Source organism: Streptomyces sp. NPDC006012 (genome assembly GCF_042871185.1).
Lineage (GTDB): Bacteria > Actinomycetota > Actinomycetes > Streptomycetales > Streptomycetaceae > Streptomyces.
This window is the reverse complement of record NZ_JBIAIE010000013.1, coordinates 1-223069: the sequence shown is the minus strand read 5'-3', so window position 1 is coordinate 223069 and position 223069 is coordinate 1. Positions and strand designations below refer to the sequence as shown.

Below are 223069 nucleotides of genomic sequence, written 5' to 3'. Positions count from 1 at the left end.
GCCCTCAAACGCGAGACGCTTCAAGGTGCCCGCAGCTTCAACGGGGTCCGCGCCTGCCGCCTGGCCGTCTTCCGCTGGACCACCCGCTACAACACTGCGGGTGCTGAAAACCCCATCCATGGCCTGTGACCTGCAGATCCTCCCGAGCGGTCAGTGATCGCAGGACGGGCGTGTCAGGCTGGTGGATCGTGGTGTTGCTACTGTCTTGCCTCGCCGTGTCGAGCGTGTTCGCCTTCATACGGCTGCTACCGATGAGCGCTGTGGACAAGGGCATCGAGATATTGACGCTGCGTCACCAGTTGGCTGTCTTGCAGCGACAGACCGACAGGCCACGTATCACCCCGGCGGACCGCGCCTTCCTGGCCGCGCTCCTCCACCGGCTTCCCAGGCCGAAGCTGCGGAGCCTGCATCTGATCGTCTCGCCGGAGACGGTCCTGAGGTGGCACCGTGACCTCATGCGCCGTCGTCACGCTGATGCCTCCCGGCGCAGGAGGTCTGGCAGGCCGCCAACGCGTCGCAGTATTCAGGCACTTGTCCTGCGCCTGGCCCGCGAGAACAGCTCCTGGGGGTAGCCGGAACCGGATCACCAACGGAAAGCCGACGGTCCATCAACGCCCTGGCGCCCTCCCAAGCTGTTGCGCCGGCCGCTGCAACTGCGCCAGCCGCGGATCCGGATGCGCCTGCCGCAGGTGGGACGTAGGGCCCCGGTCTGTCGGGTACCCACCCGTTCCGTGACTCCCGAACTGGCCGGCCGGGCTGAGCGGGGGCTGATTTTGCCAGACATGTTGAGCGAAGGAGTTGGGAAGCGTAATGCCTTGGCCGTAGTCCACGAGGGGTTGGCTGTAGTCCACAGGGAGTTGGCTGTTCCCGTCGGTCGAGGCCGACCCGCTGCGGCTGTAAGGCTGGACCAGGGGATCCTGCGTGCCGGATCCCACCGAATAGCCGAAACTGTAATTCGGGTCGACGGGCGCAGCCGGGACTTCCCACCCGAAATCATTGGCCGGCGTGGCGGGCGCAGCCGAAACTTCCCACCCGAAATCGTTGCTCGGGTCGACGGACGCAGCCGAACCCGCCTGGTTTTCGAAATCGAAGTCCGGGGGGACGTGGGCGTACAGGAGTTCCAGCGGGTCCAATTCGCCATCGGCGACTGCTCCCAACAATTGCCCAAATTGATCTTGCCAGGAATCATCGCGGGTCACAACAGGGCTTTGCGCGCCGGTCTCCGCCGAATGTGCGGACTCAGGGCTCACGCGTGCACCGGCCGCCGACCGGCCGGGGAAGCCGTCCGGTATCGCCCGCGCCGCCGACGCGTGAGAATTTTCCCTCTCTTGCCTGGTGGAGGCACCGGCTTGGATGGGGTACTGGATTTTTCCCGAGTTGTCCCGCAGACGCACCATCCCAGGGAAATACTCTTCGACTACATAGCCATGTTTCTCAAGCGCCGGGACCAGCGCCCCCACATATCCGCGGGTCCTCCCTGACCTCAACTGGCCCTTAAGCCAGTTATCGAAATTAATATGCTCGACCTTATTTTCTACCGAGACGCTGACTATTTCTCCCCGTCCGGGCAGCTCTCCTCTGGCTCTCGAATTCAGTATCGCGGTAATAGCTTCATCGGAAAATCCTGGCACAGGACGACCTCTTTCAGGGATCAGCAGACTTTTCCTGCAGTAACGGCTCCCACCTGACGATGGTTCACCAAGGTGCAGCCCATCGCAGCACGGTGTCGGGCTGGACCAGCAGCCGAAGCCGGCGCAGAACCTGTCGCGGCAGCGGCACCAGCAGAGCGGCTGGGCGTGCCAGTCCCGCTCCAGGACCTCTGCATCGAATATTCTGCGAAGACGTCCGGCCTGACGTCCTTGATATTGCGTGCACTGCCGCACGGCGGCGGCTCTTCACGTCGGCCAGGACGGCGCAGCCGCCGGATGCAGGAAGGGATGTGGCATGAGGTCCCCAGGTGTGCACCTGCGAGAGATCACCGACGACAACCGGGATGCCGTTCGTGCCCTCCGCGTCCGACGTGACCAGAAGCAATTCGTCGCCTCCGTGTCCAGGTCGCTCAAGGATGCGACAAAGAAACCGGAGGCCAATCCCTGGTACCGCGCCGTGTACATCGGCGACGAGCCAGTTGGCTTCGTGATGCTGTCGTGGAAGCCGCCGGCTGGTCCTTACAAAGGGCGACACTTCATCTGGCGCCTCCTCATCGACAAGCGGCACCAGAGGCGAGGGATCGGCCGAGAGACACTCACCCAGATCGCCGACCTGGTTCGCGCGGACGGCGCCACCGAGCTGCTGACCAGCTACGATCCCGGCGACGGCGAACCGTGGCCCTTCTACCAGAAGTTCGGGTTCGAGCCCACCGGGGAAATCGACGACGGTGAGATCGTTCTACGGCTCGTCTTTTCCGCTGCGTGAGTTCATACGGAAACTGCAGAGAGTTTTCCGGTGGTCACATGACCAACAATTTGATGGGGCCCTGGAAGTCGACCAGTGCCCGACCCCTTGCGGCCGGGACACAGCGAAGCCCCCGGCCCGCGCACGGACCAGGAGCTAATGGCTATGTACCTCGGCCGGAGGTACGGGGGACCTCAGGACGGAGGCCGGGGCGGGCCCGACCGGGCGCAGCGCACACAGGTGGTGGCCGCCGGACGGATCTCCAGGCGTTCGGGAGGAATCGTCGCGCAGCAGGCTTCGCACTCTCCGTACTGTCCTCGTTCGAGTCGTTCCAGTGCTCGGTCCAGTTCTTCCAGGTGCTCGCGTGCCCGCGCCATCAGAGCGGCCACGTGGGCCCGCTCGAAGGCAGTGCTGCCCCCCTCGGGGTCGTGCTCGTCATCAACTGCGACCAAGGCGTTCGCCGCGACGATTCCGTCGAATTCGCGGCTCAGCGCGGCCGCGCGTGCGAGGGTTTCGGCACGATCGGCCGCAAGGCGCGCGTGGGCCGCCGCGACGTTGTACGGGCGCACGTCATGGTCGTGCGGAGATGTATCGCCCATGCGTGCGACAACGCTGATTCCCGGTCCGCGATTCCCCCAGCCACCCGCGCCCCGCCGCCTGGGCCGAGTGCACCACGCCGGCCGGTCACCGCAGGGGGGATGCGCCGGCCCGCCGGGACCATGGACAGCTGCGCCAGAACTCCGACTCAGGAAACCATTATCAAGATCCCGCGCACTCCGCACACTGCTCCTACCTGGGCTGATGAGGTTTTCGGCAAGCGCAGTGCTCGACGAGCGGCAGCCCGCGGGCCACGGACCGCTGTAGGCCAGGGAGATCACGGTTCAGCAGGGCTTTTTCCGGCGGTCTCCCGATTTCTCCCGCGGCTGTCTGACTGAGCCACACGGGGTAAGTAGTGCGTCGCTCGGGCCAGCCTGGTAGCCGGTCAGGACGCCGGCGTTGTAGACGTGTAGGCGGAGCCAAGGAACCGACCTGCAAGAACTGCCTACAGGGCGGCCTGCCTGTACACCCAGTCCGTGGTGGGGGGCTGTGCCGAGAGCCGGAGAGCCGGTGGGGCGAGATACAAGAAGTCCGGAGCGGCAGCCGGATCGGTGCTTGTCGCCATCCCTCAAGTCCGCAAGTCAGCTTTACCCCTGCCACGAAGCTGGGGAAGGAACACCGGCGGGGCCCGCCGATCCGAGAGCGTCCTGCCCCTCGGTCAGAATCCGAAGGAGTGACACGTCCTTGCCGACATACGCGTTCCGTTGCGCGGACTGCGGTGACACCGATGCCGTCTTCCCGATGGCCTCGGTTCCCGCCTGGCTGGACTGCAGGGCGTGCGGCGGCACCGCGCGGCGGATCTTCTCCGCTCCTCACCTCGGCGCCGGCTCGTCGACCGCCATGAAGCTGTTGGACGCGACCAAGCGCACCGCGAGCGAGCCCGCTGTCGTGGAGGCGCTGCCGAGCCGTAGGACATCACCCGGGCCCGTCTCCCACAACCCCCTGCACGCCGAGCTTCCCCGTCCCTGACTACGCGTCGCCGCCCCACACCGACGAGCCGCGAAGCGGACGGCACCCATGCCCCTCTTCATGCGACAGGAGCCGACATGCCTGATGTGATCTTCCCTCTCGACTCGACCAGGCCGTTCACCGAACAAGAGCTGCTGGGCCACAACAGGTGGCATCCGGAGATCCCGGCCGCCGTCATGGTCAAGCCCGGTGAGTCCTTCCGGGTGGACTGCCGCGAGTGGTTCGACGGCGCGATCAAGAACGACGATTCGGCCGAGGACATCCTCAACGCCCCCCTCAACTCCGTGCACCGTCTGTCGGGGCCGATCGGAGTCGAGGGCGCCAAGCCTGGTGACCTCCTCGTCGTCGACATCCTCGACGTGGGACCCATCCCGCAGGAGACCGGTCCCCTGGCCGGTCAGGGCTGGGGGTATACCGGGATCTTCGCCAGAGGCAACGGCGGTGGCTTCCTCACCGAGCAGTTTCCCGACGCCTACAAGGCCGTATGGGACTTCTCCGGCGGCGTGGCCACATCCCGGCACGTACCCCACGTCTCCTTTACCGGAATCGTCCATCCCGGCCTCATGGGAACAGCGCCGAGCAAGTCACTCCTGGCCTCCTGGAACACCCGCGAGGCTGCGCTCATCGCGACCGACCCGGACCGGGTACCCCCGCTCGCACTGCCGCCACAGCCCGACTCCGCCATCCTCGGCAGCGTCCCCGCAGCCGAGTTCGACCGCATCGCCGCCCAAGCCGCGCGCACGGCACCGCCCCGCGAGAACGGCGGCAACCAGGACATCAAGAACCTGTCCAAGGGCACCCGGGTCTTCTACCCGGTGTATGTCGACGGTGCTCACCTGTCCGTCGGCGACCTGCACTTCTCGCAGGGCGACGGCGAGATCACTTTCTGCGGCGCCATCGAGATGGGCGGCTACCTCGATCTGCGCGTCGACATCATCCCCGGCGGCATGGAGACCTACGGCGTCGCCGAGAACGCCATCTTCCTGCCCGGCAACACGGACCCGCAGTACTCCCAGTGGATCGCGTTCTCCGGGACCTCCGTCACCCTCGACGGAGAACAGAAGTACCTCGACTCTCATCTCGCCTACCAGCGGGCATGCCTGCACGCGATCGACTACCTGACAACGTTCGGCTACGCCCCCGAGCAGGCATACCTCCTGCTCGGCGCAGCCCCGATCGAGGGCCGGCTCTCCGGCGTCGTGGACATCCCCAACTCCTGTGCGACGGTGTACATCCCCACGGCCATCTTCGACTTCCCCATCGCCCCCAGCATTGACGGGCCCGTGAGGATCGACCCGGGACAAGGAGCGCCAAAGGCCTCATTCTGAACGCGACGTCGAACTCTCCGCTCGGGCTGGTTCGAAAGATGCCTCCGTGGCCGCAGCATCAAGGCTCGGCCGGTTCCTAGGGCGTTGCGCAGGAACAGGGTGGCCTGGTCGATGGCTCCACGGGCGGCTTTGGACTGACTGAGCGGGTTGAGCATCATGAAGTCGTGGATTGTGCCGTCGTAGCGCACCGTAGTCACCGGAACGCCTGCTGCTCGGAGCCTGGCGGCGTAGCCTCACCCTCGTCACGCAGCACGTCGGCCTCGTCGACGACGGCGCCACCCGGTGAATCCTGCCGCCCAGGTCGTCCTTGCGCGACCACGAGCGTATCGGTCAGTGGTCAACTCGCCCCTCCGAAGTCGTGGGCCCCCACCGTGCACTCGTGCCGACCACCCGATCGGTGATTCTCAGGGCGGTCACCACGAACGGGCGAACGCCTGTCGACACACCCGCCGCCCCAGTCACGCCGGCATCACAAAGCACAAACGATGCGTTCGTTCAACGGTCACCAAGGCGCTGAAGGGTTCTCCGCCGGATCGCAACGCCATGCACCAACCACCTGAACAGGGCAAACAGCCAGTCCGTCCTGAAGCTGGATCATGCTCGCTATCGTCCGATTCCAAGACACCCGACAGCGTCAGGTACTCAGTGGAGGCCGAACGCCCCGGAGGGCTCGGTCCGCAGCATGTAGGTATCGGAGACGCTCTGCACCAGATCGTCGATGTCGTGCGCGGAAGGGGAAGCGAGGAAGACCATGCCGGTGATTTTCATGGAGTGCGCGACGTCATCGACGATGTCTCCCGGCTTGAGCACCATCGTGGTGTCGAGGACACCGGGAAGCGCGTTCGCGAAGTGCTCCGCGGTACTGAGGTCGAGGATGCGACCTGGCCTGGCCGGAAGCATGACGTTGACCACCGTTTCCTCACGGGCGTCGATGTCGATGGTGGGCGGCAGGCCGAGGGATGTCTCGATGAACGCGCGCCATAGATCGACGCCGTACTGGAGAGCTACGGACTTGACGATTCCGCCGCCTCCCGGCCTGCACGCGATCTCACCGACCAGCAGCCCTGAGGCGGTTCTGAATACCTCCAGATGCGTCACTCCCGAGCGCATTCCGAGTGCCCGGACGACGTCCTGGTGGAGACAGCGGACGGATTCCGCATCCGGATCAGACCCCGAAAGGTGGAAGGAACCGTGTATGCCTCCGCGGCCTGTGAGCACCGGTGACAGATACTCCGAAACGGACGCGAACTTCGTCGTTCCCCCGTCCACGATTCCGTCACAATGGTATTCGGCCTCAATGTCGACGAACTGCTCGGCAATCAAGGGGCAGCCGGCATCGCGCAGACCGGCGGACGCGGGCGCGCTGTAGAAGCGGGAGAAATCGGAAGCCGACTCGATGACGGCAACGTCCATTGTGCCTCCGCCGAAGCAGCGTTTGACGACGATCGGCCAGCCGAGGTTCTCGGCTGCGGCCGGGAGGCCGTCCAGACGGGGCACCATGCGAAAAGGTGTCACGGGCAGGCCCGCTTCCGCGATCTTCTGTTTCATCACGTACTTGTTGGAGAAGGCGTTGGCGACGTCGAAACCCATACCTGCGATCCCGAAGTAAGAACGCAGCAAACCGCAGACGGCGACGCCGAGTTCGGTTGGGCATAGCACCGCGTCGATGTGCCGGTCGCTCAGTATGGTAAGTGCGGTGTCCCTGACAGCTGTGAAGTCGTCGATGCTGTTCACGGTGAACACATCGACCCCCGAGGGATAGTTCCGCGCATGCGCGGGCTCAGTGATCACGGTGAGCTTGCCGATCAGACTGGACGTCAGCACTTCCGGGGGAAGCGGCCGGAAAGAGGTAATGGCGAGTACATGATTGGTCATCAGGGTCTCCGCGCCTTCGAGTCGGATGGCGGCAAGTGTGTCGCCGGACACCACACATGCAACCATGCATGCCCATCTCGACACATGTAGATGATCGGCGGCCGACGACACGTATGCCGCAGTTGCGGGACGGACGGCTTCGGTGGGGCGGGACGGACCGCGGTGAGTCCAGGGTTGCTACGCCAAGGCATTACCCCTGCTCAGCGGCGTGTAATGGGCTTTGGTCGGCGGGGGATCGGATGCCTGAGCAGCCAGTGGCGTGGTCGTTTGCCGTAGCTGACCGAGACACTCTGACGAGGCGTCATGTGTACTGACGGGTAGTCACATGAGTTGCGTAGAACACACCTTGAGGCCAATCCGCGAAACACATGTTTGACTGAGAGGCGCCTCATCCGAGGCAGGGGGCGAACCACATGTGTTGAGGACAGTCACCCCCTAGGGTGTATCAGGGAGGAAGCGGTTGAACGCGCCAGAGGGCTCCGCCGCGGCGGAGGCCGGGGGTACGCCTGCCATCTCGTTCGAAGCTGAAGACTTCTCCTTCAGCAACCCGGAGCTGTTTGTCGATCCGTACCCCATCTATCGACAGATCCGCGAACGGGAGCCCTTTCACCGTTCCCGGATGTACGGCGGTTCCTGGATCCTGTTCGCCTACGAGGACGCTGCCGCGTTGCTGCGCAGCGACAAGCTGACGAACAACCGGGCGAACCTGCCCCTCTTGGCCCTGGCGGAGAGCGAGCGGGCAGAGTTCTCGGGCTTTGTCGACTTCCTCAGGACGTGGACGGCTTTCCACGAGGGCGAGGAGCACATGCTCCGCCGGAACCGGATGGACGAGGTCTTCCGAGTTCTCACCCCGGCCGTCGTCGGCAGGGTCGTCCAGGAAGCCGCCGCCGACCTCATCGATCGATGGGGAGACCGAAGTCGTGTCGACCTGGTCGCCGACTACGCCCGTCCGCTACCCGCGATGGTCCTCACCCGGCTGATGGGCGCCCCGGAGAGTGACCACCACCTGCTCGACGAGTGGGCTGACGATCTCGCCTATCTGTTCGGCACCAACGACTTGGCCGCCGACGACGTCCGCAGGGCGCAGAAGAGTGCCGAAGCTTTCATGGCCTATTTGCAGGATTTGGCCGCCGATCTGGCACGGCTGCCCAAGTCAAGTATTCTGGCTGGCCTGTTGGCGCAGGAAGGCTCTGCCTTCAACTTCGAACTGGCGCAGGCGTGCGCCCAGTGTGTGCTTCTGATGTTCGCCGGGCTGGAACCCTCTCGGCATATCATCGGCAGTGCTGTGCTCGCGCTGGAGCAGTTCCCCGATCAGCGGAGCCTGCTTGAGGAGAATCCGCGTCTTTGGCCTTCGGCCGTCGAGGAGTTTCTGCGGTTCGATCCACCCGTGCAGTACATAGGCCGCCTCGCGGCCGAGGACTTCAGTTACCGCGGACATGAGATCCGCAAAGGTCAAGCGGTACTGCCTTTTGTGGGCTCGGCGAACCGTGACCCGAAGCAGTTCCCCGACCCCGACGTCCTTGATGTGCGCCGCCGGGCACGTCACCTCTCGATGGGGGAAGGCGTGCACCGCTGTATTGGTGCAGGAATGGTCCGCGTGCAGACCAGCATCGCCTTGCGCACCCTGCTGAGCCGCAAGCCACAGCTGCGCGTCTGCCCTGAAACCCGGCCGGTGTGGCACTCGTACTCCGGCTTCCACGGGCTCAAGTCCCTCGTTGTCTCTGTCTGACACGCCGGGCCCGGACCAGAACCGACACAGGCCCGGTCGGGCTGTTCGTCGCCCCGGAGCCACGGACAACGGCCATGCATGCCACCAAGCGACTTTCTCAAGGAGTGTGCCCCTCTCATGTGCGGTATAGCCGGATGGATCTCGTTCCGGCGCGAAGCGAGTACCGACAGCGAAACTCGGCGGATCATCGATGCCATGACCCACACGATGGCCTGCCGAGGGCCCGACGCGTCGGGCATATGGATGGACGCCCACGCCGCGCTCGGACATCGCCGGCTTGCGATCATCGACCTTGAGGGCGGCAGACAGCCGATGGCGGTGGAGCACGCCGGACGCGGCCCGCTGATCACCACGTACAGCGGTGAGATCTACAACTACCGCGAGCTGCGCGAGGAGCTGCGCGGCCATGGGCACACCTTCACCACGGACAGTGACACCGAGGTCGTCGTGCGCGCCTACGCGCAGTGGGGCGAGGACTTCACCTCCCGGCTCAACGGCATGTACGCCTTCGCCCTCTGGGATCCGCGCGAGCAGCAACTTCTGCTGGTCCGCGACCGCCTCGGCATCAAGCCGCTGTACTACCGGCCGACCGGCGACGGCGTCCTGTTCGGTTCCGAGCCGAAGGCGATCCTCGCCCACCCCTCGGTCCGCCCCGTGGTGGACAGCGAGGGCCTGGCAGAACTCCTGACCATCGCCAAGACACCCGGACACGCCATCTACCGGGACATGTACGAGGTCAAGCCCGGACACACGGTTCGGGTGCGACGAGCGGGACTGACCGAGCGACGCTACTGGGCACTGGAGGCCCGCGAGCACACCGACGACCTGCCCACGACGATCACACGGGTGCGCGAGTTGCTGGACGACATCGTCGCGCGCCAGCTCGTCGCCGACGTCCCGGTCGGCACCCTGCTGTCGGGCGGTCTGGACTCCTCGGTCATCACCGCGCTGGCCGCACGGGAGCTGCGTGAGTCCGGACGCGGCTCCGTGCGCTCGTTCGCCGTCGACTTCGCAGGCCAGGACGAGAATTTCGCCGCTGACAGTCTGCGTGGAACCCCCGACCGCCCCTATGCCCAGGCGCTCGCCCGGCACGTGAACGCCGAGCACGCCGACATCGTCCTGGACGTCGCGGACCTGACCGATCCGGTCCACCGCGCGGCCGTGCAGACCGCACGGGATGTCCCGCTCGCGGTCGGCGAGCTCGACACCTCGCTCTACCTGCTGTTCAGAGCGATCAGGGAACGATCGACTGTCGCACTGTCCGGAGAGGCCGCGGACGAGCTCTTCGGCGGTTACCGTTGGTTCCACGACGGGACCGCAGCAGCAGGTCACACGTTCCCCTGGGCGGCCGTGTTCGGCAAGCGCGGCTTCTCCGGCGACGGGAACACGGGAACCAAGGGGTCCCTGCTGGACCCGGGACTGCTGCGGAAGATCGACCCGGAGGGGTACCTCGACGCCCGGTACCGCCAGGCGCTGGCCGAGGTCCCGCAGCTGCGCACGGACACCGCCGAGGAACGCCGTATGCGCGAGATAGGCCACCTCCACCTCACGCGCCATCTGCAGTTCTGGCTCGACCGCAAAGACCGCATGAGTATGGCCACCGGGCTGGAGGTCAGAGTGCCGTACTGCGACCACCGGTTGGTGGAGTACGTGTTCAACACCCCATGGTCGATGAAGACGTTCGACGGCCGGGAGAAGTCACTGCTTCGCGCGGCTGCTGCCGATCTCCTGCCCGAGTCGGTCGCCCAGCGGGTCAAGAGCCCCTACCCGAGCAGTCAGGACCCGCGCTACCCCGAGGCGCTCCGGACGCGTCTGCGTGCGCTCCTCGCGGACCGGTCCGCGCCGGTGCATGACCTGCTCCACCTGCCCGGTGCCGAGCTGGCGGCCCGCTCGGCCGGCGAGCAGTACAGCTACAGCATGGAGTTCGTGCTGGCGCTGGACAGCTGGCTGCGTGAGTACCGGGTCGAGCTGGCGCTCTGACCCTGATCGTTCGCTCGCGCAATACCGCATCACACAGCTCGAACAGAGGAGAACATCCGTGACTACTGGGGTCATCGCCCCGGCCGGAGCGACGGACGGAATGGCGCCGGTCGTCGAGGACATGAGCGCGTGGATCATCGCTGGCGCCGTCGGGTCCGACCCCGACCGCTTTCAGCGTGAAACCGACGGCCGGACACCTGCTCAGGGCATTCAGGACGGTGTCGATGCCGAACAGTTGGGGTTCTCCCGGGTGTGGCTGTCCGAGCGCCTGAACATCAAACTTGCCGACGTGATCCTCGCGGGGGTGGCGGCACGCACGACGCGGTTGGGTATCGGCACCGGGGCCATCGTCCCGACCACCCGCCAGCCCTGGGCCGCCGCCTCGCTCGGGGCGACCATGCACGCTGCCTTCGGCGAGCGCTTCGTCCTGGGGCTCGGCCGTGGGGAGGGGGATGCCCTCAGAGGAATGGGCATCAAGGTTGCGACCTTCCAGGCCATGGTCGACTACATCAGCATCTATCGGCGCCTGTGGGCCGGTGAGACGGTCCACTACGACGGCCCGGCAGGTCGCTTCGACAACCTCCGTTTCTCCCACACCTATCACGGCGCCCCGCCGCAGATCTGGCTCGCGGGCATGGCCAAGAACAAGGGGGCCGAGGTCATCGCCCGGGCCTGCGACGGTGTTCTGCTGCCTCCGATGTTCACACCCGAGGCCACCCGCAAGGCGGTCAGACGCATCCGCGAAGCATGCGAGAGGATCGACCGCGATCCCGCCAGTGTCCGAGTCTGTGTTCCAGTCATCACCGCGCCCGATATGGACGAGGAGGAGGCAATCTCCATCTCCGCCGGTCGGCTGGTGAACTATCTGCAGTTCCGCTACTACGGCGACATGCTCGCTGCCGAGAACGGCTGGTCCCCCGAACCGATCGAGCGCCTGCGTAACCACGAACAGTTCCGGGGCCTGGATCGTGCAGCCGGCCACGCCTTCCATCGGCACGAGATGTTGGGCCCCGCCGCCGAGCTGCCCTGGGAGTGGGTGAAGAACAGCTCGGCGATCGGGACCGTCGCCGAATGCGTCGAGCAGTTGCAGCGTTACCGCGACGCGGGCGCCGACGAAGTGGCCACCTATGGGTCGACTCCTATGCAGAACGCCTCGCTGATCGCGGCCTGGCGGGACAGGAGCCGGCCATGACCCGGGCCGGACATCACGCTGACGGCGGCCGACCGCTTGCCGCACCGTCGGTGTCGCCGCCCCGGCGGTCTCTGGGGCAGTCCGAGTCCATGACGGCCTTGATCGCCGAAAGGCTTGAGGACCTGACCCCGACGTGGTTCACCCGCGTCCTGCGCGAGGCAGGCACCATCGGTCCCGGGACGGCTGTCACGTCGGTCGACGCCCAGCAGATCGGGACCGGTCAGCTCGGTTCCGTCACCCGCGTGGCCCTCACCTACGACGGCCCGGCGAACGCCCCCGCCACGCTGGTCGTCAAGCAGCCTTCCCTCGACGAGGGCAGCCGTCGGGTGGGTGTGACCATGGGTGTCTACCGCTCCGAACTCCGCTTCTACGAGCAGCTCGCCCCCCTTGTCAGCTTGCGCACGCCTGCATTGCACTGGGGAGCGCTGGAAGACGATACCGGGCGATTCACCATGGTCCTCGATGATCTCGCGCCCACCTCCACGGCGGGCGACATGATGGAAGGCGCGACAGCCGGGCAGGCCGCCCTGGCGATCAGCGAACTGGTCGGTCTGCAAGCCCCTCTGTGGGACCATCCGCTCCTGTACCAGCTGCCGTGGCTGGACCTCGGCGGCATGCGCAAGCTGTTCGAAGAGGTGCCCGGCGCGGTCGAGGAGTTCGTGAACCGGTTCGGGGAACGGTTGGACAGTCGCCACATCGCTCTCGTCGAAGCCTTGGGGCCACGATCTCCGCATGCCTTCGAGGCCGTCTGGAAACCGCCGTTCGTCGTCGCCCACTGCGATTACCGTCTGGACAACATGCTGTTCGGCAAGGTGTCATCGGCGCCTTCGCTGACGGTCGTCGACTGGCAGACCACCTGTCCGGGCCCACCGGGCCTCGACGCGGCCGTCTTCCTCGCCTCCAGCGTCGACACCGAGACACGGCGCACCATCGAGAGCGGCTTGCTCGACGCCTATGCCGATGGGCTGAAGGAAGCGGGCATACGGGACTTCGGCTTTGCGGACGCGTGGGAGAGCTATCGCGCGGCGTCCCTCTCGCCGTTCCTGCTCACCATCTTCACATCGGTAACGCTGGAACGGACGGAACGGGGTGACGAGATGTGGACGCGGCTCATACGCGGCGCCGCGGACCTCGTCCTGGACACGGAAGCCGCACGCCTGCTCGACTGAGAGGAGGTCCGTCCGCTGCTGGAAGTCCTGCGGCCGACGGCTCACCGCCGTGCCGTCTGACGGTGGGACACACTCCGCATGGCGGAAGCGAGCCGTCCGAACTTTCGAATTGCGGTGCGAGCAGTCCCAGCCCGGGAGCGGCCCCGCTGCGACCGGGCCACGGGGACGCGCGGGAGCACTTCTGGCCCGAAGCCGGTGGCGATCTTCCGGGTGAGCCGCTGCTGTCCCATTATTCGGCGCAGCTTCGAGCAGGCCTCGGCGAGACCCGCCTCGTTGCGCCAGACCGCGCGGACCAGGGCGGCCATGTCGTCAGCAGTCGCGCTGCTGATCCGCCCCGGTCGCATCCCCGGCGACGCCAGTACCCGCTGCCATATCGCCTTGCCCTCCTCCGGCTGTATGGCGTCCCGGACCGCGTCGGCCATCGCGTCCCAGCCGGCGAATCCGGCGTCGCGGGCCGCGCTGTCGAACTCATGCTGGATCGTGTCCGGCAGGTGGAAGCCGGTGAAGCCGAGCGCGGCGAGGCGCGCCTTGACCTGTTCGATGCCGACCCGGCGGATCAGCACGTCGGCCGCGGTGTTGTCGCTGATGGTCAGCATCAGCCGGGCGACATCCCGCAGCGAGATCTCCACCGGGTCCTCGGTGATGCAGAGCCCCCCCGCCCAGCGACGCTTCGACCGGCGAGACCACCACTCGCTCGGTGGGGTCCAGTTCTTCCTCCGCTGCCTGGCAGAAGAACGCCAGGCCGATGGTGATCTTGAATGTGGAGGCCGCCACCGCGAGCTCTCCACCCGCCACCGATAGTCGCCCCGGTCCGTCGATCTCCAGCGCGCTCAGGCTTCCCCGGCAGTCGCCGGCCGCGAACACCTCGGCAATCGTCTCTTCGATCATCCGTTCACCGCGGCACCCGGCGACCGTGCCGGGCAGGGTGTTCACCGTGAGCGTGTCCGCTGTCGGCGTCATGGGCCGCGGAACCATGGTTCACGCTCGGCTCGCTTCAGCGCGAAGGCGTGCTTCAGGGCTGTTGGGAGGTCACTTCATTCTGCTGGACCACTGGTTCGCCCCACCCGGACCTCTGGACGCCACCGCACCGGATCTATGTCCCGACGAGGGACCAGAGAGGGGGCCCAGCCGAGCCCCACCCGCCCCAACAGCCCTGCTGGCCGAAGGCGTAACGGGCCATCCGCCCCTGGCTCACCCCCTGTGGGGTGCCATAACTCTCGTACCTGCTTCGACCTGGACTTCGAGGCCCGCCTCTGCTCATGGCATGTTCGAGCTCCGTGGTGCTCCGCATGGTCTATCTCGCCTTTGCCCGCCTCCTCGGGCTGCTCCTCCTGCTCTCCTGTTCCCAACGAGCCAAGGGCGTCGAGCTGCTGGCGCTGCGCCACGAAGTCGCGGTGCCGAGCCCAGGGCTCCGTCAAGTTCCGTGATTGCGTGGAGGGTTGGCGATCAGCTGGTAGGGGCGGACAGCAGAGCAGGCACGGGGGTTCGTGATCATTGTGGTGTCGAAGCCAGATGATCACGAGAATGTCCCGTGCCTGCTGTTGCATCTTCCCCTATCCCTGCCGTGCTGGAGAAACTGGGGCCGCTGGATGCGGACCGGATCGCTGACCTGCGTCCCTACCTCGAATCGGTTCCGGATCCGCGCTCATGCCGGGGCCGGTGGTACTCGCTGACGGGTGATCTTGCTGGTGTGTGCCTGCGCGGCCGTATGCGGCGCGAAGAGCATCGACCAGCTCGCCGAGTTCGGTGAGCGGGCCACGAACTCGCTGCTGGCATCCTCGGGGTACGCCGTCACCTGCTCGGCTGGCGGCGCGGCCCCAAGCCGGTCACTCTCGGACGCGTCCTTCAGGCACTTGACGGCGACGCCCTGGACCAGGCTGTGGGCGCCTACCTGGCCGACCGGCACCGCATCACCGCGTCCGCGGACGTGCCCGAGGCCCGATCGCGGCAGGTCATCGCCGTGGACGGCAAGGCCATCAAGGGCTCAGGCCGCCTGGCCGCGCCGCGCCGTCACCTGCTCTCGGCGGTCACCCACGACCGCGCCGCCACGATCGCCCAGGTCGAAGTCGGTGCGAAGACCAACGAAGTGCGCCACTTCAAGCCCCTGCTGGCGCCACTCGACCTCGCCGACACCGTCGTCACCTTCGATGCCCTCCACTCGGTGAAGGCCAACATCACCTGGCTGATCGAGACGAAGAAGACGCCGGCACCGCACCCCGCGCCATGGCCACCATCCGCAACCTCGTCATCGGCACCCTGAAGATCCTCGGAGCCGACAACATCGCCAAGACCACCCGAGCCATCGGCCACGAACCCGAACGAGCACTCGCCATCCTGGGCATCACCAACAACCAGGACACGGAACTTGACCAAGCCCTGGATCCATGGCGGTTCTGTCCGGGGCGTAAGGTGGCTGGAATTCGCAGTTTCCGCTGCGCAAGGTTCACCTCCCCGGGACTCCGGGGCAACTGCCGTCGAAGACACGTCCGGTGCTGAAGAACTCCACCGCCCTGCTCCCGCAGGACGTCTGCGACAGCGAGCCGTGCACACCGTCCTCGACGGTCAGCAGCGCACCGCCGACACGTGCCCGCATGTCCCGCGCCCAGCGGTAGGGGGTGACCGTCTCGAAGCGGTGCCCCACGAGCTGCAACGCGCTGGTGCTGCGCTTCAGCCGCCAGGGCTGCGCGGCCGACGGCCAGCCGGCGCACCAGTACTGGTAGCCGGCCTCCCAGCTGAACAGGGGAGAGGCCGCGAGACGCTGCCGGTCCTGGCGCCACAGCGTCCCCTCGCCGGGGTCCGCGCCCTGGTCGTTGCAGAGCACCGAGATCTGCGCGAGCAGTCCGGCGGTGTCGGAGTCCTCAAGACCCGCGCTCCTGCGGGCGTTCTCGTCGTCGTCGCCCACCAGCGGCGGGACGCCGCCGTCGCGCAGCGCCACGACGGTGGCCGCCATGTCCGGCCACAGGCCGCGCGGGTAGCTCATGATGCCCCGCAGCCGCCCGCCGGTGAAGTTCACCGAACGGCCGTCGGGCAGGGCGATCGTACGGGGGTGCCCGTCCAGGTGCCGTGCCAGCCGCACCACCGTGCGCGTCACCGCCGCCGGGGTCCGGCCCAGGCGGTCGCGGCCGTCCCGGTCGGCAGTCCAGCGGGCGAACCGCGCGAAGTTCGCGTCGGCGGCGGCGACCGGGCCGTCGTTCATGGTCCGCATGCTGAAGTCGGGCGGCATGACGGAGTCCAGCAGCATGCGGTCGACATGGCGGTCGTAGCGGCTGCGGTAGACGGCGCCGAGCGCGGTGCCCCACGAGATGCCGTAGAAACTGATCTTCTCCTCGCCGAGGGCGATCCGGATCCGGTCCATGTCCCTGGCCATGACGGTGGTGGAGAGGTTCCCGATGAACTCGGGGTCGTACCCGGCGCAGCGCCGGTTGTAGCGGGCGGTCTGCCGGTAGCCCTGGGCGAACTGCTCGTGTTCGCTCGCCTTCGGGTCCGGATCGGGCCCGTCCTCGGGGCTCGAAGCGCACTCCTTGCCCTCGCTGAACCCGATGCCACGCGGGTCGAACCCGATGAGGTCGTGGTCCACCCCGATTCCGGCGACGGTCGTCTCGCTCATGATCCTCGGCATCTCCAGGCCGGGGTTTCCCGGACCGCCGGGATTGATCAGCAGGACGCCTTTGCGCTTCCGCGGAGCGCTGGCCTTGCTCCGGCTGACCATGAGGCGGACCTGTCGGCCCTGGGGGCGGGCGTAGTCCAACGGGACGGCGACGGTGGCGCATTCGCTGCGCCCGTCCTTCTGGTCCCAGTCGTGGACGAGGGCGCGGCAGGGTTTCCAGGACAGGTGCGAGTGGTCGGTGGTGGCCGCCGCCGTCGGTGCCGCGGACGCCACCACCAGGGCGGAGGCGAGGGCCAGCAGGGTACGCGTCGGTTTCCTGGTACCGGTCATGGGTGGGGGCCGCCCTTCGTCGTGGCGCCGGTCGTGGAGGGGATGCGGCTCCACGATCCCGGCGGGCCACCGCGCGGCGCATCGGCCGAAAGGCCGGAGAACCGAGCGCTCCGGAGGGCGGGGGTCGTACTTTCGGTGGGGGCTCAAGGGCGGGGGAGAACGCCGGGTGCCCGCCCCCGGGACGGGGACGGGCACCTTTTACGGTTCTTCGTAGCTCCTGACAGCCTTACCGGTGGTCAGGCCCGCTTCGCTGAGGCCGTCGAAGTCGTCGTCGGCAGGCTCCCTTCTGCTGTTCGGAACCGCCGCAGGTCCAGATCTGCAGCTCGGTGCCGTTGGCGGAGCTGGCGTCGGTGGCGTCCAGGCAGCGGCCGGACAGGGTGTTGACGAGGCTGCTGTTGGCGCCCGTCGTCCACTTCTGCCCGTTGCTTCCGTTGCACACCTGGAGCGTCACCGCGGTGCCGCTGGCGGTGGCGTTGTTCGCGACGCCCACACAGCTGCCGAGGACCTGCACACTGCCGTCGGCGGCGACGGACCAGTCCTGTGAGATCCCCGTGCCGCAGGTGTTCAACTGGAGCGCGGTGGCGGCGGCGTTGGTGGAACCTGACCCGTTCAGGCCGACGCACTTGCCGCCGAGGCCCGTGACGTGCCCGGTGGGTACACCGGCGGGCAGTTGCCAGCGCTGGTTGTCGGAGACGGCGCAGGCCCAGATCTGCAACGGGGTGCCGTTGGCGGAGCTGGGGCCGGTGGCGTCGAGGCAGGTGCCCGACTTCTTGCTGACCAGACCGCGGTTGGCGGCCCAGGTCCACTGCTGGTCGGTGGAAGAGGCGTTGCAGTCGGCCAGGAGGGCCTTGGTGCCGTCGGCGACGGCACCGCTCTTGAGCGCGACGCACTTGCCGGTCGTGTCGTTGACGAGAGTGCCGTCGGCGTCGGCGTGCCACTTCTGGACGGCGGAGCCGTCACAGATCTGCAGGACCACCTGGCTGCCGTTGCCGGACGCGGCGCCGCTGTCGGGCGTCATGCACCGTGACTCGAACAGCCGCATGGTGGCGTCCGACGCGACCCGCCACTGCTGGGAGTCGGAGGAGCCACAGGTGTTCAGCACCAGGGCGGTGCCCGGCGTCTGGCTGCCGCCGTCGCTGTCTGCACACATACCGGCGATGCCGGTGAGATGCCCCTGCGGACCGGCCGGGGTGGTGGGCAGGTCGAACTTCTGCCCTGCGGTGGCCGTGTTGCAGGTCGCGGTGGCCAGGGCGATACCCGGCGTGGTCGACGAGCCCTTGATCTCGGCGCACAGGCCGGAGGCCTGGTTGACGAGCGTGCGGTTCGAAGTGGCCTTCCACTGCTGGGCGGTGGAGCCGTCACAGGCCGCCAGCACCAGCGCGGTGCCGGACGAGCCGCTCTTGCCCGCGGGCATCACGCACTTGCCCTGCACCCACAGCGCCCCGTCCCGGCCCGCGATCCGCACCTGCGAGGCACCGCCGTCACACGTCTGGGTCTGCACGGCCGTACCGTTGGCGAGCCCGGAGGCGTGGCCGACGCAGAGTCCGCCGACCGCGGTGAGCGCGCCCACCGGACCGGCCGGGGCGGGCGAGGCCGGGAAGTCGAGGCCGATCTGCGTCTTGCCCAGGTGCTCGGGCAGCTCCGCCGCCGTACCGCTGACCTTCTGGAACGTCAGCGAGTTGACCGGCGCGGACTTGCGCTGGATCAGGTAGTCGTGCCCGGCCTTGGCGGGGATGGTGAACTGCGCGGCCGTGGAGTACGCCACGACCGTCGAGCCGTCCGCCGCGTCCACGACGCCGACCGACTCGCCGGGCCACGGGTTGCGGGTGACGAAGGAGGCTGCCGAACCGGCCTCCAGCGCGACGGTGACCGGGAGGCCGTTCCGTGTCTGTACGTCCACCTTGGCGTTGTCGTGCATGGTCACCGTGCCGTCGACGTCCCAGTCCGACGGGACCGCCGGGGCGACACGCAGCACGTCGTCGTAGTCCTGCACCAGCGCCTCCTTGACACCGGCGGCGATCACGCCGACCGTTTCGCTGTACGGCTCGCGGCCGGTCAGCACGTTGTTGTTGCTGGTCAGGCCCGAGGGATAGAGCTGGTTGGTGACGTTGAACAGCAGGCCGGCCTTGACCGCGTCGGCCTTGCCCAGGCGGGCGCCTGGAGCGCGGCGAAGCTCCAGTTGGCGTCATTGGGCCAGCGCCGGTTGTCGTAGATGCGCACCGCGAGGCCGTGCAGCCCGCCCGAGTCGGTGATCAGGCCGTAGGGCCACACCGGCTCCAGGTCCAGGTTCTCGGAGTTGTGGGTCACGGTGGCCGGCTCGGCCGACAGCGCGATCACGTCGTCGCCCGCGGCGTCCGACGAGGAGGTGAGGACCTTGGTGTGGGTCGCGGCGTCCGTACGTGGCAGCGGCGGCAACTTGGCCTGCGCGGCCATAAGTTGTGTCTGGAGGCCGGTGTCGGTGCCGAGCGCCTTCGTCGCGGAGACGATCACCGGGAACAGTGCCTGCATGGCGGCGATGTCGGTGACCGGGTCGCTGACGTTCCACTGGGGCTCGTGCGCGTTGGCCTTCGTGTGCAGCAGGCCGTCGCTGCCGGTCGTGGCGTACGACAGCAGGAACTGCGCGCTGGACTTCATCAGCGGGTAACTCTCCCGCAGGAACGGCAGGTCACCGCTGGTGCGGTACTGCTGCCACAGCGCCAGCGACACCTCGGCGCCGGTGGTGATCGTCTGCGCGTTGTACGACGTCAGGCTCGCCTCGCAGGAGGCGTTGCCCGTGCCGGAGTCGATGTAGCCGTTGTCGTTGAACCGCATCGTCTCCGGGACGCAGGCGCCGGTATGTCCCGGCATGTGGTCCTTCGTCCACGCCTCGATGTTCGCGAGGCTGGAGGTGTAGAGGTCGTAGAACGGCGTGTTCAGGTCGGAGACGCCCGAGCTGAGGTTGGCGGCGGCCTGCATACGCAGGTTCCACCACCAGTAGTCGCGCGGCGACCAGTCGTGCTCGTCGCGGGTGAAGGAGAACAGGTCCGCGACACCGGCCTGGGCACCGGGCAGGGAACCCCGGTTGCTCGCGGCCGGCTGGTAGAGGAAGACCGTCCGCAGGTTCTCCACGTAGGAGCCCGTGCCGTCGGCCGACTCTATCTTCACCGGGTTCGTCCGGTCCCAGAAGTCGTGCCACCAGGCGGTGTGCGGGGACTTCAGGCTCGCGGACGAGACGGTGGCGTCGCTGCCCGGGTACGACGTGGCCGTCGCGCCCGCGTCGCCGCCCGTCCAGTGCGGCGCGGCGACGACGACCCGGAACGAGCCGTCGGCCGCCGGGTTGAAGGCGACCTGCACACTGTCGCCGTCCGTCACCGAGGAGGTGACGTTGCGTCCGCCGGCCGTGATTCCGAGCAGGGTGGCGAAGGTGTCTCCGCTGCTGCCGGCCCCGTCGGGTCGGTGTTCGCCCGCCCGAGCACCACGTCGGAGCGGTGAACGACGGCGGAACGGTCCACCTGGAAGGCGCCGTTCTGCCACGCCGTCGGGTCCGCCTGGGCGGCCGCCGCCTGCTGCGCGGCCGCCGGGGCGGCGAGCGCGGTCGGGGCGGTGAGTCCGAGGGCCAGGGCGGTCACGGCACCGGCCGTGAGCGCGCCCCAGCCGGGTCTGTGTCTGTGCATCGGTTCCTTCGCATCGTGTACGGGGTGATGCCAAGTTCACCTCGGGCCGGCCGTTGGCCGAATACTGCACAAGTGGCTCCTTGACAGAGGCACCTGACCCGAGGATGCTCGTCACCTGTTAGGACAGTGACGCATGGTGGGTGTGTGCACATGTGTCTCGCACGTTCCGGATAGAACACCAGGAAGCGACATGATCAGCAGACGGCGACTGACCCAGGCCATGACGGCGACGGCGGCGATGGCGGGAGTGTCCGGTCTGGCCGGCGCGGGCCAGGCCTCGGCACTCACCGGCGCCCCGGCCGCCCAGGCCGCGGCCGGGCGGACCCCGCACGGCCTCGGGCCCGTCCGGCACATCCGCACCGGCCTCCTCGACATCGCCTACCACGACGTCGGCCCGGCGCACGGCAAGCCTGTGCTCCTCCTGCACGGCTGGCCCTTCAGCCCGGTCGGCTCCTACGCTGAGGTGGCGCCCGCGCTCGCCCGCCGCGGCTACCGCTGCTACATCCCCTATCTGCGCGGCCACGGTGAGACGCGCTTCCGCCATGCGGACACCTTCCGCTCCGGCGAGCAGGCGGCGCTCGGCCAGGACCTGATCGACTTCATGGACGCGCTGCGCATCCCGCGGGCCACGTTCGCCGGCTACGACTGGGGCGGCCGGGCCGGTGACGTCGCCGCGGCGCTGTGGCCGGAGCGCTGCACCGGACTGGTCTCCGTCAACGGCTACCTCATCCAGAACCTCGCCGTCGCCCAGGAGCCGATCGCACCCGCGCTGGAGGAGGGCTACTGGTACTTCTTCTACTTCACCACCGAGCGCGGCCTCAAGGGCCTCCAGCGCAACCGCGAGGACCTCGCCCGCGTCGTCTGGCACCGCAACTCGCCCCAGTGGCAGTTCACCGAGGCCGAGTTCGAGGAGGCGGCGCGACTGTGGGGCAACCCGGACTACGTCGACGTGGTGATCCACAGCTACCGCCACCGCCTGGCCGCCGCCCCTGGCGACCCCCGTTACGCCGAGTTGGAGCGGCGGCTCCTGGAGCTGCCGAAGATCACCGTCCCCGCCGTCACCCTGGACGGCCAGGCCGACGGTGTCATCCCGCCGACCGACGGAAGCGGCTACGCGGCGCACTTCACGGGCCCCTGGACCCACCACATCGTCCCGAACGCCGGCCACAACCTCCCCCAGGAACAGCCCGAGGCGTTCACCTCGGCGATCCTCGAAGCCGACGCCATGGCCTGACCGCCTCCACTGCCTTTTGGGGCCGCCGCGTCGCCCCCCGGCGCGGCGGCCCACCGGCGTCCTCCTCAGGGCTCCGTCAAGTTCCGTGCCTCCTCCCGCTCCGCCCCTACCAGCTGATCGCCAACCCTCCACGCAATCACGGAACTTGACGGAGCCCTGTGCCGAGCCGGGGTCGAAGCAGGTACGAGACTTTTGGAACCCCACAGGCACCATCGATGGTCGGCGCCCCGGTGGGGAATCGTGACCACGCGGTTGGGGAATTACGTGACCGCCGAAACCGAACATCCAACCGGCGAGGGCAAGCTGTATCTGTGCGCGGTCAAGGACGTGTTCTCGGGCCGCATCGTGGGCCATTCCATCGACTCCCGGATGAAGTTCTGCCTCGCGGTGAACGCGCTGGAATCCGCCGTCGCCCGCCGTGGCCAGGTGGCCGACACGTTCGGTGCGGGACGCGGAGCTCAAGGAGCTGATCAGCCAGGTCCACACCGCCAACTACCGTGTCTACGGGGCCCGGAAGATCTGGCGCGAGCTGAACCGGCAGGGACATGCGGTGGCCCGCTGCACCGTCGAGCGCCTGATGCGCGAGATGGGCATCCAGGGTGCGGTCCGCGGCAAGCGCGTGATCACCACGCTGCCCGGCGGGCAGGTCGAGCGGGCCCCTGACCGTCTTGACCGCGACTTCATCGCCGACGCCCCCAACCGGTGCTGGGTCGCGGATTTCACCCCTGTGAAGACTTGGTCGGCGACCGTCTGCATCGCGTTCGTCGTGGACACCTTCTCCCGTCGGATCGTCGGCTGGTCGGCCGCCACCGTGAAGGAGACCGTCTTCGTCCTGGACGCTCTGGAGATGGCAATCTGGCAACGCGACCGCGACCAACACCTCATCCGGTCGGGTGAGTTGATCCATCACTCGGACGCCGGGTCGCAATACACATCGTTCAAGCTCGCCGAACACCTGGACGCCGCCGGCATCGCCGCCTCCGTCGGCTCGGTCGGCGACGCCTACGACAACGCCCTGACGGAATCGGCGATTGGCCTGTACAAAACCGAGTTGATCAAACCCCAGCGGCCCTGGAAGACACTCTCCCAGGTCGAGCTGGCCACCGCCGAATGGGTCGACTGGTACAACCACCGCCGACTCCACGGTGAGACAGGGCACATCCCGCCCGTCGAGTACGAAGCCAGCTACTACACGGAACTCACGAAACCCCAGGTCACAACCACAATCTGAGATCTCTACCGAACCCGGGGCAGTTCAGGATGCCGTGTTCCTTGAGGATGCTCCACACGGTGGAAGCGGCGACCTTGACGTCGGGCGCGGCGAGTTCCCCGTGCACGCTCCTGTAGCCCCATTGTGGGTTCTCTCGCACGAGGCGCAGGACCAGGGCGCGGATGGAGCGGACGGTGCGGGGCCGGCCCCGGCGCTTGGGGCGGGAGGCCTCGGCGTGGCGTCGGCGCAGGATCTCGTGGTGCCAGCGCAGCACAGTGTCAGCGGAGACGATCAAATGGATCTGACGAAGCCGCACCCGGGGGAGGCGGTGCAGCAGTGCGGTGAGCAGCCCGGTCGGGCCAGGTCAGATGTGGCATTCCTACTTGCCGCTGCAGCACGAGGAGTTGGTCGCGCAGCGCCAGGATCTCCAGATCCTTCTCCCGATCGCCCCACGGGGACAGCCGTATGAAGCTGAAGGCGGTCGACAGGGCGAGATACGGCAGTCGCAACAGCACAGTCGAGCATCCTCGCAGTCGGCCCAGACGGGCTCCAAGAAGCCCCCCCGCGCCAAAGGCTGACGCATCAGCTGCACACCGCTGACCCCCGGTCATGCCTGTGACCAGCGCGGATGCAATATTCGCCACGTACAAGGTCCGCGCCACGCAGCGATCGGGCGGCCGCCGCCGCGACCACGGTGGCGGTGTCCACGGCGGCGGGCAGCCGCAGGATGAGATGGAGGCCGGCTGCAAGAGGGGCGGCAGCGGTCAGACGGACGGCGGGTGACGTTCCCGCACGATCCCGTTGTCCCAGGCCCAGGCGGCGATCTCGACACGGTTGCGGACGCCCAGCTTGTCCTTCGTGTTGGCCAGGTGCGTCTTGACGGTGCCCAGGGACAGGTACAACTCGTCGCAGATCTCCTGGTTGGTGCGTCCGACCGAAAGAAGCTTTACCACGTCGAGTTCGCGCTCGGAGAGGGTGTGCGGCACGGTACGGCGCGGTTGCTGTTCGGTGAGGTGTCTGAGCAGACGGACCGTGACGGCGGGTGAGACGAGGGCGTCGCCGCGGGCGGCGGACCGCACGGCCTCGATGAGGAGGGTTGAGGGGGCGTCCTTGAGCAGGAAGCCGCAGGCGCCGTTGCGCAGGGCCGTGTAGGCGTAGTCGTCCTGGTCGAAGGTGGTCACGACGACCACTCGCAGCGGGTCGGTGACGCCCGGTCCGGCGAGGGCACGGGTGACCTCCAGGCCGTCCAGCGCGGGCATGCGGACGTCGACGAGGCAGACGTCCGGGCGTAACCTGCGGGCGAGTTCCACGCAGGTGGCGCCTTCCGCCGCTTCGCCGACCACCTCCAGGTCGTCCTGGGTTCCCAGGATCAGCCGGAAGCCCGTACGGACCATCTCCTGGTCGTCCGCGATCAGCACGCGGGTCCTGGCACCGAGGGGCCTGTTCACAGCGTCGGCACCCTTCATGACGATGATCCTTCCACAGGAAGCAGGAGCGGGAAGAGTGCGGTCACGCTCCAGCCCCCGTCCGGTGTCCTGCCGGTGGTGAGGGTGCCTTCCACGGCGGCGACGCGTTCGTGCAGGCCCACCAGGCCGAAGCCGCCGCGGCCCCCGGTGGGAACGGCGGAACGCGCCGACGGTGCAGCGTTGCGCACCTGAACCCGCAGCCGACGGTCCTCGCCGTGCCGGTCGAGGTCCAGATGGACGGCGGTGTCCGCACCGGGAGCATGCCGGCGGACGTTCGTCAGGGCCTCCTGCACCACACGGTGGACGGAGGTCTCCACTTCGGGGGCCAGCCGGGCTCCTCGCACCTCCGGCGCGGCGTCCAGCCTCGCCGCGACGTCCTGATCGGAGAACGCGGATACGAGACGCTCCAGTTCGGTGAGTATCTCGCCCGGCCGGGCGGCGGGGTGGTCTTCCTCGCGCAGCACCCGCACCAGCCGGCGCATGGAGTCCAGGGTCTCCGAGCCGGCCCGGGAGATGCCCTCCAGCAGCGGTCTGACCTGATCGGCCTGGCTCTCCTGAATGATCAGGGCGGCGTTCGCGTGCACGATGATGCCGGTGACGTGGTGGGCGACGAAATCGTGCAGATCCCGGGCGAGTTCCATGCGCTCGTTGTGGCGCACCTGGGTCACGGCCCGGGCCCGCCGGGCGTCCAGCAGGCGCAGGTAGCAGCCCAGGCCCACGGCGCCGCCGACCATGAAGGTCAGGAGGAAGGAGAGCGAGAGCGCGTCGTAGCCGGTGATGCCGCGCAGGGGCAGGACGATCACCGCGGCGCTCAGGGCTGCCGACAGGACCACCGCGGCGGCCGGCCGGGGTATCCGGCGTGCGGTGCGCACCAGCAGGCCCATCAGGGCCGCGTTCTCCAGCAGCCCCCAGGAGAACTCCAGCGGTGCCCTGTCGAGGAGCGCGGCCGTCAGTGCCAGCGATCCCAGGGCCGCGATAGCGGCCCGCACCTCGGGGCCAGGGCCCTGGAAGGGCAGGAAGAGGGCGAGTGCGGTGAGGATGCCGAAGCACAGCGTCAGCAGTTGCAGCAGCCCGCCGTCGAGGGTGCCGGCCAGGACGGGGCGCGCGATGTCCACCAGCAACAGCAGTGTCAGGCCGGCCACGAGCAGGCAGGTGAGCAGCCGCCGCACGGCGGGAGTGAGCGGAGTGTCAGGTTCCACAGCATGCAGGGTACGGAGCCGGGCAGCGGATCGGCCCGCGGGCCCGGCGGCAACGAGTGGCCACCCGCGCCGCCGTGACACGGGGTTCACGACCGCCAGTCGGGGTGGCCTGGCATCTCGGGGACCTTCTCGCCGTACAGCCAGGAGCGGAGAAACGCGCTCAGGTCCTGGCCGGTGACGCGGCCGGCGAGACGGATGTAGTCCTCGGTGCCGGCGACGCCGTCCTGGTACTGCCGGACCCAGGCGCTCTCGATGCGCTGGAAGGCGGCCTCCCCGACCTTCTCCCGAAGGGCGTACAGCGTCAGCGCGCCACCCTGGTAGGCGTTCCAGCCGTAGGGTGCCATCGTCCGGGGCTTGACGGCGTCGGGACGGGGCGCGGCGATGGGACCTTCCTCGCCGAGGTGGGTGTTGATCTCCTGGTACAGCTCGCGCATCGACTTCTCCACGCTGGTGCCGTACGCCTTGGCTCCCCACAGGCTCTGGTAGTAGACGGCGTGGCCTTCGTTGAGCCACAGGTCGCTCCAGCGGCGCGGGGAGACGCTGTTGCCGAAGTACTCGTGGGACATCTCGTGCGCCACGATGGCGTCCGTGCCGTTGTCCTGGTATGCCTGCGGGGTCAGCGTCTCCGCGGCCAGCAGGGTCAGGGACTGGGTTTCCAACTCGCCGCCCAGCGGGGAGGCGTAGACGCCGTAGGTGCGCAGCGGGAAGCTGCCCCGGCCCAGGTGCTGTTCCAGGAACCGCATGACCTCGGGAACGGTTTTGTTCAGTTGCGGTTCGATGGCGTGCGCCTGCCGCCGGGGGAGCGCGTAGCGCAACGTGGTGCCGTGCGGACCGCCGTGGCGGACGACGGAGAAGGGACCGACACCGATCTGGAGCAGTTCGGGGGCAAGCCTTTGGCGGCTTTCGAAGGTGCGGGTGGTGTCCGCGCCGTGCTGACGGGTGGCGGTGAGTTCGCCGTTGGCGATGGAGTTCAGGCGGTACGGCGCCGTGACGGTGATGGTGGCGGGTGCCTTCTGGGCGGGGTGGTCGGCCAGGGCGGCGATGCGGTGAGCCCCGGAGGGCTGGCTGCTGGTCTGGATCCACGAGCCGTACCGGACCATGCCGTAGGCCCCGCCGACGCCGAGTTTCGTCACCTGCTGGGTGTCCGCTACGGGTGCCTGGACCTGGACCCGTACGGTGAACCGTTCTCCGCGCTGCAGCGGCATTGCGGGTGTCACCCGTAGTTCCTCGCCGGTCCGTGACCAGCGGGCCGGACGGCCGTCGACGGTCACCTCGCGGACGGTGGTGCCGGCGAGGTCCAGGTCGAACCGGCTGAGGGCCTGGGTGGCACGGGCCCGGACGGTGGAGAGGGCGGTGTAGTGCTTGAGGTCCTTCGCGAAGCGCAGGTTCAGCGCGTAGTGGCCGACCTGATAGCCGCCGTTGCCGAGCCCGGGGTGGATCGGGTCGCCGATTCCCGCGGCGCCGGGGCGGGGCGGGTTCGGGGCGTGAGCGGCCTCGGCCGGGGCACACGCCGTCAGGCCGAGCACGACGGCGGCAAGTGCTGCCGCACTCCTGGGAGTCGAGATGTTCCGTGGCATGGGGGAAGCCTCGCCCCCGTCGCCGGACCCTGGGATCGGCCGCGCGGCCGGTTCTCCGGGTCGGCCATCGGCCGGCAGGCCGACGGCCGGAACGCGATGCCCGGCGGCTCGGGCACGGACCGCAGACTCGGGCTGTCCTTCGCGGGCGCGGGCGTGCCGCATCGACCGCGTATCCGGTGGGGAGTACCCCGACGGTCGAAGGAGCGTACAGCCGCCGTCGATTGGGGTCCCTGTGCGGTTCCAAAAGTCCCGTACGTGCGCTGAGCGGGGGTTACGCTGCCTTGTGGGGTGCCATAACTCTCGTACCCGCTTCGGCCTGGGACTTCGAGGCCCGCCTCCGCTCATGGCATGTTCGAGTCCGTGGTGCTCCGCATGGTCCATCTCGCCCTTGCCCGCCTCCTCGGGCTGCTCCTCCTGCTCGCCCGTTCCCAACGAGCCAAGGACGTCGAGCTGCTGGCGCTGCGCCGCTGGCTCGGCACCTCGCCCGCGACCTGCTGTCCGACCTCGGCGAGCGCGCCACCGGCTTCCGCTACCTGCCGAGCACTACAACTCCGGGCGGCGGCACCGGGCCCTGCAACTGCGAGCCCCTGCCGACGACCAGAGGACATGCGGACTTATGGCACCCCACAGGCGCAGCACCGTGTTCTCACGCCGGAGCACCAGCAACTCGGCGTCCTTGGCGGTGTCACGGCGCAACAGCACCCCGGGGAAGGACAGCAGTCGGAGGGCCACCTTGTAGAGCATCGAGATGATCACGCGGGCGTGGTCCCAACTGAGAGTGCCCTACCATCACGGCCTGCGGCGATAACCTTACGAGTCCCACACGGTCCCTGCCGACGCTGCCCGATGCACCGGGGCGGGCGCCTCGGCGCTCCGCCCCACCGTGCTGCCCCCGCGCACCGGCGCGGCCCTCAGTCCTTGAGGTGTTCCAGGATTCGGTGCATCCCGCTGTTCCAGTTCTCCTTGAGCGCCGCCAGCGCCGCGTCGAGATCACCGCGCAGCAGGCACTGCGCGATCCGCTCGTGCTCCTCGGCGGAGCGCTCCAGGACGTCCTGGTCGCCGAGCGCGACACGCTCATAGCGGTGCATCGTCACCTTCAGCGGCGTGATGAGCTTCATCAGCCGCTCGTTGGTGCAGCCCGACAGCAGCAGTTCGTGCCACGCGTCGTCGTACCGCTCTATGACGTCGTGCGGCGCCTGCGGGGCGGAGAAGGCGCGCGCCTCCTCCAGCAGCCGGGGAGCCGCCGCCCGCAGGTGCTCCAGGTCGCTGGACTCCAGGGCCAGGGCCTCCAGCGTCGCCACGATCGCCGTCAGATCGCGGTACTCCTGCGCGCTGAGCGGCGTGAACCGGAAACCCCGGCCGCGCTCGCTGCTGATGACCCCCTCACGCTCCAGGGTGATCAGTGCCTCGCGCAGCGGCGTACGGCTGACCCCGAGTTCGGTGGCGAGCTGTACCTCGTTGATCGGCTCGTTGGTCGCGATCGTGCCACTCCCGAGGCGCTTGATCAGCTCATCCTTGACCTGCTCGCGCAGCGGGCGGTTGTCGATTGGCATGTGAGGTGGCCCTCCCCTTTAAGTCCGGTCGATTATCCGCCATCGGGCGAATCACGCGGTACCGGCACCGTCCACCGGGATGATCGCACCGCTCACGAACGCCGACGCGTCGGACGCCAGGAACGCCACGGTCTGCGCGATGTCCCGGGGCTGCCCGATCCTGCCGAGCGGCCGGTCGGCGGCGTCGGCGTAGAACGCGTCGGCACTCTCGCCGAGCTGCCGGGCCTCCTCCGCGAGCATCCCGGTGGCGGTGTCGCCGGGGCAGACGCAGTTCACGCGAATGTTGTCCGGACCGTGATCGATGGCCATGGCCCGGGTCATGTTGACGACGGCACCCTTGGACGCGCAGTACGAGATGGCGCGCGCGCCGCCCGAAATACCCCATCCGGATCCGGTGTTGATGATCGACCCGCCGCCCCGCGCCGCCATGCCGGGTATCACCAGGCGGCTCATCAGCATGATGGCGCGAATGTTCACGGCCATCACCAGGTCCCAGTCGTCCTCGGTGATCTCGCAGACGGTGGAGCGGCGGATGATGCCGGCGTTGTTGAACAGGACGTCGACACCGCCGAAGCGCTCCTGGGCGGTGGAGACCACGGCCTCGCAGTCCTCGCGCCGTGAGACATCGCAGCGCACGAAGACGCCGCCGGTGTCCTTGGCGGTCTGCTCGCCGCCGTCCGCGTCGATGTCGGCGACGACCACGCGGGCACCGAGTTCGGCGAGCACGTGGGCCGTGGCACGGCCGATACCGGTGGCGGCGCCGGTGACGATGGCACGCTTGCCTTCGAGAGTGATCACGGGAACTCCTTTGCGGGGGCGGGGCGGGGCGGGGCTTCACAAGGTACGGGTACGGAGATCTCGGCGGTCACACGGCCGCATCGGTCAGGTGGTACAGCGCGGTGCGGTGCCGGCCGGTGATGACGGGGAGATGGCCGGACAACTCGGCATCCAGCGCCTCGTCACCCGTGTCGAGGAGCAAGGGGCGGCCGCCCAGCGCTGCCAGCTTCTGCTCGGTGCACAGCGCGAGCAGCCGCTCGCGGCCACCCGCGGCGCGCAGCACGCGGGGCGATATCTGCTGGTTGCCGCGGCCGAGCAGGAAACCCTGGCCGCCGATGGGGGAGACGGCGATCCAGCACGGACCCGCCGCGAGGAGCGCGTCCTCGCCGGCGTCCCGTACGACGACCCGCGCCGGGTGGCCGGGCCGCAGCGCGAGCACGTCGACACCGGCGAGCGAGACATCCGCGCCGAGCGCGGCGGCCACGGCGCGGGTCGTGCTGCCCGGGCCGAGCGCCAGGAGCCCGTTCCCGACCCGCTCGGCGATCTCAAGGGCGATACCGCCGACCGCCTCCGGCGGACCGGCGGTACTGCCGGTCTTGCGCTGCTGTACGCGCGCCGGCATGTGGGGGACCGGCAGCCAGCCGTGCAGGCGTGAGGCGACGCGGCCGGCGCTCAGTTCGTCCTCGTCCCGGTCCATCACCTCCGCGTCCCGTAGGTGCGCGGCGCCGGAGCGGGCGAGCCACGCGGCCGCGACCTCGCCGGCGGCGCGCGGAGTGACGCCGAAGACCGCCGAGTGCATCTTGACGCCGGTCGGCACCCCGAGCACGGGGTGGCGCACGCCGTGGAGCGCGGCGAGCACGTCCCGGGCGGTACCGTCGCCGCCGGCGAAGATCAGCAGATCGACACCGTCGGCGACGATGGCACGCACGGCGGCGACGGTGTCCTCGACGGAGGTCTCGCACCCGGCTCTTGGGGTGTGGACGACCCGTGGCGCGAGCCCGGCCGCGGTGACGGAGTCGGCCCCCATCGCACCGGCGGCGGTGACGACCTCCAGCTCCACACCGGGGCATCCGCCGCCCGCCTGCGCGACCGCGGCGCCCGGCGCACCGGAGCCGGCCCCCGACCCGACGAGGAGACCCGAGCCGAGGCCGGCGCCTGTCGTCGCGTCCTCGTCCGGACCGATGTCCGAGAGGGCACCCTGGCCGGTGGGCTTGCCGAGGTCGCCTGTCGTCGCCGCTCGGCTTTGGGGCGCGGCAGTGGCGGGTCCGGCGGCCGTGCGGTCGGCTTTCGGCGCGGCGCGCGGGAAAGCGGGCCGTTGGTCCGGTCCGGGTACGGCCCACGGGGCGGGACGCCCGCCGACGGCTGCCCCGGGCGGCAACGCCCTCAGCCGCGCGCGCAGTTCATGCAGTGCAGCGGTGGCCTTTTCCCCCGCCAGGGGTCTCGCGCCCAGCACGAGGGCCTGCCTGCGGCGGTCCGGGCCGTCCGTGCCGCCCAGGCCCACCCGGCCGCCGAGGCCGGCGACCGGGTTCACCACCAGGCCGACCCTGGCACGTCCGTCGCTGGTCAACGGGCCGCCTCACCCAGGACCTTGCGGCGGTATGCGCGCCAGGAGACGGCCCAGGTGGCGGGGTCGTCGAGGCTCTCCGGGCGGACCCGGTGAATGGTGGAGCGGTGCGGGGCCGTCCGGACCGTGTCCGGGGACTCGTATGCCTCGCGGGCGATCTCGGCGAGGATGGCCGCGTACTCGTCGAGGTCGGCGCGGGTGTAGGACTCGGTCGGCTCCAGCGTCATCGGCTCCGGGACGACGTAGGGGTGGTGGCTCGTCCAGTAGTGCGTGCCGAAGTCGGCGGCGCGCAGCCCGATGTCCTCGGAGTGCAGCCCGGTGTCCTCGTGCAGCCTCTGCCAGCTGTAGCGGACCTGTTCGACGCGCGGCCGTCCCTCGGCGTACGGCACCGAGACGCCGGGGATCTGCCGGACCTTGTGCAGCAGGTAGTTGTTGTTGAGGACCGCGGTCTCCGCCGCGGCGCGCAGTCCCTCCGCGCCGAGCGACATGATCCACGCGTAGGCGCGCACCAGGTTCGGCACGACTCCGTAGAAGGGGCGCATCTTGCCGACGGACTCGGGCCGGTCGTCGTCCAGGAAGTAGCGCTCGCCGTCGAACTCGACGGTGGGCCGCGGCAGATACGGTGCCAGGTCCTCCGTCACCGCACAGGCGCCGGCCGCCGGTCCGCCGCAGGCGTGCGGGGTCGAGAACGTCTTGTGCAGGTTGAAGTGACACAGGTCGAACCCGGCGTCACGGGCACGCGTGATGCCGAGGATGCCGTTCGCGTTGGCCTGGTCGTACGCGCACAGGCCGCCCGCCTCGTGCACGATCCGCACGAACTCCTCGATGCGCGGGTTGTAGATGCCCGTGTCCTCGGGGTTGGTGATGAGCAGCGCGGCCGTGCGCGGTCCGACGGCGGCCTTGAGTGCCTCGATGTCCGGGTAGCCGTCCGCGTCCGGGTACAGGGTGATGACCTTGAAGCCCGCCGTCTTGGCGCAGGCCGCGTTGGACGGGTGGGAGAAGATCGTCGTGATGACCTCGTCGCGCTGCTCCAGTTCGCCGCGGGCCGCGAAGTAGGCGCGGATCATGGCCACGTTGGTGTAGATCGCGGCCGAGCCGGCTCCCGGCTGAAGGGAGACCCGGTCCATGCCGGAGATCTCCTTCAGGAGCTGTTCCAGGCTGTGGATGATGGCGAGGACGCCTTGGACGCTGTCCTCGTCCTGGAGGGGATGCAGCGCGGCGATGCGCGGGTCACGGACGAACTGGTCGTTGACCTTGGGGCTGTACTTCATGGTGCAGGTGCCCTGGCCGACGTCGATGTTGAGGTCGGCGCCGAGGTTCTCCTGGGACAGGCGCAGGTAGTGGCGCAGGACCTGCTGCTGGGACATCTCCGGCAGGGCGGGAGGCTCGGCGCGGCGCAGCGCGGCGGGGATCTCCACCGGGGGGACGGCGGAGTCGGGCGCCGGCACCAGGACGCCGCGCTCGCCCGGCGAACCCAGCTCGAAGATCAGCGACTCGTCCCAGGACGCCTGCTGGAAGCGGCGCAGCCGTGGCTTGGGCGCGATCCGTGCGTCCTCGGCGGTCACGGGGGCGGGCGCGTGGTGGGCGGTCACTTGACGATCTCCTCCAGGGTGGCGGCCAGCCGGTCGATGTCGGCCTTGGTGTGGACTTCGGTGACGCAGAAGGCGGCATCACGTTCGCCGATGGGCACGGATCCGTGGATGCCGCGCTCCCTGAGGCCGGTGCGGATCTCGGCGGCGGTCCTGGCGCCGGTGTAGCGCACGGTGAAGTCGGCGAAGTGCACGGTGTCCGGGTAGGGGACCTCGATGCCCGGCACCTCGGCGAGGCGGCGGCGGGCGTATGCGGTGAGGGCGAGGATGGTCTCGCCGATTTCGCGCATGCCGTGCGGTCCCATGAGGGCGAGATAGACCCCGGCGCCGATGCCGTGCAGCGCGGCCGCCGTGCCCACCCACTCCTTGCCCTCCTCGCGCAGGGCGAAGGAGGTGCGCTCGTAGGCGACGTCGCCGAAGCCGTACTCGCCCTCGACCGCGGTCGGCACGAGTCCGAACAGGCGCGAGGGGAACTCGGCGATCAGCCGCTCCTCGTCGCGGGTGGCGATGAAGCCGGCGTTGCCGCCGCCGAAGCTCTGGTGGATGCCCAGCGGCTGGATGTCGCCGCAGGCGATGTCCGCGCCGTACGCGCTGGGAGGCGCGAGTACGCCGAGGGTGATCGGGTTGCAGCCGACCACGTACAACGCGCCTACTTCGTGGGCGAGTTCGGCGAGCTGCGGCAGCGCCGGGTCCACGATGCCGAGGGCGGAGGGGGAGTCCGCGTAGACGGCGGCGGTGTCGCCTGCCGCCAGGTGTGCGCGCAGCCCGTCGAGGTCGACGCAGCCGGTCCGCGGGTCGACGGGGACCGCGGTGACCTCGTGGTCAGGACGGACGTAGTCCCGGATGCGGGACAGCTTGTCGGCGTCGACGGCGGTTGCCACCAGCAGCCGGCGCCGGCCGGTGACGCGGCCCGCCATGCGCAGCGCGGTCCCGGATGCCTGGAAGCCGTCGTACACCGGCACATTGACCACGTCGACGTCGAGCAGCTCGGCCATCATCGACTGGTACTCCCACAGGGCCTGGAAGCGGCCGTGGTCCTCGTAGGGCTCGCCGGCGTACGCGGTGAGGAACTCGCTGCGGTTGACCACCTCGTCCACGACCGCCGGCACATGGTGCTGGTAGCAGCCCGAGCCGAGGAAGCTGAGGACCTGCCGCGTCGATGTGTTGCGGGTGAGGAGCTTGTCCATGTGCCGGGTGAGTTCCGCTTCGGAGCGCAGCGGAGCCGGCAGGTCGAGGGGGCGGTGCAGCCGGATCCGGTCCGGGATGTCGGCGTAGAAGTCCTCGACGCTCGCGGCGCCGATCTCGTCGAGCATCGCCTGCCGCACGGACGGTACGGAGTTCGGGATGTAGGGGTGGGCCACGTTCTCGGACGACGTCATGCCGTGCCTTTCGCCTGGGCAAGGTCAGCTGCCCGGCCGGGGGAGCGACCGGTGTCAGAAGTCTTGGGGTGTAAGCCTCTTGACGGAGAGCTCCGTTATTCAGTGTTCTGAATACAGCATTAGGCATTCAGGTGTCTGGAGGCAAGAGTGTCAACTGGACCCACCCGGCGGGCCGTTGTGGCCACAGGCTTCGCGGCGGCAAGTACGGCCCTGCTCGGCGGCTGTGCCATGGGCGGCATGGGCGACGGGAAGGCCCACGACATCGCGGGCCAGGGCGGGAAGCTCACCGGCCGGATCACCGTCTGGTCCTGGGACGTCGCCACCCAGGCCATGAAGCGCATCGCCCGCGGCTTCGAGCAGCACCACCCCGGAACCACCGTCGACGTCGTCGACATCGGGTACGACAACGTCTACGACAAGATCACCGTGGGCCTGCGCGGTGGCACCGGCCTCGCCGACGTCCTCACCATCGAGGGCGATCACATGCCGCGCTACATCGGCAACTTCCCCAGCGGCTTCTACGACCTGACGAGCCTCGGCGGCCGCTACGGCGGCGACTTCGACCGCGCCGCCTGGCGCACGGTCACCGGCCCCGGCGGCAAGGCGTACGCCCTGCCCTGGGACATCGGCCCCTGCGCGCTCTACTACCGCACCGACCACTTCAGCACCGCGGGCGTCGATCCCACATCCCTGCTCACCTGGGACGACTACGTCAAGGCCGGCATCCGGATCAAGAAGGCCACCGGCTGCAAACTGCTGATCCAGGACTCCACGGACACCGGCATCCTCCCCATGCTGCTCCAGCAGCAGGGCCAGTCCTACTTCAAGGGCGGCCGCGTCGCCGTCGACACCCCGGAGGCGGTGCAGGCCCTCACCCTGATGAAGAACCTCGGCGACGCGGGCCTCGTCGCCTACGAGAAGGGCTGGGACGGACTCGTCACCGGCACCAAGGAGGGCAAGGCATCCACCACGCCCACCGCTGCCTGGTGGACCGGCACCCTCACCTCCGAAATGCCTGAACTGAAAGGAAAGTTCGGGGTGATCCCGCTGCCCGGCTTCACCGCCGACGGCATCCGCACCTCCAACATCGGCGGTTCCACCCTGTGCGTCCCCGCCCAGAGCAAGAACCCACGCGTGGCCTGGGCGTTCATCGAGTACCTGCTCACCGGCAAGGCCAACCAGGTCTCCATGCTCGAACACGAGGGCCTCTTCCCCGCCTACCTGCCCGCGCTCGACGACCCGTATCTGACCCGCCCGCAGGACTACTTCAGCGGTGACCGCACCCTGGAGACCTTCGCCCGCCTCGCCCGGAACATCCCCCCGGTGGAGAGCAACAAGGACGACGCCAAAGCGTCCGACATCATGACCTCTGCCGTCACCGCAGTCATGCTGCGCGGCCAGGACCCGCGCCGCGCACTGAACTCGGCCGCCGAGCAACTTGCCCGGGCCACCGGCCGCGAGAGGGCGGCCTAGCACGATGGCCCACCCCACCACCACGGCCCGGACCCCCGCGCGCACGGCCCCGCCGCCCGCGCCCGGCAGGCGGCGGCCCCCACGGCCGACCGGATGGATGTTCGCGGGCCCGGCCGCCGCCCTCTTCGCGGTCTTCTTCGCCTACCCGCTGGGCGCGAGCCTGCTGCAGAGCTTCACTGCCGAGGACGCGGGCACCACCCGCTGGGCCGGGCTCGGCCAGTACCGGCGGATGCTCGACGACCCGGCGTTCCTGGAGTCGCTGCTCAACACCGGACTCATCCTCGTCGTCCAGGTGCCGGTGATGATCGGCCTTGCCCTGGTCCTGGCCGCCCTTCTCAACCAGTCGTGGCTCCGCTTCCGCGGCACCTGGCGCGTGCTCTACTTCCTCCCGGCCGTGACCACCCTCGTCGCCTACGCCGTCGTTTTCCAGGTCCTGCTCAAGACCGACGGCGGCCTCGTCAACCAGATCCTCGGCGCGACCGGCCTCGGTCCGGTCGACTGGCTCAACAGCCCCACCTGGGCACGGATCTCCCTCATCGCGTCCCTGACCTGGCGCTGGACCGGCTACAACGCCGTCATCCTCCTCGCCGGACTCCAGGCGATCGGCAAGGAACAGTACGAGGCCGCCGCCATCGACGGTGCCACGACCCTGACCACCTACGCCCGAGTGATCCTCCCGCAACTGCGGCCCGTGATCCTCTTCTGCACCATCACCTCCACCATCGGCACCCTCCAGCTCTTCGACGAGAACTACGTCCTCACCCGCGGCGGACCCGACGACGCGACCCTCACCCCCGTCGTCTACCTCTACAAAGTCGGCTTCCAGCAGCTCGACTTCGGCTACGCCGCAGCCATCGCCTGGGTCGTCGTCGCCATCATCGCCGCGATCTCCGCCCTCCAGTACCTCGTGTTCGGAAGGGAGCGCCGCCGGTGACCCGCCCCGCCCCGGCCCCGTCGCCGACCCAGCGCATCCAGGAACGGCACATCGCCCAGAGCCCCGAACGCAGCCACCCGCTCCCGCGCGCAGGCCGCTGGCTGCTGCGCGCGCTGCTCGCCCTCGGAGCCGCCGTCAGCTTCGTGCCGTTCCTGTGGATGGCGATCGCCGCCACCCACTCCACGCCCGAACTGTTCCGTTCACCGCCGCCGTTCCTGCCCGGCGGGCGCCTGCTCGACAACCTTCGGCGCCTGCAGGACACCATCGGATTCGGCCGCGTGCTCCTCAACAGCGTCGGCATCGCCGTCGTGCACACCACCATCAGCTCACTGCTGTCCGCCATGTGCGGCTACGGGCTGGCCAAGTACCGGTTCCGCGGGCGCGGACTGCTGCTCGGCGCCGTCCTCGCGACGATGATGATCCCGTTCCAGGTGCTGCTGGTACCGCTGTTCCAGATGATGGCGAGCCTCGGCTGGATCGACTCCTACCAGGCCGTCATCCTGCCCTTCCTCGCCAACTCCTTCGGCATCCTGCTCATGCGCCAGGGCTTCGTCGACTTCCCCGACGAACTCCTCGACTCCGCCCGCGTCGACGGTGCCGGCGAACTACGCACCTTCTACCAGGTCGTACTGCCCTGCGTGCGCCCCCAGCTGGGCGCCCTGGTGATCTTCACCTTCATGAGCCAGTGGAACAGCTTCATCTGGCCCCTGCTCATGCTCAACACCGAGGACAAATACACCGTGCCCGTCGCACTCAACACCCTCACCGGCCTCTCCCACGTCGACTACTCCGGACTGATGCTCGGCTCACTGCTCGCGACACTGCCGCTCATGGTGATCTTCCTGCTCTTCCAGCGACAGTTCGTCGCCGGACTGCTCGGTGGGGCGGTGAAGGGATGAACCACCCCGCCCCGCCCCACCTCACCCGGGTCCCCGGCATCCTGTACGGCGGCGACTACAACCCCGAACAGTGGCCCGAGGAGGTCTGGGCCGAGGACGCCAGGCTGATGCGGAAGGCCGGCGTCACCATGGTGACCGTCGGTGTGTTCTCCTGGGCCCGCCTCCAACCCGGCCCAGATTCCTGGGACTTCGACTGGCTCGACCGGCTCCTCGACCTGCTGCACGCCCATGGCGTGGCCGTCGACCTGGCCACCGCGACCGCCTCGCCCCCCGCCTGGCTGGTGCGCGCCCACCCGGACATCCTCCCGGTCACCGCCGACGGCGTACGCCTCGAATTCGGCTCCCGGCAGCACTACTGCCCCTCCTCACCCCACTACCGTTCGGCAGCACTGCGGCTGACCCAGGCCCTCGCGGAACGGTACGCCGACCATCCCGCACTCGCCCTCTGGCACATCCACAACGAGTACGGCGACCATGTCACCGAGTGCTTCTGCCCCCGTTCGGCCGCCCACTTCAGGGACTGGCTCCGCGACCGCTACGGCACCGTCGACGCCCTCAACCACGCCTGGGGCACGGCCTTCTGGTCGCAGCACTACCGAACCCTCGACGAGATCGAACCGCCGCGCACCGCGCCCGGACCGGTCAACCCGACCCAGCTTCTCGACTGGCGGCGCTTTTGCAGCGACGCGCTCCTCGCCCTGCACCGCGCCGAACGCGACGTCCTGGCACAGCTCAGCCCGGACACCCCGGCGACGACCAACTTCATGTCGATGCTCAAGCCCCTCGACTACTGGACCTGGGCCCAGCACGAGGACCTCGTCTCCGACGACGCCTACCCTGACCCCGCCGACCCGCACGCCCATGTGACCGCCTCCCTCAACTACGACCTGATGCGCTCGCTCAAGGGCGGCAAGCCGTGGCTGCTGCTGGAACAGGCGCCCTCCGCCGTCAGCTGGCGCCCCGTGAACGTCCCCAAGAAGCCGGGTCTGCAACGCCTCTGGTCCCTCCAGGCCCTCGCCCGCGGCGCCGACGGCATCATGTACTTCCAGTGGCGCGCCTCCCGCGCCGGAGCCGAGAAATACCACAGCGCCCTGCTGCCGCACCGCGGCACCCGCGCGCGCGGCTGGCAGGAGACGGTGCGCTTCGGCGCCGACCTCGCCCGCCTCGGCGAACTCGCCGGCAGCCGCGTCACCGCCGACGTCGCGATCGTGCTGGACTGGCACTCCTGGTGGGCCCTGGAGGCCGACGACCACCCCTCGGCCCGGATGCGCTGGCCCGACCTGCTGCGCCCCTGGTACACGGCCCTGCACGCACGCCGAACCACCATCACCTTCGTCCCACCCGACGCCGAACTCGACGGATACCGTGCCGTCCTCGCGCCCAACCTGCACCTGCTGCGCCCCGAACACGCCCAGCGCATCACCGCGTACGTGCACGGCGGCGGACACTTCGTGTGCGGCCCGTTCAGCGGTGTCGTCGACGGACACGACCACATCCACGACGGGGGCGCCCCCGGCCCGCTGCGCACCGCACTGGGCCTGTCCGTCGACGAGTTCTGGCCCGTCCCCGACGCACAGACCGTGCGCCTCACCTCCGGGGCCGAGGCCACGCTGTGGACCGAGTGGATCGTGCCCGAGGACGCCGAGACCGTCGACACCTACGCCTCAGGCCCCCTGGCCGGCCGGCCCGCCGTCACCCGGAACACCCACGGCTCGGGCACGGCCTGGTACGTGAGCTGCCACCTCGGCCACGACATCGGCGCCGTACTCGACCGCGCGCTCACGGCAGCGGGCGTCCGGCCCCTCCTGGACGCCCCCGAGGGCGTCGAGGCGACCGTCCGCACCGGCGCGCACGGCACCTACCTCTTCCTCCTCAACCACGGCGACCGGCCCACCAGCACCCCCCTCGCGGGGGCGTACGCCGCCGGCGGAACCGACCTGCTCACCGGGCAGCCGGCCCACGGCCACGTACACCTCGAACCGCTCGGCGCCGCCGTCGTCCGTGTCCACCCCGACCCCCAGGGAGAACGTACGTGAGAAGACATCGCTGCTTCGGCGCCCTCGCGGCGCTGTTGCTCGTCCCGGGCGCCCTCGCCGTCCCGCAGTCCGCCTCCGCCGCCGACCGCCCCGACACGCCCCACCCCTACGCCGACGTCCTCGACCTGCACGGCACGCCCACCGCCGCGCTGCCGGGCGACGACCAGAACAACAACCCCGTCAACGTGCTCGCCGACCGCGGTGCCTGGCACGCCTACGCCCTGCCCGCAACCGGTGACCGCAGCGCCTACGGCGGCTTCACCGGCCCCCTCTACATCGCCCAGGAATATCCGTGGTGGCTGAGCAGCGCCTTCAGTCGCATCCGCCTCAGCGAGGGCGGTCGTACCCTGGACCTGGCAGCCGGTGCAGCGCCGCGCTTCACCTCGCTGCCCGGACAGCTGCGCCAGACCTACGACCTCGGTAAGGGCCTGCGCCTCACCCTGGACCTGCGCTTCGTCACCAACCGCAGCGCCCTCGTCCGGGCAAAGGTCAGCAACACCGGCTCCGCCACGCGCACCCTGCACGCCGGCTGGACCGGCAGCCTGCTCCGCCCGGCCCAGCGGCAGATGCACGACGCGCCCTCGCTCACCGCCACCCACACGGGCGTCGCCGTCGACTTCGCCAAGGTCCGCGAGACGTGGGACTACCTCACGGACGGCACCGAACGCTTCGAGGTCACCCACGGCGACCCGGTCCGCACGACCGTCGACGGCGACACCTACCGGAGCGACCTCACCGCACCCGTCACGCTTGCACCGGGAACCTCCCGACGCCTCGACTGGACCGAGTCCTACACCTTCACCACCGCCGAACGCACCCGCGAGGCGCACCGGACCCGCGATGTCCTCGCAGCTCCCTCGGCCGCCGCCGCGGCCGACGACGCCCGCTGGAACGGCTACGTCCGCAGCGTGACCCGTGGCGTTCCGGCGCAGCGCCGCCGTACGGCGGTGAAGGCGCTGGAGACCCTTGTCACCAACTGGCGCAGCGCGGCGGGCGAGATCGCACACGACGGGATCACACCGTCAATCTCGTACAAGTGGTTCGCCGGAGGCAACTGGGCCTGGGACACCTGGAAACAGGCAGTCGGTACCGCGCGCTTCGATCCCGCACTCGCGCAGTCCCAGATCCGCGCCATGTTCGACCACCAGATCCGCCCGGACTCCGCGACCCGGCCGCAGGACGCCGGAATGATCCCGGACGCCGTCTTCTACAACGACCCCGCACACGGCGGCGGCAACTGGAACGAACGCAACTCCAAGCCGCCCCTGGCCGCCTGGGCGGTGTGGGAGGTCTACCGCCGAAGCGGGGACAAGGCGTTCCTGCGCGAGATGTACCCGAAACTCGCCGCCTACCAGGCGTGGTGGTACCGCAACCGGGACCACGATCACAACGGTCTCGCCGAGTACGGGGCAACCGTCGACGCCGCCAACGACTCACCCGAGGAACGCAGACTCGCCGCCGCCTGGGAGAGCGGCATGGACAACGCGCCGCGCTTCGACGCCGCGCTCGGTACCTCCGTCGTGGCCAACCACGACAAGGCGGGCACACTGCTCGGCTACTCCCTGAACCAGGAGTCCGTCGACCTGAACGCCTATCTCGCGGCGGACCAGGGCTACCTGGCGCAGATCGCCACCGCCCTCGAACGTGGGCACGACGCCCGCGGCTGGGCGCGGAAGTCCGCCACCACCCACGCCCTCGTACGCAAGACGATGTACGACCCGGCCGACGGCTGGTTCCACGACACCGCCCTCGGCACGGGCGAACCCCTCAGTGGCCGCGGGCGCGGGATCGAGGGCGCCGTCCCGCTGTGGACCGGCACCGCGACCGTCGCGCAGGCCCGCGCGGTGCGCGCCAGGCTGACGGACCCCGCGGAGTTCGCGACCGAGGTGCCCTTTCCGACGGTCGCGAAGAGTTCTCCGTACTTCTCACCGACCGCGTACTGGCGCGGCCCCGTCTGGCTCGACCAGGCATACTTCGCGCTCACCGGCCTCCGCCGCTACGGCTACGGCAAGGACGCCGACACCCTGACCGACCGGCTCCTCACCCACGCGTCAGGGCTCACGGGCAATGGACCGATCATGGAGAACTACGACCCGACCACCGGGTCCCCGCTCAACTCACCCAACTTCAGCTGGTCAGCAGCCCTGCTGCTGCCGTTGGTGAAGGACGGTGCCCAGGGGGTACCGCAGGCCAGGTGAAAAACGACGCGCCCGGTGCCGGGATTCACCCACACCGGCACCGGGCGCCCACCGACGTCCGGATACCTCAGGTCTGACGGGCTGTGCCTTGGCCGGTCCGCCGCCGATACGCGCGGGCGCCGCACCCTCTTGTGCTCGCCATGGAACTGGGCGAATCCCGGTCGGTCGACCGCCGGTCGTCATGGCTGGTCGGTGCGGGGCGAAGCCACCAGGATGAGGGCCTCTGCTCAGCGGTGGCGCGGAATCAGCGACGACAGAGCGGCCAGCCAGAGCCGGTCGGCCGGCTCGTAGCGGATCGGAGGGGTGGACGGGTGAGTTGCCGTCGCAGTACCGCGTTCTCGTTCCGCAGCGCCCGCAGTTCAGCATCCTTGGCGGTCTCACGGCGCAGCAGTACCGCCGGCACGGACAGCAGCGAGGTGATCGCCAGTGCAGCATCCCAGCCACCGCCAAAGGCTCTGCACGTAGGCTCCCACCTGCAGCGATGACTTTGCGAGCCCCACACGACCGGTACACCGTCCGCTCGTGATCGCGGTCGTCCCCGGCGATCGGCGCGTCGACCTGGACGCCGTCCGCCAGCTGTTCGACGCCCGCTACGGCGGATGGAGACACGCCGTTGCCGACTGATCGGGAACCGTATCTGTCCGAGTGCTGGATTGGTGATCGAGCCCGCTGCGAGGTGGCGCATGTCCCGGCTGATCGAAGGACGGTCCGCCGGTCATGCGGCGATGGCGCCCAGCAGGAGGTCGAAGGCGCCATTCGCCTCGCGGAGGACCGCCGTCGCGTCGTGGCTGCCGAGGCGCCACGCCGCCTGGTAGCAGGCGAGGGTCAACTGGGCGGCGAGGACGGCGGTGGCCGGCGGGGTGCCGCGGTCGATCAGGTGTTTCTCAAGGAGGTCGGCGTAGTGCCGGGTCTTGCGGGTGTGCCGATCTTCGAGCTCGGGGTGCTGCTTGACCAGACGGTGGTAAACCGCGTAATGGCCGAGGTTGCGGGCGGCCTCGGCGCAGATCGCGAGCAGCATCCGCCGAGATGCGGCCAGTGCCTGCGCGAGATGTGCCCGCGACGAGCGCCGGGTTGTAGGAGTAGACGCCGACGGTCTCAGGCAGGCGGCGGGCCAGCGCGTGGGTCAGGTAGATGATGCCGAGTTTGCTGGTCGCGTATGCCCGCCCGGCCTCCCCCCTCTCTGTCAGCCTTGGGTGAGAGAGAGGGGGCGGGGCAGCGGTGCCGGCACAGCGGCGAGGGAAGCCCGGTCTTCCGGAGCGAACTTCACCCGGTCCGGACCGAGCTGCCGTTCGAGGACGGTGATCTGGTGGCGCAGGGCGAGGATCTCCGTGTCCTTGTCGCGGTCGCTCATCGGTAACAGCCGCAGGGAGGCGCACGTGTTGGTGACGGTCAGGTAAGCGAGACGAAGCAATGCGACTGTCCTCCTGCCGCACCGCCGAACGAGTTCCTGAGCTGTATGGATGACATTCACGGCAGGCACAGTGTTCGGAACACTGGAGATGAGTCTCGAAGTGTCGGCCCCGCACGAAGGGGGATGGCCGCGGGGGAACTTGAGGACCGGGCCGCGGCCCCGATCCGGCGACGGCTCCGCGGCTTACCGTCTGCGGAACTGAGTCATCCCCCCGAATCCTGCGACCCGGCCCGCACCATGCCCTCGCGCAGTCTGATCCACACGGTGATGACCACACACGCCGCCAGACAGCCCGATGCGGTGATCAGCAGTGCCGTGTCGGCGGCTGCTTCCGAACCCACGCCGCGGTCCTGGTCGGTGACGGCCCCGGCCAGTCCGACGCCGAGGCCGGCGGCCACGGTGATGACCGTCTTGGTGACTCCCGATGCCTCCCCGGCCCGCTCCGGCCGGATCACCGCCTGGGTGGCGATGAGCGTCAGTGAATTGGCCACTCCGAGGACCGCGCCGCCCAGGGTGGCCACGGCTACGTACAAGGTGAGGGAGGAGGTCCGGGCGAGGCACGCCAGAACCAGCGCTCCCGCGCACAGGCAGCCCGCCATCAGCCGTACCGCGGCCCGTGGCGGCACCCGCCCGGCGAGCGGACCGGCGAGCGCTATGGCCAGCGCGGGGGCGAGGAACGCAGTACCCGCAAGGTCGACCGAGAGGTCCCACTGGCCCTGGAGCGTCAGGGGTACGACGAACAGGAACATCACGGTGGTGGTGTTGGCCGCGGCGCCGGCCAGGGTGAGCGCCATGTACGGTCCGTTGCGGAACAGGCTGAGCTCCACCAGCGGATGGGCCGCGGCCTGCTCGCGCCGTACGAACAGGAGCAGCAGGGCTACTGCGACGGCCACGCCCGCCAGCGCGGCGGGCCACGGCCAGCGCGGTCCGCGGTCGATGACGACGCAGAGCGCGGCGAGCGCGGCCGTGGCACCGGCCAGTCCGCTCCAGTCGACGTTGCGGGGCGCACTGGTGTCGTAGCTCTCGGCGGTACGTGATGCACAGACCGCGCCTAGTACGGCGAGCGGGACGTTGAGCCAGAACACGGCACGCCAGGACACCGATTCGGTCAGGACGCCGCCGATGAACGGACCGCAGGCTGTGGCGATCCCGCCGATGCCGAGGGCCCAGCCCGTGGCACGGCCGCGCAGTTCGGCCGGGTAGACGTTGGTCAGCAGGGACAGCCCCACCGGCATGATCATCGCGGCTCCGGCGCCCTGGGCCACCCGGGCGCCCACGAGGACGGGCAGGGTTGGAGTGAGCGCGCAGACCAGCGAGAGAGCGCCGAACACGGCAAGCCCCGCGACCAGGAGCCGCCGTCGGCCGAACAGGTCGCCGAGCCGTCCCGCACCCAGCATCAGCGTGCCGGTGGACAGCAGGTACGCGCTGATCACCCACTGGAGACCGTCTCCACCCGCGTGCAGGTCGCGGCCGATCTGCGGCAGGGCGAGGTTCAGGCCGAACGAGTCGAGCTGGATGCAGAACACGCCCACGAACATGGCGAGGAGTGCCCATCGCCGGGTGGCGAAAGGCGGCGGCGTGGCTCCGTCGCCACCGTCCCTCAAGGTCGCGCCCTTGCTCACGATTGCCCACTTCTTCCTCATGTCCGGCCCCCTCGGGGGTGGTTCTTACTGCCGCCGCACGGCCGTGCGGCGGCACGAGATGCTGGTGGTGAGGGGGAGGAGGTCGCAGCCGATGAGCGCTCCTGGACACGGAGCGGCGCTGCGGGAGAGAAGGAGGAACGAAGAAGTGGGGGCCGGGATGGAGGGGCTGCCCACGGGAAATCCGATGTGCCACGTCGACGGGACCGCTGCGTGGATGACGCACGCAGGTCCGTGCCTCGACGCGCCGCCGGGACGAGATCACCGTAACTGGTCCCCGGGCACTTGCCAACCCGTCCCTGTGTGGATCCGGAGAGCGGAAGAACTCGGTGGATTCATGGAATCTGCGCTGAAGTACTGCTACATGGCACTCTGTCAGGAGTGCGGAACGGTGGCGTGACCAACCACATGACCAACGGCCCAGCTAATCCCCAGGTCAGACAGGATGACAGGCAGAGTCGACCCGCACCCGGAAGCGGTCGGCTTCCGCGCTCTGTCCATATTCATGAGAATGGCCGTCCAAAGTCCCGATGGCCTACGGCACCGGCCGCCCGATCGAACAGATCAAAACCGGCAACCGCGTCACCGCCACCGACCCCGCCGCCGGCAAAACCGGTCCTCGGCACGTCACCCGCACCGTCCACCACCTTCGACCGCCTCAATTCAGTGACGTCACCCTCGCCGACGGCTCCACGCTCACCTCCACCAGCCACCACCCCTACTGGTCCGAAAACGACCACACGTGGTCGCGCACCAGGCGCAGGATCAGGACGGAAGATTTCAAGTCCAGTGAGACGGTCGTGACGCTATGAGGTTTGTGGTGCGGGTTCCCTGCGTTTGGCCGGGTCGTTGATCCATGCCTGCTGGGGTATCTGGGGTGGTCGGGGGCGGCGGCCGAAGCGTTCGGGGTGGCGGGCGTATGCCTCGGCGAGGGTGACGGCCCGCGGGTCGCGGACCTCCTCGGCGGCGCTTCAGCCGTGCCGCAAGGCCCGTGCAGTGCATGATCCGGGCAAGGTCCCGCTGGATGTGGCGCTCGCGGTCGCGCGGGACGGGGACTGCCCGGCGGACGTGGGCATGCTGCGGGCCGAACCGTCGGTGTTCGGGTCGGCGGCCTCCGGTCCGACGGTGTTCCGCATGATCGACATGTCGGCGTCGGGCGGGAAGCGGATCCCGACCGCACTGCGACAGGCCTGTGCTCAAGTCCCTGAAATCGGGTGTGCGTCGCGGCCTGGCTCCCGCCACGCCACGACGCACACACACACCCAGCAATCGCGGCCACTCCAAAGGCAAGACAACGTCAAGACAACGGCAATCGTGTCAACTACCACACACCTCGCCGCGCAGGTTGGACCTTCGCTACCAGTGGCTTGATCGTCGTGTCCCTCGTCCAACGAGGGACGGGGGACGGCGGACACCAGCCTGACGGGCGAGTTTTGCCCAACGGGCAAGAGCACGTGGGCCCCGAGCACGAGGGTGCGCAGGCGCGTGCCGCGAGATCGTTTTCACCCCCACGGTCACCATTATTCACTTATCGCTCCATGTGTTTACTCCAGCCTCTTGACGCACACCGAAAGGGAGTGCACCCTTGCTTAAGGAATTTCACCCCTCCGCCGGATCATGGCGGGTTCCGAGGGTTGGCGCATGAGCAAGTCGGTGCACAAAAGAGAATTTATACTTCCCTCAGACGGCACGGCGCACACATAGCGGACTGACCGGAGCGAACGTTCCGGAATCAGCCGGTACTCTTCGCGTACCCTTTCCCCCACTCTTCTCCGTCGTGAGTTTCACAGCCGCAGCCGATCGTAATACTCCACTGCACCCATCCTGCCGATGTGGATAACGTTGTCAGGGGTGGGCTGCTCTGCCGGTAATCGTTGACTCGTAGGCGTCTCTTCGCGTACGCATCTCTTGAGTAATTCATCGCGTGGTCAATTCTTCACGACATGCGACCGAGAAAACCGGGGTGGCCATGAAAACATCCGATGTGCTGATCAGTGGACTGGGGGCCTTTCTGCCTGACCGGGTTCCCATCGGATGGGCGGTCGAACGGGGGCTGATCGACCGGACCGCCGCGGAAGAATACGGAATCACCAGTGTGACTGTCGCGGGCGATATTCCCGCTCCCGAGATGGCGGTGCGGGCATGCCGCGAGGCCCTCGAACGGGCCGATCAGAATCCAGCAGCCCTCAGCTTGTTGCTCTACGTCAGCGTCTGGTATCAGGGTCCCCACGGATGGTGTCCGCAGTACTACGTGCAGCGGCAGACGGGCGCGGGCCAGGCCACCGCGGCCGAGGTCCGGCAGGGCTGCATGGGCATGTTCTCCGCTCTCGAACTCGCGGCGGGCCATCTCATGGCCTCGGCCGAGCACGAGGCCGCCCTGGTCACCTCCGGAGACAACTTCACCTCGGAACTGCTGGAACGCTGGCGTTTCAGTCCGCATTTCGTCATGGGCGACGCCGGTTCCGCCGTCGTCCTCAGCCGACGGAAGGGTTTCGCCCGGCTCAAGTCCGTCAACGCGATCACGCTCCCCGAGTACGAGGCCATGCACCGCGGGCCAGAGCCGCTGTTCCCTCCGGGAGCCGGCCTGCCGGGCAAACCCGACTTCGGCGAGTCCAAGCACCGCTGGCTGGACGGCCCGGACCGGGACCCGGCCGGCCCCCTGAAACTCGTGGCCGCGCAGGACGAACTCGTGAGCCGCACACTCGACGAAGCCGGAATCAGGATGGACGACGTCTCGCGCGTCGCTTATGCCAACGGGTCACGGGAACGCGTCGAAGGACGCGCAATGATACCCCTGGGCCTGCCGATGTCCCTTTCGACGTGGGAACAGGGCCGCACCGTGGGTCATATCGGCGCAAGCGATCAGATGGTGGCGCTCGAACAGCTTCTCCTTTCTGGTGAACTGCAACGCGGGGATCATTTTCTGATGCTCGGCGTGGGGCCCGGACTGAATATCGCATGTGCCGTGATCGAGATCATCGAGACTCCGCACTGGTCCTCAGTTCATTCGGCCATCGCTTCGTGAAAGGCGCCTCATGGATTTCAGTCTGAGTGCTGAACAGCAGGAGCGTCGTGCGCGAATGCGGACAGCCGGGCAGGAGTTTTCCTCCGGGTCTACCGATGTCGTATTCCGTGGAGACATCTGGAAGAAACTGGCGGGCCTCGGACTACTGGGTGCGGCTGTCCCGGAGGAGTACGGTGGTGCGGGGTTCGGTGCTCTCGACACAGCCCTCCTGTACGAGGGGGCGAGCGAGGGCGGCGCGGATACCGGGTTGCTTTTCTCCGCAGCGGCCCATCTCTTCGCCTGCGTCAGGCCGGTGCTGGAGTTCGCGCTCCCGAAGACCCGGAAGGAGCTGCTTCCCGCCTTGTGCTCAGGTGAACTGACGGCGGGGAACGCCATGACGGAGCCGGAGGCGGGATCGGACATCTCCCGGTTGGCGACCAGGGCCACCAAGGTCGACGGCGGATATCTGCTCGACGGGACCAAGAGCTTCGTCAGCAATGGCCCGGTCGCCGATCTCTACGTCACCTATGCGACGACGGATCCCGACGGCGGCTATTTCGGTTCCACCGCGTTCGCCGTGGACCGGGATTCCGCCGGTCTGGTCGCGGGAGAGCCGTTGGAGAAGTCCGGCCTGACCGCATGCCAGGCCGGCGAGGTGCGGTTCACCCGGTGCTTCGTGCCGGACGACCGGGTGCTGGGAAGCCCCGGTCAGGGGCAACTGGTGTTCCAGACGTCGATGCAGTGGGAGCGTTCCTGCCTGTTCGCGATCTATCTCGGCCAGCAGGAACGTCTCATCCGGCGATGCGTCCAACACGTGCGGGAACGGCGGCAGTTCGGAAAGCGACTCGCCGACCTCCAACCGGTCGCGGACCGGCTGGCGGACATGAAGCTGCGGCTGGAGAGCGGACGGCTCCTGCTCTACCGGGCCTGCGCCGCGATCGACGACGGCGAGGACCCCTCTCTGTGGGTCGCCATGGCGAAACTGGCCGTGTCCGAGGCCGCGGTCGCCACCTCACTCGACGCCGGCCGCATCTTCGGGGGCCGCGCCTTCCTGACGGAGTACGGGATCGAGGAACATGTGCGCAACGCCGCCCCCGCCACCACCTTCTCCGGCACATCAGACATCCAGCGTCAGCTGATCGCCCGGGAGATGGGACTGTGAGCCTCTACAGCCTGGTGGTCGACGCGGCGGCCCGGACGCCGGACGCGCTCGCGGTGTGCGACCTCGCCACCGGCCTCAGCTACGGCGAGCTGGACGCACGCGCGGACACGTATCTGGCGGCGCTGCGCGGGCGCGGCGTCCAGCCGGGCGACCGCGTCCTGGTGTGGACGGACAAGACGGCCGAATCGGTGGCCGTGGCCCAGGCGGTGCTGCGGTGCGGCGCGATCCATGTTCCCGTCCCGCGGGGCAATCCCGGAAAACGGGTCGCCCAGATCGCCGCGGACGCCCGCCCGGCACTGATCGTCACGGACCACGGTGATCACGTCGCCGACTCGGTCACCGTGTCCTGCACGGATCTCTTCCAGGAGGCTGCGTACGGCTCGGGCGCCGCCCACCATCCGGTCCGGCCGGCCGACCCGGCGTACATCCTCTACACCTCGGGTTCGACGGGGACGCCGAAGGGCGTCTGTCTGAGCCACGGGAACGCGCTCGCCTTCGTCGACTGGGCCTGCCGGGAGCTTGAACTCACCGCGGCCGACCGGCTGGCGAATCACGCCGCGTTCAGTTTCGACCTGTCGGTCTTCGACCTCTACGGAGCCTTCCGGGCAGGCGCGTCGGTACACCTCATCGGCGAAACCCTCGCCCAGGCCGCGGAACCGCTCGTCGGTTTCCTGCTGGAACGCCGGATCACGGTCTGGTACTCGGTGCCGTCCGCCCTGGTGCTGATGACCGAGTACGGCGAGCTGCTGGAGCGCGGACCGGGAGCGCTCCGCGCGTGTGTCTTCGCCGGCGAGCGGTTTCCGCTGAAGCCGCTGAAGGACCTGCGCCGCGGCTGGCCCGGCGTCCGCATGCTCAACTGGTACGGCCCGACGGAGACCAACGTGTGCACCTCGTACGAGGTGACGGCTGCCGACCTCACACGTACCACGGCCGTCCCGATCGGAGCACCCGTCGCAGGGGACACGGTGTCGCTGGACGACGGCGAGATCGTGGTCGGCGGCCCGACCGTCATGCTCGGCTACTGGGGCGGGGAGCCGCAGGTCGGACCGTACCGCACCGGTGATCTCGGCCGGTACGATGCCGACGGCCTGCTGGAGTACCGGGGCCGCGTCGACGACATGGCGAAAGTCCGCGGCTACCGGATCGAGCCGGCCGAGATGAACAGCGTGCTCGTCGCGCACGAGGCGGTGCGCGACGCGGTGGTGCTCGTCGTCGGCGCAGGTCTGGACGCCCGGTTGCACGCCTTCGTGGTCCCCGAGGCCGGCTGTGCGCCCGAGTTCGCGGAGCTCAGACGGCACTGCTCGGGCTTCCTGCCGCCGTACATGACCATCGACGCGCTGCACACGGTCAGCGGCTTTCCCCGCACCCCGAACGGGAAAGTCGACCGCGCCGCGCTCGGCGGCCTGGTGACCCGGGGAGCGGGCGTATGACGGGCGGAGCCTGGGACGTCTTCTGGTCGACGCTGCCCGCCGAGCCCGGAGCCGCCCTCTGGGACTCCTCGCCCCGGCTGACCGCGGAGCGGCATCTGCCGCTGTTCCGCGGCCACGCCGACCCGTCGCTGCCCCTGATCGACATCGGGTGCGGCAGCGGACGGCAGACACAGTGGCTGGCTCGGCACTTCCGGCGGGTCGTCGGACTGGACATCGCCGGGGCCGCGGTGGAACTGGCCGCCGCGTCGCACCCGGCGCCCAACGTCGCCTACCGGCGTGCCGACCTGCTCGACCAGGACACCGTGGCAGCGTTGCGCGCGGAGTTCGGCGACGTCAACGTCTACATGCGCGGTGTGCTGCATCAGCTGACCGCGGACGACCGCACCAGGATGCTGACGACCATCAGGCTCCTGCTCGGCAGGACGGGGGTCCTGTTCGCCCAGGAGCTGACCGAGCGGACCGGCTGGTACGTCGCCGAACTGCTGGCCGGCGGCGCACAGTTGCCGAAGACGGCCGGGCTGGCGGCCCAGTTCGACTTCGGTGCCCGCATCGCCCCCGCGCACGACGGGCGCCTGCGGCTGCTGTTCGAAGGAAACGGATTCGAGGTCGTCGCCGACGGCGACATCTCCCTGCACACCACGGAGCACACATCCGGCGGACACCCGCTGGAACTGCCGACGAGATACATCGTGGCGCGTGCAGCGGCACGGCCCTGACACCCGGAGGAACCATGACGGACCTTGACCGCTCGACGCTGCTCGACGAGTTGCTCCGCTATGTGAGAGGGGAACTCGCGACGGGCGTGCCGGCCGACCTGATCACCGCCGACAGCCAGCTGCTGGAGCTGGGGGTGCTGGACTCGGTGCGCACCGCACGCCTGCTGGCGCACATCCGCACCACGTACGGCGTGCGCGTTCCGCCGGTGCACATGACCGGTGAACACTTCCGCACGCTGACGACGATCACCGACCTGATCCTTCTCCTTCGCTCACAGACCGCTTCCCTCTGACAGGAGAACAGATGACGTACGACTACGACATCGGCATCATCGGCGGTGGCCCGGCCGGTTCCACCGCCGCATCCTACCTGGCCAAGGCGGGTCTGTCGGTCGCGGTCTTCGAGAGTGAGTTCTTCCCACGGGAGCACGTGGGAGAGTCCCTGGTGCCGGCGACCACGCCGGTGCTGCTGGAGATCGGCGCCATGGAGAAGATCGAGGCAGCGGGCTTTCCGCGCAAGTACGGCGCCGCGTGGACGTCGGCCAACGCGGACGATGTGGACCCGCTCGGCTTCCAGGTGCACGACCACGGCCTCGGGGCCGCCGACGTGCTGTTCAACGAACGTGCTCAGCTCGGCGTGGACCGTGACTACACCTTCCACGTCGACCGCGGCCGGTTCGACCACATCCTGCTCAAGCACGCGGAGAGCCTGGGGGCGAAGGTGTTCTCCGGGGTGCGGGTGCGCGGCGTGGACTTCGCCGACACCGCCCGTCCCGTGCTGCGGGTCGGACTGGGCGGGACGACCGCGGAGGTGGCGGTACGGATGGTCGTCGACGCCAGCGGACGCGGCACCCTTCTGGGACGGCAGCTCAAGGTCAAGGTGCCCGACCCGGTGTTCAACCAGTACGCCGTGCACAGCTGGTTCGAGGGACTCGACCGGGAGGCCCTGGCGAACGACGAGAACCAGGCCGAGTACATCTTCATCCACTTCCTGCCGCTCAGCGACACCTGGGTGTGGCAGATCCCCATCACCGACACGATCACCTCGGTCGGGGTCGTCACCCAGAAGGCGCGGTTCAGGGAGGGCAAGGACGATCTCGAAGGCTTCTTCTGGGACTCGGTGGCCAGCAGGCCCCTGCTGCACGACGCGCTGAAGAAGACCGAGCGGGTCCGCCCCTTCAAGGCCGAGGGCGACTACAGCTACGGCATGCGCAAGGTGTGCGACGACGGGATGGTGATGATCGGCGACGCCGCCCGGTTCGTCGACCCCATCTTCTCCAGCGGGGTCAGCGTCGCCATGAACAGCGCCCGGTTGGCCTGCGGCGACATCATCGCCGCGGCGGAGGCCGGCGATTTCAAGGCCGCCCGGTTCGAGAACTATGTGACGAAGCTGCGGCGCGGCGTGTCCAGCTGGTACGAGTTCATCTCCATCTACTACCGCCTCAACATCCTGTTCACCGCCTTCGTCCAGGATCCCCGCTACCGGATCGACGTCCTGAAACTGCTGCAGGGCGACGTCTACGACGAGCAGGAGCCGGTCGCGCTGACGAAGATGCGCGAGTTCATCGCCGCCGTGGAGGCGGACCCCACCCACCTCTGGCACCCGCTTCTGGGGAAGATGAAGGTGTCCCTCAGCTCGCGGGCGTTGTTCTGACCACGCCGTGGGCGGTTCTGTTCGACATGGACGGAACCCTCGTCGACACCGAAGTGCTCCTGCTCGAAGCCCTGTCGACGGTACTCGGGGCGTCGGGCGTGCCGGCCGCGGCGATCAGGCCGGAGGAGCTACGGGGGCGCAGTGTCGCCGAGAACCTGGCCCGGTTGAACCCTCTCGCGCGAGCGCCGATGACCGCACAGGAGCTGTACGCCCGTGTGAGCAGCCGCATGCTCGACCGGTTGCGTCCGGGGATCACCCCGCTGCCCGGAGCCGTCGGCCTGCTGCGGGCACTGCGGCGGGCGCGGGTTCCGTGTGCGCTGGTGTCGTCCTCGTACCGGGCGATGGTGGACGCCGTCCTCCCCTCGCTCGGTGCGGCCGAGTTCGCCGTGACCGTGGCCGGCGACGAGGTGAGGCATCCGAAACCTGACCCCGAGTCGTATCGCACCGCCGCGGCCCGGCTCGGCATCGCGCCGGGGAAGTGTGTGGTCGTCGAGGACTCGTCTGCCGGGCTCCGGTCCGGCCGGGCCGCGGGGTGCGTCACGGTCTCGGTCGCGCCGACAGCGGAACCGGTGGACCTCGGCGTACCGGGTCTGTCCGGAGTGACCGTCGAACGGCTCGCTCGCCTGGTGGACACGGGGGCCGCGCGCACCAGCCGCCGGGCCGCCGGATGAGAGGGGACAGGAGGTGAGGAACCGATGGGGCTCCTTCAGCAGCCGGCGCCGCTGTCGTGGCGACGGGCAGGGCGATGCGCTCGGCCCGACGGGCTGTGCGTCGCTCCGGGCGGACCGGTTGCGCACAGCCGCGTACGACGGCACCGGCGTCCGACGCACGGTGCGGTCCCGGCACCGCCACGCCCTGAGGCAGCCCGCCCGGTTCCTGGCCCCGGCGTCGTGAGACCTGCCGGGCACCGGGGTGCGGCGGACGCCGCACCCCGTCCGACTCGTAGAAGAACTCGTAGAAGAACTCCTAGAAGAACTCGTAGAAGAAAGTGGTGCATCACCGTGAACGGACCCTGGCTCTCGCGCGTCGAGCGGGGCGTGACGCCCATGCGTCTCCCGTGGGCACCGGCATGAAGCCGGCGAACGTGTTCCTCGCCGGCCTGGGCTGCTGGCTGCCGACCCCCTACGCGGCGTCCGAGGCGGTCGCCGCGGGCCTGTACGACGCCACGGTCTTCGCCGAGAGCGGTCTGCGCAGCGTGCTGATCGCCGGGCCGGAGTCACCGCCCGACATGGCCGTGCGGGCCGCACGCACGGCGCTGAGCCACACCCCGGGCGGGGCCGCCGCGATCGGTACGGTGCTGCACGGCTCGACGTTCTACCAGGGGCCCGAGATGTGGTCGCCGTCGGCGTACATCATGCGGGAGCTGGGCATCACGGGGGCCACAAGCACCGAGATCCGCAACGGGTGCAACAGCATGCTCACCGGGGTCGAGCTGGCCGCCGGCCTGCTGTCGTACCAGCCGCAGGGCCGACCGGACATCCTGCTGACCACGGCGGACAACTTCAACTCGCCGTTGTTCAACCGGTGGGACAGCGGGCCGATGGGCGTGATCGCCGCCGACGCGGCCAGCTCCGTGGTGATCAGCCCGACCGCCGGCTTCGCCCGTGTCGAGGCGGTCGTCTCCCGGGTGTATCCGGAGTTCGAGGCGATGGCGCGCGGCAACGAGCCGCTGTTTCCCCCCACCGGGTCCGCGGGACGGCGGATCGACACCGTCGAACGCGCCCAGCAGTTCAACGAGCGGGTGCGGGAGGTCGGCGGGATGAGCGTCGCCGACGGCCTGGCGAAAGCCTGTTCCGAGACGGCGCTCGCCGCCCTGGACGAGGCCGGAATCGAAGCCTCCGAGCTGCGCTGGGTCCTGGTGCCAAACGGCGACGAGATGACCACCCGGAACTGCGTCATGGACCCGCTGGGCCTGGACGTCTCCCGGTCCCAGTGGGAGTTCGGCCGCGGGATCGGACACGCCTCGGCCAGCGACCAGCTCATCGCCCTCGGCCATCTGCTGCGCACCGGGCGGCTCGACGAGGGCGACCACGTCCTGCTGTTCGGCGGCGCCCCAGGCTGGTCGGCCGTGGCCGTGGTCCTCACTATCTGCGAACTGCCGTCCTGGATATAGGGGTTGACGATGCCGACAGGAGGTGCCGTGTGACGGCGCAGCAGCACCAGGTCGCTCCGCAGCCGATCGCCATCGTGGGCATGGCGTGTGAGTTCCCCGGCGCGGACGGCGTCCCCGCGTTCTGGAGGATGCAGCTCGACGGGGTCGACGCCACGGCGGACGTCCCGCCCGACCGGTTCTCCATCGACGCGTTCTACGACCCCCGGCCGCGCACGCCCGGACGGATCGTCAGCCGCCGTGGCGGTTTCCTGCCCGACATCCGGGGCTTCGACGCCCACTACTTCGGCATCTCCGGCCGCGAGGCGAGCCACATGGACCCGCAGCAGCGGCTGCTCCTGCAGACCGCCGCCGCGGCCGTGCGGGACGCCGGCCTGACGCTGGACCAGCTCGCGGGGAGCCCGACCGCCGTCGTCGTCGGACAGCGGACCGCCGAGTACTGGGACATGCTGCGGGCCGCCGGGGCGCTGGACATCTACGCCAACACCGGCACCTCGCGCAGCGTCCTGTCCGGCCGCCTGTCGTTCTTCTTCGATCTGCGTGGCCCGAGCACGTCCGTCGACACCGCCTGCTCGTCCTCGCTGGTGGCCGTGCACCAGGCGTGCGCCGCGCTGCGCGGCGGGGAGGCGACCCTCGCCCTGGCCGCGGGGGTCAACCTGGTGATCACACCGGAGGAGAGCATCACGTTCTCCCAGGCGGACATGCTGTCCGCGGACGGCCGGTGCAAGTTCGGCGCGGCCGACGCCGACGGCTTCGTGCGCAGCGACGGCGTCGGCGTCGTCGTCCTCAAGACGCTGGCGCAGGCCGAGGCGGACGGCGACCGTGTCCACGCGGTCATCCACGGCTCCGCCGTCGAGAACGAGGGCCGCAGCAGCGGGTATCTGATGACCCCGTCGCAGACCGCCCAGATCGACACGATGCGGCACGCCTGCTCGCGCGGCGGCATCGACCCGCGCGCCGTCGGCTTCGTCGAGGCACACGGCACCGGCACGCCCACCGGAGACCCGATCGAACTGCGCAGCCTGGACGCGGTCTACGGCACCGGTGCGGGCCGCTCGGCCGCGGACCCCCTGCTGGTCGGCTCCGTGAAGACGAACATCGGCCACACCGAGGCGGCGGCCGGCATCGCCGCACTCATCAGGGCGGCGCTGTGCGTGGCACACGGCGTCGTCCCGCCCAGTCTGCACAGCGGCCGGCTGACCGACGCGGTGGACTGGGACAGCATGGCGCTGGAGATCCCGCAGACCGTCCGCGACTGGGGCCGGGACGGCGCCCCCCGGTACGCCGCCGTCAGCTCGTTCGGCATTTCCGGTACCAACGCCCACGTCGTCCTCGGCGAGCACCGGCCCGCGGCCGTGCCGCCAGCCGCCGACGAACCACGGCCGCACCTGCTCGCGCTGTCCGCCCGGACACCCGCCGCGCTGCGTGAACTCGCCGTCGCCTACGCGGACTTCCTCGGTGCCGAGGGGGAGGGCCGCCGGCACAGTCTGCGCGACGTCAGTTTCAGCGCGCTGACCCGGAGCACCCATCACCGGCACCGCATGACCGTGCTCGCCGCGGACCACGACCAGGCCGCCCAACAGCTGCGCAAGGGCCGGCCGATCGTCGCCGCCAGGCCCGGCGCCCGGTGGAGGACCGTCTTCGTGTTCCCCGGCCAGGGCTCCCAGTGGTCCGGGATGGGGCGACAGCTTCTGCGTACCTCCCCGGTCTTCCGGGAGACCGTCGAGGAGTGCGACCGGCACCTCCGCGCCGAACGCGGCTGGTCGGTGATCGAGCAGCTGACCGCCGGTGACGAGGCGGGCTGGCCGATCGACGTGGTGCAACCCCTGCTCTGGGCCGTCGAAGTCGGTCTGGCCGCGCTGTGGCGGTCATGGGGCGTCGCGCCCGACGTGGTGATCGGTCACAGCATGGGCGAGGTCGCGGCAGCCTGCACCGCGGGCGCGCTCACCCTGGCCGACGGCGCGGCGGTGATCTGCCGCCGCAGCGCCCTGCTCAGGGAGATCGCCGGCGCCGGCTCCATGGCCGCGGTCGACCTGCCCGCCGACGAACTGCGGCGGGAACTCGCCGAGGTGCCGGACGTCGACGTCGCGGTGAGCAACGGCCCGCGGCGCACCATCATCTCGGGCCGCACTCCGGCGGTGGAGAAGGTGCTGGGCGCGCTGTCCGAGCGGGACGTCTTCACCAAGATCGTCAAGGTGGACGTGGCCTCGCACAGCAGTCACGTCGACCCCCTGCTGGACGCGCTGCGCGCCGCCCTGGAGTCGGTACGGCCCCGTAAAGGCCATGTCCCGCTGCGCTCGACGGTCACCGGGGAGGTCCTGACCGGCGAGGAGATGGACGCCGACTACTGGGTCCGCAACCTCCGCGACGAGGTCCGCTTCCACGCGGCCGTCGACGCCGAGACCGCCTGCCCCGAGACGGCCGCCGTCGTCGAGATCAGCCCGCACCCCGTCCTCGGCGGGGCGGTGAAGGAGTGCCTGCCCGCGGACCGCACCGACGACCAGGTGGTGCCGTCCCTGCTGCGCGGTACCGACGACCTGACCACGCTGCTGACCTCTGTCGGCCAGCTGTACCAGGCCGGATACCCGGTGCGGTGCGACGCGCTGTTCGACGGCCCGGCCGCCTACGTGGGGCTGCCGTCCTATCCCTGGCAACGCGCCGAGTTCTGGTTCGAGCCGGTCGCCGGGACGGGTACGCGGACCCCCGGCTCGCACACCGCGACGCCGACGACAGCAGCAACAGGGACGCCGGCCGGGACGGACGTCCCGGGCGGACACCCGCTGCTCGGCGCGCACACCGTCCTCGACGACGGCGCGCACCGGTGGGAGGGCCCCGTCGACCTGGTGCGCAACGCCTACCTCCTGGACCACCAGGTACAGGGCCTGGTCATCCTGCCCGGCACCGCGTACCTGGAGCTGGCGGTGGCCGCCGCCGACCAGGCCGTCGGTGCCGATGTCGTCGTCAAGGACGTCCGCTACGACAAGGCGCTCTTCCTCACCGCCGAGGCCCCGCCGCTGCTGCGGGTCACGCTGCGGCCGGCCGGGCGGGGGTGGGCCTTCGACGTCGCCACCGCCGACGGCGCCGAATGGACCCGGCATGCCCACGGGCAGGTGGCGGAAGCGCCCGCCGGCACACGCATGCTCGAAGTCCCCGACGACCCGCCCGGGCAGATTGCCGAACGTGTTCCCGAGCACCTCACCGGCGCCGAGTTCTACCGCCGGTTCGCGGCCCGCGGCAACGACTGGCACGGCGTCTTCCAGGGCATCGGACAGGTGTGGCGCGGCGACGACGAAGCGCTGGCCGAGATCGTCGTCCCGGACCGACTCTCCGGCCACGAGGGGCATCACGTCCATCCGGCGGTCCTCGACGCCTGCGGACAGGTGCTCGCGGCCACCCTGCCCGACTCGGCCGAACCCGGCGAGCAGCATGCCTTCGTCCTGGGCTCCATCGACGCGTTCCGCCGGTACGGGCCGCTGCCGCTGACCGGCACCCTGTACAGCCACGTGGTGCGGCACGACCTGACGGCCGAGTCGTTCAGCGGTGACGTCGTCATCCGCGACGAACGGGGCACGCTGCTGGCCGAGTTCCGTGGGCTGCGGATCCGCTGGCTCGTGCGGCGGGAGGAGCCCGGCCCGCTGACGGACTGGCTCTACCGGCCGAAGTGGATACCGGCCGCCGCAACCGGAGCACTGCCGGAGGCGGCCGCCGGAGCCTGGCTGGTGTTCGAGGACGAGGACTTCGGGCCGCGGCTCGCACCGGCACACGGCCCGCGGATCGCCGTACGACCGGGGGACAGGTACGAGCGCGGTGACGACGGGACGTATCGCATCGACCCGTCCCGGCTCGACGACTACGCCCGGCTGCTGTACGAGGTCGGACGCGACCACCCGGAGGGCGTCGCCGCCGTGGTGCACCTGTGGAGCCTGCGGGCGCCGCGGCCGGTGGGGGAGGTCCCGCTGGGCCTCGGCAGCGCGCTGCTGCTGGACCAGGCGCTGTCCACGGCACGGTGGGACGGCCCGTTGCCCCGGCTCGTCCTCGTCACCCGGGGCGCCGAGACGGTCGTGGACGCGGAAGGGGCGCCCGATCCGGAGCAGTACGCGGTGTGGGGTTTCGGACGTACGGCGGCGAGCGAGCTGTCCGTCGTCCGGCACATCCTCATCGATCTGGACAGGGCCCACGGCACGGAGCAGACCGCGGCGCTGGCCCAGGAGATCGCGGCCGCAGACGGTGCCGAGGACCAGATCGCCCTGCGGGCGGGCACCCGGTACGTCCTGCGCCTGCGCCGCACCTCACCGGCGTCCGGCTCCGACGACGTCACCGGGATCGAGCCGGCCCACGACCGCATCACGGGCCCGGTGCGCACGGTGACCGCGACGCGGCCCCCGGCCCCCGGCGAGGTGCAGATCGCCGCGGCATACGGCGGAATCGGCTTCCGCGACGCCGGGGCCCACCCGGACCAGGACGACGACGGCCTGCTGGGCTGGGAGACCGCCGGTGTGGTGACGGCCGTCGGCACCGAGGTGCGGGGACTGAACGTGGGCGACCGCGTCGTCGCCGTCGCCCGTCCGGGTCCGGCCACGCGGGTCCTCGCCGACCGCAGGCTGACCCTCCGCCTGCCCGACGGACTCGGTCTCGCCGAGGCCGCCACCGTACCGATCCCCTACCTGACCGCCTGGTACGGCCTGATGGAACTGGCCGCGCTCTGCGAAGGGGAAAAGGTCCTCATCCACTCGGCCACCGGCGGCGTGGGGCTCGCCGCGATCCAGGTGGCCCGGCGCCGCGGCGCCGAGATCTACGCCAGCGCAGGCAGCGAGAAGCAGCGGGCCCTGCTGCGAGCGATGGGCGTCACCCATGTCGCCGACTCCCGGGGCGACTTCGCCGGTCCACTGCTGGCCGAGACCCGGGGCACGGGGATGGACGTCATCCTCAACTCGCTGACCGGGACGGCCGTCGAGCAGAACCTCAGCCTGCTCGCCCCCTACGGGCGCTACGTGGAACTGGCCGAGCAGGATCCGGTGGACGGCCACCCGGCCGGTCCCGGCGGCCTGCCGCGCAACGGTTCCTTCCACGTCCTCGACATCGCCGCCCTGTGCCGCGAGCAACCGGAGCGGGCCGGGACGCTCCTCGGCCGCCTGCTGCGCCTGATCTCGGTCGGCGAACTCGCGCCGCTGCCGGCCGAGGTGTACCCGCTGGACACCGCCGGTCCGGCTCTCGACGACATGAACGGGGCCCGGCAGGTCGGCGAGGTGCTCATAGATCTGCGGACGGCCCCGGTGTCCCCGACGGGGCCCGCGCAGACGGGGCCCGCGCCGACTCGGATGCGGCCGGACGCCACGTATCTGGTGACCGGCGGTGCCGGCGGTATCGGCTCCGAACTGGCCCGCTGGCTCGTCGCGCGCGGCGCCCGGCACCTGCTGCTCACCGGCCGTTCCGTGCCCGGCACGGCCTCGCCGTCGGGGGGTGACATCGCCGCCCTGTTGGAGGAACTGCGCGGCCTGGGCGTCGAGGCGCAGTACGCCCCGGTGGACGTGGCGGACGAACGGTCGATGCGCCGCCTGGTCGAAAACCGCCGCGCCGCCGGCCGTCCGGCGGTCCGGGGCGTCTTCCACACCGCCGGCGTGTTCATGTACAAGCCGATCGGCGACACCACCCTGCGCGATGTGGAAGCCGTGCTGCGGCCCAAGCTGGCGGGCGGCCGGGTCCTCGACCGTCTCTTCGCGGACGACCTCGACCACTTCGTCCTCTTCTCGTCCGGGAACGCCCTGCTGGCCTCGCCCCACGTCGCGGCGGCGGCCGCCGCCAACGCGGGCCTCGACGCGATAGCCCGCGGGCGCCGCAGCCGTGGCTGCAAGGCGCTCGCGGTGAACTGGGGCTTCTGGACCGACCGCGGCATGGCCGCGCGGGCGGGTAGCGAACTCGGGCGGGATCTGATCCCGCGGGGCATGACCGGCTTCACCTCCGCGGCAGGGTTCGCGGTGCTGGATCACCTGCTGGCCACAGGCGCCGGGGACACCGTGGTCATGCCGGTGGACTGGACGCAGTGGCAGGTCACGTACCCGGTCGCGGCCGCATCCCCGTTCCTGCGGGACGTCGTCGACGACGCACCCGCACACCGGGTCACCGCGGCCCCGCCCCCTTCGCCCGGAGCACCGCGGGCCCGGCCGGAGCGCGCCGCACGGCCGGCCACGCCGACGTTCCCCGTCCCACGACCAAAACCCCTGACACCGAGCCCGCAGGCGTTGCCCGCCTCCGGGAACGCGTGGGGGACCGCCTCCGGAACCGGGACGGCACGGGCCGGGACGGGGACCGGACGGGATACCGACGGTACGGACCGTGCGACCGGGGCGGCACCAGCCGCGGATCGGGCGGCGCTGTTCCGGGCCGGGATCGCCGCCATCCTGCGCGTCGACTCCGAACACCTCGACCCGGACCTGGATCTGACCAGCCAGGGCCTCGACTCGCTGATGGCGGCTCAGCTACGGCAGGAGGTGCAGCGCTCGCACGGGGTGCTGCTGCCGGTCGGCAAGATCCTCAGCCGCGCGACGCTGCGTGAGCTGACGGATCAACTGCTCGCCGCGGCACGACCGGAGTGACGGTGACTCCCGGTCGTCGCCGGCGCTCCGCCGACCGGTGCGGCCCCTCTCGGCGCTCCGGGCACGCGGGAAGCCCACCCACAGGGGCAGCACGGCAGCCAGGACGCCCCGTCGACCGACGACGGCCGGGACAACCTCCCCACGCTCACGCTGCCACGCCGCTGTCATGCTTCCACGGCTCTGGCGCGGGCACAGTCACCCGCTCCGCGGCGTACTCCCCGTAGGGCAGGGGCCGGGGCGTGCGCGGCACGGCTTTTGCGGTCGTGGACCTCTCGCCGTCCCGTGCTCCGAGCGGGTGGCCGTGCCTGCCGACGCACCATCCGAACCTTCCACTGAACGCAGCACTTGCCGAAAAGGGGATGCCGGTGAGCACCGACTCCATGGTCACTCACGTCGTCGCCGCTCTCGCGGTGGTGATCACGGCCTCATGGGCCTTGGGAGCAGCGGCCCGCAAGCTTCGTCAGCCACCCGTCATCGGGCAGTTGCTCGTCGGGATCGCCCTCGGTCCGAGTCTGCTCGGGCTGGCGCCGGGCGGAGTGTACGACACTCTGTTCCCGGAGCAGATCAAGCCGATTCTGACGGCGCTGGCACAAGTCGCGCTGGCGCTCTTCCTCTTCGCGGTCGGCTACGAACTCGATCTCGGCCAGCTTCGCCACCACCGCGCGGTGACGACTGTCTCGTTGAGCGCGTTCGTGCTTCCGATGCTGATGGGGGCCGGCATCGTCGTACTCCTTCCCGGAAGCTTCCGCTCCGTCAACGGCGGTCACCCGATCGACGCGACCTTCATCCTCTATATGGCAGTCGCCCTGTCCATCACGGCGGTTCCCGTCCTGGCCAGCATCATCAGGGACCAGGGGCTGGCCGGCAGCCGGCCGGCCACGATCGCGATGGCAGCCGCCGGCGTCATCGACGCATTGAGCTGGCCCGTGCTCGCCGTCTGCCTGATCGGCGGTGAGGGCGGCTCCCTGGGGAGCTGGTTCACCAAGATGGCGCTGCTGGCGGCCTATCTCCTGGTGATGATCTTCGGCGTGCGGCGCGTGCTGGTGTGGTGGATGAACCGGCCCGGCGCCCTGCTGACCAACCCTGTCCCCATCGCAACGGCGTTGACGCTGGCCTCGGCCTGGGCCACCAGCGCGCTCGGGCTGCATGTGATCTTCGGTGCGCTGTTGGCCGGCATCATCATGCCCCGCCAGCGCGACGGTGCTCCGGACAGCCAGGTACTGCGGCCCCTGCAGGAGACCGGAGGTCTGCTGCTGCCGGTGTTCTTCACCATCTCAGGAATGTCGGTGGAGCTCAGCGGACTGCACGCCTCCGACCTGCTGCTCCTTGTCGTGCTGTGCATCGCGGCGGTGGTCGGCAAAGTGGCCGCAGGCTCGCTGTCGGCCCGGGGCAGCGCCCGTCTGCCGTGGCGGGATTCCCTGCTGATCGGCGTGCTGCTCAACACCCGTGGTCTCACTGAACTCATCGTGCTGAACGTGGGCTTGCAGGCGGGAGTGATCGGACCGCGGCTCTACGCGCTGCTCGTCATCATGGCACTCTTCACCACGGCGGCCGCCGGGCCGCTGATCGGCCCGCTGCACCGCCCGGCGGACGCCTCCCCTGACGCGCCCTCCGGATCCGGCGGGGACGGCGACAAGACGGCGGGTGCCCGGCCCGGGTCCGACTCCGGTTCCGGTTCCGGCCAGGCTCCCATGCCGGACGCCGAGCCGACGCCGCGGCCGTAGGACGGTGTCGGGCGGCGGTGGTGGTCTCACCGCGGAACGTGTGGCGGGCGCGGCATGGAGAATCCTCTCGGCGTGGCCGCGGTCGTAGATCAACAGCCGGTCGGTGCACTCCGCGTGTGCCGGTGGCACGGATCGATCGGCGTGCGGTTTGCGGTTGGGACTGCGTGGGGGACCGGCCACGGCGACGTCCTCGCTCGCGAAGACGGCGTCGAATGCGGCCGCTGAGCAAGCCGTTCGACCGCTTCCGGCCCATGGCCAGGGAAGGTGCTGACCCAGCGTGACCGCTGTCCGGGTGGTGTGCCGCCTTGTGTGTGGTCGGCGCGCGGTGGCCACCGCCGGCTGCCGAGCGCACGGGACAGGGCCGGACCGCCGTCCACCGGTTCCCGGCGGAAGGAAGGAAGATGCCGAAGGGGTCGGTGACGACGGCTGTCTTGTCCGCTCCGCCGGCTGATCCGAGAGCAGCGGGGCCCTTTCCCCATCCACCTCCGGGCCTCGGCCCGCCAGCCACGTCATGGCGGTTCTGATGCCGTCGCCGACCTGACGCGAAAAGCGGTCGCCGCCCGTGAACTGCCTCACCTGACCGGAACCGGGACGGATCCCCGCGTTCGTCGTGCCCTCCGCAGGCAAGAAAGTGATCATCCCGCTGCCGACACCTTCGGCGACGGTCACCGCCCAACTGTCAACCGGTCGCTGTTTGGCCAGATCGGCTGCTACGCATCCGTGTTCTGTCCGATAACTTTGCGCATTGCAGGCCGAACTGGCACTTCGCCCACCAGAAGGACGTACTGCACATGGCAGATGCGAAGGACGTTTCGTACGCCAGAGATCTGGTGGACCTCGCTGGTCTCGGCCAGGACTTCACCCACGACCCGTACCCGGTTTACGCTGCGCTGCGCGCTCGGGGCCCGGTGCACCGCGTACGGATGCCCGAGGGAGCGGAAGCGTGGCTCGTCGTGGGTCACGAGGCGGGGCGCGCGGCGCTGGCGGATCCGAGCCTGTCCAAGGACTGGTCGAACGCCTCCCAGGCCGTCGGTCTGCCGAACCTGGCTGCCGGCCGGCACATGCTGAACTCCGACCCGCCGCACCACACCCGACTGCGCAAGCTGGTCGCGAAGGAGTTCACCCCTGCGCGCGTGCGGGCCCTTGAGCCCCGGGTACAGGAAATCACCGACGGACTTCTGGACACAGCGCTCGGTGAGCCCGATGGCCGGGCCGACCTGGTGGAAGTGCTGTCCTTCCCGCTGCCCATCGCCGTGATCTGCGAGCTCATCGGTGTTCCGGCCCTGGACCGCGAGGCCTTCCGGAAATGGTCCAACACCGCCCTGACGTCCAGGGACGTGGACGAGCGAGTGGCTGCGGCGGCCGCCGCGAGTCAGTACATCGCCCGGTTGATCGTGCGCAAGCAGCGGGAACCGCAAGATGACCTGCTGAGCGCACTGATTCGCGTCACGGACGAAGGCGGCGACCGGCTGTCAGCCGATGAACTGCTGGGCACTGTCTGGCTGCTGCTGGTAGCGGGGCACGAGACAACGGTCAACCTCATCTCCAATGGCGTCCTGGCTCTGCTGACCCACCCCGAGCAGCTCGCCGCCCTGCGAGCCGATCCCTCACTGCTGGAGAACGTGGTCGAGGAGACGCTGCGCTACGACGGGCCGGTGGAGACAACGACGTACCGTTTCACCACCAAGCCCGTCGACATCGGCGGCACGGTGGTGCCGGGCGGTGGGGAACTGGTCCTGGTGGCTCTGGCCGACGCCGACCGTGACCCCGCGCGTTTTCGTGCTGCCGATGGCTTCGACATCCGTCGTGACGCGCGCGGCCACGTGGCCTTTGGCCATGGCCTTCACTACTGCCTGGGTGCGCCGCTGGCACGCCTGGAGGGCCGGGTCGCGATCGGAACCCTGCTGCGGCGCTGCCCCGACCTCGCACTCGATGCCGATCCCGTCACGATCGCCTGGCGAGGCGGCATGCTCATCAGGGGACCGGAGCGACTGCCCGTCCGGCTGCGGCGACAGCCGGGCTGACCGCTCCGCTTGTACGGCCTGTAGTTCGGTTGGTGGGCCGCTGTGCACTGGCTGCGTAGCGTTGGGCGGGGCCAGTTCTCACGAGTCCGTGGGGGTGACATTTTCTCTGCGGGCCGTCGACGAGGATCCCGGGCTTCCTGAGATCCGACTGGCTGTTCTGGATCCCCGTCGGTGAACCGGAGTTGTGGCCCACAATCATCGTCGAGGCCGGCCTGCTCTCCTTCGAGGTCCTGCACAGGCTGTCGCCGGAAGTGGTCCTGGACCTGCTCTCCGGTTCCTCCAGTACACCGGTCTTCCCCGATGACTTCCCGAGCGTTCATCCGGCCTTCGACCCCTTCACCCAGTGAGTGGGCCGACGGTGGACCGGGCGGCGACAGCGGCTCGGGGCAGGGTCAGCTGACGCCTGTGCCGCAGTGGGTGCGGATCTCGGTGCTGGCGGCGCTGGACTCGTCCGCCTGGATCCCGTCGATTTCCACCGAGACCGCCAGCCGGTAGTCGTAGCTGCCGACCCGTCCTTGAGGGCACGGGGCAGACACCCTGTGGCCGGACTGGTCCTGCTGGGATGTCCAATTGGTCCGGCCACGATCGTCGTACGGGCGCCAGCCGGACCAACTGTCGCGTTCGATCGTGTAGTGCTGCCGCATCTTCGCGGTGCGCCCCGAGCGGTGCGTCCGGAAACCGGCGGAGTGGATCTGCGCCCGTGGCTGTGCGCCACCGACCACGATTTCGCCGTTCACAGCGACGGGTGAGACCGTCGTGCTGCACCACCACCCGTGCGCGGCGGTGATCTTCACGTAGTCGCATGCGGTCTCGCTGCCCGGCGCGTGGTAGTCGGTGACGCGGACAGCCTTGGCATCCTCGGGAGCAAGGCTGACGTCTCCGATCGTCATGCGCACCGAGCTGTCACGCAGCTCCTCCGCCCGCCACTCCAGCTTTGTCTGTATCGGCTCGGGCTTGACGCTGGGCGTTTGGCTTCTGGACGCGCACGGCACCGCATTCGCCGGCAGAGCGGCGTGACGTGGCCCCGAGTGTGCCGTGGATCGGCAGGCCGTGATGGTGAGCAGCGCTGCGGCTAGCGCCGGGCCGGCCAGGATCAGTCGCATCGCCGCATCTCCCCAGTGTGGACAGAGCGTGCTAGCGCTCCGAGTCGCTTGCACCGATGGTTTTGGTGGATGTCCGCCGAAGGGTAGCGCGTCACTGGAAGCACGCCAGGGCCCGCGCCCCGGCCTCGCCGACCGCCATGTGGGCTTCGCGGGGCGGACGGGATGCGGTCTCGGTCTTGGTTCACCCCGTACGACAACGTCGGCCTCCAAGACCACAACCAGGTCTTGAAGGCCGACGTCAGGCACTGGCCCGAATTGATCAACAGCATCCCGTGCAGCGGGTGCCGGGCCCGGTCATCCGGTGCTGGATCAGCGGCCGTTGAGTCCCTTGTCCACCGCCGCCGTCAGTTCACCGTCCGCCGTGTCGCCGTCCAGTGACCAGAACATCGCGCCGCCCAGTCCCAGCCTGCGGACGTACGCCGACTTGGTCGACAGCACCTGGGGGTCGTCGTACGTCCACAGCGTGGTGCCGTCAAAAAGCCATGCGCTGCCGTTCCAGCGGTCCCGGTGCACGGTGTACGTACCGGAGGCGGCCAGGCCCTTGAGGACCTTGTAGTCCTCGGAGCCGTCCGCGTACGTGGCCTTCGCCGGGCCGGTGGCCGGCTGGCCGAGGCCGTCGCCGCCACCGCTAACCCCGGTCCAGCCCTGCCCGTAGAACGGCATGCCGACCACCAGCTTGCGCGGCTGGGCGCCCCTGCGCACCCAGTCCCGGACCGTCTGGTCCACGCTGAAGTCGCCCGGCGCGAACAGGGCCGACTGCTGAGCCGTCGTGGCCTGGCCCGACACGTGGAAGTCGTACCCCTGGAGGTTCACGAAGTCGAAGTCCCGCATGATGCGCGGGATGTCGAACCCGGCGTCGATCGCGCCCGGCGCGGCCGGTACGAACGCCGACAGGTCGTAGTGCCTGGCCTTCTTGCCGCGCGGCGCCCGGCTCCTCGCGTACGCGTCGAGCTGGCTGCGGAATTCGTGTACGAGGGCGGTGAAGTTCCGTTTGTCCTCGGGCCGGTAGACCGTGTCCGTGTCACCCGGCGAACCGGGCCACTCCCAGTCCAGGTCCACGCCGTCGAACAGCCCGGCGGCCGAGCCCGCGCCACCGCGCGCGCCGTCGACCGGCAGGTTGCCCTTGATGTACAGGTCGATGCAGGACGCCACGAACTTCTTGCGCGAGGCGGGAGTCAGGGCGGCGTCGGAGAAGTGGGTGGACCAGCTCCAGCCGCCCAGCGAGATCAGCACCTTGAGGCCGGGGTGCTTCGCCTTGAGCTCACGCAGCTGGTTGAAGTTGCCGGCAAGCGGCTGCGTGTCGGTGTCCGCGACGCCGTCCACGGAGTTCTCGGCGTCGAGGGGTCGCGCGTAGTCGGCCCAGGCGTCGGCCTCGCCCGGCACGTTCCCGGTGAAGCACTCGCCTTCGGCGTTCACGTTGCCGAAGGCGTAGTTGATGTGCGTCAGCCTGGCTGCCTGACCGCTCGTGTCCAGGTCCTTGACCTGGTAGTCGCGGCCGTACACCCCCCACTGCGTGAAGTAGCCCACGCGCTTGCCGTACTTGGCGGTGGTGGCGTGCGACTGGGCGGCGACTGCTGTTCCTGCCGCCGGGGCGAGGACGGCGAGCAGGGACAGGGAGCAGGTGGCAACGGCCAGTCTTCTCAGGGTTCTTCGCATGGACGGGAACGTATTGGTATGGACCATTGTGGTCAATAGGGTGGCGGCCGGGTAGCGCTACAAGGAGGGGTGCGTGGTTGCGCCGAGGTCCGCCAGAGGCAGGTTTTCCGGTGCGCACCGGTGTGCCAGGGCTTCGGTGGCGGAGTCGCGAGCAGGGATCCGGTGGGGCGCCTGCGGGGGAGCGCGCTGATCTGCAGGGTGTGAAACATCCAGATTCAAGAAGTTTTCCGTCATCTCGAAATGGGAGAATGTGCAGATAGGGGACTTTTTTTGCCTCGGGTGTATGATGGCCTTCATCTAGCTTCTGGGCGGCTGTGGCCGCTCCTCGGAGGGAGGCCCGGTATGGGGCACTCACAGGCGGAGAAGGCGGCGTCCCGTGAGCGGGTGCTGCGGATCGCGGCCCGCAAGGTCCGCGCGGAGGGCGTCACCCGCCCCGGTATCTCCGAACTGATGAAAGAGGCGGGGCTGACGCACGGCGGTTTCTACAAGCACTTCAGCTCGCGTGACGACCTCGTCGCCCAGGCCGTGACCGAGGCACTGGCCGAGGGCACGGCGAAGATGGAGCAGGCCGCCCGCAAGAACGAGCAGGAACCGCGCACCGGCCTCATCGACGCCTACCTCGGCAAACGGCACCGAGACACACCGGCCAGCGGGTGCGCCCTGGTCACGCTCGGTGCCGCGGCCGGACGCGGGGACAAGGGCTTCAAGGAGGCCTACGAGGAGCAGGTTCGCACCTATCTTGACCTGATCGCCGGTCTCGGCGGGGACTCGGAGGAGGCCCGGGCCGAGGCCATGCTCACTCTCAGCGCCCTGGTCGGCGCCACCCTCATGTCCCGGGCCGTCGCCGACCCCGACTTCTCGGACGAACTGCTCACCAACGTCGCCGAGCAGCTCAAGCGACACGAGGCACCGGCCCCTGTCGCCTGATCTCGCGCCTGGCGCGATTCCCCGGCCGCGGCACTCAAGGGAGCCCCCTGGCTCTGCCGCGGCCGAAAGGCGGGCCCGGCCGCTTTCACCGGCCGAGCGCGCCCGCCCCCGTGTCGAAGTCCGCCGGCCGCCGACCCGCGCGCCTTGGGGCCCTCACGGGGGCAGTTCCGCCCCCGTCTGCTCGTTCACCAGGTACTGCGCGTACCACTCGGGCCGCTCCTGGTCCACCTCGCCGGTGCGCTTCTCGTGCTCGCCGCGGGCGACGGCCGCGCGGCGCAGCGCGTTCGCCAGGTCGGTAACGGAGGTGAACGCCGTCGGGCCGGGACCGACCCGCCCGGGGAGCCGGGACGTGATCTCCTGCAGCAGCCAGGTGTTGCCGTCGGGATCGTTGAACGTGGCACGCGAGAAGTAGCTGCGCCGCTCGGGGTCCAGGCCCGCCACCGGGCCGTTCGGGCTCAGGTGGAAGATCTCGCTCACCTCCACACCGCTGTCGATCAGTGCGTTCCTGGTGGCCCCGATGTCGGAGACGATCAGATACCCCTTGCCCGACCCGAGCGCGGCGGTCGTGAGGGTCGGGCCGAACTGGACCGGGCACGCGGAGCCGTGCGGGGTGAACTGCACGACGCCGGAGGAGTCCGGTCCAGCCGCCACCCGAGTCCCGCGTAGAACTCCTTGGCGCGGTCGACATCCGCGACCGGAATGACGACTACTTCGACCTTCATATCGACGTTCTTCCCAGCGATGGTTCCCATCCTGTTCGCAGGGGCTCACCGGGGCGCGCTTCGTCGGGTGGGCCGGGGAGGATTCAGGCGCGGGGGCCGCGTTCGAGGGGCTGCGACAGAGCAGCCTTGGCCTGCCTGGTGTCCTCGTCGGCAACGACTTCCCTCAGGTCGTGGACCAGGGCCTGCATGGTCTGCTCGGCCACGTCGGCCGCGCTGATCTTCGGACCGGTCACCCAGGCGCTCAGCTCCGTGTCCACGAAACCGGCGTGCACCCCCACCACCAACGTGCCCTGTTCACGCAGCGCCTGTCGCAAAGCGTCCGTCAGTGACCACTGCGCCGCCTTGGAGGCGGCGTAGCCGGGGAAACCGGGCTGGCCAACCCAGGAGGCCAGCGACAGCATGTTCACCAGCGCGCCTCCGCCGTTCTGGGCGAGGATCGGGGCGAACGCGCGCGAAACAGCCCACGTACCGAAGTAGTTGACCTCCATCGCCTGGCGCGCACCGTCGAAGGAGCCGTCCCAGAGCTTGGTCTCCGCGCCACCGATGCCCGCGTTGTTGATCACGATGGAGATATCTCCGGCGCGAGCGGCGGCCTCGGCGACCTGCTCCGGACTGGTGACGTCCAACTGCAGCGGAGTGAAGTCGTCGTCCATGACCGCCGCAGGGTTACGGACGCCTGCGTACACCTTGCTCGCACCGTGCTCGATCAGTGCACGGGCGAACGCCCGACCGATGCCGCGATTGGCTCCGGTGACCAGAGCGACCGATCCCTTGATGTCCATCGTGTCTTCCTTTGCTGTCCAGCGGTCCGGCGCGGCCTCCGCCTTCGGCTTCATGGGCGGCCGCCGGCCGGATCTCGGGCGTGAGAGCAGTCGTACCTCCGCGGACGGGCGACGCGCGGTGGCCCGGTCCGGGATGTCGACGGCGTGGGGGTCTTCCATTCTGGATTAAATACATAATCCAGATTACGGCGAACATCCTCCTTGTCAAGCGCGGACCGCCGGGAGCAGCGCCCCGGGCGGCAGGCTGCCCGACCGGATCCGTGGGGTACGGCCTGGTCGGGGCGCTCGTCGAAGGAGATCGGCCGTGGCGTCGAGAGGACAGGGCTCAGGCCGGGCACAGGCACGGCGCGGCGACGTGATCGAACGTGTCTGCGGAAGCCGTTATGTCGCGAGCGGCAAGGCCGTAGCGCAGAGGTCGTCGCGCCCGAGCTGCGAGCTGGAGGACGTCGGTTCGAATCCGACCGGCCTTGCCACCCTTGCGATACCGCCGTCCGCCCCGTACCAGGGCGTCGGCCAGGACGGACCGGTGGAGTGGTGATGACGCAGCCGACACCCGTACGCTGCCCTGCTGTTGAGCATCCGGACATTCCGCTCGCCGATCCGGTGCGACTCGATCCGCTCCTCCTCCGGCTGGAATCGCCGCTCCCTGTCGCCGCCGACGAGGCGTTTCCACTCGGCACGGTGTGCGCGGACGGGCGGATCGATCTGTGCAAGCAGGGACTCGGGGCGGCCGGGGCAACCAAGTTGCTGCCCGTGGCCGCCGCTTCACCGCACGCCGTACACCTGCTGCTGGGCACGAACGCCATCGGGGACCGCGGCGCCCGTGGCGTCGCTGGCGCTCTCGGGCCCGGGCACGGGTTGCGCACGCTCTACCTCGGCTGCAACCGGATCGGTCCCGACGGTGTCACCGCCCTCGCCGAGGCCCTGGCCCCGGACGAAACGGTCCACGCCCTGTGGCTCAAGCGCAACCCGGCCGGTGACGACGGTGTCCGCGCCCTGGCCGCGATGCTGCGCACCAACTCCTAGCTCCGCACCCTCGACCTGGTCAACACCGGGGTCGGCCCCGACGGACTGCGCGCCCTCCTGGAAACTCTGACGGGACGCTCCCGTCCCCTGGAGCGGCTGTTCCTCGGCGGCAACGGGCTCACCAGCGAGGCCGCGCCGCTGCTCGCCGCACTCGTCCGCGACGCCGGGGTCCGCGAGCTGTACCTGCCCGCCAACCACCTCGGCGACGAGGGCGCCGCCGTCCTCGCCGAGGCCGCCGGCAACCCGGGTCACCCGGTCCGCCTCGGGCTGGGCGGCAACGGCATCGGGCCCGCCGGCACGCAGGCACTCGCCGGAGCCCTCGGTGGTATCGAGGCGCTCGACCTGGGGCGTCCGCCGTCCGAACGGAGCCTCGGCGCACCCGCCAACACGATCGGTGACGCGGGCGTTCATGCCCTGGCCGCGGCCCTGCCCGGCAGCCCGCTGCGTCGCCTGGAACTGCGGCACACCGGCCTGACCGGACGGGGCGCCAAGACGCTGCTGTCCGCGGTGGAGGAGCCCGCGATGACCAAGGGACCTCAACGGGTGGCCCTCCGATTCGGGCAGCCCGGCCTTCACCGGACCAGGGCCTACCGTCCGGCCTTGGAGATCGAGGACTGGACCGTGGCCCGCCACCTGTAGGACGCCCGGTACGCACACGAGCTCCGGGAACGCTGCGGCGGGGGCCCGGACCGCGCGCCCTTCTTCCGCCCCGACGGCACCCCGCGCGACCCGGCCGAGCTGCCGGCCGAGGACCCCGGTCCGGACGACATCGCCGCCCGCACCGAATGGATCACGCTGCTCCGTGAACGGGACGGCGTCGAGGCCGGGTGGGGCCGGGCGGACCGACAGGGCCTTCGCTGACGGGGAGCCGGGGGAACAGGGATGCGGCGACCAGGGCATGCAGGTGACGAGGCTGCACTCCCCCGACGCGCAGACGCACCACAGCCCGTCCGCGTACGCTGCCGGGACGCCGCCTGGGCTCCCCCGTGGCCCGCGGAGCCCGCCTCCTGCCGGCTGATCGCCGCACTGATCGGTGAGGGGGCTGACCCGCCACTGTCCTGGGTGGAGACGGTACGGGTCGGCGGCAGCTGAGCGCGTGGAGACCGCTGCGCTCGCGCGGAACACCCCCGGCTGGAGCACCCGACGTCGCTGCGGCTGCCGATCATTTGCTCCGGCCAGGTTGAGCGGACCGCCGCTGCGCATCTTGCGCGGCGCCCCGTCGGCGGCGATCCCCACCTGGGCGGGCGGGTCCGTCGGCAACGGCACCGTCACTGACGTCCGAAGAACTCCACCTCGGCGATGGCGACCCGGCGGTCCTTGCGGGCGGCGTAGGCCGCGTCCACCGTCAGCCGTACCCGCGTCACGTCCGTCCCCCGGACGTCGAAACTCTGCTGCCCGGGCGCGTCGCTGAGGTTCAGGTTCTCGGTGGTGCGCTCACCCTGAGAGGAGATCAGGGTGACGGTGATCCGCGAGGGCCGTGCCTGGCCGAGGAACTCGTCCGGCTTCGTCGAACTCCCGGACGTGATCAGGAGTTTCTGCAACCGCACCGGCCGTTCGAAGCCGGCTTCCAGATACTGCCCCGTGCCGGCGCCCGCGGCGGCGGGCGCCCAGTAGCGGTTGCTGAGGCTGTCGAAGGCCGCCTGCGCCCGGTGGGACGGCGTCTGGCTGGAGGCGCGCACCTGCGCGGGGTGCAGCGGCTTCGGGTCGCCGGCGTTGTCCTCGGCGAAGGTGAACAACTGGGTCAGCTGCCCGCGGGCGAGCCAGGCCGCGACGAGGAGGACGACCAGCACCACCGGCAGGGTCAGCCGCGGCCGACGCCACACCCGGCGCCGGGGTCTGCTCCCGGCGGCCAGCGGATGCCGCTCGCGGCGCGGCAGGATCCGGCGCCACCAGGGCGGCCGGGGGGCCTGGACCGGGGGCGGCGCGGGGTCGAGCAGGGCACCGCAGCGTACGCACAACCGCCGGTCGTACGGATTCTCGGCACGGCACTGCGGGCAGGGGCGGCCGGCGCGGCGCGGCGGGGTGTCCGGCCGGGGCGGTGCTTCGGGCGGTGGGTCCGTGGGCGTGCCGGTGCGGTGGTCCGGTGCGGGGCCGGGCGGGCGGTCCGGCGGGTCGTCGGGACGCCGGGGAGCGATGTCCGGGGCCGGGGCGGGCGGCGGCGGCCCCGTCCGCGCGGCGGGGATTGCCGTCGTGGCCGGGGCGGTGGCGTCGGACGAAGGCGGGGCCGGCGGCGGCGCCTCGGGGGACGGCGCGGCGGCCGGGCCCGCCGCGGGAGACGGCTCCCCGGCCTGCTCCTGGTCCTCCCACGCCAGAAACGCCTGGCAGGACGCGCAGAAGCGGGTACCGGGCGGATTGCGGTGGCCGCAGTCGGGGCAGATCATCACGCACCCGCCCCGTCCGTCGCCACGACCTCCACCTCGTACCCGACGTGCGCGGGCACCTCGGTGGCCACCAGCCGCTCCAGCCGCGCCCGCGTCGATGCCGCGGCCTGCGCGTCCGCCACCCGCAGCCGCACCCGTACGCTGGGCCGCGCCGAACCGGGCAGCGCCGAACCCGGCTCACCGGACCAGGACGTGGCGCCGCTCTCGCTGATCTCCGGTTCGAGGCCCGTCTCCACCCGGATCGCCGCGGCCAGCCCCGCCCGGGTGCCTCGCTGACGGTGCCGGGCCACCGCACCGGCCACGACGGCGCGGCGCCGGCCGACCGGCCGTTCCCCGTCGTCCTCCGCCGCCACCCATCCCGCCAGCCACGCCAGCAGGTCCTCGGGCGCGGTGCGCGGATCCAGGTGTGCGGGCAGGTTGTCCAGGGTGAGCAGTACGGGCGCCAGCACCTCGTCCAGCGCGCTCAGGAACCCCTCGACGAAGGGCTGGTCCAGATAGACCGCGGGCAGCTGATGCAGCAGAGGATGCGGCGTCGGCAGTCCGGGAAGTGTTCCGCGCACTCATGCCTCCCTCACCCGCAGCTGGTGTTCATAGCTGAACACCAGTGCGTGCCGGTCGAGTTCGATCCGCGTGGCGGCCTCGCCGCGCTGTCCGGTGACCGGGTCCGCCGGGAACAGCCGGACGTCCTCGACCAGATCGACTCCGGACACCCGTTGCAGCACCGCGAACACCTCCCCGGAGTGCACCGGCCGCCCGAACGGCCAGCCCTCACCCGCCGGCCCGCCGGTCAGCGGATTGAAGTAGCCGTACAGCGCGGCCAGCGCGGCCTCCCGCAGCCGGTCGCCCGCCACCCCGCGGCCCGGCACCACCGACGCGACCACGGTGACACCCTGGTAGTAGGGCGGCTCGACGACCAGCCGGGTGCCGATCGGGCGCCGCTCGTCCAGGTACGACGCGATCATCGCGAGGGTGTCCTGCGGCGGGATCAGCTCCTGGAACCGAATCCGCCCCTGCTCGTCGTTGCGTCCGGCCGGCACCACCAACAGCCGTACACCGCCCGCCTGTTCGGTCGGCTCGCCGCCGCCGGCCGGGCCCGCCGGGACGCAGGCCACCCGGGCGGCGTCCGGCGCCACCTCACGCGCCAGCAGCTCGTAGTCGCGCGGCACCACCGCCCGGTGCAGCGTGCGCAGCGTCATCGGCCCCCGCACCCGCGCGTTCTCCACCGTCTCGCCGTCCACTCCGCCCAGCGCCGGACGGCGGTTCTCCACCCGCGCCACGAACGGCAGCGAACTGCGCAGCACCCGCAGGGCGCCCCGCGCCACATTGCCGCGCCGTCCGCCGCCCGTACGGTAGGACCGCACCCGCACCGGGGCACCCTTCGGCGGCACCGCGCCGTACAGCCGCAGCGTGCCGTCGGGCTCCCGCACCGCCGGGCCGAAGTCCACCTGGCCGGAGTTGGGATCCAGGGTGATGTGGCGGTCGTACGGGGTGGAGTGCGCGAAGTCGTCCACCCGGGTCCACTCCGCCCAGCCGTGGCCCTCGGCCACCTCCACCACGAACGGCTCCTCACCCGCCACCACCGGTGGCCGGGACACCCGGAAACCCTGCCCGGCCACCCCCTCCGACAGACCCAGGACCTCCTCCACGACGGTTTCGGCGTGCGCGGCCTCCACCGTGCCGCCGATCGTGAACGCGCTCGCCCGACGGACCGTGGGGGACGCCACATAGGCGGGCTGGCCGGCCGCGGCCTCCACCAGACGGCAGCGCAGCCAGCCGCCGGTGTGCGCGGCCACCACCGAGGCGGTGTGCGCGTCGGGCACGTGCAGGATGACGTCGCCGGCCTTGTTGAATCCGCCGGTGGTGTCCTTCTCGACCTCGCACACCGCCCAGGCGGCGCCGTCCCACGCCTCCCAGACCAGCGGCGGGCGGCGCGGATCGACCCCGACGCCGTCCACCCGGCAGTCCAGGCGCAGCACCACCGCGCAGCCGGGCACCGGTTGGGACAGCCCGACGTAGAGGCAGTCCCCGGGCGTGGGCATGCTGCCAAAACAGGGCACGTCGCGGCCGAGGGCCAGCTCCTCCGACCGGTCGGCGGCCGTACCGGTGACCGGCCAGGTGACGAGCTGGGACAGCACGCACGGCACGACCGACAGATCCCGGCCGGTGGTGAACACCACCGCCTCCTCCGTCTCGGTGCGCACGGTGGCCACCTCGGTTCCGGCCGCGACGCGCACGGTGTCGGGCTGCGGCGCGGACAGCCAGAACGTGGTCTGCGTCCGTGCGGCCGTCGGCGGGTACAACCGCACCCCGATGAGGTCGAGGAAGGCCAGATAGTTCTTGTCCGGCACCCGGTTCAGCCGGTAGACGAGCTGGTCGACCATGGTGGCGAACGCCTCGATCAGCGTGACGCCCGGATCGGAGACGTTGTGGTCGGTCCACTCGGGGCAGCGCTGCTGCACCAGCCGCTTGGCCTCGTCCACCAGTTGCTGGAAGCGCCGGTCGTCCAGATTGGGGCTGGGGAGCGTCATACGGACCCCTCGCCGTCCGGGATCACATAGAACGGGAAGACCAGGTTGCGCGGGTCGTTGGTACCGCGCACCGCGTACCCGACGTCGATGTAGAGCACCCCGTCGTCCGCCTCGTCGAACCGTACGGCGACGTCCGCCACCTCGATGCGCGGCTCCCACCGCTCCAGCGCGAGCCGTACCTCGTAGGCGAGCTGCCCGGCCGTGCCGGCGTCCGCGGGCGCGAACACGTAGTCGCCGAGCGCGCACCCGAACTCCGGACGCATCGGCCGCTCGCCGGGCGATGTGGCCAGGATCAGCCGGATCGACTCCTCGATCTCCCGGTCGTCCCGGACCAGCGCGATGCTGCCGGTGGCGTCCGTACGCGGCGGAAACGCCCACCCCGCGCCGATGAATTGCCGGCCCATGCCTCATCCTCCGATCTGCACGCTCGGGCACCCGGACGTGATGGGCGAACCACAGGCCGCCGCATCACCCACCCGGGCGGCCGGCCGCCCGCCGATGAACACACTGGAACTACCCGGCGGGGCGAGGACGGACGGGGGGTGCGCGGCGGGCGAGGAGCACAGGTGCGCGGTGCCCACCGTGGCCGCGGGCTGCCCGCCGATCAGCACCGTGGGTTCTCCGGGCGGGCCGATCACCCCGGGATGCCCGGTGGGATCGCCGACGCGTGCGGCTGCTGGCATGTGCGAAGCCCCCTGCCTGGTCCTGATCCGTTCGGTGCCGTGCCGTTCAGTGCCGTGCCGTTCAGTTGATGCGCACCATGGGCGCGTTGACGGTCAGCGTGCTGCCGCCCCTGAGTTCGGTGCGGGTGGTGCCGTCCACCGCCACCTGGTTGCCGCGCACCTCCACCGCGCCCCCGGTGGACAGCTTCACCTGGCCGGTACCGCCGTCCACCTGGACCCCGGTGCGGGCCGTGAGCTTCACCGAGTCGCCGGTCAGCTCCAGCGTGCCGCTGCCCGCGTCCAGAGCGACCCCGCTGCCCGCCTTGATCGAGACCTGCTCCCGCGCCTCGATCTCCACCGTGCCGTCGCTGTGCACCACGATCGTGGTGCCCCTGCGGTCGAGGTTGATCCTCAGCTTGCCGTCGCCCGTCACGAGCCGTACGCCCTGCGGACCGTTCGCCGCGTCCAGCAGCTCCAGCTTGTTGCCGCCGGGGGAACCGAACGCGCGCTTGTTGACGGCGCCGCTCGTGGGGTCGACGGCCTCCGCCTCCTGACCGTCCCCCTGGCCGCCCTGACCTCCGGTCCCTCCCGCCCCGCCCTGCCCCCGCCCCGGCTTGTCCTGACCGTTGTAGAGACCGGCGAGCACATAGGGACGGTCCAGATGCCCCTGCTCGAACCCGACCAGCACCTCGTCACCGACCTCGGGGATGAACGCCGCCGCACCGCCCGTCCCGCTCGCCTGCGCGGTCCGCGCCCAGTCGCTCGCGTACTCGTCGGACAGCCACGGGAACCGCACCTTGACCCGGCCCAGACCCTCCGGGTCCTTGGTGTCCGTCACCGTGCCGTTCGCCAGCCCGGAACACCGGGAGCCCGTCCCGGTGCCGCTCCCCGGCCCACCGCCGGTCAGTCCGAACAGCGAACGCTCCTGCTGCCCGGAGACCGTCACCCAGGTCTCGTAGCCGCGTACCGGATCGAACACGTGCCGCGAGGACGTCACCGTGTACCGGCCCTCGAAGGGCGCACCCACCCCGGCCAGCGTGACCGCACCGCCCGCCCGCACCTCGGGATTGCCCCGGATCACCGCCTCCAGCTCGGCGAACGACCCGGCGATCCGCGCGGCGAGCGACTTCGCCGCCTGGTCCACCCGGGCCTGGTTGTCGTACGGCGCGTCCGACACCACGAAGTCCGCCTCGCCGAACGGCCGCGCCACCTCGGCAGCCGTCACCCCCAGCTCCAGCGTCGCGGTCCCGCCCGCGTCGGCGCGGCCGACCAGCGGCTGCTTGGCCCGTACGTCCCAGCCGCGCACCTCGACCACCGACACCTGCTCGGCGGCGGACACCCCGGCCCGGCAGCGCAGCAGGTTGTCGCCCATCTCCAGGACCAGGGGATTGCGGTCGGCCCGCGCGGACGTCTCCGGAGCGCCACCCGCCTGAGTGGGCTTGACCACGTGCAACTGGCCGTCCGTCACATGGATCTGCGCGCCCGCCTCCTCGGCCAGTGAGCGCAGGAACTCCCAGTCGCTGACGTTCGGCTGGGCCACGTGCTCCAGGACCGGGCCCGCCACCTCCACCGTGCCCGGCTTCAGCCCCGCACGCCGTGCCACCCGGACGCAGATGTCGGCGAGCGTCATGTTCTGGTAGCCGGCCACCCGACGGCCGCGGAAGAGGCGGTGCGACTCGTCCAGGCCCCGCACCACCGTGAAGGTGCCCGTGTCGTCGATCTCCACCTCCAGCGCCGTCACGCTCCCGGTGAACAGGGGACGCGGCGCGGGACCGCCACCGGCGCCGGCCAGCAGCCGCACCCGGGTACCGATCCGCACGCCCGCCTGTTCCAGCAGCACCCGACCGGGGTCGCGGAAACGCAGCACGAACAGGTCCGGCAGCGTACGGCTGTCGTCCACATACCCCTCGACCAGGGTGTTCGCCACAGCCGGCGGCAGCGGACGGCCGTCGAACTCCACCGCCAGGACCTTGGCGACGCTCTGATTGACCATGACCGGCCTCACCGACCCCCGTCGTGTCCGTCGCCGCCGCCCGCGCCGCGCTCCAGCTCGTCCGGCGCGGGAAGCAGCAGCTCGCGCCCCTCGGGCAGGCGCATCGGATCGTCGATCCCGTTCGCCGCCGCGATCGTCCGCCAGGCGGCCGGGTCGCCGTACTCGCGCCAGGCCAGCAGCGCCAGCGTGTCCCCGGCGCGCACCCGGTGCACGCGGCGCGCGTGCAGCGCTCCCGAGGTGGGATTCTGCCCCGGGGTCTCCCCGGTGATCTCCTCCATGGTGACCTGGCACACCGCCCGGATCGGCACGCCCGAGGTGGTGAACAGGGTGTACTTCGCCTGCACCTGGCTGACGTAACCGGGGAAGCCGGTGAGCCCGCCCCAGTGGAAGACCACCCACGGCGGCGAGGCCCGCTGCTGCTGCCGTGTCTCGCTCGTCGGCACGCAGCACGCGAACAGCTTCTCGACCGCGGTCACCACGCTGGTGTCCTGCGTGTCGCTCGCGTCGAAGAACATCTCCACCGTCAGCTTGCTGGGCTGCGGCCCCTGGTACTCGGGCGGTCCCGCGCTTTTCGCCCCCTTGGCCGGGGTCCGCTTCCAGGCCGCCGCCTTGGTCAGGGACAGCTCTTTGGGATTGAACTGGAAGGCGATCCGGCCACTGGGTGCGCCCGGCGTCAGACTGCCGCCCGGCGGCGGGGTGCGCAGTTCCAGGTACGCGTGCTCCAGCTTGGGCCGGGCGCCTCCCCGGCCGGCACTCGTCCCCGCGCCCGCCGCGCTGAACGCCACCGGAGAACCCACCGCTCAGCCCTCCATCACATAGCCGTGGTGGGCGATCTCTATGGTCTCGGTCGCGACCTTGGGGGACTCCGGGTTGAACGCGGGACCGGTCCAGCGCACCGGCACCACTTCCAGCAGCCCCCACTGCGCCACCTTGCGGCCGTCGCCGGTACGCGCCTCGATGTGCGCCGTCCTGCGCTTGATGCCGGTGGTCATGCTCGCGAACCACTTGGCCACCTTCTCGGTGTCCCGGGTCAGTGGCCTGGACAGCTTGATGTTCGGGTACTTCAGGCGGGTGGGCAGCTGCCACAGGTGGCCGTTGTTGCCGCCCTCCTCGCGCTGTTCGAGCACCACCTCGCAGCCCAGGCCCTCACACGTGTTGAACGAGCCCAGCTCGATGCCGTCCACGGTGACGACGAAGCAGACGCTGACCGCCGGGTCGTCGGTCACGGACATGGCGTACCTCTTCTCTCCGCACTCGTCAGTGCCTGGTGTCTCGCCGCACTCGTCAGCGCCTTGTCAGTGCCATGTGTCGATCAGCCGGCCGGCCCGTTCCCGGTCCAGCCGCAGTTCCGCCTTGAGCAGCCGGCTCAGTGGCGCGAACAGGGCCCGGACCAGCTCGTCGTCCACCTTCGGCGCACCTCGCCCGGAGCCGCCGGACGCCGGGTCCTGGGTCTGCTCCCCGGCAGCGGACGATGCGGTGCCGGAGCTCTCGGAAGGGGGTTCGGGTGCCGGTTCGGCGGACGCGGCCGGCGGGTCGGGCGGGTCGGGCGGGGGCGGCGGCTCGGAATCGGACACGTCACGCTGGACGGCCGGGGCGAGCGGCACCGAGCCCGGCGGCGGACCGTACGACACGGGACGTACGGCCCTCGCGGGCGGCGAGCGGAACACCACCGAGCCGTCGGCCGTGCGCTGCGCCACTCCCGCGGTGACGGCCACCGCACCGGCGTCCAGCAGGGGGCGGGACACCGCGGGGACGGACCCACGCGCGACCGCCGGCGGGAAAGCGGCCGCCGGAGCGACGGACCGCTGGGCGGACGGCACCGGGGAACGCCTTGGCGGCGCCCCCTCCGCGCGGGCCGGATCGGCTCCCGCCGTCGCCGCCGGGCCGCCCTCCGGCCCGGACGACCACCGCAACGGTACGACGTGCGGCTCTGCTTCTCCGGCGCGGGCATCCGGCGGGCCCTTCGCACCCGACTCCAGCACCCTGGAGAAGAGCGGCACCGACCGCTGCGCGACGAGCGGCACCACGGGCTCCGCCGCCGGAGCCGGTGCGGCCGGCACCGGCGTTCCGTCGGCGGTGGCCCGCTGGATCCGTACCGGCAGGGCGGTGGCGGTGGTGGCTGCGGTCGGTTCCGGTGCCGGTTCCGGCGTCGGGCCGGTGTCCGCGGTCCGTGCGACGAGCGGATCGTCGGCGAGCAGCGGCCTGGACGGCGGGTCCGCCTGCGGGGGGAGACCGGGCTCGTCCGGCGGCAGGGGACCACGGGTGCTCGCGGCGGGCTTCCGCTGCGCCGTGGGTGGCAACGCGGTCAACGGCTCGCCCAGGCCGAAGCCCTGGGGGCGCGCGGAACCCGGCTCCGTGGCCCGCTGGACCGGCGGCGACACCGGCGAGGGTGCCACTGGCGACGGTGCCGACGAAGGCGTTGACGGCACCGAGGGCGCGGGTCCCTCCGCTGCCGTACCGGGCCGCGGCCCCTCGACCGGCACGCGGTCCAGCTGACGCAACGGCATGTCAGGAGGCTGGGCCGAGAGCAAGGGCGCGGCCGTATCCACGGTGCCCGTAGCGCTTGCGTCGGGTACGGGGTACGGGCCGTCGGACGCACCCACACCCCCGGCTCGCTGCAACGGAACGACCGGGAGCCGCAGTCCGCTGCCGCCCGTACCCGGTGCGCCCGGCTCCGGCGTCGGGCCCGGGGCGTTCGGATGCACCTCACGGCTCACCGTCGGCGCACCGGCGGACGCGCTCGGTGCCACGAGCCCGTGACCCAGCCCGGACGGCGCCTCCAGACTCACCAGATGGCCGAGCGGCGTGAAGAACGACGTGTCCCGCCAGGTGCCCAGGGAACCGCGGAACCCCGCCGGATCCGTCACCAGGGCGGGCGCACCCACCGTACGTTGCAACGGGGGCACCTCCTGCCACCCCGGGACGCTCACCTCCCTCACCCTTGGCGGCGCGGCCGGGCTCTGCGCCCCGTCGTCGCGCCGGCGCCCCCCGGTCAGCCAGGCCGGCCATCGCATCAGCGTCACCGCTCGTTCAGCCGGGCGACGTGCTGGACGTACCGCAGCCGGTCCGGGTGCTCAAGATCGAGGATCTGGTCGAGGGACCAGTGGAAGTGGTAGGCGAGGTACGCGACTTCCTCATGGAGCCGGTCGGTCGCGTACGTCATGATTCCCCCAGGCGACCACCACCGGACAGGTCCACCGCGAAGTGCTCCTGGCAGGAGGGGCAGGTGACCGCGGCGCGGGTGTGCCCCTCGGCGTTGATCCGGCGGTAGAAGTCCTGGAGGAAGGCGAGGTCGGAGGCGAACAGGTCCTCGACGACGCCGGGGTGGACGTCCTCGATCGCGCCGAGGCGGACGAGAACCCGCGAGATCAGTACCACCGAAAGGTAGGCGGAGTTCTCCCGGACCCGGTCGTCCCGCAGCGGCACCAGCTCGTCGCGCGCGGTCGCCAGCCGCATGACCCCGCTGCGGTGCACCGCCCCGGACTCGTCCACGTATCCGCGCGGCAGCTCGAAGGGGAACTCGGTGCGCAGCGTGTCGACGGACCCGCCGCGGTCCTCGTCCGTGCCGCCTTGGGCGGATGCCGCGATCGTACGGCGCATCAGTCGACTTCCACGCTCTCGTAGGTGATCGACAGCTTCTCCGTCAGCACGGAGGTGTCACCCGCCTTGAGCGTGCTGATCTCCAGCGACTTGGGCCAGGCGTTGATCAGCTTGTAGCGCTTGATCGGCATGCCCTCGTAGTCGTAGACGATGATCGAGCCGTTGCGGCGGGCGCTGACCATCTTCCCGAACCGGGAATCCTTGATCCACCGCTCGAAGCTGTTGTCCTCCGTCAGGCCGCGGGTGACGGTGACCTCGCCGGCCTTGGGACGGCCCGGCAACTTCTTGATCGCGTACTTGCCGTCGGCCGTGTTCTGCTTCAACTCGATGACGTCCTGCTCCATCTTCAGACCGCTGACCTCGGTGATCTGCCGGATGAGAACGCTGTCGAATTCGAGGCCGAAGGAATGTCCTACGGAACTGTCGAGCTCGGGGAGCGGCATGCAAGCCTCCTAGAATCCGTCCGTCGTGAGGGCCCTCGCAGCGCCCACCGTCACTCGTCGATCCCGCCCGACCCCGCCGACAGCTGGGCGAGCCGGAACACCACGAATTCCGCCGGCTTGACCGGGGCCACCCCGACCTCGCAGATGACCTGGCCCGCCTCGATGGACTCCGGCGGGTTGGTCTCGCGGTCGCACTTCACGTAGAACGCCTCGTCCGGGGTCAGCCCGAAGAGGGCGCCCTTGCGCCACTCGTTGACCAGGAAGGCCGAGATGGTGCGCCGGATACGGGCCCACAGCGCGTCGTCGTTCGGCTCGAAGACCACCCACTGGGTGCCCGCGAGGATCGACTCCTCCAGATAGTTGAAGAGTCGCCGGACATTGAGGTACCGCCATGATGCGTCATCGGCGAGCGTGCGCGCACCCCACACCCGGATGCCACGACCGGGGAAGGCCCGGATGCAGTTGAGCCCGATGGGATTGAGGAGGTCGTGCTCGCCCTTGGTGATCTGCGTCTGCAACCCGACCGCGCCGCGCAGCACTTCGTTCGCCGGCGCCTTGTGCACCCCGCGCGTCTCGTCGTTGCGCGCCCAGACACCCGCGACGTGCCCGCTCGGCGGCACGAAGGCGTCTCTGCCCACAGCCGGGTCGAACACCTTGATCCACGGGTAGTAGAGCGTGGCGTACTTGGAGTCGAACCCGGTCGTCTCCAGCCGCCAGGACTTGATCTGCCGCGGACTCAGTCCGGGCGGCGGATCGAGGACGGCGATCCGGTCACCCATCGCCTCGCAGTGGTCGATCAGCCCGCGCTGCACCGAGATGACCGCCTCCAGGTCCAGCGCCCCACGCTGGTACGCACTCATCAGGTCGGGCGCGGCCACCATGGTGACCTCCTCGACGGCCTCAAGACCGCCGAACCCGGTGCGCCGGTCGGGATCGCCGACGTACGAGTCCGCCGACAGCGTGTCGGGCACCGCGACGGCCCCCGCGCCCGGCCCGGCCCCGGGCACCGCCAGCGTCACGGACTGCGTCTCCGGACGGGCCGGTGCGGCCCCCTTGCCGGACTCCTCCAGCCGGATGAGCTGGGAGCGGGCCCTGACCTGCGTGGCCACGTTGTCCTTGCTGCGCTTGGTGGTCACGGACGGATACGTCTCGGCGACTGCCCCGTCCCGCTTGACGACCAGAGTGAAGACGTCCTGCGGCGGATCCTCGCCCTCGGGGTCGGCGACCTCGACGGTGATCTCCCCGATGACGCCCGGCAACGCCTTGACGACATACGGTCCGAGCTGCGCCGTCGGCCCCGCGGCGGCCTCCTCGGCCGCTGCCGCCCCCGCCTCGTCCCGATCCCCTTCCGCGCCGCCGATCCGGATGACGTAGCAGATCCCGCCGCCGTTGGCGAAGTACCCGTAGACGGAGGAGGCGAGATAGGTCCCCTCGACGAAGTCACCGAAGACGGTGGTGAACTGCGTCCAGTTGGTGATCAGCGTCGGCTCGTGGAACGGGCCCTTCTGCGCGAACCCGATGAAGGCGGCGACCGAGGTGCCGACCCCCTCGATCGGCCGCGACCCGGACTCCACTTCTTCGACGTAGACGCCCGGGGACAGGTACGACGGCATGTGTGTCCTTCCTTGGCCGGGAAACGCCCGCCATTCTCGCGACAGCCGCGATCACCGGGAACGGACACACGGCCGCCCACCCGTGCACCGGGCGCTGCCCGATGAGGCAACGTCCTCGTGCTGTCCGGCCCCTCAGCTACTGCCCCCGCCGGTGTCCCCTCGCACTGCGTACACCGTCCACCACGCCCGGACCCTGATACGACGGCAGGGCCATGCGGCTCGCGTGCCGGCTGTCCGGGAAAGCGGTGGGCCGGGAGGGCGGATGAAGGCGGTTCCGGAGAAGGACCCCGGCGCTGCCCGTGCCAGGACAACCCCTTCGCGTACGGATGGCTCCCGTACGACGGCGCCACCGCAACGCCCGCCGGGCGACCGCCCCGTCCCCGCACCCGGCCCGCGCGACCTGCAACGGCTCCAGCGCACGGCGGGCAACGCCGCCGTGTCGCGTCTGGTGGCGCAGCGCTACACCGCCCCGGTGAAGCCGTCCCCCGCGCAGGCGGCCGGGTTCCGCAAGGTCAAGGCCGACGTGGCCGCCAAACGCACCAAGGTCGCTGTCCACGCCCCCGCCGCGGCGGAGTCGAAGTCGGCGCAGGACGCGGCGGTCGCTCCGCCGGACGACAAGGAGGCGCAGGGCAAGGCGGCGAACGCCGAGAAGATGAACGCGGCGAAGCCCGGCGAGTTCAACAAACAGGCCTTCATCGACGCCGTGAACAAGGCGATCGAGGCGCAGGCGCCGAAGAACCTCGACGACGCCGACAATTTCTCCAAGTCCGGCAAGGCCGACAAGATCAAGGGCGAGGTCGACGGGAAGGTCTCCGACGGCAAGGAGACCTCGGCCAAGGACATCGACACGGCGACGAAGGCCCCGCCGGACACGTCGGCCGCCAAGGACAAACCGGTCACCCCGATGTCCCCGGACCAGCCCCCGCCCAACCCGGGCGCCCCGTCCGCAGCGGACGCGATCCCCGAGAAGCAGCCCGCTTCCGTGACCGATTTCTCCGAAGGCCCGGCGCACAACGACAAGGCGATGGCGGACGCGGAGGTCACCGAGGACCAGCTCGCCAAGGGCAACGAGGCGGAGTTCGACCAGGCCCTGTCCGCGAAGAAGACCGCGGAAGCGGACTCCGCGAAGGCCCCCGCCAAGGGCAAGGCGGCCGAGGCCCAGCAGCTCTCCGCCGCGAAGTCAGGGGCGGCGGCCTCCGGCGCCCAGGCGATGAACGCGCTGACCGCGACCCGTGCGTCGGCGGGCAAGCAGGTCGACGGCGGCAAGGGCGAGACGAAGTCGAAGGACGAAAAACGGCGGGCCGAGGTCACGGCCAAGCTGCAGAAGGTCTACGACTCCACGAAGAAGGACGTGGAGGAGACCCTGTCCGGTCTGGACAAGAAGGTCGACACCGCGTTCACGGCGGGGGAGAAGGCGGCACGGGACGCGTTCACCGCGGACCACAAACGCCGCATGAAGGCCTACAAGGACAAGCGGTACTCGGGCTGGACGGGCAAGGCTCGCTGGGTCAAGGACAAGTTCGCCGGTCTGCCCCAGGAGGCCAACAACCTCTACCAGGAGGCCCGCAAGCTCTACGTCGCGAAGATGCAGACGGTCATCTCCTCGGTCGCCGACATCATCGGTGCCGAGCTGGGCCGGGCGAAGGCCCGCATCGCCAAGGGCCGCACCGAACTGAAGGCCGAGGTCGACAAACTCCCCGCCGACCTGCGTCAGTTCGGCGAGGACGCCGCGAAGGACTTCGCCGGGAAGTTCGACGACCTCGAAGCGACGGTCAACGAGAAGTCCGAACAACTGGTGCAGGACCTGGCCCAGAAGTACACGGCGGCCCTGAACAAGGTCGACGAAGAGATCAGGAAACTCCAGGAAGCCAACAAGGGTCTGATCGACAAGGCGAAGGACGCGATCGTCGGCGTCATCAAGACGATCAACGAACTCAAGAACCTCCTCCTCGGCATCCTCGCCAAGGCCGCCTCCGCCATCATGAAGATCATCAAGGATCCCATCGGGTTCCTCGGGAACCTGGTCAAGGCGGTGGGCGCCGGCCTCAACCTCTTCGTCACCAACATCGTCGAGCACCTCAAGACCGGTGTCGTGTCCTGGCTGCTGGGCACCGCGGTCAAGGCCGGCCTCGAACTCCCGCAGAAGTTCGACCTCAAGGGCATCATCCAGCTCATCGCCTCCCTCCTGGGCCTGACGTGGGCGAACATCCGCGCCCGCATCACCCGCAAGGGCATCCCCGACCAGGCCGTGTCCGCCGTCGAACAGTCCGTCCCCGTGGCCCAGAAACTCGCCCGCGAAGGCCCGGCGGGCGCGGTCAAGGAAATCACCGAAGAAGCCGGTGACCTCAAGGCCACCATCCTCGAAAAACTCACCAGCTATCTGATCCCCACGGTCATCATCGCGGGCATCACCTGGATCCTCTCCCTCCTCAACCCGGCATCGGCGTTTGTCCGCGCTGTCAAAGGCATCATCGACATCGTCACCTTCATCGTGAACCAGGGCGCCCAGATCGTGCAGTTCGTCAACGCGGTCCTGGACGCGGTGATCGAGATCGCCAACGGTGGTTCGGCAGGCGTCCCCAAGATGGTCGAAACGGCCCTGGCCGCCAGTGTTCCGCTCCTCATCGGCTTCCTCGCATCACTCCTCGGCATCGGTTCGCTCGCCAACAAGGTCAAATCCGTATTCCATGCCGTGGCCCGTCCTGTGAACCGCGCTATCGACAAGATCGTCGGATTCATTGCTAAAGCAGGGAAAAAACTCTGGGCCAAGCTTAGGAAGGTTGGAAAGAAGGTCAAGGACAAGCTCAGCGGGCGGAAGGGAGGCGAGCAGAAGGCGGACGAGGAAAAGGACGACGAGGTGAGTAGGAATGTCAAGCGTGAAGCTCATCTGATGCTCTCCGGGCCTATATCGAAACCGCTGAAGAGTAAGGAGTCCTTGGACGGCATCATTGCCGACGTACTCGGTCGGCTGCGCCCCAAGGGGTTGAAGTCACTTTACGCGGAGTCTCGGGAAAAGGATTCCGGAAAGTTCCATATCGTTGCGGAGGCTAGCCCTCCCAGTGTGGTAGGTGTTGCTGCCCTGAGCACCAAAGAGAAGAAGGATATTATACGTGCGGCGATGAACTTGGTGGGAACCCTGGAATTTCTGAAGAAGATAGCAGAGCCCAGAGGCGTGGTTTCCGTTGAAGTGGACAGTAAAAAATATGATGTTGACTTCGCATTCTTTGCTGCGGCTTGGTCGGACAGCAAGGTGAAGAGTGCGGTGAGCGACAGGTTCCGTGACGCAGTGGACGGACATCATGAATGGCTTCCCGCGGCCTATCTGCTGGATGTTGTGCGGAATGCCAAAGATCATGTCGACGGAGCGAAATGGATAGATGCTCAGAACTCACTGAGGAGCGACACCGCCCACCTTGTTTTCTTCCCTTCGAAATCCATGCGGGAGACGACGGTCAACGGGAAGAAGTACAGCATCCCGCAAGGTCATGTCGGTGCCGTCTACTTCACTGGGAAGATCAACGGAAAAGAGTTCGACAACAAGCCTATGGTCCAGAAGGGTGGTCCGACCGGTCCGTTCCACAGCGAGCTCGGTACTGCATTCAGGGGTAGCGGCTCGGTGGCCTCAGCCGTGCAGGCTCTAAAAATCGTCATGCTGGCATGGATATGGGACGGGAAGGGATCGTTCCCGCACGACATTCACTCCTCCTGCGTGGACAAGAACGGTAACCCTGTGACAGAGGCTCGGCAGCAGACCAATCACACCACAGTTGTGGACAAGTTCGATAAATGGGACCGGTGAGCCATGAGATCTTCGAAAGGGCGAGAATCTTTCGGCGACGCTGATACGGCCATGCGCTGGGTTTGGGCTGCCGAGCTGCCGGAGCGCCACAAGCACAACTTCATTCGATTTGTCGAGCGATTTCCCTCGCTCACTTTCGCGAGGGACACCGAGGAATCTCTAGATGAGGTGGAATCCAGAGACGGTGTGGTGCTGCCCTCGCATATTCGGAACTTCAGGCGCACGCTCTCCTTTGTCGCCCCGCCGCTGCTGGCGCTGTTCGATGGTTACGATTACGAGTGCAGCAAGTCCGACGCGGAGGTCGATATCTGGTACGGAATTGGTCTAGGTGAAGCAGGGGAAGAGGTGCTGGAAGATTTCTTGGCGCGAGCGCACAGCTATGTGGTCGGGTCGTGGCACGGTTCGGATAATTCGTACTTGACGGTCGACACCGTCAATGTGGAAGATGAACGTATTTTTGAGTTCGCAGGGGACGACCTGGCGTACGCTTTGCTTGAGGGCAGCCCGGTCGAAGAGATCATCGAGCCGGCATTCGCATCGTATTCGAGCATGCTCGCCCACATCGTTGCACTGAGGACCTGGGAGGGTGCTGTCACCTTGGCCGCTGACATGGGGTGATCGATCAGCCCGTGAGCAGGGACATGTACGGCCCGAACTCCGACGCCAGCGTCAGGCGGCCCAGCTTCTGGTACTCCCGTTGCACCGCATGGATCAGGTCTGTCATCGTCACCGGCTTGCCCGACTCGGCGGCCAGGTAGGCCGCCGTCACGGCCACGGAGCGGATGTTGCCGCCCGACAGTTCGAAGGAGTCCGCGCAGAAGTCCAGGTCCAGGTCGGTCGTGCGGGGGAGGACCGGGCCCAGGCAGCGGTCCCAGAGGGTGCGGCGCTGGGGGGCGTCCGGGAGGGGGAAGTCGATGACCAGGTCCAGGCGGCGGGTGAAGGCGTCGTCGAGGTTGGCGCGGAGGTTGGTGGCGAGGATCGCCAGGCCGTCGAAGGTCTCCATGCGCTGGAGGAGGTACGCGCTCTCGACGTTCGCATAGCGATCGTGCGCGTCCTTGACCTCCGAGCGCTTGCCGAAGATCGCGTCGGCCTCGTCGAAAAGCAGTACGCCGTTGATGCCTGCCGCTTCGGAGAAGATGCGTTCCAGGTTCTTCTCCGTTTCGCCCACGTATTTGTCGATGACCGTGGCCAGATCGACCGTGTAGAGGTCCAGGCCCAGGTCCGCCGCGATCACTTCGGCGGACATGGTTTTTCCTGTGCCCGAGTCGCCCGCGAACAGGGCCGTCACGCCCCGGCCCCGGCCGCCTCCCGGACGCATGCCCCACTCGCCCAGGACCCGGTCGCGGTGGCGGGCGCGGGCGGTGAGCTCGCGGAGCTGGGTGAGCGCGTCCGGGGGGAGGACCAGGTCGGACCAGGTCACCGCCGGTTCTACGCGTCGCGCCAGGCGGTCGAGGCCCGCCGCGTTCTGCGAGCGGGCGCCGGCGCGGATGTGGTCCGGGAGGAGAGCGCCGCCGTTCAGCATCGCGGCCTGGTTGGCTCCTTGGGCGGCTCTGATGATCTGGTCCGGGGCGAGGAGGAAAGGGGAGAGGAGGTGCGTGAGGTTCAGGTCCGGGGGGACGGGGGCGGGGTACGCCTGCGTCCAGAGGGCGGCCCTTGTCGTCGGTTCCACACGGGGGGCGTGCAGGAGCAGGGGCGGGCGGGACGACCAGGCCGCGTCCCACGGCACCCGGCCGATCAGGACCGTGGGGACGGGGACGCCCGTCACCAGGCGGATGGCCTCCGTCTTGTCCGGCTCCCGGGTCAGGGCGTCGAGCGGTGCGCACACCAGGCCGGCGGTGGTGAGCCGGGCCTCGCGGGCCAGGACGCGTACCGCCTCGGCTGGGTTCGGGTCGCGGGCCAGGCGGTCCAGGTCGACGCCGAGGACACCGCGGCCGGCGCGGGCCAGCGCGGAAGCGGCGAGCGCCGTACCCGCGCCGCCCTGTTCCTCGCGAAGGTACGTGAGGGGGAGCCCGCGGGTCAGGGCGCGGGCGAGACCGGACGGGTCGCCGACGCCGGGGACGTCCTGCCAGGGGGCCAGCAGGTCCACGATGCGTGGGTCGGGGGTGTCGTCGCCCAGCAGGTGAGCCGTGACCCGGTCGGGGACGCGTAGTGCGCGGGCGAGGAAGGGGCGGTCCTGGTCCTCTACGAGTAGGAGGCCGCCGGCGCGGAGCGGTGCCTGCGGGGACAGGCGTGATCTGGCTCCCGCGTCGGCGGCGGACAGGCCGCACAGGCCGAGGGCGAGGCCGGTGCTGGGGCGGCGGCGGGTGACGTCGTCGTTGAGGTAGCCGTAGAACTGCTCGAAGCGGTCGTCCAGGTCCGGTACGAGCGCGATCAGCAGGATCTCGGTGTCCAGTGCGGAGAGGCCGAAGTCGTGGGCGAGGGTACGGAGTCGGGTGGGGCTGCCTGCCGCTTCCGCCGCTTCGGCGCGTGACTCCGCTTCGGCGAGGAAGGCCGCGTCGGTGTCGTCGGGAGCGCTGACCGTGAGGGGGCGGCCGTGTTCCAGGAGGCGGAGGATCGTCTCGTCGCTCAGGTACAGGCCGCGGAACGCGTCGTCGGGCGCCGGGTCCGTGAGCTGTCGGGCGTGGACCGCCCGGCGTACTCGCTGCTCGACGAGGATCGCGCGGTCGAGGAGGTGGCGCAGGCCGGGGTCGGGGACGGGGACCTGCGGGTCCGGCTCCGCGGGGAGCGTCATTCCGCTCGTTCTTCCGCCACGCGCGACGCGATGCCGCCCCGGCGGGCCCCGTACACCGGCAGGTGCCTGCCGTCCGGCGTCGGCTGAGTGGGGCCGCTGGACGTCTGCTGGTCCGCGGGGATCTCGCCGAAGCCGAGCTGTACTCCGTCCTCGCCGACCTGCGGGCCCGCCGGGTAGAGCGGGGACTCGGTGACCGGGACGCTCACCACCAGGTCGAGCGAGGGCTTGAGCTCGCCGCCGAGGGCGCTCCACACGTCGGCGAACGACCGGTCCTCGGGCGGCGGCAGCGCGACCGTCATGGGGACGGAGACGCCGATCTCGCCGAGTGTGCCGGTGAGTTGTCCGGCGGGCAGGGCCTCGTAGCGCAGCAGACAGGACAGGAGCGAGGAGAGCAGGCGGTGTTCGTCCTCGGGGCGCTTGGTCCACGCGGTGATGAGATACGACAGCTTGAAGTAGCGCGGCGGGCGGCGCCGGGCCACGATGGTGCCCTGCTCGTCGTACTCGTTGAGCAGACCGCGCTCACGGCGGCGCATGTCCTCCCGGATGTCGTACAGGTACAGATTGACGGTGGGGGCGTTGACCTTGGCGGCCCAGTCGCGGGTGGGGGCGTCGAAGACCACCGCCACCTGGCCGCCGGCCAGGGCGTGGGTCCGGAACATCGTGCGCAGCGCCTCGTCGACCTCGTGGATCACGGCTCGTTCCTACCTCCGGCCCGCGAAGTCCGGTGGTTGCAGGCTGCGTTGCACGATCAGTACCGGTTTCGTCAGCCGGTCCAGGCCCCGCACCTGGGCGCGGAGCGTCCGCGGCCCGAGCTGGTCCTTGCGCAGCACCAGCACCTGTGCCTCGAAGGTGCCGTCCGGGCCCACCCGTACGGCTGACTGCGCTGCCGTGAGCCCCGGGCTCCAGCTGAGTGCGACCGTGCGGCCGGGCGGGAAGTCCTTGCCGCGGGCCACCACCACATCGCCGGGCCTGGCCACCTGCGGTGTGACGGTCAGCTTCGGCTGGAGGACGCGGATACGGGCCGTGTCAGTGCTGTTCGCGCGCCGTGGGTCGCGCGGTGAGCCGGTGACCGAGGCGCGGATCTCGCCGCTGACGGCGGTGTCGTAGACGGCGGTCTGGGTGACGACGACGCGTCCGCCGGGCGCGATGGTGCAGGGCTTCGCCCGGGTGCAGCCCGACAGGGCGGACAGGGCGGACGGGGCGCTCTTGCTGGTGCCGGTGGCGCGCGGCCAACTGGTCGTGAGGACGACGTTCTTGGCCGTGCGGGGGCCCGCGTTGGTGAGGGTGAAGCCGGCCCGGGTCGCGAGGCCCGTGTAGTTGGGGACGGGGGACGCCACCGCCGTGACGGCGATGTCCGCCTCGTTCGGTGCCGGGGCCGGGGTGACCGTGAAGGTGGCCGTGCCGGTGCCGGTGTTGCCGGACGCGTCGGTGGCGGTGCAGGTGACCGTGGTGGTGCCGACCGGGAAGCGGGAGCCGGAGGCGGGGTCGCAGGTGACCGGGAGTGCGCCGTCGGTCGCGTCCTCGGCGCTCGCGGTGAAGTCGATGACGGCGCCGTTGCTGCCGGTGGCTTCGACGGTGCGGTCGTCGACGGTGACGACGGGGGCGGTCACGTCGTTGACGGTGATCGTGATGTGCTGCTGGTAGTCCTCGGGGGTGGGATCGCCGCCACCGCCACCGCCGCCTCCGTTCTGGCCTCCGTTTTGATTGCCGCCGATGTTCTGGCCGCCGTTCTGGTTCCCGCCGATCTGGCCTCCGTTCTGGTCTCCGCCGATTCGGCCCCCGTTTTGATTGCCTCCGTTTTGGCCTCCGTTCTGATCTCCTCCGTTTTGCCCGCCGTTCTGGTCTCCGCCGATTTGGCCCCCGTTTTGATTGCCGCCATTCTGGCCGCCGTTCTGGTTCCCGCCTGCTCCGCCGGCTCCACCTGCCCCACCAGCCCCGCCGCCGGAGCCGGTGGTGGTGTTGCCGGCGATCACGCCACCGATGACGCCACCGAGGACCCCGGTGTGCTGACCGCCGTCGGTTCCGCCGATCAGGCCGCCGAGGACCCCGCCCAGAGAACCGCCGTCCGCCGCACCGCCCCCGGACGCACCACTGTTCGTACCGCTGCTCGTGCCGTCGTTCGTCCCACCGCCGCCACCGTCCCCACAGCCGTCGGAGCCGCTGACGGCGCCGCCGAGCACCCCCGCCACCAGTCCTCCCCTCCCGCCGCCGTCGGTTCCGCCGACGCCGCCCGCCGCCAGCCCCGCGATGGTGCCGGCGCCGCAGCCACCGGATCCGCTCGTCAGCCCGCCGGCCGCCCCGGCGACGAGGCCCCCGTCCCGGCCGCCGCTGCTGCCGCCGACCACTCCGCCGATGGCCCCGGCGATGGTTCCGGCGGCCGGACTGTCGCTGCCGCCGCTGCCGCCGCTGCCGCCGCTGCCGCCGCTGCCGTCGGAGCCGCCCTGCGTGGCGTCCGGTTCGGCCGGGGTACCGCCGGGGGCGAGCCGCTGCCCGCGGAACTCCCGGGCCGGCAGCACGTCGACGGGTGCCTCTCCGCTCGGCGGCCTGCCGTCCAGGAGGAACTGGACGGTGCAGCTCAGGGTCACGCCCTGCGGGGCGTCGTCCGCCACCGTGATCGTCTCGCCGAAGTCGGCGGTCTCCCCGCTCGTCACACGTAGGCTCGGGGGGTTCAGGGTGACGGAGAGGGCGGGATCGCAGCTGACCGTCTGATGGGTGACGGTGGTGGGCAGGTTGGTCAGCCCTTCGGCCACGGTGTCGGCGACCTGGTCCGCATCGATGTTCTGAAAGAGCTTGCCGCCGGTGGCCTGGACGACGTCGGTCGCCTGGTCGGGGTCGTGGGTGGGCTCGCGGTTCTGCTCGGGGCCGTTGCCGTTGTCCCCGTTGCCGTTCAGACTGTCGCCGAGTTCGGTCGCCACGTCCACGCCGATGACCCGCGCACCCACGTTCGTCAGGGAGTTCACCGCGTCGGTGAGACTGTGTCCCTTGCTGGGATCATGGCTTGAGGCATCGCCGACGAGCACCACGACGGGGCTCGCGCCGTCACGGAATACGGTCTGCCCTGACGCCCCGTTGCCGATCTGCCACAGGGCGTTGATCCAGTCCTCCGCGGGACCCGGACTGTAGGAACCCCGGTCGGCGGTGAGACGGTCGACGCCCCTCTGTACGGCGTCCAGGTCGTCCGTGAGTCCCTGGAGGACCGTGAAGACACGGTCTCCGTCGACCCCCTGGTCTCCGAACGTGGCCACGGCGAACCGGGAGTCGGGCTGTTCCTCGCGCACCCGGTCGGTGATCCTGCTCAGGTTCGACTGGACGTTGTCGATGGTGGGCTGCATGCTGCCCGTTCCGTCCACCAGCAGGACCACGTCCGGCCGGGGCGGCACCACGGGCGTACGGACGTGCTTGTCCACCGAGAGAGAGCCGCCCGGGTCCAGTGGCTCGTCCACCACGGCGGGGGTGACCGCCGGCTGCGGGGCGGCCGCCGGTACGTCCCCGGCGGCACTCGTGACGACGCCGATCACCAGGAGCAGTACGGCGGCCAGTACGCCGAAGCGGACGACCTGAGGGCGTGCACCGGCACGTGGGCGCCGGCGCCGGAATCCCCGTACAGAACGCACTGAACACCCCACTCAGGACTCATGACCGGCCCGAACGGCCCACTCCGGACTCTCCCGATCGGCACGCTTTGGACGCCCACCATCGCGGATCGCCGGCACCCCGAAGCAGAGGGCGCGAGCCAGCCCTTCGGGAAGGGCCGGCTGCCCTATGAGGCACCGGCGGAACTATCCGCGCGTGGTCCTCAGATCAACCCCTGCCGCAGCGCATACGCCACCGCGTGCGAGCGGTTGCGCAGGCTGAGACGGGACATGACGGCGTGCAGGACGTTCTTGATGGTGCGCTCGGAGTAGGAAAGTTTCAGGGCGATGTCGGCGGTGTCGTACCCCTCGGCCACCAGGCGCAGTACCTCGATCTCGCGTGCCGAGAGACCGGTGAAGTTGAGCCCGTGCGGTGAGAGCACCTGTCCCTGGAACCGCCCGACCTGCGCGAGCAGGCTGCCGAGCAGGTCGGGCGGCACCCGGCCCTCGCCCTTCGCCACGGAACCGATCACCTGCACCAGGCGTTCGGGGGTGGCCTCGGAGCGCCGGACGACGCCGACGAAGCCGCATTCGGCGGCGTTCACGAGCTGTTGTTCGTCGATGTGCGTGGTGACCAGTACCCCCCGCGCGGTACTGGTCCGCTGGATCTGGCGCAGCAGGCGTAAGGCGTCCTCGTCGACGGCGTCGAGCACGACGACCACCACCTGCGGTGCGTCCCCCTCCTCCCATTCGATGACCTTGACTTCGGGGCGGGTGCGCAGCTGACTGGAAACTCCGGCCTGTGATACGGGGTCCTGGGCGCGCAGCGCCACTGTGATGCGTGCTCCGTTCGTCTGCAACACGTCGCTCTCTCCCCTCGGGCGACTGAGGGAGAACGCCGGAGAAAGATGAAAAGATCGCGAACGCGACCTCATCACATTTCATTCGCAGAGGTCTCCCCTTAGCAACTGGCCCACAGTAATGCCCCCGAATCCACAAGGGAATTGCTGGTGCCTGACCGGGCATCGGCATTGCCCGAAAGTGTTCCTGCGCGGCCGGTCTTCGGGGGCGGGGCGGACAATACGGTGCGCGGCATGAGTGTTTCGGCGAACCTGGACGAGTCTTCCGTCACCGTCGAGCCCGGCGGTGTGGCGGATCTTGCGGTGCAGGTGCTCAATTCGGGGACGACCGTCGAGGAGTGCCGGTTCGAGGTGGTCGGGCCGTGCGCCGACTGGGCCACGGTGGAACCGGCGAGCCTGTCGCTCTACCCGGGCGCGACCGGCAGCGCCACCGTCACCTTGCGTCCGCCCCGTACCTCGCAGGTGCTGCCCGGAGAGACACCGCTCGGACTGCGGGTGGTGCCGACGACCGACGGCGCCGAGACGGTGATTCTCGAACGGAGCGTGACGGTAGGGCCGTTCACCGAGATCACCTCGGAGCTGGTGCCGCCCGGTTCGAGCGGTGCGTGGCGCGGGCGGCACAAACTGGCCGTGGACAGCCGGGGCAACACACCCGTCACGATCGCGCTGAGCGCGCGGGGAGCAACCGAACGGTCGCGGCTCGCCCTCGACCCGCCCGAGGTGGAGATCCCGCCCGGCCAGGCCAAGTTCGCCGTGTTGTCCGTGCGGCCCGCCAAGCGGTTGTGGCGCGGTTCGCCGATCACTCATCCCTTCCAGGTGGCGGTGACGCCCCTGGTGCAGGAGGGACAGGATCCGTACCAGCCGGTGGTCCTGGACGGTTCCTACGAGCAGCAGGCCATTCTGCCCCGTTGGCTTCCCCGCGCCCTCGTCGTGACGGTGCTGCTGGCGGCCGCGCTGGTGGGGCTCTGGTACTCGGTGCTGCGGCCCACCGTGCGTTCGGCCGCCCGGGAGGCGGTCACTCCGCAGGTCGTCGAGTCCGCGGCGCGACAGGGCAACGCCGCCCCGAACGACGGCGGCAAGAACGGACAGGGGCAGGAGGCGTCCGGTGGCGGTGGGCAGGCAAGCTCGGCCGGCTCCGGTTCCGGCGGCGCTTCCGCGTCCCCGGACGGCAATGCGACCGCGGCGCCCGGTAGGTCCGCGCCCGGTGGAGCCGCGGTGCCGTCGAGTGCCCGGGTGCAGGTGCAGGACGCGGTGGGGGGCAGTGCCACCCGGCGGACCGCGTACAAGGTCCCGGACGGCAGTACCTTCGAACTGACCGACATCGTGGTCCAGAATCCGCAGGGCGACGCCGGCACCCTGGTCATCTCCACCGACGACGGGCAACTGCTCAACCTGGCGCTGGAGAACTTCCGTGACTCCGACTACCACTTCGTCACCCCCATCGAGGTGCAGTCGGGCGGTCGGATCACCATCGACGTCAGCTGCCGCGAGGTGGGCAAGCCGGTCAAGGCCCCGGCGCCGTCCAAGTGCTCGGAGTCCCTGTTCCTCGGCGGCAAGATCTCGACGAAGGCTGCGGTTGGCGGCTGAGCCGGGCCGCTGCCCGTCCACGGTCAGCCGGGAGGCCCGCCGAACCGCCACCTGGTGGGCGGCGGGCACCGGCCGCGCGCGGCCCGGACCTGGTCCGCTGCCCGCCGGCCCCGTCCGTACGGCCCGGACGCCGGCCCGGAGACACCTGTCGACTGCGTGGCCGGGTCCCTTCGGTGCCGTGTCGCTTCGGTCAGGACTCGGGCGCGGACTCCTCTTCCTCCTCGGTTCCGTCCTCCGCCGCCCGCTGCACGAACGACCCCTGCACATCCGCCGGTTCCTCGTCCTCGTCGGCGGCCTGGCGCTGCACCGGGGCGGTGGTGGCGGCAGCGGCCGGCGGGGCGGCTTCCAGGGGTGCCGCGCCGGGCTCCGGGGCGGGGGCGGGGGCGGCCAGCACACGCTCCGCGTTGGCCGACGCCTCCTGCTCGAAGCGGTCGGACGGGTCGCTCACCCGGATCCCGCCCGGTGCCTCCGTGCCGTCCACCGGGCCGTTGCGCTGCTGGATGACATGGGTGAGCTCATGGGCGAGCGTGGTACGGCCCTGGTGCGAGGCGGGATCGAAACTGTCCCGCTGGAAGACGATGTTGTCGCCGACCGTGTAGGCGTGCGCGCCGACCTCCTTCGCCGACTCGTGTGCCGCCGATCCGGTGTGCACGCGCACCGAGGAGAAGTCAGCGCCGAGCCGGCCCTCCATGTCCATGCGGGTGTCGGTGTCCAGGGGCTGACCGCCGCCGGACGAGACCACGTCGTGGACGCTGGAGCGAGCCTCGCGCTGCTCCGGCTCCGGTTCCGCCTCCCGCTGGAGCGCCGCGCCGACGGCGGCGTTGCCGACCGTTCGTTGCAGGGTGCTCATCCCGGAGGGGCCGATCACCTCTGTACGCCCGGTGGCGGCGGCCTTCAGCAGGTGCGGAAGACCTGCCGACGCCTGATCGTGGGTCTCCCGGGCCGTCCTGACGGACTCGTCGTGCTCGTGTTCCTGTCCCTGATCGTGTGCGCGCATCTGCCGCTCCCCGGGGAATGCCGGACGTTCGGACCAAGCGTCGCGGGCCGGTCCGGTTCCCGTCCAGGGGCGCAGGCGGCGGGAAGGGGCAGCCCGGGTTGCCTCTTCGGGCAAGGCCGCGTCGGCGGGCGGCCTGCCGGGCTTCCCCACGTCGGCGGCCCGCCGGCCCCGGTGACCGGCGGGCCGCGAGCTCCAGCCGCTGCCGGCGGTTCGTAGCGATCTCCTGCCCGAAGCAGGCCGCCCCCTTCTTACGAATACCGCTGGACCAGAAGGCGTTTGAGTACCTTGCCGCTGGGGCCGGTGGGCAGGGTCTGCGCGAATTCGACTCGGCGCGGGTATTTGTAGCCCGCCATACGGTCCCGGCTCCAGGTGACGACCTCGGCGGCCAGCGCGGGGTCCGCGGTGAACTCCGGACGGGCCACGACGACCGCGCAGATCTCCTCGCCCAGACGGTCGTCCGGGATACCGATCACCGCGGTCTGCCCGACGGCGGGATGCCGCAGCAGCACCTCCTCGACCTCGCGGGGATAGACGTTGTAGCCGCCGCGCAGGATGACGTCCTTCTTCCGGTCGACCAGCCGCAGACAGCCGTCCGACTCCAGCACGCCCAGATCGCCCGAGCGGAACCAGCCGTCGACGAGAACGGCGGCCGTCTCCTCGGGCAGCCCGAGATATCCGGACATCACGTTGTGCCCGCGGACGACGACCTCGCCCACCTCGCCCGCGGGCAGCAGCTGAACGCGGTCCTCCAGGCCGGGCCGCGCGACGCCGACCTCGACGCCGGCGACCGGGGTGCCGACGGTGCCCGGCCGGGTGACCGAACCGGGCTGGTTGTAGGCGACGCACGGGGAGGTCTCGGTCAGCCCGTACCCTTCGTACACCGGGCAGCCGAACACCTCCTGGACCCGTTCCAGCACCGGGACCGCCAGCGCCGAACCGCCGCTGTACAGCCGGTGCAGCCGGGGCGCGGGCGCACCGTTCGCGACCGCCTCCAGCAGCGCGTGGTACATCGTCGGCACGCCCATGAACACGGTGCACCCGTACTTGGCCATCAGTTCCAGCGCGGGCTCGGCGGCGAACCTGGGCATCAGGACGACGGCCGCGCCGACATGGAACGCCACGCCCATAACACAGGTCTGGCCGAAGGTGTGGGACAGCGGAAGGCTGCACAGCAGGACGTCGTCGGGCCGGGCGGCGAACGGGGACACGGCCGTCACCTCGATGTTGGTGACGATGTTGCGGTGCGTGAGCATGGCCCCCTTGGGGCGGCCGGTGGTGCCCGACGTGTACAGGATCGCGGCGATGTCGTCCGGCGAGCTGGGGAAGTGGGCGGCGACGGGGGGCGTCGGCCCGTGCGGGTCCAGCCGCACCCCCGGGGCGTTCTCGTCCCCGTTCGCCACCCCGTTCTCGTCCCCGCCTTCCTCCCCGACCGTGAACAGCGTGACACCGGCGGCCGCTGCCGCCTTCGCCCCCTCGTCCAGCGTCGGCCCCGCGCAGACCAGCGCGCGTGCGCCGCTGTCCGTGAGGACGAACTCGACCTCACCGGACCGCAGTTGGGTGTTCAACGGGACCACTACGGCCCCCAGGGCGAGGGTGCCGTAGTAGACGACGGGGAACTGCGGAGTGCTGGGCAGCAGCAGCGCGACCCGGTCACCCGGCCCGATCCCGTGCCGGCGCAACTCGGCGGCACAGGTCCGGGCCTGCTCCCACAACTGCCGGTAGGTGACGGAAGCGGACTCGAAGACCACCGCCGCCGCGTCCGGCCGCCGTGCCGCTGTGTCGGCGAGCACGGCGGCCAGCGGTCGGGTCACACCGCTTCCCTCGCGACGGTGGACGGTTCCTTCCGCTCGGAGGCGGTCGGGATCCCCAGGTCGAGCCAGATCCCGGCGAGCGCCTCCGCGAACTTCTTCACGTCCGTCGTGGTGTGGGTCGCCGACGGCGCGATCCGCAGCAGCTCGTCGCCCTCGCGCACGCTGGGGGCGTTGATGGCCTGCACATAGATGCGGTGCCGGTCGAGCAGCTGCGCCGACGCCCGCTTGCACAGGGTGTCGTCGCCGACGAGCGCCGAGACGATGTGCGAGTCGGCGGACTTGTACGGGATGTCGGCCTCGTCCAGCAGCCGGTGCAGCAGCCGGGCGTTCTCGGCGAGCCGTTGCCGCTCGTCCTCGGACCTGCGCAGGTGCCGTACCGCGGCCAGCGCGCCCGCCGCGGTGGCCGGCGGCAGGGAGGTGGTGAAGACGAACGCCCGGGAGGTGGCCCGTACGTAGTCGATGAGGTCGCGCGGGCCGGCGATGTAACCGCCCACCGTCCCGAGCCCCTTGGCGAGTGTGCCCATGACGACGTCGAACCGGTCGGCGATGCCCTCGCGCGCCGCGATCCCCGCGCCCTGCGGCCCGTACATGCCGATCGCGTGCACCTCGTCGAGGAACGTGGTCGCGCCGAAACGATCGGCCAGGTCGGCGATCTCGGCGAGCGGGGCGACATCACCCGACATCGAGTAGACCGATTCGAGCACGATCAGTTTGGGCAGCTCGGGGTCGGTCTCGGCGAGCAGTTGCGCCAGGTGTTCGACATCGTTGTGCCGGAATATCCGCTTGGTCGCGCCGCTGTGCCGCAGCCCGTCGATGATCGAGGCGTGGTTCAGCGCGTCCGAGAACACGACGGTGCCGGCCGGGTTTCCCGCGAGCACCGTCAGCGCACCGTCGTTGGCGGTGTACCCGGAGGCGAACAGCAGCGCCGCGTCCTTGCCGTGCCAGTCGGCGAGTTCACGTTCCAGCTCGACGTGCCGGTGGTTCGTACCGCCGATGTTGCGCGAACCGCCGGACCCGGCACCGAACTTGGCCACCCCGTCGTGTACGGCGGCCAGCACCATCGGATGCTGTCCCATGCCGAGGTAATCGTTGCTGCACCACACGCTCACCTCGGTGTCACCGTCGGGGATACGTGCTATGGCGCTCGGGAAGTGCCCGGCACGCCGGCCGATTTCGAGAAACTCACGGGTCGGTGTCTGGGCCGGTGCCAATGTGTGCGTGAAGTGTTGCAGATGCGTTGGCATGGTTCTCCAACTCCAGGGTGGGATATGGATCTGCCTTGGTTTCAGGCGTGCGACGCGTGTTCCAGTCGCAGGCGTGGTTTGTCGGGCTTCCCGGCGGCGTTCAGGGGAACCTCGTCGAGGACGAGTACCTGTTCGGGGACGTGTGCCGGGGAGAGGATGTTGCCGAGGTGGCCGCGCACCTCGTCGATGCTCACCGAGGCGCCGGGACGCAGGGTGATCGCCGCATGCAGGTGTTCCAGGCCGTCCTTGCCCAGGAAGCCGTACACGGCTGCCTGCGCGATCCCCGGAATCGTCAGCATCGCGCGCTCGACCACCGTGGGATACACCTTGACCCCGTCGATCTTGGCCATGTCGGCGACCCGGTCCATCAGGTGCAGATAGCCCCGCTCGTCGCGGTATCCGATGTCCCCGGTGTGGTACCAGCCGTCGCGGAGCACCCGCGCGGTCAGCACCTCGTCGAGATAGCCGTCCATGACATGCGGGGAGCGCACCCGCACCTCGCCGGCCTGTCCGTCGGCGAGCGGAGCGCCCGTCTCCTGGTCGCAGATGCCGATCTCGACGCCGGGGAACGGCCGCCCCACCGTCGACAGCAGCTCGGGGTCGGCATGGTCGTCCCCCGCCAGGCAGCTGATCCTGGCGGTCTCGGAGGTGCCGTACTGCTGGAACAGGCTGCCGGCGCCGAACACCTTCACGGCCTCGGCGAGTCTGGTCGGCGCCGCCGGGCTGCCGGCGTAGTCGAGACGCCGCATGCCGGCCAGCCCGGCGGCCGTCGCGTCGTCGAGGCCCCGTTCCTCCAGGCGGTCCAGGACCCGGTACAGATGACTCGTGGCCATGAAGGTCCGGGTCGCCGCGTGCTCGCCGACCGCTTGGATCCAGGCGTCCGGCGTGAACTCCTCCAGCAGCACCAGCCGGCCCGCGTCGATCAACGCGGCATCGGCCAGTTGCGAGACCGTCTGGCTCAGCGGGGTGCCGACCAGCGCCGTGATCTGCCGGGCCTCCCGGCCCTGCGCGATCGTGCCGTACACCACGCTGTCCCAGGACCGCCGGGACTTCCTGATGCCCTTCGGCCGCCCGGTGCTGCCGCTGGTGAACGCGATGGCCGCCAGATCCTCCGGCGACCAAGGCACGGGCCTCGCCGGTCCCGGATCGTCCCCGGGCACGGCCCGCCGCATCCCCGGCGCACCGGGGCCGATCACCGGGACACCGGCCCGCCGGGAGAGTTCGGCCGCCCGGTCGGCGCTGTCCTGATCGGCGTACAGCACGGAGGTGCCGGTGGTCCGGAGGATCTCCAGCTGGTCGTCGAACGCCAGCATCGCCGCGCTCGATCCCGGATTGGTCGTCCGCAGATGCCCGACCGCCGCCCGCAGCAGGTGGGCGGCGTGCCGGACCGCGAGGATGTCGGGACTGTTGGACGCGGTCAGTACGCCGACGACCGTGCCGTGTCCCACTCCGGATGCGTGCAGGGTGCGGTGGATCCCGGTCACCGAGCGCAGATGAGCGCCCCCGGTGATCCAGGAACCGCGGTAGTGCAGCACCGGTTTTTCCGGTTCCGTGGCGAGAACGGAGAGCAGTTCGGCGACGTAACCGCCCGCTGCCGCCCACCATTCCCGACTGTCTGTCGCCATACCGATCTCTCCCTCTGCCCCGGGTCTCCTCAGCCGCCCACGAACTCGGCGCGCACCAGCCAGCTGCGTGAGGGCCCCTTGCGGTCACGGGGCTGCACCTGGAACGGCCAGTCCTCGTGCGCGGTGCTCGGCTCGCCGGGTTCCCTGACGTCGCGCGCCTTCCAGCCGATCGAGGCCAGGTACTCCTCGGGCTCGTCGGTGCCGAACAGCCAGGGCGTGCCGTCCTCTTCGAGGTTGCGGCGGAACTCGCGGGAGAACGGGCTGCGCAGCAGCGCCTGGCTGACGAAGTCCACCCCCAGCCAGCTGCCGGGTGCCGAGGCCGAGCCGAGGGCGCGCAGCAGGTCGGTGGCCTGCTCCGGGGTGAGGAAGAACAGCAGCCCCTCGACGATCCACAGGGTGGGCCGGCCGGGGTCGAACCCGGCCTGCGCCAGCTCGGGCAGCCACTCCCGGCGCAGATCGACGGCGACCTCGGTGCGGTCCACCAGCGGTTGCGCCCGGAGCCCAGCGAGCCGGCGGCGCTTCTCCTCCAGCAGCCCGGGGAAATCGACCTCGTACACCGTCGCACCGTCCGGCCACTCCAGCCGGAACGGGCGGGTGTCCATGCCGGCGGCGACGAACACGATCTGCCGGATGTCGTTGTCCGCGAGGATCTGTTGGATGCTCTCGTCCAGGTAGCGGGTGCGGATCGCGATGAACGGGATCAGCCCGCTGCCCCGGTTCTTCTCCAGCAGTTCGAATCCCCGCGGCGCGGCCAGCGCGCGGGCGAAACGATCCTTGAAGATGGCCTGGTCACCGCGTTCGGTCTCCAACGCCCGTGCCGCGGCCGTCCACTGGGCCGTGTACGAGACGGCTTCCATGAGTACTTCCTTCCTGAGGTGTGTCAGGCCGCGACGAAGAACGCCTTCTCGATGGCGGCGAGGGTCTGGAAGTCCTGGATGTCGATGTTGTCGAAGTCGATCTCCACGCCGGTCGCGTTCTCGATCACGTAGACCAGTTCGACGAAGGTGAGCGAGTCGACCAGTCGGGTCTGGATGAGGTTTTCCTCGGCGTCGATGACCTGCCGCTCCGGATGCCGCTTGAGGATCCAGCTGCGGACTTCGTCAATGCTGCCTGTCGCTGCCATGAGCACTCCTGATGTCGGGGTCGCAGGCCGTGAACGCCACCGCCACGGCACAGGGGTCGTCGTGCGTGATGCTTACCGCGATGTCCTCGATGCCGGCGCACCGGGCGAGTTCGGCCGCCCGTCCGGCCAGCCGTACGACCGGCCAGCCGCCCTCGGCGGTGATGATCTCGATGGAACGCCACGGCAGGGTCTGGTCGGGTACGTGGAACAGCTTGAACACTGCTTCCTTGGCGGCCAGCCGGCCCGCGATGCCCGGGACGTCGGGGCCGGTGCCGTCGTGGGAGAGCCGGATCTCCTCGGGGGACAGGACCCGGGCCAGCATGGACTCGTCGCGCACCAGGTCCCGGACCCGGCCGAACGGAACCATGTCGATGCCGACCCGGCCCGCCACCGTCACGGGACCCGGGCGGCGGCGTCCCGCACCGCCGCCAGCGCCTCGGTCGCGCCGCCGTGCGCGTCCAGCAGCACCGCCAGCCAGCGTTCCAGCCCGAAGGCCACACAGCTGGTGAAGGCGAAGCCGGTGTCGCCGGCCAGCCGGATGCGGCAGCGCTCGCCGAAGAAGTTGCGGTGCGTGTTGACCGACGCGATGGCCAGGTCACCGGCCTGGAACTCGTACTTGACCGGGCTGAGTCTGGACAGCAGCGCCCGTGCGCCGTCGTTCTCGAAGAACGGGTCCGAGGCTGCCACCCGGTCCAGGTCCAGGCCCACCGCCGCACCGAACGCCGTGATCCGCTCGGTGAAGGCGGCCAGCACCTGCTGGGTGTGCTCGAACGAGCCGAGCGCCACGATCTCCCGCATCTGGAAACTCGCCAGCCGGCGCAGCGGGACATAGTGGTCCTCGTTGCGGAAACACCGGTTCACCAGGGTCACCAGGGTGTCCTGGGCCAGCTCGGCGCCCTCGTAGAACAGGTAGGCACCGAAGCAGGTGGCGTGCGGCAGGCCGAGCCGGACCTCCCGCACATCGGCCGGGGCGAACCGGCCGTCCGCCGGCTTCGGCGGGCCGTCCGCCAGGTCCAGCGGCGCCGCGACCAGGGCGAGGTGCGGGAAGTTGGTGTAGACGTCGAACTTCTCCAGGTCCGACACGGGGTACACCGGCGGCGGCAGGATCTCCCGGGCGCCGGCCGCGCGGCCCCAGCCGGTGAACACACCGTCCAGCGCGCGCAGCAGATCGGTCTGGTCCGGGTCGAGCACGGACAGGGCGTAGGAGTGGGCGACCGGCGCGGAGTTCGCGGTCATCAGATGATTCCGATCTTCTCAAGGAACTTCGAGGTCTTGCGGAAGACGCTCTGCTCGAACTCCGCCCGGGTGGGCGAGGCCAGCAGTTCCTCGCGCACGGCCAGCGGATCGGCGAGCCCGGCGTCCCGGTAGACATGCGGGTTGAACAGCGACTCGAAGCTGTACGTCAGGTACCGGCGCAGATAGTCGGCGATGCCGGCCCGCTCCTCCTCGGAGGAGGTGCGCCGCACGTCGGCCCACAGCGCCGTGACCAGCTCGCGGCCGAACGCGATGTGCCGGGACTCGTCCTGGTGGTGGATCCGGTTGATGGCGCGGATGGTGTCGTGCAGCCGGTCGTCGGCCGCCATGCGGGAGTTGAAGTGGTCGACCAGCTCCTCGAAGATCAGGATGCGGGCGAAGACCAGCAGGCTCTCCACGTCCGACTTCGGTATCTCCACACTCGCCCCGGCCGGCTGCCGGTAGATCTTCTCCCCGTAGCGCAGGCAGAACTCGGCGAAGAACCACATGTGCTCGTTCTCCTCACCGATGAAGTGGTGGAAGAACTCCGACGGTGTCTCGAACCCCTTGGTGTGGATGCGGCGGGTGACCTCGATGAGCAGTTCCCGGATGCCGTGCACGTTCAGGCTGTAGAAGTTGATGCTCTCGAACTTGGACAGCGCGTACCGCTGCTCCTCGGTCAGCCGCTCGGCGACGGCGGTGCCGTGGGTGGTCGTCAGCTCGGGGCTCATCCACCACATGGCGTCCGGCAGACTGTCCGGCCACTCGAAGAGTCGGTAGGGGTTGTAGTAGTCGTCGATCGACTTGGTGGTCAGCCGGTCGAGGATCTCCAGGAATCGTTTGTCGGTATTGATCAGCTCGCTGACCATGTTTTGTGCCACTCCATTCGAGATCATTTATGCGGTGGTGCCGCCGGCCGCCGCCGCGGTGGTGACCGGTGACCGGTCCGGGTCCGCAGCCGGCTCCTCGGCCGCCGCCCGCTTCCGGTCCGCGGCGACCAGCCGTGGTGGGTACAGGACGCGCAGCAGCGGGCCGGCCATCACGGTGGTCACCACCGCCATCAGCACCATCAGCGAGTACAGCCGCTGGTCCAGCAGGCCGAGTTGGAGTCCGGCGGTGAGAATGATCAGTTCGGTGAGTCCTCTGGTGTTGACCAGGGTGGCCAGCACCACCGAGCGTCTCCAGTCCAGTCCGGACCAGCGGGCGCCGGCCGCCGCACCGAGGTACTTGCCGCCCACCGCGACCAGCATGATCGCGCCGAACTCGGCGAACCCGGACACCCCGAGCCGGGACAGGTCGACCTGGGCGCCGGCGACCACGAAGTAGACCGGGAGCAGCAGGTACTCCGTCACCAGCCCCAGCTGACGGCCGGCCGGCTCGCGCAGCCCGCCAGGACCCGAGGGCATGACCAGGCCGAACAGAAACGCGCCGAAGATGATGTGCAGGCCCAGCCACTCGGTCGCCGCGCCGCAGGCGAGCACTCCGGCCAGTGCCACCGCATACGGCTCCCGGGTCTGCCCGCGCCGCGCCCGCCGTCCGGCCCACCTGGCCAGCAGCGGCCGCACCACCGCGAACACCAGCGCCAGCAGCGGGAACATCAGCAGCAGCCGCCACTGGGTGTGGCCGGAGGTCACCATGACCGTCACGGCCAGCATCGACCAGGCGAGCAGGTCGCCGATCGCGGCGCTGGCCAGCGAGATCCCGGCCACCGGGGTGCCCAGCAGATCGCGGTCGCGGACGATACGGGCCAGTACCGGGAACGCGGTCACGGACATCGCGGTGCCCAGGAACAGCGTGTAGCCCAGCGACCGCCCGCCGGACGGCTCGATCACGGTGACGGCCAGCAGGCACGCGAGCGCGAACGGCACCCCGATCGACCCGACCGTGGCGGCCAGGACGACCCCGGTCTGCCGGCGCGGCGGATGCCGGGTGAGCTCCTGGCCGATCAGGAACAGGAACAGCGCGACCCCGAGGGTGCCGAGCGCGCTCAGGATCAGATGGATGTCGGCCGGGAACAGCGCGCGCTGCACCGAGCCGGGCAGCAGGGTCGGGCCGAGCAGGATGCCGGCCAGGATCTCCCCGATCACCGAGGGCTGGCCGAACCGGGCCAGCAGCGCGCCGAGCGTCTTGGCCACCGCCAGCACCAGGGCCAGCACCAGCAGCAGCGTGACGCTCTGGCCGGAGGTCATTCCTTCTCGACGGCCGGTTCGGCCAGCCGCCGGATCCGCAGCTTCGGCTCAAGCTCCAGGTACAGCCCGGCCACGGCCTTGTCCGGGGAGGCGGGCATCGAGTTCATCGCCTCGTTGTGGCCGGCGAGGATGCCGCCCTGGGTGTCCAGGTCGCCCTGCGAACGGATGCGCTCGGCCACCTTGTCCAGCGCCCCGGTGCCGTCCTGGGTGTCGGTCAGGTCCTCGACACCGGTGACGATGTGCAGGAAGGACTCGTACAGGTTGAGCATGTGCCGCTCGCGCCGGGTCAGCTTGTCCGCCTCGAAGAACTGCGACTGGCGGTTGTAGCTCTTGTAGAAGAAGGACACCACCACCAGCAGCCGCTCGTACGCCTGCCGGTACGCCTTGGTGAAGAACGAGGTGGCCTCGTCCTCGGACAGTTCGCCCTGCACGACGGCGGAGACGGCCGCGGCGCCCAGCAGCGCGCTGAACGTGGCCAGGTGCACGCCGGTGGAGAGCAACGGGTCCAGGAAGCAGGCCGCGTCGCCGACCATCAGGTAACCCGGGCCGCTGAACCGCTCCGAGATGTACGAGTAGTCCTGCTCGACCTTGAACTCGGGCTGCCGCTCGGCGCCCTGCACCATCTCGGAGACGCGCGGGCACTGGGCGAGGGCGTCGAAGTAGACCTCTTCGATCCCGCCCAGCCGTTCCCGTTCCTCGGCGAACGCGGTCCGCTTGGCCACCAGGCCGATCGAGTGGGTGCCGTCGTGCAGCGGAATCGCCCAGAACCAGCCGTACGGCACCGAGCAGACCGCGATCGCGCCGGCCGGGCCCGTGTCCAGCGGCTTGACCCCGCGCCAGTAGGACCACACCGCGATGTTCTTGAAGGCTTCCTGGTAGTGACGGTTCTTCAGGTACTTGGTGGCCATCACGCCGGACCGGCCGGACGCGTCCACCAGGAAGTCGAAGCCGATCTCACCGGTGACCGCCCGGTCGCCGGAGGCCGTCCAGCGGGCCTTGACCGGCCGGCCCTCGTGGAACTCGATCTCGGTGACCTTCACGCCCTGCCGCACGTCCACGCCGAGCTCCTCGGCGTTCTTCAGCAGGATGTGGTCGAACTCGGACCGCACCACCTGGTAGCTGTACCCGCCGGCGCCGGTCAGGTGGTTGAAGTTGAGGTCCCAGTTCTCCGGCCCCCACTCGAAGTACGCGCCGTCCTTGCGGACAAAACCGTGGTTGTCGATCTTCTCCCGGACGCCGAGCAGGTCGAGTACCGGAAGCACCGAAGGCAGGATTGACTCACCGATGTGGTAGCGCGGAAATATCGAACTTTCCAAGAGGGTCACCTGGATGCCTTGCTTGGCCAGGAGTCCGGCGGCCGTGCTGCCCGCCGGCCCGCCACCGATCACCAGGACCTGCGTGCGTTCCCCCATTGCCGATTCCTCGTCTCGGGTTGACGTCCAACTTCAGACGCGGGAGACGCTAGATATCGGTTGTCGACACTCGCAACAACCAGAAGAGGGTGGCCACATGTGGCCACCCTCCACTTGTACCGGTGTCCGCATCCGGCTCGGAGGTGTGGTTATCGTGATCGACGCCGACCGGTGCGGCAGCGGACGATCTGCCACCGCGGCGGCCGAATACGGAGAGCCGCTTCCGGTAATGGTGAGTGAGCCGCGCGTATGCCGTTCGTACCCGGAAAGGATCAGCATTTTGACCGCACACGAGAACGCGACGAAGCCGGCTCTGGTGACCACGACCTCGGGTGTTGTCGGGGGCAAGGTCCATGAGGGCGTCGTGTCGTTCAAGGGAATCCCTTACGCGGCCGAGCCCTACGGCGAGAACCGCTTCAAAATGCCGCAGCCGCCGCAGCCGTGGGACGGGGTGTTCGAGGCATTCGAGTTCGGCCCCTGCGCACCGCAGCCCAACACCTACTCACTCGTGGACGCCACGCCCCTCTACCCGTGGGGAACCGACTGCCTGAGCATCAATGTCTACACGCCCGATCCGGGGGCGGCCCGGCTGCCGGTCATGGTCTGGATCCACGCCGGCGGCTACACGTCCGGCAGCGCCGCCACCCCCCGCGCGGACGGATCGGTCTTCGCCCGCGAGGGTGTCGTCGTGGTCGCGATGAACTACCGCCTTGGCGTGGACGGATTCCTGTCCGTACCGGGCGGCACCGTGAACGCGGGCATGCAGGACGTCGCCGCCGCACTGCGCTGGGTGCGTGACAACATCGCCGCTTTCGGCGGCGACCCGGACGCCGTCACCGTCTTCGGCAACTCCTCGGGCAGCGCCATCATCACGGCGATCGCCAAGACCGTCGCGGCCGAAGGACTCATCCACCGGGCCATCCTGCAGAGCCCGTGCCCGTCGCTGGTCGTCGAGGCGGACGAGGGACGGGCGGTCGCCGAGCGCGTCCTCGCCGACCTGAACGCCGGGAGCGACCTGCGGGACATTCCGCTCCGGGAACTGCTGGGCCGCCGCCAGCGCGCCCTGGACGTCCGCTTCCGCGACGCCGGCCGCTGGCACCCGTACACCTATTGGTTCAGCCCCTTCATGCCGGTCGTCGACGGCACCCTGTTCGCCGACTCCACGATGAGCGAACGCATCCCGTCCTCCGTCGACCTGCTGATCGGCACCAACCGCGACGAGTCCCGCTACTTCCTGATGCGCAACGGGCAGTTCACCTCCGCCACCGAGGAGGATCTCCTCGACGCCCAGAAGGCCTACGACGTGCCCGAGGCGTGCCGCACCGCGGCCGAGTCCCTCTACGGACACCTGCCGCTCGGGGAACGGCTCGCCGAAACGGTGAGCAACTGGATCTGGCGCGGCCCCACCATCGAACTCACCGAGCTGCACGCCGGGTCCGGCGGAAACACCTTCGCCTATGAATTCGCCTGGCAGGAGTCACCCGCTTTCGACGGCCGCTACGGCGCGGCCCACTTCCTCGAAGTTCCGTTCCTCTTCGACCAGCTCGACGATCCCGCGTTCGCCCCCCAGGTCGGCCCCGACGCTCCCGCGGAACTCGGCCGCGCCCTGCGCGACGGCTGGATCCGATTCGCCAGGACCGGCAATCCCGGCTGGCCGCGCTACGACGATGAGAACCGCCAGGTCATGATTTTCGACAGCACCTGCCGGGTCGAGACCGACCCCCGCGAATACCACCGGGCCGCCTGGGACGCCCAGTCCGCCGTCCCTGTCGCGCAATCCCGTAGGTGAGCATGCCGACACCGCATTCCGACGTCCCGTCTGGAAGTATTCCGATGCGCAGCCTGATCATCGACAATTACGACTCGTACACGTTCAATCTGTTCCAGCTGATGGCCGAGGTGAACGGCTGTGAGCCGGTCGTGCTGCAGAACGACGACCCGGCGCTGACCACGCTCGACCTTGCGGAATTCGACAACATCGTGATTTCTCCCGGCCCCGGAAGCCCGGGGACCGCACGCGATCTGGGATATGCCAAGGACATCCTGGACCGGGCGGAACTGCCGTTGCTCGGCGTCTGTCTCGGCCATCAGGCCATCGCCTACGGCGCCGGGGCGACCGTCGACCGTGCGCCGCAGCCGCGGCACGGTCATCTCACCCGGGTCCGGCACGTGGGCGGCGAACTGTTCCGCGGCGTCCCGCAGGACTTCACCGCCGTGCGCTACCACTCGCTCTGCGCCGAGGAGCCGCTGCCCGAGGCGATCGAGGCCACGGCATGGGCGGAGGACGGCGTCGTCATGGCGATCCGGCACCGCACCCGCCCCCAGTGGGGAGTCCAGTTCCACCCCGAGTCCATCGCCTCGGAGTACGGCCGCGAGATCATGGCCAACTTCAGGGACCTCACCCGTGCCGCCGCCGGGACGACCGCCGGCCGGACCCCCGGCCGGGCCGGGGAGCTGCCGCGGCCCGCGGAGTCCGGGGCGCGGCCCGCGGCCGGCCCCACCGGGGACGCCTACCAGCTCCTCGAACTCACCGTCCCGGGTGCCGTGGACACCGACGCGGCGTACACCGAGCTGTTCGGGGCGTCGGAGTACGCCTTCTGGCTCGACAGCAGCCGTGTCGAGCCGGGACTGTCCCGGTTCTCGTTCCTCGGCGATGCCTCGGGCCCGCTCAGCGAGATCCTGACCTACCGGCTCGCCGACCGCGCCGTGCTGGTGCGGGACAGGGCGGGCACGCGCACGGAGAGCGGGACCGTCTTCGACGTCCTGGAGCGCCGGCTCGCCGAGCGCCGACTGACCGACACGAAACTGCCGTTCGACTTCACCAGCGGCTATGTCGGTTATTTCGGCTACGAGTTGAAGGGCGACCTCGGTTCCGGCAACCTGCACCGCGCCGAGACCCCCGATGCGGCCTGGTTGTTCGCCGACCGCCTGATAGCCGTCGACCACGAGCGCGACCTCACCCATGTGGTCGCGCTGCACCGCGGCGACCCGGAGACCAGGAGGTCCGCGCGGGAGTGGATCGACGCCACCGCCGCCACCCTGGTCGCGCTGCTCGGGCGGCCCGCCGCCGCGGCGGCGCGCGACGAGGTGGCCGCGGCCGAGGCGGCAGGCGACACCGTCGATCCGCGGCCCTCGCTGTCCCGGGACACCGAGGGCTACCTCCGCGACGTCGAGGAGTGCCAGCGTCAGCTCGTCGCCGGCGAGAGCTACGAGATATGCCTGACGAACAAGGTCAGGGTCCCCTTCGACGGCGACGATCTCGCCTACTACCGGAGGCTGCGCGCCTCCAACCCGGCGCCCTACGCGGCGCTGCTGCGACTCGGCGAGGTCACGGTCTTCAGTTCGTCCCCCGAGCGGTTCCTCAAGATCGACGCCGATCGTGTGGTGGAGACGAAGCCGATCAAGGGCACGGCGCCCCGCGGTGCCGACCCCGCCGAGGACGCGGAACTGGCCGCGGAACTCGCGAGCAGCGCCAAGACCCGGGCCGAGAACCTGATGATCGTCGACCTGCTGCGCAACGATCTGGGCCGCGTCTGCGAGATCGGCAGTGTCGGCGTGCCACGCTTCATGGCGGTGGAGTCCTACGCCACCGTGCACCAACTGGTCTCCACCGTAAGAGGAGTTCTGCGCCCGGAGATCAGCGCGGTGGAGTGTGTACGGCACTGCTTCCCGGGCGGCTCGATGACCGGTGCGCCCAAGGTGCGCACCATGGAGATCATCGACGGACTGGAGACGGAGGCACGGGGGATCTACTCGGGTGCGCTCGGATACCTCGGCCTGACCGGCACGGCCGACCTCAACATCGTGATCCGCACCGCCGTCCGGTACCGCGACGAGCTGAGCGTCGGGGCGGGCGGTGCCATCGTCCTCGACTCCGGTCCCGAAGCCGAACTCGACGAGATGCTGCTCAAGGCCGGCGCCTCCCTGCGGGCCCTGCCGCCGCTGCCCTCGTACCCCGGCCGGCGTCCACGGTGACCGCCACCGCTGCCGGTATGGCCGGCCGACGCTGGCGCTGGTCGGAGACCGACGGCACGTTCTCCGGCATACCGCCGGGCGGACCGGTGGACGTCATCGACTCCTGGCTGGTGGCCGAGGGCAGGGTCGTGTCCCTCGACGCGCACGTCGACCGGTTCAGCACCACCTGCGCCGCGCTGTTCTCCGTACCGAGGGAGCGCGCCTCGGCCTTTATGCGCGCCGCCCTGCAACGCATCCCGGCCACCGGCCGCTGGTTCCCCCGGGCGGAACTCACCGTCCTCGACGGCGAGCCGACATTCCAGCTGTGGCTCCGGCCGGCACCGGCACGCGGCGCGAGCGTCCGCGTCTGGGTGTACGACGGTGCCGACCGGCGCCGGCATCCATCGGCCAAGGGACCCGACCTGGACTGGCTGACGGAGGTGCGGTCGGCGGCCCGGCAACGGGGCGCCGACGAGGCGGTCGTCCTCTCCGCGGACGGCCGGCTGATCGAGGGGACGACGACCAGCCTGCTCTGGTGGCGCGGCGACACCCTGTACGCGCCCGACGCGACACGGCTGGACCTGCTGCCGAGCGTCACCCGGAAGACCCTCCTGCGGATCGCGGCCGGCGCCGGGACCCGCGTCGACTACGAGTGTCCCCGCCCTCAGGAGCTGGCCGGGCTGGAGACCTGGGCGGTCAACGCACTGCACGGGATCCGGCCGGTACGGGAATGGACCGGGGCCGCGATCACGGCCGGCCCGGCGCCACGCGCGGCGGGCTGGCAGCGACGCCTGGACGCACTGGCGTCCGACCGGCACGAGGAGCGGGCCACCGGGTGAACCGGCCGTGCGCGGTGGCCCGGCCGGGTGCGCGAGCTGGCGGGTGGTGTGAATCCGGCCTGCTGCGACGGCCCGGACCCGTGTGGCGCAAGATCAGCTGAGTAACAGTTCGGCAGTCCCGAACTGTCGAACCGTGTGCTAGTGTCATCGACATGCGACTGCTACCCGAGCCGGCACCCGAGACGTTGAGCCTTGCGTCGGTGCTGTATGCGTTCGGTGATCCGGTGCGTCTGGAGTTGGTGCGGCGAGCGTCCGCCAACCCCGGGCTGACCTGTGCGGTCGGGGATCTGAATGTGCCGAAGTCGACGCTGACCAGTCACTGGCGCATCCTGCGCGAGGCCGGAATCGTCAGGATGGCCATCGACGGCCGCTACCGGCGGATCTGGCTGCGGGAAGACGATCTGGGAGAACGTTTCCCGGATCTGCTCGATGCGATCCTGCGCCTCAGTGCTGCGGAGGATGCCGTGAAACTCGGGCCCGGCGCCATGACTTAGCGGCGACGGCACGCTTGTGTCGAATTTGCAAGACTTACGGGGGTTTTGCCAATGGACTCTGTCGAGTTATCAGCCACGACCGAACGCGATCATCAGCCTGATTGGCCCGTGATATCCGAAGTGCGCCGGGCTCGCGACGCACTGGCCAGGGCGGCGCCTCTGGTGGCGGCCTCCGATATCCGCCGATTAAGAGCGCGGTTGTCGGAACCGGCATTCCTGCTGCAGGCCGGCGACTGCGCCGAAACATTTCTGGACAACACGCGACGCTCGGTGGCGAACCGAGTGTCGCTGCTGCGTGCCATGGCCGAGGCGATCGAGGCGCGGTCCGGCCGCCCGGTGGTGACCGTCGGGCGGATCGCCGGCCAGTACGCGAAGCCGCGTTCGGCCCCGACGGAGCGTCGGTCCGGGCTGACCCTGCCCTCCTATTTCGGCGATGCGGTGAACGCCGCAGACTTCACGGCGACCCACCGGACTCCCGATCCCTGGAACCTGGTCCGCGCCTACGAACAGTCCAGCAAGACCCTCTCCTACCTGGAGAGATCGGGTGTGTTCAGCTCGCACGAGGCGCTGCTGCTCGACTACGAGCAGCCGCAGACCCGCCGTAGCGCGGACGAGGGCCGGCTCTACGACCACTCCGCCCATCTGCTCTGGATCGGCGAGCGTACGCGGTCACTGACCGGCCCCCATATCGACTTCGCGGCCGACATAGCGAATCCGATCGCGGTGAAGATCGGTCCCGGCGCCACCCCGACGGTCCTGATGGGCCTGCACGCCGTGCTCAATCCGGACAACATTCCGGGCCGGCTGGCCTTCATTTTCCGGATGGGCCGCCACCGCGCCTACGACCTCGTCTACGCCATGTTGAGCCGAATCGTGGCGGAGGGCTGGGTGGACCGGGTGGTGTGCGACCCGATGCACGGCAACACGGTCGTCAGCCCGGCAGGGGTGAAGACACGGGTGGTCACCGCGATAGAAGAAGAAGTACGCGCATTCTTCAGCGCCTGTAACGACACGGGGGTCGATCCGGGTGGTATCCACCTGGAGGCGAGCGGCGACGACGTCAGCGAATGCGTCGCCACGCGCGTGGACGACACGTACCTCGCCGCGAACTATCGCACCGCCTGTGACCCCCGGCTGAATCCGGAACAGGCTTCCTACCTTGCGCAACTCGTGGGTGAACTGCTCGCACCACACCGGGACTTCGGTCCGCGGATGGAAATGGCGATGTCGACCCGCTAGTTCCGCAATGTCAGATCCCGCGCATCGCGGGATTCATCGAGATCGGCAGGGATAAAAGAGGTTCCCCCGTGTCCGTAGAAGTTCGATCAAACCGGTCGGTAGTGCTCGCCATGGCCTGCGCAGGGCAGTTCATGGTGCTGCTCGACAGCACCATCGTGGGCGTGGCACTCCCCGACATGCAGCACCGACTGCACACCAACCTGTCCGGTCTGCAATGGATCGTCGACGCCTATGTCCTGCTGGTCGCCATGCTGTTGCTGACCGGCGGTGTCTTCGCCGACCGCTTCGGCCGCAAGCGCGTGTACCTCTCCGGCGTGGTGGTGTTCACCCTCGCATCCGTGCTGTGTGCCTTCGCACCCTCGCTCGGCTGGCTGGTCACCGGACGGGTGCTCCAGGGCATCGGCGCCGCGGCGCTCAGTCCCGGCTCGCTGGCGCTGCTCGCCGCCGCCTATCCCGTTCCGCAGGAACGGGTCAAGGCGATCGGTCTGTGGGCCGGCATCAGCGGCATCGGCCTGGCGGCGGGACCGCTGGCCGGCGGCATCCTGGTGAACGCCTTCGACTGGCGGGCCATCTTCCTGGTCAACGTGCCCATCGGCGCGGCCCTGCTGCTGGCCGCTCTGCCCACCCTGAGCGAGTCCCGCAACCCCCACGCGCCGGCCATCGACATCCCGGGAACGATCCTGTCTATCCTGGGCGTCGGGGCGCTCACCTACGGGCTGATCGAGGGCGGTGCCCAGGGCTGGACCTCCGGGACCATCCTGGCCGCCTTCGCCGCCGCGGTCGTGATCATCATCGCGTTCATCGTGGTGGAAGGGCGCAGTGCGACGCCCATGATGCCGCTGCGGCTGTTCAGGAACCCGTTGTTCACGGTGTCCAACGCCGCCATGGTCATGGTCGGTTTCGCGCTCATGGGCTCGGTGTTCTTCTTCTCGCAGTTCTTCGTCACGGTGCAGGGCGCCTCGATCCTGGACTCCGGCCTTCAGACGCTGCCCATCTCGCTGGGCATGGCGATCGTCAGCCCGTACGCGGGCCGGCTGGCCGCGAGGTACGGCTTCCGGATCGTGGTCACCACCGGCATGGCACTGGCCGGGGTGGGGCTGCTGACGCTGGGCTTCGTGCACGCGGACACCGGCTACGGGAACGTGTGGTGGCGACTGGCGATCACCGGCGCCGGTTTCGCCCTGTCCATGTCGCCGCTGACCGGTGCCGCCATCCAGTCGGTCAGCCCGCAGGAAGGCGGTCTCGCGTCGGGCATCAGCAGCACCGCCCGACAGATCGGCGCGGTGCTCGGCGTGGCGGTGCTCGGTGCCATCGTCACCACCCGGGAATCCGGTGGCGCGTCCTTCGAGGCCGGCCTCAACAGCGCCTTCCTCACCGCCGGGGCCGCCTGCCTGCTCACCGCCGTCTTCACCGGCCTGTGGCTGGTGAAGTCCAAGCCCGCGGGCGCTCCGGTCCCGGAGCCCCAACGGCAGCCGCAGACGACCGACTGACCTCGGTCGCCCTACCGTTCTGATCTGACACTCTCGGCTCCGCGTCCACCGGACGGAGCGGCGGACCTTTTCACCGAAGGCCGCCGCTCCGGGGCCGCCGTCCTGAAGGTCCAGCGACCGACGGCGGGCGCGGAGCCCCTGTCCGAGGAGGGGGATGTCCACTCACGGTCAAGGGGCCACCACAGGCCCTGATATCGCACTGGTGTTCTTATTACTTCGAACCGACTACAGGAGGGCGACGGCCTGGGAATCGTGTTGACCGTCAGAGGGCCAGGTGCTGCGACCTCTCACTGACGGCCGAAGCCACGCATCGGCCGCACGCTCCCTGACAATCTCCGAGAAAGGCGTCACAGGTCCCATGAGCAATACCAAGGCGAAGCCGAACCATCAGAGCTGTCCGTTCGCCGCGGTGCGGGAACCGGAAACCGGGTTCACCGAGAAGGGAACGCACTGCAACGACGGTCCCGGGCGGTGCTGGTCGTGATACAGGGCTCCGCCGTCGGCGGCATACTGGACATGGCCGCACGGCTTCGACCTCAGCACACAGACCATGACATGGACGACGAACTGGTCGTCCGCGTCTACGAGTTCACTCTGGCGAACGAGCCCGCCACACTGCCCCAGGTGGCGACCGCACTGCACATACCGGCGGCCGACGTGAAGCAGGCGGTCGACCTGCTGTGCGAGCTGCGGCTGCTGCGGTACTCCGAGACGTTCGACAGCTTCCGGGCCATGTGCCCCGAAGCCGCGCAGAACGAACTGGTCATTCCGCTGCAACAGGCGGTCAACGACAAGCGGCGGGAACTGGCCGGCATCCACCATCGGCTGCACACCCTGTCGGGCATCTTCAACCAGCTGCGCCGATCACGGCAGTCGAACGACAGGGTCGTCTCCCTGCTCGACCCGCAGCAGGCGTCGCTCCATCTGGCCGACTCCCTCCAGCACTGCACCACCGAGGTGTTGGTCATGCAGGTGTTCGACGGCGGACCGCGGCAGAGCTTTCCGCCGCCCGAGCTGGCGAAGGCGTCGAACGGCGTGCCGACCCGGCTGGTCTGCCCGCACTCGGCGCGGGCGAGGGCGACCACCAGGACCCGGCTGCGGCAGATGACCGACTCGGGTGTCAGGGTCCGCACGACCAACGACATCTTCGACGATCTCGTCCTGGTCGACAGAGAAGTGGCCTTCGTGGCCCACCAGGCACTCGACGAGGCCGTCCCCAGTGTCATCGCCGTCTACGAGCCGATGATCATCTCCTTGCTGCACCGGCTGTTCGAGTTCGCCTGGCAGGCCGGGACGGACTTCGAGGCCGACGCGGTGTCGTACGGGGAGACGCTGACCGATCTCAACGCAGGCATCATCAACCTGATGGCACAGGGACTGAAGGACGAGGTCGTCGCCCGTCGCATCGGCATCGGCTCCAGGACGTTCCGTCGCCACGTCTCCAACATCATGGACAACCTGGGAGCCTCCAGCCGGTTCCAGGCGGGCGTCGTAGCGGCCCGGTCGGGCCTGGTCGACGCAACCGACCGGGAGCCAGGCGCGAACGCAAGGCGGAACAGCGCCCACTGAGCGGAGGACAGTGGGACAGCTCCGGGCCCTTCCCGGCACCACGGCCCGCCCCGGAACCAGGGCGGGGGAGGCCCGGAGCACGCCTTGCCCGGCTCCCGGGAGCGGCACGAACGTCACGGCGGGCGGCCTGCCGCGCGGCCAGCGAGTCGGCGGCCACGTTCAGCCACGCCCTGCACGTCGCGCTGTACGGATCGGGCACGGTGTGTGCGCTGCCGTCGCCGTCGCCGTCGGTCCTCGGGAGCGGAACACCGCGGATGGGCGACTAGTCACTCAACGTGTCGGCCCGGCTGCGCTCTGGTTGCCCGCCGTCGGCATGGCCACCATCAAGACCCACGGGCCCGCGGGGGCACCGCAGGGAAGCGGCGCATTCCAAGACCGTCGTCGCTCTTTGTGCAGTGGCCGTTGCGTTCTGTGTGTCAAGCGTCCCGGTCTTCGAAGCCCCGGAGGGCGCGGCGTCGTCTGGATTTTCGGCCGACTCGGAAACGGGGGATCCTGGTGGGACGCCGATCCCGGATTCGGCGAACAATACGCGGGCCGGAGCGCATCTCACGCTCCGTGGAGCCCGCCCCATGCCGATACGGCCCACACCGCGACGGGGTACCGTCGCGTCTTCTGAAAGGAGGCCGGGCGATGAATCTCCCGTCGTACCGTGACCGCAGCAGCGCGGCGGCAGCGCCGCGGCTGCCCCGGCGGGCCAGGCGCGCACGCAGACTGAGTACCACTGCCGCCGTGGCGGTGGTGCTCCTGGCAGGCTGCGGCGCGGGCACCCCAAAGGCGGCCACGCAGTCCAGCGGCCCCGGCGCACCCCAGTCCCCGCCCGCCACGCCCGCTGCCTCTCCTTCGTCTTCGCCCCGTGCCGCTTCCCCTGCGTCCAGCGCCGCCACTGCTTCGTCCCGCGCTCCGGACCGCACCGCGACCGCGACCGCGACCGCCACCGCCGCCGCCAGGTGCACCAACAGCACCAAGCTGGCCGGGTGGTCGAACCGCCGGCTGGCCATGCTGACCATCGCCGTCCCGGCGTCGGAGACCTCGGTGTCCGACGTCACCTCCGAGGTGAGCGCCGGTGCGGGCGGTGTGCTGCTGTTCGGCAGCAAGGCACCGTCCGACCTCGGCTCCCGGCTGAAGGCCCTGAAGTCGCATGTTCCCGGCAACCGCGGCCTGTTGGTGATGACCGACGAGGAGGGCGGCGGCATCCAGCGCATGGCGAACCTCGTCGGATCCCTGCCCTGGCCCGCGTACATGGGCAAGCACTGGACCCCGGCCCAGATCCAGCAGAACGTCAAGAAGGTCGCCACCAAGATGGCGGCTTCGCAGGTGAACATGGACCTCGCGCCGGTGGTCGACGTCGACGGCAGGAACGTGGCTCCGAGCCGGACCAACCCCGACGGCTGGCGGTCCTTCAGCGGCAACACCTCGGTGGTCTCCAAAGCCGGCGTCGCGTACATGAACGGGTTGCGCGACGGCGGCGTGATACCCGTCGTCAAGCACTTCCCGGGCATCGGCGGCTCCAGCTACAACTCGGACTTCGGCCCCGCCCACACCCTGCCCTGGTCCACCCTGCAGAAGGTGGGCATCCCGCCGTTCACGGCGGCCATCAAGGCCGGCGCCCCGGCCATCATGGTCTCCAACAACGTCGTGCCGGGCCTGGCCACCAATCCGGCGAGCCTGTCACCCACCGTCATCACCTCCGAGCTGCGTGGCAAGCTCGGCTTCAAGGGGCTGGTGGTCACCGACTCGCTCAGCGCCAAGGCGATCTCCGCCGCCGGCTTCAGCCTCCCCGGCGCCGCCGTGCAGGCCCTGCGCTCGGGTGCCGACATGGTCATGTTCGACCTGGGGGGCAACGTCAGCTCCCGGACGTCCTCGATCGCTTCGGCGATCACCCAGGCGGTGGCCGACGGACACCTCGCCCGTAGCCGCCTCATCGACGCGGCGCAGCACGTCCTGGCCGTCCGGCAGGTGAATCTCTGCTCCTGAAATCCCTGCTCCTGAGCACGACACCGGCCGCGGGCCCGGCACCGTCCGGGTCCGCCGTGGTGCGCGGCCTCCCTCGTGTGCCACCCCGTGCAGTCCACGGCGTACGACCTGGTAATACGTTGGCCATGCCCTCTTCCCCGCCACCGACCGCCGCATCACGCACGACTGCCGCCTCACCCATGGCTGCCGGCTCACCCGCGACCACCGCCGCACCCAGGACCGCCGTACCCGTCCCCGCCGCGAACAGAGCCACCCCGGGTACGGCGATGGCGGCCCTCGGCGGGGGCCGCGGGCGATGAGTTCGCCTTCCGTCTCTCTGCGGAGTCTCATACCGGGCGTCTTCCTGCCCACGCTCGTCTTCGAGATCGGCGTGGGCGCACTCGCGCCGGTGCTCGCGCTCAACGCCAGGGCGCTCGGCGCCTCGGTGGGCACCGCCGGCCTGGTGCTGGCACTGCTCGGTGTGGGCCAGATCCTCGCCGACGTCCCGGCCGGGGCTCTGGCGGCGCGGGTCGGCGACCGGAAGGCCATGCTCATCGCCACCGGGGTCGCCGCGGTGACACTGGCCGCGGGCGCCCTGTCCACCAGCGTCTGGCAGGTCGCGCTCGCGGCGACGGCCACCGGCGCGACCAACGCGGTGTTCAACCTCGCCCGGCAGTCCTACCTCACCGAGGTCATACCCGTCGAACTGCGGGCGAGGGCGCTCTCCACGCTCGGCGGCATGGTGCGCGTCGGTGCGTTCATCGGCCCGTTCATCGGTGCGGCCGTGCTGGTGGCCCGCCCGGTCCGTGATGTGTACTGGCTGGCTCTGCTGTGCACGGCCGTGACCGCCGTGGTCCTGCTGATCGTGCCCGACGTCGCCGAACCGCCGCCGTCGGGCGGGGCGGGCGCTGCCCCGCTCCCGGTGCGCGCGGTGGTACGCGCTCACCACAAGGTCTTCCTGACCCTCGGCGTCGCCGTCGTACTGGTGGGGTCCGTCCGGGCCACCCGGCAGACCGTGCTGCCGCTGTGGGCGGAACACCTGGGCCAGAGCGCGTCGTCCACGAGCGTCATCTTCGGGATAGCCGGACTGGTCGACACCCTGACCTTCTACCCGTCGGGAAAAATCATGGACCGGGCCGGACGACTGTGGATCGCCGTGCCCTCGATGCTCGTCCTGGGGCTGACCCAGGCGTCCCTGCCGCTCACCCACGGTCTCGTCTCGCTGACCGTGGTGGCGATGCTCATGGGTTTCGGCAACGGCTTCGGCAGCGGCATCCTGATGACCCTGGGCGCGGACGTGGCGCCGCCCCGAAGCCGCTCCCAGTTCCTCGGCATCTGGCGGCTGTGCGCCGACTCCGGAAGCGCGGGCGGCCCCCTGATCGTGTCGGCCGCGGCATCTCTGGGCAGTCTCGCGGCCGGCATCGCCACGATGGGAGGCGTGGGGGTTCTCGCCGCCGCGGCTCTGCTGCGCTGGGTACCCCGCTATTCCCCCTTCGCGACGACCGGCACCCGCAAGGCACGCACCGCGGCCAAGGAAGCGGCCACCGTGTCCGAAGGGGCCGAGAGCTGACCGGCGGGACGTCTCTCCCGCTGACCGGTTTTTTGCAGGTCACCGCGTGGGACGTCCCGGGACGTCCCCATCACTATGCCGACCCCATCGGCGCCGCCAACGCCGCACGCTGGTCAGGGGGGACACACACCCCTGAAGATCAGCGTGGCGAGAGCCGACGTCGCCTGCAAGGTGCAGACCCGTCTGATCGAGATCGAGTCCTCGGTCCAGTCGGCGTACCAGCGACGGGCGATCGCTGAGTCGGGCCCCGCGTTCGCAGCGGCGAGCGGGCGGTTGCCGAGGACGCGACACGCCTCCGCACGCTGATGCGGCAGTATGCGAGCTGACCGCTGCTCGTTCGTACGGCGGGGCACCGCACCGGGCGGGGCCGGTGCCTGTGCGCGGAGTCCGGCATCGACTGCGATCTGCGCGACGCCCTGTTCGTCGCCTCCCACCAGGCTTACATCTACTACTACATCGACCTGCGCCACGGCGGAGTCCATGTACTCATGGAGGACTCCGCCGGTCCGGTCCGGGTGGCGGAATCCTTCAGCGCGTTCCTGTACGACTTCGTGCAGTCCGCCTGGCCCTCAACCGACTCGGCCTCCACGATGTGGCGGCTCGCCTCTCGTACGTCCGTGACCCCGCGGCAGGCAAGTGCGATTCCGCGCGTCACCCGAGCGTCGTGCGCCGCAGGCCGGTCTCCAGTACCCGGCAGACGGGGACCCTGTCCGGCTCGGGCCAGGCATACCGTGCACACGGGTGGTCGGTGCGGGGGCAGAGCAGGACGGGCTCGTAGGGGCGGTCGGTCGTGAGGCCCGCCGGTGTCAGCATCGAGACGTCGCGGGTGCGGCCGAAGACGCCGAGGGCGTCCTGGGCCGCGCGCAGTGCGCGATGCACGCTTTCGAGCGGAGCGGCCGGGTCCGCACCGGTGCGCAGCGCGTCCAGGAGCGCGTCGAGCCGGGGCGGGCCGTCGGCCGGTCCGCGTTCCAGGGCCGCGCGGACCTGGTCGACGTTCTCGCAGACGTACGCGATCCCGTCGGCGATCTGCTCCGGTGTACGAGTCCGGTCTGATCCCATGAGTCTTCCCCTGGACGCTCGTTGATCTCCTGGGCCGCTGGCGCAGGGACTCGCCATCGTACGATGGGGGACCGCTGCGACAAGGGGGACCGGATGCGTCGCGACGAATGCCTGGCGTCCTTGGGCGAGGTCCTGCGACGGATCAGCGACTCGGGTGACCCGTCGCCCGCCCTCCTGCCGGCCGTCGACGCCCTGGCAGCCGAACTGGCAGGACTCATCGACGAGTCGGAGCACTGGGATCTCGAAGCCAGGTATCTGCTCGGCTGGCTGAAGTGGTACCAGTTCGAAGCCCTGCCGCAGGATCAGGGCCGGGCGGCGGCCGTGGCGGCTCTCGACCTGCTGACCCCGGGCGCGATCACCATCGGCCTGCGGGAGTTCCCCGGACCGCTGCTGCCCGCGCTGGCGGACCGGGTCGTGGCGAGGTCGGCCGCCCTGCTCCAGCACGCCGCGGCCGGCCCGGACGTGGGCATGCTCTCCGATGTCGTCGATCACTGGATCCATCTGGTGAACGCCACCCCGCAGGGACATCCCGACCGCCCGCAGCGCCTGACGGTCCTCTGCGGCGGGCTGCAGACCCGCTTCGCACGGACCGGGAACCCGGAGGACCTCAAGGACGCGCTGGCCGCGGGGAGGCAAGCGGTGCGGACCGCCTCCGGCCACCGCGATCTGGGGATGTACCTGTCGAATCTCAGCGCCGTGCTCAAGGCCAGATACGAGCACCTGCACGTCCGGGCCGACCTGGACGAGGCCGTGGCCGTCGCGCGGCAGGCCGTGGCCGCGGCCGAAGGCCATCCGGGCCGGGGCGCGGCCCTGACGAACCTCGGCGCGATGCTGCAGAGCCGTTTCGACCTCACCGGTGCGGTGGCGGACCTGGACGAGGCGACGGCGGCGACCCGGCGGGCCATCGACACGATGTCCCTGGACAGCCCCGACCGGTCGGCCGGCCTCAACAACCTCTGCACCGCACTGCTCAGCCGGTTCCAGCGCACCCACGCGCCCGCGGACCTGGACGAAGCCGTGCGGGCCGGCCGCCGGTCGGTGGAAGCCGGCGCGGGCCACCCCGACCGGGGACGGTACCTGGCGAGTCTGGGCGACGCGCTCCAGAGGCGGTACGAGCAGAGCGGGGCGGCGGCGGATCTGGACGAGGCCGTGGCCCGGCTGGAGCAGGCCGTCGCCGCCTCCGCTGCCTACCAGGACGTACTGGGTGCGCGCCACGCCGACCTCGGCAAGGCCCTGCAGCTCCGTTTCGAACGGACCGGCACCGTCGCGGACCTGGACCGGGCGGTGGCCGTGCTGCGCCAGGCAGTCGCCGCGACACCACCGCAGCGCCGCGACCGTGCGGCACGCCTGCTGGACCTCAGCATGGCGGTGCGCGTCCGCTTCCTGCACACCCAGGAGGCGGCGGCGGGCGACGAATCGGTGGCCCTGGCCCGTCAGGCCGTCGCGGCGGTCGGCGACACCGAACCCGACCGCCTGGCACTCATGCTCATCAACCTCGGCTCCGCGCTGCTGGCCCGCCACGAGCGGACCGGCTCGGCGGCGGATCTGGACGAGGCCGTCGCGTTCTGCCGCCGCGCCGTCCAGGCCGCGGACGGCAGCGACACCCTGGGCTCGCTCCACCTGACCGTCCTCGACGAGGCGCTGTGGACCCGGTTCTCGCTGTCCGGTACGTCCGGCGACCTCGACGAGACGGTGGCCACCAGACGGGCCGTCACCGAGGGGACGCCTGACGGCCATGCCGAGCGGAGCATGCGGATGCGGGACCTCGCCTCCGCGCTGCTCGTCCGGTTCATGCGCCAGGGGCGGCCGGCGGACCTGGACGGCGCCATCACCGCCGACCGGGCCGCCGTGGAAGCCGCGACGGACGGCCACGAGCGCACGGCCGGTCTGGTGAGCCTCTCCGGCGCGCTGTACACCCGCTTCCTGCGCAGCGGTGCGAGCCGGGACGGGGAGGAGGCAATGACCTTGGGCCGCCTGGCCGTCGAGGGGCAGGACGGCACCGGGGCGGAAGGGCCGTCGGCGCTGCAGAATCTGTCGAGGATGCTGATGACCCGTTCGCGGCAGACCGGATCGGTGCAGGACCTGGACGAGTCGATCAGCCTTGCCCGCCGCGCCGCCGAGGCGCCCACGGGTCCGCACGGACCGGGCGGCCAGGGCAGGAACTTCCTCGTCCTCGGCCCGCGCCCCGGCCCAGACGGTCAGCCGGACCTGCGGACCGCCGGCAACGACGACCTGCCGCAGCACCTCGCCAGTTTCCTCATCGAGCGGTTCGAACGGACCGGTTCGACGGCCGACGCGGACGAAGCCATCCGGGTGCTGCGCCGGCATCTGAAGACCTCCGCCGTCGACCCCGCGGAGCGGGTGAGATGCCTGATGTCCCTGACCGTTGCGCTGCGGCTGCGCTCCGGACGCTCCGGAGAACGCGCGGACCTCGATCAGGCGGTCGAGATCGCGCGTGCCGCCCTCGACACGGCCCCGGCCGACAACCCGGAGCACGGCGGGTGCCTCGGGTCGCTGAGCAACGCCCTGCACATGCGGTTCATCCGGTACCGGGACGCGGCGGACCTGGACGAGGCGGTCGGGTTCGCCCGTCGCTCCGTCGAATTCCTCACGTCGGACCGACCCGACAGCGCGCAGAGCCTCATGAACCTCTGCGACGTGCTTCAGTCCCGTTTCCAGTACCTCGGGGACTGGCAGGCGATGGACGAGGCGGTGGACTGGGGACGCAGGGCCCTCGAAGCCATCGGCCCCGGAAACCGCAGCCGCCCGAAGGCGCTGCTGCTGGTGGGCACGGCGCTGCACAGGCGGGCCCGGCGTACGAGGAAGGCCGCCGACGGCAACGAGGCGCTGCGAGTCCTCGGTGAGCTGGTCCGCTCCGAGTCGGCCCCGCCGGGACTCCGTATCGAGGCCGCGCGTCTCGCCGGCGGGCCGGCGGTCGCCTCGGACGTGGCCCGGGCGGCCGACCTGCTGGAGACCGCGGTTCGCCTGCTGCCCGAACTCGCCTCGTACCGCCTGCACCGCTACGACCAGGAACATGCCATCGGGTCCGCCGCCGATCTGGCGGACACCGCCGCCGCCTTGGCGCTGGCCGACCCGTCGCGCCCGCTGCCGCAGCGGGCCCGGCGCGCCCTGTCCCTGCTGGAGGCGGGGCGCGCGGTCCTGTTGAGCCAGACCCTGGACACCCGCGGTGACCTGGCCGAACTCCGCCGTGTCCACCCGGTCCTGGCGACCCGCTTCGCCCAACTGCGCGACCAGGTGGACCGGGACGCCGACCCGCTGCGCGCCGCGAACACCGCGGTCGAACCCCTCGCCGCGCGCGCCGACCCGGCCGCGCGGATGACCGAACTGCTCCAGCACATCCGCACCTTGGACGGGTTCACCGCCTTCGCCCTGCCGCCCTCCCTCGACGAACTGCGCTCCGAAGCCCGGCAGGGCCCGATCGTCAGCTTCAACGTCCACGACGTGCACAGCCACGCCCTGCTGCTCACCGCGGACGACGTCAGCGTGCTGCCGCTGCCCGCCCTGACCCCGCTCACGGTCATCGACAAGGCCAACACCTTCCATCTGGCACTGCGCGACGCCACCGATCCCTCCGCCGACCGCATCGCGGCGCAGCGAACGCTCACCGAGGTGCTGGCCTGGCTCTGGGACAACGCCGCCGGACCGGTCCTCGACGCGCTCGGCCACCGCGCGGCCCCGCCCGAGGGGACCGCCTGGCCACGGGTGTGGTGGGCGCCGAGCGGGCGCCTGGGCCTGCTACCGCTGCACGCCGCCGGACACCACGACGACCCCGGTGCCGCCCGCACCGTCATGGACCGCGTCGTGTCCTCCTACACACCCACCGTCAGAGCGCTGCGGCACGCGCGGCAACGCCAGAACGCCGCCGGTCCGCACCGTTCGCTCGTCGTCGCGATGCCCACCACCCCGGGCCTGCCGCAGCACGGGCGGCTCCAGCACGTGGCGGCCGAGGCCGAGTCGGTCGCCGGGCTGCTGCCGGACCCCCTCAGCCTGATCGAACCGGACCCGGGTACGGCCACCGGCCCGGACGACCCGGCGCTGCCCACCCACGACCGGGTCCGGGCGGAACTTCCCGGACGGCCCATCGTGCACTTCGCCTGCCACGGCGAGTACGCCCTCGACGACCCGTCGGCCAGCCGGCTCCTGCTGCACGACCACGCCCGCGCTCCGCTGACCGTCGGCGACCTTGCCGCCGTCGACCTCGAAGGCGCCCAACTCGCCTACCTGTCGGCCTGCCACACCGCCCTGAACGTCGCCGACCACCTCATGGACGAGTCGATGCACCTGGCGGGCGCCTTCCAGCTCGCGGGCTTCCCCCGGGTGGTCGGTACCTTGTGGATGGTGGACGACGAGGTCGCCGTCGAGATCGCCGAGGATTTCTACTCCGCGCTGCGCGACCCGCGGACCGGGACGCTCGACCTCGCTCGCGCCGCCCACGCCCTGCACCGCGCCACCCGCGGGCAACGCGACCGGTACCCCGGCACACCGTCCCTGTGGGCCGCCCACCTGTACACCGGCGGGTAAGGCGGATCAGTCCGTTCCGAGGACGATGCGCCTCAGCGAAGGGAGGTACCGTACGGCCGGATCGTCGCCGTACGACAGCGGGCCGGGCTGGAGCACCCGCGCACCGAAGCCCGCCGAGTCCGGCCGTGGTCCGTGCACTCCATAGGGGGTGCCGTCGCCGTTGACGTCGGGGGACGTGGCGTACACCGGACCGGCCACCCGCAGCCCGTCGGCCGTGTCCGTTCCCGCGGACACACTGCCCAGAAAGACCATCGCGTCGACGTCCATGGGTTCGTCCCGGGCCGCCAACCCCGCCACCAGGCCGCCGTAACCGTGCCCGACGACCGTGATCCGCGCCCGGTTCCCGGGGGCCTGGAACCGCGACGTCAGGCGAAGTCCTGCGACGAACCCGGCCAGCCGGGCCGCGGCGCCTTCGGCCGGAGCCCGATCGCGGGCCTCGTCGGGCAGGCGGGGTGCCAGATAGTCGGCCCAGGTGATGACCGAAATGGTGTCGTCGTCCGGTGCCGCCGCGATCTGCCGGTAGAAGGACTCCGCGCGGAGCAGGATCGAGTCCGGCGCCGTCGTGCCGATACCGGGGACGAGGACGACGACACAGCGCGCCTGGTCCGGATCGTTGCGTGCGACGATCATCCGTCCGTCGGGGGAGAACCCGAGAAGAAGGATCCGGTCCTGGCCGGCTGACTCGTCCGCTGCTTCTGGGTGTTCCGCCCTTGCCATGCTCCCGGAGTCTGCCGAAGGTCCGCCGGAAACACAAGGCGGTCCGCCGGAGCGGGTCATGGCTCCCGGGGGCCGGCAACCCTCCCTGACTGGTGGGGAGTTCGGGCGGACCTGGCCGGCGGGTCGGTGTGCAGGTGCCGGGCCAGCTCCGCTCCGAATTCCTTGGTCAGGGGCCCGCTGCGGTCGATCCCGAGCCGGTCGGCGAGGTCGGTGCCGTGCAGGCGGATGGCGGCCTCCAGGAGCGTGGCGTAGGTCCCGGTCGCCGCGCGGGTCCGCGCCCGGCTGCTGACGGCGAGGACCGCGCTGATCAGCGCGGCGGGCCACCACATCACGGTGACGGGCAGATAGAGCAGCGACCACGCGGCCAGGGCGGTGGCCCGGGTGAGGGCCTCACGGGCGGCGGTGATCTCCGCACGGGGCGCGTCGGGCAGGACCAGCCACAGATGGGGCCAGACGGCGGCGAGGTCGAGGCGGTACTGCCGGTCCAGGCGGACGGCGACCGCCTGGATGCGGTCGCCGCACCAGGTGGGCCGGTCCGGACGTTCGGCGGAGACGGAGACCAGGGTGCGATGGGCGGTATGGCGTTCCGCCGGATCGGTCCACCGGCCCAGGGCCAGGGCGCGGGCCGCTTCCTCGCGCTGTCGGTCGTAGTGTCGCGCCGCCGCCTCCCAGCGGTCCTGTCTGCGCTCGACCCGCCACTTTGCCAGGCGGCGCAGGGGGAAGGGCCAGGCACGCCAGTCGGCGGCGAGCCACAGCCGTTCCACCAGGGTTCCGAGGGCCTGGGCGGCGAGCCCCGCGGCGGCGGCGCCCGCCAGCCCGGCGGCCAGCAGGACGGCCTGCCCGCCGGCGTTCCCGGCGGCCGGGGCACGGGCCCAGGCCCCGATCCGGCCGGCGAGGCGAGCAGGATCGAACGGGTGCGCATGGCCGAGCGCGTGGGCCGTGGCCAGCACGGCCAGGTAGAGGGCGCCCGGCAGGACCAGCAGGGAGAGCCACCGTTCGGCCAGCTTCCGGCCGAGTTCGGAGAGAAAGCCGCCCATCTCAGCACCGCCCCCCGTGCGACGGCCGGCCGCCGCAGGTGCCCGGGGCGTCGCCCACCGCTCGCGCCTGCCGCCGCGGGGACCCTGCGCCGCCCGGACGACCGCTCACATACGCCGAGTCCTCCCCCCGCCCGGATGCCGCATCGGGCTCATCGGCCATGTGCTTCCTCCAGACGGACGGGCGCCACCCGGTGCGGCGCGAGGCCGACACGAGGCGTGCCCTGGGTCGTTGCGTCCCTGGAACGATAGCGCCGCGGCCGATCGCCGACCGGGTGGTTCTCGTGGCCGGTCAGCACACCGTCGTTCCCGCCGTCCAGGCGCCTGATCGGCGCGAGGCCGCCGTCGAGCGTCGCCGACTCGGCCCGGGAGGCACGACGCCCCGTCCAGCCCGTCACGGACGAGCGGATCGCACCGTTCCACGTGCCTCGGCCGCACTCGCCGCGGCCACCACCGGCCGCCAGCGGTCCAGCCCCGGCACGCGCAGCCCGACGACCTTGCCGGCGTCGTCGGCGCGGCGGAGCGCCACCGCCGCGCCGAAGTCCGGGTCGCTCTCGAAGGCGGCCGCCTCCTCGGGCGCCATGGCCCCGCCCTGGCAGCCGAGGGTGCGGGCGCTCTCCGGCGAGAGCGCGAGGCCCGGGTCGGTCGCCGCGAGATAGCGCCTGGCGGGGATGTGCAGGGCGACCAGGCGGGCCACCCGCTGTCCCAGCAGCCCGGCGACGGCCGCAGCCCCGTGCTTGCCGGGGACCGCCCGTCCCGTGGTCAGCGGGAAAGGGGACACCGGAGTGCTCGGTCACCAGGCGGTCTTGGGCGCGCACATTGTCGTACATGGTGACGTGGGGGAAGCGGCGCGGTCGTACGGCGGGGGAGTGCTGTCGGGGAGCGGGAGAGACCGCTGCCGAGCATGTCGGGCACGACGACGAGGTACCTCGTCGGATCGAGGGCCATGCCCTCACCGATCAGGAAGACCCGCACCGGCCCCCGGCGGTGTGACCAGCAGCACGCCGGGGGCCGGGGGGCGTCACGACGACGGTGCGCCGGTGCCGTCGTCCAGCAGGTCGTCCACCGCGTCGTCCACCCTGATCAGGTGCACGGACGTGCTGGACCAGTCGCCGACCGGCAGGTCGGGTGTGAATCCGTACCCGGTCAGTACGGACCCGTGATGCACGGCGCCGGTGTCCGCGTCCCGGTAACGGGCGCCGAGATCGAGGCCGGCCGGCCTGAGGACGGGGCGCGGCGTGCCGTGCCGAGGGCCCCGCTGCCACACCAGCACGAACACCTCCCGGCGGTCCGGGGTGATGTACTGCACGGCGGTCGGCCCGTCGTCGACGGGACCGCGCAGCCGGTACTGGATGCCGTGCTGCACGATGTGACGGACCTTCTTGTACTGCGCCACCAGTGCCGCGCCTTCGGCGAGTTCCCCGGGTGTCCACCGGGTGAGGTCGCCGCCCACCGCCAGCACCCCCGCCATCGCGACGTGAAAGCGGTAACGCAGCGGCACCGACCGGTGGGTGAGCTGGTTGGGCACGTCCGTCACCCAGGCCGCCATCACCCGGGCCGGGTAGATCTGGCCGAAGCCGTGCTGGATGGAGACCCGGTCCGCCCCGTCGGTGTTGTCGGACGGCCACGCCTGGTCCGTACGGGAGAGGATGCCGAGGTCGACGCGGCCGCCGCCGCCCCCGCACGTCTCGATCCGCAGCCCGGGGTGGTCCGCACGCAGCAGGTCGATGACGCCGTAGAGGTTGTGGACGTACCGGGTCCACAAGAGGTCATGGCCGTCCTCCGAGGCGGGCCAGCCGGCCTCGCTGAAGGCGCGGTTCATGTCCCACTTGAGGAAGTCGATCCCGTTGTCCGCGACCAACCGGGTCAGCCATCCGTACGCCCACTCGGCGACGTCGTCACGCGCGAAGTTGAGCACCAGTTGGTTGCGCAGTTCGGTGCGGGTGCGGTGCGGGAAGTGCAGCACCCAGTCGGGGTGCGCGCGGTAGAGGTCGCTGTCCGGGTTGGTCATCTCGGGCTCCACCCACAGGCCGAACCGCATCCCGAGCCGGTGAACCTCCTCGGAGAGCGGGCGCAGACCATCGGGGAACCGTTCGGCATCCGGTGTCCAGTCGCCGAGTCCGGCGGTGTCGTCGCGGCGGCCCCGGTACCAGCCGTCGTCCACGACATAGAGCTCCACCCCCAGCTCGGCCGCCCGGGCCGCGAGCTCCTTCTGACCGGCCTCGTCGACGTCGAAGCCGGTGGCCTCCCAGGAGTTGAACAGCACGGGGCGTGTCTCGTGCGGGTGCGGCAGCACATGGGCCAGGACGTACGCGTGCCAGGCACGGCTCGCCGCGCCGAAACCGCCGTCGGTGTACAGGGCCGCGGACCGCGGGGTCGCATACTCCTGGCCGGGGCCGAGCGGCATCTCCGTTCCGTCCTGTCCTGCGCCGCCGGTGCAGCACGTACGCCCGTCGGTCGTGCGCTGCACGGTGAGGTGCCAACTTCCGCTCCAGGCCAGGGCCGTGCTCCACACCTCGCCCTGGTCCTCGGTGGCATCGCCCGCGTCCAGCATCAGCCACGGGTTCGCGTGGTGGCTGGTGATACCGCGCCGGCTGGTGAGGACGGTCTCGCCGTGCGGAACCGGCTCCCGGTGCAGCAGGGTCTCCGCCGACCACTGGCCGGTGACATGGCTGAACCGGTAGTCGTCGCGCCGCGGCAGCGTCCAGGCGGCGGAGTCGGCGCGCAGCACGGTGACCGCCTCCTGGCCGGTGTTGCGCAGCACCGTCCACCGCTCGATGACGTCGGTGTCGTCGTGGACCCGGTAATGAAGGGTGACCGCCAGGGGGTAGTGGCGGTCGCGGAACTCCAGGGCGAGTTCGGTCGTGCCGGGCGCCGGTTCGCTGACCGAGTGGCCGAAAGACGCCCATTCGAAGGCCCGGGTGCCGTCGGCGAACCGCACCCGGAGGGACGGCGCTCCGTACCGTGCCCCGCCGTCGACCGGCAACTCCTCGTCGGCCGGGGAGAGGCCCTCGAAGCTGCTGATCTCCCCGGTCGGGGGAGGGATCAGCTCACCTGTCGCCGTGCGCGGCAGCCGAGGTCCCCAGGCGAGGTGGCAGGGCGCTCCCGTGTGATCGATCCGCAGCGCGTACGACGTGCGCACGGTGGAGAGCAGCCAGACACCGGAAGCCGGGTCGAAGGAGATCTCGGACATGGATCCTCACGTTCGGAGAGTGCCACACAGGGAGCAGTGCGCAGCCAACCCTGCCTTTGATCAAGTGTCAACGCCCAGGAAGATTCTGTGTTTTCCAGGGGGACCTCGGGCAAGTCAACGGCTTCGAAAGGACTTGGCTTCTTTTATTGACAGCGAAAAAGAACCAACCTAAGTTTCCGGCCATGCGCTCGACCTCCTCCTCCGAGGCGGTCCCGGCGATGACGCCGGCCGCTTCCCTGGTCTTCACCACCCTGCTCTCGCACGGCCCGTTGACCCGGGCCGAGACGGCGCGGCGGACCGGGCTGTCCGCAGCCGCCATCACCAAGGCGGTTCGTCCGCTGATGGAGCTGGGCTATCTGGTCGAGGGCGCGGACGAAGAGGCGCGGCCCGCCGTGGGACGTCCGGCCAGCCTGGTCTGGGTGGACGCCGGGAGGGCTCTGTTCATCGGGATCAAGGTGACGGGCGACGAGATCATCGCCGTGCTGGCCGACCTGTGCTGCCGTATCCGGATCCCCCGGCACGTACGGCTCACGGACCGCGAGCCGGAGGCGGTGCTGGTGGCCGTCATCGCCCTGGTGCAGGAACTCCTCATGGAGGCCGACGGATTCGGGGTGCCGGTGCGGGGGCTGGGCATCGCGATCTCCGGCGACGTGGACCGCGCGGCCGGTGTGGTCCGCTACTCGCCCTTCCTGGAGTGGCGGGACGTACCGCTCGCCGACATCGTCAGGACCGCGACCGGGCTGCCGGTCACGGTCGACAATGACGTGCGGGCCCTCACGGTCGCCGAGCACTGGTTCGGGGCCGGAGTCGGGCTGTCGGACTTCGCGCTGGTGACCGTCGGCGCCGGCATCGGCTGCGGCCTGGTGGTGCACGGACGGGTCGTGTCGGGCGCACACGGCGTGGCCGGCGAGATCGGGCACCTGTCCCTCGACCCGCTCGGCCCGCTCTGCCACTGCGGCAACCGGGGGTGCGTGGAGGCGATCGCCGCGGACCCCGCACTGCTGCGCGGGGTGCGCGAGGCCACCGACAAGGAGGTGGCGACCGCGGCCGAGGCATTGGACCTGGCCCGCGGCGGAGACCCCGGTGTCCGCGAGGTCTACGCACGGGCCGGCGAGGCGATCGGCAAGGCCATCGGCTCCCTGGTGAACCTCCTCGGCCCCGAGCGGGTGATCATCTCCGGCGAGGGACTGGCCGCCTACGACCTCTTCGCCGACGGCATCAGGGACGCGTTCGCCGCGTCGGCCTTCGGTACCGCTTCGCAGTGCGACGTGATGACCCGCCCCCTGCCCTTCGCCGAGTGGGCGCGCGGGGCCGCGGCCACCGCGATCCAGTCCTTCATCGGATCAGACACGTACGAGGAGTAGCGATGACGCCGCCGAGCCGCAGCCTCGGACCCCCGACCACCTCCGCACCGACCGACCCCCGGCACGCCTCCCGTACCCGCCGCGACCTCACCGCGGTTCCCGCACCGCTGGTGCACCGCACACCGCGACGGAAGTCCGTCAGCGGATTCACCCCCGGCTCGGGCAAGGGCTGAGCCGCCCCCGGCGGTCGGTCACCCGACAGCCACGCCCGGGGTCCCGGCCGGAACACCGCCGGCCCCTGCCTGAAAACCGCCCGTCCCCCATCGGGTACCACCGCGCGATCTCGCACACCCACCTCCAGGAGGCCCGACCCATGCGGTCATCCTCGTTCAGTGCCCTGCGCGGAGCCCTCACCGGCTCCCCGCGCCGTACCTTCAGAGCCACGCTGGTCCTGGCCTTGACGGCCGGACTCGCCGCGGCGGTCCCGGCCGCCGCCGAGGCCACCGCCGGGCCGGCCCGGTCCACGACCGGGGCCGCGACATCGGCGGACACCGCCTCCGGCCTCGCCGCCAAGCCCTACATGGGCTGGTCGAGCTGGAGCATGCAGTCCTCCAGCTACCCCGGCCTGAACCCGGACGGCAACTACAGCTATCTCACCGAGGCGAACGTCCTGAAGCAGGCCGACGCCCTCGCCGGCACCCTGAAGAACTACGGGTACGACCACGTCAACATCGACGCCGGCTGGTGGATGGACAACAACTGGAAACCCGGGTACGACCAGTACGGCCGCCAGACACCCGATCCGGTCCGCTTCCCCCGCGGTATGAAGGCGGTCGCCGACCACATCCACGCCAAGGGCCTCAAGGCCGGCATCTACCTTCCCGTCGGTCTGGAAAAGGGCGGATACGGCGACGGCAAGCTGCCGATCTGGAACGCCCCCGGCTGCACCACCGCCGACATCGTCTACCCGGACCTGCGCACCACCAACGGCTGGGACAGCGCCTACAAGCTGAACTTCGACAACCCCTGCGCGCAGAAGTACATCGACTCGCAGGCGCAGATGTTCGCGGACTGGGGCTACGACTTCCTGAAGCTGGACGGGGTCGGCCCGGGCTCCTTCAAGTCCGGTGACAACTACGACAACGTCGCGGACGTCGCCGCCTGGCACAAGGCCATCGCCGGCACCGGACGCCCCATCCACCTCGAAATCTCCTGGTCGCTCGACATCGCGCATGCCGCCGACTGGAAGAAGTACTCCAACGGATGGCGCATCGACACCGACGTCGAGTGCTACTGCAACACCCTTGTCAGCTGGGAGAACTCGGTCAACGACCGGTGGAACGACGCTCCCGCGTGGAGCCGCAAGGCGGGCCCGGGCGGCTGGAACGACCTGGACGCGATCGACGTCGGCAACGGCGAGATGGACGGCCTCACCAAGGCCGAGCGGCAGAGCTACATGACTCTGTGGGCCATCAACAAGTCGCCGCTGTACACCGGTGACGACCTCACCAAGCTGGACAGCTACGGCCTCTCGCTGCTGACCAACAAGGAGGTCATTGCCGTCGACCAGAACGACTCGCCCGTCGCCCGTCCCGTCACCCCGGTGGGCGACCAGCAGGTCTGGGGGACCAAGAACTCCGACGGCAGCTACACCGTGGCCCTCTTCAACCTGGGCGACTCGCCGGCCTCCGTCACCGCCGACTGGGCGTCCTTCGGATTCACCGACGCCGCGTCCGTGCGCGACCTGTGGAGCCACCGGAACCTCGGACGGTACAAGAGCAGCATCACCGCGACGCTGCCCGCGCACGGCTCGCGGCTGTTCACCGTCACCCCCGGCGGCACCCGTGTGGCGACCACCGGCTACGAGGCCGAGTCCCCGGACAACACCGTGACCGGCAACGCCTCCGTCGCCACCTGTGACTCCTGCTCCGGCGGCAAGAAGGTCGGCAACCTCTACCTCGACAGCAAGCTGCAGTTCAACAACGTCACGGTGAAGAAGGCCGGCATCTACACCGTCAACGTCGCCTACGTCAGCGGCGACCCGCGCGCGGTGACCGTCTACTCCAACAGCGGCCACGGCACCAGCCTGAAGTTCCCGTCCACGGGCGACTGGGGCACGGCCGAAACCGTCAGCGTCCAGCTGGCCCTGAAGGCAGGTTCCAACACCATCACCTTCGCCAGCGGCGGGGACTACTCACCCGACATCGACAGGATCGACGTACCCAAGTCCGTCTGACCCCTCCCGCGGGGCCCGGAAGCGACACGACCGGGCCCCGCTCCCGGGGACCGTCCCCGCCCCCACACGGTCCCGCAGCATCCCGGCGTGCCCCAGGCCGCCGGATGCGCCCCGCACCACCCCCGACGGCCCGTTTCCGTCGTTCCCGCAGCGCCGTTCCCCGGACATGGAGTGCACAACGTGGACACCCAGCACACCGAATCGCGCGACGATCAGCCCAGCCGCAGAGGCTTCCTCACCCTCGCCGCCACCGCGGGCGTGACCGCCGCCCTCGCCGGCCTCCCCGCCTTCACCGCCTCCGCGGCCCCCCTCCGCCCCACCTCCTCACCCCTGCTGCCGGCGGACGCCGCCGCGAAGAACCAGCTGTGGTGGCAGGCCCCCGGCTCCCCCAACTCGATGATCCAGCAGGGTCTGCCGGTCGGGAACGGCCGCCTCGGAGCCCTCGCGGGCAACGACCCCGCCGGCGAACTGCTGACGATCACCGACGCCACCCTGTGGACCGGCGGTCTCAACGACACCCTGCAGAGCGACGGCCAGTTCCCCTACGGCCGCGAAGACTTCGGTTCGCTGACCCTGCTCGCCGAACTCACCGTCGACATACCGGGACACGACCTGGGCACCGTCGACAACTACCGCCGCACCCTTGACCTGGCGCAGGGCCTCGTCAGCGCCTCGTACGACCTGGCCGGCGTCACCTACCAGCGGCAGATCTTCGCCAGCCGACCCGATGACGTCATCGTCCTGTACTTCTCCCAGCGGGGCGGCGGCACCTACACCGGCACCGTCTCCCTCGCCGGCACCCACGGTGAGACCACCACCGCCGACAGCGCCGGGCGCTACGCCTCCTTCGGCGGCTCCTTCGCCAACGGGCTGAAGTACGGCGCGGCCGTCACCGCCTACAGCAGCAGCGGCAGGGTCGCCGTCGACGGCACGTCGATCTCCTTCAGCCGCTGCAAGGACCTCACCATCGTGGTCGGCGGCGGCACCGACTACGCGCCCGACGCGGCCGCCGGGTTCCGCAACCCCTCCCTGGAGCCCGAGCGCCTGGCGCGGACCAAGGTCCTGGACGCGGCGCGGAACTCCGCGACCGCCCTGCTGTACACCCATGTCGCCGACTTCCGCCCGGTGTTCGAGCGGTTGGACATCAACCTGGGCACGTCGTCCACCGCCCAGCGCAAGCTGGACACCTGGGGCCGGATCCAGGCTCGCCACCGGGACGACGTCCCCGACCCGGAGCTGGAGGCCGCCTACCTCCAGTTCGGCCGCTACCTGATGATCTCCGGGTCGCGGGGCAGTCTGCCGATGGGCCTGCAGGGACCGTGGCTGGACGGCAACGACCCGGACTGGATGGGCGACTACCACACGGACATCAACATCCAGATGAACTACTGGATGGCTGACCGGGCCGGTCTGTCCGACTGCTTCGACGCCTACGCGGACTACTGCGTCGCGCAGCTGCCCTGCTGGACGGAGGTCACTCAGCGGCTGTTCAACAGCCCCACCAACAGGTACCGCAACTCCAGCGGCAAGATCACGGGCTGGACCGTCGCCATCTCCACCAACCCCTACGGCGGAGGCGGCTGGTGGTGGCACCCCGCCGGCAACGCATGGATCTGCCAGAGCCTGTTCGAGCACTACGAGTACACGCAGGACGCCGCCTACCTCGAAAAGATCTACCCGCTCGTCAAGGGCGCCGTGGAGTTCTGGGAGGCCCGCCTCATCACCACGACCGTCACCGACGCCTCCGGCGCCTCGCGTGAGGTCCTCATCGCCGACAGCGACTGGTCGCCCGAGCAGGGTCCGCTCGACGCCAAGGGCATCACCTACGCCCAGGAACTGGTGTGGAACCTCTTCACCAACTACCGCACCGCCACGCAGGTGCTCGGCAAGGACACCGCCCACAGCGCGACCGTCGAGGATCTGCGCCGGCGCCTGTACCTGCCGGTGGTCAGCCCCAAGACCGGCTGGCTTGAGGAGTGGATGTCGCCCGACAACCTCGGTGAGACCACCCACCGCCATCTCTCCCCGCTCGTCGGCCTCTTCCCCGGCGACCGGATCCGCCCGGACGACTCCACGCCGAAGGACATCCTGGCCGGCACGACGGCCCTGCTGACCGCCCGGGGCATGGACAGCTACGGCTGGTCCAACGCCTGGCGCAGCCTGTGCTGGTCCCGGCTGAAGCACGCGGAGAACGCGTACCAGCTCGTCATCAACAACCTGAAGCCGTCGGCGCGCGGCAGCAACGGCACCGCGCCGAACCTCTTCGACATCATGGACATGGGGGAGGGGCGCGGCATCTTCCAGATCGACGCCAACTTCGGCACCCCGTCCGCGGTGGTCGAGATGCTGGTCTACTCGCGGCCGGGACACGTCGAACTGCTGCCCGCGCTGCCCGCCGCGTGGGCGGCGTCGGGCTCGGTCTCCGGCATCGGTGTCCGCGGCGGCTTCGTCGCCGACCTCAGCTGGAAGAACGGCAAGGTCACCCGGGCGACGCTGAGGAGCGTCGGCGGCCGTGACACCACCGTCGTCGCGGGCGGCTCCGCCCGGAAGATCAGCCTCAAGCCGGGGCAGTCCGTCACGCTGCGCAACTTCGGCTGACGTCGGCGCACCACACCTGACCGGCCGGTTCCGGTCAGGTGTGGTGGCGACGGGCCGCAGCGGCGGCGACGTACGAGCCGCCGCGGTGCCCCGATCCGTACGCGACCCGTCAACGGACCGGCCCCACCCGGGGCCGGACCGTCGAAGTCCCCTGCCCGGAGGGCAATGCGCGCTGCCCGCGGCAGGCGGCGCGACCTGACCGGGCCGACAGGGCTCTGCGATGCCGCCCCGACTGCCTCCATCGCAGCGCACCCAGAGCCGGCGAGCCCGGCCCGCCACGGACGACGAGAAGAGTGGAGATCGACGATGTCCCCCGACAAGGAAAGAACGCCAGCGGGTTCCCGGTCCCGCCGCAGGCCCCTGCTGGCCGCGGCCGGCGCGCTCACCGGCATGGCCCTCATGGTCGTCCCCCTGAGCACCGCGCACGCGGCGACCGCCGCGACCCCTTCACCAAGCGGCAAGGGCACCCGGGTCAGCGCCTGGTCACCGAGCATGACGACCGGCGGTCCCTCCTTCAGCAACCAGACCATCCGGATGGTGGTGCACAGCAGCGTCGCGGGTTCCGGCGCCCGGATCACCCTGTCCAACCGGTACAGCACCACCCCGCTCGACGCCACCGCCGTGGACGTGGCCGTCCAGGCGAACGGCGGGTCGGCGGTGCGCGGCACCTTCCGGAACCTCACCTTCGGCGGTTCCCGCCACGTCACGGTCCCGCCCGGCGAAGAGGCGGTCAGCGACGTCATCCCGATCTCGGTCGGCGCCGGGGAGAATCTGCTCGTCAGCCTCTACGTGCCCGGCACGACGGGCATGTCGACCTGGCACTCCGACGCGTTCGACACGACCTACATCGCCTCGGGCAACCACACCGGCGACGACACCGCCGACGCGTTCGGGACCACCACGACCTCGTGGTACTACCTGGCCGGACTGGACGTCGTCTCGCCGGCCGCGAAGGGCACCGTCGTCGCGTTCGGCGACTCCATCACCGACGGCTACCACTCCTCCACGGGGACCTACACCCGGTGGCCCGACTTCCTCGGACGCCGGCTGGAGGACCAGACCGGCCCGCAGCGGCTGAGCGTCGTCGACGCCGGCATCGGCGGCAACCGGGTCCTCACCGACGTGCCCAACCTGTGGCAGGGTGTCAGCGCCCTCAAGCGCTTCCGTCACGACGCCCTCGGCCAGCCGGGCGTGCGGGACGTGATCCTCTTCGAGGGCATCAACGACATCGGCAACAACGCCGGCCCCGACGGTGGGGCGCTGACGGCCCAGGACCTCGTCGACGGCTACCGCACCCTGATCGATGAGGCACACGCGGCCGGTGTAGACGTGATCGGCGCAACCCTGATGCCCGACCAGGGCAATGGGTACTACACGCCCGCCGCCGAGGAGATCCGGCAGAGCGTCAACCGGTGGATCCGCACCAGCGACGCCTTCGACGGCGTCATCGACTTCGACAAGACCATGCGCGACCCCGCGGACCCGGCCGCACTGAACCCGGCCTACGACGCGGGCGATCACATCCACCCCAATGACGCGGGCATGAAGGCGATGGCAGACGCCGTCGACCTGCGGCTCCTGCGTACCTGACACACGCAGGCGCCGGCCCGTCGGGAGGTGGCGCCCACGCGTCGGGATACGACGCGTGGGCGCCACCGTTCCTTTTCCGGCCCCCCCGAGGCCGGCCGGCCCCGGGGGCCCCTCCACGTAGCTGGTCAGCGCTGCCGAGTCGCCCGGGCCGCGCCGTGCCTGCGTTGCCGGTGCCCGTATTCGGTGATGGCCTTCCACAGGTCGCGGCGGTCGGCGTCCGGCCAGTAGCCGGGCGTGAAGTGCAGCTCGGCGTACGTGGCGTGCCAGGGCAGGAAGTTGGAGGTGCGCTGCTCTCCTCCGGTGCGCCACAGCAGGTCGACGTCCGGCAGGTCGGTGAGCGTCAGGTGGCGCGCGAAGTCCTCCTCACCGATGGCGCCGGGATCCAGGTCGCCGGCCTGCGCCGCGCGGGCGAGGGCCGCGGCGGCACGGGTGATTTCGTCCCGGCCGCCGTAGTTGAAGCAGAGAGTACAGGTCAGACCGGTGCGGGTGCGGGTGGTGGTCTCCTTGCGCCGCAGGGACTCGACGAGATCCACCGGCAGTTTCTCCGGGCGGCCGGACCAGCGCAGATGCACGTCCAAGTGGTGGAAGGGATCGTCGGCCAACTGGTGCCGCAGGAGGCCCATGATGCTTTCGACCTCCTCCGTGTCCCGTCTCCAGTTCTCGGTGGAGAACCCGTACACGGTCAGGTGGGACAGGCCGATCTCCAGGGCGCCGTAGATCATTTCCTGCAGGGCGCCGGCGCCGGCGCGATGGCCCTCGGCGCGGGGCAGACCGCGGTGTTCGGCCCAGCGGCCGTTGCCGTCCATGACGATGGCCACGTGGGCCGGCATCGCGTCGGGCCTGATCCGTGGTGGCCGGCAGCCGCTGGGATGACTCGGCGGCTGCCGGAATGCCGTCGCGCCCGCGGGTGGGCGTGCAGTCGTCCGGGGGCCGGCCGCAGTGGGCCGTTGTGCCGTGGGCGGCACGGTCAGCGGGGTGAGGCTCCATGCCAGGGCCGTCCGGACGCGAGCGGGGATCAGGACGCGTGCCTGCGCCACCGGTGAGGGACGGGCCTGGGAGCGCAGCAGGGCGGGGCCCGCCGCCTCGACGGCGTCGAGTTGGGCGAGCATGAGACCGGTCATCGCGTCGATGGCGATGGCGGGTCCCGGATGCATGCCGTGGGTCAGGCCGGGCTGGGTCACCCATCGGCGGGCGATGCCGGTCAGCTCGGCGACCAGGGCCGCCGCAGCCGTGCTCCAGCGGCCCTGTCGCAGGTCGTCCTCGGCCCCGGGGAACCGTTCGAGGAACGCGTCCGGAAGCAGCAGTTGGGGCTCGGCCAGGTCGTCGCCCAGATCACTGAGGGTGTCGGTGAGCCGGGCGCCGTGGAGTAACTGCTCGTAGCCCGCCTGCCGGTCCAGTCGCAGGACCACCGGCACGCCCGCCCGGTCGAGCAGATCCCGGAACAGGTCGTACGTGGGGGCGACATGGCCGCGGCTCCAGGCCCGCCACTGCGCCCAGTCGTCGAAGCGCCGGCGGTGCAGGTCGCCGAGGGACACCACCATCCCGTCCCGCAGCGCGGACAGATCCAGGTGCCACCGTGTCGCGGCGTCCACCAGGGCGAGCCGAACCGGGTCGGTGCTCGTCCCGGACACCAGGTCGGCCTCCAGCGCGGCAATCCAGTGCTCGGCCCGGGCGGCCCGCTCGGCCGCTGCGGTGTCCCGGTCGTCGATCAGGTCGTCGACCCGCGACACCGCCGCCCAGATCGCCCAGCACGCCGGGCGCAGCACGGAGGGCAGCAGACGGAAGAGGGCGTACGCGGCGGGATCCTGCTCGCGGGTCGCGCGGCGGCACACACGATAGGCGGCCCGCGGGGAGGTGCCGGCAGGGTCCGCGGGTACGGGGACGGGCCCATCGGCACCCGTGCCCGGCGGGCCGGCCGTCGTTCCGGCCGGTGGCCGCGCCCGCCGGTTCTTGCGGAGGCGTTCTCGAACTCGGGGCATGCCCATGTAGGACTCCAGCTGAAGACATGTGCCGGCCGACGGGTGCGGGTGCCGTGGAAGCGTCAACCGGTGGCCGCGGTACCGGCGTCGGCTGCCTGCTCCCCGCTCGCCCGGCGAGGTCCCGGCAGGGACGGCCGGGCCGCCGGGGGCAGGGCGTTGCGGGTGCGGCGGTGGAAGGCGAGGAGACCGGTCAGTGCGGCGGCGGCGAACCAGCCGGCCTGGATGGCGATGTGGTCGGGTACACCGCTGGTGGAGAAACCGGCGGCGGTGCTGGCCTGCATGGCGCCGTAGGAGGGCAGGAAGCGGATGACGGGGCTGTCGCTTCCGGAGCTGGTGATGGGGTTCTGCAGCCCGAGGTCGATGATGCTGGTCATCAGGATGGCGAACATGCCCTCGACCTCCCGGCGCATCACGGCTCCGAAGCCGACCCCGAGAACGCCGTAGGTCATGGCGGCGCTGAACAGCGCGACAGCGAGCAGGAAGGGCTGGCGCGGCGTCCAGATCAGGCAGGTGACGGCGGTGGCGTAGGCGGACACGGCGGCGGAGGCCACGGCGAGAGCGGCGACTTTCGCCAGGACGAGATGGGCGCGGGGATAGCCGGCCAGGGCCAGCCGGCGGTCGAAGTCGTGGCCGGCGAACGTGGCGGCGAACATCATGAACCCGGTGATCAGGGTGACGGCGTTGAGCGCGCCGCTGATCTCGGTGATCTCGTTGCCGTGCGGGGTCAGCATCTCTCCGGTGGCTCGCAGCCTCATCCGGACCGGGGAGCCGGGCATGATCAGGTACGCCAGCACGGTCCACAGCGGGATGAACACGGCGACCAGCGCCATCGCGAACCGATTGCGTACATGCTCGGTCAGCGCATACCGCGTCGCGGTGGCGAACAGCGTCGGCTGCCGCCTCATGCCGCGCTCGCGGCGAGCTGGAGCTGTCCGCCCTCAAGGCGCCACAGTTCGTCGAGGCGTTCGGCGTCGTACGCGAGATGTGAGACGACCAGGACCGAACGCCCGGCGTCGCGCAGCCGGGCGGCGAGAGCCCAGAACCGCTGGTAGGTGTCCCAGTCGAAGCCCTGGTAGGGCTCGTCCAGGAGCAGCACCTGCGGGTCGTGCATCAGCGCCAGGGTCAGGTTCAGTTTCTGCCGGGTCCCGCCGCTGAGCACCCCGGCGCGTACGTCGGCGTACTCGGCGAAACCCAGGACGTCCATCGCCTCCTCGGCGTGGCGCAGGTCGGCCAGGCCGAAGGCGGTCCGGAAGAACTCCAGGTGCTGCCGGACGGTGAAGGCGTCGTTGAGCACGGTGTGCTGCGGGCAGTATCCGAAGCGGCCGTGGTGACGGACGGTGCCACGGGTGGGGCGCAGCTCACCCGAGAGGATCCTGAGCAGCGTGGACTTGCCCGCGCCGTTCTCGCCGACGATGCCCGCCACCGCACCGGGACGCAGATCGAAGTCGACTCCCCGCAGCACCGGACGGTGACGGTAGGAGTGATGCACTTCCCTGACCTTCACCCGGTCGCTCCACCGGTGGCGTGCAGGACCGTCCGTACGGTGGTCGCAGCCGGGACAGCCCGGCGTCCAGGACACCTCATAGCCCCTCCAGCAGGTCGGTCGTGGGCAGCCCGGCAACCGCCGCGAGAGCGCGAACGGTGCGCTGTGGTACGGGAGTTGGTGTTATTTCTGGCTCTTAAAAGACCGTACAGTCGGCTAAATGAGTTTTTGACTTGCCGGCCGGCTAATCCCCTCGATCGGGTGACGATGCGTGTTCGGCGTGTCCCAGCCCCGGCCCCGGCCGTCCACGGGTGGCCGACCATGCCGGCGGACACGCCGCGCAGGGGGTGCGGGTGCGGGTGCGAACGGCGGACGGGCCGGTCCATGAGGACCGGCCCGTCCTTCGTCCCTTCGCTTTCCGCGCTCCTTGCGCTACTTGCGCTTCAGGGTGAAGTTGCTGGTGACCGTCGCTCCCTTCGTGAGCTTCACCGTCGTCACGGTCGGTTGGTAGCCGTCCTTGGCGACGATGACGGTGAGGGGGTTGCTGCGGACGTCGAGCCACAGGGCGTACGTGCCGTCGGACGCCGTGGTCAGCGTGTACGTCGAGGCCCAGCTGTCGATCTGCACGGTCGCCCCGGCCAGCGGCGCGGTGCCGCCGGTGGCCGTGGCCCCCAGGACGGTGCCGGTGATCTTGCCCCAGGTCTTGGGCGGGTTGACGTGCAGGCTGACCGGGACGCGCGGCACGGAGTACGGCGTGTCGGTGCTCACGCCCAGGTAGGCGGTCAGGTCACCGGGCTGGCTCACCTCGGGAACCGAGGCGTCCAGGGAGACGGTGACGGTCGCGCTCGCACCGGGCTCCAGGGTGATCTGCTGGGTGCTCTCGTTCAGCCAGGTGACGTCGCCCGACCCGGTCTGGTCGTAGCCGGGCAGCAGCTCGGCCCTGGGCGTCGGGGTGCCGGGAGCGATGCCTCCGCCGACCTTGTAGAAGCCGGCGGCGCCGCCGCCGCGGTACGTGGCGACGGTGGGGTTGGGGAGCGCGCTCCAGGTGCCGGACGCAGGGTCGAATGCCTGGCTCCGGTTGGTCAGCGCGTTGTTGCTGACGCCACTGGCCAGCAGCAGCTGGCCGTTGGCCGCGGTGTAGGACGAACCCCACTGCGTGGCAGGCAGGTCCGCGAGCTTGGACCAGCTGTCGGCGGCCGGGTCGTAGACGTAGGTGTGGGCGATGTCGTTGTTGTCGGCGCCCAGACCGCCGGCGCAGTAGAGCAGGCCGTCGATGGCGCCGCACGCCTGCCAGGAGACCGGCTCCGGATAGGCGGCGATCATGGACCAGCTGTCGGTCGCCGGGTCGTAGACACTGGCGTCGGTGGTGCCGCAGGACGTGGCGGCGCACCCGCCGACCATGTAGAGCTTGCCGTCGAGGACGGCGGTGCCGGAGGCGGCGTACGGCTTGGGCGCGGGCGCTCCGGTGGTCCAGCTGTCCGAGCTGGGGTCGTAGATCTCCAGCTTCGCGTCCGGGCTGGCGGACGGGCCCCAGCCACCGGCGGCGTAGAACTTGCCGTCGATGAAGCCGTGGGCGGGGTCCTCGCGGGTGTCGGACGCGCTCGCCAGCTTCGTCCAGCTGCCGGCGACCGGGTCGAGGACGTACATGGCATTGCTGTCGGCCGATCCGGTGAACCCGAAGGCCGAGTAGACCTTGCCGTCCTGCGTGCTGACGGCGTTGTCCATGATGGCGGCCGGGAAGTCCGGGGCCGCCTGCCAGGGGCCGTCGGCCGGGGCGGCGGACGGCTTGGCCGTACCGCCGGTGGCGTGGGCCTTGCTGGACAGCGCGGTGAAGTCGCCCTTGACGGTCTGCGGCGCGGCGCCCTTGCCCTGCTGGGTGAAGCCGCCGGCCTGCTCGCCGAGCTTGACCGTGGCGGGAGCGCCGCCGGTGTTCTTCACGGTCAGGTTCTGCGTCTTGGAACCGCCCCAGGCGACGGTGGCGGCGACCGAGGCGGGGGTGACCGTGATCTTCCCGGCCTTGAGCTTGAAGTCGGCCTCGACCGCGCTGTCGGCGCCTACCTGCGCCGTCTTGTCCAGCGAGGTGTACTTGCTCTTGGCCGCGGTGAAGGCGTGGCCGCCGAGGGTGCTGGAGAACAGCGAGTAGAAGCCGTCGGTGAGGTTCGGGTCGTCCGGGGTCGCCACCGTGGTGGCCTGCTCGGCGGGCTTGTCCTGGCTGGTGACGGTGGCACCGACCACGCCCGCGTCGGTGTTGGCGTCGGTCACGGTGCCGACGACCAGAGCACCCGGGGCGGGTTTGACAGCGCGGTTGCCGACGAACACGTTGTCGACGGCCCAGAACCAGCCGAAGCGCGACGCGAAGCGGAAGCGCAACTGCACCGCGGAATCGTCCGCGAAAGCGGAGAGCGGGACGGTGATCCGCTGACCGGTGATGGACGCTCCGGCGGTCCAGACCTTGGTCCAGGTCGCGCCACCGTCCGCGGTCGCGTCGACTTCGGCGGTCTGGTTGCTGAACTGCATGTACTGCGTGTTGAACGCCAGCTCCGGGTCGTCCTTGCCGGTGAAGTCGTAGACCGGGCTCACCAGTGCGGAGTCCTGGGTGGCGCCGCCGCCGAAGTGGTCGCTGTCGGCGATGGCGAACGCACCGTCACCGCCGGTCTGGTTGCCGCGGTTGCCGGGGTCGTCGAACTCCCAGCCGCCGGTGGTCCCGTCGGCGTTGACCACCTGCCAGCCCTCGGGCGCGGCGTCGGTGGCGTCGAAGGGTTCGGTGCTGCCGGTCTCGTCGACCTCGTAGCCGGGCGTGCTGCTCGCCCATGAGTCGACGGGAACCGGGAAGCCCACGGTCTGCGCGGAGTCACCGACGTCGATCTTCTTGGTGACGGCCTGGTAGCCGGTGGTGGCCGTCGCGACGTGCAGGGTGTAGGTGTGCCCCTCGGGCAGGTCGAGGCGGTAGGAGCCGGTGGCCGGGTCGGTCCACACCGAGCCGGGGACGCCGTCCGCGGTGATCTTGGCGTAGAGCGGCCAGCCGTGTCCGGAGCCGTCGGTGACCTTGCCGCTGACGGTCCGGCTGGGCACGGCGGTGAGGGAGAAGCTCTTGGTCAGCGTGGCACCGTCGTCGACCACGACGCCGTCGGCCGAGCCGGTGGCGTAGCCGAACGCCTCGACGGTGACGTCGTAGGTCCCGGCGGGCAGCGTCAGGGAGTACGCGCCCGAGGCATCGGTGTGCGCGACGTTGGTGCCCGCGGTGATGGTCGCGCCGCTGACCGCCTTGCCGGTGGCGCTGTCGGTCACGCTGCCGGAGATCACGCCGTGCGGGCCGCTGCGGAACGCGGACAGGCCGGTGGGCGTGCCGAGGCCGGTCGGACCGTCGTAACCGGTGGTGCCGTTGCACAGGTAGGCCGGGGAGCAACTGCCGTTGCTGCCGGTGGTGATGTCGTTGATCCCGGCACCTGCCGCGTACGGGTAGGAGTTCGGGTAGGTGCCGGCCACCGGGGTGCCTGCGGCGGCGTACACGGACGCGATGATGGGCGCGGAGACGCTGGTGCCGCCGTACACCGCCCAGCCGTCGTTGCCGTAGGTCTGGTAGACCGCCACGTCCTCCGCGACGGCGGAGACGTCGGCGAGCGATCGGTTGTCACAGCCGGTGTCGTGCTGGAAGGCCGGCTTGGGCTCGTACAGCGAGCAGCCGGAGCCGGCCAGGCTCCAGGCGGACTCCGTCCAGCCGCGCGGCGTGGACGTGTCCCGGGTCAGCTTGGTGCCGCCGACCGCGGTCACGTACTGGGAGGCGGCCGGGTAACCGACGCCGTAGGCGTAGTCGCCCGTGGACGCGGTGATCGCGACACCCGGGTGGTTGTAGTGCGCGTCCAGCGTCGTGGTCTCGGACGGATCCTCACCGGCCCCGCCGCGGTAGTCGGTGCCGTAGGAGTTGGAGACGAACTTCGCGCCGAGCGCGACCGCCTCGTCGACCGCCGCGGAGAGACCTTCGAAGCTGTTGTCGTCGGCCTCGACCAGCAGGATGTGCGCGTTGGGCGCGATCGCGGAGACCATGTCGAGGTCGAGCGAGATCTCCCCGGCCCAGCCCGGGTCCGGGGCGGGGTAGTCCGTCCCGCCGCGCTGGTCGACCTTCTTGAAGCAGCCGTTGGCCGTGGTGCAGGCCGGCAGTCCGTACTGCGCGCGGTAGACGGCGAGGTCGGCCTCGGCGGTGGGGTCGTCGAAGGCGTCCACGATGGCGACGGTCTGCCCGCCGCCGCCGTCGGCGGGCAGGTTGTAGGCGCTGCGCAGATCGCCGGCGCCGTAGCCGTTCGGCGTGTCGGCTGCCCGCATCAGCCCCTTGACCGACTTGACGTCGGAGCGGCGCTGGGCGAAGCAGGTGAAGTGATTGCGCTCGGGGACGTCGCAGGCGGACTCGAAGCGGGGGCGGCTGTTGGTGGCCGAAGTGGCCGAAGTGGCCGAGGCGGCCGAGGCGGAGACGGCCGCGGATGCCGCGGCCGAGGCCGGTGCCTGGAGGCCGAGCACCGCCATCGCAGCGGCGCCGAGGACGGCCAGGCTCGCGCAGATTCTTCGTCGGATCGGGTTTGCGGTTCTCACCATGGTGCGCAACGTGTGACTCCCATGCGTGGTTGCAGGGGTCGACCCGTAAGCGGCTCTCGGGCGACGGTGAATGTCCGAGTATTCACCGGTGGCTAATTAGCGAGACCGGTCCCACGTGTGTCAATCAGTAGCCCTCCGCAGTCGCTGTGACTCACCGTCAGGGCAGGGGTGCCGATCCTTCACTTTCGGCGTGTCATTCATAGGTGTTTCACCCGGAATGCACAGCTCCGGGTGTCCGATGAGCGGACACATGGCCGCCGTGGCGGCCTTCCACTCGCCGAAATGTGTCGAAGGCGTGAACACGACAAGGCGCCAAACCGCCAGGTCCCCGCACTGGCCGGTCGGGGCGCCCAGTCGGGCGTTTGTGCTGGTCAACACCAGTCGTATCCGCATCCGGTGGCTGCGTGGCCGTCGGCGGACGTCCGTGGACGGCCGAGCCCGGCCGGGGCCTGCCCGGTCGGCCCTCGACCACCCGTCGCCCGGCCGTGCGGAATTCGAGACCGCCGGGCGACGGCCGCCCCGTGCACCGCGGTGCGCCGGCCGGCGTTCCGGGACTTGCCGTTCGCCGTTCGCCGTTCGCCGTTCGGAGTTCGTCGCTCGGCGTCAGGCCCGTGCCCCGTGCTCGGGCTCCGGCCGCCACCAACCGCGGCTGGCGGCGAGCACCCCGGCCTGGAACCGGCTGGCCGCCCCCAGCCGGCCGAGCAGCGCGTGCACCCGGCGCTGCACCGTGCGGTACCCGATGCCCAGTTGGCGGGCGATGGCCTCGTCCGGCATGCCCATGGCCAGCAGTGAGATGATCCGCCGTTCCTCGTCGTTGATGAACTCGCCCGGGCCGACGGACGCGGTCTTTCCCGGCATATAGGGCTGGGCCTGCTCCCACAACGACTCGAAGAGGGTGGACAGCGCGTCCAGCAGGGCCGAGGGGTGGACGAGGATGCACGCGTCCAGAATCTGCGGGGTGGCCAGCAGTGGGATGAGCGCGGCCTGGTCGTCGGCGATGATCATCTTCATGGGTGCCTCGGGCAGGAACCGCACCTCCTCGCCCGACGCGATGTCGGCCTCCACCCGCGCCAGGGCCCCGGGCAGGCTCAGGATGTCGCGGGCGTGCAGAAAGCGGCTGCGCACGCTGCGTCCGGCGATGGCGGCGGCGGAGCTGACGCGTTCGCCGTCGCTCGCCTGGGCGTAGGGAGGCGCGTCGATGCCGCGCAACTCCCGCTCGGCACGGTTGAACAACTGCTGCCCGCAGCGGGCCACGCCGTCGCGGCCGGTGACGACCTGGATCAGCGCGGTCGAGTCACGGCTGCTGCGGGCCTCGCGGTGCCGCTCGGTGAGCTGTTCGGACAGCGCGCGCACTCGGTGGATGTCCCGCTCGCGAGCGAGCAGGAGGACTTCCAGGGCATGTTCGGGCGGCAGCGCGGTATACGCGGGCGGGCTGCCCGGCAGCCGCGATATCAGGCCGCCGTCCTCCAGTCGTACCAGGGCGCCACCGGCCACGTCGGGCTCGACGCCGGTACGGCGGCACAACTCCTCAACGGACAGCGGCGGGTTGTCGACCAGGATGAAATACAGTGCCTCGGCAGGCTGGTCCAGCCCGAGAACTTCCAGCATGGTCACCTCCGACCACAACGTAGCCTGCGGCACCTATGTGTTTGAACAGCTGACGATCACTGATCATGTTGTTGGAACATCCGACGCGCCGGGTGCCCACTCGCCTGCTGCGACGAAGCGAGGAATAGTGGTCGAAATCCCCCCGAAACGCCTTTGGCCGGATCGCGGTCTCCGTGGATCCCCGTGGAGCACCCCGCCGATGCGGACCCCGGGCACCTGTCCGCAAACCACTTCACGGCCGCCGGGGACGCCCAGCGGGTCACACACGTCCCCTGCGCCCTCCGGGGCATGCCCGACATCCCTCGGGACATGTCCGGCGGCCGTGTGCACCGGCAGGCATGTGTCGACCGGATGTTGCCGCTGCCGAGATGCACCCGCGTACGTACCGGCCGCGGTGGGACGACCGTCATTGGTGCGATGGCGCCCGACCCGGCCGCCTGGACGGCTCGCGGTCACTGATCCGAGGCCGCCCCGGGCGGCGGCCGGGCGAGCAACGTGTCTCGACCGTGGTCGGTCCCCTGTGCCGCCCGAGGGTCAGGAGGGTGCGGCATCAGACGTCTGATGTCCCCGGTAGGCTGTCCGCGTGGCTTCACGAGAGAGGGGTCCTGAGGTGACTTCAGCGCGTCAGCAGGAGGTGAGGATGGCAGCCCGGCCGTCGCTGCGCCAGGAGGTCACCGAGGCGATCAAGAGTTACATCCTCGACAACCAGTTGGAGCCGGGGGATCCGCTGCCCTCGGAGGCGGAACTGTGCGCGGCCCTGGGTGCCAGCCGCTCCAGCATCCGCGAGGCCGTGAAGACGCTGGCCGTGCTGGACATCGTCGAGGTGCGGCGCGGCCATGGAACGTATGTGGGCCGGCTCAGTCTGTCGGCGCTCGTGGAAGGTCTCGCCTTCCGCGGTCTGCTCAGTCCCAAGGACGACTTCCGGACCCTGTCCGAACTGGTCGAGGTCCGCGAGCTGATCGAACGTGGCATGGCCGAGCGCATTCTGGCGACCCTGTCGCCCGCGGACCTGGACGCCCTGGACGCGCTCGTCGACGACATGGGCCGGCGGGGCGCCCATGACGGCGAAGGCTTCGCCGGGTGTGATCGCGCCTTCCACGAGCGGCTGATGGAACCCCTGGACAACAAGCTCGTCGGTCAGCTCTCGCTGGCCTTCTGGGACGTGTACGCCCTGGTCGCGCCGCAACTGCAAGGTATCTCCGCGAAGGACGAGGCGGACACGATCGCGGATCACCGTGCGATCGTGCGTGCGGCCAGGGAGGGCGACGCGGACGGCTTCGTGCGTGCCATCGCCGGCCATTACGCACCGGTGCGCAGAAGGCTGGCCGCGGTGCGGGTCCCCGGGGGCGGGGAGTAGCGGACCGCTCGGACGGACGGTCTCGCCGAGGGGTGTTTCCGCTCGCGCTTGATTGTCATGATCATGCCTTACGGGGTTCGCGACGGTGTGATGTGTGATCCAGCTCTCCCTTGACCCGCGCGGGCCGGGGGTGGCTATGGTTCGACATCAGACGTCTTACGTCCCACCTTCACGGAGTAGCCCATGCCCCTGACCACACCGCTGAGCGGCGTCGTCCCGCCCGTGTGCACCCCGCTCGACGCCGACGGGGAAGTCGACACCGCGTCGCTGTCCCGGCTCGTCGAGCACCTGCTCGCCGGCGGCGTCCACGGGGTCTTCGCCCTCGGCTCGACGGGTGAGGTCGCCTACCTCAGCGATGCACAGCGAAGCGTCGCCCTGGAGACGGTGGTGACCGCGGTCGACGGGCGGGTGCCGGTCCTCGCGGGCGTGATCGACACGACCACCGCCCGGGTCCTCGACCACGCCCGTGCCGCGGCCCGGCTCGGCGCGGACGCCCTGGTGGCCACCGCGCCCTTCTACACCCGCACCCACTCCCGCGAGATCGCCGGACACTTCCGCCGGATCCGCGAACGCACGGACCTGCCGCTGTTCGCCTACGACCTCCCGGTGTCCGTGCACAGCAAACTGTCCTCCGCCCTGCTGCTCGACCTGGCGGCGGACGGCACCCTCGCGGGCGTCAAGGACAGCAGCGGCGACGAGGGGGCGCTGCGCCGGCTCCTCGTCGACCTGGGCGCGGGCGCGGGGCGTGCCGCGGGACCGGCCCCGGACTTCTCCGTGCTCACCGGATCCGAACTGACCGTGGACGCGGCACTGCTGGCCGGTGCGGACGGCGTGGTCCCCGGCCTGGGCAACGTCGACCCCGCCGGATACGTCCGCCTCTACGACGCCGCGCGCTGCGGTGACTGGTCGCTGGCCGCCAAGGAACAGGAGCGCCTTGCCGCCCTGTTCGCCATGGTGGACGTGGGCCCCGAGGACGAGATGGGCCGCAGTTCCTCCGCGCTCGGCGCGTTCAAAGCGGCGCTGCGACTGCTGGGCATCGTCGACCGCGGTGACACCGCCTTCCCACAGATCCCGCTCGGTGCCGCCGCCGTGGCCGAGGTCGGTGCGTTGCTGCGCGCGGCCGGACTCACCCCGATCCGATGACCTCGCACCCGGAATCCGGACTCGCGCCCGTGATCGGCCTCGACATGGGCGGCACCAAGATCGCGGCGGCCCTGATCGGGCCGGACGGCACAGTGCTGCGCCGGCACGACCGCCCGACACCGGCCCGGGCCGGGGCGGACGCGGTGCTCGACGCGCTCGCCGCCGCCGTACGAGAGGTGGACGACGGCGCCGAGGCGATCGGTGTCGCCGCCGCGGGCGTCATCGACCCGCGCACCGGAACCGTCACCAGCGCCACCGACACCATCGACGGCTGGGCCGGCACGGCACTGGCCGCGGGCCTTCACGACCGCACCGGGCTGCCGGTCGCCTGCGACAACGACGTCCGCGCCACGGCCGGCACCGAACTCGTCGCGCTCCCGGACCCGAACGGATCCCTCGTCTACGTCTCCGTGGGCACCGGAGTCGGCGGCGCGGTCGCGGTGGACGGGCGGATGCTGCACGGCAGCGCCGGCATCGCGGGCCACCTCGGACACCTGCCCAGCCCGGAGGCCGTGGGGCTGCCCTGCACCTGCGGCGGCAGCGGCCACCTGGAGGCGATCGCCTCCGGGCCCGCGATGACCGCGCGCTACGAACGCCTCGGCGGCCGGCCCGCGCGCCGGCTTCAGACTGTGGCGGAACGCGCCGCCACGGGCGACGCCACCGCCCGCCGTGCGATCACCACCGGGGCCCGCGCCACCGGCCGGATCCTCGGCGGCCTGGCCAACGCCCTCGGCCCGGACCGGGTGGTCGTCGGCGGCGGAGTGCCGCGCATCGGCGACCTGTACTGGACCGCGTTGACCGACGCCTTCCGCGCCGAGCTGATGGCACCCCTGCGCCACCTGCGCCCCGTGCCCCCGCGCCTCGGCGCCGACGCGGCCGTACAGGGAGCGGCCCTGCTCGTGCGCACCGCACCCCTGCGCGGTGCGGCCGGCCCCCTTCACCGTTCTCACCGTTCTGGAGGCCCGGTATGACCTCGTCCGTGGCCACCGCCTTCCGAGGCCGGCTGATCGTCTCCTGCCAGGCCCCGCCCGGCGACCCCATGCGCGACACCGCGACCCTGGTCAGGCTCGCGCGGTCGGCGGCGGCCGGCGGCGCCGCGGGCGTCCGTGTCAACGGACCCGACGTCGTCGCCGCCGTCACCGCGGCCGTGGACCTGCCCGTGATCGGGCTGTGGAAGGACGGCGACACCGGTGTGTACATCACCCCGACCGTGCGCCACGCCCTCGCTCTCGCCGCAGCCGGCGCGCACGTGGTCGCTGCGGACGCCACGGACCGCCCGCGCCCCGACGGCAGTTCCTTCGCCGACCTCGTGACGGCCGTGCACCGGGCGTCAGCCCTGGTGATGGCGGACGTCGCCACGCTGGCGGAAGGCGTCCGGGCCGCCCGGCAGGGCGCGGACTTCGTCTCCACCACCCTGTCGGGATACGTGCCCGGCTCCCCGGAACAGTCCGGTCCCGACCTGCGACTGGTCGCCGGACTCGCCCGCGCGACCGGCACCCCGGTCGTCGCGGAGGGCCGCATCGGCACCCCGGAGGAGGCCGCCGCCGCGCTCGCCGAGGGCGCCCACTCCGTCGTCGTCGGCACCGCCATCACCGCTCCGACGGCCCTCACCCGTCGCTTTGTGACCCGCCTCACCCGTCCCTAGGGCGGTCCTTCGTCCCCGACAGCACTCGACGACGAGTGCGTCCGGCAGTCTGGAGTCACCGTGCAGCACGCCAACGCGCCCTCCCAGCAGCCCTGGTACCGCCAGGTGGGCCGCAGCCGGTGGAAGTCGTTCGTCGCGGCCTGGATCGGCTATCTTCTCGACGGCTTCGACTTCGTTCTGATCACTCTGGTACTCACCGAGATCAGCGACGACTTCCACCTCGACACGATCCAGGCAGCGAGCCTGGTCTCCGCCGCCTTCATCACCCGCTGGCTCGGCGGCGCGGTGCTCGGCGCGCTCAGCGACCGCTTCGGCCGCAAGCTGTCCATGGTGGTCAGCATTCTGCTGTACTCCGTGGGAAGCTTCGCCTGCGGATTCGCCTGGGACTACACCAGCCTGTTCGTCGCCCGGCTCGCCATCGGCATGGGCATGGCCGGCGAGTACTCCGCCAGCGCGACCTACGTCATGGAGAGCTGGCCCGCGCACCTGCGCAACCGGGCCAGCGGATTCCTGATCTCCGGCTACTCCGTGGGCACGATCCTCGCCGCTCAGGTCTACAAGTGGGTCGTGCCGGCCCTCGGATGGCGCTGGATGTTCTACCTCGGCCTCATCCCCGTGCTGGTCGCGCTGTGGATGCGCCGCGCCCTGCCCGAGGCCGACGACTGGACGGCCTCCGTCGCCGGGCGGCAGCAGCGCCCCAACCCCTTCCGCCCGCTGTTCACCACCGGGGCGCGGGCCACCCTGAACGTGGTGCTCGCGGTGGCCGCCGCCGTCTCGCTGTTCGCCGTCTTCACCCCGCTGGGCGACGGCATGGTCCCGGTCCTGTCCGTGCTCGCCGGCGCCTGCCTGATCGTCTTCGCCGTGCAGTTGGGCGGCCGCCGGGGCTGGCTGCTGTACGTGTCGATGATCGTGACGATCTTCTTCGCGTTCCTGTACTCCTGGCCCATCCAGGCCCTGCTGCCCACCTATCTGAAGTCCGATCTCGGCTACGACCCCGGGCAGGTCACCGACGCCCTGTTCTATGCCGGCTTCGGCACGATGGCCGGCTGCTGGCTGGCCGGGTTCGTCGGCGACTGGATCGGCACCAGGAAGGCGTACGCCTGCACGCTGCTCGGCTCGCTGGTCTTCGTCTTCCCGGTGTTCGCCGTCAGGGACAGTCTGCCGCTGCTCAGCGTGCTGCTGTTCGTGCTGCAGGCCACCAGCTTCGGCATCTCCGGTCTGCTGCCCCGTTACATCGGCGGGCACTTCCCGACGCACACCCGGGCCGCCGCACTGGGCTTCACCTACAACGTGGGAGCCCTGGGCGGCGCCGTGGCCCCCGTCCTCGGCGCCCGCCTCGCCTCCGGCATGGACCTGGGCCAGGCGCTGGCCGTCCTCACCTTCGCCGGCACGCTGATCGTGGTGCTCCTGGTCGGCTTCGACGTACCGGCCCGGTTGGGCCGGCTCCTCGACCCGGACGGCCCGGCCGACCACCTCATGGCGGAGGGCGGCCACGACCCGGCGGACGGGAAGCACGGTCCGGCTCGTCAGTACACCTAGCGAGGAGAACCGCTCGGTGCCGCCCCCTGCACGTCGGTCAGGTCCGGCGCGCGCCCGTCGGCCGGCGGGGCGGTACGGCGGAGTGGCCGACCGGCCCGCCGCGGCCCGCGGCCCGCGACCGGTACACCACGTACGGCCTCGTCAGATAGCCCACCGGCGCCGTGAACGCATGGACCAGCCGGCTGAACGGCCACAGCGCGAACAGGGCCAGCGCCAGCAGTGCATGCAGGCGGTACTGGACGGGCGCGGCCGCCATCGCCTGGACGTCCGGGGCCAGCGTGAACAGGCTGCGGAACCAGACGGAGACGCCCTCGCGGTAGTCGTAGGACCCCGAGGGCACCCCGCTCGCGGTCGCGGTCAGCCCGGCGAGCAGGGTGACCGTGAGCAGCGGGTGGAGCAGCCGGTCGCTGCGGCTGGTGGCGGCCCGTACCGCGGGCACCCGCAGCCGCCGGTACAGCAGCAGCCCCAGCCCGGCGAGCGTGGCCAGCCCGGCTGCGCCGCCCACCAGCAGGGCGTTGGCGTGGTAGAGCCGCTCGGTGACGTGCAGGCGTTCGGTCAGCGACTCGGGGACCAGCAGGCCGACGACGTGGCCGGCGATCACGAACAGCAGCCCGTAGTGGAACAGCGGACTGCCGACCCGCAGCAGCCGGTGCTCGTACAGTTGACTGGAGCGGGTGGTGAACCCGAACCGGTCGTAGCGGTAGCGCCAGGCGCCCCCGGTCACGAACACCACGAGGACGACATACGGCAGCACACCCCACAGCGCCTGGTTCATCGGACGGCTCCTTGCCGGTCGGCGGGGTCGGCGGAGAACGGGGCGAGGCCGACGAGTTCCACCGCGGGGCCGCCACGGGCGAGCCGCAGGGCGGCCGCCCGGTCGGCGGGGCCCTGCCCTGGCAGGGTGGCGCACACGCCGCGCACCACGTGGGCGTACGGGCTGCCGAAGTCCTCCAGCGCCATCCGCAGCAGTTCCAGCGCCGCCCGGTGGTCCGTCAGGAGCCGGGTGCCCGGGTCGGGGCAGCGGGCGGCGAACTCCAGCGCGAGCGGCAGGTGGTCGGGGAGTTCGTCCTCGGGCGGTGTCCAGCCGTGCGCGCGGTAGCGTCTCTTCCACTCGGCGAGCGAGCCACCGCGGCGACGGGTGTCGCCGTCCGTGTAGTAGGTGAGGTGGAGGGTACGGCGCCGGCTGCGGTCGAAGGTCGTGACGTAGCGCTCGGCAAGGGTCAGTACGGGGATGTCCCGCACGGCCTCGCAGAACGCGCGCAGGGGTGCCGTGCCGGGACCGCCCAGCAGGGCGAGGCTCTCACCGACCAGGGCGAGCCGGGAGGGCCAGCGGTCGTCCGGGTAGGAGAGCAGCAGCGCGGCGGACTGGTGGACGGCCGGGACGACCGCCCCGGAGGCGCGGCGCGTCATCGGGTGCCACCGCCCTCGGCCCGGCGCGGGAAGAGGCCGCTCGGCCGGCCCTTGCCGTTCCAGTTGAGCAGATTCACCCGGCCCGCCGTGCCGGATGCACCGCCCGGCCCGGCGGGGGCCGCTTCCGCCCCGGTGGGCCGCGGCAGGCCGTGGAACTCTTCCGCCATCATGCCCGGCAGGTCCTCACCGTCCAGACTGCACCCGGCCCCCGGGTCGCCGTGGCCCGTGGAGGCCGCGTACGCGGTGGGGATGACGTACCGTTCGTCGTACTTGGCCAGGGCCAGCAGCCGGTACATCGCCTCGATGCTCCGCCGGTCCATCCCGACCGAGCGGGCGATGGCCGGGTCCTGCTCCTCACCGAGATTGACCCGCCGCATATGGCTGCGCATCGCGGCGAGTCTGCACAGGGCGGCCTCCACCGGATCCGTATCGCCCGCGGTGAACAACCCGGCCAGGTACTCGACCGGGATGCGCAGCGAGTCGATCGCGCCGAACAGGTTGACCGGGTCCTCGCCGTCGTGGCCGGTGGCGGTGAGCGCGTCGACCACCGGCGAGAGCGGCGGGACGTACCAGACCATCGGCAGGGTCCGGTACTCCGGATGGAGCGGCAGGGCCACCTTGTACTCGGTGATCAGGGCGCGTACCGGGGAGTTGCGGGCCGCCTCGATCCAGTCGTGCGGGATGCCCGACTCCTCGGCGGCGCGGGCCACGTCGGGGTCGTCCGGGTCGAGGAAACAGCTCAGTTGTGCCTCGTAGAGGTCCTTCTCGTCGGGCACCGCGGCGGCCTCGCCCACCTTGTCCGCGTCGTACAGCAGCACCCCGAGGTAGCGCAGCCGGCCGACACAGGTCTCGGAGCAGACGGTGGGCTCGCCGGCCTCGATCCGGGGATAGCAGAAGGTGCACTTCTCGGCCTTGCCGCTGCGATGGTTGAAGTACACCTTCTTGTACGGGCAGCCGCTCACGCACATCCGCCAGCCACGGCAGCGGTCCTGGTCGACGAGGACGATGCCGTCCTCGATCCGCTTGTACAGGGCGCCCGAGGGGCAGACGGAGACACAGGTCGGGTTGAGGCAGTGTTCGCAGATCCGCGGCAGATAGAACATGAATGCCTGCTCGTACTCCAGCCGGACCTGCTCCGTCATCCGCCGCAGAACCGGGTCCTGGGCGACGTGCTCGGGGCCGCCGCCCAGGTCGTCGTCCCAGTTGGGGCCCCAGGTGACCGCGGTGGGCCGGCCGTCGACGAGGGAGAGCGGCCGGGCCGTGGGCACGTCGGCGCCCAGCGGGGCGCTGGTGAGGTTCTCGTAGTCGTAGGTCCAGGGCTCGTAGTAGTCGTCCAGGGCGGGGAGTTCCGGGTTGGCGAAGATGCGGGCGAGCCGGCGGGCACGGCCGCCGGTGCGCGGCACGAGCTTCCCGCGCCGCAGTTCCCAGCCGCCCTTCCACTTGTCCTGGTCCTGGTAGCTGCGCGGATATCCCAGTCCGGGCCGGGTCTCGACGTTGTTGAACCAGACGTACTCGGTGCCCTGCCGGTTGGTCCAGGTCTGTTTGCAGGTGACCGAGCAGGTGTGGCATCCGATGCACTTGTCGAGGTTCATGACCATGGCCACCTGTGCCATCACCCGGGGCCGCCGGGTGACCTGGGTACGGGGCATGTCAGTACTCCACGTTCTGGGAGCGCCGCCGGATCATGGTCAGCGAGTCCCGCTGGTTGCCGGTGGGCCCGTAGTAGTTGGGGGAGAAGGAGAGCTGCGCGTAACCGCCGATGAGGTGGGTGGGCTTGATCAGCAGTTTCGTCAGCGCGTTGTGCACGCCGCCGCGGCCGCCGGTCGTCTGCGACTTGGGCACGTTCACCATGCGTTCCTGCACGTGGTACATGAAGACCGTGCCGGCGGGCATGCGGTGCGAGACGACGGCACGGGCGACGACGACCCCGTTGGCGTTGACCGCCTCGACCCAGTCGTTGTCCGCGACCGTGATCGCCGCGGCGTCCTCGACGCTCATCCAGATGACCGGGCCGCCGCGGGCCAGGGTCTGCATGAGCAGGTTCTCCTGGTACTCGGAGTGGATGGACCACTTGGCGTGCGGGGTGAGGTAACGGACGGTCACCGAGCGGCCCTCCCCGGGCTCCGCCGGGGTGTGCTCGCCGAGGGCGGTGAGGTCCAACGGGGGCCGGTAGACGGGAAGTTGCTCGCCGAGTTCGGCCATCCAGTCGTGGTCGAGGTAGAAGTGCTGCCGGCCGGTGAGGGTGTGCCAGGGCTTGCGGTGCTCGGTGTTGATCGTGAAGGGGGAGTAACGGCGTTCCGGGCCCTCCTTGCCGGACCATTCGAAGCTGGCGCCGACCTGGACCGGCCGTGCCTGGGTATCGCTGAAGACGACCCGGCGCTCGGCGACCGAAGCACCGAGCCCGGTGAGACCGCTGTCGGCTCCGACACGCTCGGCCAGCCGCTCGAAGCCCTCTTCGGCGAGGCGGCCGTTGGTGGTGCCGGACAGGGCGAGGATCGCTTCGCAGAACTTCACGTCCGTGTCCAGCAGCGGCCTGCCCGCGGCCGGGCCGTGGTCCGCGGTGCCGGAGCGGGCGGCGAGCCAGCCGTCCTCCGCGGCCGGCACCACGGTGACGCCCTTGACCTGCATACCGGCCTCCAGCGCGAGCGGGCCGAAGGCGGCGAGCCGGTCGGCGACTGCGGTGTAGTCGCGTTCGACGAGGGAGAACCGGGGCAGGTTGCGGCCGGACACCGCGGTCGTCGTGCCGTCCTTCCAGTCGGGCACGGTGCCGCCCGGCTGCGCCACCTCACCGGGGGTGTCGTGCATCAGCGCGGTGGCTACCAGGTCGTACCGGGTGCCGAGCCGGCCGACGGCGAGTTCGGAGAGCTTGCGTGCCAGCCCGTGGAAGATGTCGAAGTCGGTACGGGCCTGCCAGGGCGGGCTGATGGCCGGTGAGAAGGCGTGTACGAAGGGGTGCATGTCCGTGCTGGACAGGTCGTGCTTCTCGTACCAGGTGGCGGCGGGCAGCACGAGGTCGGCGAAGAGGGTGGTGGACGTCATCCGGAAGTCCAGTGCCAGCAGCAGGTCGAGCTTGCCGCGCGGCGCTTCCTCCCGCCAGGCGACGTCGGAGGGACGCCCGGCGGGACCGGCCTCGGCGGCCGAGGCATTGTCCCGGGCGCCGAGCAGATGCCGCAGGAAGTACTCGTTGCCCTTGGCCGAGGAACCGATGAGGTTGGCCCGCCACACCGTGAGCACCCGCGGCCAGTTCTCCGGCGCGTCGGGATCCTCGCAGGCGAACTCCACCGCGCCGTCCTGGAACCGGTCGCAGACCCACTCACCGGCGTCCTTGCCGCTGGCGCGCACACGGTCGCCGAGATCGAGCGGGTTGTCACGGAAGGTGGGGTACGAGGGCATCCAGCCCAGCCGCATGGACTGGGCGACGAGGTCCGCGGTGTGCCGGCCGGTGAACAGCCCCTGACCGGTGGGCGAGGCCAGTGCGTCGGCGCCGTAGGTCTCGTAGCGCCACTGGTCGGTGTGCAGGTACCAGTAAGGCGTCGCGGCCATCATCCGGGCGGGCCGGACCCAGTCGGCGGCGGTGGCGAGCTGCTGCCAGCCGGTGAACGGACGGACCTTCTCCTGCCCGACGTAGTGCGCCCAGCCGCCGCCGTTGACCCCCTGGCAGCCGGTGAGCAGCAGCAGGGAGAGGAACGAGCGGTAGATGGTGTCGGAGTGGAACCAGTGGTTGGTGCCGGCGCCCATCACGATCATGCAGCGGCCCTCGGTCCGCTCCGCGGTGCCGGCGAACTCCCGGGCGGCGCGCACCACCGCTGCCGCCGGCACCGAGGTGTGCACCTCCTGCCAGGCGGGGGTGCCGGGTACCGAGGCGTCCGTGTACTCCGCCGGCCACAGCCCCGACAGGCCGGCGCGGCCCACCCCGTAGCGGGCCAGCATCAGGTCGAAGACCGTGGTGACGAGTTTTCCGCCGACGGTGCGGACCGGGACCGCGCGCCGGAGCGTGGCGCCGGCCTCCTCGAAACAGGGCAGTTCGACCTCGGCGGACCGGGTGCCCGCCCCCTCGTACAGGCTGAGCCGTGGGGAGATCCCGGACAGGTCGAGGTTCCAGCGGCCTTCGCCGCCCTTGCTCCACCGGTCGCCCAGGGTGCCACCCGGTACCACCACCGAATCCGTCTCCTCGTCCAGCAGCACCGGCATCCAGCGCCTGGACTCCTCGTCGGCGTGCAGGCCGAGACCGAGGTCGGCGGCGGTCACGAACTTGCCCGGTACGAGCCGGCCGCCGACTTCCCGCTCCGTCAGCTCCACCAGGAACGGCAGGTCGGTGAAGCGCTTGACGTAGTCGGTGAAGTACGGCACCTGCCGTTCGACGAAGAACTCCTTGAGGATCACGTGCCCCATCGCCATGGCCACCGCACCGTCCGTGCCGGGGTGCGGGTGCAGCCACTCGTCGGCGAACTTGGTGGCGTCCGCGTAGTCCGGTGAGACCACCACGACCTTCTGGCCGCGGTAGCGGGCCTCCGCCATCCAATGGGCGTCGGGCGTCCGGGTGACGGGCACATTGGAACCCCAGAGCATGAGGTACGCGGCGTCCCACCAGTCGCCCGACTCCGGAACGTCCGTCTGGTCCCCGAAGACCTGCGGCGAGGCCACGGGCAGGTCCGCGTACCAGTCGTAGAAGGTGAGCATCGGGGCGCCGATCAGCGACATGAACCGGGCGCCGACCGCGTGCGAGGCCATCGACATGGCGGGGATCGGGGAGAAGCCGGCGATCCGGTCCGGTCCGTGCTCGCGCAGGGTGTGCACATGGGCGGCGGCCGCGATCTCCAGCGCCTCCTCCCAGCCAATCCGCACGAGCCCGCCCTTGCCGCGCGCGCCCTGGTAACGAGCCCGCTTCTGCGGGTCCGTGGTGATCTCGGCCCAGGCCGCCACCGGGTCGCCGAGACGCGTCTTGGCCTCGCGGTACAGCTCCACCAGCACACCCCGGGCATGCGGGTAGCGGATCCGGGTCGGCGAGTAGGTGTACCAGGAGAAGGAAGCCCCGCGCGGACAGCCGCGGGGCTCGTACTCGGGCCGGTCGGGGCCGGTCGTGGGATAGTCCGTCGCCTGCGTCTCCCAGGTGATCAGACCGTCCTTGACGTACACCTGCCAGGAGCAGGATCCGGTGCAGTTCACCCCGTGGGTGGAGCGCACGACCTTGTCGTGGGCCCAACGGTCCCGGTAGGGCGCGTCGTTGACCGTACTCCCGATGTCGTAGACCGCCCGCAGGTCCGGTGTCGTGTCCGCTCGCCGTAGTGCCGCCCCCGCTGCCAACAGGCGTCGGGTCACCGCGTCCGCCGCGCGGTCGGACTCCCCTCGTGCCCTGCGACGCATCACAGTCGGCTCCTCTCCACGGGGCCGTGCCCGAGCGGGTCGGCCGATTCCGTTTGCGCACAGCATCATTCCGGCGCCCGCCGAGACCCCTCGCACCTTTCGGTCGTTTGATATCTGCAGGGCCGGTCTTTCCGTGTGCTTTGCGACAGCCGCCCCTTACCTGGGCGATGACCTGGGAAAAAGATCGGATCCTGGTTGTCCCGGGTGCCGGCCGAAAGGAATGGCCGAAGAAACACCCCGGTGGCCGTCAGCGCCCAGGCCACGAGCGCACACACCGCGACGGCCCGGCCGAGCGAGGCGAGCGCCGTGCGGTGCTCGGCAGCGCCGAGGGCCGCGGTCGCCACCGCGTACATCCCGATCGGGAACACCGCGGTCCACCAGACCGGCTCGGGCCGCAGCGGGACCCGGTGCCGCCCGTGCCGCCACAGCCCGGCCGCCACCAGCACCGGGAGCAGCAGCGTGGCCCAGCCCCAGACCAGGTCCAGCAGGACCACGCTGACGCCACGCAGAACGGGGCCGTCGTACGGCAGCACCTGACAACCGGCGAGCACACTGATCGCGCCGGCGCCCATCGACACCCAGTAGACCGGGGTCAGCTCCCGCGGCGCGACGCCGTACCGCAGCAGCCGTCGGCCGACGACCGCCGTGACCAGCCCGTACAGCGTCAGGCCGACCAGCCAGCCGACCAGTTCCCCCCGGTGCGCCAGGCCGGTGCCGGACAGCCCGGCCGCTGCCAGGACCAGCGACTGAAGGCCGACGACGACCAGGAACCACGTCCCGTCGGCCCGCCGCGACGCGGCCTGCGGGCCGGCCCGGCGCAGCGTGACCACCACCCGCCCGGACACCAGCAGCCAGGCCGGAAGGGCCAGCGCGACCAGCGCCGGCGCGGCCCAGGGCCGGCCGGTGAGCCGGGTGGCGAGCACGTCGGAGGCAGCCACGAAGGTGAAGAACCCGAACACCCGGGCCGGATCCGCGGGCTTGCCCGCCGGCCGGCCGCGACGGCCCACCAGCCGGAGCAGCAGAGCGCCTGCCCATACGGCGTACACAGCGGCGGCCAGCGCGAACAGCACGCCCGACAGCCGGTCCGAGCCGAGCAGCCCGGCTGCCCGGGACACGATCCCGGTGGCCATCACCGGTGCGAAGCCGGCGGGCGGCGCATCGTGTATGGCGGTGCGGCACCGGGTCGCAGCCGCGCGCGCCAGCCTTCTGATTTCTTCGGTCACGGTCCGGTCCACGGCAGCAGCGTTGCTTTCGGCAATGGCCGCCGGCCTGGCGTTGCGTTCTTTTTCGGCCAGGGCACGGCGCATTCACCCCGTTTGATTTTACATTTCCTTGAGGCGGAGCGGGCCGGTGAAATACTCGGCGGCCGGTGACAGGGCCGAAAGAAAAGCGAGTTCACGCCCACTGCTGGGGCGGCACTATGCAATTGGCGTATGCCGTGGTCGTTCTTTCGTATTCTTCGGTGGTTCGCAGTGCGGCCGTCGAGCGGGTACGGAAGCGACGCGCGCGGGCCCCCGCGTCCGATCTTCTCCGGCAACCCCGACGCGAGCCGTCCCTCCGGAAGAGAACGAGAAATGTCGCGCGCCCCACGTCCCGGTGGCGGCTCCGCACCATCTGGCGATCCTCGCCGCGTGCATCGCGGTCGAATTCACCCCTTCCGGGGGCGTGCTGCTTTCCTGGAACTCCGCCCCAACGACCACGCCGTCCTATCCCCGCCGGCCGGGCCAGAGCGCCGACTGAGAGCGTGACGCCGACGGCCGTGGTGGCGAGGACCCGGCCCATGCGCATGAGTCGCCGTTGGCGGAGGTGGCCCCGCCGTTTCCGTGCGGCGCACGGTCACGGCCTCGGCTGCCCTGCCTGACGACTGCTGGAAACAGCCCGTCCATCGGCCCGGCACGGACGGTTCATCATTCCCCGTCGAATCGGCTGTGCCATTGGCGGGCAGCGCACTCGAATTGACCCTCGACGCCACGGTTCCGGGCGACGGGTACGAAGCTTCGCCCCCACAAGTTCCGCCGCCCGGGACACGCAAAGCCTGTCAGTGCCGGGGCCCCTCGGCGACCGTGTTCAACTTCACCGGCGGCGTGTCGCCCACCAGGTCCACGACGTTTTCGGCGTAATTCATCGAAGAGCCCGGCGAGTTACTGCAAGTAGTCCCGGCGATCGCGACCGTCACCGGTCGTCCCCGTCGCACTCGACGGCAGCGATGTCGCGCGGGGGCCGATTCGCGCGCAGGTCCAGGTGGTCCAGGAACGCCTGCCCGGCCGCGCACCCGGCCGTACCCGCGAGCGGCACAGGCCGACCTACAATGGGCCTCATGAGCCGTTGGCAGGAATTGACCGGGGGGACAACCGGGCAGGACTACGCCGCACGGTTCGCGGCCCTGGCCCGCAGCGGGAAGGACATGCACGGTGAAGCGCGGTTCTGCGCGGCGCTCGTACCCGTCGGAGCACGGGTGCTGGACGCCGGGTGCGGTACCGGACGGGTCATGATCCGGCTCGCGGAACTCGGGTACGACTGCGTCGGTGTGGACCTTGACGCGTCGATGCTGGCGGTGGCGCGGCAGCAGGCGCCGGAACTGCCCTGGTTCCAGGCCGACCTGGCGGAGTTCGTGCCGGCGGGGCTCGGCATCGCGGCGGACTTCGATCTCGTGGTCGCCGCCGGAAACATCTTCCCGCTGCTCAGCGCCGGCACCGAGGCGACGGTGGTCGAGCGCCTGGCCGCGGCCCTGCGCCCGGGAGGTCTGCTGGTCGCCGGCTTCGGCCTGGACGAGGCCCACCTGCCGGTGCCGCCCGGCATCACGCTGTCGGAGTACGACGACTGCTGCACCGCGGCCGGTCTCACCCTCGTCGACCGCTTCGCCACCTGGGACGCCGACCCTTACGACGACGGTGGCTATGCCGTCAATGTCCACCGCCGGTGAGGACCCGCGGAACACCTTGACCACCGCGGTCCCTTCAGGGCGCTGCCGAACGGCAGCGGACCTCGCCCGCCCGCTCAGCCCTGCAACCCCCTGAACGACGCGAGGACCTGCCGGGCGTGTGCCGACCATGCGGCGGCCTGGGCCGGGGCGAGTACGGCGAGGTGTTCTTCCATCTCGCGGACGGTACGGGCGCAGCCCGCGTCGTCGCCCCGCGTGGCCAGATGGGAGGCCAGCGCCAGATGGGCACTGGCCCAGGTGTCGAGGTGCGCGGTGCGGCCCCGTTGCAGCACGAGGACGCGCCCGTGGTCGACGGCCAGCCGGAATCCGCGGGAAGCCGCACCGTCGCGTCGGCAGTTCATCGAGGAGACACCCAGCAGCATCGCCGTCCGGGCGCACGCCTCGTACACCTCGTCCCGCGGGTGCTGCCCGGCCAGCCACAGCAGGCTGCCGCACATGTCCTCCAGCGCCTGGGACACCTGCTCCGGCTCCAGGGACGGCCGGTTTCCCGACATCAGTTCGTCGCGGCGCCGGGCGAACGAGGCGAGCAGCCGGCGCAGGTGCCTCCGCTTGACGGTCCGGACCTCCGCCAGATCCGCGAGCCGCAGGTCCAGACCCCGCAGCATGAGCGAATGGGCGTCGGTGCCCAGGGCGGCGGGGATCTTCGCGGCGTCGGGATCCAGGAGACCCTGCCAGCGGTAGTCGTTCTGCTCGGCGAACTGCCGCCGGGCACTCGCCAGGGCCTCCGCCGCGCCGTCGAGGTCCCCGGACCGGTGCAGCGCGACGGACAGCGCCCCGCGCAGCCGCGTCGCCTCGGCCACGAGGTCGGTGCGCCCGCCGTCGATCAGACGCTGGTAGTCCTCCAGCGCCCGGGACGCGAGGGGCAGCGCTTCGGTGACGTGGCCGAGGCGGACCAGGCCGTTGGCCTGGCGCTGGCGGGCGTCGGCGAGGTCCCGGAGCGAGCCGTCGCCCCGCCGGAAGAGGGATTCGACCACGCCGGCGATGGTCCCGGCGACCGCCAGCGCCTCTTCGTGCTCGCCCAGGTTGCCGAGCGCGGCGTTCAGCGTCTGCAGGCAGCCCACCCGGGACCTGTCGTCCTGCGGCCGGGTCGACGCACCCAGCAGGTCCAGCGCGGCCCGCGCTTGTCGGCACGCGACGTCGGGGGCCCCGCTCCGGCGGTGCAGCACCGCTCGCCCGTTGCCGATCAACGACCCGACCAGGTGGGTGTCCGCGTCCTGCCCGGGGGCCGCGTCGAGGATGCGCTGCGCCTCGTCGAACTCCTCGGCGGCAGCCGCCGTGTCGCCCGCCTCCAGGAGGGCGGTGGCGAGTTTCTGCCGGGCGTCGGCCCGTTCGATGACGCAGCTCCGCTCACCGTCGGCGGCACTGACCCGGTCCCAGACCTCGACCGCCCGCCGGGCCAGAGCGATGGCGCTTCGAGGGTCCTCCAGCCCCCGGGCGAGGGTCGATTCGTGGTCGTGGGCCTTGGCCAGCTGACGGGCGTACTCCATCCGGCCGTCGCGCAGTACGGCCTCCTCCAGCACGAGGCGGGCCGACCGGTAGGCCGCGAGCGCCTCCTGAGGGCGGTCAGCATGCTCATGGCACTGCCCGGTCAGGAACAGGGCGTGCCCCAGCTCCCCGGCGAGGTCGTGGTGGCCCTGCTCGTGGACCAGGGGCGCGTACCGCTCGACCGCTTCCTGGGCATACGCCGCCTTGTCCCGCGGGTTCCTCTCGGCGCCGGCCCGGTTGAGACGGAGCCGCGCCCGGACCGCGTCGAGGTCGGGCCGGCCGGGGGAGACGGCGGCCTCGATCAGCTCGTCGGCCGCGCTCCACGAGGCGGCCGCCTCGGTGTGCCGACCCGCCGGCTCCAGCGCCCCGGCCCGGTTGGCCAGCGCCATGGCCAGGCCCTCGTCGTCGCCCGCGGTGCGCATCTCGGCGACGGCACGCTCGAACAGCCTCAGCCGCTCGCCCGGATCGGCCACGGCGTTGGCCTTCGTACCGAGGGCCATGCCCCGGATCCTCGCCGTCTCGGACGAATCCTCCATCGTGGCGGCCGAGTCGAGGATCAGGTCACAGATCTCGATGGACTCGGCGGGGGAACCCGACAGGCGCACGACGATCGCCAGGGAGTGGAGCACCGAGAGCCGCAGGGCGCGGGCGTCCGCCGAATCGAGGGCCTCCAGGGCCCGGGCGCTCGCCCGGTAGGCCAGCACGGCCCCGGGCAGATCGCCCAGACCATGGCGGACCCGGGCCGACTCCGCCGTGATCAGGGCCCGCAGATGGGCCGAGTCGGGAGTGTCCACGGTGTCCAGGACGCGAGCCGCCTCGGTCAGCGCCCGCAGGTCCTCCATGGTCTGCGAGGCCCGGCTGCCCCGGCCGCTCGGCCAGAAACGGACGGCGTCCCCCGGGTCCAGGCCGGCCGCCCGGTACGCCTTGCCGAGCAGCTCACGCGGATCCCGCCAGGACGCCCCGCCGGGCAGCCGGCGCACATATCCACCCCGGGCGGCGGGGTGTGCGCCGCCGCCCGTCGACGGCCGGGACGGAAGCGGTTCGCCGTCGAGCGTGATGCCGCACTCCCGCGCCGCCGTCCGCGTCAGGTGGTCGGCCACCTCTCGCAGGGACCCCGGGCGGTCGGCCGGGTCCGGCCGGAAGCAGGAACGCAGGAGGCCGGCCACCCCGCCCGGCATGGCGACCGGTCCGCCGCTGTCGTTCTCCCCTTGCAGGAACGTCTCCAGCGCGGCCCCGGCGACGGTTCCCGAGGGCCAGGTGCGCCCGCCGGTGAACATCTCCAGGACGGTCACCGCCCAGCTCCACACGTCGGCCGGCCGGCCCAGCGACCGGCCCTCCGCCTGCTCGGGGGAGGCGTAACCGGGCGTGACGCCCTGGGCGACGGCCCGCAGCGCCGGAGGCTGCTTCTCCGGGGAGTCCGCCATCATCTGCCGAAACACCGACGCGAGGAGTTCGCCGGCGGCGTCGTCGATACCGTCGCCGGGCCGTGCGAGGGCCTGCACGACGAACTCGGTGCCGATGACGTCCTGAGCGTCGCGCTCGGTGATCGCCGCCAGTCCGAAATCGGTGATCCTGGCGGTGGCCCGCTCGGTGAGGAGCACGTTGCCCGGCTTGGTGTCGAGGTGGAGCAGGCCATGGGCATGCGCGGCGTCCAGACCCCAGGCGGCTTCCACGGCGACGCGGAGCACGGTGCGCAGCGTCTGCCGTGGGCCGCCGGCGTAGAGGCGGCCGTCCGCGATCCATTCGGCCAGGGACCCTCCGCTGACGTATTCGCTGAACACCGCCATCCCGTTGCCGACGGTGCGGGTGAAGTGGCACGGCGCGATGTACGGGTGGGGCGGCAGGCCGATCCAGCGCTGCGCCTCGGTGAGGAAGCGTCCCTGTTCCACCGGATCGTCACGGCGCACGCGCTTGACCGCGTAGTGCTCCCCGGTACGCCGGCTCACCACCAGGACCACGTCGCCGAACCCGCCGTGGCCGAGCCGGCGTTGGACGACGAACTCCCCGAGGACCGTCGTCCCCTCCTGCCACGGTGCGGCACCGCCCGCGCGGGCGGGCCCGGACGGCCGTCCGGAACGTGAACTGTGCGTCGGCATGGCGAATCCTTCCGGGTGGGGAACGGCGGGGAGGGCGGCTGCCGCGGGTGGTCCGGGGCCCGCCTACACCGCCGCCAGCGCCGCGCCGAGCGCGGCGGCGGTGGGGAAACGGATGCGCGGGGTGTCTTGCAGGGCCTCGTCCACCACGGCGGCCAGTCGCGGCGGTACGTTCCGCCCCCGTGCGGCCAGCGGCACCGGCGAGGTGTTCCACGCGGTCAGCCACGGGTCGCGACCTGGCGCGAAATCCCTTGGGACATGCCCGCTCAGGACGAAGTACAGCGACGCCGCGACCGCCCACACGTCCACGTCGGGTCGCGCGTACTTGAAGTTGGCCACCTGCTGCCGGGGCATGAACGCGGGTGTCCCCGCCGACGCACCGGTGCGGGTCACTCCGCTCGCGCCGGCCAACTCGTACGACTTGGCCAGGCCGAAATCGGCGATCTTCACCTGGAGGCCCCCGCTCCCGCCCGCCAGCAGGAGGTTCTGCGGCTTGATGTCACGGTGCACGACGCCGGTGACCTGCACCTCCCGCCCCTGGGCGTCCACGGCGTCCACCGGTGCCGAGTGCGCGTACCGCAAGCCGTCGAGCACATCGAGGAACAGTCCGACGGCCGTCTCCGCCGCCAGCGGCCCCTGACGTCGCACGAGGTGATGCAGACTGCCGGGCTCGCACAACTCCATGACGAGGAAGTACCGGCCGTCGGCGTAGCCGGTGGCCGACGTGCGCACCACATGCGGGTGCACGAGGGCCTGCGCGGTGCGCAGTTCCCGCAGGACGCGCGGGTCCGCCCCGGGCGGAGCCGACGACGTGTCACCGCCGGACGGCAGCACCTTCACGGCGCACCGCTCGCCGCTCACCCGGTCGACGGCCTCGTACACCGTGCCCGCCCCGCCGCGGTCCAGCGGCCGGCCGATCGCCCACCTGTCGAGGACGAACGGCTGGCTGGTCAGGTCCATCGGCGCTCTCCTTCTCCACGCGAATCGGAACCAACACCGTGATCCGCGCCGACTCGTATAGTAGGGGGACCCTCTTCCGGGGCGGGCCCATTCACGAACAAATCCCGCATGGAGAGGGGTACTCGGGCGCAGCGGGTCAGGGAGGACCAGGAATGTCCAAGGAGCACTCGGCGGATCCGTTCAGTACCTTCCTCAACGCGACCAACCGACCGTCCCCGTCACCGGGGCCGGACCAAGGACCGTCCACCCAGCCGCTGCCTCCCGTCGCGACGTCGGTTCTTCGCGCCCTGCTCGGAAAGGTGCACGCGCAGGTCGGCCGGGTGGGCAGCGACCTCGGCCTCACGACGCTCCAGATCGCGGAAGCCGTATCGCTGCTGGCGCGCCTGGAGTTGGTGACGGTCGGCCAGGACGGCACCGACGACACGATGGAACTCACCGGGAAGGGCCGGGAGTTGCTGACGCAGCTGTAGCACCCGGGACCGACGGCCGTCCGCACAACGCAGCACCCGTTCGAGTACGCGACAGGTGAGAGGGGCGCCAGATGCAGGACTTCGTGGCGGCGGGCGCGCTGGGTGCGCTGGTGGGAGGGGCGGAACTGGCGTCGCGCTACCGCGACCGCCCGTCGGCCCTGCTGGGCGTCGCCAGCGCGTGGCTCTACGTACTGCTCAACGCGGCGGCGAGCAGCGGGGTCCTGTGGGTCGTCCATGTCTTCGGCTGGCGGTTCGGGACCGCGTCCGCCGACCAGGCGGCAGCGCTCCAGGTGCTCGTCTCCGGGCTGGCCGCCCTCGCCCTGTTCCGCAGCTCGTTGTTCACGGTCCGGGTCGGCGACCAGGAAGTCGGCGTCGGCCCCAACCTCATCCTCGCCATGCTGCTGGGCGTGGCCGACCGGGGCGTGGACCGGATGCGGGCCAAGGACCGCTCCCAGCAGGTCACCCGCATCATGCGCGGGGTCCGCTTCGACAAGGCCCGCGTCGCGCTGCCGGCCTTCTGTCTCGCCTTGCTGCAGAACCTGCCCGAGCAGGAACAACGCGACCTCGCAGTGGCCGTCGAAGCGTTGGTCAGCAGCGAGATGACGGACACTCAGAAGTCCTACGCGCTGGGTCTCCTCCTGATCAACATGGTCGGTCCCGAAGTGCTGCAGAGCGCCGTGGCCGCGCTCGCCGAGGAGATCAGGGAACCGGCGCAGCCGACCGCCAGGACACCGTCCCAGAGCCGTACGGGCACGGACTCGATCACCGCCTGAGCGCGCCGGGGGCCGCTGAACCTCAGCCTCGAAGGCCGCTGTTCCCGCCTCGGCGCGCGTTGAGCGCGGCGGCCACGAACGACGCGACCACCGGCCGGCGGTCCTGCTCGTTCCAGGCCAGCACCAGCCGGCTGGGCGGCGCGTCGGTCACCGGGAGGCACACCAGACCGGCCGGGACCGCTTGGACCAGTGAACGGGGCAGCACCCCGATCATCCGGCTGACCGCGATCATCTGGAGCATCTGGGTCACGTCGGCGACCTCGGGACCGGTGCCGTCGCCCTCGGGAATCCCTTTTCCGCGGGGCAGCGTCTCACCCTGGAGGTCGGACATGAGCACCGAGGTCCGTCCGGCCAGCCGGTGCCCGGACGGAACGATGACCACGCGGTCCTCGGCGTGCAGCGTCTCGTGGGCCAGGCCGTCGAGATCGTCGAAGGGTATGTAGAGCAGGCCGACGTCGGCCCGGCCGTCGCGCAGGAAGTCGGTGCGGTCGGCGGGGCCGCTGAACAGGATGTCCACCCGGCGGGCGTCGGGCAGGCGGGCGTACTCGGCCAGGATCCCGGACAGCAGTCCGGCGTCGCCGCCGGGCTTGAGGACGAGCCGCAGGTGGGCCTGGACGTCACCGGCCCGCCGGGCTTCCCGGACGGCGACGCTGACCGCGTTGAGCGCGTGCCGCCCGTGTTCCTGCAACGCCTTCCCGGCCGGGGTGAGTGCGACGTGCCGGCTGGAGCGGATGAACAACTGGACGCCGAGCCTGGTCTCGATCCGCCGGATCGCCTTCGACAACGCAGGCTGGGCGATCGACAGCCGGACGGCGGCCCGGCCGAAGTGCAGCTCGTCGGCGACGGCGATGAAGTACTCCAGCTCCCGGGTCTCCAGCTCGATCATGCCTCCAGGTTATCGCCGCATATCGAACAGATCTTGGACGCCGTCGGCGTACGCCTCAAGAATTGCCGCATGATCAACCACACGATGATTGTCTCCTTCGACCAGCCGCTGCCCACCGCCGAGCTGGATCAGTACCTCGCAGATATCGAACGGGTCATGCTCGACAGCGGTCTCGTGCAGTCGGTCGTGGCCCGGCGCCACCTTCCGGTCCCCGGCGAGGAGGCCATCGAGGCACTGATCGCGACCGCGATCGTGCAGTTCGCCGTGGCCGACACCGACATGCTGACGAAGGCGTTCACCGCGCCCGGCCTGCACGAGGCCATCAAGCACTGGCAGGCGCGGCACCCGTACAAGGTCGCCTGGGCGAACCACGAGCCGCTGGCATGAGCGGGGTCTCCGTCGCCCGGAAGGCGGGACCGGTCACCGGCGCCGGCAGTGGGATGGGCCGTGCGACGGCGCTGGGGAGCGCCCGGAGCGGCGCCGCGGTCGCCGTGCTCGACGTCGGGTGATCCGGGGCTACCGGCCCGGGGCCGGGCCGATGGGCGACGGCCGCCCGGGAGCCGGTCGGCCGTAGCCGGGCGGCCGGTCGGTGCGGATCATGCCGGTGCCGCTCTCCCCAGGAGAGCGGCACCGGCATGATCCGTCGAGCCAGGGCGGCGCGTCAGTCCCGCGGTCCCGGCTCCGGGCTGCTCTGCTGCCCGCTCTCCTCGTGGCCGAGGAAGAGGTCGAAGCCGTCCTGCCCGGTGCCGTCCACCCGGACCGGGGTGGCCACCGGCGGGTAGCCGGAAGCGACGAGCGTGTACTCGGTGCCGGCCAGATCCGGGAAGGAGTACGCGCCGTCCTCGCCGGTGGTACGGGTGGCGACCACGCTGCCCGCCGGGTCCAGCAGCGCCACCCGGGCATCGGCCAGCGGTGCGCCGTTCTGGCCGCGTACGGTGCCCTGTACCAGGGCGGCCGGCGCGAGGAACACGTCCTGTGCGGTCGCGTTGTCCCCGACGGCCATCGCGATGGCGGTGGGCCGGTGACGCTCGGCGCTGACGGTCAGGACGTACTCCCCGGCGGCCAGGCTGGCGAAGCGGTAGCCGCCGTCGGCACTGGTGATCGTGGAGTCGGCCACCTCGCCGTACGGGTCGGTCGCCACCACCAGAGCACCGGCCACCGGCTGGTCGCCGGCGCGGACGGTGCCGGCCAGACCGCCGTTGCCGGCCAGGACGAGGTTGTACTCGACGGAGGAGTCGCCCACCGAGAGGGTGGCCACCTGCGGCTGGCGCCCGGTGGCCGAGCCGACCAGGACGTACGAGCCGGCGGTCGGCACGTACACCGCGTAGCGGCCCAGCGAATCGGCGGTGGAGCGGCCGAGCTGACGTCCCGTCGGATCGATCAGGGTGACCACGGCGCCCGGCACCGGCGCACCGCCGCCGAGGGCCGACACCTGACCGGTGATCATCACGTCGGTCGGCACCGGAAGGCTCATGGTGGTCGTGGTCGTGGTCGTGGTCGTGGTCCCGGGCCGGGCCGGAGGCTCGGTCGCGGCCGTCAGGGTGCTCTCCTCGGCGGTGTCGGCGGCCAGGCCGGCGGTCTCCAGCTGCGCCGTGGGGCTGCCCTTGCGGTAGAGCACCAACGCGAGGATGGCCGCGGTGATGAAGAAGCCGGCCGCCCACCAGTAGGAGGTGGCGTAGCTGTGCAGCGCGGCATTGGCCTGCACCAGCGGGGTCACCGGCAGATGGTGCTTGATGTAGTCGGTCGCCGAGGACGCCGCCAGGGTGGAGAACAGCGCGGTGCCGATGGAACCGCCGACCTGTTGCATGGTGTTGATGGTCGCGGAGGCGACGCCCTGGTCCTGCGGGGCGACCCCGAGGGTGGCGAGGCTGATCGCGGGTGGAACCACCATGCCGATACCGATGCCCATGATCACCAGGGGCGGCAGCACGTCTGCGGCGTAGGTCGAGTGCAGATCGAGGCCGGTGAGCCAGATCAGACCGCCGGTCGTCAGCAGCGCACCGACCGGGACGATCGGCTTGGCGCCCACCCGCGGCACCAGCGTGACCGTGGACAGCTGCGCGAACACCATCAGCGTCCCGATCAGCGGGAGGAAGGCCAGACCGGTCTTGACCGGTGTGTAGTGCAGCGTTTCCTGGAGGTAGTAGGTCAGGAACAGGAAGATCCCGAACAATCCCGCGCCGCTGACAAACACCGAGACGAAGGAAGCCGCACGGTTCCGGTCGGCCAGCACGCGCATCGGCAGCAGCGGATGCTTGGCCAGGTTCTCCCGGATGACGAAGCCGGTCAGCAGCACGACGCCGATGGCCAGGAACATCCAGACCATCCAGTCGCCCCACGGGCGGGTCTCCGCGTTGGCGAAGCCGTACACGAGGGAGAACACACCGCCCGCGGCGAATATCGTGCCCGACAGGTCCAGGTGCGGACGCTGGGTCTTTGCGGGGCTGCGGATGAGCACTGCTGCACCGACCACCGCGAGGGCCGCGATCGGCAGGTTGACGTAGAGGGTGTACCGCCAGTTCAGGTGCTCGGTCAGCAGGCCGCCCAGCAGCAGACCGACGGCGCCGCCGCTACCGGCGATCGCACCGTAGACGCCGAACGCCTTGGCGCGTTCCTTGGCGTCGGTGAAGGTCGTGGTCAGCAGGGACAGCGCGGCGGGTGCGAGCAGCGCACCGAACACGCCCTGCACCGCACGGCCGATGATCAGCAACGTCAGGTTCTGCGCCACGCCGGCCACCGCGGACGCCACCGCGAATCCGACCAGACCTATCAGCAGGGTGTTCTTGCGCCCGAAGAGGTCCGCCAGCCGGCCGCCGAGCAGCAGCAGGGAACCGAACGCCAGCGAGTAGGCGGTGACCACCCACTGCCGGCCGTCATTGGAGAAGCCCAGGTCCTGCTGGGCGGACGGCAGGGCGATGTTCACGATGGTCGAGTCGAGCACCACCATCAGCTGGGCGAGGCCGATCACGGCCAGCACCAACCACCGGCCCTGGCTGTGGTGGTGTTCCGCACCGTGGGCTGACGAGGACCTCGCCGGTGCGGCGTCGGCGCGCGCGTCGACAGAAGTGGATGACATGTGAGAGGTCCTCCGGGAGTGACAGGATCATTTGCGAACGAGCACCGGAAGGACCACGGTGTCCAGGAAGTGCTTGAGGTAGGCGGTGTCGGCCTCGCGCCGCTCGACGAAGGGCCGGGCGAAGACCGCGCCGACGAGCATGTGCGGGAGATAGCGGGCCGTCGGGGAGTCCGGTGCCATCTCACCCCGGGCCACGGCCCGCTCGACGATCTCCCGCAGCATCTCCAGCTCCGGCTCGATGACCGCCTCGCGCAGCGCCTCGGCCAGGTCGGGGTTCTTGTGCACGGCGGGAGCGATGACCTGGCTCAGTTCGACGTCCTTGCGCGCGCCGGTGAAACGGCGGGCCACTTCGTGGAGGTCGCCCGACAACGAGCCGGTGTCCAGCCTGCTGAGGTCGAAGGGTTTGCAGTGCCGGAGCGCCGCGGCGACCAGTTGGGGTTTGCCCTGCCACTGCCGGTACAGCGTGGCCTTGCTGCAGTGCGACCGGGCGGCGACGGCATCCATGGTCAGGGCGTCGTAGCCGGACTCGCGCAACTCGTCGAGGACGGCGTCGTAGAGCTCACCCGCGCGCTCGGGGGTGAGCCTGCTCCGGCGGGGCACCGCCTCGGTGCCGGCGGCTGCCCGTATCGCGCTCATCCGACGACACCTCGCTTCTCCGTGTCCAGGGGCTGTCGATCCATTAACGGATCGAAACTGTTTCGTACGCGCCGAGCGTAAGTTCCCAAAGAGTGAAATGCAAACAATCATCTCGTTCCGGAGAGGGCGCGCGGGAGCAGTGGGGGGCCCACACGTGTCGCGGTGGTGGGCGACCCCACGCGGGGGCCGGTGTTCTCCGCGGTCGTGCGCGGTCGCGGAGCGTTCGACCCGATCGGAGAGCGTTCGGTCAAGGTGTCGACTCTCACACCTCACCGCTCCCGCTCGGACCGCCGGCATCGGGGGAGCCGTGCCGACCAGCGGATCGTGTGGGTCCCCACACCTTCGATCCGGACCTCCACCCGGTCGCCGGAGACCAGTGGCCGTACTCCGGCGGGGTCGCCGTGAGCAGGACACCGCCCGGCCGAAGGATGCTCCAGCGGGCGGCGAAGGCCGGGAGCGCGTCCACGGCGAGAGCCGGGTCCGCGGTGGACGCCTCCTGGACCTTCCGTCCGGCCACCACCGTACGCAACTGCAACGCTCCGGGGTTCGCTGCCTCGGTCACGGGCGCCGCCGCAGTTCCGCGGCGGCGCCCGTCCTCCTCAGTCCTCCACCCACATCCTGCGGACGTAGGCGTCGTGGTCGTCCAGCAGGCCCGCTTCACGGTCCGGCGCGCGGACGATGGTGCCGCCGCCCGTCTCCGGCATCACGATCGAGGCGAGCAGCAGACCGCGCAGCAGATCGTGCATGAGGACGTTCCTGGTGGCACAGCACGTGTCGTACAGGCCCTGGGTGAACACCTGGAACGCGCCGAGGTCGACATCGGCGCCCCCGCGTTCGTCGGCCGTCAGTCCGGTGGGCAGTTCCAGCAGGTCGCCTGCGCCACGGGCGAGGGAGACGTAGAGCTTTCCCACCCGGAGTGCCGGGTCCCAGAGCGTCCTTGTCCGGTCGGCCGTCTCGAATTCGTAGCTCAGTGGTCCCACCTCAGTCTGATGTCCTTGGCAGGGTGTCCTTCAGTTCCCAGAGGACGTCGTCGTCGAAGTGGTCGATGTTGGTGATCTTGTTGCCGGTCTGAGGGCCGAAGACGTCGTAGTTCTCCGCCCCTTCGAGACAGCCCTTCCCGGCCCCCGCCGCCGACTTCGCGAACGAGGCGGACGACACCGGCGAAGCGAGCGAGGAACCACCGACGATCCTGCAGCCGCGCCGCAGCAGCTTCAACTCGTCGTAGACCCGGTCGAGCGTCCTCAGCTTGGCACCGATGAGGACGTCCACCGCCAGCGCGCCGCAGTGTTCGACAACCACTTCGCCCCCGGCTTCGAGACGGTCTCCGGCGCCTGGACCAGGGTGACCGGGACCACCGGGAACCATGGGCAGAGCTATCACCGGCATGCCGCGAGCACGAGCAGCGCCCAGGCACCCTTCCCGCCGGACGTGCCCATGAGCGGCGTCTACACGGTCTCCACCTGGTACCCGGCGGACCCGGCCCTGACCTCCCACGCCTCGTACGTGGTCGCGCACGCCGAGGGCCGGACGACCGTCACGGTGGACCAGGGTTTTGGCGGGGGCACCTGGGTGCCGCTCGGCGACTTCACCTTCTCGGCGGGTGGCGGGGGCACCGTCGAACTCTCGGCCGGCGCCGGGCAGGAGATCGCCGCCGACGCGGTCCGCCTCACCTACCGGGGTGCCGTGGTGGACAACGATTCGGCAGGCTACGAAGCCGTCGCGGGCGACTGGAACAAGGCGACCGGCGTCGGCGGCTACTACGGGGACAACTACCGCACCCATCCGGCGAGCACCGGTGGCGCGGGGGTGCGCTGGCGGTCGGACGTGCCGGTCAGCGGCACCTACCAGGTGGCCGTCTGGTACACGGCGGCGAGCAACCGTGCGTCCGACGCCCCGTACACCGTCCACCACGCGGGAGGTGCCGGCGTCGTCCGTGTCGACCAGCGCGAACGCGGCAGCCAGTGGGTCTCGTTGGGCGACTTCCGGTTCACCGCCGGTCAGCCGGCCACCGTCGAACTGTCCGACGCCGCCGACGGATACGTCATCGCCGACGCCGTGCGCCTGGTGGTCCGCCGGTAGCACGGCTCCGTCGCCGTACGGGACGCGGGCGGCTCCGGGACATCACACCACCACCTCGGTGCCCCGGGCCGCCCCGTCCCGGTGGATGGGTGTGCCGGAGCCGGCCAGCGGGGCGCCCGTGCCGCCGTGCCGGGCCGCGACGATCTCCGCCGCGATCGACAGGGCGGTCTCCTCGGGCGTCCGGGCGCCGAGGTCGAGGCCGATCGGCGCCCGCAGCCGGGCCAACTCGGGCTCGGCCAGGCCCGCTTCGCGCAGTCGTCGGACGCGGTCGGCGTGGGTGCGGCGCGAGCCCAGGGCGCCGACGTACGCGACCGGTCTGCGCAGGGCCTCCACCAGCAGCGGTACGTCGAACTTGGCGTCGTGGGTGAGCACGCACAGCACCGTGCGCGTGTCGGTCGGGGTGCGCCGCAGGTAACGGTGCGGCCAGTCGACCACGACGTCGTCGGCATCGGGGAAGCGGGCCCGGGTGGCGAACACCGGCCGGGCGTCGCAGACGGTGACGTGGTGGCCGAGGAACTTGCCGATGCGTACCAGCGCGGCGGCGTAGTCGATCGCACCGAAGACGATCATGCGGGGCGGGGGAGTGTTCACCTCGACGAGCAGCCTCAGACCACCCGGGCAGTGCGCCCCGTCCTCCGACAGGTCGACGACGCCCGTGCGGCCGCTGTCCAGCAGCGCGCGCGCCTCGGCCGCCGCGGTCCGGTCCAGCCGCGGGTGGCCGCCGAGCCCGCCCTCCCAGGCGCCATCGGCGCGCACGAGGAGGGCGGTGCCGAGGAGTTCGGCCGGACCGCGGACCACCCGGGCGACGGCTGTCGGCTCATCGCGGGCGGCGGCGGCCAGCGCGGACCGGAACACCTCCCCCAGGGATCCTTGCGCGCGGACCGGCGTGATAAGGATGTCGATGACCCCGCCGCAGGTCAGGCCGACCGCGAAGGCGTCCTCGTCGCTGTAGCCGAAGTGCTGGAGGACGGTCTCCCCGTCCTCCAGCACCTGTTGACACAGGTCGTAGACGGCACCTTCCACGCAGCCGCCGGAGACCGAGCCGACCGCCGTGCCGTCCTCGGCGACGGCCAGGGCGGCACCGGGCGGGCGCGGGGCGCTGCCGCTCGTGGCCACCACGGTGGCCACGGCGAAGTCCCGGCCCTCCTCGACCCAGCGGCCGAGATCCCCGGCCAGGTCAAGCATCCGGCGCCCCGCCGGTCAGGATCCGGTCGGGCCGGATCGGCAGGTCACGGTGCCGGACTCCGGTGGCGTGCCAGACCGCGTTGGCGACGGCCGCGGCGGCGCCCACGTTCCCGACCTCGCCGATGCCCTTGATGCCGACCGGGTCGTCGGGGTCCGGGTCGTCCACCCAGTACGCCTCGATGTGCGGCACGTCGGCGTGCGCGGCGATGTGGTAGCCCGCGAGGTCGGCGCCGACGAGACCGCCGGTGGCGCCGTCCAGGGTCGCCTCCTCGTGCAGGGCCATGGAGATGCCCCAGATCATTCCGCCGACGAACTGGCTCCGTGCGGTCAGCGGGTTGACGATCCGGCCGGCCGCGAAGACGCCGAGCATGCGGCGCACCCGTACCTCGCCGCTCGCGGGATCCACGGCGACCTCGGCGAACTGGGCTCCGAAGGTGTGCCGTTCGCGCGGCGCCTGCCGGGCGAGACCGAGGACCGCCGCGGTGGTGTCGGACCGTGCGGTGATGCCCTCCGGCGGGACGGGCACGCCGGGGACGAGCCGTTCCCGCAGTTCGTCCACCGCCGCCCGGACCGCCCAGGCCCAGGACCGGGTGCCCATGGATCCGCCGGCGAGGACGGCCGGTCCGAAACCGCTGTCCCCGACGTGCACCCGGACGCGGTCCGGGGTCACCTCCAGGGCGTCCGCGGCGATCAGCGTGAGCGCGGTCCGGGCACCGGTGCCGATGTCGGCGGCGGCGATCCGGACGCTGAAGGTGCCGTCGGCCTCGGCGGTCACGGAGGCCGTGGAGGGCGCGGCCGCCACGTGGTAGGTGGCCGCGGCCGTGCCGGTCCCGAGCAGCCAGCGTCCGTCCCGGCGGACACCGGGCCGCGGGTCCCGCTCGGCCCAGCCGAACCTGCGGGCGCCGTCCCGGAAACAGGCGATCACATTGCGGCTGCTGAACGGATTCCCGGACACCGGACCCCGTTCGGGCTCATTGCGTACGCGCCACTCGATCGGGTCGATCCCGCACTTCACGGCCAGTTCGTCGATCGCCGACTCCAGCGCGAACGAGCCCGGGGCCTCACCCGGCGCGCGCACGAAGGTCGGGGTCGGCACGTCGAGATGTACGACCTCGTTGACCGTGTGGTGGGCGGGGGCGTCGTACATCACCCGGGACACCGCGGTGGACGGCTCGACGAACACCCGCACCGTCGAGGTCATGTTCAGCGAGCGGTGCTCCAGGGCGCGCAGCCGGCCGTCCTGGTCGGCGCCGAGCCGGACGCGCTGGGCGGTGGCGCTGCGGTAGCCGACGAGCGGGAACATCTGACGGCGGGTCAGGACCACCCGTACCGGCCGGCGCAGCAGGGTCGCGGCCATCACGGCGGCCACCTGCTGGACGCGGACCTCGCCCTTGCTGCCGAAGCCGCCGCCGACGTGCTCGGCCCGGACCTGTACCGCGGCCGGGTCGAGGGAGAACAGCTTCGCGAGGGTGTCCGCGATCCCGGTACTGCCCTGATTGGAGTCGAAGACCTCCAGGCGGTCGCCGTCCCAGCGGGCCGTCGCCGCATGGGGCTCCATCGGATGGTGGTGCTCCTGCGGGGTGGTGTACTCGGCGTCCACGACGAAGGCGGACGCGGCGAGTTCGGCCTCCAGATCGCCCTTCTCCGTGACTCCGGGCCCACCGTAACTCGGCGCCGGGTACGCGTCCGGGCGTTCGGCGGAGAACGCGATGTCGAAGGGTTCCGCGTCGTAGCGCACCACGAGGGCCTCGGCGGCCTCCCTGGCCTGTTCGGAGGTCTCGGCGACGACCAGCGCCACGGGCCAGCCCACGTACGGCACCTGGTCGCTCTGGAAGAGGGCGACGATCGGGTCCGGCTTCGTGCCCATGGGCAGGACCCAGTCGGCGTCGACCGGCAGGGCGTGCCCGTGGTGCAGGACGTCCAGCACGCCCGGCATGTCACGGACGGGACCGGCCTCCACCGAGCGGATGCGGCCGCGGGCGACGGTGGACAACACCAGCCAGCCGTGGGCGAGTTCGGCGAAGGGGACCTCTCCCGCGTAGCGCGCGGCCCCGGTGACCTTGTCCCGGCCCTCCACCCGGACGTGCGCGGTGCCGACGGACCGGGCGGCCGGTGCTGCGGTGGTCGTGGTCATCGGATGGCCTCCTGGGCGAGTTCGGTCAGCACGGCCACCGTGAGGTTGCTCATCAGCGTCACCTTGTACCCGTTGTGCGCGAGCGGCCGGGCGGCGGCCAGTTCCGCCGCCGCAGCCGCGGCGAAGGTCTCGGCGTCCGCCGGGGCACCGGTCAGTACGCGTTCGGCCGCGCGGGCCCGCCACGGCCGGGACGCGACCGCCCCGAAGGCGAGCCGCGCCTCGTGCACGACGCCGTCGCGGACGTCGAGCGCGGCGGCGACCGAGCCGATGGCGAAGGCGTAGGAGGCGCGCTCGCGCACCTTGCGGTAGCGGGAGCCGGCCGCCGCGGGTATCGGCGGCAGCGTGACCCCCGTGATGAGCGCCCCCGGCGGCAGCGCGGTCTCCCGGTGCGGGGTGTCACCCACCGGGAGGTAGAACTCGGCGAGCGGCAACTCGCCCGGCCCGTCGGCCGTTCGGTAAGAGACGACGGCATCGAGGGCCAGCAGCGCCACGCCCATGTCCGAGGGATGGACGGCCACACAGTGGTCGGAGGCGCCCAGGATCGCGTGGTTGCGGTGCTCGCCCGCCACCGCGGGACAACCGCTGCCGGGGTCGCGCTTGTTGCACGGCTTGGTGACGTCGCCGAAGTAGGCGCAGCGAGTGCGCTGGAGCAGGTTGCCGCCGACGGTGGCCATGTTGCGCAGTTGTCCGGAGGCCCCGGCCAGCACCGCCTGGCTCAGCGCCGGGTAGCGGCGGCGGATCTCGGGGTGGGCGGCGAGGTCGCTGTTGGTGACGGTGGCGCCGATGCGCAGGCCGCCGTCCGCGGTCGCCTCGACGCGGTCGAGGGGGAGTTCGCGTACGTCGACGAGCCGGGCCGGGCGTTCGACGCCGGTCCGCATCAGATCGACGAGGTTGGTGCCCCCGGCGAGATAGCGCGCCTCCGGGTCGGCGTCGAGCAGGGCGAGCGCGCCGGCGACGTCGTGTGCGCGCCGGTATCCGAACTCCCTCATACCGCGACCTCCGCACCCTCACTGGCGGCGGCGCGGGCGACCGCGTCGACGATCGCCACGTACGCGCCGCAGCGGCACAGGTTGCCGCTCATGCGCTCCCGTATCTCGGCCGCGGTCAGGGGTGGCGGCGCCGCTTCCGGCCGGACGTCGTCGGTGGCGGCGCTCGGCCAGCCGGCCGCGTGCTCCTCGATCACCGCGACGGCCGAGCAGATCTGCCCGGGTGTGCAGTAGCCGCACTGGTAGCCGTCGAGGTCGAGGAACGCCTGCTGAACGGGGTGCAGCCGGTCGCCGTCCGCCAGCCCTTCGACGGTGGTGACCTCCCGCCCCTCGGCCGCCACCGCGAACTGCAGGCAGGAGACGGTCCGGCGCCCGTCGACCAGCAGGGTGCAGGCGCCGCACTGCCCCTGGTCGCAGCCCTTCTTGGTGCCGGTCAGACCGAGCCGCTCGCGCAGGGCGTCGAGCAACGTGGTGCGGTGGTCGACGGACAGCGTGTGTTTCTCACCGTTGATGTGCAATGTGATCGTGCTGGTCGTCGACGGAGCCATGATCAGCCTTCTTTCACACGTCCAGGAGGGACCGCCACGGCGGGCCGCGCCCGTCGGCGTCGGTCCGCCCGGTCATGTCTGCCGTTATGGTGGAAACAAACGGACAGTAGTCCGTTACTCCGGAAAACGTAACGGACAGGTGTCCACTTTACAAGGGGGCGTGTATGAGCGCCGGAAACGGGCCGACGGGGCCGAGAAGCGGCGCCCCCCGGCGCTCGGACGCCCAGCGCAACCGCGAGCGCATCCTGGAGGTGGCGCTGATCGAGCTGATGCGCGCCCACGACGTCCCGTTGAGTGTGATCGCCAAGAAGGCGGGGGTCGGGCAGGCCACGTTCTACCGTAACTTCGCCACGCGCGAGACGCTGGTCCTTGAGGTGTACCGGCACGAGGTGCGCCAGCTCGCCGACAGCGCGACCGAGCTGCTGAGGACGCGGGAGCCCGACCGGGCGCTGCGCGAGTGGATGGACCGGCTGGCCCAGTACGCCATGGCCAAGACCGGCCTGGCCGGCGCGCTGTGCCAGGTCACCAGCGCCACCGGCGGTCCCGCGAAGGCGAGCCAGCCGCTGGTGGCCGCCGCGATCGAACGCCTGCTGGACGCCAACCACGAAGCCGGGACCATCCGCCCCGGAGTGACCGCCGACGACTTCGCCCTCGCCATCGCGGGCATCTTCCAGATCGACCCGAACGGCGACTGGCAGTCCCGGTCCACCCGGCTCCTGGACCTGGTGATGGACGGCTTGCGCGCGGGTGCGCCCGCCGGCCGTGGACGGCGGTGACGCTGCGCGGGGCGAGGCGGAAGCGGTGCGTCCGGCAGCGGGACCCGCGAACCGGTCGTCCGCACCTGCGACGGCCTGCGGAACCGGAGACGTCCGGCGGGACCGCCCGCGGCCTGCCCTTCGGCGTTCCGCCGCACGGCATGACCGGCTCCGCCATCCGGTCGCCCCGGTTCAGCAGGTGCTCGGTGCCCGCTTGCCGGAGAACCGGTCCGCGAGCCACGGGACGCCCTCGGCGCTGGTGACCACACTGGCGGCCACATGGGTGGGGATGTGGTTGCGGGCGAACTTCACCGTCGCACCCAGCCGGCACCAGTCGGCGGCCAGCTTCTCGCCGACCCGGTGGGGGATGACGTCGTCGAGGACACTGTGCGAGAGCAGGACGGGCATGCCGGGTCTGCGGTCGCCGAGCCGCTGTTCCGCCATGACCCTGTCCCACGGGGCATGCCGGAGCCGGTCCGTCAGTGGCCGTCCGTCCACCGTCAGGGTGCGGGTTCGCAGGAACGGGTGGGCGCCGACGGCCTGGGCCGTGCACCGGTTGTCCCGCAGGTCATGGATCACCTGTCTGCCCCGGGAGTTCAGATACGGGTCGACGTCGATGCCGTAGGCGGCGCCGAGCCCGGACAGGGCGTAGCCGAGAAGCGCGGAGTAGGCGGAGCCGTCGAGGCTGCCGGCCACCGTGTCCAGGTCCGCGGGGGGAGCACCGACGACGGCACCCCTGACCTTCAGCTCCGGCGCGTAGGTGTGGGCGAGTTCGGCCGCGGAGGCCGCCGCGGCGCCGCCCTGGGAGTAGCCGTAGAGGGCGACCGGACCGGAGTCGGGGAGCTTCGCCGCCGTCAGCCGCCGGGCCGCCCGGACGGAGTCCAGGACCGCCCGGCCCTGCGCCTCGCGGTCCAGGTAGGTGTGGACTCCGGGTGTGCCCAGTCCCTGATAGTCGGTCACCACGACGGCGTAGTCCTGGTCGAGGAGCTTCTTGATGAACAGCCCCTCGGACTCGGTGCCCGCGGCCAGTTGGCGGGAGGGTGCGCACTTGTCCGCCAGTCCCTGGGTTCCTGGCGCGAAGGCGACCACGGGAAGCGGGCTGTGCCGGGAGGTCCGGGGGGTGATCACGGTGCCGGTGACCGCGACGGGCCGCCCGGTGCGGTCGGTCGTGCGGTACATGATCCGGTTGACGTCCGCCTTGACCTCGATCGCCTTGAGGGGGTCCAGGTGGAAGGCGGTCGGCTCGGACCGGATCACGTCACCGTTGTGCGCGGGCAGACGCGCCGGCGGTTCGTAGAAGTGCGGCCGGTCGGCGGCGGCCGTGGCGGCCTGCGGCAGCAGGAGGGGAAGGACCGCGGTGGCCGCCGCGACGAGTGGTGCCACGGCACGTCTGCGCAGAACAGGACGACACGGCATGAGGACTCCTCGGTCAGGGGAGGGGGAGATTCACTGGCTACCCGAGCGGCGGTGGCCGGACGCGGAAATCTGCCGGACCCTGACTCGAATGGCTCAAATAGTGTCAAAGTGCGACTTGTTGAGTTGTGTGGCGGCCTTTTCCCGGTCCGCCCGCCCGTGCGGCGGGCATCGCTCCCGCGCGGCGTGCGGCGGCGGTCCGATGTCAGTGCCGGGTGGAAGACTGCCCGCCATGACTGCACCCGACCCGAAAGCAGACCTTCACCGCTATCTGCAGGAGGCCCGCGAGGCCCTGCTGTGGAAGCTGGACGGACTGTCCGAGTACGACGTCCGCCGCCCGCTCACACCGACCGGCACCAATCTGCTCGGGCTGGTCAAACATGTCGCCGGGGTGGAGCTGGGATACCTGGGCGACGTGTTCGGGCGGCCGTATTTCGACAAGGAGCCGCCGCCCCGGTGGTGGTACACGGAGAACGCCGAGGCCAACGCAGACATGTGGGCCACCGCGGATGAGCCGCGTGCACAGATCGTGGAGCTGTACCGGCGGGCCTGGGAACACTCCGACCGCACGATCGAGGAGCTGGCACTGGACGCGACGGGCCGCGTTCCGTGGTGGCCCGAGGAGCGGCGCGAGGTGACGCTGCACCACATCGTCGTACGGGTGATCGCCGAGACCCACCGGCACGCCGGCCACGCGGACATCGTGCGTGAGCTGATCGACGGGTCGGTCGGGGAGCTGACGGGCAAGGACGGCATGCCGTCCGGTGAGCGGGAGTGGTGGGAGAACTACCGGAGCCGGGTGGAGCGGGCGGCACGGCAGGCCGGCAACGGCTGACGGCGCCCGCCGCCCGGCGCGGGTCACAGGAGCAGGGGCCCGGTGGTGAGCGGGATGATCGTGCCGCCCGCCAGGCCGAGGGCGAGGGACAGCGCGCCCGCTGTGTACGCGGTGGCGGCGGACCAGCGGCCCTGGACGGCCTGGCTGTCGGCGGGTGCCGGGGCGGCGGTCGCGAACAGCGGGACGAGCCAGCGCAGGTAGTAGAAGAGGGAGGCGACGGTGTTGGCCACGGCGAGAGCGGCCAGCCAGGTGTAGCCGCCGTCCACGGCCGCGCTGAAGATCTGCAGCTTGCCGAGGAAGACGCCGGTGGGCGGAGTGCCCACCAGACCGAGCAGGCAGACCACGAGGACCGCCGTGAGACCGGGTCGGCGGCGGGCGAGGCCGCGGTAGTCGCCGAGGGCGCGGGCCGCGGGGAGTTCGGTCACCACGGCGAACGCGCCGAGATTGGTCGCCGTGTAGGCCGCCAGATAGAACAGCAGGCTCCGCTGCGCGAGCCCGCTGCGGGTGGCGACGGCGAGGGCCATCAGGAGGTAGCCGACCTGGCTGACGGTGGAGTAGGCGAGCAGCCGCTTCACCGACGTCTGGAAGAACGCCGCGAGGTTCCCGAGGGTCATCGTGGCCGCGGCGAGGACCGCCAGCAGCGTCGGCCAGTTGACGTCCGTGTGGGGGAGCGCCTGGTGCAGGAGGCGGTAACCGGCGATCAGACCACCGACCTTGGGCAGCGTGGTGACGTAGGCGGCGACCGGCGAGGGGGCGCCGTCGGTGACGTCGGGCACCCAGTAGTGGGCCGGGACGGCGCCCGCCTTGAACAGCAGTCCCGCGAGGACGCCGACCAGTCCGACGGCGACGAGCCCGTACGCGGCCCCGGGCAGGCCGGTGTTCAGCTCGCGGTAGTGGGTGCTGTGGCCGGCACCGTACAGGAGCGCGGTGCCGGCCAGCATGGTGGTGCCGAGCAGGGCGCCCATCAGGTAGTACTTCAGCGCCGCCTCGGTGCCGGAGGCGTCCTTGGCGAAGCCGGTCAGTGCGTAGGCGGGGACACTGGCCAGCAGATAGGCGGCGAACAGCATCAGCAGGTCGTTCGCGCCGATCAGGGCAAGCGTGCCGGCACCGGTCAGGAGCAGCAGGACCCAGTACTCGGTCTCGTGCCTGCGCCCGCGGACGCTTTCCACGGACATGCCGATGACCAGCAACAGGGCGACGAGGACGACGAGGCGGCCGACGCCGGTGGCGGTGTCGACGGCGAAGGCCCCGAGGAAGACGGTCTGTTCACCGGCCGTGGCCATGGTGACCGCGGCGGCCGTCAGGCCCGCCACGCAGGCGCAGGCCGCCAGCAGCGCGACGGGCCACTGGCGGCGGCGGGGCAGCCAGGACCCTGCGAGCAGCCCGGCCACCGCGGCGCCGAGCAGGGCGAGTTCGGGGACGAGGGCGGTCAGGTCCTGGTTCACCGGGCCACCAGCCCGGTCAGGGTGCGGCTCGCCGGTTCGACGACGTCCAGCAGCCAGCGCGGCGCGACGCCGATCACCAGGGCGAGCGCGAGCAGCGCAACGACGGACAGCGTCTCGGCGCCGCGCAGGTCACCGATGCCGGCGCCGGCGACGGTCCGCGGCAGCCGTGGGACGCCCAGGAACACCGAGCGCAGCGCGCGCAGGAACAGGGCGGCGGTCAGCAGGATGCCGGTCACGGCGACGGCGGTGGCGATCGTCTGCGAGGCCAGGGAACCCGCGAAGATCTGGAACTCGGCGATGAAGCCGGAGAAACCGGGGATGCCGAGACTGGCGAATGCCGCGACGGCCGTGACAGCGGCGAACCGCGGGGTGTGCGCGGCCAGGCCCGAGTAGGCGTCCATGGCGTAGGTCCCGCCGCGGTCGTACAGCACGCCGGTGAGCAGGAACAGGGCACCGGTGATCAGACCGTGGCTGACCATCTGGGTGACCGCGCCGGTCACCGCGAGGGAGCGGGCCTGCGCATCGGTGCCGGCCAGGATTCCCGCGGCGCCGACGGCGAGGACGACGTACCCCATGTGGTTGACCGAGGTATAGGCGATCATGCGCTTGAAATCGGTCTGCGCCAGGGCGACCAGGGCGCCGTGGACCACGGAGACCGTGCCGACGACGACCACGGCCAGGGCGTAGCGGCGCCAACTGCCGGGCAGCAGAGGCATGGCGATGCGGACGAACCCGTAGGTGCCCATCTTCAGCAGGACCCCGGCGAGGACCGCCGAGCCGGTGGCGGGGGCGTCGGTGTGGGCGGGCGGCAGCCAGGTGTGGAAGGGCACCGTGGGGGTCTTGACCGCCAGCCCGACGCCGATGGCCAGCAGGACCAGCCCGGCGTACAGGCCGTGCCCGGCCAGCGGATTGGTGCGGGTCAGGTCGGTGAGGTCAAAAGTGTGCGGGTCGGCCGCCAGATACAGGCCGATGAAGCCGAGCAGCAGGGCCAGCGAGCCGGTGAAGGTGTAGAGGAAGAACTTCAGCGCCGCGGCGTGGGCACGTTCGCCGTGTCCCCATCCGGCGATGACGAAGAACATGCCGACGATCGACAGGTCGAAGAAGACGAAGAACAGGATGAGGTCGAGGGCGACGAACAGGCCGACGCAGACGGTCTGCAGGAACAGGAACAGACAGGTGTAGGAGCGCACCCGGCGCACCTCGCGGAGCGAGTACACGGCGACGGCCAGGAACAGCACACAGGTGAGGGCGACCAGCGGCAGGGAGAGCCCGTCGACGCCCAGGTGGTAGCCGACGCCGGCACTGGGGATCCAGCGCGCCCGTCGCTCGTACTGCATCCCGCCGCCGGCGTCGAAACCGGCCCACAGTGCGGCGACCAGCGCGAGATCCGCGGCGCCGGCGGCGATCCACACCCACACGTACGTCCGGTCGGGCAAGCGGCGCGGCAGAAGCAGCAGGAGCGCGCACACCAGCAGTGGAAGAAACGTGACGGCGGTCAGCACGGGGTCACCTCACCACGAGGATGATCAGAACGAGTACGGCGAAGCCGGCGGCGGCCTGGGCGTAGTACTGGTGCAGCAGTCCGGTCTGCGGGTGACGCGCCAGGCGGCCCAGCCTCCGGGCGCCCGAGGCGACGGTACGGATGGCGCCGTCGACGCCGCCGTCGTCCACCCGGCCGGCGAGCCGGGCGAGCGCGAGAGCGCCCCGGGCCGCCTGCCGCACCGCGCCGTCGACGACCCGGTCGTCGAAACCGGCCAGCACCCGCGCCAGCCCCAGCACCGGCCGTACCACCGCCGCCTGCGCGGCCCGCTCCAGATACAGCCACCCCGCGGCCCACCGCACCGCGGCCCGCGGCGCGAGGGCCCGGTGCGGCAGCCGCCACCAGGCCAGGGCCGCGGCGGCGAACGCGACGCCCGCGGACAGACCCAGCTCCCACGGCGCGGGAACCGGCTCCGCCCCGGTGCCGGCCAGCCGCCTCAGCCAGGCCGCCGGACCCGGCAGAGCCAGCACCCCCGACCCGGCCGCGGCGCTGGTGAGGACGAGCAGCGGGGCGGGCGTGGTACGGGCGATGCGCCGGGTGCCGTGCCGCTCGGTGTCGTACCCGCGCGCCGCATCCGCGGGGACCGGGCGGGTCACGTACCACAGGGCCTTGACGCTGTAGAGGGCCGCGACCGCCGCCGCCGCGAGGCCCACGGCGTACAGCGCGGTGCCGTCGGCGCGGGCGGCGGCGAGCACCTCGTCCTTGGCCGCCCACAGGGACAACGGCGGCAGCCCCGCCATGGCCAGTGCGCCGACGGCGAAGCAGGTGCCCACCAGCCGGTAGCGCCGGGCGGCCCCGCGCAGGGCGGGCAGCTGCCTGGTGCCCAGCGCCGTCAGCCAGGCCCCGGCGGCGAGGAAGAGCCCCGACTTGGTGGCGGCGTGCGCGACGAGCTGAGTGGTGCCCGCGGCCACCCCACCGCTCCCGGCGGCCAGCACCATGAAACCGATCTGCGCGGACGTGGAGGCCGCGAGCAGTTGTTTGAGGTCCCGCTGGGCGACGGCGACCACCCCCATCGCGAGAGCGGTGGCCGCGCCGGTCCACGCGGTCAGCGGGCCGGCCCAGCCGGTGGCGTCCAGCAGCGGACGCAGCCGCAGCAGCAGATAGGCGCCGGCCGCGACCATGGTCGCCGAGTGCAGCAGCGCCGACACCGCGCTAGGGCCCCGCATGGCCCGCGACAGCCAGAACGAGAACGGCAGTTGCGCCGACTTGCCCAGCGCCGCGGCCACCACCCCGGCGGTCACCAGGTGCAGCCACGGCGAAGCCGTGTGCGGCAGTGCCCGAAGCGTCAGGGAACCGACGCCGCCGGCCACCGCCGCGCCGGCCGCCAGGTACAGGCCGAGGTCGGCGGCGCGGGTGGTGAGGAACGCCGTGTCCGCGGCGCGCACCCGGTCCGGCTGCCGCCACCAGTAGCCGATCAGCGCCCAACTGGTGGCGCCCATCACCTCCCAGGCCATCAACAGCAGCGGCAGCGTGGTCGCCGTGACGGTGACCAGCATGGCCCCGGCGAAGACCAGCATCAGCCCGAAGAACCGGCCCCGGTCCTCCTCGGGGCCGAACTCGCCGACGGCGAAGGCCAGGACGGCGGTCGTGACCGCGGCCACGGTGACCACCATCACCGCGGACAGGCCGTCCACCGCCAGCCCGGCCCGCACACCGGCGAACAGCGGCGCGCTCGCCGCCGGCCGGGTGACCGCGGCGGCCACGGCGAGGCCGAGCGTCAGCACGGCCACCGCCACGCCGACGGCGGGGGCCGGCCGGTCGTGGCGGGATCCGGCCGACGCGAGCAGCGTCCCGGCGCCGAGCGGAAGGGCGACCAGCAGCCACACCAGGGCGCTCATCCCTTCAGGTCCTCGGCCATGTCGGTCACGTCCACCTGCCGGGACCGGTAGATGGCCGTGGTGACGGCGAAGCCCATGGCCATCTCCACCGCCATCGCCACCACCGCCGCCACGACCACCACCTGGCCACTGCCCTGGGCGGGCGCGAGGAAGCGCCAGACGTCGGCCGCCGCGACGATGATCCCGCCGATCATCAGCTCGATCCCCATCATGATCATCACGATGGACTGCTGGGACAGCGCGCCGAACAGCCCGACGCTGAACAGGGCGGCGGCGAGGAGCAGCAGGAGTTCGAAGGTCACCGGCCCACCCCGCCGCCGGCCGGATCGTTCGCGGGCCGCCGGCCGAGGTCGTCGCCGAACCGGTCGTAGCGGCCACGGCGCATGGCCAGCACGGTGGCGCCGACCATGGTGGCCAGCAGGACGAACCCGAGGGTGACCATGGTCAGCATCTGCTCGGCCATCAGCGAACTGCCGAGTTGGAACGTGGTGTCCTGCGGGGCGACGCCCGTAGGCCCGGGCCAGGGCACCGCGAAGATCCCGGCGGCCAGCCCGGCGAAGACGACGCCGCTGATGACGAGCGCACCCCGCTTGTTGTGCAGCATCGACATCGGCATCAGGCCGGCCGGGTTCATCATGTAGGCGATCATGAACACGGCCATGATCAGCATCTCCATGACCATCATCAGCACGGTCACCGCACCCAGGTAGGGCAGACCGAGCGCGGCCGTCACACCGCCGACGCACACCAGGGCCGCGAGCAGCGAGAACGTGACCCGCGCCATCGAGTTCAGGGTGAACACCAACACGCCGAAGACCAGGGCGAGTACGCCCAGGACCGCCGGCAGGACCGTACCCGTCGCGCCCATCACGTCTCTCCTTCCGTGCCTACCGAGCAAGGTCGACCAGAGCCGGCACCAGCACCTGCACGATCGCCGCCGGAAGGAGCACCACCCACGCGAACTCCACGTACCGGTCGGCCCGGACGATCGGCAGCCGCCGCAGCACCCACACCAGCAGGGCGAGCACCAGCAGCGTCTTGACCAGCGACCACGCCCAGGCCGGCAGCCCCGGACCGGCGCCGCCGCCCAGGAACAGCGGTACGGCCATGGCGGCGCCCGAGGCCAGCCACAGCCACCGCCCGGCCTGCAACAACAGCCGGTCCGCGCCCGCCACCTCGCTCAGCACCCCGCCGGCGAGATCCCGGCCGGCCGGGTAGGCGAACGGACCAAGGAAACTGAAGGCGAGCACCCCGGCCAGATGGACGGCGAAGGCGACCGGCATCCACACCGCGTACCACAGCCCGTGCTGGGCGGCCGCGACGGCGCCCACCCGAAGGGACTGCGCCCCGGTGGCGGCCGAGATCAGCGCGAACATCAACGGCAGCTCGTAGGCCAGCCCCTGGGCCAGGAACCGATACCCGCCGATCAGCGAGAACACCGCGTTCGGGCCCCACCCGGCCAGCCACAGTCCCGCCCAGGTCAGCACTTCCATGGCGTTGAACCACACCACCCCGACCGACAGGTCGGCCACCGCCACCTCGCCGAACGGGATCACCAGGGTGGACAGCACCGCGGACACCGGCACGACGACCACACCGGTCCGCCACAGCAGCACATCCGCGGCCGGCAAACACCGCGGCTGGGCCAGCAACGCCCGCGGCACGCCGAGAAACGGCCGTACCGCGGCCCTGACGGTGACCGGCCGGCCCGCGCCCCGGGCCGTCAGTACCGCGTCGGCGGCCACCGCCAGCACGGCCAGCGCGAGCAGCATCGCGGGTGCCGTCGGCAGCGTCCACCATGCCCCCGCCTCAACCATGGACCCCTGCGTCCCGCCGTGCGGCGGCAGGCTCGTCCAGGTCCGGGTCGAGGCTGGCCACGACGAGCCGAGCCGCGGCCAGCTCCGCCCCCGTCAGCAGACCCGGCAGCAGCGCGACCAGCGCGGCCGACGGCGGGGCGTCGTCCCGCCACAGGCCGCGCGGGCTCTCGTCCGCCCCCGGCCCCAGCGGTGCCGCGTCCGCCAACCGCCCCACGTCGCGCCGGATGTCGGCGAGCCACTGCCGGTACCGGTCGGTCACGTCCCCGCCGGCCCGGGCCGCCGGCCCGCTCACCCCGGCCGCCCGCGCCTGCCCGGCGTCCAGCCGGCCGATCCCGCGGGTCAGCCAGGCCAGCGTCCGCGACCCGCCGACCCGGCGGGCGAAGCGCGTCAGCCGGGGCGCGACCGCCGCGCCGGAAGCACCCTCGAGCAGGTCGTCGCGCAGCCGCCGCGCCGCGACCGCCTCGGCGGGCCAGCCGGCCACCGACAGGAACCTGGCCACACTGTCCAGATGCGCGGCCGCCCGCCGCCGCGCCGCCTCGCCCCTCGGCACCGGCTCGCCCGCTGCGGCGCGCAGCCAGGGCTGCACCCAGAACGCCGCGCCGGTGCCGGACAGCACGGGCTCCGCCACCTCGGCTTCCTGCACGACGTCGCCCTGCATCGTCAGACGGATCGTCAGACCGGCGGGCCAGTCGGTGAGGAAAGGACCCAGGGGCACATGCAGGCGGTCGAGCGTCAGACCGTCACGGTCCTCACCCGGCTCGGCCATCGGCAGCCCGCCTGGCAGTTCGCCGGCGCCGCCACCGTGACCGTGGTGCCCCGCGCCGCCACCGTGACCGTGGTGCCCCGCGCCGCCACCGTGACCGTGGTGCCCCGCGCCGCCACCATGACCTTGGTGCCCCGCGCCGCCACCGTGCTCCCCATGACCGCCGTGGGCATCCCGGCTCCCGCCACCCGTGCCCGCTCCGGGCCCGCCGTCGCGACCTTCGTGGCGGGCGCCGTGCCCCTGGCGGCCGCCGCCGCGACCCTTGCCGCGGGCGCCGTTCGGGAGTGCTTGTCCGCCGCCCTCGTCCTCACGGGCTCCTTCGGCACCGTCCTCAAGGGCTCCTCCGTCATCGCCGTCGCCCCCCTCGGCAGGTGCGTCGAACCGCTCGCGCCAACCGGCCCGCGACCGCAGCCGGGCCTGCCCGGCCCGCAACGCGGCCTCGACGTCGTCGGCGTCGGGCGCGTGCACACGGGCGCGGGGCGCGGGCAGGTCGTGCCAGAGCCGGTCGACCGCGGCGCGCAGGGGCGGACAGTCCGGTCCCGCGACGAGCAGCAGATCCGCCTGGGCCGGAGTGTCGGCCGGCGGCCAGTCCCACAGCCGCACCAGGCGCTCGGCCGCCAGGCGCGCGGCCGTTCCGCCCGGCGCGGTGGCCAGCAGTACGTACGGCCGCGCGGCGGCTGCTCGCAGCGCAAGGCCCGTCAGGTCCATCGCAGGGCGCCCTCCCGCCAGGCATGGACGACTCCCGCCAGCAGGACCGCGAGGAAGACGAACATCTCGATCACGGCGCTGGGCCCCATGGCGGAGATCACCAGCGTCCACGGGTACATGAAGATCATTTCCATGTCGAAGGCCAAGAACAGCATCGTCACCGTGTACCAGCGCACGTGGAACCGGCTTACCGCGTGCTCGACCGGCTCCAGCCCCGACCCGAACGGCACGGCGGACACCGCGGCGGCGGACACCCGCAGCACCGTGGCCACCCCGTAGACACCCGCGACGGCCAGCGCCGCCACACCCAGCAACGACAGCGCCGCCGTGACGCCGCTCATCCCGGCCCGCCACCCGGGCGGCCTACGGCCCGGCATCCCCGGCCCGGCCAGGCCGGAAGACCGGCGGACATCGTGCGGGACGGGACCTCGCGCCGAGGGGCCATCTCCGTGCTCCTCTCCTGCTGCTGTCGGGGCCGGTCACGCATCCCTTCGGACAGGTGTGGTCAGCGGCCGAAGGAAAGGACCGAAGGAAAGGACCGGCAGAACCCCGAGGATTCAGAGGATTCCGGCTCCGCCCGCGGAAACGGGGTGCGGCACGCCGCTCGTACGCAGGTTGCCCCAGTTGCCGCCGCCGCGCGGGGCCGCAGTGCTCACCGGACGCCGAGCGGGCACCGGCGGGCCGCTCGGGAAGGCCGGATGTCGGGTACGTACGTCTGCAGCGGTGCGGTTTCCGGACGCCGAGCGGCACCGGCGGGTTGCTCGGGCCGGCCGGGTGACGTGTGCGAGCGTCTGGATCGACGCGGTCTGCGGACGGATCGAGGCCGGCGGCCCGGACTGTGAGCGCGACCGACCTGCGACGAGCGGGCGGCCGTCGCTCGACACGACCATGCCGACGGCGTTCGGCGCGTGCCCACGGCGGTGCTGCCGTGGGCCGCGGGGGAGTGACCGGCCACGGATCAGTGAGCCGTGAGGAACCGTTCGGCACCCCAGTAGTCGGAGCCGAACCGGACCGTGGTGATCCGGACCGGAGTGGCCGAATCGTAGGCCTCGATCATCTGCTGGTCCCCGATGTACATCGCCACGTGGTAGATCGAGCCGGTGCCGTTGCCGTCGGCGTAGAACAGCAGATCGCCCGGCCGCAGGTCGGCCTTGTCGACCTTCCGCCCGCCTCCGTGCAGCGCCTGGGCGTCGGCGTCCCGCGGGATGTCGACGCCGTTCGCCTCGTACACCGTGGAGGTGAAGCCGGAGCAGTCCACGCCGAAGCCGGACCGGCCTCCCCACAGATAAGGCAGGTCGAGGAACTTCTTGGCGTAGTTCACCAGGTCGGCGCCCGTCGGGTACGGGATGTCCCGCTCGCGAGAGTAGACGTCGACGTCCTTCGCGGACACCCACTTCGCACCGTCGCCCGGCGTGTCCACCAGCACCGCCTCACCGGCCCGGGCGAGTTCGGGCAGACGGGTGTTGTTGCTGAGCCGCAACGCCTTCGAGCGCAGTCCGCGGTCGTCGTACAGCCAGGCCGTCGTGGTGTGGTGAACCAGCGCGAACGGCCGTTTCGCGGCCGTCGCGGCGAAGGCCGGGTCGCTGGTCAGCTGCGCCTTGGGCACCCAACCCGGGTAGCCGAGCGAGTTCTTCGGGGAGGACTGGCCGGGCACCGCGACCTCGGCCCACGCCCCCTGTTCGGCCAGCACGTACACGGGATGCCCGTACAGCACCTGGGTCTGGGTGAGGTTCTCGCCGCTCAGCCCCCGCTTGTCGGCCTCCGTCAGGCCGGCCAGCCACTTCGTCAGGTCCACGGGATCGGTCAGCGCGGGCGCGTCCACCGGGCGCGGGCTGTCGGGGCTGGTCCACACCGTCGCGACGGACACGTCGACATACGCGGTGGGCGGCGTGCCGGTCCCGGCCGGGGTGGCGGCGGCCGGCAGGACGAACACGGTGGCCAGGGCCGCGGCCGCGGTCGCCACGGCGGCCGGCCGGCCGCCGAAGCGGAGCTTCAGTGTCATCGGGTTCCTTTCTCGGCGTGCACGGGATGGTCTTCGGCGCCGTCGGCGAGTCCGACGATGCCGAGTCCGGGGAGCGGGGACAGGTCGAGACGGGGACCGTCGTAGCCGATGCCGCCCCGCACCGGTGCGGTCGCCAGCCACCAGGCGGCGTCCAGGTCGGGAACGATCTGCGCCGGACGAGCGGTCGCAGCCAGGGCGGCGGTGGCGGCGACACCGACATGGGTCTCCAGCATCGAGCCGAACATCACGCCCACCCCGGCCGCTTCGGCCACCTCGGTCAGCCGGCGGGCCGGCCACAGGCCGCCGCACTTGGCGAGCTTGACGTTGATCAGGTCGGCGGCCCGTGCCCGTACCACGCGCAGGGCGTCCGCCGGCGACCACACGGATTCGTCGGCCATGACCGGAATCCCGACGGAGCGGGTCACCTCCGCCAGACCGTCGAGATCTCCTGCGGGCACCGGCTGCTCGACGAACTCGATGTCCAGGCCGGTGTCCTCGAAGGCCCGGATGAGCCGGATCGCCTGCTTCACGGACCAGCCCTGGTTGGCGTCGACCCGCAACCGCATGTCCGGTCCGATGGCCAAACCGATCTCGGTCAGCCGGCGCAGGTCGTCGCCGCCGTCACCGAGCTTGACCTTCAGGATCCGGAATCCCTCCGCATGCCGCTGCTTCGCCGCGATGCGCATCTCGTCGGGCGTTCCGGCGGCGAGGGTGACATCGGTGGGCACCTGGGTGGCGGTCGTCCCGAGCAGCCGGGACAGCGGCACGCCGAGCCGGCCGGCCGCCAGGTCATGGAGGGCACAGTCCAGGGCGGACTTGGCCGCCTCGTTGCCCACGACGACTGAGGCGATGTCCCGGGCCAGCGGGACCAGGTCGTCCGGGTCCCGGCCGAGCACGACCTCGCGCAACGGCCCGGACAGCGCACCCTCGGCACCGGCCAGCCCGGCGCCCGTCACCTTCCAGTTCTCGGTCGCCTCTCCCCATCCGGAACGGCCGTCCTCGTCGCGCAACTCGACCAGGGTCGCCTCGACGGTGCTCAGCCGTCGGACCGCGGTGACGAACGGGGTGTGCAAGGGCACCCGGACGCGATGCAGTCGCAGGTCAGTGATGGGCATGTGGCTCCTTGTGCGCAGTGGACGGACCGGCAGCGAGCCGGTGCCGGTCGGCGAAGCTCGCCGCGGCGACCGTGTGGACGAGCGCGCGGGCGCCGTCACCGGGCAGCCCGCTGGTGCACACGGCCAGCAGGTAGGCGGGGGCGTCCGGCGGTTCGATCAGCGCGACGTCGTGCAGCACTCCGTCCACCCAGCCGTTCTTGTTCGCCACCGCGGTGCCCGGCGGGAGCGCCGCCGGGATCTCGTCGCGGTAGCGCTGGTCCCGCAGCGGCGCGAGCAGCGACGGGTCCCCGGTGCGGATCAACTCGGCGAGCAGCGCGCCGGCCGCCGCCGCGGTGACCGTGTTGGTCAGGCCCGCCGCTATCGCGGCCCGGTCCCCGATCGGGCGTGCGATGTGCGCTCCGGCGGGGGCACAGGACACCACCGCGGGCAGGCCGACCGCTTCCAGCACCAGGTCGGTGGCGAGGTTGCTGCTGGCGGCGATCATCCGGTGGCACAGCCGGCGCAGCGACACCGTGCGGCCGAGTTCCTGCCAGGGCTCGTCGTCGTTGTCGTAGTCCCGGTCGGTGCGGTACCGGCCCGAGTGCACCGAAGCGAACTCGTCGTGCACCAGCACGTCGGCATCCAGGTCGAGGTCGCGGTGTGCCGCCCGCAGCACGGCGAGCTTGATCAGGCTGGCGGCGTAGTGCGGCGTGTCGGCGCCGTGCGCGAAGGCCGCCGCCGCACCGGGCCGCGCGCACCAGACCGACACCTCGGCAGGCAGCGTGAGCGCTGCGAGTGCGCGGGTCATTTCGGCCGGGTGAGCAGGGTCGGACGGCGGCCGGGTCTGCGGGCAGCCCAGTAGCCGGCGGCCACCCGGTCGTCACTGGTCTCCACAGGCTGCCTCCTTCACGCGATCTTGCGGCAGCCATCTTGACCGGGAAAAGGTCATAAGACAAGACCTTAAAAACTGTGTGATTGTCTCCGCTCTGGCAGGCTCGGGGTGAACGCGCTTGACGGAAGGGGGCACATGGAGCACCAGGAGCGGCCCACGGGCCGGGGCGGCGCGTCGGGCGGACTGGGACCGGTGCGGGTCGCCAGCGCCGTGGACGAGGTCGCCGACCGGCTGCTCACCGCGATAGCACTGGGCGAGTTCAGCGTGGGCGAACGGCTGCCCACCGAGCGTGAACTGGCTCTGACGCTCAAGGTCAGCCGTCCCACGGTGCGCGCCGCCATCGCGCGCCTGCGGGAGATCGGCTGCCTTGAGGTGGTCCGTGGCCGCCTGGGCGGCCACTACGTCCGGGCCGCCTGGCAGGAGGAGTCCGCGTCGGCTACCCGCCGCACGCTGCTGCCCCGCTGGGCGCAGACGACGGTGTTGTTCGACACCCGCGCGCTGATCGAGTCCCTGATCGCACGGACCGCCGCCGAACGCCGCGACCCGACGGACATCGAGGCGATCACGGCCGCGCTTCAGGCGTACGCCGCCGCCGCGGAGCCGATGCTGATCCGGCGTGCCGACGCCGCGCTGCACCACGCGATCACCAGGGCTGCGAAGAACGAGCCACTGGCCGTCTACAGCCGCCAACTGCTCCAGGACATCAACGCCGGCTTCCCGATCGAGCCCTACCGGGGCAATCTGACGCAGCGTGCGCTGCGCGATCACCGGGAGCTGGTGGACGCGATCGTCAAGGGCGATCCGGACCGGGCGGCCACCGTCGCCCGGCGCCATGTCGCGATCACCGAGCAGGCGCTGCGCGAAACGCTGGAACGCAGCGTCGACCTCGCCGAGCGGGAAGAGGGACGGGGCGGCGTGGGCGTCGCGCGGCCCGCTGCAGGGGCGGGCGGGAAACTCGTGGATAGCATCCCTGTCCATGACTCTGACGGAGCGGTGGACTTCCCGGGTTCTGCTGGTTGACGACGACGATCGCCTGCTTCTGCTGTGCGGCCGTGATCCACGCAGGCCGGGGGCGAGGTGGTGGTTCACCGTGGGCGGTGGCGTCGAGGAGGGCGAGGACTACCCCCAGGCCGCCGTGCGTGAAGTCTGGGAGGAGACGGCACTCTCCCTGGACGTCCGGCGGCTGGGGCCCGTCGTCTGGACCCGTCAGGCGATCTTCAGCATCGACGGTCAGGTCTTCGACCAGTACGAGGAGTACCGCCTCGCCAGGGTCGCCCCGGCCGAGGTGCGCGGGATGGACATCCGCACGGAGGAGGCCCGTTACGGCCATCACTGGTGGACGACAGCGGAACTGTCCCGCACCGCGGAGACCGTCCGGCCGAAGAGGATGGCGTCGTTGCTGCCCGACGTGCTGAGCACGGTGGGCCGCGGCCGGGAGCCTGTGCATCTGGGCGACTTCGACGAGGACGCCGACCCGGAATAGGACGCCGACCCGGAATAGGACGCCGACCCGGAATAGGACGCCGATCGGGAACAGGACGCCGATCCGGAACAGGGCGGCTGTGCCGCTCTCCGATGTCGTTCCGGCTGAGGGCTGAGGGCTGAGGGCTGAGGGCTGAGGGCTGAGGGCTGACGGCTTTCGGCTGCCGCGCCGACCGGTCCACCGCTTCCGGAGACGGACCGTCCCGGAGCCGCGCGGTCCCGAACGAAACGCGCGGCCCGGTTTAATGGATCAACGACGACGGCCGTTCCAGCGGCGGCGGCCAGATCGCCTACCAGGGCGCCTGGAACTCGGGTACGGGCTGCGCCGCCCAGTGCTTCTGGAGCGACGACCACTGGAGCGACCGGGCGGGCAACACCGCGACCTTCAGCTTCACGGGCACCCGGATCGCGCTGCTGTCCGTGCGGGACACCGGCAACGGCATCGCGGCGATCAGCGTCGATGGGGGCGCCGAACAACGCGTCGACTTCTACGGGTCCCCCCGGACGGGCGAGACACTCCAGTACCTCAGCCCGCGTCTGCCCAACGGCCGGCACACCCTGCGCGTCCGGGTGACCGGGGAACACAACGCGTCGTCCACCGCGTCCTTCGTGAGCGTGGACCGGGCAGATGTCTACACCGACTGAGGACGACCGGTGCGACACGCTCCCCGGGGAGGACGGCACTTGTACGACGGCGAGCGCACGGGCACCCCGGCCGGGAGCGGTCCGGGGTGCGGCGGGCCGGCGGCCGTCCCGGGTCAGTACACGCTCAGGCCGTAGGCGTTGAGTGCTTCCTGGATGGGCTGGTAGTAGCTGATGCCACCGGCGGTGCAACTGCCGGAGCCGCCGGAGAGGATGCCGATGACCTTGTCGCCCGCGTAGAGGGGCGCCCCGCTGTCACCGGGTTCGGCGCAGATGTCGGTCTGGATCAGCCCGTAGACGATCTCGCCGTTTCCGTAGTTGACGGTGGCGTTCAGCCCGGTGACCCGGCCGCAGGTGACGCCGGTCACCGCACCGCGCCGGCAGACGCTCTGGCCGACGTAGGCGGTCGCGGTGCCGGTGACGTCGACCGTGCCGATGGTGCCGGGGTGCGGTACGGACGGGTCGGCGTAGGCGACCACACCGAAGTCGTCGCCGGGGAAGCTGCTGGCCGTGGTGGGCCCGATCGCCGTGGTCAGGGCCGATGAGGTGTACCAGGTGGGCAGGCCGTCGGTGCAGTGGCCCGCGGTGACGAAGTAGTACGCGGAGCCGGCCTGCACGTTGACCCCCGCGGTGCACCGGCGGTCGGCGGAGTAGACCCCGTCGCCGCCCGAGACGAGGGGACGGAGCCGGCCGGCTGTCCGTTCGACGTCGACCGTGCCGCCGAGGCCGCGAAGCCTGGCCAGATCCGCGTCGGTGACTCCGGAATCGGCGAGGACGTGTGCCGTGCCGGTGCTCTCGTCCACGACCCACGCCGTCCCGGCGATCCCCAGGGACTCGACGGCCGAGGCCCCGGCGGCGTGCGCACCGGCAGCGGGGAGTGCGGCGGCGCCGGTGCCGGACACCGCGAAGCCACCCACGACCAACAGACTCAGTAGGAAACGCCCTACGGCGGTACGGCGTGCACGCATCACCCAAGTCCCCCTCGGGAGAAGTCGGTCAGGCAGGGGCACGAGCCGTCGCCCATTGTGCCGGGGCGCCGCGCGGCCGGATAGACCGTCTTCGGCCGTGACACCGGGTCGGGGAGAGGACGAAGGGGGCCGCCGTCAGGAGACCGGGGTGCGGCAGGCGTACGCCGGGCCCGCACCCACGCGCGGGGCCGGCGTACGCCTGCCGGCCGGGCCGCCGGTCAGCAGGCGCCCTCGTCCTGCCAGGGTCCCCACTGCGAGGCGCCGGGCACCTCGTTCTGGGTCCACCACTTGGCCTTCCAGTTGTGCTTGTCGTACGAGACCTCGTCGCCGCCCACGTAGGCGGTGGCCGAGTTCCAAGCCGGCCTGCACGCGGTGCCCGGCGGTGTGGGGGTCGGGGTGGGCGTGGTGGAGGGCGGCGTGACTCCGGCGAACTGCACCGAGTACTTCGCGAAGTCCCACGGGTTCTGCGCCACGCTGGAGCACGTCCCGGACGTATGGCCGCCGTTGTCGACCGGCGTGCACGGGCGGTCGCGGTTGAGCGACCAGAAGGTGAAGCGGTCCATATGGTGGCCGGTGGCGTAGTCCAGCACGATCTGGAAATCGGCCTGGGTGAAGTACTCGCCGGTGTCGCTGCGGCCGTTCATCCCGGAGAAGCCCTCGTGGGCGTAGGCGGTCGCCTGGTCCCAGCCGAAGGTGGACTGGAGGATCGTGTTGAAGTTGGTGAGCGCGCTGGTCTGGCTCGCGGCGCCGTTGAACCCGCCGTCGAACGGCATGATGGAGAAGTTGTTCGGCGTGAACCCCTGCGACTTGGCCTCCAGCAGCATCTGCTTGCCGAACCAGCCGGTGCCGTCGGCCGTGCCGGCCGTGGTGACGGAGACGTAGAGGCCGGGGTTGTTCTGCTGGAGGATCTTCGCCGCGCCGATCTCGTTCTTGATCGCGGCGGTGTTCTCGTACTCGGGCTCCTCCAGGTCGAAGTCGACGGCGTGCAGGCCGTACTTGGTGATGACCTGCTGGTAGGCCGCGGCGGTGGAGGCCGGGTCGGCGCAGGTCTGGCCGAGCTTGGTGCCTCCGTAGCCGCCGATGGAGACGGAGACGTCGCCGCCCTTGGCCCGGATCGTGTCGATCACCGACTGCACCGCGGTGTCCGAGGACACGGCGGCGGTGCCGCCCCAAGTGGGCGAGCAGCCGCCACCGTTGGGGGCGAGCACGAACGCGAGCTGGAAGGACTTCAGGCCGGTGGCGTCCATGATGGCCGTGGCGACCGGCGGGTCGTTGTCGAGCGGCATCAGATAGGGGGCGGCGGCGTACCAGCGGTCGCTCAGCGTGGCTGTCGCGCCCGAGGCGTGGCCTGCGACGAGCGCGGTCGAGCCCGCCGCGGCGAGTCCGACGGCGGCCGCCGCTCCCAGACATGCGTGAAGACGTCTCACTGCTGCCTCCAAGGGGGTGGGGGGAGTCGCCCCAGCCTCAGCGCGGTGTTGCGTCCACGTCAACAATTTGGACTAGACCAAAGCCCTCTTTGGACTAGACCATACCCCTGCTTTACCGTCGCGGGACGCGCTCGCCCCCGGTGCGCCGGGAATGGGGCCGCAGGTGTCGTTGTTGTGACCGACGTGGCAAGGCGGCTGGCATGGACGGAACAACGTCGGCGGCCGCCCGTGGAAAGGAGGCCGCATGGCGCGCAGCACCGTGCGTCCCGTCGTGACGCTGAAATCGACGGCGGGTACCGGCGTCACCTATGTGACCCGCAAGAACCGTCTCAACGACCCCGACCGGCTGGTCCTGCGCAAGTACGACCCGGTGGCGGGGGAGCACGTCCCGTTCCGCGAAACCCGCTGAGCGGTGACCGGGCGGAACAGAAGGAGAATACGGCCATGAAGGTCAGGAAGTCCCTGCGGTCCCTGAAGTCCCAGCCGGGTTCGCAGGTGGTACGGCGACGGGGCGTGACCTACGTCATCAACAAGAAGAACCCGCGGCTCAAGGCCCGTCAGGGCTGACGCACGCACGCAGAACCGGTCGGCCCCTCCTGCCGCTGTCGCCGCAGGAGGGGCCGACGCGTGCGCACGCCGTCGCGGCCCGCGCCCGCGCAGTGATCAGAGCGCGGCGCAGGCGTCGCCGATCGCCTCGTCCAGGATCGCCAGACCGAGCGAGAGTTCCTCCTCGGTGGCGGTCAGCGGCGGTGCGATCCGGAAGACCCCGCCCATGCCGGGGAGCTGCACGATGTTCATGTGCAGGCCCAGTTCCAGGCAGCGCCGGGTGATGCGGGCGCCCAGCTCGTCCGAACTCCGCCCCGTCCCGCTGTCCACGGCGAGTTCGAGCCCGGCCAGCAGACCGCGGCCGCGGATGTCGCCGACGACCGAGTGGCGCCGCGCGATGGCCCACAGGCCGTCGTGGAGTAGCCCGCCGAGCGACCGTGCGCGCTCGTCGAGCCGGTCGGCGGTCAGGACGTCGAGGACGGTGTTGCCGACCGCCGCCACCAGCGGGTCGGAGACGTGCGTGGTGAAGAAGAGGAAACCCCGCTCGTGTGCCTCGTGCTCGATCTCCGGACTGGTCACCACGGCCGCGAGGGGCAGACCGGCGCCGAGCGTCTTGGACAGGGTGAGGATGTCGGGGACCACACCGTCGCGCTCGAACGCGTACCAGGTCCCGGTGCGGCACAGACCGGTCTGGGCCTCGTCGAGGATCAGCAGCATGCCGCGCTCCCGGCACTTGGCCTGCAAGGCGGCGAGATACCCGGCCGGCGGCTCGATGACGCCGCCGGAACTCAGGATCGGCTCCACGATGCAGGCGGCCAGGCTGCCGGTCGACTGGGCGTCGATCAGGTCGAAGGCGAAGTCCAGCTGGCGGCGCCAGTCCAGCGAACCGTCGGCCGTGGTGAAGTCGGGCCGGTAGGCGTTCGGCACCGGGATGGCGAAGTTGCCGGGGGCACCCGGGCCGTAGCCCTTGCGGCCGGCGCTGTACGTGGCGGACGCCGCCGCCTGCGTCATGCCGTGCCAGGACCGGGCGAACGAGACGATCTCGTGCTTGCCGGTGACGAGCTTGGCCATCCGGATGGCGGCCTCGTTCGACTCCGCCCCGGTCGTCAGGAGCAGCACCTTCTGAAGCGGCTCGGGCAGGCTGTCGGCCAGGCGGCGGGCCAGGTTCACCACCGGACGGCTGAGCATGCCGCTGTAGAGGTGGTCGAGCGTCGCGACCTGCCGCTGGACGGTCTCGACGATCGCCGGGTGCGCGTGCCCGAGGATCGCGCTCATCTGGCCCGAGGTGAAGTCGAGGATCTTCCGGCCGTCCGCGGTGTACAGGAAACTGCCGGCGGCCCGGTCGATGATCGCGGGGCTGAAACCGCCGCCGTAGCGGACGAGGTGCCGGTCGGCACAGGCCCAGAAATCCTCGGCGAACGGCGGGTCGGTCCGCACGGCGGTCAGGTCCTTCGGAGCAGCCATGCGGCGACGGTACGACGCGTTCGAGCGACACGTCCATCTCATATTTCTGGCTTTCCTGTTCGGTGGAACCGCACAAGAATGAGGGTGTGATGAATCCCTGGAGGCTGCGGCTGCTGAGCCAGCTGGATGCGCTGGGCACCGTCCGGGCGGTCGCCCAGGCCGCCAACCTGAGCCCGTCGAGCGTGTCCCAGCAGCTCGCCGTGCTGGAGGCCGAGACCCGTACCCGGCTGCTGGAGCGCACCGGACGCCGGGTCCGGCTGACGTCGGCCGGACTGATCCTCGCGCGGCGGGCGCGGGCGATCCTCGACCACATGGACAGCGTCGAGGCGGAGCTGCGCGGATTCGGTGAGGAGCCGTCCGGGCTGGTGCGGCTCGGCGCGTTCCAGAGCGCGATCCACACCCTGGCCGTCCCGGTGGTCTCCCGGCTGGCGCAACGGCATCCGCACCTCGACGTCGAACTGCTCGAACTGGAACCGCACGAGAGCCTGCTCGCGCTGCGCAGCGGCGAAGCGGATGTCGTCGTCACGACCACGGACTTCGACGAGCTGCCGCTCGGGCCCGACCTCGACCTCGTGCAACTGGCCACGGACCCGGTCCTGCTGGTGGTGCCCGAGGGGCATCCCGTGGCCGGACGCGGCCCCGTGGATCTCGCGGCCTGCGCGAACGAGCCGTGGGCGTTCGACATGCCGCAGTCGTACATGGCCGGTCTCGCGCTGCGGCTGTGCCGGCAGGCAGGGTTCGAGCCGCGCGTGGTGTGCCGGTTCAGCAACTACCTGATGACGCTCCAGCACGTCGAGGCCGGGCTGTCGATCGCCCTGCTGCCCGGTCTCGCGGTCGACCCCAGGTACCGGGTCACCACGAGGGAACTCGCCACACCCGTGACCCGCACGATCACGGCGGCGACCCGCCGCGGCTCACCGCCTCGCGCGGAGGTGCACGCCGTGCTGGACGCACTGCGCCACCATCCGGCGCCACCGCTCCCGGGCCATGAGTGACCGGGAGGGTCACCCGCCCTGCTGAGCCCTGTGCCGCCCGGCGGACCTCATGGGCGTCCCCCGTTTCCGCAGGCGTCCGGCACCTCGTGCGCGACACCTGGACAAGCCGCAGGAGGCGTGTTGTCATGCCAACTGCGCCTGTTTCCAACGTTGTACAAGGTTCTCAAGGCCCGGGTGGACCCGCCCCCTCACCGTCTCTGGAGCCGACGTGCACCCCTCGTCCTCTCCTCGCGGACACCGCGCCCCGACCAGACGCCGCTTCCTGACCAGTACCGCACTCGCGCTCAGCGCCACCGCACCGGCCGGCCGCCTCGGACCCGCCGCCGTGGCCCAGGGCCGGGGCGCCGCGCTCGCTCCGGTCGCCTTCACCCGGCTCGCGCCCGGCAGCATCACCGCACGTGGCTGGCTGGCCGGGCAACTGAAGCTCCAGCTCGACGGGTTGTGCGGCCGCTACGAAGGCCGCTCGCACTTCCTGGACTTCGACGCCACCGGCTGGGTGCACCCGGACAACGACGGCTGGGAGGAGGTGCCCTACTGGCTGCGCGGCTACGTGCCGCTCGCCGTCGCCACCCGTGACCCGTCCGCCCTGGACACCGTCCGCCGCTGGCTCGACGCGGTCCTCGCCACCCAGCAGAGCGACGGCTTCTTCGGCCCGCGCAAGCTGCGCACCTCCCTGGTCGGCGGCCCCGACTTCTGGCCCTTCCTGCCCCTGCTGATGGCGCTGCGCACCTGGGAGGAGTACTCCGGCGACCAGCGGGTGATCCCGTTCCTCACCCGCTTCATGGCCTTCATGAAGGCCCAGGGCGAGGACGCGTTCAAACACAGCTGGGTCTCCTACCGGTGGGGCGACGGACTGGACATCGCCCTGTGGCTGTACGACCGCACCGGCGACGCCTTCCTGCTCGACCTGGCCGACAGGATGCACACCCACGGCGCCGACCGGACCGACAACATTCCGACGCCGCACAACGTCAACATCGCCCAGGGCTTCCGCGAGCCCGCCCAGTACGCCCGGCGCGCGGGCTCGGCCGACCTGACCCGGGCCGCCGGCTCCGCACCTACGACGCGGTGCTCGGCAGCTACGGCCAGTTCCCCGGCGGCGGCTTCGCGGGCGACGAGAACTACCGGCCCGGCTTCGGTGACTCCCGGCAGGGCTTCGAGACGTGCGGCATCGTCGAGTTCATGGCCAGCCACGAACTCCTCACCCGTCTCACCGGCGACCCGGTGTGGGCGGACCGCTGCGAGGACCTGGCCTTCAACATGCTGCCCGCGGCCCTCGACCCGCAGGGCAGGGCCATCCACTACGTCACCAGCGCCAACAGCATCGACCTCGACAACAGGGTGAAGTCCGAGGGCCAGTTCCAGAACGGCTTCGCCATGCAGTCCTTCCAGCCCGGCGTCGACCAGTACCGCTGCTGCCCGCACAACTACGGCATGGGCTGGCCGTACTTCAACGAGGAGCTGTGGCTCGGCACCCCCGACGGCGGCCTGGCCGCCGCCATGTACGCCGCCTGCCAGGTCACGACGACCGTGGCGGACGGCGTGCCGGTCACCATCACCGAGGACACCGACTACCCGTTCGACGAGACGGTCAAGCTGACGGTCTCACCGTCACGGCAGGTCTCCTTCCCGCTCCAGCTGCGCGTCCCCGGCTGGTGCACGAACCCGCGCGTCACGGTCAACGGCCGTGCGGTGACGGCACGGCCGGGTCCCGCGTTCGTACGGATCGAGCGCACCTGGTCGGCTGGCGACATCGTGGTCGTGCGCCTGCCCCAGCGCACCACGCTGCGCACCTGGCAGGCCCAGCACGGGGCGGTCGGCGTCGGCCACGGACCGCTCACCTACTCCGTCCGGATCGGCGAGGAGTACGTCCGCTGCGCCGGCACCGACGCCTTCCCCGAGTACGAGGTGCACGCCACCACGCCCTGGAACTACGGTCTCGTCGCCGGTACCACACCCGAGTTCACCCGCAAGGGAGGACCGCTGACGGCCAACCCCTTCACCCACGAGGGCACCCCGGTGCGCATGACCGCGAAGGCCCGCCGCATCCCCGAGTGGATCGGTGACGACGAGCAGGTCGTCACCCCGCTGCAGCAGAGTCCCGCCCGCAGCGCCGCACCCACGGAGAACGTCACCCTCGTCCCGATGGGCGCCGCCAGACTGCGCATCACCGCCATCCCGACCAGCTCGCCCGACGGCCACCCCTGGACTCCGGAGCCGGCCTTCCGGCGGGTGCAGAACAAGCACAGCGGCAAGGTCCTGGGCGTGGACGGCATGGCGACGGCGAACAGCGCCCAGGTGGTGCAGTTCGACGACAACGGCACCGACGACCACCTCTGGAGGCTTCTGTGAACCGAGGGCCGCTGCGCCGGTGGACCACCGCCGCGGCGGCCCTCGGACTGCCGGCGACCGCGGTGGTCCGGCCCGGCCGGACCGCCGCCGGACCACCGGAGCGTCCGGTCCCCACCGCCTGCACGGCGTGCGTACTCCGGTCACCCCGACGTACCGGTGACGCCGCCCGGCGTCCGGGAGCTCTGACGGACCGGCGCCCCGAGCCGTGCGCGGGGCACCGGCACCGGTGGGGGAGGTGCCGGCCGGCCACGACAGCCTGGTCACCGCGCCCGCCGGCCGCAGCCTCTCCTGCTCGCGGCCCCGCTGGCCCGTCCACCGGCGCGTCCCTTCGGCCCCCGTTCGGACGATCCGCACGACGGCGCGGAACCGATGGTCCGAATGGCCCGCCCGCCAGCGCGCCGCCTGGACCCGGCAGGGACTCTTCGGACGTACTGGCGAGAACGGCCCGTACCGGCTGGAGGATTCCGTTGAGAGACCCGCGCCCCACGACCGCCCCGGTCGCCGCCGACGCTCCGCGTGCCGCGGCGGACCATGGCCGTTCCGGTGGCGGCAGGACGACGACCGGTGGGAGCCCGCGGCCCGCACCGGCGGCCCGCGCGACCACCCGCGGGGGCGGCTGACCCCGTGGACGGCCTCGCTCACCGCGCCCGCCACCGACGGCTCCACGACGTCCTGTGGCTGCTCCTGCCCGTGGCGGTGGTGGCCGGCCTGGTGTGGTTCGGGCGGGTGCACACCCCCGACTACGGGACCGGCCTCTTCGGGCAGTACGGCAACGACGCCAAGCGGCTGAAGGCACAGCTCGGCTCCGCCCTCCTGTGCCTGGCGCTGATCCAGGTGTTCCTCGCCCTGTGGATGTACGGCCGGCTGCCCGCACTGCGCGCCGCACCGCACCGGATCCACACCACGCACCGCATCATCGGCGTGCTCGCCTTCCTCGTCTCCCTCCCCGTCGCCCGGCACTGCATCACCGCCTACGGCGTCCAGCTGACCAACCCCCGCCGGGCACTGCACGCGCTCGCCGGCTGCTTCCTGTACGGGGCCTTCGTCGCCAAGGTCGTCGTGGTCCGCCACCGTCGCTGGCCGGGCTGGGCCCTTCCCCTGGCCGGCGGCGTCCTCGTCACCGTGATCGCCCTGGTCTGGTACTCGGCCGCCCTGTGGTACCTGAACGGCTCTCACTCACCCGGACTGTGAGCGGACGGTGGGCCGGCTCCCGCCGGGGAGGACCGGACCGCCCCGCGCCCGGGGCCGAGGGGTCCGTCCGGCCGAAGCCGGCCCGGGTGCCGTGGTGCTCGTGCGCCGTATCGAGGCGACGTTGCGGCAGACCGTGCGGGGCGGCCTCCCGGGCGCGGACCCGCATCTCCGGCCCGGGGGCGTCGCGTCGGACGGTCAGCCCGACCCGTACCGCTGCGGCGACCGGCACGGAGCCGGTGGCCGGGGACGCAGTCGTTCAGGCACGGCGTGCGGCCCACACGGTGCGTGCGGTGCGTACGGCCAGATCGTCCCGGCGCAGGATGCTGCCGGGGCCGTCGGTGTCGAGGAGTCGGTCCAGCGCGGCCAGATCCTCGGCCGGGAGCGTGTCGGCGACGGTGGAGCGCATCCGCGAAAGACTTCTGAGGGCGTAGCGGCCCACCGCCGCGGAACGGGCCTGGTCGACGGCGACGGCGACCGTGCGTTCGGCTTCGAGCGAGAAGCCGGCGGCGGTCAGCCGGGGGCCCCAGTCCGCACCGCGGTGCGGAACGTGCTCGGCGTGGTGGCGCTCGCTCGCGGCGTGGCAGCGCTCCTCCAGGCCGGGCCGGTCCGCCGGCGCGTCGCCGGGCAGGAACCGGGGGAACCCGGCCAGTTCGACGATCGCGCACAGCCCGCCGGGCACGAGCAGGTCGTGGAGCTGCCGCAGGGTGCGGTCCGGGTCGGCCATGTGGTGCAGGGAGGCCGACGCCCACACCAGGTCGGGCGTGCCGAGGTCCGGCCAGGGCGCGTCCAGATCGGCCTGGACGGTGCGCACGCGATCGGCCACGCCCGTCGTGCACGCTTTCTCCCGCAGGCGGTGCAGGTGAGCGGCCGAGGAGTCGACGGCGGTCACGTGGGCCTCGGGGAAGCGTGCGAGCAGGGCGAAGGTGCCCGTGCCGGTCCCGCAGCCGAGGTCCACCAACTGCGCGGGGGCGGACCCGACGGGCAGCCAGGCGACGACGGAGGCGTGGTGCTCGGCCAGCACCTCCGCGTCCAGGTCGAGTATCTCCGCCTGGCCGTCGCCGTGGTCCGTGGGCTCGTGGTACGGGCCGGGCCGGCGGGCAGGGTGCACGCCCTGGGCGTGCTCGGTGTGCGTCATGGATGCACCGTAAGAAGGTCATGCGCCTGGTGCGGGGTGTCTTGCGCATACGGCAAGAGGATCGGGGTGCGAGCGGCCGGACACGCAATTCCAGCGACGCGGGCGGGCTCCGGTCACCGTGGCGGGCGCTGCTTTGCGGCGGCGCCCTCGTCGGCCCGGTGCCCGCGGCGGGCGTCGCGGTCGAAGATGCCGAGGATCTCGCACGGACCGCCGTCGGCGCCGATGGCGTGCGGCAGCATGGTGGGGAACTCGGCGGCCTGGTCGGTCTCCACGCGGAAGCGGCGGTTGCCCAGCAGCAGGAGGGCGGTGCCGGAGAGGACCACGAGCCATTCACGGCCCGGATGGGCGCGCAGACGCGACGGGTTGTCCGGCGGCGGGTCCGTCAGGCGCTGACGTACGACGGTCATGCCCGGATCCGCCCGCACCGGCCAGCGCAGCTGCCCGCGGGCCGCGTCGATCATCGGATGGGAGACCACGTCGTCGGTGGCCGTCTCGACCAGCTGATCGAGCGAGGTGTCCAGGGCGCGGGCGAGGGTGACGAGCTGGTCCAGGGCCAGCCGGCGTCGGCCGTTCTCGATCCGGCTGAGCGAGGACTGGCTGAGCTTCGCGCGGCCGGCCAGTTCTTCCAGGGACCAGCCCTGCGCCAGCCGCAGGGCGCGGATCCGTTTGCGTACGAGGCTGTCCAGCTCGCCGTCTTCTTGCGTCATGGGCATCAACCTATGCTCCGATCGCAAGCAGTGCCTACCGCCGTCGTACCGCGCCCCGTGATCGGGACGCGCTCACCCGACGCCGAGGACGGCAGCGTCCGGCCTCGCCCCGCGCCGTCGCCTCCGGCCTCGCCCCGCGCCGGCCGAGCACATCGGGGCCCGCGCGACCCTGGCGGCCGGGATCCTCCTCGCCGGTGCGGGTGTGGCGCCCTGACGGCGACGCACCGCCGCGAAGGCATCGCCGACACCCGCGAAACCGCCCACGGCGCCGGCCCGCACCCACCCTCGCTGATCCGCGCCGCACCCCAGCCCCGCGTCGACGGACGGCAACGGCCGTGCGAGCCGGGGCCGCCGTCCCGGCCGCGATCCCCGAACAGACGGACCGACCATGGAGATATGTGCCGTCCGGTCCTCAACTTCGCCCGGCGGTGGCCCCGTTGTTGGCTCCGTTGTCCCGTCCCCGTCAAGTACGTGTGGCTGGATGGCCTTCGTACACGCCCTGTTGGCCCCCAGCATCTCAGGAGTCGTCATCATGCGCGTTCCCCGGCGTACCGGCACTCTCCTCGTCTCGGCCCTGCTCGCCGGCACCGTCATGGTCCCGCTGGCACCAGCCGCCCTCGCGGCGCCCGCCACGGTGCCGTCCGCCACGCGTGCCCTGGCACCCTCGGCGATCCCCTTCACCGCGGCTCAGGCCCACCGCTCCGCGACCGGTGTCCACACCCTGACCTGGGCCTCACCCGCCGGTCAGGTCGTCGTCACCGCTTCCACCGACCCGAACGCCACCACCGGCACCGAGGTCGGCCACGGCGCCGGCACCGGAAGCCTCACCGTCCCCGCGGGGACGCTGGCGTCCGAAGCGCGCTGGTACTTCCGCCTCACCCCCGACGCCGGTGCCCCGCTGACGGTCGCGGAGCGCTCCCTCGGCCTCGCCGACGCCGACAACGCCCGGGACGCGGGCGGTTACCGCACCACCGACCGCCACTGGGTCCGCATGGGCGCGGTGTACCGCTCGAACAAGCTCAGCGGACTGACGGCGGCGGAGCAGCAGGTGCTGCTCGACCAGAACGTCACCCGCGACGTCGACCTGCGCAACAGCAGCGAGCGCAGCGACGCCCCGGACCGCATCCCCGCCGGTGTCGCCTACCAGGTCGCCGACGTGGTCTCGCTCAGCCACGGTCTGAGGTTCCACAAGGATGCGGCGGCCACGCTCGCGGCCGCCCTCGCCGCGGGCCTGTTCAACGGCTCCGACAACCTGGGCCAGTCCATCGGCTACCCGTTCATGGTGAACTTCGTCGGCGCGGACCACGCGTTCCACGACACCCTGACCGCCATCGCCGCGAACCCGGGCGCGACGCTCTACCACTGCACCGCGGGCAAGGACCGCACCGGCTGGGCCACGGCCGTGCTGCTCACCCTGCTCGGCGTACCGCGGGCGACCGTCGAGGCGGACTTCCTGGCCAGCAACACCTACACCGGGGACCCGGGCGCGGTGGAACTGTCCTGGCTGCGCGCGGCCTTCGCCGAGGTCGACTACATCTACGGAGACTTCGACACCTACCTGCACCAGGGCCTGATGCTGGACGACGCCACCATCGGTGCCCTCCGGGCGAAGCTGCTCGTCTGACGCCCGACCGGGGCCGACCGATCGGCAGGGCGGCGCCATGGCCCTGCCGATCGGCCGGGCACACCCGCAGGGCGCGTTGCCGGCCTCACCGGGCAGTACACCCAGCAGCCCATGCGGACCAGGGCGCTCACGGGACGGACGGGCCGGTGATCCGTTGTCCGTTCGCGTCGTACGGCCAGACGTTGGGGACGCAGCCGTGCATGCCCTTGATCTGCTGCATCATCGCGGGGGCCGGCCTGTCCTTGCCCGGGCAGGTGACATGGCCGTGGCCGAGGAAGTGTCCCACCTCGTGGTTGATGATGAGTGCCCGGTAGGCGGTGACGTCGTCCGCGTAGACGGGGGTCGCCAGTTCCCAGCGTTCGAGGTTGACCATGACGGTCTGGGAGACGGTGCAATTGACCTCGCCGCCGGTGTCGAGTCCGTACCGTCCGCAGATGTCGTCGACGGTGCCGGCGGTGGCGATCTTGACGGCGAAGTCGGCGGTGCCGCCGGAGACCCGTTGGAACCCTGAGTGCCCGTCGGCCGTCCAGCCGCGCGGATCGCTCAGGATGCGCTCCACCTCATGGGCGGCGCCCGCGGGGGAGACCGGGATGCCGTCCTCCACCTCGACCCGGTAGCGCAGCACGGAGCCCGTGCCCGTGCGCGCGCTCGTGCCGGGCGCCGTGACGAACGTTCCCGGGCCTGTGGCGGGAAGGCCGGGCGGGGAAGGGGAGGCGGACGCACGCGGTGTGGCCGGAGTGCTCGACTTCGCCGTGGTGGCCGGGGCCGGCTCGGACGGTTCGGGGGAACGCTGCGCCTGCGGGGTGGTCTTGGCCCGTACAGGGGCGTCGGTCCGTGCCGTGGACCGTCCAGCGTCGGACGACTTCCAGGCCACCACCGCGCAGCCGGCGGCCGCGAGCACGGCCACCGCCATCAGACCACCGATCATCCGCCGCTTACCGCTCCTCCTCCCGCGGTGCCGCCTCCCGCTCCGCGTCGCGGTGTGCCCGGATTCCCTCGGGCGGCGACGGGAAGGCGGCGGATCTCCTTGGTACGCGGTCACGATGGTTCACGGTCGGACAGCCATGTGATCGAGATCGGCCCGTGTGATAACGAATCGATAATGCTCGCTCTCGGCCTGCAGGTATGATCAACCGGTAACAGTTTTCCGCCCGAGTGGGCGGCCTTTGGATACTGAGTCCATGCCACGTGTACTGCTGATCGAAGATGACCGCGCCGTCCGCGAGGGTGTCACCCTGGGGCTGCGCCGGCAGAGCCATGACGTCCTCGCCGCCGCTACCGGTGAGGAGGGGATGGACCGGCTGCGGTCCTTCCGGCCGGACATCGTGGTCCTCGATCTGATGCTGCCCGGAATGCCGGGTCTTGAGGTGTGCCGTGGCATTCGGGCCTTCGACCAGACCCTGCCGATCATCATGGCGACCGCGCGGGGTGACGAGGTGGACATCGTCGTCGGTCTGGAGGCGGGCGCGGACGACTACGTCGTCAAGCCGGTGCCGGCCCGGGTGCTCGACGCCCGTATCCGTGCGGTCCTGCGCCGGACCGCCGGGACGGCTGCCGGCACCGCCCTGCCGAAGATCGACAGCTATGGGGACCTGACCGTCGACCGGACCGGCCTGACCGTCACGCTGAACGGCGGGCCGGTCGCCCTCGCCCCCTCCGAGCGACGGCTCCTGCTCACCCTGTCCGCCTCACCCGGCCAGGTCTTCAGCCGGCAGCAACTGCTGGAGGCGGTCTGGGAGCACGATTACCACGGCGACGCCCGCCTCGTGGACGCCTGCGTCAAACGGTTGCGCACCAAGCTGGACGAGCCGCCTCGCGCACCCCGCTACATCCACACCGTCCGCGGATTCGGCTACCGCTTCGCCGCCCGGTGAGGGCCCGCCTGCTGCGCGGCCTGCGCGCACGGATGGTGGTGGCCTTCGGGCTCGTCGCCACCGTCGCCGCGGCCGCGACCGGTGCGCTGACCTTCAGGGAGGCGCGCACCGGCGTGCTCCAGCAGAGCCAGGACGCGGTGATCAGGCAACTGCGCACCCAGGTCGGCCAGCTGGCCGGCGGGCTCTCCTACCCTCCGGGCCAGGAGACGTTGCGGCGGTTGGCGTCCGACCTCGCGGACACCGAAGCGCAGGGGCACTGGCGGGTGCTGGTCGTGTTCCGGGAGATGAGTGCCTCTTCCGTCGCCGGTGACCCCTTCACCGAGGTGACGCCGGCCGTGCGGGCGGCCGTTGGAGCCAGCCGGGCCACCGTCTTCCAGCGGGTGCGCAGGGACGGGCACACCTCGCTGGTCGTCGGCATGCCGGTCGTCTTCTCCGCCCCGGGCGCGGAGCGGGTGCTCTCCGGGGTCCAGGTGTTTCTCGTCGTCCCGCAGACCGTCGAGCAGGCGTACGTCGACGCCCTGGTCACCGCCGTCGAACGCGCCATGGTGGTGGCACTCGCCCTCGCCGTGGTGCTCGCCCTGCTGGCAGCCCGCGGGGTACTGCTGCCGGTGCGGGCGCTGCGGCACGCCACCCGCAGTATCGCCGAGGGCCGTCTGGACACCCGGCTCGCGGTCAACGGCTCCGACGAACTCGCCGACCTGTCGGACACGTTCAACGAGACGGCCGCCGCGCTGGAGACGTCGGTGGCGGAGCTGCGGGACATGGAGGCCAGGGCCCGGCGTTTCGCCGCGGACGTCTCGCACGAACTGCGCACCCCGCTGGCCGCCATGTCCGCGGTCACGGACGTCCTGGACGAGGACGCCGCCCGGCTGGATCCGGACACCGCCACCGCGGTACGGCTGATCAGCGCGGAGACCGTGAAACTGGCCCGCCTCGTGGACGACTTGATGGAGATGTCCCGCTTCGACGCGGACGCGGCGGTCCTGCACCTGGACGAGATAGACCTCGCCGAGTCCATCCGGCGAACGCTCGCCTCCCGCGGCTGGTCCGGCACGGTGGAGACCCGCCTGCCGGCGCCCGGCACGGTGCGCGCACATGTCGACCCGCGCCGTCTTGACGTGGTCGTCGCCAATCTGGTCGGCAACGCCCTGCGGCACGGGGCCCGTCCCGTGCGGGTGGGCCTGCACGCGCGCGGTGCCGGCGGGACCGGGGGCCTGGTGGTCATCGAGGTGCGGGACAGCGGGCCAGGCATCCCCGGCGACGTGCTGCCGCATGTCTTCGAGCGGTTCTACAAGTCGGACACCGCCAGAGCCCGTTCCGAGGGCAGCGGGCTCGGCCTTTCGATCACTGCCGAGAACGTCCGGATGCACGGCGGCACGGTCCGCGCGGCGAACCATCCGGCGGGAGGCGCCCTGTTCACCGTGGAACTCCCGCTGCGGCGGCACGACCTGCCCGAGGAGGACCGGTCATGAAGGCCACCCACCGGGTTGCGCTGCTGATCGCGTCGGCGATGCTCGCGCTCTCCGCCTGCGGGATCCCCGAGACCGGGGTGGTGCAGGCCGGCGGCCCGGCGAGCGGGATCCCCCCGAAGACACCGGTCTACTTCATCCGGGGCGGGGCGCTCGTCGCGGCGTTCCTCCCCACCGACCGGCCCGGCGACGCCGAGGCGGCCCTGGGACTCCTCGCCGCCGGGCCGTCCCCGGTCGGCGCCTCCGGACCTCTCTCCAGCGACGTACCGTCCGCCGCGTCCGCCGCGGCGCGCAGGGCGACCGCGGTACCGAAGCAGGCCGCGCGGGGCGTCCCGACCGTGTCGGTGCGGGGCGACGCGCTCTCGATCCGGCTGCCGTCCGGCTTCGGCAAACTGTCCCGCCTCGGAACGGAACAACTGATCTGCACGGCCGCCGCCGCACACCGCATCGGCCAGCCGGCCGGTGACCAGGTCGCCGTGACGGTGACGGTGTCCGGCGACGGCGGATGGCACGCCGAGGGGACGGACGAGGGCTGCCCCGACGCGTGAGCGCGGATCCCGACCGCTGCGGCACGCGCGTGCCTTCGTACCCTCCCGCCCGCGGCGTCCTGCCCGGGACACCTCGACCTCGCCCGGGCCCGAGTCGTGCCCCGGGCCCAAGTCCGTGCCCCGGACCCGACCCTGAGATGTCCCCCATCTTCCCCTGAGAGGTGTCAGGATTCTTTGACAGGTGAAATCTGCTCCTGTCAGCCTCTTCCCGCAGGTACGACGGAAAGGGGCGCCGATGCCCGAGGGCCCGTCTCCGGCGCCGACGGGGGACGAGTTGGTGAGGGTGCTCTCCGCGCTCGGCAATCCGCACCGGATGCGGATCGTCGCGGCGCTCGTGGAGCGCCGCAACTACGTGAGTGCGCTGGCCCGTGAGATCGGGATGAGCCGCCCGCTGCTGCACATGCACCTCCAGCGACTGGAGGCGGCGGGCCTGGTCGTCGGCACGCTCGAACTCGCGCAGGACGGCAAGGCGATGAAGTACTTCGACATCATGCCCTTCCGGTACGAGCTGACCCCCGCCGTCATCGCGCAAGCGGCCACGACGCTCACCGTGCGCGAGAACGAGGCCGGGAAAGAGGAAGCGAAGTGAATGGGGAACTGGTGACACTCGCCGACGGCTCGGACATGGCCGGGGTCGTGGGCGCCGCCGGGGTCTTCACCCTGATGATCGTGATCGTCTGGCAGTTCGCCGCGACCTGGCGGTCCCGGATGCTCGCCGCACGCGAGGAGCAGTACAAGGTGCTCGCGGCGAGATACGCCTAACTCCTTGAGGACACCGTGGAGTTGCAGCGCCGATCGGTCGACGAACAGCGGCAGACCCTGGACGAGCTGACGCAGACCCGCCTGGCGGTCCGCTCGATGGAGAAGATGATGCGCGAGATCGAATGAGCCTTGGCGTGCAAGGCGTACGGCCGGGAGCGGCAACTCCCGGCCGTACCGCGGTTCCAACGCCTTCCTGCCCCGCGACGCCGAGTCCGCGCGGGTCAACACGGAACTGGAGAAGTTCCGTACGGATACGATCATGCCGGCGGTCGTCGTCCGCACCGGCAAGGACGCCCGCACCACGGCGGTGGACGACCGGGCCGCACTCGCGCGCTTCGTCCCCTCCGGCCGGCAGGTCTCAAAGCCGATACCCTCCGACGACGGCCGGGCCGCGATGACGGTCGTCCCGCTGGACAGCGAGGACGACATCACCGACAAGGTCGACGAACTACGCAAGGTGGCCGGCGCGAACGCGCCACCCGGTGTGCAGACCGAGGTCGGCGGGCCCGCCGGTTCCCTCGTCGACTCGGTGGCGGTCTTCGACGGCCTCGACACCACCCTGCTGTTCTCGACCGGCTTGGTCGTGGCCGTCCTGCTGCTGCTCACGTACCGCAGTCCCGCCCTGTGGCTGCTGCCCCTGCTGTCAGTGGGCTTCGCGGCCGTCCTCACCCAGGCGAGCACGTACCTGCTGGCCCGGTACGCCGGACTGCCGGTCGACCCGCAGAGTGCGGGCGTGCCGATGGTGCTCGTCTTCGGGGTCGGCACGGACTACGCCCTCCTGCTCATCGCCCGCTACGGCGAGGAACTGCACCGTCACGAGGACCGGCACGAGGCGATGCGGATCGCGCTGCGCCGCTCGGGCCCGGCGGTCACCGCCTCCGCCGCCATCGCCGTGGGCCTGTCCTGCCTGGCCTTCGCCGACATCAACTCCTCCCGTTCACTGGGACTCGTGGGAGCGGTCGGCGTCTGCTGCGCCTTCCTCGCGATGGCCACCGTGCTGCCCGCACTGCTCGTCGTCGCGGGCCGCTGGGTGTTCTGGCCGTTCGTACCGCGACACGGCACCCCGCCGCGGCCGGCGCGTACGATCTGGTCCCGTATCGGTGCCGTGGTTGGTCGCTCGGCGTCCCCGCTGGTCGTGGCTCGTGCCGGTCGCCGTCACCGGCCTACTCGCGCTGAGCACGGCGGGCATCGACATGGGCCTGACGCAGGCGGAGACGTTCCAGGACAAGCCGGAATCGGTGGTGGCGCAGGAACGGATCTCGGCGCACTATCCGTCGGGCGCCTCGGACCCGGCGGACGTCGTGACCCGCACCGACCAAGCGGCCGAGGTCAGGGCAGCCGCCGCGGCGGTGGACGGCGTGGCCCGCGTCGAGGACGGCGACCGCACACCGGACGGCAGACTCACCACCCTGTCCGTGGTGTTGCAGGACGCCCCGGACAGCCGGGCCGCCGAGGACACGGTCGAGGATCTGCGGGACGCCGTCCACCGGGCCGGCGGCTCGGACACCCTGGTCGGAGGCACCACGGCCGAGAAGCTGGACACCCAGCGGGCCGCCGACCGCGACCTGCGGACCGTCGTCCCGATCGTGCTCCTGGTCGTCCTCGGCGTCCTGATCGCCCTCCTGCGCGCCCTTGTCGCCCCGCTGCTGCTCCTGGCCACGGTGGTGCTGTCGTACGTCGCGGCCCTCGGCGCCTCCGACCTGGTCTTCGAACACGTCCTGGGTTTCGCGGGCGTCGACTGGTCGATCCCGCTGATGGGGTTCGTGTTCCTGGTGGCGCTCGGCATCGACTACAACATCTTCCTCATGCACCGCGTGAAGGAGGAGGCCACGCGCCTGGGCCACACCCGCGGTGTCCTGGAAGAACTGACCAGCACCGGAGGCGTCATCACCTCCGCGGGCATCGTCCTGGCCGCCACTTTCGCGATCTTCGCGGGCCTGCCCCTGGTGACGATGGCCCAGATGGGGGTTCTCGTCGGACTCGGCGTCCTCCTGGACACCTTCCTGGTCCGTACGGTCCTGGTCCCCGCCCTGGCCCTGGACCTCGGCCGCTGGTTCTGGTGGCCGGGCGACCTCTTCGGCCGCCCGACCCCGCCCTACGGAGACGACTCCGCGAGCACGGCCACCGCGGCCCGGGGCCGTGCCCACGAGGTGGCCTCGTGCTGTGACCGGGATGGTTCACCGTGATCGGAAGGCGGCTCGCGGGACGAGCGCACGCGAAACGGCTGGTATTACTGGGGCATGCAGGAAGAGATTGCACGCTCCGCGATCGACACGTTCATCTCCGCGTTCAACGCCTCGGACGACAGCTATGTGACTGCCCTGCTCTCCCAGGCTCTGACCTCAGACGTGGTTTTCTGGGGGCCGTTGGGTCGCAGCGAAGGAATCGCGGCGGTCGAGCGGTTCGTGCTGGACATCCGGCGCCACCCGGCGGGGACCGGCACGATGGTGCGCTGCTCGGCGGTGGACATGCCTGACGAGTGGGCCCGGTACCAGTGGGTCTTTACCACGCCGGATGGAGGTCCCCGCCTGGCGGGAACGGACGTCGTTCATCTGCGGCGGAGCCTCATCGACCAGGTCATCGTCTTTGCGGGGGAGATCGAACCGTCCGCCTCCTGAGTCATCCTTCTGTCGCTGTCCTTCTCCTGAACTTGCCCCCTTCGGCGCTCGGGGGCTGCGGTTCGCGGTTGGTCAGGCTGCGGTGTTGAGGGGCGTCCGCCCCAGCGGATGCCCTTCTCGCTGCGGACGCGGGCGCGTTCCTTGCGTTGGGCGGGTGAGTACGTCGGGGTGGCGGGCGTTGGTATTGCGCCAGCGCAGGTAGCGGTGCAGTGCCTGGGTTTGCGCGGGGCGGCTGCGGTGGAAGCGGTCCAGCACCTGCTCGATCCGGTCGAGCTTGGCGTCGCGATCAGGGTCGGGCGACTCCTTCCAGGTCTTGGTGCGCTGGAAGGTGATGCCGCGGCGCCGGAGCAGCCACCGTAAGGCTTCACGGCCGATGCGGATCGTGCTGCCCCTGCGCATGATCTGCTGCAGCTTCTGCCCCTCCTGGTCGGTGCACGCCCGGGGACACGCACGGAAGGCCGCGCCCGCCCGGACACCTCAGGGTGGCTCAGCCACCGTGGACCGGGGAGCGGCCAGGCCGGCCGTGTGCGCGCCCTCGGGCGCGAGGCTCCCCGGCCCGCCGGCTCAGTCGCGGATCTCGACGTGCGCGAGGAGATCGCCCCGGCCGCTCTCCCTGAGGTGGGGGACACCAAGACCCGCCAGGCGCATGGTCTGGCCGTCCCGGAGGCCCCGAGGGATGCGGATGGTGTGGCTGCCGTCCAGCGTCCGGATGGGGAGAGTGCCGCCCTTCGTCGCCAGGGCGCGCGGCACGGTCAGGGTGCGGTGCAGGTCGTCGTGCGTCCGCCGGAAGACCGGATGCCGGCGTTCCTGGAGTTCGAGATAGAGGTGCGCCGCCTCACCGCCGCCGGCCCCGGCCTCTCCTTCACCGGCCAACTGGATCCTGGTGCCGTGGTCGACGCCCGCCGGAATCTTGACGGTGAGTGTCCGGCGGGAGCGGACCCGCCCGTCTCCGGCGCATTCCGGGCAGGGGTGGGGAAGGAGCGTGCCGTACCCGTCGCACGTGCGGCAGGGCCGCGTTGCGCCGGTTCCGCCTCGGGAGCCGCGCCAGGACGTCCCGGCGGTGCCGCGTCCGTCGCAGGCGTCGCACGTCCGGGGATGGGTTCCCGGCGCCGTACCCGGACCCGAACAGGTCGGACACACGATCGCGGTGTCCACCACGATGTCCTTCTGCGTGCCGAACGCGGTCTCGGACAGGTCGAGTTCGAGACGGATCAGGGCGTCCTGGCCGCGGTAGGCACGCGTGCGTGGGTAGTGCTGCTCCGATTCCGTCTCCGTAGCCGTTCCCGGGCCTGTCCCGGTTCCCCACTCGGCCTCGGTTTCCGGATCCGGGTAGGCCCAGGGATCGGCGGTGGCCTCCGGCTCCGGAGCCGTCTGCTGTTCACTGCTTTGGGGCTGTGCGCGTCCGAAGTCCGGCTCCTGGAAGAACGCGTCCATGGCGTCCTCGAACGCCTGGTTCTCCTGCGCCGTCCGGTTCTCCTGCGCGGCGACCGTCCTGGCGACGGTCACCTGGTACTCCAGGTCCGCCCACATCCGCGGCCGCTGTCTCGCCCCGGAGCGGTGCAGGTACTCGTACACGTAGTCGTACAACTCGGTGACCGTGATCCGGCCGTCCCGGTTCAGATCGGCCGCGCCCGTACGCAGCCCCTCGATCAGCGCGCCCGTGAAACGTGAGGGCTGCGGCACCTTCGACTCGACGCGCTCGCCCTCCCAGGCGTACTCGGTCCGGCTGGTCGCGGTCAGAACGGCGATGCCGTGTCCGCCGAGTTCGTCGCGTACGTGGATCCGGTCGTCGCCCTTCGCGCCGGGCAGGAAGGCTCCGCTGTAACAGCAGTCGAGGAGGACGATGATCGTACGGGCCCGGCAGCGATCCATGCGGTCACGCAGGAAGGCGGCCGGGATCGCGGTGGAGGCGGGCAGGTCGCGGTCCGTGTCGCGGGTGGCGAAGTACAGCCGGCCGTCGTCGTCCTTGATGCCGTGGCAGGACACGTGCAGCAGGAGCAGGTCGTCGCGGCTGCGGTCCCGGAAGAAGCGCTCCAGCGCGCGCATCGCCTCGTGCGCCCGGGCATCCCTCAACTGCTCGGTGTGGAAGCCGCCGATGCGGGGGTCGTCGAGCACGCCGGCGAGGCCCGCGCAGTCCTGGCCGGGGGAGCGCAGGGTACTGAGCGCGCGGTCTTCGTACGTCCCGGTCGCGATGAGGAGGGCGTCCCTGCGGCCCGGGCCGAAGGGGAGACGGGTCATGGCGCTACTCCTGAACGGCGGGCGGTCCTGCGGTACCTGCCGAAGTTCCCGCCGCGGCGTCGGATCCGGCCGGGTTCCCGTCGTCCGCTCCCCGCGTCCGAAGCTCCGTCACGAAGGCATCGAGCAGTTGTTGCTGCTGCTCCGCCGAGGCGTGACCCAGCTCAAGGGTGCGGCCGTCGACGTCGACCTTGACGGTGCGCACGGGGCGGTTCTGCATCCAGGTCTCCACCAGGCGCAGCGCGGGCCGCAGAACGGTCGGGGCGAGACTGACGACGAGGGCGCCGACCGCGATGAGTTCACCCGGCTTGGCGCCCTCCGGCACCGCTCCGCCGGAACGCGCCATCCGTACGTCGGTCACGTCCAGTTCGAGCAACTGTCGCCGCAACATCGCGGTGAGCTGGTCCAGTTCGTCCTGATCCACGTCGGCCGCACCGGACACCGCGAGACGTATCGTGCCGGTACCGCCGGTACCGCCGCCTGTCGCCATGTATTCCCCCTGTTCAACAGCGGCTTCCAGTGTAGAGGCGAACGCCGGTGCAGAAGGGGGCAGTTGGCACGGATCAGTGTGCCGGTGCCTCGGTGACCGCGGCCTCCTCGATGCTCCGCTCGATCTCCCCGGGCCGGGACGCGGTGGCCCTGGCCCAGTAGTGGACGGCCGGGGAGAAGGCCGCGACCACCAGGATGTCCCACCACAGGCCCAGGTTGCCCTGGCCGCCGAAGCCGCCCTGCCAGGAGACCAGGCCCATGCCCGCCAAGCAGGGCGCCAGCCACTGGGCGGCCTGCCAGCCCATGCGCGGTGCGTCCGGCCGGCCCCTGCTCCTGGCGTACCAGGCATGGCCGCCCGGCAGGACGCAGCCGGGGCCCCGGCCCGGCCGGGGTGGGCGTGGGCGCAGGACGCCGAGGCCGGGGTGGGGGAGGACAAGGCGGGGCGGGCCGTCCTGGTGACCCTGCGCGGCGTACGTCCGGCAGGAGCAGCCACACCCTGTTCGAGGCGGGCGCGGAAATGATCTGATGGCAGCGGATACCGAGTGTCCCTCCAGGCGACGCCCGGCCAGGTGCCGAACTGCCGGCCGGGCGGGGGGGGGGGGCCCCCCCGCCCGCCCGGGGGGGGCCCCCCCCCCCCCACCCCACCAACAAAAAAAAAAAAAACCCACACCGGCCCCGCGGCCGCCGCCAAAC

The 223069-nt window shown here is 70.9% G+C and carries 174 protein-coding genes, 1 tRNA gene and 13 pseudogenes; 82 read left to right on the top strand and 106 right to left on the bottom strand.

Features of this window, described 5'->3' with window-relative positions; all coding sequences use genetic code 11:
- Positions 1-188 precede the first annotated feature (188 nt).
- Positions 189-569: pseudogene (locus ACFYPJ_RS23120) on the top strand (integrase); the annotation flags it as partial.
- A 39-nt stretch (positions 570-608) separates the two neighbouring features.
- On the opposite strand, the gene ACFYPJ_RS23115 reads toward ACFYPJ_RS23120, so the two are convergent.
- On the bottom strand, positions 609-1631 hold the full coding sequence (locus tag ACFYPJ_RS23115) for a hypothetical protein (RefSeq protein WP_389020205.1): 1023 nt from the start codon (positions 1629-1631) through the stop codon (positions 609-611).
- A 328-nt stretch (positions 1632-1959) separates the two neighbouring features.
- Between ACFYPJ_RS23115 and ACFYPJ_RS23110 the strand changes: the two genes are divergently transcribed.
- Positions 1960-2415 (top strand): GNAT family N-acetyltransferase, encoded by a 456-nt coding sequence (locus ACFYPJ_RS23110; RefSeq protein ID WP_389020202.1) that lies wholly within the window; start codon positions 1960-1962, stop codon positions 2413-2415.
- A gap of 173 nt (positions 2416-2588) precedes the next feature.
- Here the strand turns inward: ACFYPJ_RS23110 and ACFYPJ_RS23105 are convergent, their stop codons facing one another.
- A complete protein-coding gene (locus ACFYPJ_RS23105) occupies positions 2589-2993 on the bottom strand; it encodes a TraR/DksA family transcriptional regulator (protein WP_389020199.1) in 405 nt (134 codons plus the stop codon).
- A 682-nt stretch (positions 2994-3675) separates the two neighbouring features.
- Between ACFYPJ_RS23105 and ACFYPJ_RS23100 the strand changes: the two genes are divergently transcribed.
- Together ACFYPJ_RS23100 and fmdA are read left to right on the top strand one after the other, a co-directional pair.
- Positions 3676-3960 (top strand): FmdB family zinc ribbon protein, encoded by a 285-nt coding sequence (locus ACFYPJ_RS23100; protein ID WP_389020196.1) that lies wholly within the window; start codon positions 3676-3678, stop codon positions 3958-3960.
- Positions 3961-4037: 77 nt separating this feature from the next.
- On the top strand, positions 4038-5288 hold the full coding sequence (fmdA, locus tag ACFYPJ_RS23095) for a formamidase (protein ID WP_389020193.1): 1251 nt from the start codon (positions 4038-4040) through the stop codon (positions 5286-5288).
- Between the two features lie 642 nt (positions 5289-5930).
- On the opposite strand, the gene ACFYPJ_RS23090 is transcribed toward fmdA, so the two are convergent.
- A complete protein-coding gene (locus ACFYPJ_RS23090) occupies positions 5931-7217 on the bottom strand; it encodes an ATP-grasp domain-containing protein (protein ID WP_389020190.1) in 1287 nt (428 codons plus the stop codon).
- Positions 7218-7623: 406 nt separating this feature from the next.
- Between ACFYPJ_RS23090 and ACFYPJ_RS23085 the strand changes: the two genes are divergently transcribed.
- The 4 genes from ACFYPJ_RS23085 (at position 7624) to ACFYPJ_RS23070 (ending at position 13233) form a co-directional block, all read left to right on the top strand.
- On the top strand, positions 7624-8892 hold the full coding sequence (locus ACFYPJ_RS23085; protein WP_389020187.1) for a cytochrome P450: 1269 nt from the start codon (positions 7624-7626) through the stop codon (positions 8890-8892).
- Positions 8893-9009: 117 nt separating this feature from the next.
- Positions 9010-10872: an asparagine synthase (glutamine-hydrolyzing) gene (asnB, locus tag ACFYPJ_RS23080; RefSeq protein ID WP_389020184.1), complete on the top strand. Its 1863-nt coding sequence runs from the start codon at positions 9010-9012 to the stop codon at positions 10870-10872.
- Positions 10873-10930: 58 nt separating this feature from the next.
- Entirely contained in the window at positions 10931-12064 is a 1134-nt protein-coding gene (locus tag ACFYPJ_RS23075) for a TIGR03857 family LLM class F420-dependent oxidoreductase (protein ID WP_389020182.1), read from the top strand.
- Entirely contained in the window at positions 12061-13233 is a 1173-nt protein-coding gene (locus ACFYPJ_RS23070; protein WP_389020179.1) for an aminoglycoside phosphotransferase family protein, read from the top strand. Before ACFYPJ_RS23075 ends, ACFYPJ_RS23070 begins: the two co-directional genes overlap by 4 nt.
- A 41-nt stretch (positions 13234-13274) precedes the next feature.
- On the opposite strand, the pseudogene ACFYPJ_RS23065 reads toward ACFYPJ_RS23070, so the two are convergent.
- Positions 13275-14121: pseudogene (locus ACFYPJ_RS23065) on the bottom strand (serine hydrolase).
- A gap of 371 nt (positions 14122-14492) precedes the next feature.
- Between ACFYPJ_RS23065 and ACFYPJ_RS23060 the strand changes: the two are divergent.
- Both ACFYPJ_RS23060 and ACFYPJ_RS23055 read left to right on the top strand, forming a co-directional pair.
- On the top strand, positions 14493-14660 hold the full coding sequence (locus tag ACFYPJ_RS23060; protein ID WP_389020176.1) for a hypothetical protein: 168 nt from the start codon (positions 14493-14495) through the stop codon (positions 14658-14660).
- 452 nt (positions 14661-15112) lie between these two features.
- On the top strand, positions 15113-15493 hold the full coding sequence (locus ACFYPJ_RS23055; RefSeq protein ID WP_389020174.1) for a hypothetical protein: 381 nt from the start codon (positions 15113-15115) through the stop codon (positions 15491-15493).
- 183 nt (positions 15494-15676) lie between these two features.
- Here ACFYPJ_RS23055 and ACFYPJ_RS23050 read toward each other — a convergent pair whose 3' ends face one another.
- The 4 genes from ACFYPJ_RS23050 to ACFYPJ_RS23035 form a co-directional block, all read right to left on the bottom strand.
- Positions 15677-17170 (bottom strand): alpha/beta fold hydrolase, encoded by a 1494-nt coding sequence (locus ACFYPJ_RS23050; protein WP_389020171.1) that lies wholly within the window; start codon positions 17168-17170, stop codon positions 15677-15679.
- A gap of 226 nt (positions 17171-17396) precedes the next feature.
- On the bottom strand, positions 17397-19232 hold the full coding sequence (locus ACFYPJ_RS23045; RefSeq protein ID WP_389020168.1) for a ricin-type beta-trefoil lectin domain protein: 1836 nt from the start codon (positions 19230-19232) through the stop codon (positions 17397-17399).
- 14 nt (positions 19233-19246) lie between these two features.
- The gene (locus ACFYPJ_RS23040) at positions 19247-20521 is read right to left on the bottom strand and encodes a hypothetical protein (RefSeq protein ID WP_389020165.1); all 1275 of its coding nucleotides are present in this window, start codon (positions 20519-20521) and stop codon (positions 19247-19249) included.
- Positions 20518-20823 carry a hypothetical protein gene (locus ACFYPJ_RS23035; protein WP_389020163.1) on the bottom strand — a complete coding sequence of 102 codons (306 nt, stop codon included), beginning with the start codon at positions 20821-20823 and terminating at the stop codon, positions 20518-20520. Before ACFYPJ_RS23035 ends, ACFYPJ_RS23040 begins: the two co-directional genes overlap by 4 nt.
- Positions 20824-21013: 190 nt before the next feature.
- Between ACFYPJ_RS23035 and ACFYPJ_RS23030 the strand changes: the two genes are divergently transcribed.
- The 3 genes and pseudogenes from ACFYPJ_RS23030 to ACFYPJ_RS23020 all read left to right on the top strand — a co-directional run bounded on the left by ACFYPJ_RS23030 (position 21014) and on the right by ACFYPJ_RS23020 (position 23288).
- Complete coding sequence (locus ACFYPJ_RS23030) at positions 21014-22057, top strand: alpha/beta fold hydrolase (RefSeq protein WP_389020160.1); 1044 nt, start codon at positions 21014-21016, stop codon at positions 22055-22057.
- Positions 22058-22318: 261 nt separating this feature from the next.
- Positions 22319-22519 (top strand): annotated as a pseudogene (locus ACFYPJ_RS23025) (DDE-type integrase/transposase/recombinase); the annotation flags it as partial.
- Positions 22476-23288, top strand: coding sequence for an IS3 family transposase (locus tag ACFYPJ_RS23020; RefSeq protein ID WP_389020158.1), 813 nt, complete (start codon positions 22476-22478; stop codon positions 23286-23288). The pseudogene ACFYPJ_RS23025 and the gene ACFYPJ_RS23020, both read left to right, overlap by 44 nt.
- Positions 23289-23304: 16 nt before the next feature.
- Here ACFYPJ_RS23020 and ACFYPJ_RS23015 read toward each other — a convergent pair.
- The 10 genes and pseudogenes from ACFYPJ_RS23015 to gcvPA all read right to left on the bottom strand — a co-directional run.
- A pseudogene (locus ACFYPJ_RS23015) lies at positions 23305-23782 on the bottom strand (helix-turn-helix domain-containing protein); the annotation flags it as partial.
- Between the two features lie 249 nt (positions 23783-24031).
- Positions 24032-24733, bottom strand: coding sequence for a response regulator (locus ACFYPJ_RS23010; RefSeq protein WP_389020155.1), 702 nt, complete (start codon positions 24731-24733; stop codon positions 24032-24034).
- Positions 24730-25932, bottom strand: coding sequence for a sensor histidine kinase (locus ACFYPJ_RS23005; RefSeq protein ID WP_389020153.1), 1203 nt, complete (start codon positions 25930-25932; stop codon positions 24730-24732). Before ACFYPJ_RS23005 ends, ACFYPJ_RS23010 begins: the two co-directional genes overlap by 4 nt.
- Before the next feature lie 86 nt (positions 25933-26018).
- Positions 26019-27509, bottom strand: coding sequence for a M1 family metallopeptidase (locus ACFYPJ_RS23000; RefSeq protein ID WP_389020150.1), 1491 nt, complete (start codon positions 27507-27509; stop codon positions 26019-26021).
- Between the two features lie 543 nt (positions 27510-28052).
- Complete coding sequence (locus ACFYPJ_RS22995) at positions 28053-28265, bottom strand: hypothetical protein (RefSeq protein WP_389020147.1); 213 nt, start codon at positions 28263-28265, stop codon at positions 28053-28055.
- 155 nt (positions 28266-28420) lie between these two features.
- Positions 28421-29062 carry a GntR family transcriptional regulator gene (locus ACFYPJ_RS22990; protein WP_389020144.1) on the bottom strand — a complete coding sequence of 214 codons (642 nt, stop codon included), beginning with the start codon at positions 29060-29062 and terminating at the stop codon, positions 28421-28423.
- A gap of 51 nt (positions 29063-29113) precedes the next feature.
- Positions 29114-29860 carry an SDR family NAD(P)-dependent oxidoreductase gene (locus ACFYPJ_RS22985; RefSeq protein ID WP_389020141.1) on the bottom strand — a complete coding sequence of 249 codons (747 nt, stop codon included), beginning with the start codon at positions 29858-29860 and terminating at the stop codon, positions 29114-29116.
- Between the two features lie 67 nt (positions 29861-29927).
- Positions 29928-31406: an ATP-NAD kinase family protein gene (locus tag ACFYPJ_RS22980; RefSeq protein ID WP_389020138.1), complete on the bottom strand. Its 1479-nt coding sequence runs from the start codon at positions 31404-31406 to the stop codon at positions 29928-29930.
- Positions 31403-32995: an aminomethyl-transferring glycine dehydrogenase subunit GcvPB gene (gene gcvPB, locus ACFYPJ_RS22975; RefSeq protein ID WP_389020136.1), complete on the bottom strand. Its 1593-nt coding sequence runs from the start codon at positions 32993-32995 to the stop codon at positions 31403-31405. Before gcvPB ends, ACFYPJ_RS22980 begins: the two co-directional genes overlap by 4 nt.
- On the bottom strand, positions 32992-34371 hold the full coding sequence (gene gcvPA, locus ACFYPJ_RS22970) for an aminomethyl-transferring glycine dehydrogenase subunit GcvPA (RefSeq protein WP_389020133.1): 1380 nt from the start codon (positions 34369-34371) through the stop codon (positions 32992-32994). The genes gcvPB and gcvPA overlap by 4 nt, the downstream gene beginning before the upstream one ends.
- Before the next feature lie 147 nt (positions 34372-34518).
- Between gcvPA and ACFYPJ_RS22965 the strand changes: the two genes are divergently transcribed.
- The 5 genes from ACFYPJ_RS22965 to ACFYPJ_RS22945 are packed head-to-tail and all read left to right on the top strand — an operon-like array spanning position 34519 to position 41911.
- Positions 34519-35844, top strand: a complete 1326-nt coding sequence (locus ACFYPJ_RS22965) for an ABC transporter substrate-binding protein (protein WP_389020130.1) — start codon at positions 34519-34521, stop codon at positions 35842-35844.
- A gap of 4 nt (positions 35845-35848) precedes the next feature.
- Positions 35849-36778 (top strand): carbohydrate ABC transporter permease, encoded by a 930-nt coding sequence (locus tag ACFYPJ_RS22960; RefSeq protein WP_389020128.1) that lies wholly within the window; start codon positions 35849-35851, stop codon positions 36776-36778.
- Entirely contained in the window at positions 36775-37677 is a 903-nt protein-coding gene (locus tag ACFYPJ_RS22955) for a carbohydrate ABC transporter permease (protein WP_389020125.1), read from the top strand. The genes ACFYPJ_RS22960 and ACFYPJ_RS22955 overlap by 4 nt, the downstream gene beginning before the upstream one ends.
- Positions 37674-39713, top strand: coding sequence for a beta-galactosidase (locus ACFYPJ_RS22950; RefSeq protein WP_389020122.1), 2040 nt, complete (start codon positions 37674-37676; stop codon positions 39711-39713). Before ACFYPJ_RS22955 ends, ACFYPJ_RS22950 begins: the two co-directional genes overlap by 4 nt.
- Positions 39710-41911: a trehalase family glycosidase gene (locus ACFYPJ_RS22945; protein ID WP_389020119.1), complete on the top strand. Its 2202-nt coding sequence runs from the start codon at positions 39710-39712 to the stop codon at positions 41909-41911. Before ACFYPJ_RS22950 ends, ACFYPJ_RS22945 begins: the two co-directional genes overlap by 4 nt.
- Before the next feature lie 230 nt (positions 41912-42141).
- Here the strand turns inward: ACFYPJ_RS22945 and ACFYPJ_RS22940 are convergent.
- From ACFYPJ_RS22940 to ACFYPJ_RS22925, 4 genes and pseudogenes are all read right to left on the bottom strand, one after another.
- A pseudogene (locus ACFYPJ_RS22940) lies at positions 42142-42413 on the bottom strand (integrase); the annotation flags it as partial.
- 213 nt (positions 42414-42626) lie between these two features.
- A complete protein-coding gene (locus ACFYPJ_RS22935) occupies positions 42627-42929 on the bottom strand; it encodes a hypothetical protein (protein WP_389020117.1) in 303 nt (100 codons plus the stop codon).
- 165 nt (positions 42930-43094) lie between these two features.
- Positions 43095-43322 carry a hypothetical protein gene (locus ACFYPJ_RS22930; protein WP_389020115.1) on the bottom strand — a complete coding sequence of 76 codons (228 nt, stop codon included), beginning with the start codon at positions 43320-43322 and terminating at the stop codon, positions 43095-43097.
- Positions 43323-43525: 203 nt separating this feature from the next.
- On the bottom strand, positions 43526-44944 hold the full coding sequence (locus ACFYPJ_RS22925) for an MFS transporter (RefSeq protein WP_389020112.1): 1419 nt from the start codon (positions 44942-44944) through the stop codon (positions 43526-43528).
- A 548-nt stretch (positions 44945-45492) separates the two neighbouring features.
- Between ACFYPJ_RS22925 and ACFYPJ_RS22920 the strand changes: the two genes are divergently transcribed.
- From ACFYPJ_RS22920 to ACFYPJ_RS22855, 14 genes and pseudogenes are all read left to right on the top strand, one after another.
- Complete coding sequence (locus tag ACFYPJ_RS22920; protein ID WP_389020109.1) at positions 45493-45774, top strand: hypothetical protein; 282 nt, start codon at positions 45493-45495, stop codon at positions 45772-45774.
- Positions 45775-45922: 148 nt separating this feature from the next.
- Positions 45923-46165: pseudogene (locus ACFYPJ_RS22915) on the top strand (IS1380 family transposase); the annotation flags it as partial.
- A 721-nt stretch (positions 46166-46886) separates the two neighbouring features.
- Positions 46887-47987 carry a ketoacyl-ACP synthase III family protein gene (locus ACFYPJ_RS22910; protein WP_389020106.1) on the top strand — a complete coding sequence of 367 codons (1101 nt, stop codon included), beginning with the start codon at positions 46887-46889 and terminating at the stop codon, positions 47985-47987.
- A gap of 10 nt (positions 47988-47997) precedes the next feature.
- A complete protein-coding gene (locus tag ACFYPJ_RS22905; RefSeq protein ID WP_389020103.1) occupies positions 47998-49128 on the top strand; it encodes an acyl-CoA dehydrogenase family protein in 1131 nt (376 codons plus the stop codon).
- Positions 49125-50558 carry an amino acid adenylation domain-containing protein gene (locus ACFYPJ_RS22900; RefSeq protein ID WP_389020100.1) on the top strand — a complete coding sequence of 478 codons (1434 nt, stop codon included), beginning with the start codon at positions 49125-49127 and terminating at the stop codon, positions 50556-50558. The genes ACFYPJ_RS22905 and ACFYPJ_RS22900 overlap by 4 nt, the downstream gene beginning before the upstream one ends.
- Positions 50555-51274, top strand: coding sequence for a class I SAM-dependent methyltransferase (locus ACFYPJ_RS22895; RefSeq protein ID WP_389020097.1), 720 nt, complete (start codon positions 50555-50557; stop codon positions 51272-51274). The genes ACFYPJ_RS22900 and ACFYPJ_RS22895 overlap by 4 nt, the downstream gene beginning before the upstream one ends.
- A 14-nt stretch (positions 51275-51288) precedes the next feature.
- On the top strand, positions 51289-51567 hold the full coding sequence (locus tag ACFYPJ_RS22890; protein WP_389020094.1) for an acyl carrier protein: 279 nt from the start codon (positions 51289-51291) through the stop codon (positions 51565-51567).
- Between the two features lie 11 nt (positions 51568-51578).
- Positions 51579-52928 (top strand): NAD(P)/FAD-dependent oxidoreductase, encoded by a 1350-nt coding sequence (locus ACFYPJ_RS22885; protein WP_389020091.1) that lies wholly within the window; start codon positions 51579-51581, stop codon positions 52926-52928.
- The gene (locus ACFYPJ_RS22880; protein ID WP_389020213.1) at positions 52871-53599 is read left to right on the top strand and encodes an HAD family hydrolase; all 729 of its coding nucleotides are present in this window, start codon (positions 52871-52873) and stop codon (positions 53597-53599) included. The genes ACFYPJ_RS22885 and ACFYPJ_RS22880 overlap by 58 nt, the downstream gene beginning before the upstream one ends.
- Before the next feature lie 398 nt (positions 53600-53997).
- A complete protein-coding gene (locus ACFYPJ_RS22875; protein WP_389020088.1) occupies positions 53998-55041 on the top strand; it encodes a ketoacyl-ACP synthase III family protein in 1044 nt (347 codons plus the stop codon).
- A gap of 29 nt (positions 55042-55070) precedes the next feature.
- Positions 55071-61631: an SDR family NAD(P)-dependent oxidoreductase gene (locus tag ACFYPJ_RS22870; protein ID WP_389020085.1), complete on the top strand. Its 6561-nt coding sequence runs from the start codon at positions 55071-55073 to the stop codon at positions 61629-61631.
- A 239-nt stretch (positions 61632-61870) separates the two neighbouring features.
- On the top strand, positions 61871-63355 hold the full coding sequence (locus ACFYPJ_RS22865) for a cation:proton antiporter (RefSeq protein ID WP_389020082.1): 1485 nt from the start codon (positions 61871-61873) through the stop codon (positions 63353-63355).
- 791 nt (positions 63356-64146) lie between these two features.
- Positions 64147-65379, top strand: coding sequence for a cytochrome P450 (locus ACFYPJ_RS22860; RefSeq protein WP_389020079.1), 1233 nt, complete (start codon positions 64147-64149; stop codon positions 65377-65379).
- Positions 65380-65561: 182 nt separating this feature from the next.
- Complete coding sequence (locus tag ACFYPJ_RS22855) at positions 65562-65726, top strand: hypothetical protein (RefSeq protein ID WP_389020076.1); 165 nt, start codon at positions 65562-65564, stop codon at positions 65724-65726.
- A 45-nt stretch (positions 65727-65771) separates the two neighbouring features.
- On the opposite strand, the gene ACFYPJ_RS22850 is transcribed toward ACFYPJ_RS22855, so the two are convergent.
- Entirely contained in the window at positions 65772-66482 is a 711-nt protein-coding gene (locus ACFYPJ_RS22850; protein ID WP_389020073.1) for a hypothetical protein, read from the bottom strand.
- 309 nt (positions 66483-66791) lie between these two features.
- Entirely contained in the window at positions 66792-68138 is a 1347-nt protein-coding gene (locus ACFYPJ_RS22845; protein ID WP_389020071.1) for a glycoside hydrolase family 18 protein, read from the bottom strand.
- A gap of 342 nt (positions 68139-68480) precedes the next feature.
- Between ACFYPJ_RS22845 and ACFYPJ_RS22840 the strand changes: the two genes are divergently transcribed.
- Positions 68481-69065: a TetR/AcrR family transcriptional regulator gene (locus ACFYPJ_RS22840; protein ID WP_389020068.1), complete on the top strand. Its 585-nt coding sequence runs from the start codon at positions 68481-68483 to the stop codon at positions 69063-69065.
- A gap of 153 nt (positions 69066-69218) precedes the next feature.
- Here ACFYPJ_RS22840 and ACFYPJ_RS22835 read toward each other — a convergent pair whose 3' ends face one another.
- The 3 genes and pseudogenes from ACFYPJ_RS22835 to ACFYPJ_RS22825 form a co-directional block, all read right to left on the bottom strand.
- The gene (locus ACFYPJ_RS22835) at positions 69219-69716 is read right to left on the bottom strand and encodes a VOC family protein (RefSeq protein WP_389020216.1); all 498 of its coding nucleotides are present in this window, start codon (positions 69714-69716) and stop codon (positions 69219-69221) included.
- A 14-nt stretch (positions 69717-69730) separates the two neighbouring features.
- Positions 69731-69787, bottom strand: a pseudogene (locus ACFYPJ_RS22830) (glyoxalase); the annotation flags it as partial.
- Positions 69788-69870: 83 nt separating this feature from the next.
- A complete protein-coding gene (locus ACFYPJ_RS22825) occupies positions 69871-70728 on the bottom strand; it encodes an SDR family oxidoreductase (protein ID WP_389020065.1) in 858 nt (285 codons plus the stop codon).
- 238 nt (positions 70729-70966) lie between these two features.
- On the opposite strand from ACFYPJ_RS22825, the gene ACFYPJ_RS22820 reads away from it, so the two are divergent.
- Positions 70967-71042 (top strand) — tRNA-Arg (locus tag ACFYPJ_RS22820).
- Positions 71043-71106: 64 nt separating this feature from the next.
- A pseudogene (locus ACFYPJ_RS22815) lies at positions 71107-72111 on the top strand (gala protein); the annotation flags it as partial.
- 752 nt (positions 72112-72863) lie between these two features.
- On the opposite strand, the gene ACFYPJ_RS22810 reads toward ACFYPJ_RS22815, so the two are convergent.
- From ACFYPJ_RS22810 to ACFYPJ_RS22750, 13 genes are all read right to left on the bottom strand, one after another.
- The gene (locus ACFYPJ_RS22810; protein WP_389020062.1) at positions 72864-73976 is read right to left on the bottom strand and encodes an NADase-type glycan-binding domain-containing protein; all 1113 of its coding nucleotides are present in this window, start codon (positions 73974-73976) and stop codon (positions 72864-72866) included.
- Complete coding sequence (locus tag ACFYPJ_RS22805; RefSeq protein WP_389020059.1) at positions 73976-74536, bottom strand: phage tail protein; 561 nt, start codon at positions 74534-74536, stop codon at positions 73976-73978. Before ACFYPJ_RS22805 ends, ACFYPJ_RS22810 begins: the two co-directional genes overlap by 1 nt.
- Entirely contained in the window at positions 74537-76504 is a 1968-nt protein-coding gene (locus ACFYPJ_RS22800) for a putative baseplate assembly protein (protein ID WP_389020056.1), read from the bottom strand. It abuts the gene before it with no gap.
- Entirely contained in the window at positions 76501-76908 is a 408-nt protein-coding gene (locus tag ACFYPJ_RS22795) for a GPW/gp25 family protein (RefSeq protein WP_389020053.1), read from the bottom strand. Before ACFYPJ_RS22795 ends, ACFYPJ_RS22800 begins: the two co-directional genes overlap by 4 nt.
- Positions 76909-76911: 3 nt before the next feature.
- A complete protein-coding gene (locus ACFYPJ_RS22790; RefSeq protein ID WP_389020050.1) occupies positions 76912-77187 on the bottom strand; it encodes a PAAR domain-containing protein in 276 nt (91 codons plus the stop codon).
- Between the two features lie 61 nt (positions 77188-77248).
- Positions 77249-79159, bottom strand: a complete 1911-nt coding sequence (locus ACFYPJ_RS22785) for a VgrG-related protein (protein WP_389020047.1) — start codon at positions 79157-79159, stop codon at positions 77249-77251.
- Positions 79160-79167: 8 nt separating this feature from the next.
- On the bottom strand, positions 79168-79956 hold the full coding sequence (locus ACFYPJ_RS22780) for a LysM peptidoglycan-binding domain-containing protein (RefSeq protein WP_389020044.1): 789 nt from the start codon (positions 79954-79956) through the stop codon (positions 79168-79170).
- Positions 79957-79959: 3 nt separating this feature from the next.
- Positions 79960-80391 (bottom strand): phage tail protein, encoded by a 432-nt coding sequence (locus ACFYPJ_RS22775; protein ID WP_376530681.1) that lies wholly within the window; start codon positions 80389-80391, stop codon positions 79960-79962.
- Between the two features lie 63 nt (positions 80392-80454).
- On the bottom strand, positions 80455-82065 hold the full coding sequence (locus ACFYPJ_RS22770; RefSeq protein WP_389020210.1) for a hypothetical protein: 1611 nt from the start codon (positions 82063-82065) through the stop codon (positions 80455-80457).
- Between the two features lie 113 nt (positions 82066-82178).
- Positions 82179-82322: a DUF6760 family protein gene (locus tag ACFYPJ_RS22765; protein WP_389020040.1), complete on the bottom strand. Its 144-nt coding sequence runs from the start codon at positions 82320-82322 to the stop codon at positions 82179-82181.
- Positions 82319-82759: a hypothetical protein gene (locus tag ACFYPJ_RS22760; RefSeq protein WP_389020037.1), complete on the bottom strand. Its 441-nt coding sequence runs from the start codon at positions 82757-82759 to the stop codon at positions 82319-82321. The genes ACFYPJ_RS22765 and ACFYPJ_RS22760 overlap by 4 nt, the downstream gene beginning before the upstream one ends.
- A complete protein-coding gene (locus tag ACFYPJ_RS22755) occupies positions 82759-83202 on the bottom strand; it encodes a phage tail protein (protein WP_389020034.1) in 444 nt (147 codons plus the stop codon). The genes ACFYPJ_RS22760 and ACFYPJ_RS22755 overlap by 1 nt, the downstream gene beginning before the upstream one ends.
- 50 nt (positions 83203-83252) lie before the next feature.
- Complete coding sequence (locus ACFYPJ_RS22750) at positions 83253-84815, bottom strand: phage tail sheath family protein (protein WP_389020031.1); 1563 nt, start codon at positions 84813-84815, stop codon at positions 83253-83255.
- 262 nt (positions 84816-85077) lie between these two features.
- Here ACFYPJ_RS22750 and ACFYPJ_RS22745 point away from each other — a divergent pair, with 262 nt between their 5' ends.
- Both ACFYPJ_RS22745 and ACFYPJ_RS22740 read left to right on the top strand, forming a co-directional pair.
- The gene (locus ACFYPJ_RS22745; RefSeq protein ID WP_389020028.1) at positions 85078-88614 is read left to right on the top strand and encodes a hypothetical protein; all 3537 of its coding nucleotides are present in this window, start codon (positions 85078-85080) and stop codon (positions 88612-88614) included.
- Between the two features lie 51 nt (positions 88615-88665).
- Positions 88666-89232 carry a hypothetical protein gene (locus ACFYPJ_RS22740; RefSeq protein WP_389020025.1) on the top strand — a complete coding sequence of 189 codons (567 nt, stop codon included), beginning with the start codon at positions 88666-88668 and terminating at the stop codon, positions 89230-89232.
- Positions 89233-89236: 4 nt separating this feature from the next.
- Here ACFYPJ_RS22740 and ACFYPJ_RS22735 read toward each other — a convergent pair whose 3' ends face one another.
- The 4 genes from ACFYPJ_RS22735 to ACFYPJ_RS22720 all read right to left on the bottom strand — a co-directional run bounded on the left by ACFYPJ_RS22735 (position 89237) and on the right by ACFYPJ_RS22720 (position 95780).
- Positions 89237-91345, bottom strand: coding sequence for an ATP-binding protein (locus ACFYPJ_RS22735; protein ID WP_389020022.1), 2109 nt, complete (start codon positions 91343-91345; stop codon positions 89237-89239).
- Positions 91342-92037: a DUF4255 domain-containing protein gene (locus tag ACFYPJ_RS22730; protein ID WP_389020019.1), complete on the bottom strand. Its 696-nt coding sequence runs from the start codon at positions 92035-92037 to the stop codon at positions 91342-91344. The genes ACFYPJ_RS22735 and ACFYPJ_RS22730 overlap by 4 nt, the downstream gene beginning before the upstream one ends.
- A 9-nt stretch (positions 92038-92046) precedes the next feature.
- Positions 92047-94959: an HYR domain-containing protein gene (locus ACFYPJ_RS22725; RefSeq protein ID WP_389020016.1), complete on the bottom strand. Its 2913-nt coding sequence runs from the start codon at positions 94957-94959 to the stop codon at positions 92047-92049.
- 182 nt (positions 94960-95141) lie between these two features.
- Positions 95142-95780, bottom strand: coding sequence for a response regulator transcription factor (locus ACFYPJ_RS22720; RefSeq protein ID WP_389020013.1), 639 nt, complete (start codon positions 95778-95780; stop codon positions 95142-95144).
- 231 nt (positions 95781-96011) lie between these two features.
- On the opposite strand from ACFYPJ_RS22720, the gene ACFYPJ_RS22715 reads away from it, so the two are divergent.
- On the top strand, positions 96012-97364 hold the full coding sequence (locus ACFYPJ_RS22715) for a hypothetical protein (RefSeq protein WP_389020010.1): 1353 nt from the start codon (positions 96012-96014) through the stop codon (positions 97362-97364).
- 190 nt (positions 97365-97554) lie between these two features.
- Here the strand turns inward: ACFYPJ_RS22715 and ACFYPJ_RS22710 are convergent, their stop codons facing one another.
- From ACFYPJ_RS22710 to ACFYPJ_RS22660, 11 genes are all read right to left on the bottom strand, one after another.
- The gene (locus tag ACFYPJ_RS22710) at positions 97555-98361 is read right to left on the bottom strand and encodes a DUF4157 domain-containing protein (protein WP_389020007.1); all 807 of its coding nucleotides are present in this window, start codon (positions 98359-98361) and stop codon (positions 97555-97557) included.
- 248 nt (positions 98362-98609) lie between these two features.
- Positions 98610-100172 carry a long-chain fatty acid--CoA ligase gene (locus ACFYPJ_RS22705; protein WP_389020004.1) on the bottom strand — a complete coding sequence of 521 codons (1563 nt, stop codon included), beginning with the start codon at positions 100170-100172 and terminating at the stop codon, positions 98610-98612.
- Positions 100169-101416: a 5-aminolevulinate synthase gene (gene hemA / locus ACFYPJ_RS22700; RefSeq protein WP_389020000.1), complete on the bottom strand. Its 1248-nt coding sequence runs from the start codon at positions 101414-101416 to the stop codon at positions 100169-100171. The genes ACFYPJ_RS22705 and hemA overlap by 4 nt, the downstream gene beginning before the upstream one ends.
- A 41-nt stretch (positions 101417-101457) precedes the next feature.
- Positions 101458-103041 (bottom strand): class I adenylate-forming enzyme family protein, encoded by a 1584-nt coding sequence (locus ACFYPJ_RS22695; RefSeq protein WP_389019997.1) that lies wholly within the window; start codon positions 103039-103041, stop codon positions 101458-101460.
- 29 nt (positions 103042-103070) lie between these two features.
- A complete protein-coding gene (locus ACFYPJ_RS22690) occupies positions 103071-103898 on the bottom strand; it encodes a class I SAM-dependent methyltransferase (protein ID WP_389019994.1) in 828 nt (275 codons plus the stop codon).
- 23 nt (positions 103899-103921) lie between these two features.
- Positions 103922-104164: a phosphopantetheine-binding protein gene (locus ACFYPJ_RS22685; protein WP_389019991.1), complete on the bottom strand. Its 243-nt coding sequence runs from the start codon at positions 104162-104164 to the stop codon at positions 103922-103924.
- Positions 104142-104561 (bottom strand): holo-ACP synthase, encoded by a 420-nt coding sequence (locus ACFYPJ_RS22680; RefSeq protein WP_389019988.1) that lies wholly within the window; start codon positions 104559-104561, stop codon positions 104142-104144. The genes ACFYPJ_RS22685 and ACFYPJ_RS22680 overlap by 23 nt, the downstream gene beginning before the upstream one ends.
- Complete coding sequence (locus ACFYPJ_RS22675; protein WP_389019985.1) at positions 104558-105400, bottom strand: hypothetical protein; 843 nt, start codon at positions 105398-105400, stop codon at positions 104558-104560. The genes ACFYPJ_RS22680 and ACFYPJ_RS22675 overlap by 4 nt, the downstream gene beginning before the upstream one ends.
- Positions 105400-106266 carry a diiron oxygenase gene (locus ACFYPJ_RS22670; protein ID WP_389019982.1) on the bottom strand — a complete coding sequence of 289 codons (867 nt, stop codon included), beginning with the start codon at positions 106264-106266 and terminating at the stop codon, positions 105400-105402. The genes ACFYPJ_RS22675 and ACFYPJ_RS22670 overlap by 1 nt, the downstream gene beginning before the upstream one ends.
- A gap of 27 nt (positions 106267-106293) precedes the next feature.
- Positions 106294-107586 carry a cation:proton antiporter gene (locus ACFYPJ_RS22665; RefSeq protein ID WP_389019979.1) on the bottom strand — a complete coding sequence of 431 codons (1293 nt, stop codon included), beginning with the start codon at positions 107584-107586 and terminating at the stop codon, positions 106294-106296.
- Complete coding sequence (locus ACFYPJ_RS22660; RefSeq protein WP_389019976.1) at positions 107583-108998, bottom strand: NAD(P)/FAD-dependent oxidoreductase; 1416 nt, start codon at positions 108996-108998, stop codon at positions 107583-107585. The genes ACFYPJ_RS22665 and ACFYPJ_RS22660 overlap by 4 nt, the downstream gene beginning before the upstream one ends.
- Positions 108999-109278: 280 nt before the next feature.
- Here ACFYPJ_RS22660 and ACFYPJ_RS22655 point away from each other — a divergent pair, with 280 nt between their 5' ends.
- The 9 genes from ACFYPJ_RS22655 to ACFYPJ_RS22615 all read left to right on the top strand — a co-directional run bounded on the left by ACFYPJ_RS22655 (position 109279) and on the right by ACFYPJ_RS22615 (position 122106).
- Complete coding sequence (locus ACFYPJ_RS22655; protein WP_389019974.1) at positions 109279-110787, top strand: carboxylesterase/lipase family protein; 1509 nt, start codon at positions 109279-109281, stop codon at positions 110785-110787.
- A gap of 44 nt (positions 110788-110831) precedes the next feature.
- Entirely contained in the window at positions 110832-112973 is a 2142-nt protein-coding gene (gene pabB / locus ACFYPJ_RS22650; protein WP_389019972.1) for an aminodeoxychorismate synthase component I, read from the top strand.
- A gap of 17 nt (positions 112974-112990) precedes the next feature.
- Entirely contained in the window at positions 112991-113791 is an 801-nt protein-coding gene (locus ACFYPJ_RS22645) for an aminotransferase class IV (RefSeq protein ID WP_389019970.1), read from the top strand.
- Between the two features lie 152 nt (positions 113792-113943).
- Positions 113944-114285 carry an ArsR/SmtB family transcription factor gene (locus ACFYPJ_RS22640; RefSeq protein WP_389019967.1) on the top strand — a complete coding sequence of 114 codons (342 nt, stop codon included), beginning with the start codon at positions 113944-113946 and terminating at the stop codon, positions 114283-114285.
- A gap of 51 nt (positions 114286-114336) precedes the next feature.
- The gene (locus ACFYPJ_RS22635) at positions 114337-115524 is read left to right on the top strand and encodes a 3-deoxy-7-phosphoheptulonate synthase (RefSeq protein WP_389019964.1); all 1188 of its coding nucleotides are present in this window, start codon (positions 114337-114339) and stop codon (positions 115522-115524) included.
- Between the two features lie 110 nt (positions 115525-115634).
- Positions 115635-117014, top strand: a complete 1380-nt coding sequence (locus ACFYPJ_RS22630) for an MFS transporter (protein WP_389019960.1) — start codon at positions 115635-115637, stop codon at positions 117012-117014.
- A gap of 555 nt (positions 117015-117569) precedes the next feature.
- Positions 117570-118583 (top strand): LuxR C-terminal-related transcriptional regulator, encoded by a 1014-nt coding sequence (locus ACFYPJ_RS22625; RefSeq protein WP_389019957.1) that lies wholly within the window; start codon positions 117570-117572, stop codon positions 118581-118583.
- Positions 118584-119213: 630 nt separating this feature from the next.
- Positions 119214-120557, top strand: coding sequence for a glycoside hydrolase family 3 N-terminal domain-containing protein (locus tag ACFYPJ_RS22620; RefSeq protein WP_389019954.1), 1344 nt, complete (start codon positions 119214-119216; stop codon positions 120555-120557).
- A gap of 295 nt (positions 120558-120852) precedes the next feature.
- The gene (locus tag ACFYPJ_RS22615) at positions 120853-122106 is read left to right on the top strand and encodes an MFS transporter (protein ID WP_389019951.1); all 1254 of its coding nucleotides are present in this window, start codon (positions 120853-120855) and stop codon (positions 122104-122106) included.
- A gap of 113 nt (positions 122107-122219) precedes the next feature.
- On the opposite strand, the gene ACFYPJ_RS22610 is transcribed toward ACFYPJ_RS22615, so the two are convergent.
- Both ACFYPJ_RS22610 and ACFYPJ_RS22605 read right to left on the bottom strand, forming a co-directional pair.
- A complete protein-coding gene (locus tag ACFYPJ_RS22610; protein WP_389019948.1) occupies positions 122220-122588 on the bottom strand; it encodes a hypothetical protein in 369 nt (122 codons plus the stop codon).
- Positions 122589-122757: 169 nt separating this feature from the next.
- A complete protein-coding gene (locus tag ACFYPJ_RS22605; RefSeq protein WP_389019945.1) occupies positions 122758-123165 on the bottom strand; it encodes a hypothetical protein in 408 nt (135 codons plus the stop codon).
- A 93-nt stretch (positions 123166-123258) separates the two neighbouring features.
- On the opposite strand from ACFYPJ_RS22605, the gene ACFYPJ_RS22600 reads away from it, so the two are divergent.
- A complete protein-coding gene (locus ACFYPJ_RS22600) occupies positions 123259-127707 on the top strand; it encodes a CHAT domain-containing protein (protein WP_389019944.1) in 4449 nt (1482 codons plus the stop codon).
- A 6-nt stretch (positions 127708-127713) separates the two neighbouring features.
- On the opposite strand, the gene ACFYPJ_RS22595 is transcribed toward ACFYPJ_RS22600, so the two are convergent.
- From ACFYPJ_RS22595 to ACFYPJ_RS22580, 4 genes are all read right to left on the bottom strand, one after another.
- Entirely contained in the window at positions 127714-128424 is a 711-nt protein-coding gene (locus ACFYPJ_RS22595) for an alpha/beta hydrolase (RefSeq protein WP_389019941.1), read from the bottom strand.
- 56 nt (positions 128425-128480) lie between these two features.
- Positions 128481-129461, bottom strand: coding sequence for a hypothetical protein (locus ACFYPJ_RS22590; RefSeq protein WP_389019939.1), 981 nt, complete (start codon positions 129459-129461; stop codon positions 128481-128483).
- A 391-nt stretch (positions 129462-129852) separates the two neighbouring features.
- Positions 129853-130239, bottom strand: coding sequence for a hypothetical protein (locus tag ACFYPJ_RS22585; RefSeq protein WP_389019936.1), 387 nt, complete (start codon positions 130237-130239; stop codon positions 129853-129855).
- Between the two features lie 240 nt (positions 130240-130479).
- Entirely contained in the window at positions 130480-132651 is a 2172-nt protein-coding gene (locus ACFYPJ_RS22580; protein ID WP_389019934.1) for an alpha-galactosidase, read from the bottom strand.
- Between the two features lie 182 nt (positions 132652-132833).
- Here ACFYPJ_RS22580 and ACFYPJ_RS22575 point away from each other — a divergent pair, with 182 nt between their 5' ends.
- The 5 genes from ACFYPJ_RS22575 to ACFYPJ_RS22555 all read left to right on the top strand — a co-directional run bounded on the left by ACFYPJ_RS22575 (position 132834) and on the right by ACFYPJ_RS22555 (position 140379).
- Positions 132834-134015, top strand: a complete 1182-nt coding sequence (locus ACFYPJ_RS22575) for an ROK family protein (protein ID WP_389019931.1) — start codon at positions 132834-132836, stop codon at positions 134013-134015.
- Between the two features lie 2 nt (positions 134016-134017).
- On the top strand, positions 134018-134188 hold the full coding sequence (locus ACFYPJ_RS22570; RefSeq protein ID WP_389019929.1) for a hypothetical protein: 171 nt from the start codon (positions 134018-134020) through the stop codon (positions 134186-134188).
- A gap of 140 nt (positions 134189-134328) precedes the next feature.
- Positions 134329-136191 (top strand): alpha-galactosidase D, encoded by a 1863-nt coding sequence (locus ACFYPJ_RS22565; RefSeq protein ID WP_389019926.1) that lies wholly within the window; start codon positions 134329-134331, stop codon positions 136189-136191.
- A 180-nt stretch (positions 136192-136371) separates the two neighbouring features.
- Complete coding sequence (locus ACFYPJ_RS22560) at positions 136372-138789, top strand: glycoside hydrolase N-terminal domain-containing protein (RefSeq protein ID WP_389019923.1); 2418 nt, start codon at positions 136372-136374, stop codon at positions 138787-138789.
- Between the two features lie 306 nt (positions 138790-139095).
- Positions 139096-140379 carry an SGNH/GDSL hydrolase family protein gene (locus ACFYPJ_RS22555; protein ID WP_389019920.1) on the top strand — a complete coding sequence of 428 codons (1284 nt, stop codon included), beginning with the start codon at positions 139096-139098 and terminating at the stop codon, positions 140377-140379.
- A gap of 125 nt (positions 140380-140504) precedes the next feature.
- On the opposite strand, the gene uppS is transcribed toward ACFYPJ_RS22555, so the two are convergent.
- The 5 genes from uppS to ACFYPJ_RS22530 form a co-directional block, all read right to left on the bottom strand.
- On the bottom strand, positions 140505-142358 hold the full coding sequence (gene uppS / locus ACFYPJ_RS22550) for a polyprenyl diphosphate synthase (protein ID WP_389019917.1): 1854 nt from the start codon (positions 142356-142358) through the stop codon (positions 140505-140507).
- A gap of 62 nt (positions 142359-142420) precedes the next feature.
- Positions 142421-143263, bottom strand: coding sequence for an ABC transporter permease (locus tag ACFYPJ_RS22545; RefSeq protein WP_389019914.1), 843 nt, complete (start codon positions 143261-143263; stop codon positions 142421-142423).
- Complete coding sequence (locus ACFYPJ_RS22540) at positions 143260-143862, bottom strand: ABC transporter ATP-binding protein (RefSeq protein ID WP_389019911.1); 603 nt, start codon at positions 143860-143862, stop codon at positions 143260-143262. The genes ACFYPJ_RS22545 and ACFYPJ_RS22540 overlap by 4 nt, the downstream gene beginning before the upstream one ends.
- Positions 143863-144273: 411 nt before the next feature.
- A complete protein-coding gene (locus ACFYPJ_RS22535) occupies positions 144274-148428 on the bottom strand; it encodes a carboxypeptidase regulatory-like domain-containing protein (protein WP_389019908.1) in 4155 nt (1384 codons plus the stop codon).
- Between the two features lie 603 nt (positions 148429-149031).
- Positions 149032-150036: a helix-turn-helix domain-containing protein gene (locus ACFYPJ_RS22530; protein ID WP_389019905.1), complete on the bottom strand. Its 1005-nt coding sequence runs from the start codon at positions 150034-150036 to the stop codon at positions 149032-149034.
- A 640-nt stretch (positions 150037-150676) separates the two neighbouring features.
- Here ACFYPJ_RS22530 and ACFYPJ_RS22525 point away from each other — a divergent pair.
- From ACFYPJ_RS22525 to ACFYPJ_RS22505, 5 genes are all read left to right on the top strand, one after another.
- Positions 150677-151393, top strand: coding sequence for a FadR/GntR family transcriptional regulator (locus ACFYPJ_RS22525; protein WP_389019902.1), 717 nt, complete (start codon positions 150677-150679; stop codon positions 151391-151393).
- Positions 151394-151576: 183 nt separating this feature from the next.
- Complete coding sequence (locus tag ACFYPJ_RS22520; protein ID WP_389019899.1) at positions 151577-152536, top strand: dihydrodipicolinate synthase family protein; 960 nt, start codon at positions 151577-151579, stop codon at positions 152534-152536.
- A complete protein-coding gene (locus ACFYPJ_RS22515) occupies positions 152533-153507 on the top strand; it encodes an ROK family protein (RefSeq protein ID WP_389019896.1) in 975 nt (324 codons plus the stop codon). The genes ACFYPJ_RS22520 and ACFYPJ_RS22515 overlap by 4 nt, the downstream gene beginning before the upstream one ends.
- A complete protein-coding gene (locus ACFYPJ_RS22510; RefSeq protein WP_389019893.1) occupies positions 153504-154181 on the top strand; it encodes an N-acetylmannosamine-6-phosphate 2-epimerase in 678 nt (225 codons plus the stop codon). Before ACFYPJ_RS22515 ends, ACFYPJ_RS22510 begins: the two co-directional genes overlap by 4 nt.
- 60 nt (positions 154182-154241) lie before the next feature.
- Positions 154242-155720 carry a sialate:H+ symport family MFS transporter gene (locus tag ACFYPJ_RS22505; RefSeq protein ID WP_389019890.1) on the top strand — a complete coding sequence of 493 codons (1479 nt, stop codon included), beginning with the start codon at positions 154242-154244 and terminating at the stop codon, positions 155718-155720.
- Between the two features lie 37 nt (positions 155721-155757).
- Here ACFYPJ_RS22505 and narI read toward each other — a convergent pair whose 3' ends face one another.
- From narI to ACFYPJ_RS22475, 6 genes are all read right to left on the bottom strand, one after another.
- On the bottom strand, positions 155758-156495 hold the full coding sequence (gene narI, locus ACFYPJ_RS22500) for a respiratory nitrate reductase subunit gamma (RefSeq protein WP_389019887.1): 738 nt from the start codon (positions 156493-156495) through the stop codon (positions 155758-155760).
- The gene (gene narJ, locus ACFYPJ_RS22495; protein WP_389019884.1) at positions 156492-157130 is read right to left on the bottom strand and encodes a nitrate reductase molybdenum cofactor assembly chaperone; all 639 of its coding nucleotides are present in this window, start codon (positions 157128-157130) and stop codon (positions 156492-156494) included. The genes narI and narJ overlap by 4 nt, the downstream gene beginning before the upstream one ends.
- A complete protein-coding gene (gene narH, locus ACFYPJ_RS22490; RefSeq protein WP_389019881.1) occupies positions 157127-158779 on the bottom strand; it encodes a nitrate reductase subunit beta in 1653 nt (550 codons plus the stop codon). Before narH ends, narJ begins: the two co-directional genes overlap by 4 nt.
- Before the next feature lies 1 nt (position 158780).
- On the bottom strand, positions 158781-162494 hold the full coding sequence (locus tag ACFYPJ_RS22485; protein ID WP_389019878.1) for a nitrate reductase subunit alpha: 3714 nt from the start codon (positions 162492-162494) through the stop codon (positions 158781-158783).
- A 65-nt stretch (positions 162495-162559) separates the two neighbouring features.
- Positions 162560-163801 (bottom strand): tellurite resistance/C4-dicarboxylate transporter family protein, encoded by a 1242-nt coding sequence (locus ACFYPJ_RS22480; RefSeq protein ID WP_389019875.1) that lies wholly within the window; start codon positions 163799-163801, stop codon positions 162560-162562.
- An 865-nt stretch (positions 163802-164666) separates the two neighbouring features.
- Entirely contained in the window at positions 164667-164813 is a 147-nt protein-coding gene (locus ACFYPJ_RS22475; protein WP_389019872.1) for a hypothetical protein, read from the bottom strand.
- Here ACFYPJ_RS22475 and ACFYPJ_RS22470 point away from each other — a divergent pair.
- Positions 164812-165417, top strand: coding sequence for a class I SAM-dependent methyltransferase (locus ACFYPJ_RS22470; protein WP_389019870.1), 606 nt, complete (start codon positions 164812-164814; stop codon positions 165415-165417). The two genes, ACFYPJ_RS22475 and ACFYPJ_RS22470, sit on opposite strands and share 2 nt — an antisense overlap.
- A 74-nt stretch (positions 165418-165491) precedes the next feature.
- Here the strand turns inward: ACFYPJ_RS22470 and ACFYPJ_RS22465 are convergent, their stop codons facing one another.
- Both ACFYPJ_RS22465 and ACFYPJ_RS22460 read right to left on the bottom strand, forming a co-directional pair.
- The gene (locus tag ACFYPJ_RS22465; protein ID WP_389019867.1) at positions 165492-169016 is read right to left on the bottom strand and encodes a protein kinase; all 3525 of its coding nucleotides are present in this window, start codon (positions 169014-169016) and stop codon (positions 165492-165494) included.
- 63 nt (positions 169017-169079) lie between these two features.
- A complete protein-coding gene (locus tag ACFYPJ_RS22460; RefSeq protein ID WP_389019864.1) occupies positions 169080-169973 on the bottom strand; it encodes a serine/threonine-protein kinase in 894 nt (297 codons plus the stop codon).
- 152 nt (positions 169974-170125) lie between these two features.
- Here ACFYPJ_RS22460 and ACFYPJ_RS22455 point away from each other — a divergent pair, with 152 nt between their 5' ends.
- Positions 170126-170443, top strand: a complete 318-nt coding sequence (locus ACFYPJ_RS22455; RefSeq protein ID WP_389019861.1) for a hypothetical protein — start codon at positions 170126-170128, stop codon at positions 170441-170443.
- Between the two features lie 71 nt (positions 170444-170514).
- Complete coding sequence (locus ACFYPJ_RS22450; RefSeq protein ID WP_389019859.1) at positions 170515-171216, top strand: hypothetical protein; 702 nt, start codon at positions 170515-170517, stop codon at positions 171214-171216.
- A gap of 22 nt (positions 171217-171238) precedes the next feature.
- Here the strand turns inward: ACFYPJ_RS22450 and ACFYPJ_RS22445 are convergent, their stop codons facing one another.
- Positions 171239-172102, bottom strand: coding sequence for a LysR family transcriptional regulator (locus ACFYPJ_RS22445; RefSeq protein ID WP_389019856.1), 864 nt, complete (start codon positions 172100-172102; stop codon positions 171239-171241).
- Between the two features lie 69 nt (positions 172103-172171).
- Here ACFYPJ_RS22445 and ACFYPJ_RS22440 point away from each other — a divergent pair, with 69 nt between their 5' ends.
- Together ACFYPJ_RS22440 and ACFYPJ_RS22435 are read left to right on the top strand one after the other, a co-directional pair.
- Entirely contained in the window at positions 172172-172489 is a 318-nt protein-coding gene (locus ACFYPJ_RS22440) for a hypothetical protein (protein WP_389019854.1), read from the top strand.
- Positions 172486-172611, top strand: a complete 126-nt coding sequence (locus ACFYPJ_RS22435) for a hypothetical protein (protein ID WP_389019851.1) — start codon at positions 172486-172488, stop codon at positions 172609-172611. Before ACFYPJ_RS22440 ends, ACFYPJ_RS22435 begins: the two co-directional genes overlap by 4 nt.
- Before the next feature lie 152 nt (positions 172612-172763).
- Here the strand turns inward: ACFYPJ_RS22435 and ACFYPJ_RS22430 are convergent, their stop codons facing one another.
- The 5 genes from ACFYPJ_RS22430 to ACFYPJ_RS22410 all read right to left on the bottom strand — a co-directional run bounded on the left by ACFYPJ_RS22430 (position 172764) and on the right by ACFYPJ_RS22410 (position 177113).
- Positions 172764-175178, bottom strand: a complete 2415-nt coding sequence (locus ACFYPJ_RS22430; RefSeq protein ID WP_389019848.1) for a DHA2 family efflux MFS transporter permease subunit — start codon at positions 175176-175178, stop codon at positions 172764-172766.
- 27 nt (positions 175179-175205) lie between these two features.
- Positions 175206-175814 carry a TetR/AcrR family transcriptional regulator gene (locus tag ACFYPJ_RS22425; RefSeq protein ID WP_389019845.1) on the bottom strand — a complete coding sequence of 203 codons (609 nt, stop codon included), beginning with the start codon at positions 175812-175814 and terminating at the stop codon, positions 175206-175208.
- Between the two features lie 262 nt (positions 175815-176076).
- On the bottom strand, positions 176077-176376 hold the full coding sequence (locus ACFYPJ_RS22420) for a hypothetical protein (protein WP_389019842.1): 300 nt from the start codon (positions 176374-176376) through the stop codon (positions 176077-176079).
- Positions 176377-176413: 37 nt separating this feature from the next.
- Positions 176414-176794 (bottom strand): DUF6086 family protein, encoded by a 381-nt coding sequence (locus ACFYPJ_RS22415; protein ID WP_389019839.1) that lies wholly within the window; start codon positions 176792-176794, stop codon positions 176414-176416.
- 1 nt (position 176795) lies between these two features.
- Complete coding sequence (locus tag ACFYPJ_RS22410) at positions 176796-177113, bottom strand: hypothetical protein (RefSeq protein WP_389019837.1); 318 nt, start codon at positions 177111-177113, stop codon at positions 176796-176798.
- Here ACFYPJ_RS22410 and ACFYPJ_RS22405 point away from each other — a divergent pair.
- A complete protein-coding gene (locus tag ACFYPJ_RS22405) occupies positions 177099-177893 on the top strand; it encodes a hypothetical protein (protein ID WP_389019834.1) in 795 nt (264 codons plus the stop codon). The genes ACFYPJ_RS22410 and ACFYPJ_RS22405 overlap by 15 nt on opposite strands.
- A 42-nt stretch (positions 177894-177935) precedes the next feature.
- On the opposite strand, the gene ACFYPJ_RS22400 is transcribed toward ACFYPJ_RS22405, so the two are convergent.
- From ACFYPJ_RS22400 to ACFYPJ_RS22385, 4 genes are read right to left on the bottom strand one after another with little or no spacing between them, the layout of a single operon-like run.
- Positions 177936-179078 carry an XdhC family protein gene (locus tag ACFYPJ_RS22400; RefSeq protein WP_389019832.1) on the bottom strand — a complete coding sequence of 381 codons (1143 nt, stop codon included), beginning with the start codon at positions 179076-179078 and terminating at the stop codon, positions 177936-177938.
- Positions 179071-181212 carry a xanthine dehydrogenase family protein molybdopterin-binding subunit gene (locus ACFYPJ_RS22395; protein ID WP_389019829.1) on the bottom strand — a complete coding sequence of 714 codons (2142 nt, stop codon included), beginning with the start codon at positions 181210-181212 and terminating at the stop codon, positions 179071-179073. Before ACFYPJ_RS22395 ends, ACFYPJ_RS22400 begins: the two co-directional genes overlap by 8 nt.
- Positions 181209-182201: an FAD binding domain-containing protein gene (locus ACFYPJ_RS22390; protein WP_389019826.1), complete on the bottom strand. Its 993-nt coding sequence runs from the start codon at positions 182199-182201 to the stop codon at positions 181209-181211. The genes ACFYPJ_RS22395 and ACFYPJ_RS22390 overlap by 4 nt, the downstream gene beginning before the upstream one ends.
- Positions 182198-182746 (bottom strand): (2Fe-2S)-binding protein, encoded by a 549-nt coding sequence (locus tag ACFYPJ_RS22385; RefSeq protein WP_389019823.1) that lies wholly within the window; start codon positions 182744-182746, stop codon positions 182198-182200. The genes ACFYPJ_RS22390 and ACFYPJ_RS22385 overlap by 4 nt, the downstream gene beginning before the upstream one ends.
- Positions 182747-182910: 164 nt before the next feature.
- Here ACFYPJ_RS22385 and ACFYPJ_RS22380 point away from each other — a divergent pair, with 164 nt between their 5' ends.
- On the top strand, positions 182911-183522 hold the full coding sequence (locus ACFYPJ_RS22380; protein ID WP_389019820.1) for a TetR/AcrR family transcriptional regulator: 612 nt from the start codon (positions 182911-182913) through the stop codon (positions 183520-183522).
- A gap of 171 nt (positions 183523-183693) precedes the next feature.
- On the opposite strand, the gene ACFYPJ_RS22375 is transcribed toward ACFYPJ_RS22380, so the two are convergent.
- Positions 183694-184917, bottom strand: coding sequence for a lipase family protein (locus ACFYPJ_RS22375; RefSeq protein WP_389019817.1), 1224 nt, complete (start codon positions 184915-184917; stop codon positions 183694-183696).
- A 229-nt stretch (positions 184918-185146) separates the two neighbouring features.
- On the opposite strand from ACFYPJ_RS22375, the gene ACFYPJ_RS22370 reads away from it, so the two are divergent.
- The gene (locus ACFYPJ_RS22370) at positions 185147-185749 is read left to right on the top strand and encodes a DinB family protein (RefSeq protein ID WP_389019814.1); all 603 of its coding nucleotides are present in this window, start codon (positions 185147-185149) and stop codon (positions 185747-185749) included.
- Positions 185750-185772: 23 nt separating this feature from the next.
- Here the strand turns inward: ACFYPJ_RS22370 and ACFYPJ_RS22365 are convergent, their stop codons facing one another.
- The 11 genes from ACFYPJ_RS22365 to ACFYPJ_RS22315 form a co-directional block, all read right to left on the bottom strand.
- Complete coding sequence (locus tag ACFYPJ_RS22365; protein WP_389019812.1) at positions 185773-187194, bottom strand: NADH-quinone oxidoreductase subunit N; 1422 nt, start codon at positions 187192-187194, stop codon at positions 185773-185775.
- Positions 187191-188696: a NuoM family protein gene (locus ACFYPJ_RS22360; RefSeq protein WP_389019810.1), complete on the bottom strand. Its 1506-nt coding sequence runs from the start codon at positions 188694-188696 to the stop codon at positions 187191-187193. Before ACFYPJ_RS22360 ends, ACFYPJ_RS22365 begins: the two co-directional genes overlap by 4 nt.
- A gap of 4 nt (positions 188697-188700) precedes the next feature.
- Positions 188701-190572 (bottom strand): NADH-quinone oxidoreductase subunit L, encoded by a 1872-nt coding sequence (locus ACFYPJ_RS22355; RefSeq protein ID WP_389019808.1) that lies wholly within the window; start codon positions 190570-190572, stop codon positions 188701-188703.
- Positions 190569-190874: an NADH-quinone oxidoreductase subunit NuoK gene (locus ACFYPJ_RS22350; RefSeq protein WP_389019806.1), complete on the bottom strand. Its 306-nt coding sequence runs from the start codon at positions 190872-190874 to the stop codon at positions 190569-190571. The genes ACFYPJ_RS22355 and ACFYPJ_RS22350 overlap by 4 nt, the downstream gene beginning before the upstream one ends.
- Positions 190871-191440, bottom strand: coding sequence for an NADH-quinone oxidoreductase subunit J (locus ACFYPJ_RS22345; RefSeq protein ID WP_389019803.1), 570 nt, complete (start codon positions 191438-191440; stop codon positions 190871-190873). Before ACFYPJ_RS22345 ends, ACFYPJ_RS22350 begins: the two co-directional genes overlap by 4 nt.
- A gap of 19 nt (positions 191441-191459) precedes the next feature.
- Positions 191460-192389 (bottom strand): NADH-quinone oxidoreductase subunit H, encoded by a 930-nt coding sequence (locus ACFYPJ_RS22340; RefSeq protein ID WP_389019800.1) that lies wholly within the window; start codon positions 192387-192389, stop codon positions 191460-191462.
- Positions 192382-193860: a hypothetical protein gene (locus ACFYPJ_RS22335; protein WP_389019797.1), complete on the bottom strand. Its 1479-nt coding sequence runs from the start codon at positions 193858-193860 to the stop codon at positions 192382-192384. The genes ACFYPJ_RS22340 and ACFYPJ_RS22335 overlap by 8 nt, the downstream gene beginning before the upstream one ends.
- Positions 193851-194201: an NADH-quinone oxidoreductase subunit A gene (locus ACFYPJ_RS22330; protein ID WP_389019794.1), complete on the bottom strand. Its 351-nt coding sequence runs from the start codon at positions 194199-194201 to the stop codon at positions 193851-193853. The genes ACFYPJ_RS22335 and ACFYPJ_RS22330 overlap by 10 nt, the downstream gene beginning before the upstream one ends.
- Before the next feature lie 617 nt (positions 194202-194818).
- Positions 194819-195862: an NlpC/P60 family protein gene (locus ACFYPJ_RS22325; protein WP_389019792.1), complete on the bottom strand. Its 1044-nt coding sequence runs from the start codon at positions 195860-195862 to the stop codon at positions 194819-194821.
- A complete protein-coding gene (locus ACFYPJ_RS22320; protein WP_389019790.1) occupies positions 195859-196977 on the bottom strand; it encodes a mandelate racemase/muconate lactonizing enzyme family protein in 1119 nt (372 codons plus the stop codon). The genes ACFYPJ_RS22325 and ACFYPJ_RS22320 overlap by 4 nt, the downstream gene beginning before the upstream one ends.
- Positions 196964-197764: a serine hydrolase gene (locus ACFYPJ_RS22315; RefSeq protein WP_389019788.1), complete on the bottom strand. Its 801-nt coding sequence runs from the start codon at positions 197762-197764 to the stop codon at positions 196964-196966. The genes ACFYPJ_RS22320 and ACFYPJ_RS22315 overlap by 14 nt, the downstream gene beginning before the upstream one ends.
- Before the next feature lie 219 nt (positions 197765-197983).
- Between ACFYPJ_RS22315 and ACFYPJ_RS22310 the strand changes: the two genes are divergently transcribed.
- The 3 genes and pseudogenes from ACFYPJ_RS22310 to ACFYPJ_RS22300 form a co-directional block, all read left to right on the top strand.
- Positions 197984-198868, top strand: a complete 885-nt coding sequence (locus ACFYPJ_RS22310; RefSeq protein WP_389019786.1) for a FadR/GntR family transcriptional regulator — start codon at positions 197984-197986, stop codon at positions 198866-198868.
- Complete coding sequence (locus tag ACFYPJ_RS22305; protein WP_389019783.1) at positions 198825-199331, top strand: NUDIX hydrolase; 507 nt, start codon at positions 198825-198827, stop codon at positions 199329-199331. Before ACFYPJ_RS22310 ends, ACFYPJ_RS22305 begins: the two co-directional genes overlap by 44 nt.
- A gap of 245 nt (positions 199332-199576) precedes the next feature.
- A pseudogene (locus tag ACFYPJ_RS22300) lies at positions 199577-199975 on the top strand (hydrolase); the annotation flags it as partial.
- Positions 199976-200088: 113 nt separating this feature from the next.
- On the opposite strand, the gene ACFYPJ_RS22295 reads toward ACFYPJ_RS22300, so the two are convergent.
- Both ACFYPJ_RS22295 and ACFYPJ_RS22290 read right to left on the bottom strand, forming a co-directional pair.
- The gene (locus tag ACFYPJ_RS22295; protein ID WP_389019781.1) at positions 200089-200940 is read right to left on the bottom strand and encodes a S1 family peptidase; all 852 of its coding nucleotides are present in this window, start codon (positions 200938-200940) and stop codon (positions 200089-200091) included.
- A 218-nt stretch (positions 200941-201158) separates the two neighbouring features.
- Positions 201159-202367, bottom strand: a complete 1209-nt coding sequence (locus tag ACFYPJ_RS22290) for a carbohydrate-binding protein (protein WP_389019778.1) — start codon at positions 202365-202367, stop codon at positions 201159-201161.
- A gap of 244 nt (positions 202368-202611) precedes the next feature.
- Between ACFYPJ_RS22290 and rpmG the strand changes: the two genes are divergently transcribed.
- Together rpmG and ykgO are read left to right on the top strand one after the other, a co-directional pair.
- Positions 202612-202776: a 50S ribosomal protein L33 gene (rpmG, locus tag ACFYPJ_RS22285; protein ID WP_389019776.1), complete on the top strand. Its 165-nt coding sequence runs from the start codon at positions 202612-202614 to the stop codon at positions 202774-202776.
- A 35-nt stretch (positions 202777-202811) separates the two neighbouring features.
- Entirely contained in the window at positions 202812-202934 is a 123-nt protein-coding gene (ykgO, locus tag ACFYPJ_RS22280) for a type B 50S ribosomal protein L36 (protein ID WP_389019773.1), read from the top strand.
- Between the two features lie 96 nt (positions 202935-203030).
- On the opposite strand, the gene ACFYPJ_RS22275 is transcribed toward ykgO, so the two are convergent.
- Entirely contained in the window at positions 203031-204377 is a 1347-nt protein-coding gene (locus ACFYPJ_RS22275) for an aspartate aminotransferase family protein (protein ID WP_389019770.1), read from the bottom strand.
- 89 nt (positions 204378-204466) lie between these two features.
- Here ACFYPJ_RS22275 and ACFYPJ_RS22270 point away from each other — a divergent pair, with 89 nt between their 5' ends.
- The 3 genes and pseudogenes from ACFYPJ_RS22270 to ACFYPJ_RS22260 all read left to right on the top strand — a co-directional run bounded on the left by ACFYPJ_RS22270 (position 204467) and on the right by ACFYPJ_RS22260 (position 208915).
- Complete coding sequence (locus ACFYPJ_RS22270; protein WP_389019767.1) at positions 204467-205372, top strand: LysR substrate-binding domain-containing protein; 906 nt, start codon at positions 204467-204469, stop codon at positions 205370-205372.
- Positions 205373-205580: 208 nt separating this feature from the next.
- Positions 205581-207721 (top strand): annotated as a pseudogene (locus ACFYPJ_RS22265) (beta-L-arabinofuranosidase domain-containing protein); the annotation flags it as partial.
- A 627-nt stretch (positions 207722-208348) separates the two neighbouring features.
- Positions 208349-208915 carry a DUF6529 family protein gene (locus tag ACFYPJ_RS22260; protein WP_389019764.1) on the top strand — a complete coding sequence of 189 codons (567 nt, stop codon included), beginning with the start codon at positions 208349-208351 and terminating at the stop codon, positions 208913-208915.
- A 256-nt stretch (positions 208916-209171) separates the two neighbouring features.
- Here ACFYPJ_RS22260 and ACFYPJ_RS22255 read toward each other — a convergent pair whose 3' ends face one another.
- Both ACFYPJ_RS22255 and ACFYPJ_RS22250 read right to left on the bottom strand, forming a co-directional pair.
- Positions 209172-210050, bottom strand: coding sequence for a class I SAM-dependent methyltransferase (locus ACFYPJ_RS22255; RefSeq protein ID WP_389019761.1), 879 nt, complete (start codon positions 210048-210050; stop codon positions 209172-209174).
- Positions 210051-210163: 113 nt separating this feature from the next.
- Positions 210164-210757, bottom strand: coding sequence for a helix-turn-helix domain-containing protein (locus tag ACFYPJ_RS22250; RefSeq protein ID WP_389019758.1), 594 nt, complete (start codon positions 210755-210757; stop codon positions 210164-210166).
- Between the two features lie 532 nt (positions 210758-211289).
- On the opposite strand from ACFYPJ_RS22250, the gene ACFYPJ_RS22245 reads away from it, so the two are divergent.
- Positions 211290-212381, top strand: coding sequence for a tyrosine-protein phosphatase (locus ACFYPJ_RS22245; protein ID WP_389019755.1), 1092 nt, complete (start codon positions 211290-211292; stop codon positions 212379-212381).
- Positions 212382-212508: 127 nt separating this feature from the next.
- Here ACFYPJ_RS22245 and ACFYPJ_RS22240 read toward each other — a convergent pair whose 3' ends face one another.
- A complete protein-coding gene (locus ACFYPJ_RS22240) occupies positions 212509-213309 on the bottom strand; it encodes a DUF3152 domain-containing protein (protein WP_389019752.1) in 801 nt (266 codons plus the stop codon).
- Between the two features lie 253 nt (positions 213310-213562).
- On the opposite strand from ACFYPJ_RS22240, the gene ACFYPJ_RS22235 reads away from it, so the two are divergent.
- From ACFYPJ_RS22235 to ACFYPJ_RS22205, 7 genes and pseudogenes are all read left to right on the top strand, one after another.
- A complete protein-coding gene (locus ACFYPJ_RS22235; protein ID WP_389019749.1) occupies positions 213563-214255 on the top strand; it encodes a response regulator in 693 nt (230 codons plus the stop codon).
- A gap of 32 nt (positions 214256-214287) precedes the next feature.
- On the top strand, positions 214288-215727 hold the full coding sequence (locus ACFYPJ_RS22230) for an ATP-binding protein (protein WP_389020207.1): 1440 nt from the start codon (positions 214288-214290) through the stop codon (positions 215725-215727).
- Positions 215724-216272, top strand: a complete 549-nt coding sequence (locus ACFYPJ_RS22225) for a hypothetical protein (protein ID WP_389019747.1) — start codon at positions 215724-215726, stop codon at positions 216270-216272. Before ACFYPJ_RS22230 ends, ACFYPJ_RS22225 begins: the two co-directional genes overlap by 4 nt.
- Before the next feature lie 235 nt (positions 216273-216507).
- Positions 216508-216861, top strand: a complete 354-nt coding sequence (locus tag ACFYPJ_RS22220) for an ArsR/SmtB family transcription factor (protein WP_389019744.1) — start codon at positions 216508-216510, stop codon at positions 216859-216861.
- A pseudogene (locus ACFYPJ_RS22215) lies at positions 216858-217160 on the top strand (hypothetical protein). The gene ACFYPJ_RS22220 and the pseudogene ACFYPJ_RS22215 overlap by 4 nt, the downstream one beginning before the upstream one ends.
- 55 nt (positions 217161-217215) lie before the next feature.
- Positions 217216-219220: pseudogene (locus tag ACFYPJ_RS22210) on the top strand (MMPL family transporter); the annotation flags it as partial.
- Positions 219221-219274: 54 nt separating this feature from the next.
- Positions 219275-219652: a hypothetical protein gene (locus ACFYPJ_RS22205; protein WP_030825962.1), complete on the top strand. Its 378-nt coding sequence runs from the start codon at positions 219275-219277 to the stop codon at positions 219650-219652.
- A gap of 83 nt (positions 219653-219735) precedes the next feature.
- Here ACFYPJ_RS22205 and ACFYPJ_RS22200 read toward each other — a convergent pair.
- From ACFYPJ_RS22200 to ACFYPJ_RS22185, 4 genes and pseudogenes are all read right to left on the bottom strand, one after another.
- A pseudogene (locus tag ACFYPJ_RS22200) lies at positions 219736-220069 on the bottom strand (hypothetical protein); the annotation flags it as partial.
- Between the two features lie 147 nt (positions 220070-220216).
- On the bottom strand, positions 220217-221890 hold the full coding sequence (locus ACFYPJ_RS22195) for a DnaJ C-terminal domain-containing protein (RefSeq protein WP_389019741.1): 1674 nt from the start codon (positions 221888-221890) through the stop codon (positions 220217-220219).
- A gap of 4 nt (positions 221891-221894) precedes the next feature.
- Positions 221895-222377: a hypothetical protein gene (locus ACFYPJ_RS22190; protein ID WP_389019738.1), complete on the bottom strand. Its 483-nt coding sequence runs from the start codon at positions 222375-222377 to the stop codon at positions 221895-221897.
- Between the two features lie 73 nt (positions 222378-222450).
- The gene (locus tag ACFYPJ_RS22185) at positions 222451-222681 is read right to left on the bottom strand and encodes a hypothetical protein (protein ID WP_389019736.1); all 231 of its coding nucleotides are present in this window, start codon (positions 222679-222681) and stop codon (positions 222451-222453) included.
- Between the last annotated feature and the right edge of the window lie 388 nt (positions 222682-223069).

Excerpts from the sequence above, each read along its gene's own strand:
- ACFYPJ_RS22330 (WP_389019794.1), bottom strand. The coding sequence starts at position 194,201 with ATGAGCGGCGTCACGGCGGCGCTGTCGTTGCTGGGTGTGGCGGCGCTG.
- ACFYPJ_RS22335 (WP_389019797.1), bottom strand. The coding sequence starts at position 193,860 with ATGGACCTGACGGGCCTTGCGCTGCGAGCAGCCGCCGCGCGGCCGTAC.
- ACFYPJ_RS22665 (WP_389019979.1), bottom strand. The coding sequence starts at position 107,586 with ATGACCTCCGGCCAGAGCGTCACGCTGCTGCTGGTGCTGGCCCTGGTG.
- ACFYPJ_RS22675 (WP_389019985.1), bottom strand. The coding sequence starts at position 105,400 with ATGACCGCGAACTCCGCGCCGGTCGCCCACTCCTACGCCCTGTCCGTG.
- ACFYPJ_RS22740 (WP_389020025.1), top strand. The coding sequence starts at position 88,666 with ATGCGCTGGGTTTGGGCTGCCGAGCTGCCGGAGCGCCACAAGCACAAC.
- ACFYPJ_RS22310 (WP_389019786.1), top strand. The coding sequence starts at position 197,984 with ATGGAGCACCAGGAGCGGCCCACGGGCCGGGGCGGCGCGTCGGGCGGA.
- ACFYPJ_RS23035 (WP_389020163.1), bottom strand. The coding sequence starts at position 20,823 with ATGCACAGACACAGACCCGGCTGGGGCGCGCTCACGGCCGGTGCCGTG.
- ACFYPJ_RS22485 (WP_389019878.1), bottom strand. The coding sequence starts at position 162,494 with ATGCGTCGCAGGGCACGAGGGGAGTCCGACCGCGCGGCGGACGCGGTG.
- ACFYPJ_RS23050 (WP_389020171.1), bottom strand. The coding sequence starts at position 17,170 with ATGACCGGTACCAGGAAACCGACGCGTACCCTGCTGGCCCTCGCCTCC.
- narH (WP_389019881.1), bottom strand. The coding sequence starts at position 158,779 with ATGCCCCGTACCCAGGTCACCCGGCGGCCCCGGGTGATGGCACAGGTG.
- ACFYPJ_RS22610 (WP_389019948.1), bottom strand. The coding sequence starts at position 122,588 with ATGGACTCCGCCGTGGCGCAGGTCGATGTAGTAGTAGATGTAAGCCTG.
- ACFYPJ_RS22710 (WP_389020007.1), bottom strand. The coding sequence starts at position 98,361 with ATGCGCGCACACGATCAGGGACAGGAACACGAGCACGACGAGTCCGTC.
- ACFYPJ_RS22750 (WP_389020031.1), bottom strand. The coding sequence starts at position 84,815 with ATGCCGTCGTACCTGTCCCCGGGCGTCTACGTCGAAGAAGTGGAGTCC.
- ACFYPJ_RS22390 (WP_389019826.1), bottom strand. The coding sequence starts at position 182,201 with ATGAGGGAGTTCGGATACCGGCGCGCACACGACGTCGCCGGCGCGCTC.
- ACFYPJ_RS22690 (WP_389019994.1), bottom strand. The coding sequence starts at position 103,898 with ATGGAAGCCGTCTCGTACACGGCCCAGTGGACGGCCGCGGCACGGGCG.
- ACFYPJ_RS22580 (WP_389019934.1), bottom strand. The coding sequence starts at position 132,651 with ATGTCCGAGATCTCCTTCGACCCGGCTTCCGGTGTCTGGCTGCTCTCC.
- ACFYPJ_RS22185 (WP_389019736.1), bottom strand. The coding sequence starts at position 222,681 with ATGGGCTGGCAGGCCGCCCAGTGGCTGGCGCCCTGCTTGGCGGGCATG.
- ACFYPJ_RS22195 (WP_389019741.1), bottom strand. The coding sequence starts at position 221,890 with ATGACCCGTCTCCCCTTCGGCCCGGGCCGCAGGGACGCCCTCCTCATC.
- ACFYPJ_RS22220 (WP_389019744.1), top strand. The coding sequence starts at position 216,508 with ATGCCCGAGGGCCCGTCTCCGGCGCCGACGGGGGACGAGTTGGTGAGG.
- ACFYPJ_RS22860 (WP_389020079.1), top strand. The coding sequence starts at position 64,147 with ATGGCAGATGCGAAGGACGTTTCGTACGCCAGAGATCTGGTGGACCTC.
- ykgO (WP_389019773.1), top strand. The coding sequence starts at position 202,812 with ATGAAGGTCAGGAAGTCCCTGCGGTCCCTGAAGTCCCAGCCGGGTTCG.
- ACFYPJ_RS23070 (WP_389020179.1), top strand. The coding sequence starts at position 12,061 with ATGACCCGGGCCGGACATCACGCTGACGGCGGCCGACCGCTTGCCGCA.
- ACFYPJ_RS22530 (WP_389019905.1), bottom strand. The coding sequence starts at position 150,036 with ATGCTGGAAGTTCTCGGGCTGGACCAGCCTGCCGAGGCACTGTATTTC.
- narI (WP_389019887.1), bottom strand. The coding sequence starts at position 156,495 with ATGAACCAGGCGCTGTGGGGTGTGCTGCCGTATGTCGTCCTCGTGGTG.
- ACFYPJ_RS22685 (WP_389019991.1), bottom strand. The coding sequence starts at position 104,164 with ATGGCAGCGACAGGCAGCATTGACGAAGTCCGCAGCTGGATCCTCAAG.
- ACFYPJ_RS22625 (WP_389019957.1), top strand. The coding sequence starts at position 117,570 with ATGGACGACGAACTGGTCGTCCGCGTCTACGAGTTCACTCTGGCGAAC.
- ACFYPJ_RS22715 (WP_389020010.1), top strand. The coding sequence starts at position 96,012 with ATGAGTGTTTCGGCGAACCTGGACGAGTCTTCCGTCACCGTCGAGCCC.
- narJ (WP_389019884.1), bottom strand. The coding sequence starts at position 157,130 with ATGACGCGCCGCGCCTCCGGGGCGGTCGTCCCGGCCGTCCACCAGTCC.
- ACFYPJ_RS22325 (WP_389019792.1), bottom strand. The coding sequence starts at position 195,862 with ATGACACTGAAGCTCCGCTTCGGCGGCCGGCCGGCCGCCGTGGCGACC.
- ACFYPJ_RS22375 (WP_389019817.1), bottom strand. The coding sequence starts at position 184,917 with ATGCCGTGTCGTCCTGTTCTGCGCAGACGTGCCGTGGCACCACTCGTC.
- ACFYPJ_RS22450 (WP_389019859.1), top strand. The coding sequence starts at position 170,515 with ATGCAGGACTTCGTGGCGGCGGGCGCGCTGGGTGCGCTGGTGGGAGGG.
- ACFYPJ_RS22225 (WP_389019747.1), top strand. The coding sequence starts at position 215,724 with ATGAAGGCCACCCACCGGGTTGCGCTGCTGATCGCGTCGGCGATGCTC.
- ACFYPJ_RS23030 (WP_389020160.1), top strand. The coding sequence starts at position 21,014 with ATGATCAGCAGACGGCGACTGACCCAGGCCATGACGGCGACGGCGGCG.
- ACFYPJ_RS22660 (WP_389019976.1), bottom strand. The coding sequence starts at position 108,998 with ATGGGGGAACGCACGCAGGTCCTGGTGATCGGTGGCGGGCCGGCGGGC.
- ACFYPJ_RS23060 (WP_389020176.1), top strand. The coding sequence starts at position 14,493 with ATGGCATGTTCGAGCTCCGTGGTGCTCCGCATGGTCTATCTCGCCTTT.
- ACFYPJ_RS22670 (WP_389019982.1), bottom strand. The coding sequence starts at position 106,266 with ATGGTCAGCGAGCTGATCAATACCGACAAACGATTCCTGGAGATCCTC.
- ACFYPJ_RS22520 (WP_389019899.1), top strand. The coding sequence starts at position 151,577 with ATGCCCCTGACCACACCGCTGAGCGGCGTCGTCCCGCCCGTGTGCACC.
- ACFYPJ_RS22430 (WP_389019848.1), bottom strand. The coding sequence starts at position 175,178 with ATGTCATCCACTTCTGTCGACGCGCGCGCCGACGCCGCACCGGCGAGG.
- ACFYPJ_RS22455 (WP_389019861.1), top strand. The coding sequence starts at position 170,126 with ATGTCCAAGGAGCACTCGGCGGATCCGTTCAGTACCTTCCTCAACGCG.
- ACFYPJ_RS22230 (WP_389020207.1), top strand. The coding sequence starts at position 214,288 with ATGGTGGTGGCCTTCGGGCTCGTCGCCACCGTCGCCGCGGCCGCGACC.
- ACFYPJ_RS22840 (WP_389020068.1), top strand. The coding sequence starts at position 68,481 with ATGGGGCACTCACAGGCGGAGAAGGCGGCGTCCCGTGAGCGGGTGCTG.
- ACFYPJ_RS22570 (WP_389019929.1), top strand. The coding sequence starts at position 134,018 with ATGACGCCGCCGAGCCGCAGCCTCGGACCCCCGACCACCTCCGCACCG.
- ACFYPJ_RS22385 (WP_389019823.1), bottom strand. The coding sequence starts at position 182,746 with ATGGCTCCGTCGACGACCAGCACGATCACATTGCACATCAACGGTGAG.
- ACFYPJ_RS22960 (WP_389020128.1), top strand. The coding sequence starts at position 35,849 with ATGGCCCACCCCACCACCACGGCCCGGACCCCCGCGCGCACGGCCCCG.
- ACFYPJ_RS22305 (WP_389019783.1), top strand. The coding sequence starts at position 198,825 with ATGACTCTGACGGAGCGGTGGACTTCCCGGGTTCTGCTGGTTGACGAC.
- ACFYPJ_RS22845 (WP_389020071.1), bottom strand. The coding sequence starts at position 68,138 with ATGCGAAGAACCCTGAGAAGACTGGCCGTTGCCACCTGCTCCCTGTCC.
- ACFYPJ_RS22595 (WP_389019941.1), bottom strand. The coding sequence starts at position 128,424 with ATGGCAAGGGCGGAACACCCAGAAGCAGCGGACGAGTCAGCCGGCCAG.
- ACFYPJ_RS22935 (WP_389020117.1), bottom strand. The coding sequence starts at position 42,929 with ATGCTGCTCGCGATCTGCGCCGAGGCCGCCCGCAACCTCGGCCATTAC.
- ACFYPJ_RS22270 (WP_389019767.1), top strand. The coding sequence starts at position 204,467 with ATGAATCCCTGGAGGCTGCGGCTGCTGAGCCAGCTGGATGCGCTGGGC.
- ACFYPJ_RS22395 (WP_389019829.1), bottom strand. The coding sequence starts at position 181,212 with ATGACCACGACCACCGCAGCACCGGCCGCCCGGTCCGTCGGCACCGCG.
- ACFYPJ_RS22615 (WP_389019951.1), top strand. The coding sequence starts at position 120,853 with ATGAGTTCGCCTTCCGTCTCTCTGCGGAGTCTCATACCGGGCGTCTTC.
- ACFYPJ_RS22605 (WP_389019945.1), bottom strand. The coding sequence starts at position 123,165 with ATGGGATCAGACCGGACTCGTACACCGGAGCAGATCGCCGACGGGATC.
- ACFYPJ_RS22790 (WP_389020050.1), bottom strand. The coding sequence starts at position 77,187 with ATGCCAGCAGCCGCACGCGTCGGCGATCCCACCGGGCATCCCGGGGTG.
- ACFYPJ_RS22245 (WP_389019755.1), top strand. The coding sequence starts at position 211,290 with ATGCGCGTTCCCCGGCGTACCGGCACTCTCCTCGTCTCGGCCCTGCTC.
- rpmG (WP_389019776.1), top strand. The coding sequence starts at position 202,612 with ATGGCGCGCAGCACCGTGCGTCCCGTCGTGACGCTGAAATCGACGGCG.
- ACFYPJ_RS23000 (WP_389020150.1), bottom strand. The coding sequence starts at position 27,509 with ATGCCACGGAACATCTCGACTCCCAGGAGTGCGGCAGCACTTGCCGCC.
- ACFYPJ_RS22795 (WP_389020053.1), bottom strand. The coding sequence starts at position 76,908 with ATGGGCCGGCAATTCATCGGCGCGGGGTGGGCGTTTCCGCCGCGTACG.
- asnB (WP_389020184.1), top strand. The coding sequence starts at position 9,010 with ATGTGCGGTATAGCCGGATGGATCTCGTTCCGGCGCGAAGCGAGTACC.
- fmdA (WP_389020193.1), top strand. The coding sequence starts at position 4,038 with ATGCCTGATGTGATCTTCCCTCTCGACTCGACCAGGCCGTTCACCGAA.
- ACFYPJ_RS22620 (WP_389019954.1), top strand. The coding sequence starts at position 119,214 with ATGAATCTCCCGTCGTACCGTGACCGCAGCAGCGCGGCGGCAGCGCCG.
- uppS (WP_389019917.1), bottom strand. The coding sequence starts at position 142,358 with ATGCCCCGAGTTCGAGAACGCCTCCGCAAGAACCGGCGGGCGCGGCCA.
- ACFYPJ_RS22555 (WP_389019920.1), top strand. The coding sequence starts at position 139,096 with ATGTCCCCCGACAAGGAAAGAACGCCAGCGGGTTCCCGGTCCCGCCGC.
- ACFYPJ_RS22295 (WP_389019781.1), bottom strand. The coding sequence starts at position 200,940 with ATGCGTGCACGCCGTACCGCCGTAGGGCGTTTCCTACTGAGTCTGTTG.
- ACFYPJ_RS22825 (WP_389020065.1), bottom strand. The coding sequence starts at position 70,728 with ATGGAAGACCCCCACGCCGTCGACATCCCGGACCGGGCCACCGCGCGT.
- ACFYPJ_RS22340 (WP_389019800.1), bottom strand. The coding sequence starts at position 192,389 with ATGGTTGAGGCGGGGGCATGGTGGACGCTGCCGACGGCACCCGCGATG.
- ACFYPJ_RS22635 (WP_389019964.1), top strand. The coding sequence starts at position 114,337 with ATGGACTCTGTCGAGTTATCAGCCACGACCGAACGCGATCATCAGCCT.
- ACFYPJ_RS22745 (WP_389020028.1), top strand. The coding sequence starts at position 85,078 with ATGAAGGCGGTTCCGGAGAAGGACCCCGGCGCTGCCCGTGCCAGGACA.
- ACFYPJ_RS22590 (WP_389019939.1), bottom strand. The coding sequence starts at position 129,461 with ATGGGCGGCTTTCTCTCCGAACTCGGCCGGAAGCTGGCCGAACGGTGG.
- ACFYPJ_RS22480 (WP_389019875.1), bottom strand. The coding sequence starts at position 163,801 with ATGCGCCGTGCCCTGGCCGAAAAAGAACGCAACGCCAGGCCGGCGGCC.
- ACFYPJ_RS22205 (WP_030825962.1), top strand. The coding sequence starts at position 219,275 with ATGCAGGAAGAGATTGCACGCTCCGCGATCGACACGTTCATCTCCGCG.
- ACFYPJ_RS23010 (WP_389020155.1), bottom strand. The coding sequence starts at position 24,733 with ATGAAGGGTGCCGACGCTGTGAACAGGCCCCTCGGTGCCAGGACCCGC.
- ACFYPJ_RS22775 (WP_376530681.1), bottom strand. The coding sequence starts at position 80,391 with ATGTCCGTGACCGACGACCCGGCGGTCAGCGTCTGCTTCGTCGTCACC.
- ACFYPJ_RS22565 (WP_389019926.1), top strand. The coding sequence starts at position 134,329 with ATGCGGTCATCCTCGTTCAGTGCCCTGCGCGGAGCCCTCACCGGCTCC.
- ACFYPJ_RS22630 (WP_389019960.1), top strand. The coding sequence starts at position 115,635 with ATGGCCTGCGCAGGGCAGTTCATGGTGCTGCTCGACAGCACCATCGTG.
- ACFYPJ_RS22695 (WP_389019997.1), bottom strand. The coding sequence starts at position 103,041 with ATGGCGACAGACAGTCGGGAATGGTGGGCGGCAGCGGGCGGTTACGTC.
- ACFYPJ_RS22800 (WP_389020056.1), bottom strand. The coding sequence starts at position 76,504 with ATGACGCTCCCCAGCCCCAATCTGGACGACCGGCGCTTCCAGCAACTG.
- ACFYPJ_RS22240 (WP_389019752.1), bottom strand. The coding sequence starts at position 213,309 with ATGATCGGTGGTCTGATGGCGGTGGCCGTGCTCGCGGCCGCCGGCTGC.
- ACFYPJ_RS22920 (WP_389020109.1), top strand. The coding sequence starts at position 45,493 with ATGGCCTACGGCACCGGCCGCCCGATCGAACAGATCAAAACCGGCAAC.
- ACFYPJ_RS22470 (WP_389019870.1), top strand. The coding sequence starts at position 164,812 with ATGAGCCGTTGGCAGGAATTGACCGGGGGGACAACCGGGCAGGACTAC.
- ACFYPJ_RS22400 (WP_389019832.1), bottom strand. The coding sequence starts at position 179,078 with ATGCTTGACCTGGCCGGGGATCTCGGCCGCTGGGTCGAGGAGGGCCGG.
- ACFYPJ_RS22950 (WP_389020122.1), top strand. The coding sequence starts at position 37,674 with ATGAACCACCCCGCCCCGCCCCACCTCACCCGGGTCCCCGGCATCCTG.
- hemA (WP_389020000.1), bottom strand. The coding sequence starts at position 101,416 with ATGCCAACGCATCTGCAACACTTCACGCACACATTGGCACCGGCCCAG.
- ACFYPJ_RS22575 (WP_389019931.1), top strand. The coding sequence starts at position 132,834 with ATGCGCTCGACCTCCTCCTCCGAGGCGGTCCCGGCGATGACGCCGGCC.
- ACFYPJ_RS22255 (WP_389019761.1), bottom strand. The coding sequence starts at position 210,050 with ATGACGCACACCGAGCACGCCCAGGGCGTGCACCCTGCCCGCCGGCCC.
- ACFYPJ_RS22235 (WP_389019749.1), top strand. The coding sequence starts at position 213,563 with ATGCCACGTGTACTGCTGATCGAAGATGACCGCGCCGTCCGCGAGGGT.
- ACFYPJ_RS22345 (WP_389019803.1), bottom strand. The coding sequence starts at position 191,440 with ATGGGCGCGACGGGTACGGTCCTGCCGGCGGTCCTGGGCGTACTCGCC.
- ACFYPJ_RS22380 (WP_389019820.1), top strand. The coding sequence starts at position 182,911 with ATGAGCGCCGGAAACGGGCCGACGGGGCCGAGAAGCGGCGCCCCCCGG.
- ACFYPJ_RS22990 (WP_389020144.1), bottom strand. The coding sequence starts at position 29,062 with ATGCCAATCGACAACCGCCCGCTGCGCGAGCAGGTCAAGGATGAGCTG.
- ACFYPJ_RS22640 (WP_389019967.1), top strand. The coding sequence starts at position 113,944 with ATGCGACTGCTACCCGAGCCGGCACCCGAGACGTTGAGCCTTGCGTCG.
- ACFYPJ_RS22760 (WP_389020037.1), bottom strand. The coding sequence starts at position 82,759 with ATGCGCCGTACGATCGCGGCATCCGCCCAAGGCGGCACGGACGAGGAC.
- ACFYPJ_RS22810 (WP_389020062.1), bottom strand. The coding sequence starts at position 73,976 with ATGATCTGCCCCGACTGCGGCCACCGCAATCCGCCCGGTACCCGCTTC.
- ACFYPJ_RS22440 (WP_389019854.1), top strand. The coding sequence starts at position 172,172 with ATGATCAACCACACGATGATTGTCTCCTTCGACCAGCCGCTGCCCACC.
- ACFYPJ_RS22735 (WP_389020022.1), bottom strand. The coding sequence starts at position 91,345 with ATGACGCTCCCCGCGGAGCCGGACCCGCAGGTCCCCGTCCCCGACCCC.
- ACFYPJ_RS22545 (WP_389019914.1), bottom strand. The coding sequence starts at position 143,263 with ATGAGGCGGCAGCCGACGCTGTTCGCCACCGCGACGCGGTATGCGCTG.
- ACFYPJ_RS22885 (WP_389020091.1), top strand. The coding sequence starts at position 51,579 with ATGACGTACGACTACGACATCGGCATCATCGGCGGTGGCCCGGCCGGT.
- ACFYPJ_RS22895 (WP_389020097.1), top strand. The coding sequence starts at position 50,555 with ATGACGGGCGGAGCCTGGGACGTCTTCTGGTCGACGCTGCCCGCCGAG.
- ACFYPJ_RS22190 (WP_389019738.1), bottom strand. The coding sequence starts at position 222,377 with ATGGCGACAGGCGGCGGTACCGGCGGTACCGGCACGATACGTCTCGCG.
- ACFYPJ_RS22850 (WP_389020073.1), bottom strand. The coding sequence starts at position 66,482 with ATGCGACTGATCCTGGCCGGCCCGGCGCTAGCCGCAGCGCTGCTCACC.
- ACFYPJ_RS22275 (WP_389019770.1), bottom strand. The coding sequence starts at position 204,377 with ATGGCTGCTCCGAAGGACCTGACCGCCGTGCGGACCGACCCGCCGTTC.
- ACFYPJ_RS22460 (WP_389019864.1), bottom strand. The coding sequence starts at position 169,973 with ATGGACCTGACCAGCCAGCCGTTCGTCCTCGACAGGTGGGCGATCGGC.
- ACFYPJ_RS22515 (WP_389019896.1), top strand. The coding sequence starts at position 152,533 with ATGACCTCGCACCCGGAATCCGGACTCGCGCCCGTGATCGGCCTCGAC.
- ACFYPJ_RS22905 (WP_389020103.1), top strand. The coding sequence starts at position 47,998 with ATGGATTTCAGTCTGAGTGCTGAACAGCAGGAGCGTCGTGCGCGAATG.
- ACFYPJ_RS22250 (WP_389019758.1), bottom strand. The coding sequence starts at position 210,757 with ATGACGCAAGAAGACGGCGAGCTGGACAGCCTCGTACGCAAACGGATC.
- ACFYPJ_RS22355 (WP_389019808.1), bottom strand. The coding sequence starts at position 190,572 with ATGAGCGCCCTGGTGTGGCTGCTGGTCGCCCTTCCGCTCGGCGCCGGG.
- ACFYPJ_RS22755 (WP_389020034.1), bottom strand. The coding sequence starts at position 83,202 with ATGCCGCTCCCCGAGCTCGACAGTTCCGTAGGACATTCCTTCGGCCTC.
- ACFYPJ_RS22535 (WP_389019908.1), bottom strand. The coding sequence starts at position 148,428 with ATGGTGAGAACCGCAAACCCGATCCGACGAAGAATCTGCGCGAGCCTG.
- gcvPA (WP_389020133.1), bottom strand. The coding sequence starts at position 34,371 with ATGACGTCGTCCGAGAACGTGGCCCACCCCTACATCCCGAACTCCGTA.
- ACFYPJ_RS22765 (WP_389020040.1), bottom strand. The coding sequence starts at position 82,322 with ATGACGTACGCGACCGACCGGCTCCATGAGGAAGTCGCGTACCTCGCC.
- ACFYPJ_RS22645 (WP_389019970.1), top strand. The coding sequence starts at position 112,991 with ATGGCCGGCCGACGCTGGCGCTGGTCGGAGACCGACGGCACGTTCTCC.
- ACFYPJ_RS23105 (WP_389020199.1), bottom strand. The coding sequence starts at position 2,993 with ATGGGCGATACATCTCCGCACGACCATGACGTGCGCCCGTACAACGTC.
- ACFYPJ_RS22370 (WP_389019814.1), top strand. The coding sequence starts at position 185,147 with ATGACTGCACCCGACCCGAAAGCAGACCTTCACCGCTATCTGCAGGAG.
- ACFYPJ_RS22315 (WP_389019788.1), bottom strand. The coding sequence starts at position 197,764 with ATGACCCGCGCACTCGCAGCGCTCACGCTGCCTGCCGAGGTGTCGGTC.
- ACFYPJ_RS22510 (WP_389019893.1), top strand. The coding sequence starts at position 153,504 with ATGACCTCGTCCGTGGCCACCGCCTTCCGAGGCCGGCTGATCGTCTCC.
- ACFYPJ_RS22525 (WP_389019902.1), top strand. The coding sequence starts at position 150,677 with ATGGCAGCCCGGCCGTCGCTGCGCCAGGAGGTCACCGAGGCGATCAAG.
- ACFYPJ_RS22890 (WP_389020094.1), top strand. The coding sequence starts at position 51,289 with ATGACGGACCTTGACCGCTCGACGCTGCTCGACGAGTTGCTCCGCTAT.
- ACFYPJ_RS22785 (WP_389020047.1), bottom strand. The coding sequence starts at position 79,159 with ATGGTCAATCAGAGCGTCGCCAAGGTCCTGGCGGTGGAGTTCGACGGC.
- ACFYPJ_RS22435 (WP_389019851.1), top strand. The coding sequence starts at position 172,486 with ATGAGCGGGGTCTCCGTCGCCCGGAAGGCGGGACCGGTCACCGGCGCC.
- ACFYPJ_RS22875 (WP_389020088.1), top strand. The coding sequence starts at position 53,998 with ATGAAGCCGGCGAACGTGTTCCTCGCCGGCCTGGGCTGCTGGCTGCCG.
- ACFYPJ_RS22425 (WP_389019845.1), bottom strand. The coding sequence starts at position 175,814 with ATGAGCGCGATACGGGCAGCCGCCGGCACCGAGGCGGTGCCCCGCCGG.
- ACFYPJ_RS22465 (WP_389019867.1), bottom strand. The coding sequence starts at position 169,016 with ATGCCGACGCACAGTTCACGTTCCGGACGGCCGTCCGGGCCCGCCCGC.
- ACFYPJ_RS22475 (WP_389019872.1), bottom strand. The coding sequence starts at position 164,813 with ATGAGGCCCATTGTAGGTCGGCCTGTGCCGCTCGCGGGTACGGCCGGG.
- ACFYPJ_RS22320 (WP_389019790.1), bottom strand. The coding sequence starts at position 196,977 with ATGCCCATCACTGACCTGCGACTGCATCGCGTCCGGGTGCCCTTGCAC.
- pabB (WP_389019972.1), top strand. The coding sequence starts at position 110,832 with ATGCGCAGCCTGATCATCGACAATTACGACTCGTACACGTTCAATCTG.
- ACFYPJ_RS22600 (WP_389019944.1), top strand. The coding sequence starts at position 123,259 with ATGCGTCGCGACGAATGCCTGGCGTCCTTGGGCGAGGTCCTGCGACGG.
- ACFYPJ_RS22445 (WP_389019856.1), bottom strand. The coding sequence starts at position 172,102 with ATGATCGAGCTGGAGACCCGGGAGCTGGAGTACTTCATCGCCGTCGCC.